The 169,136-nt window shown below is 59.9% G+C and carries 154 protein-coding genes and 5 pseudogenes (1 of these 159 running past the window's edge); 92 read left to right on the plus strand and 67 right to left on the minus strand.

Translation table 11 applies throughout. The annotated features are described in order from the left end of the window. The 10 genes from DFR37_RS05775 to DFR37_RS05820 form a co-directional block, all read left to right on the plus strand. Nucleotides 1-571, plus strand: the 3' portion of a protein-coding gene (locus tag DFR37_RS05775; protein WP_113932264.1) for a branched-chain amino acid ABC transporter permease. 416 nt of this gene lie to the left of the window's left edge; 571 of the gene's 987 nt are visible here — the last part of the coding sequence; the start codon falls outside the window, past its left edge; its stop codon occupies nt 569-571. Then, nucleotides 568-1,320 carry an ABC transporter ATP-binding protein gene (locus DFR37_RS05780; RefSeq protein ID WP_113932265.1) on the plus strand — a complete coding sequence of 251 codons (753 nt, stop codon included), beginning with the start codon at nt 568-570 and terminating at the stop codon, nt 1,318-1,320. Before DFR37_RS05775 ends, DFR37_RS05780 begins: the two co-directional genes overlap by 4 nt. Next, entirely contained in the window at nt 1,313-2,023 is a 711-nt protein-coding gene (locus DFR37_RS05785) for an ABC transporter ATP-binding protein (protein ID WP_113932266.1), read from the plus strand. Before DFR37_RS05780 ends, DFR37_RS05785 begins: the two co-directional genes overlap by 8 nt. 125 nt (nt 2,024-2,148) lie before the next feature. Beyond that, nucleotides 2,149-2,895 (plus strand): PIG-L deacetylase family protein, encoded by a 747-nt coding sequence (locus DFR37_RS05790; RefSeq protein WP_113932267.1) that lies wholly within the window; start codon nt 2,149-2,151, stop codon nt 2,893-2,895. Then, nucleotides 2,892-3,587, plus strand: a complete 696-nt coding sequence (locus DFR37_RS05795; RefSeq protein ID WP_180148031.1) for a 4-carboxy-4-hydroxy-2-oxoadipate aldolase/oxaloacetate decarboxylase — start codon at nt 2,892-2,894, stop codon at nt 3,585-3,587. The genes DFR37_RS05790 and DFR37_RS05795 overlap by 4 nt, the downstream gene beginning before the upstream one ends. 10 nt (nt 3,588-3,597) lie before the next feature. Further along, complete coding sequence (locus DFR37_RS05800) at nt 3,598-4,698, plus strand: 4-oxalomesaconate tautomerase (RefSeq protein WP_113932268.1); 1,101 nt, start codon at nt 3,598-3,600, stop codon at nt 4,696-4,698. Then, nucleotides 4,698-5,417: an alpha/beta fold hydrolase gene (locus DFR37_RS05805; RefSeq protein WP_113932269.1), complete on the plus strand. Its 720-nt coding sequence runs from the start codon at nt 4,698-4,700 to the stop codon at nt 5,415-5,417. The genes DFR37_RS05800 and DFR37_RS05805 overlap by 1 nt, the downstream gene beginning before the upstream one ends. 22 nt (nt 5,418-5,439) lie before the next feature. Beyond that, nucleotides 5,440-5,880: a nuclear transport factor 2 family protein gene (locus DFR37_RS05810; protein WP_113932270.1), complete on the plus strand. Its 441-nt coding sequence runs from the start codon at nt 5,440-5,442 to the stop codon at nt 5,878-5,880. A gap of 4 nt (nt 5,881-5,884) precedes the next feature. Next, entirely contained in the window at nt 5,885-6,802 is a 918-nt protein-coding gene (locus tag DFR37_RS05815) for an NAD(P)-dependent oxidoreductase (RefSeq protein WP_113932271.1), read from the plus strand. Further along, the gene (locus tag DFR37_RS05820; RefSeq protein WP_113932272.1) at nt 6,799-7,755 is read left to right on the plus strand and encodes a Gfo/Idh/MocA family oxidoreductase; all 957 of its coding nucleotides are present in this window, start codon (nt 6,799-6,801) and stop codon (nt 7,753-7,755) included. The genes DFR37_RS05815 and DFR37_RS05820 overlap by 4 nt, the downstream gene beginning before the upstream one ends. A gap of 112 nt (nt 7,756-7,867) precedes the next feature. Here DFR37_RS05820 and fdhA read toward each other — a convergent pair whose 3' ends face one another. The 7 genes from fdhA to DFR37_RS05855 all read right to left on the minus strand — a co-directional run bounded on the left by fdhA (nt 7,868) and on the right by DFR37_RS05855 (nt 14,748). Next, nucleotides 7,868-9,079 carry a formaldehyde dehydrogenase, glutathione-independent gene (gene fdhA, locus DFR37_RS05825; RefSeq protein WP_113932273.1) on the minus strand — a complete coding sequence of 404 codons (1,212 nt, stop codon included), beginning with the start codon at nt 9,077-9,079 and terminating at the stop codon, nt 7,868-7,870. A 150-nt stretch (nt 9,080-9,229) separates the two neighbouring features. Next, nucleotides 9,230-10,228, minus strand: coding sequence for a PDR/VanB family oxidoreductase (locus DFR37_RS05830; RefSeq protein WP_113932274.1), 999 nt, complete (start codon nt 10,226-10,228; stop codon nt 9,230-9,232). Continuing rightward, nucleotides 10,225-11,313: an aromatic ring-hydroxylating dioxygenase subunit alpha gene (locus DFR37_RS05835; protein ID WP_113932275.1), complete on the minus strand. Its 1,089-nt coding sequence runs from the start codon at nt 11,311-11,313 to the stop codon at nt 10,225-10,227. The genes DFR37_RS05830 and DFR37_RS05835 overlap by 4 nt, the downstream gene beginning before the upstream one ends. Nucleotides 11,314-11,373: 60 nt before the next feature. Then, entirely contained in the window at nt 11,374-11,733 is a 360-nt protein-coding gene (locus DFR37_RS05840) for a protocatechuate 3,4-dioxygenase (RefSeq protein WP_113932276.1), read from the minus strand. A 10-nt stretch (nt 11,734-11,743) separates the two neighbouring features. Continuing rightward, the gene (locus tag DFR37_RS05845; protein ID WP_113932277.1) at nt 11,744-12,631 is read right to left on the minus strand and encodes a gallate dioxygenase; all 888 of its coding nucleotides are present in this window, start codon (nt 12,629-12,631) and stop codon (nt 11,744-11,746) included. A 26-nt stretch (nt 12,632-12,657) separates the two neighbouring features. Then, nucleotides 12,658-13,743, minus strand: a complete 1,086-nt coding sequence (locus DFR37_RS05850) for an aromatic ring-hydroxylating oxygenase subunit alpha (RefSeq protein WP_113932278.1) — start codon at nt 13,741-13,743, stop codon at nt 12,658-12,660. A 21-nt stretch (nt 13,744-13,764) separates the two neighbouring features. Beyond that, nucleotides 13,765-14,748, minus strand: a complete 984-nt coding sequence (locus DFR37_RS05855; RefSeq protein ID WP_113932279.1) for a PDR/VanB family oxidoreductase — start codon at nt 14,746-14,748, stop codon at nt 13,765-13,767. Nucleotides 14,749-15,086: 338 nt separating this feature from the next. On the opposite strand from DFR37_RS05855, the gene DFR37_RS05860 reads away from it, so the two are divergent. From DFR37_RS05860 to DFR37_RS05880, 5 genes are all read left to right on the plus strand, one after another. After that, a complete protein-coding gene (locus DFR37_RS05860) occupies nt 15,087-15,791 on the plus strand; it encodes a GntR family transcriptional regulator (RefSeq protein ID WP_113932436.1) in 705 nt (234 codons plus the stop codon). A 451-nt stretch (nt 15,792-16,242) separates the two neighbouring features. Further along, a complete protein-coding gene (locus DFR37_RS05865) occupies nt 16,243-17,331 on the plus strand; it encodes an aromatic ring-hydroxylating oxygenase subunit alpha (protein WP_113932280.1) in 1,089 nt (362 codons plus the stop codon). Nucleotides 17,332-17,415: 84 nt separating this feature from the next. Beyond that, the gene (locus tag DFR37_RS05870; RefSeq protein WP_244960341.1) at nt 17,416-18,420 is read left to right on the plus strand and encodes a PDR/VanB family oxidoreductase; all 1,005 of its coding nucleotides are present in this window, start codon (nt 17,416-17,418) and stop codon (nt 18,418-18,420) included. Nucleotides 18,421-18,516: 96 nt separating this feature from the next. Continuing rightward, nucleotides 18,517-19,626 (plus strand): ABC transporter substrate-binding protein, encoded by a 1,110-nt coding sequence (locus DFR37_RS05875; protein WP_113932438.1) that lies wholly within the window; start codon nt 18,517-18,519, stop codon nt 19,624-19,626. Nucleotides 19,627-19,846: 220 nt separating this feature from the next. Then, nucleotides 19,847-20,800, plus strand: coding sequence for an AraC-like ligand-binding domain-containing protein (locus DFR37_RS05880; protein WP_113932281.1), 954 nt, complete (start codon nt 19,847-19,849; stop codon nt 20,798-20,800). Here DFR37_RS05880 and gfa read toward each other — a convergent pair. Beyond that, on the minus strand, nt 20,797-21,369 hold the full coding sequence (gene gfa, locus DFR37_RS05885; RefSeq protein ID WP_113932282.1) for an S-(hydroxymethyl)glutathione synthase: 573 nt from the start codon (nt 21,367-21,369) through the stop codon (nt 20,797-20,799). The two genes, DFR37_RS05880 and gfa, sit on opposite strands and share 4 nt — an antisense overlap. 223 nt (nt 21,370-21,592) lie before the next feature. Between gfa and DFR37_RS05890 the strand changes: the two genes are divergently transcribed. The 7 genes from DFR37_RS05890 to DFR37_RS05920 all read left to right on the plus strand — a co-directional run bounded on the left by DFR37_RS05890 (nt 21,593) and on the right by DFR37_RS05920 (nt 29,353). Next, a complete protein-coding gene (locus DFR37_RS05890; RefSeq protein ID WP_113932283.1) occupies nt 21,593-23,650 on the plus strand; it encodes a TonB-dependent receptor domain-containing protein in 2,058 nt (685 codons plus the stop codon). A 79-nt stretch (nt 23,651-23,729) separates the two neighbouring features. Next, entirely contained in the window at nt 23,730-24,899 is a 1,170-nt protein-coding gene (gene dinB, locus DFR37_RS05895) for a DNA polymerase IV (protein ID WP_113932284.1), read from the plus strand. A gap of 117 nt (nt 24,900-25,016) precedes the next feature. Beyond that, complete coding sequence (locus tag DFR37_RS05900) at nt 25,017-25,580, plus strand: MarR family winged helix-turn-helix transcriptional regulator (RefSeq protein ID WP_244960340.1); 564 nt, start codon at nt 25,017-25,019, stop codon at nt 25,578-25,580. A gap of 263 nt (nt 25,581-25,843) precedes the next feature. Further along, the gene (locus tag DFR37_RS05905) at nt 25,844-26,806 is read left to right on the plus strand and encodes an amidohydrolase family protein (protein WP_113932285.1); all 963 of its coding nucleotides are present in this window, start codon (nt 25,844-25,846) and stop codon (nt 26,804-26,806) included. Nucleotides 26,807-26,820: 14 nt separating this feature from the next. Next, nucleotides 26,821-27,642 carry an alpha/beta fold hydrolase gene (locus tag DFR37_RS05910; RefSeq protein WP_113932286.1) on the plus strand — a complete coding sequence of 274 codons (822 nt, stop codon included), beginning with the start codon at nt 26,821-26,823 and terminating at the stop codon, nt 27,640-27,642. Between the two features lie 41 nt (nt 27,643-27,683). After that, the gene (locus DFR37_RS05915) at nt 27,684-28,727 is read left to right on the plus strand and encodes a 2,5-dihydroxypyridine 5,6-dioxygenase NicX family protein (RefSeq protein WP_113932287.1); all 1,044 of its coding nucleotides are present in this window, start codon (nt 27,684-27,686) and stop codon (nt 28,725-28,727) included. Continuing rightward, nucleotides 28,724-29,353 (plus strand): N-carbamoylsarcosine amidohydrolase, encoded by a 630-nt coding sequence (locus DFR37_RS05920; protein WP_113932288.1) that lies wholly within the window; start codon nt 28,724-28,726, stop codon nt 29,351-29,353. Before DFR37_RS05915 ends, DFR37_RS05920 begins: the two co-directional genes overlap by 4 nt. Before the next feature lie 139 nt (nt 29,354-29,492). Here the strand turns inward: DFR37_RS05920 and DFR37_RS05925 are convergent, their stop codons facing one another. From DFR37_RS05925 to DFR37_RS05940, 4 genes are read right to left on the minus strand one after another with little or no spacing between them, the layout of a single operon-like run. Next, nucleotides 29,493-30,008, minus strand: a complete 516-nt coding sequence (locus DFR37_RS05925; RefSeq protein WP_113932440.1) for an aromatic-ring-hydroxylating dioxygenase subunit beta — start codon at nt 30,006-30,008, stop codon at nt 29,493-29,495. A 19-nt stretch (nt 30,009-30,027) separates the two neighbouring features. After that, on the minus strand, nt 30,028-31,317 hold the full coding sequence (locus tag DFR37_RS05930; protein ID WP_113932289.1) for an aromatic ring-hydroxylating dioxygenase subunit alpha: 1,290 nt from the start codon (nt 31,315-31,317) through the stop codon (nt 30,028-30,030). Between the two features lie 33 nt (nt 31,318-31,350). Beyond that, a complete protein-coding gene (locus DFR37_RS05935) occupies nt 31,351-32,637 on the minus strand; it encodes an NAD(P)/FAD-dependent oxidoreductase (RefSeq protein ID WP_113932290.1) in 1,287 nt (428 codons plus the stop codon). A 24-nt stretch (nt 32,638-32,661) separates the two neighbouring features. Beyond that, nucleotides 32,662-32,967, minus strand: coding sequence for a non-heme iron oxygenase ferredoxin subunit (locus tag DFR37_RS05940; protein ID WP_113932291.1), 306 nt, complete (start codon nt 32,965-32,967; stop codon nt 32,662-32,664). Between the two features lie 448 nt (nt 32,968-33,415). Between DFR37_RS05940 and DFR37_RS05945 the strand changes: the two genes are divergently transcribed. From DFR37_RS05945 to DFR37_RS06005, 13 genes and pseudogenes are all read left to right on the plus strand, one after another. Beyond that, a complete protein-coding gene (locus DFR37_RS05945) occupies nt 33,416-34,510 on the plus strand; it encodes a TRAP transporter substrate-binding protein (RefSeq protein WP_113932292.1) in 1,095 nt (364 codons plus the stop codon). 46 nt (nt 34,511-34,556) lie between these two features. Then, nucleotides 34,557-36,956 carry a xanthine dehydrogenase family protein molybdopterin-binding subunit gene (locus tag DFR37_RS05950; protein WP_113932293.1) on the plus strand — a complete coding sequence of 800 codons (2,400 nt, stop codon included), beginning with the start codon at nt 34,557-34,559 and terminating at the stop codon, nt 36,954-36,956. After that, complete coding sequence (locus tag DFR37_RS05955) at nt 36,953-37,783, plus strand: FAD binding domain-containing protein (protein ID WP_113932294.1); 831 nt, start codon at nt 36,953-36,955, stop codon at nt 37,781-37,783. Before DFR37_RS05950 ends, DFR37_RS05955 begins: the two co-directional genes overlap by 4 nt. Before the next feature lie 4 nt (nt 37,784-37,787). Continuing rightward, nucleotides 37,788-38,990 (plus strand): xanthine dehydrogenase family Fe-S subunit, encoded by a 1,203-nt coding sequence (locus DFR37_RS05960; RefSeq protein WP_113932295.1) that lies wholly within the window; start codon nt 37,788-37,790, stop codon nt 38,988-38,990. 58 nt (nt 38,991-39,048) lie between these two features. Further along, on the plus strand, nt 39,049-40,086 hold the full coding sequence (locus DFR37_RS05965; RefSeq protein WP_379881451.1) for an ABC transporter substrate-binding protein: 1,038 nt from the start codon (nt 39,049-39,051) through the stop codon (nt 40,084-40,086). After that, nucleotides 40,083-40,871 (plus strand): ABC transporter ATP-binding protein, encoded by a 789-nt coding sequence (locus DFR37_RS05970; protein ID WP_113932297.1) that lies wholly within the window; start codon nt 40,083-40,085, stop codon nt 40,869-40,871. The genes DFR37_RS05965 and DFR37_RS05970 overlap by 4 nt, the downstream gene beginning before the upstream one ends. Continuing rightward, nucleotides 40,868-41,638, plus strand: coding sequence for an ABC transporter permease (locus DFR37_RS05975; RefSeq protein ID WP_113932298.1), 771 nt, complete (start codon nt 40,868-40,870; stop codon nt 41,636-41,638). The genes DFR37_RS05970 and DFR37_RS05975 overlap by 4 nt, the downstream gene beginning before the upstream one ends. A gap of 85 nt (nt 41,639-41,723) precedes the next feature. Next, nucleotides 41,724-42,341, plus strand: a complete 618-nt coding sequence (locus DFR37_RS05980; RefSeq protein WP_113932299.1) for a TRAP transporter small permease subunit — start codon at nt 41,724-41,726, stop codon at nt 42,339-42,341. A gap of 2 nt (nt 42,342-42,343) precedes the next feature. Beyond that, on the plus strand, nt 42,344-44,008 hold the full coding sequence (locus DFR37_RS05985) for a TRAP transporter large permease (protein WP_113932300.1): 1,665 nt from the start codon (nt 42,344-42,346) through the stop codon (nt 44,006-44,008). Between the two features lie 97 nt (nt 44,009-44,105). Continuing rightward, nucleotides 44,106-44,987 carry an EamA family transporter gene (locus DFR37_RS05990; RefSeq protein ID WP_113932301.1) on the plus strand — a complete coding sequence of 294 codons (882 nt, stop codon included), beginning with the start codon at nt 44,106-44,108 and terminating at the stop codon, nt 44,985-44,987. A gap of 55 nt (nt 44,988-45,042) precedes the next feature. Then, nucleotides 45,043-46,233, plus strand: coding sequence for an acetylornithine transaminase (locus DFR37_RS05995; protein WP_113932302.1), 1,191 nt, complete (start codon nt 45,043-45,045; stop codon nt 46,231-46,233). A gap of 224 nt (nt 46,234-46,457) precedes the next feature. Further along, on the plus strand, nt 46,458-46,679 hold the full coding sequence (locus tag DFR37_RS06000; RefSeq protein WP_113932303.1) for a hypothetical protein: 222 nt from the start codon (nt 46,458-46,460) through the stop codon (nt 46,677-46,679). A gap of 422 nt (nt 46,680-47,101) precedes the next feature. Further along, nucleotides 47,102-47,389: pseudogene (locus tag DFR37_RS06005) on the plus strand (diguanylate cyclase domain-containing protein); the annotation flags it as partial. A gap of 165 nt (nt 47,390-47,554) precedes the next feature. On the opposite strand, the gene DFR37_RS06010 reads toward DFR37_RS06005, so the two are convergent. The 3 genes and pseudogenes from DFR37_RS06010 to DFR37_RS06020 all read right to left on the minus strand — a co-directional run bounded on the left by DFR37_RS06010 (nt 47,555) and on the right by DFR37_RS06020 (nt 48,994). Continuing rightward, the gene (locus tag DFR37_RS06010) at nt 47,555-48,130 is read right to left on the minus strand and encodes a hypothetical protein (RefSeq protein WP_147251588.1); all 576 of its coding nucleotides are present in this window, start codon (nt 48,128-48,130) and stop codon (nt 47,555-47,557) included. Between the two features lie 280 nt (nt 48,131-48,410). Beyond that, nucleotides 48,411-48,608 (minus strand): annotated as a pseudogene (locus DFR37_RS23270) (hypothetical protein); the annotation flags it as partial. A gap of 35 nt (nt 48,609-48,643) precedes the next feature. Then, entirely contained in the window at nt 48,644-48,994 is a 351-nt protein-coding gene (locus tag DFR37_RS06020) for a VOC family protein (RefSeq protein ID WP_113932306.1), read from the minus strand. A gap of 343 nt (nt 48,995-49,337) precedes the next feature. Here DFR37_RS06020 and DFR37_RS06025 point away from each other — a divergent pair, with 343 nt between their 5' ends. Then, nucleotides 49,338-49,589, plus strand: a complete 252-nt coding sequence (locus DFR37_RS06025; protein WP_113932307.1) for a hypothetical protein — start codon at nt 49,338-49,340, stop codon at nt 49,587-49,589. A 61-nt stretch (nt 49,590-49,650) separates the two neighbouring features. Here DFR37_RS06025 and DFR37_RS06030 read toward each other — a convergent pair whose 3' ends face one another. Next, nucleotides 49,651-49,950, minus strand: a complete 300-nt coding sequence (locus DFR37_RS06030; RefSeq protein WP_113932308.1) for an addiction module antidote protein — start codon at nt 49,948-49,950, stop codon at nt 49,651-49,653. Then, the gene (locus tag DFR37_RS06035; RefSeq protein ID WP_113932309.1) at nt 49,922-50,242 is read right to left on the minus strand and encodes a type II toxin-antitoxin system RelE/ParE family toxin; all 321 of its coding nucleotides are present in this window, start codon (nt 50,240-50,242) and stop codon (nt 49,922-49,924) included. The genes DFR37_RS06030 and DFR37_RS06035 overlap by 29 nt, the downstream gene beginning before the upstream one ends. A gap of 306 nt (nt 50,243-50,548) precedes the next feature. Here DFR37_RS06035 and DFR37_RS06040 point away from each other — a divergent pair, with 306 nt between their 5' ends. After that, nucleotides 50,549-51,202 (plus strand): hypothetical protein, encoded by a 654-nt coding sequence (locus DFR37_RS06040; RefSeq protein ID WP_113932310.1) that lies wholly within the window; start codon nt 50,549-50,551, stop codon nt 51,200-51,202. A 139-nt stretch (nt 51,203-51,341) separates the two neighbouring features. Here DFR37_RS06040 and DFR37_RS06045 read toward each other — a convergent pair whose 3' ends face one another. The 3 genes from DFR37_RS06045 to DFR37_RS06060 form a co-directional block, all read right to left on the minus strand. Then, nucleotides 51,342-52,448: a hypothetical protein gene (locus DFR37_RS06045; protein ID WP_113932311.1), complete on the minus strand. Its 1,107-nt coding sequence runs from the start codon at nt 52,446-52,448 to the stop codon at nt 51,342-51,344. Nucleotides 52,449-53,226: 778 nt separating this feature from the next. After that, nucleotides 53,227-55,386: a GNAT family N-acetyltransferase gene (locus DFR37_RS06055; RefSeq protein WP_113932313.1), complete on the minus strand. Its 2,160-nt coding sequence runs from the start codon at nt 55,384-55,386 to the stop codon at nt 53,227-53,229. Nucleotides 55,387-55,815: 429 nt separating this feature from the next. Continuing rightward, nucleotides 55,816-57,822: a hypothetical protein gene (locus DFR37_RS06060; RefSeq protein ID WP_113932314.1), complete on the minus strand. Its 2,007-nt coding sequence runs from the start codon at nt 57,820-57,822 to the stop codon at nt 55,816-55,818. A 16-nt stretch (nt 57,823-57,838) separates the two neighbouring features. Here DFR37_RS06060 and DFR37_RS06065 point away from each other — a divergent pair. The 5 genes and pseudogenes from DFR37_RS06065 to DFR37_RS06085 all read left to right on the plus strand — a co-directional run. Next, nucleotides 57,839-57,973, plus strand: a pseudogene (locus tag DFR37_RS06065) (transposase); the annotation flags it as partial. A gap of 85 nt (nt 57,974-58,058) precedes the next feature. Beyond that, nucleotides 58,059-58,451, plus strand: coding sequence for an IS66-like element accessory protein TnpA (gene tnpA, locus DFR37_RS06070; protein WP_242341716.1), 393 nt, complete (start codon nt 58,059-58,061; stop codon nt 58,449-58,451). After that, the gene (gene tnpB / locus DFR37_RS06075; protein ID WP_211317217.1) at nt 58,427-58,780 is read left to right on the plus strand and encodes an IS66 family insertion sequence element accessory protein TnpB; all 354 of its coding nucleotides are present in this window, start codon (nt 58,427-58,429) and stop codon (nt 58,778-58,780) included. Before tnpA ends, tnpB begins: the two co-directional genes overlap by 25 nt. Nucleotides 58,781-59,018: 238 nt before the next feature. Next, complete coding sequence (tnpC, locus tag DFR37_RS06080) at nt 59,019-60,479, plus strand: IS66 family transposase (protein WP_242341736.1); 1,461 nt, start codon at nt 59,019-59,021, stop codon at nt 60,477-60,479. Between the two features lie 56 nt (nt 60,480-60,535). Beyond that, nucleotides 60,536-61,521 (plus strand): annotated as a pseudogene (locus tag DFR37_RS06085) (IS3 family transposase); the annotation flags it as partial. A gap of 11 nt (nt 61,522-61,532) precedes the next feature. Here the strand turns inward: DFR37_RS06085 and DFR37_RS22775 are convergent. Together DFR37_RS22775 and DFR37_RS06090 are read right to left on the minus strand one after the other, a co-directional pair. Next, nucleotides 61,533-61,829, minus strand: a complete 297-nt coding sequence (locus DFR37_RS22775; RefSeq protein WP_147251590.1) for a hypothetical protein — start codon at nt 61,827-61,829, stop codon at nt 61,533-61,535. Between the two features lie 328 nt (nt 61,830-62,157). Then, nucleotides 62,158-64,320 (minus strand): malate synthase G, encoded by a 2,163-nt coding sequence (locus DFR37_RS06090; protein WP_113932316.1) that lies wholly within the window; start codon nt 64,318-64,320, stop codon nt 62,158-62,160. Nucleotides 64,321-64,604: 284 nt separating this feature from the next. On the opposite strand from DFR37_RS06090, the gene DFR37_RS06095 reads away from it, so the two are divergent. From DFR37_RS06095 to DFR37_RS06120, 7 genes are all read left to right on the plus strand, one after another. Next, nucleotides 64,605-64,892 carry a 4a-hydroxytetrahydrobiopterin dehydratase gene (locus tag DFR37_RS06095; RefSeq protein ID WP_113932317.1) on the plus strand — a complete coding sequence of 96 codons (288 nt, stop codon included), beginning with the start codon at nt 64,605-64,607 and terminating at the stop codon, nt 64,890-64,892. Between the two features lie 104 nt (nt 64,893-64,996). Continuing rightward, the gene (locus DFR37_RS06100) at nt 64,997-66,496 is read left to right on the plus strand and encodes an AMP nucleosidase (RefSeq protein ID WP_113932318.1); all 1,500 of its coding nucleotides are present in this window, start codon (nt 64,997-64,999) and stop codon (nt 66,494-66,496) included. Nucleotides 66,497-66,629: 133 nt separating this feature from the next. Continuing rightward, nucleotides 66,630-67,787, plus strand: coding sequence for an ABC transporter substrate-binding protein (locus tag DFR37_RS06105; RefSeq protein ID WP_113932319.1), 1,158 nt, complete (start codon nt 66,630-66,632; stop codon nt 67,785-67,787). A 26-nt stretch (nt 67,788-67,813) separates the two neighbouring features. Continuing rightward, nucleotides 67,814-69,529 carry an FAD-dependent monooxygenase gene (locus tag DFR37_RS06110; RefSeq protein WP_218951382.1) on the plus strand — a complete coding sequence of 572 codons (1,716 nt, stop codon included), beginning with the start codon at nt 67,814-67,816 and terminating at the stop codon, nt 69,527-69,529. Continuing rightward, a complete protein-coding gene (locus tag DFR37_RS22960) occupies nt 69,526-69,699 on the plus strand; it encodes a hypothetical protein (protein WP_170139838.1) in 174 nt (57 codons plus the stop codon). The genes DFR37_RS06110 and DFR37_RS22960 overlap by 4 nt, the downstream gene beginning before the upstream one ends. A 114-nt stretch (nt 69,700-69,813) precedes the next feature. Beyond that, complete coding sequence (locus DFR37_RS06115) at nt 69,814-70,914, plus strand: aromatic ring-hydroxylating dioxygenase subunit alpha (RefSeq protein ID WP_113932321.1); 1,101 nt, start codon at nt 69,814-69,816, stop codon at nt 70,912-70,914. Between the two features lie 85 nt (nt 70,915-70,999). Continuing rightward, nucleotides 71,000-72,082 carry a flavodoxin family protein gene (locus tag DFR37_RS06120; RefSeq protein WP_113932322.1) on the plus strand — a complete coding sequence of 361 codons (1,083 nt, stop codon included), beginning with the start codon at nt 71,000-71,002 and terminating at the stop codon, nt 72,080-72,082. A gap of 250 nt (nt 72,083-72,332) precedes the next feature. Here DFR37_RS06120 and DFR37_RS06125 read toward each other — a convergent pair. The 4 genes and pseudogenes from DFR37_RS06125 to DFR37_RS06140 all read right to left on the minus strand — a co-directional run. Further along, nucleotides 72,333-72,800 (minus strand): annotated as a pseudogene (locus DFR37_RS06125) (SET domain-containing protein); the annotation flags it as partial. A 15-nt stretch (nt 72,801-72,815) separates the two neighbouring features. Then, nucleotides 72,816-75,545, minus strand: a complete 2,730-nt coding sequence (locus DFR37_RS06130) for a DNA topoisomerase III (RefSeq protein WP_113932324.1) — start codon at nt 75,543-75,545, stop codon at nt 72,816-72,818. 211 nt (nt 75,546-75,756) lie between these two features. Continuing rightward, entirely contained in the window at nt 75,757-76,641 is an 885-nt protein-coding gene (gene gluQRS / locus DFR37_RS06135) for a tRNA glutamyl-Q(34) synthetase GluQRS (RefSeq protein WP_242341737.1), read from the minus strand. Next, on the minus strand, nt 76,641-77,102 hold the full coding sequence (locus DFR37_RS06140; protein WP_113932326.1) for a Smg family protein: 462 nt from the start codon (nt 77,100-77,102) through the stop codon (nt 76,641-76,643). Before DFR37_RS06140 ends, gluQRS begins: the two co-directional genes overlap by 1 nt. 275 nt (nt 77,103-77,377) lie before the next feature. On the opposite strand from DFR37_RS06140, the gene DFR37_RS06145 reads away from it, so the two are divergent. Next, a complete protein-coding gene (locus DFR37_RS06145; RefSeq protein ID WP_113932327.1) occupies nt 77,378-77,770 on the plus strand; it encodes a DUF2946 family protein in 393 nt (130 codons plus the stop codon). 145 nt (nt 77,771-77,915) lie between these two features. Then, nucleotides 77,916-80,030, plus strand: coding sequence for a TonB-dependent receptor family protein (locus DFR37_RS06150; protein ID WP_211317218.1), 2,115 nt, complete (start codon nt 77,916-77,918; stop codon nt 80,028-80,030). A gap of 2 nt (nt 80,031-80,032) precedes the next feature. Here DFR37_RS06150 and DFR37_RS06155 read toward each other — a convergent pair whose 3' ends face one another. The 4 genes from DFR37_RS06155 to DFR37_RS06170 all read right to left on the minus strand — a co-directional run bounded on the left by DFR37_RS06155 (nt 80,033) and on the right by DFR37_RS06170 (nt 85,993). Continuing rightward, entirely contained in the window at nt 80,033-81,634 is a 1,602-nt protein-coding gene (locus tag DFR37_RS06155) for a carboxyl transferase domain-containing protein (RefSeq protein WP_113932328.1), read from the minus strand. A 51-nt stretch (nt 81,635-81,685) separates the two neighbouring features. Continuing rightward, a complete protein-coding gene (locus DFR37_RS06160; protein WP_113932329.1) occupies nt 81,686-82,867 on the minus strand; it encodes an acetyl-CoA C-acyltransferase in 1,182 nt (393 codons plus the stop codon). A 21-nt stretch (nt 82,868-82,888) separates the two neighbouring features. Further along, complete coding sequence (gene aceK / locus DFR37_RS06165) at nt 82,889-84,739, minus strand: bifunctional isocitrate dehydrogenase kinase/phosphatase (RefSeq protein WP_113932330.1); 1,851 nt, start codon at nt 84,737-84,739, stop codon at nt 82,889-82,891. A gap of 72 nt (nt 84,740-84,811) precedes the next feature. Continuing rightward, the gene (locus DFR37_RS06170) at nt 84,812-85,993 is read right to left on the minus strand and encodes an isovaleryl-CoA dehydrogenase (protein WP_113932331.1); all 1,182 of its coding nucleotides are present in this window, start codon (nt 85,991-85,993) and stop codon (nt 84,812-84,814) included. A 220-nt stretch (nt 85,994-86,213) separates the two neighbouring features. Here DFR37_RS06170 and DFR37_RS06175 point away from each other — a divergent pair, with 220 nt between their 5' ends. After that, the gene (locus DFR37_RS06175) at nt 86,214-87,287 is read left to right on the plus strand and encodes an MBL fold metallo-hydrolase (RefSeq protein ID WP_113932332.1); all 1,074 of its coding nucleotides are present in this window, start codon (nt 86,214-86,216) and stop codon (nt 87,285-87,287) included. An 81-nt stretch (nt 87,288-87,368) separates the two neighbouring features. On the opposite strand, the gene DFR37_RS06180 is transcribed toward DFR37_RS06175, so the two are convergent. Continuing rightward, nucleotides 87,369-87,995 carry a LysE family translocator gene (locus tag DFR37_RS06180; RefSeq protein ID WP_113932333.1) on the minus strand — a complete coding sequence of 209 codons (627 nt, stop codon included), beginning with the start codon at nt 87,993-87,995 and terminating at the stop codon, nt 87,369-87,371. 146 nt (nt 87,996-88,141) lie between these two features. On the opposite strand from DFR37_RS06180, the gene DFR37_RS06185 reads away from it, so the two are divergent. Next, the gene (locus DFR37_RS06185; RefSeq protein WP_113932334.1) at nt 88,142-89,338 is read left to right on the plus strand and encodes a trans-sulfuration enzyme family protein; all 1,197 of its coding nucleotides are present in this window, start codon (nt 88,142-88,144) and stop codon (nt 89,336-89,338) included. A gap of 45 nt (nt 89,339-89,383) precedes the next feature. On the opposite strand, the gene DFR37_RS06190 is transcribed toward DFR37_RS06185, so the two are convergent. From DFR37_RS06190 to DFR37_RS06205, 4 genes are all read right to left on the minus strand, one after another. Further along, nucleotides 89,384-90,019 (minus strand): thiol:disulfide interchange protein DsbA/DsbL, encoded by a 636-nt coding sequence (locus DFR37_RS06190; protein WP_113932335.1) that lies wholly within the window; start codon nt 90,017-90,019, stop codon nt 89,384-89,386. A gap of 117 nt (nt 90,020-90,136) precedes the next feature. Beyond that, nucleotides 90,137-90,853: an SPOR domain-containing protein gene (locus DFR37_RS06195; protein WP_113932336.1), complete on the minus strand. Its 717-nt coding sequence runs from the start codon at nt 90,851-90,853 to the stop codon at nt 90,137-90,139. Between the two features lie 9 nt (nt 90,854-90,862). Further along, a complete protein-coding gene (argS, locus tag DFR37_RS06200; protein WP_113932337.1) occupies nt 90,863-92,548 on the minus strand; it encodes an arginine--tRNA ligase in 1,686 nt (561 codons plus the stop codon). Between the two features lie 171 nt (nt 92,549-92,719). After that, on the minus strand, nt 92,720-96,502 hold the full coding sequence (locus tag DFR37_RS06205; RefSeq protein ID WP_113932338.1) for a phospholipase effector Tle1 domain-containing protein: 3,783 nt from the start codon (nt 96,500-96,502) through the stop codon (nt 92,720-92,722). Between the two features lie 96 nt (nt 96,503-96,598). Here DFR37_RS06205 and DFR37_RS06210 point away from each other — a divergent pair, with 96 nt between their 5' ends. Beyond that, the gene (locus DFR37_RS06210; protein WP_113932443.1) at nt 96,599-96,946 is read left to right on the plus strand and encodes a DUF1840 domain-containing protein; all 348 of its coding nucleotides are present in this window, start codon (nt 96,599-96,601) and stop codon (nt 96,944-96,946) included. 169 nt (nt 96,947-97,115) lie between these two features. Here DFR37_RS06210 and DFR37_RS06215 read toward each other — a convergent pair whose 3' ends face one another. The 3 genes from DFR37_RS06215 to DFR37_RS06225 form a co-directional block, all read right to left on the minus strand. Next, nucleotides 97,116-98,699 carry a serine hydrolase gene (locus DFR37_RS06215; protein WP_113932339.1) on the minus strand — a complete coding sequence of 528 codons (1,584 nt, stop codon included), beginning with the start codon at nt 98,697-98,699 and terminating at the stop codon, nt 97,116-97,118. 156 nt (nt 98,700-98,855) lie between these two features. Continuing rightward, the gene (gene leuA / locus DFR37_RS06220) at nt 98,856-100,547 is read right to left on the minus strand and encodes a 2-isopropylmalate synthase (RefSeq protein WP_113932340.1); all 1,692 of its coding nucleotides are present in this window, start codon (nt 100,545-100,547) and stop codon (nt 98,856-98,858) included. A gap of 334 nt (nt 100,548-100,881) precedes the next feature. Then, the gene (locus DFR37_RS06225) at nt 100,882-101,418 is read right to left on the minus strand and encodes a hypothetical protein (protein WP_113932341.1); all 537 of its coding nucleotides are present in this window, start codon (nt 101,416-101,418) and stop codon (nt 100,882-100,884) included. A 16-nt stretch (nt 101,419-101,434) separates the two neighbouring features. Here DFR37_RS06225 and rpoN point away from each other — a divergent pair, with 16 nt between their 5' ends. The 3 genes from rpoN to bfr all read left to right on the plus strand — a co-directional run bounded on the left by rpoN (nt 101,435) and on the right by bfr (nt 104,245). After that, a complete protein-coding gene (rpoN, locus tag DFR37_RS06230) occupies nt 101,435-102,955 on the plus strand; it encodes an RNA polymerase factor sigma-54 (RefSeq protein ID WP_446682121.1) in 1,521 nt (506 codons plus the stop codon). 208 nt (nt 102,956-103,163) lie between these two features. Next, entirely contained in the window at nt 103,164-103,430 is a 267-nt protein-coding gene (locus DFR37_RS06235) for a (2Fe-2S)-binding protein (protein WP_113932444.1), read from the plus strand. 344 nt (nt 103,431-103,774) lie between these two features. Next, complete coding sequence (gene bfr, locus DFR37_RS06240; protein WP_113932343.1) at nt 103,775-104,245, plus strand: bacterioferritin; 471 nt, start codon at nt 103,775-103,777, stop codon at nt 104,243-104,245. Between the two features lie 118 nt (nt 104,246-104,363). On the opposite strand, the gene DFR37_RS06245 is transcribed toward bfr, so the two are convergent. From DFR37_RS06245 to DFR37_RS06255, 3 genes are all read right to left on the minus strand, one after another. Continuing rightward, nucleotides 104,364-105,014, minus strand: a complete 651-nt coding sequence (locus DFR37_RS06245) for a hypothetical protein (RefSeq protein WP_113932344.1) — start codon at nt 105,012-105,014, stop codon at nt 104,364-104,366. A 316-nt stretch (nt 105,015-105,330) separates the two neighbouring features. After that, a complete protein-coding gene (locus DFR37_RS06250) occupies nt 105,331-106,938 on the minus strand; it encodes a peptide chain release factor 3 (RefSeq protein ID WP_113932345.1) in 1,608 nt (535 codons plus the stop codon). Nucleotides 106,939-106,978: 40 nt separating this feature from the next. Further along, nucleotides 106,979-108,382 carry a DEAD/DEAH box helicase gene (locus tag DFR37_RS06255; protein ID WP_113932346.1) on the minus strand — a complete coding sequence of 468 codons (1,404 nt, stop codon included), beginning with the start codon at nt 108,380-108,382 and terminating at the stop codon, nt 106,979-106,981. 332 nt (nt 108,383-108,714) lie between these two features. Here DFR37_RS06255 and DFR37_RS06260 point away from each other — a divergent pair, with 332 nt between their 5' ends. The 3 genes from DFR37_RS06260 (at nt 108,715) to DFR37_RS06270 (ending at nt 110,957) form a co-directional block, all read left to right on the plus strand. Then, nucleotides 108,715-109,326 (plus strand): LemA family protein, encoded by a 612-nt coding sequence (locus DFR37_RS06260; protein WP_211317219.1) that lies wholly within the window; start codon nt 108,715-108,717, stop codon nt 109,324-109,326. 71 nt (nt 109,327-109,397) lie between these two features. Further along, nucleotides 109,398-110,315 (plus strand): TPM domain-containing protein, encoded by a 918-nt coding sequence (locus tag DFR37_RS06265; RefSeq protein WP_242341717.1) that lies wholly within the window; start codon nt 109,398-109,400, stop codon nt 110,313-110,315. Between the two features lie 135 nt (nt 110,316-110,450). After that, nucleotides 110,451-110,957 (plus strand): TPM domain-containing protein, encoded by a 507-nt coding sequence (locus DFR37_RS06270; protein WP_113932348.1) that lies wholly within the window; start codon nt 110,451-110,453, stop codon nt 110,955-110,957. A 30-nt stretch (nt 110,958-110,987) separates the two neighbouring features. Here the strand turns inward: DFR37_RS06270 and DFR37_RS06275 are convergent, their stop codons facing one another. Together DFR37_RS06275 and fdxA are read right to left on the minus strand one after the other, a co-directional pair. Further along, nucleotides 110,988-112,418, minus strand: coding sequence for an aldehyde dehydrogenase family protein (locus tag DFR37_RS06275; RefSeq protein WP_113932349.1), 1,431 nt, complete (start codon nt 112,416-112,418; stop codon nt 110,988-110,990). Between the two features lie 68 nt (nt 112,419-112,486). After that, nucleotides 112,487-112,810: a ferredoxin FdxA gene (fdxA, locus tag DFR37_RS06280; protein WP_113932350.1), complete on the minus strand. Its 324-nt coding sequence runs from the start codon at nt 112,808-112,810 to the stop codon at nt 112,487-112,489. Nucleotides 112,811-112,966: 156 nt separating this feature from the next. On the opposite strand from fdxA, the gene DFR37_RS06285 reads away from it, so the two are divergent. The 14 genes from DFR37_RS06285 (at nt 112,967) to DFR37_RS06350 (ending at nt 126,546) form a co-directional block, all read left to right on the plus strand. Beyond that, nucleotides 112,967-113,713: a TetR/AcrR family transcriptional regulator gene (locus DFR37_RS06285; RefSeq protein ID WP_242341718.1), complete on the plus strand. Its 747-nt coding sequence runs from the start codon at nt 112,967-112,969 to the stop codon at nt 113,711-113,713. A 211-nt stretch (nt 113,714-113,924) separates the two neighbouring features. Next, nucleotides 113,925-114,566, plus strand: a complete 642-nt coding sequence (locus DFR37_RS06290; protein WP_113932351.1) for a cysteine hydrolase family protein — start codon at nt 113,925-113,927, stop codon at nt 114,564-114,566. 339 nt (nt 114,567-114,905) lie between these two features. Further along, a complete protein-coding gene (locus DFR37_RS06295) occupies nt 114,906-115,910 on the plus strand; it encodes a substrate-binding protein (RefSeq protein ID WP_170139839.1) in 1,005 nt (334 codons plus the stop codon). Continuing rightward, nucleotides 115,907-116,665 carry an ABC transporter ATP-binding protein gene (locus tag DFR37_RS06300; RefSeq protein WP_242341719.1) on the plus strand — a complete coding sequence of 253 codons (759 nt, stop codon included), beginning with the start codon at nt 115,907-115,909 and terminating at the stop codon, nt 116,663-116,665. The genes DFR37_RS06295 and DFR37_RS06300 overlap by 4 nt, the downstream gene beginning before the upstream one ends. Continuing rightward, on the plus strand, nt 116,659-117,366 hold the full coding sequence (locus DFR37_RS06305) for an ABC transporter ATP-binding protein (protein WP_113932354.1): 708 nt from the start codon (nt 116,659-116,661) through the stop codon (nt 117,364-117,366). Before DFR37_RS06300 ends, DFR37_RS06305 begins: the two co-directional genes overlap by 7 nt. A gap of 23 nt (nt 117,367-117,389) precedes the next feature. Next, on the plus strand, nt 117,390-118,244 hold the full coding sequence (locus tag DFR37_RS06310) for a branched-chain amino acid ABC transporter permease (protein ID WP_113932355.1): 855 nt from the start codon (nt 117,390-117,392) through the stop codon (nt 118,242-118,244). Nucleotide 118,245: 1 nt separating this feature from the next. Continuing rightward, complete coding sequence (locus DFR37_RS06315) at nt 118,246-119,250, plus strand: branched-chain amino acid ABC transporter permease (protein ID WP_113932356.1); 1,005 nt, start codon at nt 118,246-118,248, stop codon at nt 119,248-119,250. Continuing rightward, a complete protein-coding gene (locus DFR37_RS06320; RefSeq protein WP_113932357.1) occupies nt 119,243-119,941 on the plus strand; it encodes a cysteine hydrolase family protein in 699 nt (232 codons plus the stop codon). The genes DFR37_RS06315 and DFR37_RS06320 overlap by 8 nt, the downstream gene beginning before the upstream one ends. 271 nt (nt 119,942-120,212) lie before the next feature. After that, nucleotides 120,213-121,790, plus strand: a complete 1,578-nt coding sequence (locus DFR37_RS06325) for a 6-hydroxynicotinate reductase (protein ID WP_113932447.1) — start codon at nt 120,213-120,215, stop codon at nt 121,788-121,790. A 6-nt stretch (nt 121,791-121,796) separates the two neighbouring features. Then, entirely contained in the window at nt 121,797-122,717 is a 921-nt protein-coding gene (locus DFR37_RS06330) for a UPF0280 family protein (RefSeq protein WP_242341720.1), read from the plus strand. A gap of 51 nt (nt 122,718-122,768) precedes the next feature. Beyond that, complete coding sequence (locus DFR37_RS06335) at nt 122,769-123,413, plus strand: amino acid synthesis family protein (RefSeq protein WP_113932449.1); 645 nt, start codon at nt 122,769-122,771, stop codon at nt 123,411-123,413. A gap of 99 nt (nt 123,414-123,512) precedes the next feature. Continuing rightward, on the plus strand, nt 123,513-124,097 hold the full coding sequence (locus DFR37_RS06340; protein ID WP_113932358.1) for an amino acid synthesis family protein: 585 nt from the start codon (nt 123,513-123,515) through the stop codon (nt 124,095-124,097). Nucleotides 124,098-124,120: 23 nt separating this feature from the next. Further along, on the plus strand, nt 124,121-125,311 hold the full coding sequence (locus DFR37_RS06345; RefSeq protein WP_113932359.1) for an amidohydrolase family protein: 1,191 nt from the start codon (nt 124,121-124,123) through the stop codon (nt 125,309-125,311). A 17-nt stretch (nt 125,312-125,328) separates the two neighbouring features. Next, nucleotides 125,329-126,546, plus strand: coding sequence for a CaiB/BaiF CoA transferase family protein (locus DFR37_RS06350; protein WP_113932360.1), 1,218 nt, complete (start codon nt 125,329-125,331; stop codon nt 126,544-126,546). 42 nt (nt 126,547-126,588) lie between these two features. On the opposite strand, the gene DFR37_RS06355 is transcribed toward DFR37_RS06350, so the two are convergent. Beyond that, the gene (locus DFR37_RS06355) at nt 126,589-127,308 is read right to left on the minus strand and encodes a TetR/AcrR family transcriptional regulator (protein WP_113932361.1); all 720 of its coding nucleotides are present in this window, start codon (nt 127,306-127,308) and stop codon (nt 126,589-126,591) included. A gap of 302 nt (nt 127,309-127,610) precedes the next feature. On the opposite strand from DFR37_RS06355, the gene DFR37_RS06360 reads away from it, so the two are divergent. The 4 genes from DFR37_RS06360 to DFR37_RS06375 all read left to right on the plus strand — a co-directional run bounded on the left by DFR37_RS06360 (nt 127,611) and on the right by DFR37_RS06375 (nt 131,155). Then, nucleotides 127,611-128,642: an NAD(P)/FAD-dependent oxidoreductase gene (locus tag DFR37_RS06360; RefSeq protein WP_113932362.1), complete on the plus strand. Its 1,032-nt coding sequence runs from the start codon at nt 127,611-127,613 to the stop codon at nt 128,640-128,642. After that, on the plus strand, nt 128,639-128,953 hold the full coding sequence (locus tag DFR37_RS06365) for a 2Fe-2S iron-sulfur cluster-binding protein (protein WP_180148029.1): 315 nt from the start codon (nt 128,639-128,641) through the stop codon (nt 128,951-128,953). Before DFR37_RS06360 ends, DFR37_RS06365 begins: the two co-directional genes overlap by 4 nt. Before the next feature lie 21 nt (nt 128,954-128,974). Continuing rightward, the gene (locus tag DFR37_RS06370; protein ID WP_113932363.1) at nt 128,975-130,021 is read left to right on the plus strand and encodes an aromatic ring-hydroxylating dioxygenase subunit alpha; all 1,047 of its coding nucleotides are present in this window, start codon (nt 128,975-128,977) and stop codon (nt 130,019-130,021) included. A gap of 105 nt (nt 130,022-130,126) precedes the next feature. Further along, the gene (locus DFR37_RS06375; protein ID WP_113932451.1) at nt 130,127-131,155 is read left to right on the plus strand and encodes a xylose isomerase; all 1,029 of its coding nucleotides are present in this window, start codon (nt 130,127-130,129) and stop codon (nt 131,153-131,155) included. An 84-nt stretch (nt 131,156-131,239) separates the two neighbouring features. On the opposite strand, the gene DFR37_RS06380 is transcribed toward DFR37_RS06375, so the two are convergent. The 4 genes from DFR37_RS06380 to DFR37_RS06395 form a co-directional block, all read right to left on the minus strand. Then, nucleotides 131,240-132,697, minus strand: coding sequence for a GTPase/DUF3482 domain-containing protein (locus DFR37_RS06380; protein WP_113932364.1), 1,458 nt, complete (start codon nt 132,695-132,697; stop codon nt 131,240-131,242). Beyond that, nucleotides 132,690-134,159 (minus strand): DUF2868 domain-containing protein, encoded by a 1,470-nt coding sequence (locus DFR37_RS06385; protein WP_242341721.1) that lies wholly within the window; start codon nt 134,157-134,159, stop codon nt 132,690-132,692. The genes DFR37_RS06380 and DFR37_RS06385 overlap by 8 nt, the downstream gene beginning before the upstream one ends. Then, complete coding sequence (locus tag DFR37_RS06390; RefSeq protein WP_113932365.1) at nt 134,159-134,536, minus strand: YkvA family protein; 378 nt, start codon at nt 134,534-134,536, stop codon at nt 134,159-134,161. Before DFR37_RS06390 ends, DFR37_RS06385 begins: the two co-directional genes overlap by 1 nt. Before the next feature lie 182 nt (nt 134,537-134,718). Continuing rightward, nucleotides 134,719-134,967, minus strand: a complete 249-nt coding sequence (locus tag DFR37_RS06395) for a GlsB/YeaQ/YmgE family stress response membrane protein (protein WP_113932366.1) — start codon at nt 134,965-134,967, stop codon at nt 134,719-134,721. A 269-nt stretch (nt 134,968-135,236) separates the two neighbouring features. Between DFR37_RS06395 and DFR37_RS06400 the strand changes: the two genes are divergently transcribed. The 9 genes from DFR37_RS06400 (at nt 135,237) to DFR37_RS06440 (ending at nt 143,485) form a co-directional block, all read left to right on the plus strand. After that, nucleotides 135,237-136,400, plus strand: coding sequence for an ABC transporter substrate-binding protein (locus DFR37_RS06400; RefSeq protein ID WP_113932367.1), 1,164 nt, complete (start codon nt 135,237-135,239; stop codon nt 136,398-136,400). A gap of 216 nt (nt 136,401-136,616) precedes the next feature. Continuing rightward, entirely contained in the window at nt 136,617-137,477 is an 861-nt protein-coding gene (locus DFR37_RS06405; RefSeq protein WP_113932453.1) for a branched-chain amino acid ABC transporter permease, read from the plus strand. Beyond that, nucleotides 137,477-138,472, plus strand: a complete 996-nt coding sequence (locus tag DFR37_RS06410; RefSeq protein ID WP_242341722.1) for a branched-chain amino acid ABC transporter permease — start codon at nt 137,477-137,479, stop codon at nt 138,470-138,472. The genes DFR37_RS06405 and DFR37_RS06410 overlap by 1 nt, the downstream gene beginning before the upstream one ends. Continuing rightward, complete coding sequence (locus DFR37_RS06415) at nt 138,469-139,218, plus strand: ABC transporter ATP-binding protein (protein ID WP_113932369.1); 750 nt, start codon at nt 138,469-138,471, stop codon at nt 139,216-139,218. Before DFR37_RS06410 ends, DFR37_RS06415 begins: the two co-directional genes overlap by 4 nt. Then, a complete protein-coding gene (locus DFR37_RS06420) occupies nt 139,215-139,943 on the plus strand; it encodes an ABC transporter ATP-binding protein (RefSeq protein WP_113932370.1) in 729 nt (242 codons plus the stop codon). The genes DFR37_RS06415 and DFR37_RS06420 overlap by 4 nt, the downstream gene beginning before the upstream one ends. Nucleotides 139,944-139,965: 22 nt before the next feature. After that, complete coding sequence (locus tag DFR37_RS06425; protein WP_113932454.1) at nt 139,966-141,183, plus strand: cytochrome P450; 1,218 nt, start codon at nt 139,966-139,968, stop codon at nt 141,181-141,183. A 110-nt stretch (nt 141,184-141,293) separates the two neighbouring features. Next, nucleotides 141,294-141,617: a 2Fe-2S iron-sulfur cluster-binding protein gene (locus DFR37_RS06430; protein WP_245953996.1), complete on the plus strand. Its 324-nt coding sequence runs from the start codon at nt 141,294-141,296 to the stop codon at nt 141,615-141,617. A gap of 31 nt (nt 141,618-141,648) precedes the next feature. Continuing rightward, complete coding sequence (locus DFR37_RS06435; protein WP_170139840.1) at nt 141,649-142,245, plus strand: MarR family winged helix-turn-helix transcriptional regulator; 597 nt, start codon at nt 141,649-141,651, stop codon at nt 142,243-142,245. A 16-nt stretch (nt 142,246-142,261) separates the two neighbouring features. Next, nucleotides 142,262-143,485 carry an NAD(P)/FAD-dependent oxidoreductase gene (locus DFR37_RS06440; protein ID WP_242341723.1) on the plus strand — a complete coding sequence of 408 codons (1,224 nt, stop codon included), beginning with the start codon at nt 142,262-142,264 and terminating at the stop codon, nt 143,483-143,485. Nucleotides 143,486-143,501: 16 nt separating this feature from the next. Here the strand turns inward: DFR37_RS06440 and DFR37_RS06445 are convergent, their stop codons facing one another. Next, a complete protein-coding gene (locus tag DFR37_RS06445; protein ID WP_113932374.1) occupies nt 143,502-144,737 on the minus strand; it encodes a CynX/NimT family MFS transporter in 1,236 nt (411 codons plus the stop codon). Nucleotides 144,738-144,904: 167 nt separating this feature from the next. Here DFR37_RS06445 and DFR37_RS06450 point away from each other — a divergent pair, with 167 nt between their 5' ends. Continuing rightward, nucleotides 144,905-146,119 carry an MFS transporter gene (locus DFR37_RS06450; protein ID WP_113932375.1) on the plus strand — a complete coding sequence of 405 codons (1,215 nt, stop codon included), beginning with the start codon at nt 144,905-144,907 and terminating at the stop codon, nt 146,117-146,119. 182 nt (nt 146,120-146,301) lie between these two features. Here the strand turns inward: DFR37_RS06450 and DFR37_RS06460 are convergent, their stop codons facing one another. The 17 genes from DFR37_RS06460 to DFR37_RS06540 all read right to left on the minus strand — a co-directional run bounded on the left by DFR37_RS06460 (nt 146,302) and on the right by DFR37_RS06540 (nt 166,015). Continuing rightward, on the minus strand, nt 146,302-147,426 hold the full coding sequence (locus tag DFR37_RS06460; RefSeq protein WP_113932376.1) for an ABC transporter permease: 1,125 nt from the start codon (nt 147,424-147,426) through the stop codon (nt 146,302-146,304). Next, entirely contained in the window at nt 147,423-148,562 is a 1,140-nt protein-coding gene (locus tag DFR37_RS06465; RefSeq protein ID WP_113932377.1) for an ABC transporter permease, read from the minus strand. The genes DFR37_RS06460 and DFR37_RS06465 overlap by 4 nt, the downstream gene beginning before the upstream one ends. Beyond that, complete coding sequence (locus DFR37_RS06470; protein ID WP_113932378.1) at nt 148,559-150,385, minus strand: ATP-binding cassette domain-containing protein; 1,827 nt, start codon at nt 150,383-150,385, stop codon at nt 148,559-148,561. Before DFR37_RS06470 ends, DFR37_RS06465 begins: the two co-directional genes overlap by 4 nt. Further along, the gene (locus tag DFR37_RS06475; RefSeq protein ID WP_113932379.1) at nt 150,382-151,437 is read right to left on the minus strand and encodes an HlyD family secretion protein; all 1,056 of its coding nucleotides are present in this window, start codon (nt 151,435-151,437) and stop codon (nt 150,382-150,384) included. Before DFR37_RS06475 ends, DFR37_RS06470 begins: the two co-directional genes overlap by 4 nt. Nucleotides 151,438-151,571: 134 nt before the next feature. Beyond that, nucleotides 151,572-152,165 carry a TetR/AcrR family transcriptional regulator gene (locus tag DFR37_RS06480; protein WP_113932380.1) on the minus strand — a complete coding sequence of 198 codons (594 nt, stop codon included), beginning with the start codon at nt 152,163-152,165 and terminating at the stop codon, nt 151,572-151,574. Nucleotides 152,166-152,169: 4 nt separating this feature from the next. Next, the gene (locus tag DFR37_RS06485) at nt 152,170-152,853 is read right to left on the minus strand and encodes a glutathione S-transferase family protein (RefSeq protein WP_113932381.1); all 684 of its coding nucleotides are present in this window, start codon (nt 152,851-152,853) and stop codon (nt 152,170-152,172) included. Between the two features lie 64 nt (nt 152,854-152,917). Beyond that, nucleotides 152,918-154,819: an AMP-binding protein gene (locus DFR37_RS06490; RefSeq protein ID WP_113932382.1), complete on the minus strand. Its 1,902-nt coding sequence runs from the start codon at nt 154,817-154,819 to the stop codon at nt 152,918-152,920. 34 nt (nt 154,820-154,853) lie between these two features. Then, a complete protein-coding gene (locus DFR37_RS06495; RefSeq protein ID WP_113932383.1) occupies nt 154,854-155,864 on the minus strand; it encodes an NADPH:quinone oxidoreductase family protein in 1,011 nt (336 codons plus the stop codon). Nucleotides 155,865-155,963: 99 nt separating this feature from the next. After that, complete coding sequence (locus DFR37_RS06500; protein WP_113932384.1) at nt 155,964-157,109, minus strand: ABC transporter substrate-binding protein; 1,146 nt, start codon at nt 157,107-157,109, stop codon at nt 155,964-155,966. A gap of 58 nt (nt 157,110-157,167) precedes the next feature. Next, complete coding sequence (locus tag DFR37_RS06505; RefSeq protein WP_113932385.1) at nt 157,168-157,710, minus strand: flavin reductase family protein; 543 nt, start codon at nt 157,708-157,710, stop codon at nt 157,168-157,170. 84 nt (nt 157,711-157,794) lie between these two features. Further along, complete coding sequence (locus DFR37_RS06510) at nt 157,795-159,054, minus strand: acyl-CoA dehydrogenase family protein (RefSeq protein ID WP_113932386.1); 1,260 nt, start codon at nt 159,052-159,054, stop codon at nt 157,795-157,797. An 18-nt stretch (nt 159,055-159,072) separates the two neighbouring features. Further along, nucleotides 159,073-159,864 carry an alpha/beta fold hydrolase gene (locus DFR37_RS06515; RefSeq protein ID WP_113932387.1) on the minus strand — a complete coding sequence of 264 codons (792 nt, stop codon included), beginning with the start codon at nt 159,862-159,864 and terminating at the stop codon, nt 159,073-159,075. Beyond that, a complete protein-coding gene (locus DFR37_RS06520) occupies nt 159,861-160,898 on the minus strand; it encodes a 2,5-dihydroxypyridine 5,6-dioxygenase NicX family protein (protein ID WP_113932388.1) in 1,038 nt (345 codons plus the stop codon). The genes DFR37_RS06515 and DFR37_RS06520 overlap by 4 nt, the downstream gene beginning before the upstream one ends. 433 nt (nt 160,899-161,331) lie before the next feature. Continuing rightward, the gene (locus DFR37_RS06525) at nt 161,332-162,108 is read right to left on the minus strand and encodes an alpha/beta fold hydrolase (RefSeq protein WP_113932389.1); all 777 of its coding nucleotides are present in this window, start codon (nt 162,106-162,108) and stop codon (nt 161,332-161,334) included. After that, nucleotides 162,105-163,514 (minus strand): purine-cytosine permease family protein, encoded by a 1,410-nt coding sequence (locus tag DFR37_RS06530; protein WP_113932390.1) that lies wholly within the window; start codon nt 163,512-163,514, stop codon nt 162,105-162,107. The genes DFR37_RS06525 and DFR37_RS06530 overlap by 4 nt, the downstream gene beginning before the upstream one ends. A gap of 283 nt (nt 163,515-163,797) precedes the next feature. Then, complete coding sequence (locus DFR37_RS06535) at nt 163,798-164,868, minus strand: aromatic ring-hydroxylating dioxygenase subunit alpha (RefSeq protein WP_113932391.1); 1,071 nt, start codon at nt 164,866-164,868, stop codon at nt 163,798-163,800. 211 nt (nt 164,869-165,079) lie between these two features. Next, on the minus strand, nt 165,080-166,015 hold the full coding sequence (locus DFR37_RS06540; RefSeq protein WP_113932392.1) for a LysR family transcriptional regulator: 936 nt from the start codon (nt 166,013-166,015) through the stop codon (nt 165,080-165,082). Nucleotides 166,016-166,110: 95 nt separating this feature from the next. Between DFR37_RS06540 and DFR37_RS06545 the strand changes: the two genes are divergently transcribed. The 4 genes from DFR37_RS06545 to DFR37_RS06560 all read left to right on the plus strand — a co-directional run bounded on the left by DFR37_RS06545 (nt 166,111) and on the right by DFR37_RS06560 (nt 168,766). Further along, nucleotides 166,111-167,265 carry an ABC transporter substrate-binding protein gene (locus tag DFR37_RS06545; RefSeq protein WP_113932393.1) on the plus strand — a complete coding sequence of 385 codons (1,155 nt, stop codon included), beginning with the start codon at nt 166,111-166,113 and terminating at the stop codon, nt 167,263-167,265. A 219-nt stretch (nt 167,266-167,484) separates the two neighbouring features. Beyond that, entirely contained in the window at nt 167,485-167,961 is a 477-nt protein-coding gene (locus tag DFR37_RS06550; protein WP_242341724.1) for a cupin domain-containing protein, read from the plus strand. A 105-nt stretch (nt 167,962-168,066) separates the two neighbouring features. Further along, complete coding sequence (locus DFR37_RS06555; RefSeq protein ID WP_113932394.1) at nt 168,067-168,330, plus strand: AbrB/MazE/SpoVT family DNA-binding domain-containing protein; 264 nt, start codon at nt 168,067-168,069, stop codon at nt 168,328-168,330. Next, the gene (locus tag DFR37_RS06560; RefSeq protein ID WP_113932395.1) at nt 168,323-168,766 is read left to right on the plus strand and encodes a type II toxin-antitoxin system VapC family toxin; all 444 of its coding nucleotides are present in this window, start codon (nt 168,323-168,325) and stop codon (nt 168,764-168,766) included. Before DFR37_RS06555 ends, DFR37_RS06560 begins: the two co-directional genes overlap by 8 nt. Nucleotides 168,767-168,837: 71 nt before the next feature. On the opposite strand, the gene DFR37_RS22965 is transcribed toward DFR37_RS06560, so the two are convergent. After that, nucleotides 168,838-169,026: a hypothetical protein gene (locus DFR37_RS22965; RefSeq protein ID WP_113932396.1), complete on the minus strand. Its 189-nt coding sequence runs from the start codon at nt 169,024-169,026 to the stop codon at nt 168,838-168,840. Nucleotides 169,027-169,136 lie beyond the last annotated feature (110 nt).

The following is a 169,136-nucleotide window of genomic DNA, read 5'->3' on the forward strand; positions in this document are numbered from 1 at the left end:
CGTTGCCAAGTCGCTGACCAATGGCGACGACGGCCTGGCAGGCTATGACATTTCGCCGGTATTCGGCTTGTTTGATTTCGACATTTATGGACATACGGCCTTTGTATACGTCTGTGTCGTCCTGGCGCTTGTCTATGCGTTGCTTAAAAAACTGGTCAATTCGTCCATAGGCCTTACCGCGCAGGGCATACGCGAAAACCCCGTGCGCATGCGCATGCTGGGCGTGCCGGTTGAAAGGCGCTTGTGGGTGCTTTATACGATTTCCGCGGCGATTGCGGGCGTGGCCGGCGGCCTGTCGGCCCAGATCAATCGCATCGTGGGGTTGGATGCCTTGTCTTTCACCTTGTCGGCCAATGTGGTGGTCATGTTGGCCCTGGGCGGCACGGGACGCCTGTATGGCGCATTTTTCGGAGCCATTATTTTTGTCGTGCTGTCGGACCGGGCGGCTGCCATCGATCCGACCAATTGGCTGGCCGTACTTGGGGTGGTGCTGATTCTGATTGTTCGCTTCGCACCCGACGGCGTGGCCGGATGGCTGGCCAAGTTCAGTGAAAAAAGAGGTGCCAAATGAGTGTAGCGCTTGAACTGCGCGGCCTGAGCAAGCAATTTGGCGAGCTGAAGGTAACGCGCGATGTAAACCTTGTGCTCGAGCCGGGCGCCCGGCACGCACTGATAGGTCCTAACGGCGCGGGCAAAAGCACGCTGGTCCACCTGATTACCGGCCTGCTGAAACCATCCAAAGGCCAAGTCGTGCTGGCTGGCCAGGACGTTACGGGCTTTACTTCAGAACGCCGCGTCAAGCTGGGCCTGGCCCGCACCTTCCAGATCAACTCGCTGTTCAACCGCCTGACGGTCGGCGAGAACATCGGCCTGGCATTGTCGGCGCGGCAAGGCATGGACAGCCGCCTGTTCAGCGGGGTGACGCAGTCGCCGGAACTGATGGACGAGGCCGCCGAACTGCTGCATTCGCTGGGCTTGCTGGATCTGGCTACGCGCAGTGTTATCTCCCTGGCTTACGGGCAACGCCGCTTGATTGAAATTGCTTTGGCGCTGGCGCTCAAGCCCCGTGTCCTGCTGTTGGACGAGCCTGTAGCCGGCGTGCCGTCCACCGAAGGGCATCGTCTGTTCGATTTGCTGGAACGCCTGCCCGAAGATGTCGCCACCCTGGTGATCGAGCACGATATGGACCTGGTGTTCCGTTTTGCGCGCCGCATTACCGTGCTGGTCGAAGGCGCCGTCCTGGTCGAGGGCAATGTTAACGATGTGCGCAGCGACCCAAGGGTGCGCGCCGTCTATCTTGGAGAGCGCGCTCATGCCTGATTTGCTTGAACTGGAAAATGTGGGGGCCGGCTACGGCGAGACCGTGGTGCTGGAGAGCCTGTCGATGAAGCTGGCCGCGGGCCAGGCCTTGAGCATTCTGGGCCGCAACGGCGTTGGCAAGACCACGCTGCTGAACACCATACTGGGCCTGACGACGCAGCACTCCGGCGTTATCCGCTACAAGGGCCGCGACCTGGGCCGCACGCCCAGCCACGAGCGGGCTCGTGCCGGCCTGGGCCTGGTTACGCAAGAGCGCGACATCTTTCCTTCGTTGACGGTCGACGAGAACCTGCGGGTGGCATTGCGTGCCGGTGAATGGGACGCGGCGGGCGTTTACGCCCTGTTTCCGCGCCTGGCCGAACGCAAGAAGAACATGGGCAACCAGTTGTCCGGCGGCGAGCAGCAGATGCTGGCCATAGGGCGCGCGCTTATTGGCAACCCGGACGTTTTGCTGCTGGACGAACCGTTCGAAGGCCTGGCACCGGTCATTGTGGACGGGCTGGTCGACGCATTCCGCAAGCTGCATCAGACTGGCCGCATGGGCATAGTCCTGGTCGAACAACATGCAGAGCTGGCGCTGGAACTTACCGAAAGGGCCATTGTGCTGGACCGGGGGCAGATCAGCTGGCAGGGGCCAAGCCGCGAGTTGCTGGGCGACCCAGAGCAATTGGCGCGGCTGATCGGGCTGGACATGGCCGCCTGACAGGCTTCTGACCGGCGCCACTATAAGCGAATCGCACGACAAGGCAGATTAAGTCACTGGCCGTGCCGAGACCACAACGTCATACTGAATTCAGTCGTTTATTGTTTAACTTATACGGATATGTCATGACTGCAAACACAGAAACACCTCCTCGCGCCGGGCTGGTTGTCAGCGCTCATTCGGCCGACTTCGTCTGGCGTTCGGGCGGGGCAATTGCAACGCATGTGCGCCAGGGTTATCGCATGAAAGTAGTCTGCCTTTCGTTCGGCGAGCGCGGCGAGTCCGCCAAGCTTTGGCGCAAGGGTGAAATGACTGAAGAGAAAGTCAAGGCGGCACGCCGCGAAGAGGCGCAAAAGGCGGCGGACATCCTGGGTGCGGAAATCGAGTTCTTCGACCTGGGCGACTACCCGATGCGCGTCAGCGACGAGGCCCTGTTCCGCCTGGTCGATGTGTATCGCGATGTGCAGCCGGCGTTCGTGCTGAGCCACTCCGTTAAAGATCCCTATAACTTCGACCATCCGCTGGCCATGCATGTTGCGCAAGAAGCGCGCGTCATTGCTCAGGCCGAAGGCCACAACCCCGGCCAAAAGGTCGTGGGCGCCCCGCCTGTTTATGCATTCGAGCCGCACCAGACCGAGCAGTGCGAATGGATACCGAATACTTTCCTGGACATTACCGATGTCTGGGACCTTAAGCGCCAGGCTATTGAATGCATGGCCGGGCAAGAGCACTTGTGGGCGTACTACACCCGGGTTGCGCAGCAGCGCGGTGTGCAGGCCAAGCGCAATATCGGTATTACTGCCGCACGCAACATCGAATACGCCGAAGGCTATATGCGGCTTACGCCGTCCGTCGTAGGAGACCTGTCATGATACGCGGAGTCGTCGTACGCAATGTGCCGCGCGCCAGTGCGGCCGACATCGAAATTTTGCAGAAGGCCGGGTCGGCCACTGTGCACGAGGCGCAAAGCCGCCTTGGCTTGCTGGCCCCGTATATGCGCCCCATCTGGCCGGGCGCGATGATTGCAGGCTCGGCCATTACCGTGCTGACGGCGCCATCCGACAACTGGATGCTGCACGTGGCGGTCGAGCAATGCCGCGAAGGCGACGTGTTGGTGGTTGCGCCCACATCCGAATGTCTTGACGGCTATTTCGGCGAGCTGCTGGCCACTTCGCTGGCGGCGCGCGGCGTGCGCGGCCTGATCATCGATGCCGGCTGCCGCGATATCAAGGCGCTGCACGAAATGGGTTTCCCGGTCTGGTCCAAGGCCGTATCGGCCCAGGGTACGGTCAAGGAAACGCTGGGATCGGTCAATGTGCCGGTGGTGTGCGCGAACCAGATCGTCCATGCGGGCGACGTCATGGTGGCGGACGATGACGGCGTGGTGGTCGTTCCCTTGGCCACGGTGCCCAAGGTGGCGGCGGCGTCGCAAGCCCGGCTCGATAAAGAAGCCGTTACCCGCAAGGTGCTGGCCGGCGGCACGCTGGGGCTCGATTACTACAAGATGCGCGAGAAGCTCGAGTCCAAAGGCTTGCGTTACGTGGACTCCCTCGAAGACATCTAGGACTTTTATCATGCAAACCCGTATCCCTTGTGTTCAGATGCGTGGAGGCACCTCCAAGGGTGCATATTTCAACGCAGGCGATCTTCCGGCCGACCAGGCCGTGCGCGATCAGGTGCTGCTGGCGGTCATGGGTTCGCCCGACATTCGGCAGATCGACGGCATCGGCGGAGCCGACCCGCTGACCAGCAAGGTGGCCATCGTTTCCGCCGCCACCCGGCCCGACGCCGATGTCGACTACTTGTTTGCCCAGGTGGTGGTCAACGAAGCTCGTGTCGACTACGGCCAGAACTGCGGCAACATGTTGGCAGGCGTAGGCCCCTACGCTATTGAAACCGGCATGGTCCCGGTCGCCGGCGAGGTAACGCGCGTTGCCATACATATGGTCAATACGGGCCAGATTGCAGTGGCGACAGTTGCCACCCCCGGCGGCCATGTCGAATACGACGGCCAGCAAGGCATCGACGGCGTGCCCGGCACGGCGGCCGCTATTCCGCTGGAATTTCGCGATACGGCTGGTTCCAGTTGCGGCGCCTTGCTGCCCACGGGCAACGCGCAAGATATCGTCGACGGCGTTGCGGTAACCTGCATCGACAACGGCATGCCGCTGGTGCTTATGCGGGCCCAGGACCTGGGCCGCAGCGGCTACGAGACGCGTGAGCAGCTTGATGCCGACACAGAGCTCAAGCAACGGGTAGAAGCCATTCGGCTCAAGGTCGGCCCAATGATGAACCTGGGCGACGTAACGGCGCGCACGGTTCCAAAAATGTGCCTGGTTTCACCGCCCAAGAACGGAGGAGCCATCAACACCCGCAGTTTTATTCCGCATCGATGCCATGCCTCCATTGGGGTATTGGGCGCTGTCAGCGTGGCCACCGCGGTGGCGATACCCGGCACGGTATGCGAAGGCGTCGCGACGCTGCCCCAGGGCGACAGCCTGACGCTGGGCATCGAACACCCCACGGGCGAACTCAGCGTTCAAATCAATCTTGATCGCAGCGGGGAAACGGTACAGGTAGGCAGTGCGGCACTGATCCGCACGGCACGATGGCTGTTCGATGGCCATGTCCATGTGCCGAATCGCATCTGGGCTGGCGGCAAGCAAGGTAAATAATGGCAATTGAGCAACTCGTTTTACTTCCCGGGCTATTGTGCGATGACGCTGTCTGGACGGAGCAGCGCGCCGCGCTTGCCCCGCAAGCCGAATCATTCGTCGCTGACTTCAACGACCTGGATTCCATCAAGGGCATGGCCGAGAAAGTATTGGATACCGCGCCGTACAAGGTGTTTTCCTTGGCAGGGCATTCCATGGGCGGGCGCGTGGCAATGGAAGTCGTGCGTCTGGCCCCCCAGCGCGTGCGGCGCCTGGCCTTGCTTGATACAGGCTTCGAACCCAGGGTTGCGGGGCAAGCCGCGCAGGCCGAGCGCGATAAGCGCATGGCTTTGCTGGCAGTGGCACAAAAGCAGGGCATGCGCGCCATGGGCAAATTATGGGCTCCTGGCATGGTGCATCCCGACCACCTTGCAACGCCCTTGTTCGACGTCATTCTGGATATGATCGAACGCCGCACCCCCAAGCAATTCGAAGCCCAGATCACGGCCTTGCTGGCGCGTCCCGACGCGACGCCGGTATTGCAGTCCCTGGCTTGCCCAACCGTGTTCATTTGTGGGCGGCAAGACCTGTGGAGCCCTTTGTCGCGCCACGAAGCCATGCTGAAGCTGGCACCGCCGCAGGTCGGCGAATTGCACGCCATAGAAGATTGCGGCCATATGTCCACTATGGAAAAGCCGCAAGCTGTCTCGGGTATCCTGGCGAAGTGGCTGGCCACTTAGATTAATGAATGAGGTGAAATCCATGGGCAGTATTGAATCGGAACAGCTTGCCGCTCAGGCGCTTTGCAGGGATCTTGTGGCGCGTGCGGCATATTTTACCGACCAGCAAAACCACGATGCCTTTGCCGGGCTGTTCACTGAGGACGCGCAGTTGGCACGGCCTGGCGGTGCATGGCTGAATGGGCGCGCTGAAATCCTGGCCTCGTACCGCGCCAAGCCGGCCGACCGGATAACCCGGCACGTGGTCAGCAACACCGTTTTTTCGGATACGCAAGCCGGATCGGCGCAGGCGGTCAGCTATGTGCTGCTGTGGAGCACCACTGCCGAGGCGGCGCCCGAGGCCTTTGGGCGCAAGGCCAATGCACGCCAGGTGCTTGGCGAGTTTCACGACAGCTTCGTCAAGACGGAGCAAGGGTGGCGCATCGCCAGGCGCGAGGCGGTATTCATTATGTACAGGGATTGAAATCATGGGCGAAAAAACATTGCAACTGAATTCGATTGCCTTGATCGGCTTCGGTGAAGCCGGAGCCTTGCTGGCCCAGGGCTGCGTGCAGGCCGGCGGCAAGGTTGGGACATACGACATCAAGGTCCACGACGCTGCTTTGCGCCCCGCACTGGCCGAGCGTGCCAATGCGTTGGGCGTTGCATTGCACGACAGTCTTGAAAGCGCCTTGGGCGGGGCCGACCTTGTCATCTCCGCGGTTACCGCCAGTTCGGCCCGCATGGCGGCTGAAGCGGCCGCCGAATTCCTGCGGCCGGGCCAGTACTTTATGGATATCAACTCCGTTTCGCCCGCCACCAAAGAACTGGATCGCGACGCGGTGGAACGCTCGGGGGCCTTCTATGTAGAGTCCGCAGTGATGGCGCCGGTGCCGCCCTATGGCCTTAAAGTGCCGATGCTGCTGGGCGGGCAGCAAGCCGCTGCCTTGTCCGAACGCTTGAATGCATTGGGCTTTCAGACTCGCGCGGTGGCGACCCGGGTGGGTGTGGCTTCCGCCATAAAAATGTGCCGCAGCGTGATGATCAAAGGGCTTGAAGCGCTGACAGTCGAATGCATGTCCGCGGCGCGGCGCTACGGCGCCGAGCAAGAAGTGCTGGCCTCGCTGGCTGAAACCTTTCCCAGCATGGGCTGGACGGAAAACCTGCCGAACTACCTGATCAGCCGCGTGGCTGAACACGGGCGGCGCCGGGCCGCTGAAATGCGCGAAGTGGTCGAGACCTTGCAAGACGCAAGCGTCGACCCCTTGATGGCCAGCGCCACCGCGCAGTTGCAGGACGCCTTCGTCGATCGCATGCAAGAGTTGGGAATATCGTATCCCGTCGGCGAAAAATTCGTCTGGCCGGGCTTTGTCGACGCGCTGCAAGAACAGAAAGCGGCCGAATGAGCCGGCCCCTGAAACTGGCGCTGGCCGGCGTCGGCGCATTCGGTACCAAGCATCTGGACGGACTGCGGGCGATCGACGGCGTCGAGGTGGTGTCGCTGGTGGGCCATGACTTGGGCAAGACGAAGTCGGCGGCGTACAAGTACGGCATTGCCCACGCGACGACGCAGTTGTCGGACAGCCTGGCCTTGCCGCAGGTGGATGCGGTTATCTTGTGTACGCCAACCCCCTTGCATGCCGGGCAGGCCATGCAGTGCCTGAAGGCCGGCAAGCATGTGCAAGTAGAGATTCCATTGGCCGACAGCCTGGCCGATGCCAAGGCAGTGGCCGCGCTTGCGGCGCAAAGCGGCCTGGTTGCCATGTGCGGCCACACCCGCCGCTTTAATCCTAGCCATCAGTATGTGCATCAAGAGACGCTTGCGGGCCGGTTCAGCCTTCAGCATATGGATGTGCAAACGTACTTTTTTCGCCGCAGCAATATGAACGCGCTGGGCCAGCCGCGCAGCTGGACCGACCATTTGCTGTGGCACCATGCCGCCCATACGGTAGATCTGTTTGCCTATCAAACTGGCGGCGAAGTGGTGCAGGCCAATGCTGTGCAAGGCCCGGTTCATCCCGAGCTGGGCATTGCCATGGACATGTCGATCCAGCTCAAAAGCAGCACCGGCGCCATCTGCACGCTGGCCTTGAGCTTCAATAACGACGGGCCGCTGGGCAGTTTCTTTCGCTATATCGGCGACACCGCCACGTATATCGCCCGCTACGATGACCTGTACAACGGCAAAGAAGAGAAAATCGACGTCAGCAACGTAGACGTTTCCATGAACGGCATCGAGCTGCAAGACCGCGAGTTCATCGCCGCCATCCGCGAAGGGCGCGAACCGAATGCAAGCGTTGCCAAGGTGTTGCCTTGCTACCGGGTGTTGCACCAGCTGGAGCAGCAGCTTCTGGCGTGAGGCCGCAGGCGGGATGCGTGTGCGTTGCCGTTTCTACGAGGCTCGCCGGTAATATGCAAATGGCCCGATCGCGGACGATCGGGCCATTTTCTTTAGGCTGCGAAGTATCTGCTTAAGCCGCCTTGCGTTGGGCTCCCAGCTGCCCGTGCGGGTCGATGACGAATTTCTTGGGGGCGCCAAGATCGAACTCGTGGTAGCCGCGAGGTGCGTCGTCCAGGGTGATGACTTGCACGCCTACGACTTCGGCGATGTTGATGCGGTCCCATAGAATGGCTTGCATGAGGGCACGGTTGTACTTCATGACCGGGGTCTGGCCGGTGAAGAAGCTGTGCGACTTGGCCCAGCCCAGGCCGAAGCGCACGCTGAGCGAGCCGGTTTGCGCGGCTTTGTCGTGGGCGCCTGGGTCTTCGGTGACATACAGCCCCGGGATGCCGATTTTACCGGCGGGACGGGTGATGTTCATGAGCGAGTTCAGGACGGTGGCGGGGGCTTCGACTTGCGAGCCGCTGTGGCCGTGGCCGCGCGCTTCGAAACCGACGGCGTCGATGGCGCAGTCGACTTCGGGCGTGCCCAGGATGGCGGCGATCTGGTCGCCCAGCGGGGTGTCGAGCGAGACGTCGACGACTTCGAAGCCCACCTTCTTGGCATGGGCCAGGCGGTCGGCGTTAAGGTCGCCGACGATGACGACGGCGGCGCCCAGCAGGCGCGCAGAAGCGGCTGCAGCCAGGCCGACGGGGCCCGCGCCCGCAACGTAAACGGTGCTGCCCGGGCCGACGCCCGCGGTGACCGCGCCGTGGAAGCCGGTAGGCAGGATGTCTGACAGGCAGGTCAGGTCGCGGATTTTTTCGATGGCCTGATCGCGGTCGGGAAATTTAAGCAGGTTGAAGTCGGCGTAGGGCACCATGACGTATTCGGCCTGGCCGCCGATCCAGCCGCCCATATCGACGTAGCCATAGGCGCCGCCCGCGCGCGAGGGGTTGACGGTAAGGCAGACTCCGGTGTCTTGCTCTTTGCAGGTGCGGCAGCGGCCGCAGGCGACGTTGAAAGGCACGGAGACGAGATCGCCTTTTTTCATGTTCTCGACATCGCGGCCGACTTCGAGCACTTCGCCGGTGATTTCATGGCCCAGGATCAGGCCGGTGGGTGCTGTTGTGCGGCCGCGCACCATGTGCTGGTCGGAGCCGCAGATATTGGTGGACAGGACTTTAAGGATTACGCCGTGGCCGGCGGTCTTGCCGGCGGGAGTGACCAGTTCCGGAAAGGGAATGGACTGGATTTCGACCTTGCCGGGTTCGACGTAGGCTACGCCTCGGTTTGACGCCATTTGCTTGCTCCTTTGGATTGATAATGGGTACTGCGTTACTGCTGTGCTTTGTTTACGTACAGTCCACTGAATGTTACCGGCTGGCTGGGAAAAATCAATAGGAATTACGATTAGCAACGGCGCCCTTGGTGCAAGGGAGCCGGTTCAAGGTTAGAGGACCGTAGTATGCGAAAGGTCGGGGTCGCCGCGCCAGGGAGGCTCGATAGTGATACTAGTGCCTGCCACGCGTGATACGCAAGTGCAGATTCGATTGCCGCCGGCGTGCTCGCGGCTGCTGAAGAATACGTCGCGATGATCGAGGACGCCATCAGTTTCCAGGACGTCGACGGCGCAAAGGCCGCACTCGCCGCGGCGGCAATTGGACACCATGGCGATGCCGGCCTCGGATAAGGCATCCAGCATGGACTGCCCTGCGTCAACCAGAATTTCGCGGCCCAGGCGGGGAACGCGTACGGTGAAGTCCTGGGGAAGGTAGCGGCCGCTGGAGCCGAAGGTTTCATAGCGCAATTGCGCGGCGTGGCGCCCCGCGGCCTGCCAATGCTCGCGCGCCGCATCCAGCAGCTTTATGGGGCCGCACAGATAAAGCTGGGCCGACTCGGCCAGTGCATTGATTTCGGCGGCGACGTCCAGGCGTTCGTTGCGGTCGGCGGAAAATACACGCAGGCGCTCGCCAAGCAGGTCTTGCAGATCTGGCAGGTAAGCCTGTTCGTCCTTGCTGCGCACGGCGTAGAGCATTTGTAGGCTGGCACCTTGCGCTACCAGGGCGCGCGCCACGCTTAGCATGGGGGTTACGCCTATGCCCGCCGCCAGCAGAAGATAATGATGGGGGCCGTATACGGGTTCGAAGTTGGAAACCGGTGCGCTGGCTTTTAGAGTGGAACCCAGCGTCAACGACGCCATATAGCGCGACCCGCCGCGGCTGCCTTGCACTTGCTTTACCGCAATGACGATCTGCCCGTTGGCATCGGACCGGACGACGGAGTACGAGCGCATTGCAGTTTGGCCGTCGATGGCGACCTGCACGTCGATATGTGCGCCCGGCGCAAGCCGCAAGGCCAGCGGGTATTGCAGGCGGAACTCTTTTACCGTGGGTGTAAGGTTGCGTATGCCGATGACCGTGGCGTCGAACCAAGTGTCTGGGGTGCTCATGCGCGTAGGGCCTTTGCTGCGGGAATAATGGGGATGCTGTGCACAGCGGGCTTTTCGGCCAACTCCTTGTCTATCAATTCGTCGATAAGGCGTCGGGCCCATAGCGAACCGGCATCGATGTTCAGGTTGTAGAAGTCGCGCCCCGGATTGCGGTCCATGGCGCGCTGCTGCGCCTCGATTATGGTTTCGTCTTCGAGAAGAATGCCGCGTGCCGCTTGCAGGACTTCGCGCGTAAGGCGTTGTTCGCGCACGCGATAGTTGCGCAGGTGGCACCAGAAGTAATAACAGGTCTTGTCGGTCGCCGGCGTGGGTATGTGGATGACCCACATGCTGATGCCCTGGCTGCGATCGCCTTGGGGGGCGCCGCTGCCGGCGGGGGCTACGCCCACGTCCAGCAAAATGGTGGCGGGCGCCTTGAAGTGAATGATTTGCCAGCGATCGACCGGGCCGGGCTTGCCAAGCTGGGCGCCCCAGAACGCAGGCGCCTCTTCGTTCAGGACCCAGCGGCGCACGCTGGCGGTGGTTTCGCCATGCATGGCTTCGAATGGCGCTTCGGCCAGGGCTTCGTTGCCTATGCTGGAGCTGTGCACAAAGGTTTCGTGCGTGAGGTCCATAAGGTTGTCCAGCACCAGGCGGTAGTCGGCCTTGACTTCGACCATGCTGCCGTCGCCCGCCCAGTCGGCGTCGTCCATCCAGTGCAGGTCGGGTACCGTGGCAGGGTCCGCCAGCGCGGGATCGCCGGGCCATACCCACACGAAGCGGTGGCGCTCCACCACAGGAAACGACTTTACGCAGGCGGAGGGATTGATGGTTTCCTGGCTGGGCATATGCGTGCAGCGACCGTCGGCATTGAAGCGCATGCCGTGATAGCCGCAACGCACGTCATCGCCGACCAGGGTGCCCAAAGACAAAGGGACCAGCCGGTGCCAGCAGGCATCGGCCAGAGCGACGGCGCGGCCGTCCTGCTTGCGGTAAAGCACCATTTGTTCGTTGCAGATGCTGCGTGAAAGCAGACTGCGGCCGACTTCGGCATCCCACGCGGCAACATACCAGGCGTTCAGGGGAAAGGTTGGGCGCGGCGTCATGTGTGTCTCCGGCTGGGGTCTTTTATTCAGGGCAACCGGGCGCCGCCCGGCCGCCGCGGTTTAGCGCGATTCGGGAACGCGGCGGGTTTGCATGAATTCTTCGAAGCTTTCGCCGCGCATGATGGCGTAGACCTCGAGGTTGGTCTTGCGCGCCACGCGCGCGAACTTTTCCAGCACGAAAAAGTTGGCGCCGTATTGCACCAGGCCCAGCCAGTCCTGCTTGCGCAGCAGGTCTTTTTCGGTGTCGTTCAGTTCGGCTTCCTGCATGATCGCTTCAGGGTCGGCCAGATAGCGTTCGCGCCATTCCTTGCCTATCATTTTCCAGAGAAAGCGGTTGAGCTTGAGCGTGCGATTGCTGGTGCGGATGTCGAAGGCGTAGGTGCCGCCCAGCTCTTCCATACCTTTTAGTTGCGGGTTCATGAGCGTTTCCTTATGCCGGGGCGTGGGCCGCTTGTTGGCTGGCGGCCGCTTGCGGCGTTTCTTCGCCTTCTTCGTACAGGGCGACAGTCATGGCGGTGGTGGTGGCCAGGTAATAGTTTTGATGCAGCTTGCGGATTTTTTCCGGCATGGCGCCGCGCATGGCCAGCCACATGATTTGCTCAACGCTTTCGGCGCCGCCCAGCCGGACGAAGTCGGCGTGGGTCAATTTAGTGAGCTTTTCGGGTTCGAACTGCAATTGGCGCAAGAATTCCAGGTCCCATTCTTCGTTGTTGAACCCGGTGCGTTCGCCGTGGATCTGGTGCGACAGGCCGCCGGTGCCAACGATGACGACCTTGAGATCTTCGGGGTAGGACTCGACTGCGCGGCGCACGGCCTGGCCCAGCTTGTAGCAGCGCAATGCGGTGGGCAGCGGGTACTGCAGCACATTGATGGCAATGGGCACGATGGCGCCGGGCCAATCCGGCTCGTGCGGCCACAACAGCGGCAGGGGCGAGGCGCAGCCGTGGTCGATGGGCTTTTCCTGGAAGATGGCCAGGTCGAACTCGTCGTTGACCAGCGATTCGGCAATATGGCATTGCAGGTCGACATTGCCCTTGATGGCCGGAAGATTGCGCAGCCCCGCGCCTTCGTCGGCCACAGGGAAGCGTTCGCCCACGCCCAGCGCGAAGGTTGGGTACATGTCGAAAAAGAAGGTGGTGGCGTGGTCGTTATAGAAAAAGATGAGGGCGTCCGGCTTTTTCTCGGCCAGCCATTCGGCCACCGGCTTGTAGCCCTCGAAAAGAGGAGCCCAGGCGGGGTCGTTCTGGCGGCCTTTATCGTAAGCGACGCCAATGGTCGGGACATGCGAGGTTCCGATGCAGCCGATGATTTTTGCCATGATATATCCAGTAAATAAAGTTGCCGTCAGGCAAATTGGTAGCCGGCCTCCGCGGCGGCGCGCTGATGCAGTACCTTGCGCATCATCAGGCCGGGCTTGTCGGGGGCGAAGTTAAGGTCGAACTGGGGTTCGACGTCGGTCTGGACCGCGTTGAGTATGGCCTCGAGCGCGTCGACATCTTCAAGATAAGCCTTGGTGGAGGCTTCGTAAAGGAAGTCGTCGGTTTTGCTGTTGTCCAGGTCGAAATTGCGGGTGTTGAACCACCAGTAATGTATGCGCCCGTTGGACTCGGGGGTGACAAGGTGGGTGATATTGAAACGATAGACCGACGGCCTGCCTTCGGCAGGTTCGTGGTCGATGATCTGGGCAAACGCAACGTGCATGGCCGGCGACGCAAAGCGGGCTTCGGAAAGGCGGTCGACGTTCTTGTGCATGAGGTTGGTGGGAATGCCGTAGATGCCCGGGGGCGGCGAGTTCTTGAGCGAGCGGTCGATGATGACGGTTTCGCCTTCCTGGCGTACTTTAAGCTTGGAGCGGGCGTATTCCAGCGTGCCCACGGTGCCCGGATGCAGGAAAGGGAAATGGGTTTGATCCAGCAGGTTTTCGTGCATGGAAACGTAGTCGGAATTCAACGGGAAGGTGCCGCGCACGCTTTTCCAGGCCGGATCGGCCAGCCATTCGGTATTCGGGATGAGGCTCTCGTCGGCCAGGTCCGGGTTGCCCATCCAGATCCAGACGATCGGGCCGCGTTCGGCAACGGGAAAGGTGCGCACGTTGGCGTTGGCCGGCACGATGGGCATGGACGGCATGTTGACGCAGCGCCCCGAAGGGTCGAACTGCATGCCGTGGTAGCCGCAAACCAGCACGTCGCCGTCAAGGCGGCCCTTGGCCAAGGGAAACGAGCGGTGGGGGCAGCGGTTGCGCACGGCAACGGGCTCGCCCGCCAGGGTCCGGTACAGCGCTACGTCAACGCCCAGAAAGCGGCGGCTGATGATGTCGCGCGAAATTTCAGAAGCAAAGCCGGCTACGTACCAGCAGTTGCGGATGAGCGGTGTGGCATTGTCTGCGTAGCCGCCGGGTTCGAATGTGAATTCAACTTCGGTATAGCTCATGTGTGTCTCCTGGTATGTGTGTCAGGCGTCCAGAACCAGCCGCGACCCGGTGGTTCGTGAAACGCAGATGCAAAGCGTCTGGCCGGATGCGCGTTCTTCTTCGTCCAGATAGCGGTCGCGGTGGACAAGCTGGCCGTCGTTGTCCAGGACGTCGAGAGGGCAAAGGCCGCATTCGCCGCGCCGGCAGTCCGACAGCACGTGCACGCCGGCCGCGGTAAGCGCGTCCAGTATGCTGGTGTCGCGGCCGACATGAACCAGGCGCCCCGACGACTTGAGTTCGACATCGAAGGCGACATCGTCGGCGCCCGGCCCGGATGAAAACAGTTCGTTGCGTATGCGGGATGGGTCCCAGCCCAGCTCGTGCGCGGCCTGTTCGACGGCCTTGATCATGGGCGCCGGGCCGCAGGCGTAAACGTTGGTGCCGCCAGGCTGTCCGGCCAGCAGGCCGCGCAAGTCCAGCAGGTTGTTGCTGTCGGCGCCGCTTACATGAATGCGCGCCTTGCCGGCGCCAAGGCGCAGGACGTCGTGGCGGTAGGCCATGTCGTCGGCGGCGCGGCCCGAATAGACCATTTCGAAATTGCGTCCGCGCCGCACCAGGCTGCGCAGCATGGAAAGAATGGGGGTAATGCCGATGCCGCCGGCGATGAGCAGGCTTTTTGCGTCGCGGCGGTCCAGCGGGAAATGGTTCTTGGGATGGGAAACCTGCAACGCCGTGCCAATGGCAAAGGTATCGTGGATATGTGCCGAACCGCGCTGGCGGTCTTCGCGCTGGACGGCAATGCGATAGATGTCGGGGGTGTCGTCCCAATTGCCGGCGCCGCCGATCAACGAGTAATGGCGAACGATAGGGCCGCTGGCGGGCGACTGGGTGTGCAATTCGACGTGGGCGCCGGGCTCGAAAGGCGGCAGGGCATTGCCGTCTTCAGAGCGCAGCAGGTATTCGCGGATTCGAGGGGTAAGTTGCCGGATGCCGGCGACCACGACGCGCAGATTGTTCTTGGCCAAGATAAGAGCTCCGGTAATGCGGGGTGGGCCGTTGTTCAGTTCTTTTTAGTTTAACCTGAATTTCAGTTTTGGGATCCCAAATTAGGGTATTTTCTGAATTATTAGGCAGAATATACAATATTCGGATCCATTTTGGGATTCTTTTTTTGTTATGATGGCGAAATGCAAGCGCCGTACGGCGGCGTGGCGCCAAGCAGGAATAGCTGCCGATTTCGCGCCGGCGGCTTCGATAATGGCGCAGAACTTCGGCCTACGGGCGGCGGCCCTGCCGCTCAGAAAGGGCGGCCAAGGTGGCCGGGATTTTCGGCGGCAGCACTGAAGTCTTTTTGGATATTTTTATGACACAGCCTTCATCCGTCATTGTTCGTCTTCGCGAAATGATTTTGCGGGGCGAACTCGTGCCCGGCGAACGCATGCCCGAGGCCGAGCTGGCAACGCGGCTTGGAGTGTCGCGCACGCCGGTGCGCCAGGCTTTGCCGGCCCTGGCGCAAGAAGGCTTGCTGGTGCCGGCTGGCAAGCGCGGTTATTCGGTGCGGGCTTTTACCGCCCAGCACAGCCTGGATGCTTTGCGCATTCGCTCCGTGCTGGAAGGGTTTGCAGCGCGCATCGTGGCCGAACGCGGCGCTTCGGCCGCGCTGCTGGCGGCCTTGAAAGCCTGCCTGTATGAAGGCGACGCCATATTCGCCAATCGCGTGTTGGCGGACGACGACGAACTGCGCTATGCCGAAATGAACGCGCGCTTTCATCAGCTTATTATGGAAGCTTCGCAAGTACCCCTGCTGGAAAGCCTGACCGAGCGCTGTAATCTTGTGCCCTTTACGGCGCCTAAAAGCATCGCTTTTTCCAGTTCCAGCAAAGAAAAAATGTTCGATTTTCTGTTTTATGCCCACGGCCAGCATCACAATATTGTCGAGGCCATCGAAGCGGGGCAGGGCGACCGGGCCGAGTTCCTGTTTCGAGAGCATGCGTACACCCAGGAAAAAAGCCAAACCCTGGACCCGGCCATGGGGCCTTTAATGGCACTGAGGGCGGACGCGGCGTAGCAGATGGCCCTTGCAGGCAGAATGCTGGCAAGGTTTTTGATGCGAAAGCATACGGCTGCATGCAGCAGGCCCGCCGCGGCTTTTAAATTTGTTGTCCGGGGCGGAACAAAAGCTTGACCGCCAGTGCTCGAATTGGCAACCGATCAATCCAGACAAGCTTGATTTAAAATATAAAATAAAATCGCAAGCCATTGAAATATAAATAAATTATAAAAATTCTTGCTGGTTTCCGGGCCCGTTTTTTGTGGGGGAAAACCCACTTTCCAACCGCAGCGAGCCCCATCGGGATTGCGTTTTTTGCGTCCTTTCAATCCTATACTTAATCCATATTCAGGTAGCCCTGGCGCAGCCGCGCCCGCGCTCCAATGAGCAATCGGAATCGATCCCGGGATTCCAGGCGGCAGCGGTATTGCACTGGGCCGGGGACGATTTTCTTACAGGAGATGGAGACATGTTTTTAAAGAACTGCTGGTATATGGCGGGGTGGGATTACGAGCTTATCGACAGCAAGATGCTGGCACGCAAGCTGTTGAACGAGCCGGTCTTGTTTTATCGCGGCGAAAGCGGCAAAGTTGTTGCTCTGGCGGACCGCTGCTGTCATCGCGGTGCGGCGCTGTCCATGGGGCGCCGCGAGGGCGACGACGTGCGCTGCATGTATCACGGGCTGAAGTTCAATGCCGCCGGCAAATGCATTGAAATCCCCGGCCAGGAAATGATTCCGCCCAAGCTGGGCGTTCACAGCTACCCCGTCGTCGAGCGCGACCACCTGATCTGGATCTGGATGGGCGATCCGGCCCTGGCCGACGAGTCGCAAATTATCGACTTCCCGTATTTAAGCGATCCCGCCTGGCGCGGCATGCCGGACTATATTCATTACGAATCCAACTACCTGCTTATCGTCGACAACCTAAGCGACTTTGCCCATCTGGCATGGGTGCATACCCATACGCTGGGCGGCTCGGAAGAGTATGCCTACAAGACCAAGCCCGCTTCGGTCGAGCGCCTGGAACGCGGTTTTCGCGTAACGCGCTGGCACATGAACAGCGCGCCGCCTCCGTTCCATCGCAAGGTTATCGACAATAACAACAATGTCGACCGCTGGAACGTGGGCCATATGCAAGTGCCGGGAATCTTCTTCCTGGAAAGCGGGTTTGCTCCGGCGGGCGCGGGCGCTGAGAAAGGCAACAAAGAAGGGGCAAAGGAATATCGCAATTGCCAGTTCATTACGCCCGAGACCGAAAGCACGACGCACTTTTTCTTCAGCTATCTGCATAACTTCGAGGTCGACAATTACAACGTGACCTTGTCCCTGCACGACAGCCTGATAGAAGGCTTCATGGAGGACAAGCACATCATCGAGCGCCAGCAGCGCATTCTGGACGAAGACCCTGACTTCAAGTTGCTGGCCATTGCCGCCGACGGGCCGCTATCCCATTTCCGGTGGACCATGGACAAGTTGATAGCCGCAGAACGCCAGCAGCAGGCGGTTCCGCAAGCCCAAGAGGTTCAGCGCAATAAATCCCCGGCCGTGGCGGCGTAAGAATGAACCGCGTCATGCATGGGTAGTGCTTGCGTTAATACGGGAGCGGAATTGCATGGCGTTGCCTGGAGAGGATTTATGAACATGGCAGCAGCAGAGAAGCCGGCGATGGCGATGGCCGGCGACAGGGCGCAAGCCCAAAAACTGGAAGTAATCATCGCCCGCTATATGGCGGAAGCCAAGGACGTCATGTTGCTGGAGCTGCGGGATGCGCGGGGCCGCGCATTGCCTGCGTTCGAGCCCGGTGCCCACGTGGAAGTGAGTCTTCCCAATGGTTTGACGCGCCAATATTCCTTGCTGAACGACTGCAGGGAAACCGACCGTTATGTGCTGGCCGTGGGCAAGGCGGCCGACAGCCGGGGCGGATCGGCCTGTGTGCACGAAAGCCTGACGCAAGGCGCGCCGTTGCAAATCAGCGCGCCGCGCAATAATTTTCCGCTTGATGCCGCCGCGCAGTCGTATCTGTTCATTGCCGGCGGCATAGGCATTACCCCAATTATGTCGATGATCCGGTGGTGCGCGGCCAACCAGCGTCCATGGCGCCTGGTCTATGCCGCCCGCAACCGGCAGCGGGCCGCGCTTTACGAAGAAATCCAATCGCTGGGCGGCGAGCGCGTACAGTGGCATTTCGACGACGAGCAAGGTGGTTATTTGCAGGTGGCCGATCTTGTGCAAAACTTGGCTGAAGGAGAGCAAATTTACTGTTGCGGACCCCAGGCCTTGATGGAGGCAGTGCAGGACGCCGCCGCCACCCATCCGCCCGGAGTGGCGCATTTCGAATGGTTTTCGGCGCCCAAGACTGACGCTCCGCCAGCCGCCGCCGGAACCTTCGAGATCCGCCTGGAGCGCAGTGGGTTGTCGTTTTCGGTGCCGCCCGACAAAAGTATTCTGGAAGTACTGGAAGAAAATGGTTTCAGCCTGCCGTTTTCTTGCCGTGAGGGTACATGCCGTACCTGCGAAACAGGAGTCTGCGCGGGCAGCCCCGAACATTTCGACTACGTGCTGTCCTCGGAGGAGAGGGCGGCCGGCAAGTCGATGATGATTTGTGTGTCCCGGTCCGTCGATCCAGTTTTGTGCCTGGACTTGTAATGCCGTATCAACGTTGTAGTAAAGATATTTTTATAAATCAAGGAGACTGCTTTGCGTAATTTCATAAAGGTAGGCGCTGTCTGTGCCGGGTTGTTCATGTCGACGGCGCTGTATGCGCAGGTCAAGATAGGCTTGACGTTGTCCACGACCGGGCCGGCGGCGTCGCTGGGTATTCCGGAACAGAACACTGCAGCCTTGCTGCCCAAGGAGATCGGCGGCCAGAAGGTGCAATACATAATCCTGAACGACGCTTCCGACACCAGCGTGGCCGTAAAGAATACGCACAAGCTGATCAGCGAAGACAACGTCGACGCGATCATCGGATCGACCATCACCACCAATTCGCTGGCTATGGTCAATATTGTCGGCCAGGCCGGCACGCCCATGATCAGCGTGGCGGCGTCCAAGCACATTGTTTCGCCCATGGATGCCAACCGCCATTGGGTCTATAAGACGGTTCAGAACGACTCATTGCTGACTTCGACGGCCTTGAAGCACATGGCCGACAATGGCGTGAAAACGGTCGGCTATATCGGCTTTGCCGACGGCTATGGCGACAGCTGGTTGGAGGAATTGAACAAAAACGCGCCGACCTACGGGATCAAGATCGTGGCCAACGAACGCTATGGCCGCAACGATTCGTCGGTTACCGGCAACGTACTCAAGGCCATGACGGCCAAGCCGGACGCCATTTTCATCGGTGCATCGGGGACGCCGGCGGCTTTACCGCAAAAGACCCTGATCGAACGCGGCTACAAGGGTAAGATCTATCAAACCCAGGGCGCAGCCAATCAGGACTTCCTGCGGGTTTGCGGCAAGGATTGCGAAGGCACGTTTATTGCAGTGGGTCCGGTGCTCGTGGCCAGCCAGTTGCCTGACACCCATCCAGCCAAGAAGGTTGCCCTGGACTACATCAAGCACTACGAAGACAAGTACGGCAAGGGCAGCGTTTCGCCATTCGGCGCCCATGTCTGGGACGCCGGCCGCTTGCTGGAACGGGCCATTCCCATTGCGGTGAAAAAGGCCAAGCCGGGCACGAAAGAGTTTCGCGCAGCCCTGCGCGATGCGCTTGAAAGCACGAAAGACCTGGACGTGGCCAATGGCGTGATGAACATGACGCCTGAAGATCATGCCGGCTTCGATGCCCGGGCCGTGGCCATGATTCGTATCGAGAACGGCAAGTGGATACTTGCCGCAACAAAATAAGGCCAGTTGGAAGTTCATAGTGTAAAAGTGGCGGTTGTGTCCTGTCTTTGCCATCGGGGCCAGACAGGACACGACCGCCGCCTGCCGATTACCCCAGTTTCATGCATAGCCCATCCGTGGTATACCTGAACCAAGGAAGCTGAAGCGTCTTTGCCGGCTTCCCACCAGGTTTGCCCGCTGTCGCCGCACTGGCGGCAGCGAGGCTTTGCACGGGGACGAAATGTCATCGCTTTACTCCACTGCGCGCGTGCGTAACAAAGACCTGTCTTCCTATTGGCAAGACACGATCTCGCGCACCTTTGTGCCCTGCGTCACGACTTTGCCGCGGGATTTTCGCGGCGCCGTTTCTGTCAGCGAAATCGGCTCTATTTCCTGCCATCGGGTCCAGGCAACCAAGCACCATGCCTGCCGCTCGGCCGCCGATATTTCAACCCATCATAAAGACGTTGTTTTACTTAACCTGATCACATCGGGCATGGCGCGGGTGGTGCAGGACGGCCGCGAGGCGGTACTGCGCAAGGGCGACTTTGCCATCCATGACGCTACCCGCCCTTATTCATTGTTTTTCGATACGGCTTTTTCGCAGCTTATATGCCAGATTCCGCGCAGCCTGCTCAAGCAGCGCCTGGGCTCGTTCGAGCGCTATACGGCCGTCAGGCTTTCTTCCGACGAACAAGTGGGGCACCTGACATCCAATTTTTTGCTGAATCTTTCGCGTTTCGACAACAGTGTGGATCCCATCATGGGCGAGCGCTTTACCGCGCAAACGGCCGATCTGGTCGCCATGACACTGGGCACCCAGCTGGGGTCGGCCAATGTCAGCCGCTCGACCCATCGTTCGGCGCTGCTTTACCGGGCCAAGTCTTTTATTGAAACCCGCCTGCGGGCGGTTACCACCGCCGAAGTCGCCGAGGCGCTGGGCTGTTCAACACGCTATGTGAACGATTTGTTCGCCGATGAAGGAACGTCGGTAGGCAATTATGTGCTGTCCCGCAGGCTGGAGCGCTGCCGCGAAGACTTGATCGACCCCATAAATTTGCGGCGGGTCAGCGAAGTAGCCTATGCCTGGGGCTTTAACAGCATTGCCCACTTCAGCCGCGTCTTTCGGGCGCGCTACGGCATGAGCCCGACCGACTATCGCGAGCTGCATGCCGCAAACGGCGGCGCTTCTTAGTGCAAAACCCCCGACGCCTTGGCAACGTGGGTGGCAATGGCGTCCATCAAGGCCGGCGAAAGGCAGTCGTAGGGTTCCAGGTTTTTGGCCTTAAGGGCTTGCCGGATTGAGTCCATGCTGGCTGGATCGGTGCCGGTTTCGATAATGGAAGAGACAAAAGCCGCGAACTGAGGGGCGGCCCAGCCTGTTTGAGGCGAGAGTTCGGTATGGACGAAGTCCAGGCCGTAGAACGGGTGGTTTTCGTTGTCGATGCGGCCGTACATGTGCACGCCGCAATCTTTGCACGCAAAGCGCTTGATGACCGCGGTGGGATCGACCGCGGCGAGTTTTTCGGCGTTGGCCGTTACCTTGACGTGTTCGCGCCCCACCACCGCCACTTGCGAAAACAATGCCCCTTCGGGCTTCCAGCACTTCGAGCAGCCGCACAAATGATTGTGCGCGGTTTGCGATGAGATTTCGACGGTTACCGGATTGCTGCTGCATTTACATTGAAGCGTGCCGCCGGCGAACGAGGCGCTGGCTGGCTGGATGCCGTTATCGACGGCGGGGTGCAAAGAGGGTTGGCTCATTTGACTGCTCCTGGGTTTTGGCAAGGCATGGGGAATGATCTGAGCATCGAAAGCGTCGAGCGGCCAAGCGCCGCCGCCGGGTTTCTATAGTATGTGCGAAGAAGAGGGTTTCGCAAGAGGAGTTTTGCGTAGCCGAGAAAATTTTTGAGCGGGCCGCATCGGGTCTCATTGTTGTTATGTTATAACATAACATTTTTGAGAATAAGAACTGAAAGGAGTTCCGATGTTGTTGAGATCGCGCATGCCCGCAATATGGCTGGCCTTGATTTATAGCGCTGCCGCGCCCGCGCAAACGCCTGGGGCATCCGGCGCGCGGCAGCCGGCACAAGAATTGGAAAGCATCACTATTTCGGCCAGCCCGCTGGGCTTGGATAAAGACGCCATGGCGGCGCCGGCCGATGTACTGGATGGGTCGGCCCTGGTGTTGGGGCGTGAGGGGACATTGGGCAGTACCTTGAGCGCTTTGCCGGGGGTGAATGCGGACACGTTCGGCGCCGGTGCGAGCCGGCCGGTGATTCGGGGGCAGGCTGCGCCGCGCGTGCAGGTCCTTTCAGATGGGTCTTCCCTGATGGACGCCTCGGGGGTATCGCCGGACCACGCGATCACAAGCGAACCCATGCTGGCCGAGCGCATTGAAGTTCTGCGCGGCCCGGCCACTTTGCTTTACGGCGGCGGGGCCATAGGCGGCGTCGTCAATGTGCTTGACAACAAAATCCCCACCGCGGTGCCAAAGCACGGCCCGGAAGGTTTTGCCGAAGTAAAGGGGACGACCGGTTCGAGCGAGCGCGCGGCGGCGTTTGGCTTGACGGCGGGCAGCGGCAATATCGCCGTGCACGTGGAAGGCTTGAAGCGCCGCTCCGACGAGTACCGCGTGCCGAACTGGTCCAGCAGCACACTCAAGGGATCGCAGTCGGAAAGCGCCACGGGTAGCGTAGGCATTTCATGGATAGGCGACCGCGGCTATATTGGCGTGGCCTACACCGGGACGCAAAGCGAATACGGCCTGGTCGGCCATAATCACGAATATGAAAGCTGCCATCCCCATGGCAGCCGTCTGCATTGCGGCGGCCATGGCGAAGACGAAGAGCACGGCCACGATCACGAAGAGCATGGCGCCGATGAAGCGGCGCCCTATGTCAAGCTGAAGAACAAGCGCGTGGATCTGCGTGGCGAATACCGGCAGCCGTTTGCGGGCATTAAAAAGATAAGCATGCGCGCCGGCCTGACGGATTACCGGCACGAAGAGATAGAGCAAGGCGTTGTCGCGACTACGTTCAAGAACCGCGGCTACGATGCCCGGCTGGAAGCCGAACACGAACCGATAGCCGGCTGGCGCGGCGTTCTTGGCGTTCAGACGGCGCGCAGCAATTTCAGCGCCCTGGGCGAAGAAAGCTTCATGCCGGAAACCGTGACACAAAGCGAGGGCGTGTTCCTGTTGGAGGAATACAAGCTTGACGATTGGCGGTTCGAGCTGGGTGCGCGCCAGGACTGGCAGTCGATACGGCCCGACAACGCCCAGCCGCGCTTCAGCATGAGCGCAACGTCGGTGTCGGGAGCCGCCGTCTGGGACTTTACGCCAGGCTACGCGCTGGCCTTGTCGTTGGCGCGTTCGCAGCGCTTGCCCAACGCCCAGGAGCTCTACGCTGACGGCATTCATCTGGCCACCAATACCTACGAGCAAGGCAGTGTGGATCTGGGCAAGGAGACTTCGCGCAATATAGATCTAAGCTTGCGCAAAACCGCGGGCGATGCGCGCTTCAGCCTGAGCGTCTTCCACAACCGGGTCAAGGACTACATTTATGCCCAGACCTTGGACCAGTTCGAGGACTTTCGCCTTATCCGCTATGCACAGCACGATGCCGAGTTTACCGGCGGCGAGGCGCAGGCCAGCTATCGTTTGAACCGCCACTTTACCGTGGGCGTGTTTGGCGACCTGGTGTATGGCCGGCTTACCGGCGGCCAGGGCGACTTGCCGCGTATTCCCGCCGCGCGCGCCGGTGTGCGCGGCAAATGGCTATGGCAGAACTGGGCGGCGGACGTCGAAGTCTACCGCGCCTTCCGCCAGAGCCAGATCGCCGACTACGAGACGTCTACGCCGGGCTACAACATGGTCAATGCCGGAATTTCCTACGACGGCCGCTGGGGGGCGTCCAACTACACGGTATATGCGCGCGTCAGCAACCTGTTCGATCAACTGGCGCTCAATCATGCTTCATTTGTGGCCAACGCCGCGCCATTGCCCGGGCGGCGCGTGACCGTGGGCGTGCGCATGGAATACTGAGCAGGCATACAGTAAATGCCGCGGCCTTCCTTTATACTAATGGCTGTAAGCGTTGTTAGGCGCCCTTTATTGTCAGGCCATGGCTTTATCCGATACTCCCTCAGCACCGCGGCGGATCGCGCACCTGGACATGGATGCTTTCTTTGCATCCGTCGAGCTGCTGCGCTACCCCGACTTGCGCGGCCGCCCCGTTGTTGTGGGCGGTCGTGCCGTGTCCCAGCCGGCAACAGACAAGAACGGCAACCGCAACTATGCCCGCCTGCGCGACTACGTAGGACGGGGCGTAATAACCACCTCCACCTACGAAGCGCGCGCTCTGGGCGTGTTTTCCGCCATGGGCATGATGAAGGCGGCGCAACTGGCGCCCGATGCCATTCTGTTGCCCGCCGATTTTGCCGCTTACCGGCGCTATTCCAACTTGTTCAAAGCGGCGGTGGCGCAGGTCGCGCCCAGCATCGAAGACCGCGGCATCGACGAGATCTATATCGACCTGACCGAGCATGCCGAACCCAGCCTCGAGATCGCGCAACGCATCAAAGCGGCCGTAAAAGACGCGACCGGCCTGGTGTGTTCCATTGCGATATCGCCGAACAAGCTGCTTTCAAAAATCGGCTCCGACCTGGACAAGCCGGACGGCCTTACCCTGCTTAGCATGGACGACTTGCCCACGCGCATCTGGCCGCTGCCGGTGCGCAAGATCAATGGCATAGGCCCCAAGGCCGGCGTCAAGCTTGAGGGCTTGGGCATATCCACCATTGCCCAGTTGGCCCAGGCCCGGCCCGACCTTCTGCAAGAGCACTTCGGCCTGACCTATGCGCGCTGGCTGCTGCGAGTGGCCCACGGACTGGACGAACGTCCGGTGGTATTGCATTCAACGCCCAAGTCCATAAGCCGCGAGACCACTTTCGAGCGCGACCTGCATGTGCTGCACGATAAGGCGGCTTTGTCCGAAGCCTTTTTGCGCTTGTGCACGCAAGTGGCCGGCGACCTCGAACGCAAGGGCTATGTGGGACGAACCATAGGCATCAAGCTGCGCTTCGATGACTTTCGCACCGTGACGCGCGACTTTACCTTGCCGGTGGAAACCGCCGACGCCCACACTATTCATCGCGCCGCCGGGCAGTGTTTGAAGCGTATTGTTATGGATCATAAAATTCGCCTGCTGGGCGTGCGGATAGGGGCGCTGTCCCAGCCCGGCGCGCAACCCGGGGGCGGGCAAACAACGCAGGGTGAATTGTTCTCGGACTAAGGTATTATCATGAAGAGGCTTTTTATGATCTAGCTCAACACATCTATATTAAATAAGAATAAAATGCTCTGTATACTGAGCATTCGAGACATTCGTTACGACAAGGTTCGCGGCAAAATGACAAAGGTACACAAGCAGTCGATGCAAGAAGCACAAGCTGACGATCATGCCTTCAGCCCTCTTGAAGAGCACGGCCTGTTTGATAACGATACGGTGGCCGAGCCGTTCAGCCAAGGCTTGTGGTCGCGCCCTGGTTTCCTGGTGCGCCGTCTGAACCAGATTCACTACGCCATGTTCTTTGAAGAATGCAAAGAAGAAAATGTAACCCCGGTTCAGTATGGAATTTTGACTGTTTTGGCGGCCAATCCCTGGCTGGATCAGACGGCCATAGGCTACGAGGTGGGGCTGGACCGTACGACTTCGGCCGACGTCATCAAGCGCCTTGAAGAAAAAGGCTTGCTAGAGCGCCGGATCAATCCCATGGACCGCCGTTCGCGCCAGGCCGCCGTTACTCCCGAAGGCTTGCGAGTCATGGCCTTGCTGAAGCAGGGCATGGCCCGGGCACAGCAGCGCCTGCTCGATCCTTTATCGCTGCGCGACCGCAAAATCTTCATGTCGCTGCTGGTCGAACTGGTCGACGCCAACAACCAATACGGCAGGGCCGTCCTCAAGTCGGTTTAGGGTTTGCCCCAGTGGGCCAACCCATAGAAATTCTTATAAATAGTCAGTATACTGACTTAATCGGCTTCCATAACGGTGGATGGCGCGGGTCAGGCCGCCCCGATACAAAAGGCCTGCCCCATGCGCATCGCGACGGGCTGGGCGCCGCTTTCTTCCCGCGCAATATTGGACGACAGCGGCACTCATCCTCAGCACACTGATAAAAATCGCCATGCCGCTGAACCGGGCGGGGGCACGGCCATCTGTCAAACGAGGAGAGTTGAGTGAGTCGGATACGCAAGATTGCTTTTGAAGAACATTTTTCGGCGGTGGGCTTCGGCGATTATTCCCAAGCCTTTGTCAGTCAGATAGCGCCGCAGGTGGCCGCCGAGCTGAATGCGCGTTTAAGCGACTTCGGCGCCATGCGCCTGCAGGAAATGGACAAGGCCGGCATCGATTACGTCATCCTGTCGCAGACGGGCCCCGGGGTGCAAGTAGAACTGGACACGGCGGTCGCCATCGCCCGTGCGCGGGAAAACAATGATTTTCTGGCGGCCCAGGTGGCACGCAACCCCGAGCGTTTCGGCGGTTTTGCCACGCTGCCCATGCAGGATCCGCAGGCCGCCGCCGACGAGCTCGAGCGCGCCGTCAAGGTACTGGGCTTCAAGGGGGCGCTGGTAAACGGCCATACCAATGGGGTGTACTACGACGGCCCCGCGTACGATATATTTTGGGAACGCATGCAGGCGCTGGATGTGCCTTTGTATTTGCATCCGTTCGACGCTTACGGCCCAACCCATTCTTATAACGGCCATCCCGAAATAGCGGGTGCCACCTGGGGCTGGGGAGTGGAAACGGCCACCCATGCGCTGCGGCTGCTGTTCGGCGGCGTGTTCGACCGTTTTCCAGGGCTGAAGGTAATCCTGGGACATATGGGCGAAGGCCTGCCGTTCCAGCGCTGGCGTTTCGACAGCCGCTTTGCCGTTTATCCCTGCGGAGTAAAGCTCAAGCGCCAGCCATCGCAATATATTGGTACTAATATTGTCATTACCACGTCGGGCGTATGCTCTGCGGGCGCCTTGATGGGCGCGATCGCCGAGATGGGGCCCCAGGCCGTCATGTTCTCGGTGGACTACCCATACGAGTCCAGTTCCATCGCCGCCGACTTCATCGAGCAAGCCCCGATGGACGATGCAACGCGGGCCCTGGTATACTACGGCAACGCAGAGCGGCTGTTCAAGCTATAACGAAAGGGAGACCCATGAGCACTTATCTTTATGGCGCCAATGTCCACGCCAACGGCATCCGCCAGCACTATCTGCGCTATGGCGGAACAGACGGCGCCCGCGCCGGGCGCGACGCGGTGGTTCTGGTGCCGGGCATAACCAGCCCCGCCATTACCTGGGGTTTTGTGGGCGAGCGTCTGGGCAGCCAATTCGATACCTATGTTCTTGATGTGCGGGGGCGCGGCCTGTCCGAGGCGTCGGATACGCTGGACTACAGCCTGGATGCGCAAGCGACGGACGTGATCGAGTTTGCCAAGGCCCTGGGACTGAATAAATACAGCATAGTGGGGCATTCCATGGGCGCGCGCATTGCCATTCGTGCGGCTCGTTCGAACCCCGCGGGGCTGACCCGGCTGGTTCTGGTGGATCCGCCGGTATCGGGTCCTGGGCGCCGGGCTTATCCGTCCAAGCTGCCTTGGTATGTCGACTCCATGGCGCTGGCGCGCAAGGGCTGCAGCGCCGAAGACATGCGCAGCTTCTGCCCGACATGGACGGACGAACAATTGAAGCTGCGGGCCGAGTGGCTGCATACCTGCGACGAGCGCGCCATTCTGGCCAGCTTCGACGGATTTCACGATGACGACATCCATGCCGACCTGCCTCATATCAAGGTGCCGGCCTTGTTGATGGCGGCCGAGCGCGGCGACGTAATCCTGGAAGAAGACGTGGCCGAGATCCGCGGCTTGCTGCCCGGGGTCGAAACCACGCGGGTGCCCGGCGCCGGCCATATGATTCCCTGGGACAACGAAGAGGGCTTCTATCGTGCCTTCGGCGGCTTTCTGGGCGCCGAGCTTTGATACCAAAGGCTTGAACCAATCCGTTCAATTAGGAGAACACCATGCCTGTCAGCGACTATCAACTTATCGAGGCCTGGAAGCAGGTCTTGACGCTCTCGAACCTGGAGCGCGGCCAAAGCGTTACCATCTTGACCAGTTCCGCCACGCATCCGCAAACCTTGGCGGCTGCGACGATAGCAACCCAAGCCATGGGAGCGGTCGTCAACCGCCTTGATCTGCCGCCCGTCAATGCCGAAAAGGCGCTAAGCCGCGACCCGCTGGCCTACTTGGGTACGACCCCGCTTACTGGCAATCGTCCCGCCATCGCCGCCTTGAAAGAAAGCGACCTCGTGCTGGACCTGATGACGTTATTGTTTTCACCCGAACAGCACGAAATTCTTGCGTCCGGCACCAAGATCCTGCTGGCGGTCGAGCCGCCCGAAATCCTGGTGCGCACGGTGCCGACCGAGGGCGACCGGGCGCGGGTGAAGGCGGCTTCGGCGCGCATCGCCAAAGCCAAGGAGATGACGGTCGTTTCTGCGGCGGGAACCGATCTGCGTTGCCCGCTGGGACAGTTCCCGGTAATCAGCGAGTATGGCTTTGTCGACCAGCCGGGGCGGTGGGACCACTGGCCCAGCGGCTTTGCGCTGACCTTTCCCGACGAGGGCGGGGCCAACGGACGCATTGTCATCGACGTGGGCGACATCCTGCTGCCGCAAAAATCCTATACCACCAGCCGCATCGAGCTGACCGTTGAAAACGGCTACGCCACCAAGATCGAAGGCGGTATCGACGCTGAATTGCTGCGCGACTATATGGCCTCGTTCAACGACCCCGAAGGCTATGCGATTTCGCATATAGGCTGGGGCCTGCAGCCGCGTTGCCACTGGTCCACGCTTTCGCTGTACGACAAGGAACAGACCATAGGCATGGACGCGCGCGCCTTTGAAGGCAATTTCCTGTTTTCCCTGGGGCCCAACAACGAAGCCGGCGGCAGCCGGACCACGGCCTGCCATATCGATATCCCGCTGCGCCATTGCACGGTGCGGCTTGATGGCGAAGACATGGTCCGCGACGGCAAGGTGCTGGACGGGGGCGTGAAATGAGCCAGGGCAACGACGTGCAAACTTATGCGCGCCAGGGATTTGGCGCACGGCTTGAACTGAAAAAGCCGGTGGGCCTGTTGATCATCGACTTCGTCAATGGCTTTGCCGATCCGAAGGTGTTTGGCGGCGGCAATATTGCGCAGGCCATTGCCAATACGGTGCCGCTGCTGGCGCATGCGCGCGAGTGCGGCTGGGCGGTGGCGCATAGCCGTATTGTCTTTGCCGACGACGCCGCGGACAACAATATTTTCAGCTTGAAAGTGCCCGGCATGCTTACGCTTAAAGAACACGAGCACAATAGCGCCATCGTGCCGGAACTGACGCCGGCCCAGGGCGAGCTGGTGGTGCGCAAGACCGTACCGTCGGCCTTCTTTGGCACGACGCTGGCGGCATGGCTGGCTCAGCGCGGCGTGCAGACTTTGGTAGTGGCGGGTGCGGTTACCAGCGGCTGCGTGCGCGCCAGCGTGGTCGATGCCATGCAGTATGGTTTTCGGCCGTTGGTGCTGGCCGACTGCGTGGGCGACCGCGCCCTGGATCCGCACGATGCCAATTTGTTCGATATGGAGCAAAAATACGCCACGGTGCTGAACCGCGATGAAGCGCTGAAGGCGCTGGCTGCTATCTAAGCAAGCCTTTGCTCAAGCAAGAATCCCCCAAGAGCTTCGTTCCTGGGGGATTTTTTTGGACTGGACCCAAGCGCTGCCTTTGTGGCGGGGCGGCTGTGCAGGCCGGCCGCGCCAAGGCGCAGCAGCCCAATGCGCAAGCTTAAACGGGATAGACCAGGTCGTTGGCCAGGATGGCCGTGTCATAGATTACCTGGCGCTCCTTGAGCAGGAGTTTGTCGCCGCCGGCCTGGACAAAGCGGTCGTAGTAACGGCCGGCCAAGTGGACGGTGGAAGGGCCTTCGACCAGGGTTTGAATCAGCAGGAAGTTGGCTTCGGCCTCGACCTCGCCATCGGCGGTTTCGTCGATGATGCGAATATTGGTCACCAGGTGCAGGTTATGGCGCGGCGCAAACATCTGCGTGCGGCCGATCGCCACGGCGCGGTCATGCATCATGTCGCGCCCTTCGGCATATACCAGCCCGACAGGCAGCTTCAGGTCGGCGTTCTGGCGCGAGGTAATGCGGTACAGCGCGTCTTCGGTAAAGAACTCGGGCCATAGCTCAACGTCGCCGGTGTCCAGCACGGCACAATATTCTGCATGAAAGTCGTTGATCTGCGCCCGCAGCAGTCGCGACCGCGCCGGATCGATGCGCGCAGGCGTATAGGTGTAGTCCATTTTCATAGTGTTGAGCATGTCAGAAATCCATTACGCCGCGGTAGTATTGATACATGGCCCGGATGGCCGCTTCCGAGATCAGCGATTCGGACGTGCCGATCTTGCCGGAGTCCAGCTTGATGACATTGACGTTGCTGCTGGAGCGGCGCACGCCTTCCTGCACGAACTTCATGGCTTCGTTGTCTTCCAGGCCGAGAAAGCCCGAGGGGCCCATCAGGTTGCCCTGGCGCAGGCGGTGGCGCGTCATTTCCTCGGTGTCGTCGGCATAGCCGAACATGGTCCATTCCATGATCATACTGTTGGGGCCGTTGGGAATGATCTGGCGCACGCCCATGGTGTTCATTTCGCGCTGTACGACGAGATTGGGCCAGACGGTTTGCATGGTGACCGACCAGGGCGAGTCGAATTCCTTGATGAATTCCAGGAAGCGTTCATCGCGCAAGCGCATGCCGTCGTTGAACGAGCGCATTTCTTTCTTGGTTTCTTCGCTGACGGCGGCGTAGAGATCGTCGGTTTTGGCGGAGCCCATGATGCCGTGGCGGCCGTGCTTGGAGTCGGCCAGCATCATGGATTTGTTGCCGGCCACCAGCAGGCCGAAGACGACCAGGAAGGAGTGCAGCAGGGTGGCGTGGTAGGGATCCTTCAGGTTCTCGTGGTACATCTTCCAGTTGCATGGCACTTCGTTGCGGTAGTAGCCCAGTATCTTCAGGGGCTTGCCGGGGAAGGCCACATTGAAGTCTTCCAGGATCTCCGGGGTCAGGTATTGCTCGATGGGTTCGACCTTGTCGGAGTACGAGGCGAACACCACGCCGTGGTGGGTGGTGACGTTCAGCTTGCGCAGGCCATGGTCTTCGTTGCGAAAATCGCGCGGCATGCCGCCCGCCTTGTTGACGCCGCGCTTGAATGGCACGCCCTGCAGATTGCCTTTCAGGTCGTACGACCACTGGTGATAAGGGCAAACGAACTCGTTGGCGTTGCCGTGGCTGTGGCGGCAGAACTCGGCGCCGCGATGGGCGCAGCGGTTTTCAAAAACATGCAAAGAACCGTCTTGCGCGCGCGAGACGACAACCGGTGTGGCGCCCACGAACGAGCGCTTGTAGTCGCCCGGATTGGGGATTTCGGTCTCCAGGGCCACGTAGTTCCAGGTGTCGCCGTGGAAAATGCGTTCCATTTCGCGGTCGTAGACTTCCTGGCTGGTGTAGACCCAGTCGGGAATGGCGTCCAGGCCTTCGGCGGGCCAGGCGCAATCGGCCAGCGCTGCATCTTTGGAGCCGACAGTTTGTCCGATGACGGATTGTGATTGATACATGGAAGGTCTCCTGAGGTATTCGGTAAGTGCCGGTCAGCCGGGCGTTGCCGCCAGGGCCTGGGCCGCTTTGGCAAACGCCCGTACGGTCATGCTTTCGTCGCAGAACTGTGCGGCTTCGACAGGCAAGGCGCGCTCGAGCAGGGGGCGCAGCGCGCGCAGGTCGCCGCCGGCATTGACCGCCAGGGCCTGATAAGGCTTGCCGCCGTGCAATCCCAGCATGATGAAGCGTGGCGAGTCGGACGCGGAATCCAGGCTGCCCCGCACGATGTAGTCCAGGTCGGGGCGGGGCAGGCCCAGCATCTGGATATTGCAGTCGAACTGGTCGGTCCAGAACCATGGGTACGCGGCGGGCTCGGCGTCTTGCCCAAGCATGGAGCAGGCGGCGATTCGGGCCTGTTCATTGGCGTTTTGCCAGGACTCCAGGCGCAACGGCAAGGCGGTGTCGGCGCGGGTCTGGCTGGTGCAGTCGCCCGCCGCATATATGTAAGGGTCGCTGCTGCGGCAGTGCGCGTCGACTGCGATGCCGCCGTTGGACATATCGACCCGCAAGCCGGCGCTGCCGGCCAGTAGGGTGCTGGGCGCCAGGCCGATGGCGACGGCGACTGCGGCGGCCTGGATGCGGGTACCGTCGGCAAGGCCCAGAATGGCCGGCTGGCCGGCGTCGTCGGGCAATTGAACGTCGGCGATGGCTTGGCCGGTATAGAGTTTGGCGCCGTATTGCGCAATGCGTTCCTGCATCCAGGCAGAAAAAATCGGCGGGACGACGCGCGCAAGAACGCGCGGCGCGGTTTCGACGATGGATACGTCAACGCCCAGGCCAAGTGCCGTCGAGGCGATTTCCAGCCCCAGGAACCCGCCGCCGACCACGGCAATATGCTGGCCTGGGCGCAATCGTGCGCGCAGCGCGCGTGCGTCGTCCAGCGTGCGCAGGTAATGCACCGCCGGCGATGACGCCGGGAAAGCGGGCAGGGTGCGGGCCGTGCCGCCGGTGGCCAGCAGGCAGCGGTCGTAGCCTAGACGGGTGCCGTCGGACAGCACGGCCTGGCGGGCGCTGGGGTCCAGAGCGCAGACTTCGACGCCCAGGCGCAAGTCGACCTGCTGGCTGTGGAAGAAGTCGGGCGCCTTGACGGCGATGGCCGGTTCGGGGGTGTCGACGGCGGCCAGGACCGACTTGGACAGCGGCGGCCTTTCGTATGGAGCATGGGCTTCATTGCCGACCACCGTAATGCGGCCGGAGTAGCCATGGTCGCGCAGGGCGGAGGCGGCAACCGCCGCCGCCTGGCCCGCGCCGACTATAAGAATGGAAGAGATGGACGTCATGCTGGTTCTCGATGCGCCGGTCGGCTATAAGGCGACGAAGATATCCTGGCCTTCGGTTTTGACGGGATAGGTCTGGACGCCGACTGTGGCCGGCGCGCACATGGCCTGGCCGGTGCGCAGGTCGAACTTGGCCTGATGCAGCGGGCATTCGATGCAGCCATCTTCAAGGAATCCGTCGGACAGCAACGCATATTGATGGGTACAGACGTTGTCGGTAATGAACAGTTCGTCGTCGCATTGATGTAGCGCCAATTGTTTGCCCTGGACTTCGATTGCCAACGACTCGTCGGCTGCTATTTGGTCCACGCTTGCGATTTTTATCCAGTTCATAAAGCCATGTATCTTTGAGTTTTACGATTAATATAGTCAGTATGCTGTATATCTATTGGTCCAAATATTGGGGTTTCCACTAGTTTTTGGCCGCATCAGGGCGGCATCCCGCCGGTTTTGCGGCGGCGCTCGCCCGGACTTGAGAAAAGCGGCGGCCATACAGGAGAATTGCGGCGTTGGCCGAGGTATTTCAATTGCCTCATTTCGAAGGGCCTATGCATTAAATCTCCGTATTTACCCTCGTTGACACTGAATTTATTGATCAGCATACTAACAAATCACTCAGCGTGCTGACGGATTTTTTGCCGGATGCTCCGTGCAAACTTTCTGCAACGGCGCTGGGCGCTAAGGAGACAAGCTGGCGGCCATGGTCAATAAACATGCTCCCGCTATGCAATTGCCGCATCGACAAGCCAAACCAATATCCAATTCATAAAAGGAGCTGTACATGCAACGACGCCGCTTTCTTACACAGGTCGCCGCCGCTACCGGGGCAGGACTGGCAACCGTGGGCTTGCCCGCCATTGCCGCACAAACGCCTACCGTGCGCTGGCGCATGTCCACAGGCTGGCCTAAAAGCCTGGACGCCATTTACGGCTCCGCCGCCGAACTCTGCAAACGCGTTGGCGAGCTTACCGAAGGCAAGTTCGAAATACGCGCCTTCCCGGGCGGCGAAATCGTGCCTTATGCCCAAAACATGGAAGCCGTCGGCAATGGCACGGTTGAATGCAACCATGTGCTGGCAACCGCCCACATCGGCACCAATACGGCGGTGGCATTCGACACCGGCCTGTCGTTCGGCATGAATGCGCGCCAGCACAACTCCTGGATCCAATATGGCGGCGGCATGGAAATGCTGCGCGCCATGTACAAGCAGTACAACATCGTCAACTTCGTGTCGGGCAACGTGGGCGTGCAAATGGGCGGCTGGTTCCGCAAGGAAATCAAATCGCTGGCCGACCTGAAGGGCCTGAAAATGCGCATCGGCGGCATTGGCGGCATGGTGCTGTCCAAGCTGGGCGCGATACCGCAGCAGATTCCTCCCGGCGACATCTATCCGTCGCTGGAAAAAGGCACGATCGACGCGGCCGAATGGATAGGACCTTACGATGACGAAAAACTCGGCCTGAACAAGGTTGCGCCCTACTACTATTCGCCGGGCTGGTTCGAAGGCAGTGCCTCGATCACCACCATGGTCAACGAGAAAGCATGGAATGCCTTGCCTCCCGTTTTCAAGGCGGCATTCGAGTGCGCTTGTAATGAACAGGCGCTGCGCATGCTGGCCAACTACGACGCGCATAATCCCGCGGCACTGCGCAAGCTGGTTGCCGGCGGCGCCAAGCTGGGCTACTTTCCCAAGGACGTCATGCAGGCCGCATACAAGGGCTCGCAAGAATTGTGGACCGAGCTTTCGGCCAAGAATCCCGACTTTGCAAAAATCTATCCCAGCTGGAAAAAATACCAGGAAGACGAGGCAAGCTGGTTCCGTGTAGCGGAAAACGCACTCGATAACTTTACCTTCAACGCTTTGGCGCAGCGCTAGTTGTAAAAGCGCGGGCATTGTAGGTCATTAACAGGCAGGTCAAGTAATGAAACTCTCCGATCACCCCACGAAGGCGGCCAAGGAACAGGGCGTGGGGGCACGTCTGCTGCGCAAGGAGGACGCCCGGCATCTGCAAGGCAAGGGCAACTTCATCGGCAACATGAGCATGCCCAATATAAGCGAGGTCGCGTTCTTGCGCAGCCCGCTAGCCCATGCCCGGATTGCCGCCACGCGCGTTGCCCAAGAAGCGGAAAACGTATTCCTGCGCGATTCGCTGACTGGGGTGCTGGACATCGTGGCGGATTCCACCTTGCCTTCGTACCAGGTGTCGGCCATGCCGCCCCTGGCGCATGGCAAGGTGCGCTACGTCGGAGAACCGGTGGCCATGGCTTTTGCGCCCACGCGCGCACAGGCCGAAGACCTGACCGAGCTGATCGAGGTCGATTACGACGACCTGCCTGTTTATGTGGATGTGGCAAGCGCCGCGGCGGCCACGTCCGACCTGATCCACGACGAGTGGAAAGACAACGTTTTCGTCAGCCTCAGCGCCGACAAGGACTTCGACAAGCTTGCGGCCCAGGCCGACGTGGTCGTTACCCGCAAAATGAATTTGTCGCGCCAGTGCATGCTGCCTATGGAAGGCATGGCCGTGCTGGCGTACTGGGACCACCAGGCCGACCAGCTGGTGGTGTATGCCTCGACCCAGGTTCCACATTTAATCCGCACCGGCATCGCTCAGTTCCTGCAAATGGACCAGGAGCAGGTGCGGGTCATTTCGCCCGATGTCGGCGGGGGCTTCGGCTATAAGTGCGTATTGCAGCGCGAAGAGCTTTGCGTTGCCTGGCTGGCCAAGACGTACAAACGGCCCTTCCGTTACCTGGAGGACCGGCGCGAGCACTTGATTGCCGGCGCAAATACCCGCGAACACCATTATGAAATGACGGCCTACGCCGATCGCAAGGGCCGCTTGCTGGCGCTGGACGCCAAAATAACCATCAACGGCGGCGCGTATTCTGTATGGCCGTTTACCACCGGGCTGGAAACAGGACAGGCATTGGGCAACCTGCCCGGGCCGTATGCATTCCAGGGCTATCGCTGCACCACGCGCTGCGTCGCCACCAACAAGCCGGCATTCCTGCCGTATCGCGGCGTGGCCCGCACGGGCGTTTGCTTTGCCATGGAACTGACCATGGACGCGCTGGCCCGCGAAGTGGGCCGCGAACCCTGGGAAGTGCGCCTGGAAAATCTGGTCCAGCCCGAGCAAATGCCGTATGTCAACGTCACCAACAAGCACTTCGACAGCGGCGACTATCCCGCCAGCCTGCGCCGCGCCCTTGAAATGATCGATGCGCAAGGCGTGCGCGAACGCCAGCAGCACGCAGAACCCGACGGCCGCCTTATCGGCCTGGGCGTGGCTACTTATACCGAGCAGTCGGCGCATGGCACATCGGTATTCGCCGCCTGGGGCACGCCCGTCATCCCGGGCTTCGACCAGGCCGCGGTGCGCATGACGCCCGACGGCGGCCTTGAAATCAAAGTGGGCGTGCATTCGCACGGGCAGGGCATGGAGACCACGTTCGCCCAGATCGCCAACGAAATACTCGGCGTCGATGTGGCGCGCATACGCCTGGTGCACGGCGACACCGGGCGCACACCGTATTCCACGGGCACCTACGCATCGCGCTCGCTGGTCATGTCGGGCGGCGCAGTGTCCCGTGCATGCAAGCAGCTTTTGCCGAACCTGCAAAAAATAGCCGGCCATTTGATGGGTGCCGATTCCTGGCTGGTTCAGTTCGAGAACGGCATGGCGATAGCCGGCGATAAAAGCATCCCTTTGGCGCAGGTCGCCAATGCCTGGTATTTGAATCCGCAGTTGCTGCCCGCGGACGTCGACCCTGCGGGCCTGGAGGTCAGCGTGGGCTACAAGCCCAAGGTGGACACCGGCAGTTTTTCATACTGCAGCCAGGCGGCCATCGTGGCCGTGGACCCCGGCACGGGATCGGTCGAAATCCTGGACTACGTGGTGGTGGAAGATTGCGGCACCATGATCAACCCCATGGTGGTCGAAGGCCAGGCCATAGGCGGAATTGCGCAGGGCATAGGCACGGCGCTGTATGAAGAAACGCCTTACGACGAGTACGGCCAACCGCTGGCATCGACGCTGGCCGACTACGTAATGCCCGGGGCGACGGAAGTGCCCAATATCCGCTTCGACCATTTTGAAACGCCTTCGCCTCATACCGAATTCGGCGCCAAGGGCGTCGGCGAGGGCGGTGCAATCGCGCCGCCGGCCGTTATCTTCGGCGCGGTCAACGACGCCTTGCGCGGACTGGGCGTTGAAGTATCGCAAACACCCCTGACGCCGCATCGTCTTCTGGAGGCGCTGGCGCAGGGACGCGAGGCGGGCCTTGCGGCCGCCAGCGGCAAGCAGGGAGCAGGACAATGAAGGCGGCAAAATTCGAACACACACATGCAAGCACCGTCGCCGACGCGTTAAGCGCGCTGGCGGGCCTTGACGGCGCCTGCAAGGTCATGGCGGGCAGCCAGTCGCTGGGACCCATGTTGAACCTGCGCCTCGCGCGTCCGGCCGCCGTGGTGGATATTTCGAGCGTGCAAGAGTTGCGCACCGTTACCGAAGTCGGCGATACCGTGCGCGTCGGTGCGGCCGTTACCCATGCACAAATCGAAGACGGCGTGTTCGAGCCATTGCGCGGGCATATGCTGCAAGAAGTGGCAGGGCGCATTGCATACCGTGCTGTGCGCAACCGCGGCACCCTGGGCGGAAGCCTGGCGCACGCCGACCCCGCGGCCGACTGGGTATTGGCGGCCACGGCGCTGGCGGCCGAAATTGAAATCGTTTCAGCGAAAGGTACGCGGCGTGTCGCCATGCCGGCGTTCATGCATGGCGCATACACGACCGAGGTCGGCCCCGATGAAATGATTGCCGCGATCTACATACCCAAGAAAAACGCCGGCGCGCGGTGGGGCTATTACAAGTTTTGCCGCAAGACCGGCGAATTCGCCGAAGCCAGTTGCTCGGCTTATTTCGACCCGGCCGCAAAAGTGGCGCGTATTGCCGTGGGTGCGCTGGACGGCGCCCCGCGCTACCTGAACGAGCTGGCGGGCCGTGTCGCGCAAGAAGGATTGAAGGCCGCGGATGCGGATTCGATCGCCGCGGCGATCGAGACCATTACGCCGGACAAGAGTGCGGTCGACCGACGTTTGTATGCCACGGTGGTTGAACGTTGTTTGCGCCAGGCGCTGGGCCAGTAGAGGAATGCAAATGTCTGAAGTATCAATGGAAATCAATGGCCGCATGGTGGCCCGCGACGTCGCACCGCGTACCCATCTGGGCGACTTCCTGCGCGAAGAAGTGCGCCTGACCGGCACCAACCTAAGTTGTGAACACGGCGTTTGCGGGGCATGCACGGTGCTGCTCGACGGCCAACCGGTGCGCTCCTGCATTACGTTTGCCGTTGCTTGCGACGGCCGCCAGGTCACGACCATCGAGGGCTACGACGACGACCCCATCATGAGCCGTGTGCGTGCCGCATTTCATCAACACCACGCTTTGCAGTGCGGCTTTTGCACGCCAGGCATGGTGGCCACGGCGCGCGATATTGTGTTGCGGCTGCCCGAGGCCGACGAGGCCCGGGTGCGCATCGAATTGTCCGGAAACATTTGCCGTTGCACGGGATATCAGGGGATTACGGCTGCGGTCATGTCGGTGCTTTCAGACCTGCGCGCGCAGCCCGATGCCCAGGTTGACGCTTTGCGCAGCTTGATGGCGGAAGGCAAAACGGCCTTGCTGCCGGCGGCGCAAGCAAGCGCTGCGGCGTTTACCGGCTTCAAGGCCGAGCAGCCCGCGGCGGCGCCAGTCCAGCCGCAGCCGGCGGCTACGGCAGCTGCGCCAGCGGGCGCGGCGGGCAAGGGCTCCAGCATCCAGGGCGGCTTCGACGTGCCTTTCCCCGCAGCGCAGGTATGGGCCTTCATGGCCGACCTGCCGGCGGTCGCCAGTTGCCTGCCGGGCGCGGTGATCGAAGAGCAGGACGGCGACAGCGTCAAGGGCAAGATTGCCATCAAGTTCGGCCCGATGGCGGCGGCTTTCAACGGCACGGCGCAACTGGAACGCAACGAGCAGCAAATGTCGGCGATGTTGCGCGGCTCGGGCCAGGACTCGCTAAGCCAGTCGCGAGCCAAGGGCGATATCGGCTACCGGGTGCTGGCGGTTTCCGAGCAGGCAAGCCGGGTCGAAGTCGACCTGCTGTACGCCTTGCAAGGCCCGCTGGCGCAATTTTCGCGGTCGGGGCTGGTGCAGGACTTCGTGCGCCGCATGATTGCCGATTTCGGGCGCAACGTGACCTTGCGCCTGCAGAACCCGGCGGGGGCAGGCCAAGCCTTGCCGCAGGCCGAACTGAAGCCATTCAGGATGTTCATGGGTGTGCTGTGGGAAAGAATCAAGCGTCTTTTCGGCGCATAGCGCTCGAGCCAGGTGCCGATACAGAGTAGGAAATCCACTTTTTTCATATTAGGCGAGGTTGATGATGAAAAAGATAATGTCTGCTGCGTGGCTGCGTATTGCGATGAGCGCGACGGGGTGTCTGATGGCTGCTGCGGCGGCGACCGCCCAAAGCCTTGAGCCCCTGGCTGTGCGCCTGGACTGGACGCCCTGGGGCGTTCATGCTGCCTTTCATCTGGCGCAGCAAAATGGCTGGTATAAGCAGGCCGGCCTGGATGTGCGTTTCGAGGACGGCAATGGTTCTGTGACGACGGTGCAGATCGTGGGCTCGGGCGACAGCTTCGACGTGGGCCACGCGGCCCTGGCGTCGATGATGATTGCGCGCGACAAAGGCTTGCCGGTCAAGGCTGTGGCGGTTTTTGCACGGCGCAGCGACATAGGCCTGCTGGTACCGGACGATTCGAATATCAAGGGGCCGGCCGACCTGAAAGGCAAGAAAGTGGTCTACACCGCGGGTTCCCTGGAAGCGCCTTTCATCGATTCCTTCCTGGCGGCCGGCGGCATCAAGCGCAGCGATGTCGAGCTGCTTAATGTGGATGCCGCCAGCAAGGCAACTACCTATGCGGTAGGCCGTGCGGATGCGGGCGTTTCGACGATTCCCTTCTTTTTGCCTGTGGTTTCGCAGTCGCGTCCTTCGCATGCCATCAGCTTTGCCGACTACGGCCTGAACATGCCCAGCTTCGGCATTTTCGCCAATGAAGACAAGCTGAAGACGCGCGGTGAAGCCATTTCCAAGTTTGCCAGCGTAACCGCCCGCGCCTGGCAGTACATATACGACGGCCATCAGGACGAGGCCGTCAATGCCATCATCGCGCAGCGTCCGCAGGCGCGCCTGGATCGCAAGGTGTTGCGCGGCCAGATCGATGCGCTGAAGCCTTTCTTCGGTACGCCGCCGGCTGGCACGCCGATGGGCGCACCCGTGCCGGCCAATTGGGAACAGGCCGTCAAGACCTTGTCCTCCGTGGGCCTGATCGGCACCAAGGCTCCGGCAACCGATTACTACGTCAGCGGCCTGGTTCATCCCGAAAAATACGACGCGATGGTGTCCAAGAAATGAGCGTATCGGCCGTACATGCCCATAATTTGTCCAAGCAGTATCCGGGCTCTCGCGGCGTTCAGGCGCTGGCGGGCGTCAGCGCCGATATCGGGCTGGAGCGTTTCGTCAGCATCCTTGGGCCCAGCGGCTGCGGCAAGAGTACGTTCTTGCGGTGCGTGGCCGGGCTCGAGGACGTAACCGGGGGCGAGCTAAGCGTCAATGGCAAGCCGGTGCAGGGGCCGCCCGACGATATCGGCATGGTGTTTCAGCGCGATGCCCTGCTTGAATGGCGCAGCATCCGCAAGAACATTCTGCTGCCTGTCGAGTTCGCCAAGAAGCAATCGTCGGCATATCAGGAAAAAGTGGACTATCTGCTTAACCTGACGGGCCTGAGCGATTTCGGCTCGAGCTACCCGCGCGAATTGTCGGGCGGGATGCGGCAGCGCGCGGCAATCTGCCGGGCGCTGGTCGACGATCCGAAACTGTTGCTGATGGACGAGCCTTTCGGTGCGCTGGATGCGTTTACGCGCGACCAGATGAATGTCGAACTGCAGCGCATCTGGATGCAGACGCGCAACACCGTGCTGTTCGTGACCCACGGTATTTCCGAAGCTGTTTTCCTGGGCGATGTCGTCATGGTGTTTTCGCCCAGGCCGGGGCGCCTGGTGGAAACCATCGAGATCGACTTGCCTCGCCCACGCCATTTGTCGGTGCGCGAAACGCCCGAATTCGGCCGCTATGTTGCTCATATCCGCGGCATCTTCGAGGAAATGGGGCTGATCAACGAAAAAGGGGCTGCCGTATGAAGGCTCATCTTAACCAGCTGGGCACGGGCGCCGCCGGGCTGTTTTCGCTGATAGTCGTGTTCGTCATCTGGGAAATCGCGTGCCGGGTGCTGCATGTGCGCGCCATTATGCTGCCGCTGCCTTCGCAGATTCTTGCCGAACTGGCCGCCGAGTTTCCCTGGTACATGCAGCACAGCCTGTACACCTTGATGACGACGCTTGGCGGATTTGCCTTGTCGGTCGTTGGCGGCGTGCTGATTGCTGTTGCGCTGGTCGGGTCGCGCATGTTCGAGCGCTTTCTGTATCCCTTGATCATCGGTTTCAACAGCGTGCCCAAAGTAGCGCTGGCCCCTTTGTTCGTGGTGTGGCTGGGTACAGGCGCTGAGCCCAAGATCGCCATCGCCTTCTTGATTGCCGTGTTCGCGATCATCGTGGATACAGTGCATGGCTTGCGCTCGGTGCCCCAGGATGTGACCGATCTGGGCAAGGTCCTGAAGGGCTCGGCCTGGGATTTCTTTTTCAAGGTAAAGCTGCCCTGCGCACTGCCTTCTATTGTTGCCGGCATGAAGGTCGCCATGTCGCTGGCCCTGGTCGGCGCGATTGTGGGCGAGTTCGTTTCGTCGCAGCGTGGCCTGGGCTATGTGATCATGAGCGCGCAAGGAACCTTCGATACGGTGCGTGTATTTGCCGCGCTGTTCTTGCTTGCCGTGATGGGGCTGGTGTTGTATGGGGCGCTGGCCTGGATAGAGCGTCGCGCTACGCCGTGGCGGCAAATACATAACGAATAGAAGATCGTTTTAATTTCGATTGCCGTAGATGCATGGCTGCCGGAATCGGCTGCCGTAGGATTAGTGCGCTATTAAAGGGGAACCCATGCGCGGCTTGCTTGTTTTATCTCGCTTCATCGACAGTATCAATAACTGGGTCGGCCGCGCCGTGGCCTGGGTCATATTGATCGTCGTGATCGTCAGCTCCACGAACGCGGTCTTTCGCAAGGCGTTCGATCTTAGCTCGAACGCGTGGCTGGAGTTGCAGTGGTACCTGTTCGGCGCCATTTTCTTGCTGGCCGCCGGTTTTACCCTGCTCAACAACGAACATGTGCGAGTCGACATCCTGTCGTCGCGACTGCCCGAAAAAGGCCAGGTTGCCGTGGAAATCTTCGGCGTGCTGGTGTTGATGCTGCCGGTGTGCATGCTGGTGCTGTGGTTGTCTTTTCCCATGCTGATGGACTCTTATACGACCCACGAAATGTCGTCCAACGCCGGCGGGCTGGTGCGCTGGCCGGTCAAGCTGCTTATTCCCGTCGGCTTCATCCTTCTGGTTTTGGCGGGCATCTCTCATTTGATCAAGTGCATAGGCTTTCTTGCCGGCGCCTGCCCCAATCCGACGCGCCGCAATGAGGCCAAGTCGGCCGAGGAACTGCTGGCCGAAGACATCCTTGGCGTGGCCGACGCCGAATACCCACAACAAGAACAAGAGAAGGGACGTTGATCATGGATTTTCTTATGTTGAATATGGCGCCGGTGATGTTCGCCACGCTGGTTTTGTTCTTGTTGCTGGGCTTTCCGGTGGCGTTTACGCTGGCGGCGCACGGTTTGTTGTTCGGCCTGCTGGGAATAGAGCTGGGGTTTTTCACGCCGGTGCTGTTCCAGGCCCTGCCGCAGCGTATTTTCGGCATCATCGCCAACGACACCCTGCTGGCGATACCGTTCTTTACTTTCATGGGGCTGATACTTGAACGCTCGGGCATGGCCGAAGACCTGCTGGAAACCATCGGGCAGTTGTTCGGCCCGCTGCGCGGCGGCCTGGCCATTGCGGTGGTCGTGGTTGGTGCCATGCTGGGCGCGACGACCGGCGTGGTGTCTGCGTCGGTGATCTCCATGGGGCTGATCTCGCTACCCATTATGTTGCGCTATGGCTATGACCGGCGCCTGGCAAGCGGGGTGATTGCGGCTTCGGGAACGCTGTCGCAGATTATTCCGCCTTCGCTGGTGCTGATCGTGCTGGCCGACCAACTGGGCAGGTCGATTGGCGATATGTACCGCGGCGCCATCATTCCGGGCGGAATCATGGTCGGGATGTACATTCTGTATGTGCTGGTCGTGTCGCTGTTGCGCCCCAATGCGGCGCCGGCCATTCCTGAAAGCGCGCGCACCTTCATCGAACCCAGTGGCAGCCATGGCGTCAAGTCGCTGCTGGTGCTGATGGCCATAGCCATTGCCGTGGCGGTAGGCGTGGGCGATGTGCTGCTTGTCGACGGCTCGCCCGTCGACGAGCTGATTGTGATCAGTGTCTTGATCTGGGGGTTGACGGCATTCGTCCTGGCGGTGCTGAACAAGGTGTTGCGCCTGAAGCTGCTGTCGCGGATCGCCGAGCGCGTAACTTTCGTGATGATTCCGCCTTTGTTCCTGATCTTCCTGGTGCTGGGAACCATCTTCCTGGGAATCGCCACGCCGACCGAAGGCGGGGCCATGGGCGCCGTGGGCGCCATCATCATGGCCGTACTGCGGGGGCGCCTGCCCATGGCGCTGCTGCGCCAGGCCATGATCACGACCACCAAACTTACGTCCTTCGTGGTCTTTATTCTGGTGGGCTCGACGATATTCACGCTGACCTTCCGCGGTGTAAACGGCGACTTGTGGGTGGAGCACCTGCTGATTGGCCTGCCGGGCGGGCAGATAGGCTTTTTGCTGATCGTCAGCCTGTTTACCTTCGTCCTGGCCTTCTTCCTGGACTTCTTCGAACTGGCCTTCATTATCGTGCCCCTGCTGGGGCCGGTGGCAGACAAGATGGGCATCGACCTGATCTGGTTCGGGGTGCTGCTGGCGGTGAACATGCAAACCTCGTTCATGCATCCGCCCTTTGGCTTTGCGCTGTTCTACTTGCGTTCTGTTGCGCCCAAGGAAGACTATAAAGACAAGGTAACCGGCCAGCTCATCAAAAAGGTCACGACCGGGCAAATCTACTGGGGTTCGGTGCCTTTCATCTGCATCCAGTTGCTGGTGGTGCTGATTGTGCTGATGTTTCCCACTACGGTCACGCATTACAAAAGCGGGGCTTCCACGGTGGACCCCAGTACCGTGAAGATAGACATGCACAGCGATTACGGTACCGGCGGCATGTACGGCGGCGGGGGCGGTGCGCCTGTGTTCAAGTAGCCGGTTGGCGAATAGGGGGGCATTGCCGGATAATCGATACCTTGTTGTACATTCGCATGCACGTTGTTGTGCAGGCGAATAGTTTGAAAGGATCGCAATGCCCTTGAAGGATTGTCTTGCCGCACTGATAGTTATCGTGGCCTGGGGCGTCAATTTTGTCGTCATCAAGGTCGGCCTGCAAGAAATACCGCCTTTTTTATTGGGTTGCCTGCGTTTTGCGCTGGTGGCCCTGGCGGCGTTTTTCGTGCCGCGCCCGGCGGTATCCTGGCGGCTGCTTATTCTGTTCGGGATGACGCTAAGCGTCGGGCAGTTCGCTTTCCTGTTCACGGCCATGACGGTGGGCATGTCGGCCGGGCTGGCTTCGCTGGTGCTGCAGTCGCAGGCGTTTTTCACGGTGCTGATAGCCGCGCTGCTGCTGGGCGAGCGGATGCGGCCCCATCATATTGCGGGCATGGTTGTCGCGGCAGCCGGCCTGGGGTTGATTCAGTATGGCGCCCATGCGGGCAACGTTACGGCGCTGGGCTTTGTGTTGACTTTGGCCGCGGCCTTTTGCTGGGCCTGCGGCAATATTGTGGTCAAGTACACGCACAAGGTCGATGTGCTTGGCCTGGTGGTCTGGGGCGCCGTGGTGCCGCCCATTCCTTTTCTGCTGCTGTCCTGGGCGTTTGAAGGCAAAGCCGCCATCTATAACAGCCTTGCCAATCTAAGCCCGGTCGGATTCGGCGCGCTGATTTATCTGGCGCTTATTGCAACCACACTGGGTTATGTGCTGTGGGCCAAGCTGCTGACCCGCCATCCGGTCGGCAAGATAGCGCCGCTGAGCTTGCTGGTACCCATCGTGGGGCTGATTTCCGCCATGCTGCTGCTGGGCGAAAGCCTTAGCCCGGCGCAGTGGCTGGGCGGGGCGATTGCCGTATTGGGGCTGGCCATCAATGTGTTCGGCTCGCGGTTTGCGCGCCGGCGTGCCGCGTTGCGTTAAAATCCCGCAATGGCCCGATGGGCGGCCGCTCTTTCTTTTATTACAGGAAGCGAAAATGGAATTTGATCAGTCGGGCGTCAATGCATTAATGGAAATCACCACACGTCCGAAACTGGTGTTTGTGCGCGGCCAGGGTTCCTGGCTGGAAGACCACAATGGCAAGCGCTACCTGGACTTCATACAGGGCTGGGCGGTCAATAGCCTGGGCCATTGCCCGCCCGAACTTGTCGGTGCCATGGGCAAGCAGGCTGCGCAACTGATCAATCCTTCCCCGGCGTTCTACAACCAGCCGTCCATGGACCTGGCCAAGCGGCTTACCGGCGCATCGTGCTTCGACCGGGTATTTTTTGCCAACAGCGGCGCCGAGGCCAATGAAGGCGCGATCAAGCTGGCGCGCAAATGGGGCCGGCTGAACCGCAACGGCGCCTACAAGATCATTACGTTCGATCATAGTTTCCATGGGCGTACTTTGGCCACCATGTCGGCTTCGGGCAAGCCGGGCTGGGACACTATCTACGCGCCGCAAGTCGACGGCTTTCCAAAAGCCAACCTGAACGACCTGGATTCCGTCCGCGCGCTGATCGACGACAAAACCGTGGCCGTCATGCTCGAGCCCGTGCAGGGCGAAGCCGGCGTCATTCCGGCCAGCCCAGAGTTCATGCAGGCCTTGCGCAAGCTGACCAACGAGCTTGGCCTTTTGTTGATCCTGGACGAGGTGCAGACAGGGATGGGCCGCACGGGCAAGCTGTTTGCCTACGAGCATTCCGACATCGTGCCCGACATCATGACGCTGGCCAAAGGCATAGGCGGCGGGGTGCCGTTGGCCGCCTTGTGCGCGCGCGAAGAAATCACCTGCTTCGAGCCCGGCGACCAGGGCGGTACGTATAACGGCAACCCGTTGATGACGGCAGCCGGCATTGCCGTGTTCGACGCGATTACAGGCCGCGGCTTCCTGGACGCCGTGAATGCCCGCGCGGCGCAGTTGTCGGCCGGTTTGCTGGCGTTGTCGGCAAAATGGGGCATGAAGGGCGAACGCGGCGTCGGTTTGCTGCGCGCCCTTAAGCTGGACCGCGCCGATGGAACGCAAATCGTCGATACGGCGCGCGACTGGAGTCCCGAGGGCATGTTGTTGAATTCGCCGCGTCCGGACCTGCTGCGCTTCATGCCGGCGCTTAACGTCACCGAAGAAGAAATCGACTTGATGCTGGCGCGCCTGGATGAAGTGATTACCAAAGTGCGGGGCTGATGCATCGGCGCCTGTGGACTAGTTCCTGAACAATGCGGCCCGCGGGCCGCATTTTTACTTGCAATGCTTTTGTTTGCCCAGATGGCGGAGCCGTTGCCGCGAGGGGCTTTCCATGGCGCGGGCTTTGTGCGCGTATCGATGATAAACTCGGGCGGTCCTGTATGGACGACTTTCCAGGCGCCGTTCGCGGCGCCAACGACTCCAATGAATAAAAGGGGGCATCCATGCACTATATCTATCAGCTTCTCGCCGTGATACTTATCGGCACCGCAATCGGCGCAGCATTTAGCGGGCGCAACAATGTTCTTCTCTTTGGTTCTCTGGCGGCAATAGCGCTGGGGATAGTTACGGTCGCGGTTCCTTCGTGGATGCCTTTGGCTGTCGGCACCGTGATCTTTCTTGTGGTGCAGTTGATGCAGCGCGACCCGGTTTCTTCGCGGGGCTGATCGTGCGTAGGCCTTAGCGGCCAGGTCGTTATGGCTTAACGCTGGTATGGAAAAGGCAGTCTCTCTTTTGAGGCTGCTTTTTCTTGGTTGTGTTTTGGGTTCTTGAGCGGCCGGTCCGTTCCGCTGATTTTGCTCAGGTCGCTGCGGCCCCGGCGTTGCCGGGGCTACCCATTTCGACGCTTGTTTTCAGGCGCTCGCGAACTCACGCGAACGGACGGCCACTGGCCGTCCGTAAACGCTGCGCTCGAACACGCGCTCGCTTGCCTCCTGAAAACAAGCGTCGAAATGGCTTGCTCCAACTTCGCAAAATCAGCGGAACGGACCGGCCTGGCGGTCTGGAGTTTTCCGCCATTTATGACCATTTGCAGGGCGATGACTGTTTGAAGTTAATAGCGTAGACGCTAGACAAGACAGCGACTCGGGGGCGGGATTTCGTGGCGCGTTTCGGCGGCGAGGAGTTCATACTGGTGCTGCCGGAAGCGGATGCAAAGGGCGCGGCGCTGGTGGCCGAACGCTGCCGCAAGGCCATCAAACAGCTCGCAATCCCGCATTTTCATTCGTCGATCAGCGACCGGCTGACCGTTAGCCTGGGTGTATGCACGTTGGTGCCGACCGCTGGCGACGGTATCCAGCGCTTCATCAATCGGGAGGAGGGGCTGCTCTACATCGCCAAGAAAACCGGCCGCAACCCTTCTGCTTTTGAGAAATGAGGTAGGCCTGGTCTGGCTGACGTTGCCTGGCCTGTTAGGCAGAAGTCGACCCGGAGCGGTCTTAGGAGTCGCGAGAATCAGCGCCTGGTAGCAGTCGTTCAACGTTGAAATTAAACGGCGGACGGAGGCTTACCGAGGGTTATCCGCTCAAACGAGCACTTAGATTCACTGCGACAACCGAGCCGCCGCATCTTGATACTTTTTCCAGGAAACACCGGTAGCCTTGCCAACTAACATCGCATAAGCCTGCCCTGCTGGTGCACCTGAGAGCAATTCAGGTAGCGTATCCGCATCTACTTCTAAGGTTCGATTTGCCCACGCTGTCATTGCCTCAGGATACCTCGTTCCATACATAGCGCTTTCGTGGAGTACTTCCCGGGCGACACGCTGCAACTCGGCGAATGCCCGCCTTGCGCCAACAAGACTCTCCTTCTGCTTCGGCTGTATGACACGCTCCCAATCGAATCGCTCAGCAACTTCCGGCGGCATTTTTTGGACGGCCTGTTGATAGCCTTTTTGATTCTTCAGTACCGTCGCGTAAGGCAGCAATTCAAGTACGTACTTCTCGAGGATTGCCGTGGAATGACCTGCAGCTGCAGCCGCTGCTTCAGCATCGAGCCGAGCTATCTGGGCCTTTTTGGAAGAACTTGTCGAATCCATTGCAGCCCAGAACGCAAGAACTACAAGTACCGCCTGACCGACAATGATGCAGGCGAATTGCATGAATGGAGGATGAGTCATCCGGCGAAGTTTTCCGTTCTTTGTACAGTGAGAGCACAACTACGAGAATTGAAGCAGCAGCGACGATGTATGGAAGCATTCGATGAAATTTGACGTGTTATAAGGAGACACCCATGTGCTCAAGGAGGGTGATGGGGGCGTGCGTAGTCCTATGGATTCGCTGGCTGCGCGATCAATCATTTGACCAGACTGACATGCCGCAAAGCAGTCAATCGTTTACGACCGCCGATGGCCGGACAGAAACCAAGCGAATGGCGTCCTATTTAATTGTAAGTAAACATCATGCTTTTGTCTGTTCTGCTATTTCCAGCGCATGATTGACCTTAATACCAAGATATCGCACTGTGCTTTCGAGCTTGGGGCGACCAAGTAGTAATTGACCTGCTCTTACGTTTTTCGTACGCCGGTAAATTAATGAGGCTTTTGTTCTTCGCATGGTGTGCGTTTCGTATGGGGTGGGGTCTAGACCCCTTGCGGCTGGTCAGGCGGCAGCGACGCGGATATGGTGGTGGTTCAAATGTGTTGAAGAATATTCACGAGGGCACCCGTGGGATCCTGAACATAGAAGCGACGTACTCCCCACGGCTCGTCAACAGGGCCGTAGACAATAGGGATGTTTCTGCCCTTCAAGCGCTTGAGAACTTCTTCAAGATTATCGACCTCAATGGATAGAGCGGGCACGTCAGTTCCTGAGCCGCCTTCGCTTGCAACGCTGACCTGAACCTCCATGCTGGCGTCTGAGCCATACGTATGAATCCATCCGTGATCCATAAGCAAGTCAAGGCCAAGAATATCTTGATAAAAAGATCGAGCAAGAGCTGCATCATTTGACTTCAGATTTGCAACGATTCGGTTTACTTTCAAAGCATACTCCTATCAAAGCATCGGTCAATTGTTCCTCTGTTGTGCAGACACTATCGTGACAAAGTGCGCCAGAACACGGTGGATCAGACTGATAAATTGGTCGTCGCCCGTTTCGGGTCGATTGACATTCTACGCTGCGGCCGAATGCGACCCATTGCAGTCTTTCTAAGAAGCCTTGCCGAGGACCGCTCAGCAGCGGTAGCGGTCGGGCCCGTTGGTTGTGGATACTGGCATCGAAGGGCGTGAGAAGCTGACGGAGGCCTCGTATTGGGAGTAAGGTACGGAGTAGAGGCCTTGATTGCGCGGCACTTCGGCCTGTGCCGCCAGCAGAAACCAGAACCTTATGAAGACCCTACACTTAGCACTACGGCCAGTCCTTGCCGCGGTCGCATGCGCGTCGATTACCGCCTGCGCGGACAATCCGCCCCCGCAAACCGGCCTGGACTATCGCAGCCACCCATCTTCCACGACACAAGGCGCGAACAGCACCTCCGGTTCTTCGGGTCAGCTTTTGACCATACAGTCCGGCGAGGGGGAAAGGTTGAATCTTCCCTGGTTCATCCGGGATACACAAGATTGGATCAACAGCAGCTGATCCCGACAGGATTCACTAGCCGTAAGCGACCGCACCTGGCCGCCTCCCGACACGCGAGGATTCAACCATGCGTGCTCAGAGGCTCTACCGTTAGCTTAAAGCCCATGGCATGGATCACTTTGAACAGCGTATCGGAGCTAGGCGCACGCTCTCCCGAAAGACTCTTGTAAAGGCTTTCCCGAGAAAGTCCGGTGTCGCGAGCCAATTGAGTCATGCCTCGGGCTCTGGCGATGTCGCCCAACGCTGCCGCCAATAGTGCTGGATCGCCATCTTCCATTGCAACCTGGAGGTAGGCAGCGATATCTGCCTCATCGTTGAGATAGTTCGATGCATCAAACGGACGGGTCTTGATCTTGCTCATTTCGTAACTCCTGAGCCAAAGCCTTGGCTCGTTCAATATCTTTCCTTTGGCTGGACTTATGGCCTCCGCCAAGCATCATGATGACTGTTCTTCCGTGCAAAATGTAATACAGTCGCCAGCCTGGACCGAAGGCCTCACGCATTTCCCACACGTTGTCACCGATAGGTTTGTGGTCTCCAAGATTGCCAAGCGACGCCTTTCTTAGACGAAGCTGTAGCCGCGCACGAGTCGTACGATCTTTTAGGCCGTCGAGCCACTGTACAAATTGCTCAGTTTCAAGGATGCTGTACATACGCCTATTGTAGCCTTGCGGCTACGATTCGCAAGCCTTAATCTTGCATGTTGCAGGGTTATGGGTAATGAGGTGAACTGACGCAGTGATTAAGCAGTAATTGAATTGCTCTTCAAATACTTGGTGCGTTGATAAATAAGCGATGTTCTTGGTGCTTTTTAGCCCACGAGAGCTTCGGGGCGGATGATAAGTTTCGTCATGTAGGTCAGTATAGATGGCAGCGAGCGCTTTTGGCCGACGAAGCGGACTGTTCGGGCCATAATAAGACTTTCAAGCGCTACTAAGTTTACCTTCTGAGCCTAAAATATGACGCATATATCGCTGATCGGAACTGTCCACGCTGAAAGTGGATGCGCCAACTTGGCTGAATTGCAGACGATCCTTGAACGCCTTCAACCTGACGTCATTTTTGCTGAAATTCCCACTGCCAATCTTACTGACTATCTCGGCGGCTCTCACGGCAATCTCGAGCCTGCTGCCGTTGCGCTCTATCGCAAGCGCCGTCCAGTCGACGTCGTGCCCGTGGACTTGAACCAACCAAGCGACGAGTTCTTCAGAAAATCGAAGGAGATGTTCAAAATGGTCGAAAGGACGAGCCCTAAATATCGCCGCCTGATGGACCAGAATAGCCTCGACACGCATGATCACGGCTTTCCATACCTTAACAGCGATCGCTGCGCCCAAGCATGGGTGGCCATCTACGACGAGGTTCGTGCAACCGTCGAGTGGATCGGCGACGACAGATTGCGACAGATCTACGCTCTATGGAGCGAGATAAATGATCGTCGCGAGACGGGAATGCTAGAGAACATCAATGGCTATTGCATCCGCTGCGCACTCTCTCATGGAGTGTTCCTCATCGGCGCTGGACACAGGAAGGCCATGGTGGAGAAGGTGCAAGAGCAACGAGGCGCCGGTACACCAGGAGTCTCATGGAACCTTGAACGTTCTCTGTATTAGGCAGTGTGAGGAAATGTCGGCCTCTGGCCGATTGTAGCCAAAGCCTAATGGTTGAATCCGCAGCCCAAAGCGGTCGTTCCGGATATTCAGGCAAGAGACGCCGAGATTCCAGATCGTCCAGGATGGAGAGCGGAGCGGATCAGATGATGTGAACTTCATCAACGACGGGCAGCCAAGCTTTGAACTCGGCCCCGGTGGAAACCTTTCTAAATCCAAGGGGGGTGACCATAAGCAGTGTGTGGTTGGCGCTTTCTGCGATGGGTGCAGCGTCCCACAGCCCGTGTTCTGTCACCTCGGCAATAAGGGCGGCAAACTCCGTTTCATTTTCGAAGCCGATTATCAAAACTTCAAAGCCCATCGTGGAAATTTCTGGCAAGAGAGCAGGTGGAAGATCTATTCCGGGGCTGATATAAGCGGCCACCATCTGTCCACCCAGACGGTCATTAATCCGTCTCTGCCGCTCGTAGGCGGCATCGACTTGTAGGCCGGGCGCGTCGGTTGAAAGAGAGAGACTCCCATCGTCTTTCAGTTCCAGTTTGTAAGGCATAGGTGGGTTCGCGCTGAATCGGCCTACGATAATCCGGGCAGGGCGGAAGGACTCTGCGGTTGCCTGGCGAAAAGCATGGAGGAGTTCGAAGAAGAATAGTGAAACTTGTACAGCATTCACCATTTCGGCGTTAGACACGAGCGTCGATTGACCGCCGTTTCTTCGCCGCAACCGCAGTCCTTCGGGGACTAGTATGTAGTCGGCATGTGCTATGGCGTTTCGGATGTCATCCCGGAAAGCGATCTCCAGCAGTCTTGCTAGGCCGGTCATTCCGATTGCGAACGCGACTTCCGCTAGGCGCCGGAACATCGCGTTGGCATTAGGACCAACTACGGCTCGGGGGCTTTGGCGAACTCGGACGAGATCTTGAAATGGCCATAGGTTGTAGGGTTTCAATTGGGCAACCTGCATGGTATTTAACAGCCCTTCGTAGACGCCACCGGCTTCTGCGAGCTGAGCGTAAAGGCAGAGCATCTGACGAACTTCGGTCCGGGTCAGTGGTGAGCTCTTTGATCCTAGCGCCTTCAGTTCGCTGAAAACCTCAGACGCTGTGGCGACAGTGTTCCAACCGGCATCTTGCGCACCACGGGACTCAAGAAATAATGCTGCGAACGTGTCGACTTCATTGATCTTGCACGCAAAGGCGAACAAGTAGGTGAGATGGGTATTTAGCGCGCGAATGTAGGTTTCAGGTTCCATTCTCCTAGTGTCCATTAACTGATTTTCGGAAAAGTAGATAAGTTAAGCGTTGTATCGGAGTGATTGCACGCAACCCTTTTAGATGGAGCCTCGACGACTGCCTGCGCGAAAATCGACGCTGACATCGCCAAATAGCTGCTTCTCTTCACTGCATTTTCTGCAACATTATTCATGTGCCTATCCCTGTGGTTGAGAAAGCATCTAACTTGTTAGTAGATGGACCCGCAGATCCGTCTACGCTTAATCGTGCGGATACGGCAGGTCGGCCGGAACTCCTGTGGCAGGAACGGGTCGTATCGCGGCATTCTAATCATTTAAGATCTTTGATCGAATGCCTCCGCATGTTATTGCTCCATTGAAAGATGCAGCTTGATAAATAAGTCCGTTTTAAGTCGACAATAAAACTGCGGTGGATGGAAACCAGGCATTGCCGCCCGGAGGGCATCAAGCGTGACGGGTTTCTTCAATTTCTTTGGGCAAGATAGAGCCATAGCCGACGCTACACCTGCCCCGTCAAAGTAGCTCATGAAGTCGGACTTACTGAGGCCTGAGACAGACCCGTACTTTCGCCACATGGTACTCGGCGCGCCCGAGTATGTCGTCCCCACTGTCGCAAAGCCAATCACTGCTCCAATAGGTTTTTTTACATAGAACCAAATGATAGACCCAGGCTCAACATGCATGGTTCTGCGTCTGAGCTCTACTAGCTTAGTACCTGCGAGGATATTGGCTGCATGGCGCTCGTCAAGTGAAATGAGCACATGCTGAGTTAGTTGCATCAAAGACCTTTGTCTAAAATTGCCTGAACCTGCTCGGAAGACAGTCGTTGGCTGGTAATAAGTTGATGAGCTTCGCCGCATCCTATGCTTCTAAGTTCATGAAGCGGAACAGGTCTTGGCAAGCGCAGTATATTGTCAAAAACAGTGATGGTCTTTGTTTTCGAAACCCCAATGCTTGAAAGTTGGCTGCGGTCCAGCACTGAAGGAGCTAAGTCGCCAGCCTGCATGGCAGACTCATCACGAAGGTAGGCTCGCAGTACGCGCCCAACCGCAATAACAGCACCTGCACCTTTGTTCTTCCCTGACTCATAGAAGAACAACAGATCACCCCGAGCGAAGTTCTTCATTGTTTTCTTGTCACTTAAGTAATGGCGTAAAGGAGCTAGTTGGGCCTTTCCCCGAGGGAGAAAGGTGTCTTGAGGTGAGTCCGCCAAGAGGTGCTCTTCAAAGTGCTTGCGAATTGGAACCATGACGCCCTCTCTCCCTGGCAGACATAAGAGCATTGGGGCCAGCAGGGACTCCAACTTGAAAATGGAGACTAAGACCTTTTGGCTATCCGGTCGGATAACTGAAACTTGCTGATCGATATGTCGGAACGCGGGAGGGGTGTCGGGTAAGCCGAGTTTACCGACAGCCGCCAGTGAGTCGCGGGTAGCCGCCCAATTTCGTTCAGTAAAACGACCCTTGGCGACGATCTTCTGTAGGTCGTTTGACATTGATGTCGATGCCACATAGCCAAACGTGGCAGCGACTTCCCGGAGAGATGCTTGGCGCGGTGGGCAACTCAATCGGATACGGCCGACCTCGCCGGGCCCTACGACGCTCAGGACGTGCAGAAGCAAGGACTGCGCGATTTCATGAACACTTTCCTGCAGCTCGTCGACGGCCACATGGGCGCGAATTTCGTTGCCTCGGATTTTTGCAGGCAATACAATATAGCCAGCAACCACGCCGTTAAGGAGCGCCACATGCCGCACGCAAGCCGAGCTACCTGAATCAGTTGCAGCCCACTGATGGACTTGGGTTGCGTTGTCGATGCATAGGGTGGTTAGCAACCTCCGAATTTCTGCAGTATGAGTACTTGATGCTACTTGTACTTCAATGATATCGGTACTATGCATTTCGTGAACTACTGGGTCCACTGTGTGAGCTGGCTCTGCTTGAAATAACTCTGGCGATATGGCGTCCACACTAAATTGCTGTCTGAGCTCAGGTGCACGATCCAGAATTCGTATGTCGCTGGTGATCAGACCTGAAAGACCGTGATAAATTGCGGTTGCAAGATGCATCAGATCAGACCTGTCGTTATCTGATAGTGAACCCGAAGCGTAGCGCTCGGAGAACACTAATGTGGCAAGCATTGGCATTAGTCGCGCCCACTCTTCTGCTGGCGGCCGAGAAAATTTTGCAAGAGTTCCCACGAAAGAGAGCATTGGGTCAGTCTTACCGTCATGGGCTGTGCGGTTCAGCTCCGTCTCTATCTCGCTGCTGACGGCCAATGAGCAGGCCTGCATTCTCTCAGCTCTAAAGACGCTCATGGCCAGTTCGTGTCGGGGTCGACGAGGCCCCAGGTCAAAGAACACGTTCAAATCCAACAGGTAGAGTGGTTTACCCCCTCCCTCCACGGCATCCAATCCGAGTGGATCAGCGGCGCTGATCCCGCTGGAAGCAAAGAGCTGGGGAGTGTCAAGTTCATGAGCACGAACAACGATTATACGATTGCGACTGCCCCCTCCAACTTCGACCCGCTGGGCATAAAACCCCTGTGCCTCCCAGAACTTGTTGGCATCTCTCAGGTCTTCAGCGACACGTGCATGAATTGAAATAAACTGACCATCAGTCAGCATGCTCTTTAGTGCGGTCAGCAGCTTCTGTCCAATTTTTCGCCCTCGATGCGTCTTGGGCACATAAATTTGTCGCACATGCGCCTTGGGAAACCGAAGGTCGAACAACAAGTGACCTGCATAGACCCCGCCATCGCTGCCTGATTCCCGTGCTACAAACAATTGCCCCTTGCGGCAGAAGTCTCCATAAACGCTGCGAGGAAAGAAACCAAGGGCATCTCGGTCGCTGTCTGCAGCCTGCGCCACCGCGCCTAAGAATTCCGAGACGGTACTTGGCTCTGTGAGTGCCTTAATCATGCCCGCGTTTATTGCCATGACTCTGCCTGGTAGTTTTTCATAAATGTTACACCAGCAGGGTCAAAGTTACTGCTAGGTCACGACTCGTGACAGTAATCGATAACTGCTTTGGTACATTCGTTGGTAGTGACCAGCCTAAAGCCGTCAGCCATACCGCTGCTTTGAAAGTCTGCTCTTGGCCGAGGCTGTGTGAAAACGCGGCTATACCTTATTTCCAAGGGTGCTCTGACCATTCCTGAGAGCGAGAAAACTCAATGCCGAGTGTTCTGGTGCGTCAATTTTTACAAGCACGATTTATTTCTGCGTTTTCACACAGGCTCGGCCGGATACTGTCATAGATAACGAGCAGCTTACGAGCACGCCCGTTGCCAAGAAAAGCCTCATCCCAGTCCAGACATGCGAAGTTGGTGAACCCAAGTCTATTTTTCTGGAGCGACTTACGACTTACTAGTTTGTACCAAAGCACTGTTCAATCTGCTGGTTGAGATCAACGTCATCAACACTAGCCTTGTTGCGCCAACTGTCTATGTAATCAGGAATCGACTTGGGCAGTGGGATTCTCTCGTGAGGGAGCCGATCAATGGCCGCTTGGCAAGCATTGCTTAATTGCCCGTAGCCAACTGTGTCGGCAAAGTGCTTGACGCTATTGAGCATCGCTTCGTGCTTAATTCTGACAAGGTAATGCTTGTGCTTCTGTCGCATGAGCTCGAAGTGCGCCCGCGTCCCAGCCTGTGAGAAGTCCGGCTCTGTGGCATACGCAGCCGGATCCTCAAGCACGATCCGCTGTCTCAACATAATCATCATTCGCCCGTGATCGCGGGTGATCGTGAGCAAGTCGTCTTCGTTTGGTAGTGTTCGCATTGTCAGTTGCGACAAATTCAGCTTATCTGGCATGAAGAAGTCGAAGTCACTGCCAGCAAACTGCGACATCACGTCCTCAGCCAACCTATGCAGATTTGGTGCATTGATGATCCCCCGCGCCATAGCAAGTCGCTGTGCCTTGCTAAAGTAAGTTAAGTAGTTCTCGCCAAAATTGAAGGCAATGAATTCCAATAGGTGTTCTGTCGTCAGGTCTATCTCGATAGCCGGGCGGCCGATGATCATCAACCCTTCCGTATCGTTCGTCTTCACGAAGGGATTGAGATCAAACTCCGTGTACAGTGCGGCGCGGGACGGAGATGTAGCAAGGGCCGCGAGAACATCCTTCAACGCTGAGGCGTCATGATGAGATAGAGCTATGGAAACCATCTTGCCTAGCAAGCGTTTGAACATGAGGGTGTTAAGGCCGCCGGCATGCACGATTGCCATCCTTAAAAAGCGCACTATGGCGACAACAGCTCTCCTTGTCTTGAACCTGTTGTCGCAGAAAGCAAGCACCCATAGACACTCCGCAACGTTTTCCATGACCTGTGCGGAATTGAAAGCGGCTAAAGATTTGTCGATAAATGCTAGGTAGTGCTCGTAGATGCCTCGCTGGACACCAAACGGATCCTTCGCGCACGTATAGTTAGCAAGATACACATCAATCTTGTCCAAATCTAAGGGGGACGCCTTCCCTGCATACTTGCGAAGAACTTTCAGTCGAGCGGCCCGGGCGGAGCTTCCGCGCTGACCCCGGCTCTTGAGCTGGCGACTCTTGATGAACTCGGGAGTCTGTTCTAAGAGCACAGGAAATTTGAAAGAATTATTCGGAAATACAGGTCCATAGGCCGAAAAAAACTTGTCGTAGTCAAGCGTTGACTCGGCCATTTGAAACCCTATTGATTGCGCGTGTGAATACGGCTTACCGTTGTTGCCGGAGGACGGCTGCTCCCAAGCAGGAAAGGCGGACAGTATCTGGTTGCCGCGGACCTGGATGCGAATTTTGATTGCGGTTATGGGGTCATCAACTGCTGCGTAGCCGTAAAAGACACCGGCCGGCTGTTCATCCGTCGGAGGACGTGAGTCTTCCCGATCAATGTTCGACAGGGCCTCTTGGATGATCCTGAGAATTTCAGTTTCCTTGTAGATCGTCGGGAAAAGTGTTTTCCAGAGATAACCAGACTTGTAGTAGTTGTCGGGCTGCCGTGTGATGCTCGCAGCATTCCCAGTGAAGAGTCGTCTCGGGATCTTTAGCGTTATGACCCCATTCTGCAATTCCCGAGCGAAGTACCAAGCGTCGTGAACGCCGGCCTGGAACTGCAACAGGTGTACGACATTATGATGAAGAGCTACAAATTTTTTCCAACCTTCATAAGTGTGCAATCCACCAGAAAGGACGGTCTCTTGGATACGTCCTCCTAGTGTACTGACCGGGCGGATTACTGTATCACCCCACAGAATATGTTGGAAGGCTGCTTCGCTTAGCTCATACTGCTCTGTATCACCAAACTTTAAAGGGAAATTGTTATCCATCGTTGTCATCACTGGGTAATCCCCCCTCAAATCCGCGGTGATCGAAGGTAGAATTTCCATAACAAGGAAATTCGCAATGAAGCAATCCCGATTCACCGACAGCCAGATCATGGCCATTCTCAAGCAAGCTGAAGCCGGCACGCCGGTGCCGGAGCTATGCCGCGAACACGGCATGAGCAGCGCCTCGTTCTACAAGTGGCGCGCCAAGTACGTAAGCGTCCGGCCAACACATCTTGAGCCCGAGTCTTGTTCGTAAGAGCATACGTGTCCATTAACGAGGTGGACACATGTACGCTATGAAGCAGATCGAACACGCTGGGCGCCGACGTCGGCGCATGCACAGCCCCGAATTTAAAGCCGAATTAGTTCTAAGTTGCCAGCAGACGGGTGTGTCGGTGGCGGCGATTGCCATGGAACATGGCATCAATCCGAATTTGCTACGCCGCTGGATCACCGAGCATGAACGGCTCGGGCATCATGAGACAGCGATCGGCCATGCGCCGCGACGGGATGTGGCGGCACAGTTCATACCGCTGCAGCTCGCACGATCTGAAGCGGCACAGATCAAGCCCATACCCCGTGAAGACATCGCGATTGAGTTCGAGCACAACGGCTTGAAGGCCACAGTACACTGGCCCATGGCACAATCCGAACAGTGTGCAACGTGGCTACGCGCCGTGATGCGATGATTCGCATCGATCAAATATGGCTAGCGGTTGAACCGATGGACATGCGCGCCGGCACCGAGACGGCCCTGGCGCGAGTGGTCAAGGGCTTCGGTGCGGCGCAGCCGCACCATGCTTATCTCTTCGCGAACCGTCGGACCAACCGCATAAAGGTGCTGGTGCACGACGGCATCGGTATATGGCTGGCGGCCCGGCGGCTTAACAAGGGCGGCTTTACCTGGCCACGGCTCGGTACGCCTGACGTCCCACTGACCGATGAACAACTGCAGGCGCTGGTCATTGGCCTGCCATGGCAGCGCATCGGCCCGGGCGGGATCATCGACGTCTTGTAATGCAATCGGGGCATCCGCCAATAGCGTACGCCTGGCAGGTCATGGCACACTGGTGGCTATGATTGCTTCTGCCCAAAACCTCGACGATCTGGACGCGCACGCCTTGCGCGAGAAGGTCCGTGGCCTGATGGCTGAGCTGGGCGAGAAGGAGCAGACGCTGGCTAAAACGGCAGAGCAGTTGTTGCACCACGAACAGGAGTTGGAACAAACACGCCAGATCCTGGTGCGCCGGGAACAGATGCTCGCTACCCACCGCGACGACATCCGCTTCAAAGACGCCAAGATCGCGCAGCTTACTCACGAGATTGCCAATCTGCGCCGCTACCAGTTCGGTAAAAAGGGTGAGCAGCTCTCGGGTGTTCAAGGCAGCCTGTTGGAGGACACGGTCTGCGCAGATATCGCAGCCATTGAAGCCGAACTTGATCTTCTACGCGGCAAACCGGCCGCCCGACCAGTGCAGCAGCCCAAGCGCGCCGCACTGCCCGAGCACCTGCCGCGTGTTGAACATCGTCACGAACCCGACAGTACAACGTGCCAATGTGGTTGTCAGCTGCAGCGCATCGGCGAAGACGTCTCTGAAAAGCTCGACTACTCGCCGGGCTTGTTCACGGTGGAGCGCCATATCCGTGGCAAATGGGCCTGCAAGAAGTGTCAGACGCTGATCCAGGCGCCGGTCCCCGCCCACGTCATTGATAAGGGCATGGCTTCAACCGGTCTGCTCGCGCAAGTGCTGGTGGCCAAATACGCGGATCATCTGCCGCTCTACCGTCAGGAGAAAATCTTCGAGCGCGCCGGCATGAAGCTTGCGCGCTCCACGATGGCCGAATGGGTGGGCGTGTGCGGCGTGCAGTTGCAGCCGCTGGCCGATGCGCTTCGCCAAGCGATCCTCGCGCACCGCGTCGTGCATGCCGATGAAACGCCCGTGCAGATGCTCAAGCCCGGAACGAAGAAAACTCATCGGGCGTACCTGTGGGCCTATGCGCCAGGGGCCTTCGAAGACCTGCGCGCAGTGGTCTACGACTTTACCGAAGGCCGGGCGGGTGAACATGCCCGCAACTTCCTGGGCGATTGGCAAGGCAGTCTGCTGTGCGATGACTACGTGGGCTACAAAGCGTGCTTTACGCAAGGCATTACTGAGATTGGTTGCATGGCGCACGCCCGGCGCAAGTTCTTCGACTTGCACGTAGCGGCCAAGAGCCAGCTTGCTGAACAAGCCCTCCAATATATCGGCCAGCTCTATGAAATCGAACGTCAGCTGAAAGACCTGACCACCGAAGAGCGAAAGCGAAGACGACGCGAGCAGGCCAAGCCTGTGGCCGATGCCTTACATGCCTGGATGCTGGCTCAGCGAGAACGCGTGCCGGATGGTTCGGCGACGGCCAAAGCCTTGGACTACAGCCTGAAACGCTGGGTGGCGCTAACACGTTACCTGGATGATGGGCAGTTGCCGATCGACAATAACTGGATCGAGAACCAGATCCGGCCCATTGCCATTGGTCGAAATAATTGGTTGTTCGCCGGTTCGCTGCGCGCTGGAAAGCGGGCCGCCGCCGTCATGACCTTGATCCAGTCGGCCAAGCTTAACGGCCATGATCCGTACCTCTACTTTAAAGACGTACTTACGCGACTGCCCACGCAGCCGGCTAGCCATATCGACGAACTCCTGCCGCATAAATGGCAGCCGACGACTGCACACTAAACAACAACGCCCGCTTTATGCGGGCGTGTCAATATGGGATGGCCGGACGCTTACCCAAGTACGGCGGCATGGACACCTCAATGATGGCACGCCTGAAGGAGCTGGAAGCGGAGAATACCCGCTTGAAGAAGATGTACGCCGAAGAGCGCCTGAAGGCGGAAATGGTGCAAGAAGCGCTACGAAAAAAGTGGTAGCGCCATCTCGACGCAAAGAGATGGCGCGGTGTGCCATTGAGCACTTTAAGTCCAGCATCCGCCTGGCTTGCCAAGCGTTTGGTATCAGTCAAAGCGCTTACCATTATCAGGCGAAACACGCCAAGGAAGATGACGTGATTGCTGACTGGTTAATCCGCTTAACTGCGGCCCAACGCAACTGGGGATTTGGCTTATGCTTCCTGTATTTGCGCAACATCAAGGGCTTTACGTGGAACCATAAAAAAGTATATCGGATCTATCGCGAACTGGAGCTGAACCTGCGTATCAAGCCCAAGAAACGTCTTGTGCGCGAGCGGCCAGACCCGTTGGGCACCGCCACCGATATCAATCAAATCTGGTCCATGGACTTTATGCATGATCAGTTGGCTGATGGCCGCAGCATTCGGTTATTCAATGTCGTTGATGATTTTAACCGCGAGGGGTTAGGGATCGAGGTGGACTTCTCGCTGCCGGCGGAACGCGTGACGCGGGCCTTAGACCAGATCATTGAGTGGCGTGGTAAGCCCCACTGCCTACGCTGCGACAATGGCCCCGAATACATCGGCAAAACGATGCTCGAATGGGCCGCCAAGCGACGCATTACGCTTATACATACCCAGCCCGGCAATCCGCAGCAAAACGCCTACGTCGAACGCTATAACCGCACCGTGCGTTATGATTGGCTCGCCCAAAACCTGTTCGCCAGTCTAGACGAAGTTCAGCGCGGCGCCACCGCCTGGCTCTGGACCTACAACAACGAGCGGCCGAACATGGCTCTGGGCGGCATCACCCCGAAACAAAAACTAGCCAGTAAATATTTAACCGATTCTACCGCCGCTTACTGCTAAAAAAGGGGGGATTACCGTACATAACCTAGTTCGAAATGGCTTTTCAACCGATTTCCAAGATTTTCCGTATACCAGCGATGTGCTTTGGCCATCAAGATATCGCCTTGGTAACCTGATAGATCCGCCAATTCGTCAGGTGGGGTCATGCGGCCTTCCCAGCCAAAAGCTTCCCAAAATAGTCGTCCGGTGTGAAGAGGCCTTTGAAAAGGCTTTAGGCCTTCTGCTGCTAACGCTTTGTCAGCAGCAGCCATTAGCTGCTCGAAGTCGGTCTCTGAAGACGGATATGCTGGCCATGAAAAATTTTTCATTGAGCGATTTTTTTGTGGAAGAGTAGTGTGCAAGGAGCATAGCATCTGCTATCCGTCCGCAATATTTATTCAACATTGAAAAATGTTTACTCTGACGCAGATGTGGGCACTAACGCTCGGGATCACTTCTCATGCAGCACCGGTTGGTCATTGGTTTATGTCCGCTCCTGGCCGAAAGCGGCGATCACAAGCTGCACTCTAACGCATCCAGCAACACATGTCGTGATCCGCTCCGTTTATCGAGCGCAAGCAAAAGAGCAGCCTTTGCAGGGATGCTCTTTTACATCGCTTGTTCCGGCTTGGAACTATTTTGCTATCAACGCGCAGCCTAGCCCCGAGCCTTAGCCACCTGACGCCAGTGATGCAGTAGCGGCTCCGTGTAGCCATTGGGCTGTTCCAGGCCCTTGAAAACCAGGTCGCAGGCAGCTTTGAAGGCTACGGAATCGTCGAAGTTGGGGGCCATGGGGCGGTAGAGGGGGTCGCCCTTGTTTTGGCCGTCGACGACGGCGGCCATGCGCTTCATGGTTTCAAGGATTTGTTCCTTGGTGGTGATGCCGTGGTGCAGCCAGTTGGCCATGTGCTGGCTGGAGATGCGCAGGGTGGCGCGGTCTTCCATTAGGCCGACGTCGTGGATGTCGGGGACTTTGGAGCAGCCTATGCCTTGGTCGATCCAGCGTACGACGTAGCCCAGGATGCCTTGGGAGTTGTTGTCGAGTTCTTGCTGGATTTCTTCGGCCGACCAGTCGGTGGTGGGCGAGACGGGGATGGTGAGGATTTTTTCGAGCAGGGGCTCGGATTTGCCTTCCATGCCGTGCTGGATTTCCTGGACGTCGACCTGGTGGTAATGCAGGGCGTGCAGGGTGGCGGCTGTGGGGGACGGCACCCAGGCGGTGTTGCCGCCGGCCTTGAGGTGGCCGATTTTTTGGACGAGCATGTCGGCCATGAGGTCGGGCATGGCCCACATGCCTTTGCCGATCTGGGCGCGCCCGCGCAGGCCGCATTCGAGGCCGACTTGGACGTTGTTGCGTTCGTAGGCGTCGATCCAGACGCTGCGCTTCATATCGCCTTTGCGCACCATGGGGCCCGCTTCCATGGAAGTGTGCATTTCGTCGCCGGTGCGGTCCAGGAAGCCGGTGTTGATGAAGGCGACGCGAGCGGTGGCTTGGGCGATGCAGGCCTTGAGGTTGACGCTGGTGCGGCGCTCTTCGTCCATGATGCCCATTTTGATGGTGTTGGGCTCTATGCCCAGCAGGTTTTCGACGCGGCCGAAGAGTTCGCCGGCGAAGGCGACTTCGGCGGGGCCGTGCATTTTGGGTTTGACGATGTAGATGGAGCCGGCGCGCGAGTTGCCGCGCAGTTTAAGGTCGTTCATGGCGATCAGCGAGGTGACGACGGCGTCCATGATGCCTTCGGGCACTTCGTTGCCGTCCTGGTCCAGGATGGCCGGGTTGGTCATGAGGTGGCCGACGTTGCGGATCAGCATGAGCGAGCGCGCGGCCAGGGTTTGGGTTTTGCCTTGCAGGTCGGTGTAGCTGCGGTCGGGGTTGAGCTTGCGCGTAAAGGTCTTGCCGCCCTTGGACATTTCTTCGGTGAGGGTGCCGTTCATCAAGCCCAGCCAGTTGCGGTAGGCCAGCACTTTGTCTTCGGCGTCGACGGCGGCAATGGAGTCTTCGCAGTCCATGATGGTGGTCAGGGCTGCTTCCATGAGGACGTCTTTGATGCCGGCGCCGTCTTGCTGGCCGATAGGGCTGTTTTTGTCGATCTGGACTTCGAAGTGCAGGCCGTTATGCTTGAACACCAGGGCTTCAGGTGCCGAGGCGTCGCCGCGGTAGCCCAGGAAAAGGGCGGGTTGCGCCAGGGCGGCATGCGAGCCGTCTTGCATTTCGACATTGAGCTTGCCGTCGGCGACGGTGTAGCGTGCTGCGTGGGCATGCGAACCGTTGGACAGGGGGGCGCTTTGGTCGAGGAAGCGGCGGGCGAATTCGATGACTTTGCCGCCGCGCACGGGGTTGTAGCCGCCGGCGCGGGTGGCGCCGCCTTCTTCGGAGATGGCATCGGTGCCGTACAGGGCGTCGTACAGGCTGCCCCAGCGCGCATTGGCGGCGTTCAGGGCATAGCGTGCGTTGGTAATGGGCACAACCAGCTGCGGGCCGGCCTGGCTGGTGAATTCTTCGTCGATATTTTGTGTATTGATGGTGGCGCTGGCGGGGGCTTCTTGCAGATAGCCGATTTTTTTCAGGAATTCCTGATAGGCCGGCAGATCTTTGAACTTGCCTGGATTCTGTTTGTGCCAGGCGTCGATTTCAGCCTGCAGACGGTCGCGCTCGGCCAGCAAGGCGCGGTTTTTTGGAGCAAGGTCATGGATGATTTTGGCAAAACCAGCCCAGAATTTATCGGCGGCGACCCCGGTATCGGGCAAGGCTTCGTTCTGGATGAAGTCGTGCAGGACGGTGGCGATTTGCAGCCCATGTTGCTGGGTTCGTTGTGACATAGTGGATCCTTGCGTAAAAATAACTGAATCTGCGCCGACAGGTACCGGCGAAACAAGTAAAAGAGGGTAAGCGAGCTGAACGGCGAATGGGTAATAATATGGCAATAGTCGCCATTTACTATTAGTATGGACTGTAGCGCCGAAGTACTCAATGTCTTCAAAGTTCAAGGACTTGCTACTAAAAGTTCATTATCTGCGGTATGCCAACATCTGGTGCGACCAGGTATTCGCCACCGGCTGCACTGTGTTTCCATCGTTCACGTTGCAACAAAGGAGCAGGCATCATGAAAGCTCAGCTTAAACTTATTGGTGCGCCATCGGCGCTGCTGCTTCTGGAGGGCTGGTCGGCGGTAGAGTCCCGCGACGCCATCCACAAGACCTATATTTTCAAGAATTTCAGCGAGGCGTTCGGTTTCATGATGCGCGTGGCCATGCAGGCCGAAAAGCTGGACCATCACCCGGAATGGACCAATGTGTATAACCGCGTAAGCGTTACGCTGACCACCCACGATGCCAAAGGCGTGACCGAGCGCGACATTGCCCTGGCGTCCTTCATGGACCTGCTGGCCTAGCGGCGCAACGCGCAAAGCCCGCCGCCTCGCTGCCGCTCCGCGTCGTTCCGCGGTCACACTGGGTCTATATACTATGGGTATCTTGTTATGCAGCGGAGTTTTTCATGCATGAATCCTCGGGTTATGCCGGCCCAACGGACCTGCCCCAATTCATACCCTTTACGGGGTATCGCGATGCCCAGGCGGCCGTTGACCGCCTGATAGAGATCTATGCACGCAACACAGCGTTCATTCGCGCCGCGTTCGCCGAGTACGCCGCGGGCAGGTTCTTGCCTGGCCAGCGGGCGCGCGCCTACTATCCGGCAATACGCATCAAGGTAAACACCTACCAGGAAGTGGACAGCCGCCTGTCGTACGGCCATGTGGTCGAACCGGGCACGTACATGACGACCGTGACGCAGCCTACGCTGTATTCCGATTACCTGCGCGAACAGATCAGCCTGCTGATCAAGAACCACGGCGTGGCGGTGGAGATCGGCGAATCGGACCTGCCCATTCCTTTGCACTTTTCGTTCACCGAAGGCGAATATGTTGAAGGACAGTATTCCGACGCGCTGGGCGATGCGCTGCGCGATCATTTCGACGTGCCCGATCTGGCGGTCACCGACGATGCCATTGTGAATGGCACCTGGCGCGGACGCTCGGGCGAACCGCAGCCGCTGGCGCCTTTTACCGCGCCCCGGGTCGACTATTCGCTGCATCGCCTGCAACATTACACGGCTACCGCGCCCCGGCATTTCCAGAACTTCGTGCTGTTCACCAACTACCAGTTCTATATCGACGAGTTCTGCCAATGGGCGCGCGATACGCTGGCCAAGGGCGAAGGCGGCTATACCGCTCTGATCGAGCCGGGCAATATCGTGACCGAGCGCGGCGCGGTAAGCCAGCCCAGCGCGCCGGCGCCGACCCGCCAGCCGCAGATGCCGTCCTATCACCTGGTGCGCGAGAATCATAGCGGCATTACCCTGATCAATATCGGCATTGGGCCTTCCAACGCCAAGACCATTACGGACCATGTGGCCGTGCTGCGCCCGAATGCATGGCTGATGCTGGGCCATTGCGCAGGGTTGCGCACCACCCAGCGCCTGGGCGACTACGTCCTGGCGCATGGCTATGTGCGCCAGGACCATGTGCTGGACGATGACCTGCCCCTGTGGGTGCCGGTGCCGCCGCTGGCGGAAATCCAGGTGGCGTTGGAAGAGGCCGTGGCCGAGGTCGCCGGCCTTTCAGGCTGGGAACTCAAGCGCATTATGCGTACCGGTACGGTGGCAACCATCGACAACCGCAACTGGGAACTGCGCGATCATCACGAGCCGGTGCAGCGCTTGTCGCAGTCGCGCGCCATTGCCCTGGATATGGAATCCGCCACCATCGCCGCCAACGGTTTCCGCTTTCGCGTCCCCTACGGTACTTTGCTGTGCGTGTCCGACAAGCCCCTGCATGGCGAACTGAAGCTGCCCGGCATGGCCAGCGACTTCTATCGCAAGCAAGTTGGCCAGCACCTGCATATCGGCATCAGGGCGCTGGAGCGCCTGCGCGACATGCCGCCCGAACGCCTGCATTCGCGTAAATTGCGCAGCTTCATCGAGACGGCGTTTCAGTGATTCAGCACCGCGCCTGACGCCGAAGCCCTTAAAAATAAATGCATTGACAGGCTCATCCGCGAAAACTAGACTTTTCGAGACCAATTGTTAAAACTTCAACAAGTTGGCTTTTAATAAAACAAGGAGACAGTCGATGCGGAATCTTAAGAAGCTGGTCGTAGGCTTTGCCGTGTGCGCGGCATTCGGGGCGGGGTCGGCACAGGCCGACATCAAGGTAGGCGTGATTGTCTCTTTGACGGGGCAGGCTGCATCGCTGGGTATTCCCGCCAACCAGACCATAGCGCTATGGCCCAAGGAAATCGCCGGGCAAAAGCTGGAGCTCACCACCCTGGACGACGCTTCGGACCCCACGAAGGCCACATTGGCGGCACGCAAGCTTACCAGCGAACACAACGTGGATATCCTGGTTGGCCCATCGGTAACGCCTACCGCGCTGGCGGCCATGCAGGTGGCGGGCGAAACCAAGACGCCCATGATCTCCATGTCGGGCGGCGGCGCCATCGTGCTGCCGCAGGAAGGCGTGCGTACCTGGGTGTTCAAAATGCCGCCCTCGGAAGAAATTCAGTTGAATCAAATCTTCAACAGCATGAAGAAAAAGGGCGAGAAAACGCTGTCTATCGTTGGTATGAACAATGCATACGGCCAAGTGTTTATCGATGAGGCCGCGAAATATGCGCCGAAGGCCGGCATAAAGATCGTCAGCGTCGAACGTTTTGGAGGCACCGATACGTCGTTTGTGTCTCAGGCCTTGAAGATTATTGCCGCCAAGCCCGACGCGGTTTTCATTGCCGCCGCCGGTACGCCTGCGGCCATGCCTCAGATCGAACTTAGCAGCCGTGGTTACAAAGGCACTCAGTATCAGACCCAGGCGGTCGCGAACAACGACTATCTGCGTATAGGCGGCAAGGCCATCGAAGGCACGCTGATGACGGTATCGCCTTTGCTGGTGGCCGAACAACTGCCCGACAGCAATATCATCAAGCCGGTCGCGATGAAGTATGTCAAGGCTGTCGAAGCCAAGTATGGCCCTGGCTCGCGCACTTTGTTCGGCGGCCAGGCATGGGATGTAAGCCTGATGCTTGAAAAGGCCATACCTGTCGCCTTGAAGAAAGCCAAGCCGGGTACCGCCGAATTCCGGGTGGCCTTGCGCGATGCGCTTGAAAACATCAAGGACCTGGTGTTGACGGAAGGGGTGTACAGCATGTCCGTCAAGGACCACAACGGCGCGGACGCCCGCAGCCAAGTGTTGGTCGAAGTGAAAGACGGCAAGTGGAAATACATTCCTAATTGATATTTAGTTTGTAGAGGCAGGGCATTATGTCGGCAGACCTCAAGCCGTATCCGTTCGACTTCGTCAAGCGGCAAAACAGGCCGCGAGGCGATGCGGATTCCGGCCACCATCCCGTCGTGATCATCGGCGGCGGGGTGGCGGGTCTTACGGCAGCCCTGGCCCTGGCTGTTCAGGGTATACGTTCGGTTGTGCTTGAAGCCGACGAAACAGTCTGCTTCGGCAGCCGCGCCATTTGTATTTCACGGCGCAGCCTTGAAATTTTCGAACGCCTGGGTGTGGTCGGCGACATCCTGGAAAAGGGCCTGCCCTGGACGGGCGGGCGATCTTATTTTCGCAATCAAGAAGTGCTGCGGTTTTCCATGCCGCACGATGCCAACCAGCATCTGCCGCCCATGGTCAATATCCAGCAGTACTACGTCGAAGAATATCTGGTGCGGGCTCTTGAACTGCGCCCGGAAATGGTCGAAATACGCTGGGCCAGCCGTGTGAATAAAATCTCGGCCGGCGAGGATTCGGTATTGCTTGACGTCGAACATGGCAAAGAGCGTTACCAGTTGCGGGCCGACTGGCTTGTTGCCTGCGACGGCGGCCGCAGCACGGTGCGCGAGGCGCTGGGCTTGCATCTTCAAGGAACGGCCTACGAAGGCGTTTATATCATTGCCGACATCGAACTGGAATCCAGCCTGCCTACCGAGAGGCTGGCCTGGTTCGACCCGCCTTCGAACCCCGGCTCTACCTTGCTGATGCACAAGCAGCCGGACAACATCTGGCGCATCGACTACCAGATCCGCGACGACGAGGTTCCATCCGAGGCCGTCAAGCCGGAAAACGTATTGCCGCGCGTGCAGGCCCATCTGGAAATGATAGGCCAGACGGGTGCGTGGACGCCGCTGTGGATTACGCTATACAAGGCCAACGCCCTGACGCTGGAAAGCTATCGCCACGGCCGAATTTTCTTTGCCGGCGATGCTGCGCACCTGGTGCCCATCTTCGGCGTGCGGGGGGCCAATTCGGCTATCGACGATGTGGACAACTTGGCCTGGAAATTGGCCGCTGTCATCAAGGGCGGGGCGCGGCAGCCGCTGCTTGATTCGTATTCCGACGAGCGCGTGTTCGCCGCTCATGAGAACCTGCAAAAGGGTATGAAAAGTACTGAATTCATGGCGCCGCCCACCTTCGCGTTCCAGATGATGCGCGAGGCGGTCCTAAGCCTGGCGGACGATACACCGGGGGTTCGGTCCTTGATCAATCCGCGCCAGACCAGCGCCATTGCATATACGGATTCGCGGGCGGTGGCCATGCGGGACGACGACCGGTCGTTTACCAGCGGGCCCCGGCGCGGTTCGGTGCTGCAAAGCGCCGCGCTGCGCCGTATCGACGCGCAAGGCCGCCAGTCTTGCGTGCATATTACGCAATTGGTGCTGGCCGGCCAGTATCTGTTGCTGCAGTTTGGCGCAAAGGCGGCCATTGGCGCCGACCTTGCGCAGGCTCTTGCGAACCTGCGCAATGAAGGCATTGAAATTCGCGCGCTGGCGGTATGCCCCGGAATCGATCCCGAGGCGGGCGGAGAGTATCTGATTGATGCCGACGGCGCGGCGGCGGCCTTGTACGGCGCGCAGGATGGGGGCGTGTATGTAGCGCGGCCCGACGGCCATGTGCTGGGACGCTGGCGCTCGCTTTCGGGGCCGGCGCTTGTGCAGGCCATGCACGAGGTATCGGGCATGACGGGAGAGCAGGCATGAACGAGCAGGAACTGGACGCGGTATATACCGAGCTATGCCATGCGCTGGGCGCGGCCGGGGAAGAGGGCGCGACAAAGCTGCTTAGCCGCTTTGCCTTGTTGGCCATGCTTGAAATAGACGATGCGGAACGGCTCAAGGCAATGGTGAAGCGGGCCGCGCAAGAAGCCTGATTCGCTTTCCCCCGTCGAACGTCTATTTCGTCGGCGTAGCTGTCGCACGTTGCGCTATGCGCGCATATTTCTGCGGATGACTTGAAAACGGACTGTGGGCTGCAGGGGAAAATTATGTTCATGAAGAATTGCTGGTACGTTGCGGGATGGTCGCACGAGGTCGAGGCCGATGCACTGTTTGCCAGGACTATTTGCAACAAGCGCATTGTGTTCTGGCGGGACGAGGCCGGCAGGCTGCACGCGCTGGATGACCGCTGCTGCCATCGGGGCGCGCCCTTGTCGATCGGGCGCAAAGAAGGCAACGCCGTGCGCTGCATGTATCACGGGTTTTTATTCGATACCTCGGGCACCTGCATTGAAATTCCCGGCTATGCCCAGATTCCGCCCAAGGCCCGGGTGCGCAGCTATGCGGTGGTCGAGCGCTCGCGCTGGATCTGGCTATGGATGGGCGACCCGGCCCAGGCCGATGAATCGCTGATCCCGGATACGCATTGGCTGGACGATCCGGATTGGGCCTGCACCCAGCCCGGCCGCCTGCACTACGATGTCAATTATCAATTAGTCAACGACAATCTGTTGGATTTTTCGCACTTGTCTTATGTGCATCCCAAGACGCTGGGGGGCTCTGAAGAGTACGCGCAATTGCGCTCGAAAATAGAACGCCTGCCGCGCGGGCTGCGCATCACGCGCTGGTTCCTGGACAAACCCCCGGCGCCTTTTGTGGCGAAGCTGCTGCAGGCCAAGGGCATGACGGGCAATGTCGACCGCTGGAACAATTACGATTTCCTGCTGCCCGGTGTGCTTATCATGGACTCTGGCTTTGCGCCGGCAGGCAGCGGCGCACAGGAAGGCAACCGCAAGGACGGCATCGAGTTTCGCCACTGCCAGGTGGTGACGCCTGAAACAGAAAACACCTGCCACTATTTCTTTGCCCAACCGCGCAACTTCGACAAGGACAGCCTGGATGTCAGTCAGGCCTTGTATACCAGCATACTTGCCGCTTTCGAAGAAGACCGGGGCATTATCACGGCCCAGGCCGAAAACATTGCCGCCGAGCCCTCGTTCGAGCCAGTTGCTTGCGGCCTGGATGCCGCCCTGGGCCAGTTTAGGGCGATGATTGCGCGTCAGATCGCATTGGAAAGCGAGGAAGAGGCTGCTGGCGCGATGGACGGGTCTGGCAATGTGGGCCGACGCAATGAGGCCCAGACAGCCTGAACTGAACTAGCTGCGGCTTGCGGCGATTGCCGCTACAGGCACGGGACTTGCGGGCCGCTTCTGTCTTACTTGCCGGGAGACTTGTATGACCGAACCCAAGCTTGAAGTCCGTACCGGACAATATACCGGGACGCTTACGCGCGATGCGTTCCGCAAGCGTTTCATGCACCGCTTCTACGACCCTGCTTTTCGGGGCGAGCAGGAAGCGCTGGAGCGGCTTGAAGCCATCGCGTGGGATGCGTATCAAAGCGGCCGCAAGTCGCCCGTCACGGTGAAGGCGGGCCCGGGCTATGCCGATCCTGATTACGATATGTCGGTGGAATGGAAAGAGACGCACGACCGTCTGGCGCGCGCCGCCGAGATTCAGCGCGATCCGCACACACGCCTGCGCGTACTGGTGATTATCGGCGCCTCGCGCAACGATGGCACCTGTCCGGGCGAAGTCTCCAAAAGCTGGCGGCTTGCGCAGATAGTCCGCCATGAGGTGGAAGCCGGCGGCCTGCAGGCCGACATGCTGGACTTGAGCCGGCTGGTGTCGGAATACCAGTATCAGATCCACCCTTGCAAAGGCTGCGTGTCCACGGCGATGCCGCTGTGCCACTGGCCATGCAGCTGCTATCCCAATCACTCGCTGGGCCAGCACAACGACGCGATGAACGAAATATATGAACAGTGGGTGGCGGCGCACGGCGTGATACTGGTCGCTCCGACCTACTGGTATCAGTCGCCCAGTCCCCTGAAGCTGATGATCGACCGGATGGTATGCGCCGATGGCGGCAACCCCGACCCGACGTCGACTGCCGGCAAGAACGTTATGAAAGCCAAGAAAATCGAAATGGACGGTTGGCCCTATCCTAAACACCTGGCGGGCCGGACCTACGGGTTGGCAGTGCACGGCGACGTGGCCGGCATTGAGGGCCAGCGGCGCGCCTTGAGCGATTGGCTTGACTGGATGGGGCTGGTCGACGCGGGTTCGTGGTCGGTGCTGGATCGCTATATCGGCTACTACAAGCCTTATGCCACCAGCCATTCAGAACTGGACGCAGATCAGGCGGTGCAGGAAGAGGTACGCAATGTTGCGCGGGCGGTGATCCGCTCTTTGCGGCTGCGCAGGGCGGGAGAGCTGCCGCAGCCCGACGATGGCCTGCATGATCCCCGGCCCAAGTAATTGTGTGGCTGCAACGGCATGCCGTTGCGCAGCCAGCAAGATTTGAACCGGTGCCGGTCCCTGTCCTTTAAGGCTGGGCCTTGGCCTTGTTTTCTGCCTTGACCTTGTCCTTGGCTTTCTCTTTGGCCTTGGTTTTGGCTTTAACCTTGGCTTTAACCTTGGCCTTGTCCTTGTCCTGTTTCTTAGGCTTCTTGCTGCTTGAGGCCTTGTCCGATTTTTCGTTTTCAGCTTTGTTGTTCGTGCCTTTGGTTTTCTTCTTGGGCAACGCAAGCATGGTGCCGCGGCATTCGGCGTTGCCGCAAAGGCATTGATACTGCTTTTGCAGCTTTTTGGTGATCTTGCCGTCCATGATCAGGCTGTAATCGTAGAACAGTTCCTCACCGGCCTTGATATCGCGCAGCGCCATAATGTGCACCCTGGTGCCGGCGGTGTTTTCCTGTGTTTCGCAATTGGGCGCGCACGAGTGATTGATCCAGCGCGCATCCGTACCGCGGTTGCCGCCGTCGATGATCTTGCCGCTGCTGAGCGAAAAGAAAAACGTATGGAAGGGATCGTCCGGGTTTACCGGATGCATGGCATCGGCCTGTTCGGACGTGATGCGCCTGCCGCCGTAATCGATAATGCGCGTGCCAGCGGGGATGTCGCGCGCCGCGAAAACGCCGTTGCCATGCAAAGTCGATTTGCGCACGCTGTGCCAGGGCTGGGAGATATTGCTCATAAGAAAGTGGGCGCTTTAAAACGGAGGGTCGATGTCGTCATGCTCGGCCGTGTCGGCTACGGCTTTTGCCGCGGTCTTTTTCGGCGCGGCTTTCTTGGCTGCTGTTTTGGCAGCAGCCTTTTTTACGGCGGTTTTCTTGGCGGCGGTCTTTGCAGCAGTTTTAGTGGCAGTCTTGCCGGCGGATTTCGCTGCCGTTTTAGCTGCTTTTTTAGCCGCGGTTTTCGTGGCGGTTGCCGGTTCCGCCGCTGTCTTGGCTGCCTTCTTGGCCGCCGTTTTCTTGGCGCCGGGCTTTTCGGGCCGAGCTTCGAATTCGAAGCCGATCTTCCCGGTAGGCTGCTTCACCAGATAAGCCTTGAACTTGCGGTTGGTGCGGCTGGAGACGAAGCCGTCGAGCAAGTCGGTCTTGCCTTCCGAGAGCAATTTGACGATTTGCGCGGGGGTGATTTCTTGCTGCAAGATCATTTTGCCCGAGCGGAAGTCGCAGCTTTTTTCCGGCCCGACCGATTTTTCGCAGACGTAGTTCATGCCGTGTTCGTAGACATTGCTGCCGCATTTCGGGCATGGACCCAAGGACGTTTGCCCCGAAAAATCCACGGGTTCGGAGTTTTCGGCATCGTTCTGGCCGAAGTCGAATTCAAGCTTGAACTCGTCGGTAATGCGTAGCAGGGCGGCAAACGGACGGCCCATTTTGCTGATGAATCCGGGCAGCGGCCCCAGCGTGCGCTTGCTGAGCAGCTCTTCGACCTCGGCGATTTCAAAAGTACGTCCGCCGGGGTGCTTGCCGATGGAAAAATCGCACTGGGTGCAGGCATAGCGCCGGTAGTTCTCTTTGACGACGCCGCCGCATTTGGGGCAGGGCGTTGCCAGCGTGGCGTAATCGCCCGGCACCGTGTCGCGCTCGTACTCTTTGGCGCGCTTGACGATGACCTGGGTCATTTGCGCGATCTCGCGCATGAACTCGTCGCGATCCAGCTGGCGCTGTTCGATTTGCTTAAGGCGGTGTTCCCATTCGCCCGTCAGTTCGGGTGATGTCAGTTCGTTGACGCCCAGGCCCGACAACAGGGTCATGAGCTGGCGAGTTTTGGCGCTGGGCACGAGTTCGCGCCCTTCGCGGCGCAGATAGCCTTCGTTGAGCAGGCCTTCGATAATGGACGCGCGGGTGGCCGGCGTGCCCAGGCCGCGCTCGGACATGGCTTCGCGCAGGGCTTCGTCGTCGACCAGCTTGCCTGCGCCTTCCATGGCCGAGAGCAGCGTGGCTTCGGTGTAGCGTGCAGGAGGCTTGGTGACCAGGCCTTTGGCTTCGATTTCGTCGGTCTTGACGGTCTCGTTCTGGGCCACGGCAACCAGATTGGTGTCGTCGCCCTGGGCTTCGCGACCGTATATGGCCAGCCAGCCCGGTGCCACCAATACCTTGCCTTCGGTCTTGAAATGATGGCCCGAGACTTCGGTGATGCGGGTCGTTACGCGGAATTCGGCAGGCGGGAAGAACACCGCCAGAAAGCGCCTGGAGATGAGTTCGTAGATTTTGCCTTCAGCTTCGCTAAGATCGCGCGGGATCTGCAAGGTGGGGATGATGGCAAAGTGGTCGGAAACTTTTTTGTCGTCGAATATGCGCTTGTTGGGCTTGATCCAGCTTTCTTTGCTGAGTTGCCTGGCAAACGGCTGCACGCTGGCGGCGGCCGAAGAGCCGCCCTCGGCCAGGGCTTGCACGGTTTGCTTGACGGTTTGCAGATAGTCTTCGGGCAGGTAGCGCGAATCGGTACGTGGATAGGTCAGCGCCTTGTGGCGTTCGTACAGGGTTTGCGCCAGCGCCAGGGTAGTCTTGGCCGAGAAGCCGAAGCGTGAGTTGGCCTCGCGCTGCAGCGAGGTCAGGTCGAACAGGGCCGGCGACATCTGGGTCGTGGGCTTGGATTCTTCTGTGACCTTGCCAGGCTGGTTGCGGCAGGCCGCGACTATAGTTTGCGCGGCATTGTGCGACCACAGGCGCGAGTCGCGCTGTTCGGGGTCCAGTTCGTTCTTGGCGAATTTCGGGTCGAACCAGCGGCCTGTATAAAAGCCGGCGGCGGCAACGAAGGTGCCGTGCACTTCCCAGTAGTCGCGCGAAACAAAGCGGCGTATGCGTTCTTCGCGCTCGGCCACAATGGCCAGCGTGGGGGTCTGCACGCGCCCGACCGGCGTCTTGAAAAAGCCGCCGTCCTTGCTGTTGAAGGCCGTCATGGCGCGGGTGCCGTTAATGCCCACCAGCCAGTCGGCTTCGGCGCGCGAACGCGCGGCCGCTTCCAGCGGCTTCATGGTTTCGTCGTCGCGCAGGTTGTCGAAGGCTTCGCGGATGGCGGCCTGGGTCATGGAACGCAGCCACAACCGCTGGACTGGCTTTTTGACGCCGGCGTATTGCACAATGTAACGGAAAATCAGTTCGCCCTCGCGGCCCGCGTCGCAGGCGTTGATGACGGCGGTGACGTCTTTGCGTTTCAGCAGCTTGACCAGCAGCTTCAGGCGGTCTGCCGAGCGCTTGTCGGCGGGCCCGAGTTCGAACTGGGGCGGGATGACAGGCAGGTGCGCAAAGCTCCATTTGCCGCGTACGGGGTCGTTCGGTGCCACCAGTGTAAGCAGATGGCCGACGCTGGACGAGAGCACGAACCGGTCGTTCTCGAAATAGTCGCCCTCGCGTGTGAACCCGCCCAGAGCCCGGGAAATGTCTAAAGCGACCGAGGGTTTCTCGGCGATAATCAGCGTTTTGTCCATGTATGTCCAGTGGCTGCATTTACAGCAGCGATAGCGCGGATCATACGGGGGGATAAACATAGAAAGCAAGTCGCGATAGCGCCAAGCTCTGTCCAAGGACCGAAATCATGGCGATTTCGGCCTGGCAGCGCCCAGGGCCATGACGGCGTGGATCTGTGCATTTCCGCGATGACCGGTTGGCCGCAAGCCGACGATCCGCTAATTTAATATATCAAATGTTGAAGCGGGCGGCCCATTTGGGCAGCGCGGCGCTCCAGAAGGCTTCGACGCTGGCGGCATGCGCCAGGGGCTCGAAACCCAGCCGCCGCCAAGCGCGGGCCAGGGCCTGCACCGGGTCGCCGCGTTCCAGGGCCGGCGCGTGGTTTTGCTTGGACAATTTATGTCCATGCTGGTCCAGCACCAGGGGGACATGCATGACCTCGGGGCAGGGGGCGCCCAGGCGGCGGGCCAGCACTTGCTGCCGCGCGGTGGAGCCCAGCAGATCGGCGCCGCGCACGATGCTTGTTACGTTTTGCAGCCAATCGTCGACGACGACCACAAATTGGTAAGCCCATAGGCCGTCTGCCCGCTTGACGATGAAGTCGCCCACTTCTTTTGCCACGTTTTGCTGTTGCGGGCCGAGCCAGCGGTCGTTGAAGTGGACGATGCCGTCGGGGACCCGAAAGCGCCAGGCGCGGATCTGCCGGCCGTTTTGTACGCCGTTGCGGCAGGTGCCTGGGTAGGCACGCTTGCCGGCCTCCTGTCGGGTGCAGGCGCAGCCGTACAACTGGCCCTGCGACTTCAGGGTATCGAATATGCGCTGGTATTCGGCTTGCCGCTGCGACTGCCACACAGGCGCGCCGTCCCAGTGCATGCCCAAAGCGCGCAATTGCTCCATGATGATGTGGTCCGCCCCGGCAACGACGCGCGGGGTGTCGATGTCTTCGATGCGCAACAACCATTGCCCCCGATGTGCACGTGCGTCCAGGAAACTGGCCATGGCGGCGACCAAAGAGCCGTCATGCAGCGGACCACTGGGGCTGGGGGCGAAACGCCCTGTATAGCCCCTGCAGGCCTGTGGCGGGGCAGGCGCGGACTGCACGGTAGCGGCGGGGATTAATGCGACGGCCGGGAGTGGTCGTCGGTAAGCAGTTCTTCGAGCACGAGATGGTCGATTTCGGCCTCTTGGCTCCATAGCACCATCAGGGCGATGATCTTGATTTTTTCGAGCGAGACGGGGGATTCGTGCGTGGCTTGCGCGCGTTCGATCAGGATTTCACGCAGGGCTACGGGCAGCGCGCCCGAAGTTTCGAGGAAGCTGATGAAACCGATGGCTTCGGTGCCCAGGGTTTGGTATTCCTGGTCGGTGAAGACGCGCCGGCTATTGCTTTGAGGCGTTTGGGCAAGGGGAATGCATTGCTCGGTGGTTTGGGCCAGGCCGTACAGCCATCCGAGCGCTTCGTCGATGTCTTCGTGCTCGAACCCCACGGCAGCCAGCTTGTGAGCCAATACGTCGGCGTCGGGGCAGGCCTGGGGCGTGTAGTAGTTTTCGAAGAGATAAACAAGTATGTCGAACATAGTCGATTCAGGTTGCTAGTGCCTTGCCTGGTCAATACGCTTGAGCATGGCTCGAGCATAGGACCATACAGGACACGGTTGGTGTCTACACACGGTAAACCGCTAGACCAGTAAAGTTGATTCGGCTTTCGTTTATTTGACTGTACGCCGAATTGCCATCCTCGGCAATTCGAAGTTACGCCATTCGCCCCAGTATAGACGGTTGGAGCAGCCGTTGTTTTGCTTGTAATACAATACGCGCCATGTTCGCTCCACGGAAATCACCGCGACGCTCCATGACGGTCTGGCAAATTCTTTTTTGCCTGGCTTTCGTGTCGTTTCTGTGCCGGTCGATCGTTCCCGTGGGCTATATGCCCGACCTATCGGGTGCGCGCGACGGCAAGTTCGCGCTGACCTTTTGTACCGTAGGCGGCGGCACAGGCATCCAGAAATTCGACTTGCTGGATCAGGCCGGCAAATCAAGTCCTGACGACGGCCTGAGCAGCCAGGGCTGCCCTTTCGGAATCGTGGCGTCGCAAGCCTTGATTCCCGCACAAGAAGCGCCCGTATTGGCTGGGGCGGTCTTTCACCGCCCGGTACTGCTGGCGCACGCCAGCAAGTCGCTGCCGCCATTGCCCGCCCTGGGGCCGCCGCTTGGGCCGCGAGCTCCGCCAACAAACCTCGGTTGATTTGATTTTTTTTATGGCGCCCGCTGTCATGGCGGCCGCCCTATGACGATTAACAATCCCGAGGTATGCCCGCATTCTGCGTCCCAGCATCTGTGCTGCGTCGACGCCCGGCATATCGAGCGGGCCGAGAAAAAGGCAAAATACAGTGAACAAAATCCTGCAACCAGAAATGGTATTTGTGTGGGCGCTGCAACCGCGCCCCGTCGCGCTTGCCGCGGCGTTGATAATGGCGTTTGGCGTATTGGGCGCGGTACCCCGCGCCAGTGCGCAGTCTCAAACCCTGGCGCCGATTGTGGTCAAGGCACAAGAGGGAACCAGCCTGACGGCGCCGACCCGGCAAGAAGCAAAAACGCAAATCCAGCAGACCCCTGGCGCCGTGGAACTGGTGCCTGATACTGTCTGGCGCGACACGCAAGCGGCAACAATCAAGGACATTCTGGACTACACGCCTGGCGTTTTTGTCCAACCCAAGTGGGGCGAGGATTCGCGCCTGTCGATACGCGGCTCGGGCTTGTCGCGTTATTACCATATGCGCGGAATAGCCTTGTACCAGGACGGCGCACCTCTTAATAATGCCGACGGCAGCACCGATTTTCAATGGATCGATCCAACGGCGTACCGCTACACCGAGGTGTTCAAAGGCGCCAACGCGCTGCGCTACGGCGCGGGCACGCTGGGCGGTGCCATCAATTTCGTTACGCCCACAGGCCATGACGCCAGCCCCTTCCAGGGGCGCGTCGACCTGGGCAGCTTCGGCTGGCGGCGCACGCAGCTAAGCAGCGGCTTTGCCGGCGAAACCGTCGACGGTTTCATTACGGGTTCTTGGCAGCGCCAGGATGGCTTTCGCGACCACAGCGGCGGCAATTCATTGCGAGTAAGCGGGAACATTGGCTGGCGGCTTTCCGACAAGCTGGAAACCCGTTTTTATGTAACCGGCGTGCGGATCCGGCAGGAACTGCCAGGTTCGGTTACGCGCGAGCAAGCGCTGAACGACCCACGCCAGGCAGCCGCCATTAACGAGAAGAACGACTGGCAGCGCAATATCGACGGCGGGCGGATCGCCAACCGCACGGTACTGGTGGCCGGCGATACCACGTACGAGTTTGGCGGCTGGCTGGCCCAAAGCCATTTGCGTCACCCTATATACCAGTACATTGACAACGACTACACCGATTACGGCTTGTACAGCCGATTGGTGAACACAACTCCGCTGGCCGGCCATGATAATAGGCTGACATTGGGTCTGACCTGGTCGGCCGGCAAGGTCAATGCAGGCAATTACGAGAATGTCGGCGGAAACCGGGGGACGAAACTGTCGAAAACCGATGACCGGTCGAACAACATCACGCTATATGGCGAGAATGCATTCGACATCGTGCCCGGCGTATCCTTGATTGCGGGCGCGCAATACCTGCACGCCGAGCGCAAGCGCAGCGATTTGTTTAACGGAACCAAGCCGGCTACTCGTTCCGGCGAAAAAAGCTACGACTTCTTCAATCCCAAGCTGGGCGTGCTTTGGCAGGTATCGCCCAAGTGGCAGGTCTATGGCAATGTATCGCGCAGCGCCGAGCCACCCACCTTTGGCGACATGAGCTTTGCAACGTCCAACGACCTGGATCGCCTGAAGCCGCAGCGCGCCACGACCTTCGAAATTGGAACGCGGGGCGAGGCGGGCGACTTTGGCTGGGATGCGTCGCTGTACCACGCAAGAATCAAGGACGAATATCAGTGCTTGAGTTCAATGTTCAGTATTTGCGACAAGACGACCAACCTGGACCGCACGATACATCAGGGCCTGGAACTGGGCATGAGCTGGACCGCCACGCGCGGCTTGTTTGCGCAAGGCCCGCAAACCGACAGCCTTCAATTGAAGGGCACCTATACCTTCAGCGACTTCCGGTTCGACGGCGACAAAGACTGGGGCAATAACCAGATTCCGGGCGTGCCCAGGCATTACCTGCGCGCTGAAATCGTCTACAAGCATCCGGCCGGATTCCATTTGGGACCCAATGTTGAATGGGTGCCCCAAGCGTATTACGTTGATAACGTAAACAGCGTCAAGACGGCTTCTTATGTTTTACTGGGATTTCGTGCCGGGTGGGAAAAAGGCCCTTACTCGTTTTACATCGACGGACGCAATCTGACGAACCGCAAGTACATTGCCAGCGCCAGCATCACTGACCGCGCAAACGCCAGCTCTGCTTTATTCGAGCCAGGTATGGGCCGCGCTGTTTTTGCGGGCGTACAGGTTCGCTATTAGGCTTAAATCCTGAAGATGCCGAAGCGCGTGTCCTCGATGGGCGCGTTTTGCGCGGCGCGCAGGCCAGCGGCCAGCACCCTGCGGGTGTCGGCCGGTTCGATGATGCCGTCGTCCCATAGGCGGGCGGTGGAATACAGCGGCCTGCCTTCGTGCTCGTATTGTTCGCGTATGGGCCGCTTGAAGGCGTCTTCGTCTTCGGCGCTCCAGGCTTGGCCTTTGGCCTGAAGGTTGTCGCGCCGCAGGGTCGCCAGCACGCTGGCGGCCAGTTCGCCGCCCATGACCGAGATGCGGGCGTTGGGCCACATGAACAGCAGGCGCGGGTTGAAGGCGCGCCCGCACATGCCGTAGTTGCCGGCGCCGAAGGATCCGCCCACAATGACGGTGAACTTGGGTACGGCTGCGGTGGCCACGGCGGTGACCATTTTTGCGCCGTGGCGGGCTATGCCTTCGTTTTCGAAGCGGCGCCCGACCATGAAGCCGGTGATGTTCTGCAGGAATACCAAGGGTATCTTGCGCTGGCAGCACAGCTCGATAAAATGCGTACCCTTTTGGGCCGCCTCGGAAAACAGGATGCCGTTATTGCCCACTATTCCGACAGGCATGCCTTCGATGCGGGCAAAGCCGGTAACCAGGGTTGTGCCGAACCTGGCCTTGAATTCATCGAAATCCGAACCGTCGACGATGCGCGCAATGATTTCGCGCACGTCGTATTGGCGGCGCATGTCAGTCGGCACAATGCCATTGAGCTGTTCCGGGTCGTATAGGGGTTCAGGCGCGGCTATACGGGCTGGGGGCTGTGGCAGGTTCAAGCGGGCGACGATGTCGCGCGCCATGCGCAGCGCGTGCGCGTCGTCGTCGGCCAGATGGTCGGCCACGCCCGACAGCCGCGTGTGGACGTCGCCGCCGCCCAGGTCTTCGGCCGAGACGATTTCTCCGGTGGCCGCCTTGACGAGTGGCGGGCCGGCCAAAAAAATCGTGCCCTGGTCGCGCACGATAATGGATTCGTCGCACATGGCTGGTACATAGGCGCCGCCGGCCGTGCACGAGCCCATGACCACCGCAATCTGGGCTATGCCCATCGACGACATGACGGCCTGGTTGTAGAAGATGCGGCCGAAATGGTCGCGGGCGGGAAAAACCTGGTCCTGGTGCGGCAGATGGGCGCCGCCCGAATCCACCAGGTAAATGCAGGGCAGCCGGTTCTGCTGCGCGATTTCCTGCGCGCGCAAATGCTTTTTGACGGTTATGGGGTAGTAGGTTCCGCCCTTGACCGTGGCGTCGTTGCACACAATCATGCAGTCGTGGCCGTGGATGCGGCCGATGCCGGTTATCAGTCCCGCGGCGGGGATGTCTTCATTGTAGAGTTCGTGGCCGGCCAGCGGCGAGAGTTCAAGAAAGCGGCCGCCGGGGTCCAGCAGGCGCACGACCCGGTCGCGCGGCAGCATCTTGCCCCGCGCCGTGTGTTTTTGCCGCGCCTGTTCGCTGCCGCCCTGGCTGGCCTGCGCCAGGTGCCGGCGCAAGTCGCCGAGCAATTGCTGCAAGGCCAGGGCATTGTCGCGAAAGGCTTGCGACTGGGGATGGATCCGGGACTCGATGATGGACATGGAGGCTCCAGGACAGAGGACGGGGGCGCAGGCCGCGCCCCCGTTCGCGGCTTACAGCATTTCTATGGCAATGGCTACGGCTTCGCCGCCGCCGATGCACAGCGTGGCAATGCCGCGCTTGCCTTTGGTTTGACGCAAGCCGCCCACCAGGGTGGCGATAAGGCGGGCGCCCGATGCGCCGATGGGGTGGCCCAGCGAGGTAGCGCCGCCGTGGATATTGACCTTGGCATGGTCCAGGTTCAGTTCTTTCATGGCGGCCATGGTGACGACGGCGAAGGCTTCGTTGATCTCGTAGAGGTCGACATCGTTGGCATTCCAGCCGGTTTTCGCGAACAGCTTCTTGACTGCGCCTACCGGTGCCGTGGTGAACCATTCGGGTTCTTGCGAATACTGGCTGTGGCCGACGATGCGGGCCAGCGGCTGGGCGCCAAGCTTCTTGGCTGTGGATTCGCGCATCAGCACCATGGCGGCGGCGCCGTCGGAAATCGACGACGAGTTGGCGGCGGTAACGGTGCCGTCTTTTTTGAACGCCGGCTTGAGCGTGGGAATTTTTTCAGGCATGGCCTTGGTGGGGCCTTCGTCGGTGTCGACGATGGTGTCGCCTTTGCGGCCGGCGATGGCAACCGGGGCGATCTCCCATTTGAAGCTGCCGTCTTCAGTGGCGGCGCGGGAGCGGCGCAGCGATTCCAGCGAGAACGCGTCTTGCTGTTCGCGCGTGAAGGTGTATTTGTCGGCGCAGCTTTCGGCGAATACACCCATGGCCGTGCCGCGCTGGTAGGCGTCTTCCAGGCCGTCCAGCGCCATGTGGTCGTATACGGTGGAATGGCCGTAGCGGTAGCCCTGGCGCCCGCGCAGCAGCAGGTAGGGGGCGTTGCTCATGCTTTCCATGCCACCGGCAACCACGACGTCGGCACTGCCGGCAACCAGCAGGTCATGGCCAAGCATGGCCGCTTTCATGCCCGAGCCGCAGACCTTGTGCACAGTGGTGCAGGCGACGCTTTTGGGCAGGCCGGCGCCCAGTGCGGCCTGGCGGGCCGGAGCCTGGCCCTGGCCGGCTTGCAGTACGTTGCCCATGATGACTTCGTCGACGGCATCGGCCGGGATGCCGGCGCGTTCGACGGCGGCCTTGATGGCGATGGCGCCAAGCTGGTTTGCAGCCAGGCTGGAGATGCTGCCCATCATGCTACCCATGGGGGTGCGGGCAACAGAAACTAGGACAATGGGATCGGACATGGTTTGCTCCTTGCTGACTTGCTATAGGGTAAATGTTGTGTTTTGTACTGTGGCGTTGTGTAGCCTTCGACTACTATCATAAGGGAAAATGTCTTCGATGCGCCCTTGCGCCGCCTGGCTGCGACAGCTTTGCCACCATTCGGCATCCAGCAGTTCGGCGTGGTATTTATTGAAAGCGCGGGCTATGCGGGCGTTGCCCAGCAGGAAATGGCCGAATTCCTCGGGAAATACATCGTTGGGCCCCACCGGATACCAGGGTTCGGAAGCTAGTTCGGCTTCTTCGTAGGGCGCGGGCGGAATGCGCCGGAAATTCATTTCGGTCATGCGCTGGATTTCGTCGTAGTCGTAGAACACCACGCGTCCCAGCCGGGTTACGCCGAAGTTCTTGAACAGCATGTCGCCCGGAAAAATATTGGCGGCGGCCAATTCCCGGATGGCGTCGCCGTATTGCCGCACGGCGGCTTCGGCGGCCATGTCCGAAGCGCGCGCCAGGTACAGGTTCAGCGGCGTCATGCGACGTTCAATGTACACGTGGCGCAGAATAATGGACTCACCGGTTTCTTCGATCAGGCTGGGGACCTCGCTGCGCAGTTCGGCCAGCAGGGTGTCGGAAAAACGCGCGCGCGGCAAGGCCACTTGCGAGTATTCCCAGGTGTCGGCCATGCGCCCGACCCGGTCGTGTTTCTTGACCATCTGGTATTTGCGCCGCACCGTTGCGTGATCCATGCCAGGCTTGGCAATGCGGTCGCGTATCAGCTTGAAAACATAAGGGTAGGAAGGCAGCGAGAACACGGTCATGACCATGCCCTTGATACCTGGCGAGACGTCGAAGGCATCGCGCGAATGCGACAGATGCTGCAGGAAGTCGCGGTAGAACAGGGTCTTGCCTTGTTTTTGCAGGCCGATGGTCGAGTAGATTTCGGCCTTGGGCTTGCGCGGCAGCAAGGTATTCAAAAAATGCACATAGGCCGAAGGCGCTTCCATGTCGACCAAAAAATAAGCCCGGGTGAAGCTGAACAGCGTGCTGAGGTCGTCGGTGGTATGCAGCAGCGCATCGATGACCGTATGGCCGGCCGGTGTGCGCAGCAGGGCCAGGGCAAACGGAAACACCGCGCCCTGGTTGATCAGGCGTCCTACTACATAAGCGCCCTTGTTCCTGAAGAACAAGGAATTCAATACGTGGACCTGGCAGTCGGGCGCCAGGCGCTGCCCGGTGTCGCGCGGAATGCGCTGGCGCAGTTGACGCACCGCCATACGCGCCACGCGGCGGGCGTCGGCAGGCAAGTCCGCGAAAGGGGCGGCCAGCCCGAAATCGGCCACCATATTGATCAGCGATTTTTCCAGGCCTTCGGTCGTGGGGTAATACACGCGGTACGAAGGCGGCTTGCTTTCGATGTATTCGGTGGCCAGGGCGGGGCGCACGAACAGGAAGTCGTTATGAAAATAGTCGCGATGCAGAATGCGGCACGAAACCGAATTGAAGAAGGTCTCGGCGCATTCGGGCTGCTTGTGCGACCCCAGCAAGCCGATGTATTCGGTTTTGACTTCCTGCCAAAAGTCCAATTGTTCGGCAGTCAGGGCCCTGTCGGCGGAAGCGTCCCCGGGCTTGGCCAGGCTGCCCTTGAGCGCGGCGTTCAGGGTCGTGGTGCATTCGTGTACGCGCGTGTCGTAATATTCGATGCGTTCGCGCGAAAGCTGCTGAATGTCGCGCCAGGCGCCCGATTCAAACAGCGACTTGGCACGCTGCGCGCCGTAGCGGAACAGCGCATAGTGGCGATCGAAGCCATTAAGGATGATTTTCGCGACGGCCGGTGGGGACAAGGTGTTGCGCGATACGGGTTCAATGCGTTGATGGTCGCCGGAATACTTCATGGCTTGCCTGTTGTGGCGCGGTTGGATGAATGCATAGGCTTACGGCATGGTCAAAGGGTTGGATGCTGCGCTTCATGCTGTCTGCTCGAACAGTTCGCGCCCTATCAGCATACGGCGAATTTCGCTGGTGCCGGCGCCGATTTCGTACAGCTTAGCATCGCGCCACAGGCGTCCGGCCGGGTAGTCGTTAATATAGCCGTTGCCGCCCAGTATCTGGATGCCTTCGCCGGCCATGCGGGTGGCATTTTCAGCGCAATACAGGATCAGCGCCGCGCAATCCTTGCGCAGCGCCCGCATCTGCTCGGGCCCGGCGGCTTCATCCAGAGCTTTGCCCACCGCATGGCAAAAGGCGCGGCTGGCTTGCAAGGTGGTGTACAGGTCGGCCACCTTGCCCTGTATAAGCTGGAACTGGCCGATGGCCTGGCCGAACTGCCGGCGTTCGTGGATATAGGGCAGGACAAGGTCCATGACGGCGGCCATGATGCCCAGCGGGCCCGCCGCCAGTACTGCGCGTTCTGAATCCAGGCCGCTCATGAGCACGCCTATGCCTTGATCGAGCCGGCCCAGGATGTTTTCTTCAGGCACTTCGCAGTCCTGGAAGACCAGTTCGCCGGTGTGGCTGCCGCGCATGCCAAGTTTGTCCAGTTTTTGCGCCACGGAAAAGCCCTTGAAGCTTTTTTCAACGATGAAGGCCGTGATGCCGTGCTGGTGCTTTTGCGGGTCGGTCTTGGCGTAGACCACCATGGTGTCGGCGTCGGGGCCGTTGGTGATCCACATTTTTGTGCCGTTAAGCAGATAGCGGCCGCCCTGCTTGCGGGCGCCCAGGGCCATGCTGGCGACATCGGAACCGGCATTGGGCTCGCTCATGGCCAGGGCGCCGATATGTTCGCCGCGGATCAGCTTAGGCAGATAGGCGCGCTTTTGTTCGGGCGTGCCGTGCCGCGCGATCTGGTTGACGCACAGGTTGGAGTGGGCGCCATAGGAAAGCGCGACGGCCGCACTGGCGCGCGAGATTTCTTCCATGGCGATCATGTGGGCCAGGTAGCCCAGGCCCAGGCCGCCGTATTCGGCGGGAGCGGTAATGCCCAGCAGGCCCAATTGGCCGAGCTTGGGCCATAAGTCCATGGGAAAGCTGTCGCTTTTATCGGCTTGCGCGGCGCGCGGCGCAATTTCGGCCTGCGCGAACCGATGTACCGCGTCGCGCAGCATGTCGAGATCCTGGTTCAGCTTGATATGCAAACCCGGAGTATTCATGGTGTTCTCCCGACCGTGGATCAAGACGCCGCCCCGGGCCTGGCGGACCAGGCCTGGCAAAGCAGGCCGCTCACATTCGCGGTGTGCCGTTGCCAGCCGCGGCACGGGCTCGACGCCGCGTATAAGGCATTATATAAAGTGCCGGCGGCCGCCCGGTGCATGTCGGCGCCGGGGTTAACGTAAACTACAGAATACAGAAGAACAAGTGCGGAGATTTTTGATGAATCCTAATGAACAGAAACTTGCCTACCCTTGGGGAGAAACCATTCCCGAACCAGGGCACGCCATTACCGTGGGCGACGGCGTGCGCTGGATACGCCTGCCGTTGCCGTTTGCGCTGGACCACATCAACGTCTGGCTGTTGCGCGACGAAATTGAAGGCAGGCAAGGCTGGACGGTGGTGGACACCGGCGTTTCGCGCGACAACGTAAAGGCCTTGTGGGAGCAAGTGTTTGAAACGGCGCTTGAGGGCCTGCCGGTATTGCGTGTGCTGGCTACACATATGCATCCCGACCATGTTGGCCTGGCAAAGTGGATTTGCGACCGGTGGAATGCGCCCCTGTGGATCACGATGACCGAGTTCATGACGGCCCGCCTGTGGTCGCGTCCGCCGGTGGCCGATACGGCCGAAGGCGGCGCCGGCGGCGAGATGGCTTTGCAGCACTTCGTGCGCCATGGCCTGGTGGATCCCGAGGCGCAAGAACAGATCGGCAAGCGCGGCTCATACTATCCCAGTCTGGTGCCCGATGCGCCCGCCAGCTTCCGGCGCATCATGGACGGCGACCAAATCAATATCGGCGGGCGTTCTTGGCGGGTTATCGTGGGCTACGGCCATTCGCCCGAGCATGCCTCGCTGTATTGCGACACGCTGCAAATGCTGATTTCAGGCGATATGGTCCTGCCGCGCATTTCAACCAATATCAGCGTGTTCAGCTTCGAGCCCGAGGCCAACCCATTGCCCTTGTATCTGAAGTCGCTCAAGCGTTTCGACGGCCTGCCCGAAGACACGCTGGTGCTTCCTTCGCACGGCCGCCCGTTCAAAGGCTTGCATGAACGCATTGCGCAACAGCACACGCATCATGCCGAGCGCCTGGAAGAAGTCGTGACGGCCTGTCGTGTGCCCAGTAGCGCCAACGACATAGTGCCCATGATGTTCAAGCGCAAGCTGGACGCGCACCAGACCACCTTCGCCATCGGCGAGGCGCTGGCGCATTTGCATATGCTGTATTACGAAGGCAAGCTCAAGCGTGAAATCGGCGCCGACGGCGTCATACGTTTCAGTGTGGCGGCCTAGTCCCGCCTGAACGGTTGCCCGCCCTGATGGGCGGCGCGGCCCGCTGCGTGCCGGGCCATCGTTTTGCCGGCGCCGGACCCTTTAACGGTTGGACAGGGCCAGCTTGACGGCCAGGCCTAGAAACACGGTGCCTGCGAATCGATTAAGCAGGCGCTGCGCCTTGCCCGAGCGCTGGATTCGTTCGCCGAAGGCGCCCGAAAAAAAGGCGATGCCTCCGAAAACCAGCAGCGTTGCCGCAATGAACAACATGCCCAGGCTAAGGGTTTGCAGCGCCACCGGGCCGCGTGCCGGCGCAGTGAACTGCGGCAGGAAGGCCAGGAAAAACAGCGACACCTTGGGGTTGGTCAGGTTCATGACAATGCCGCGCCGGTAAAGCGTTGCATTGCTTTGGCGCGGCGGCCTTGCGGATTCGGCGGTATTGGCCTTGGCGCGAAAAGCCCCCCAGGCCAGATAGACGAGGTAGGCGGCCCCCGCCAGCTTCAGGACGGTGAAGGCGGTTTCCGAGGCGGCGAACAAGGCCGCCAGGCCCACGGCAACGGCTACTGTGTGGCCGACAAGGCCGGTGCACAGGCCCAGCACCACCAGCATGCCGGGTTTGCGTCCCCACATGGCCGATTGCATCAGGACAAAGACGTTGTCGGGGCCGGGGGCCAGGGCCAGCAGGACGGCAATGCCGAAGAAGGACAGGGCGACGTCGAAAGTAAGCATGATGGGTCCTGGTCTTTGCCTTGATCGAACGCGGTGCGCGCGATGGGGCCGCTTTGGCGCGTCGGCCGATAGGAATATGTGGTAGTTTTAGAAGGTGGTAAATCCCGCGCTTTTCCTGGCGTTCAATTCAAACAACTTCAGAAGTCATGACTGATACTGCTACTTCGCGTCTTGAAACACAACTGATGCATTCGGGCCTGGCCGAGTTTAATCCCAAAACTTTGTCGGCGCCGGTGGCCATGCCGTCCATGCGCACCAGCACGGTCCGTTTTGCCAGCCTCGAGGCGCTGGACGAGGCGTTGACCGAGAAATCCGGCGGCGAACGCATTGCCACCTACGGCCGTTCGGGCATGGACACGCACGCGGCGCTGGAAGAGGTGTTCTGCACCCTGGAAGGGGCGCAGCGGGCTTTTTTGGCGCCCTCGGGCCTGTCGGCCGTGACGCTGGCGTTCATGGCCCTGCTCAATGCCGGCGACCACGTCCTGGTTGCCGACTGCGCGTATGGCCCCGTGCGTTATCTGGACAAAATCGTGCTGCAGCGCATGGGCATCGAAGTGACATACTGCCGCGCGCACCCCGAGGCGCTGGCGGCGCAGCTGCGCCCCAATACGCGCATGCTGTATATCGAGTCGCCCGGCTCGCTGCTGTTTGAAATGCTGGATATTCCGGCATTGGCGCAGTTTGCACGGCAGCACAAGCTGGTATTGGCCACCGACAACACCTGGGGCGCGGGCTATGCCTACAGGCCGCTGGACCTGGGGGCGGATGTCTCGGTGGTGGCGGCCACCAAGTATATCGGAGGCCACTCTGACCTGATGCAGGGCGCTGTCATGGCCAACGATCCCGAACTGGTGCGCCGCCTGAACGAAACTCATTATGCAATGGGATATTCGGTCAGCGCCGACGACGCCTGGCTGGCTTTGCGGGGGGTGCGCACACTGCCTTTGCGTATGCGCCAGCACGGCCAGAATGCTTTGGACGTTTGCGAATTTCTGGCATCGCGCCCTGAAACAGTACGCATCTACCATCCGGCGTGGCCGCAAGACCCGGGCTATGCCTTGTGGCAGCGCGATTGCATGGGTTCGAACGGCATGCTGTCGGTCGAGCTGGCCTTGAACCACAGCCAGGCGCGGCGCTTCGTCAACAGCCTGAAGCTATACGGTATTGGCTATTCGTGGGGCGGCTTTGAAAGCCTGGTGCAGTTGATCGACAACAGCGTCCTGGCCGGACACGGCTATTGGCCCGGGGGCGACAACGCGACCGTGCGTCTGCATGTGGGGCTGGAAGCGGTTGAAGACCTGGTCGCGGACTTGGCCCAGGCCCTGGACGGCGTCCGCGGCTAGGCGGGCGCTCCGGGCTGGGCCTTCGCGCTTACGCTTGAAGCGAAGTTATTTTTTAAGCAGCGTATTCAGGCGCTCTTGGGCCACGTCGATGGTGCCCTGGTAGCTGCCCGTCATGGATGGCGAAACCACGTATTGCCCGCCCACGGCGATGCTGGGCGTGCCTTCGATATTGTAGGTCTTGGTCAGTTCGTTGGCGCGCTGGGTCTTGGAGGTGATGCCGAACGAATTGAAGACCGCGGTGAACTTGGCGCGGTCCACGCCTTTGCTAACGACCCAGTCGGTAATGGCCTTGGCTTCGAATATACGCTGGTGGTCGGAATGGATGGCCTTGAATACGGCGTCGTTCAGATCCAGGCGGTCGAGCGCTTCCAGCGAGTAGTACAGTTTTTGCAGGTCGGCCATGCTGGCATTGAAGGCAACAGGAACCTGGCGCAGAACGACATTGGCGGGCAAGGTCTTGGCCCATTTTTCAACCAAGGGCTGCATGGCGGCGCAGTGCGGACAGCTGTAGGCGAAGAATTCAAGAACTTCTATTTTGTCGGGCGTGTCGGACGGCTGGGCCGGATTGAGCGTGGCATATTGCTGGCCGGCGCTTTGGGCTTGCGAGACCGGCGCGAATAAAGCGGCTGCGCCCATGGCGGCGATAGCGAAAGTGCGAAATAAAAAATGTTTGAGCGTCATGGTTTTTTTCCTGGACAAGGCTGATCGGTTAAGACCGGGTTGCAATCGGCAAGTTCAATTTGCCTCGTGAGAATGCCCGCCGCGGCTGGGCGGCCGCAAGCGAGCATCCCGATGAAATTATGGGCGCACCACAGAGGACTCGATTTTAGCCGTGGCCAGGCGCGCGCGGGAGCGGTTCATTTCATCGATGCCTTTGAAGGGGCCGACCCGGACACGATTGATGGTCGAACCGTTGATTTGTGCTTTTTGAACCTGCGCAGGCAGGCCCAGGAGCAAGATTTGAGCCTTGACGGCCTCGGCGTCGCTGTTGGAGCGGAACGCGCCTGCCTGCAGATAGTAGGTGGTTTGCGTTGATGCCGGCTTGGCTTCGGTTGGCTTGGGCGCGCTGGCGGGCTTTTTGCCGCTGTCGGCGGCGGGCGCGGCGGGCGTTGTGCTGGGCTTGGCGGGCGCGGGCGCAGAGCCTTTGGCGGATGGTTCAGGGGCGCCCAGGGTGACCAGCAATGCGCCGATTTCGTCGTTTAGCGACGCAGGCGGTTCGCCCGGTGCGCCGCCGGGCTGGATGGGGCGCGGCGCGCCTGCCAGGGGGCCGTCGGGTACCGGAGTTACGCCAGGGTCGTCCTTGCCGTTCAGGGCCAGATTCGGGTCGACATTGGCAGGCGGCAGGGTCGAGGATTTCTCGCGCGATGCTTTGTCCACGAAAGGCATGGGAGCCTGGGTAACGTAATAGGCCACGCCCGCTGCGGCGGCCAAACCGATGATGAGTCCGGCCAGCAGACCGAACATGGTGCTGCCGCCCGATTTCGACCGCGAGGAATTACGATTGTTTCGTGCCATATAAGTGGTTTACATCCGTTCGGGAGCCGAAACCCCCATAAGCGCCAGCCCATTGGCCAGAACTTGGCGGGTTGCGTGGGCCAGGCGCAGTCGCGCCAGTTTCAAGGGTGCATCGTCGACCAGGACGCGTTCGGCGTTGTACCAGGCGTGGAAATCGGCCGCGCAGTCGCGCAGCCAGAAGGCGACGTGATGCGGTGCCAGTTCTTGGGCGGCCAATGTCACCATCCCGGGATATTCGGCCAGGCGCTGCATCAGGGCAAACTCAGTCGGCGCGGCCAGCAAGCTGATGTCCGCGGCATTGACCTGGCCGGCCAGGTCGGAGGATTGGTTCAGCATGGAGCAAATGCGGGCGTGTGCATACTGAATGTAGTAGACGGGGTTTTCTTCGCTTTTGGACAGGGCCAGGTCGATGTCAAAGACGAATTCGGAGTCGGCCCGGCGCTGGATAAGGAAGAAGCGCACGGCGTCCTGGCCTACCCAGTCGATAAGGTCGCGCATGGTGACATAGCTGCCGGCGCGCTTGGAAATCTTGACTTCGGCGCCGTTGCGTACGACCTTCACCATTTTATGCAGGATATAGGCCGGAAAGTCTTTGGGTATGCCGATTCCCAGGCCTTGCAGGCCGGCGCGCACGCGGGCAATGGTGCCGTGGTGGTCGCTGCCCTGGATATTGATGGCGCGATGAAAGCCGCGCTCCCATTTGGCCACATGATAGGCCACGTCGGGCACGAAGTAGGTGTAGCCGCCTTCGGATTTGCGCATGACGCGGTCTTTGTCGTCGCCGGTGCCAAGCTCGGTGGTGCGCAGCCACAGGGCGCCTTCGTTTTCATAAGTGTGGCCCGAAGCAATCAGGGCCTGCACGGTCTTTTCGACGCGACCGCTGGTATATAGAGAGCTTTCCAGGTAGAAGCTGTCGAATTTCAGGCCGAACGCCTGTAAATCCAGATCTTGTTCGCGGCGCAGATAGGCTACGGCGAATACGCGGATGTCGTCCAGGCTGTCGATGTCTTTGCTGGCGGTAACCGAGTTGCCGTCGACAGCCTGTACGGTTTTACCGGCCGCGAAGTCGTTGGCGATATCCAGGATGTAGTCGCCCTTGTAGCCGTCGGCGGGAAATTCAGGGGCGTCGGGTGCCATGCCCCTGGCGCGCGCCTGTACGCTGATGGCCAGGTTGTCGATTTGATTGCCGGCGTCGTTGTAGTAGAACTCGCGCGTGACGTCGTAGCCTTGTGCGGTGAACAGGCGGCATAAAGAGTCGCCCAGCGCGGCCTGGCGCGAATGGCCGACGTGCAGCGGGCCCGTGGGGTTTGCCGAGACGAACTCGACCAGCACTTTTTCGTTATTGGGCGGCAGTATGCCGAACTGTCCGCCTTCGTCCTGAATGGCGTGCAATACCGCCTGGCGCGCGGCATTGGCCAGGCGAAAGTTGATAAATCCCGGGCCGGCGATTTCCGCGCTGGCTATGAGCTCGGCCGCCGCGGGCTGAGCCATGAGGGCGTCGACGATTTGCTGGGCCAGTTCGCGCGGGTTGCGTTTGGCCGGCTTGGCAAGCTGCATGGCAACGTTGGTGGCGATGTCGCCGTGCGCGGCCACCTTGGGGCGCTCGAGCAGGATATTGGGCGACGCATCGGGAACGACTTGCGTTACGGCGGCGCGGATGATCGAGATAAGTAGTTGTTGTTGCCCAGAAAGCATAAGACAGTCGAATAAAGGTAAATGGCGCTACGGGTTGCCGGCGCAAAAGGCCAGGCCACGCCCGGGCCACCCGGCCAGGATAGCCGTGAAGATGTAAATGATAGCGTGATTTCTTGCGCGGCGTGTTGCGCAGTACTATGCGGTGCCCACCGGAGCAATGCGCCGGGGCGTTCAAGCGGGCAGGCTGGTCCAGCCCAGCTCGGTCTGCAGCCATAAGGCATAGCCCGCCATATCGACGATGCCGACTTCATTGGTGCTGCCCAATTGCCAGCTTTCGTGGCGATCGATGAGCTGTTCTGTGGCTTGGCGCTGGGCCGAGCCCAGGCGGGGATGCTCGTTTTGGTGGCGGTGCAGCCGATTGCCGTCGGCGGCATCGACCGGGCGGTCGCTGCCCTGGACGCGTATAACCGGCGGACGCTGATCGTGCACGATGGGGTCGGTGATTTCGCTCTGGCTTGGGTCGCCTTCGCCGAAATGCAAGGCGACGGAGCGGGCCTGCCAGAGCATCCAGTTCAAGGCCACGTCGGAAAGGTCGCCGCCGGCGGGTTCGGTTCCGGCGGGCGCCGCGTGGCCCACACCGCCTCCTATGTCGGCGTGGGCGCCGATGAACGGCGCTTCTATGGTGTTGTTGCCAGCGTTCTGTACCGAACTTAACGGAAAATACCAACGATGCTCTTGCAGCGCAACAGCATGCGCTACCCAACCCCAGGCGGGCGCGATGCTTAGATCGTAATCGGCGTTGCGCAGGCCGCCCAGGCCGAATTGGGCCACGGTGTCGAACAGGCCCATGAAGCGCAGGTCGACGCAAGCCGTGACAAGGCCGCGTAGTTCGTCCTGGTATGAAAACAGACCCTGGTCGACATGATTGTTGATCAGGTTGCCGAAATGGCGCGCCAGGCTTGCCCCGCGTGAAAAGCCGATGATGTCTATCGGTATGGTTTCGTTGGGCGCTGCGGGAGGACGGCCAAGGGCATTGAGCAAATGCGCCCATTGCGTATCGAGTATGCGCGCCGCGCTGTAGGCGGTTACGCTGTCCCAGTCGGTGTAGTGGGCATTGCCCGGCCCGGAATGATAGAACACCGGGCCGTCCAGATAGCGCTGGCTCATTTTCCAGACATTGGTTTGAGTCTGGGGATTGTTGCGTGTGCCGTCGAAGGCGAATAGCAGCAAGCCGGTGGGGTCGATGTATTTGCGGGGCTGCTGGGCGGCATAACCGCGCATTTGGCTGCCCGGCGTCGGCCCCAGGGGATCGGGTTCGGAGTAGTGACCCCAGGCGGGCAAATATGTGCGCAGCAGGTTGTCGTGCCAGCCAGTCTCGGCATCGTGGATTTGGCCTGGCAGGCGGATATCCAAAGCCATGTCGCCCGCCAGTTGTTCGGCTTGGCCGGTGGGGCTGTAGCGGGCGAACCAGCGTACGGCCTGATGTTCGTCGGTCAGCAAGCGCGGCGCGCCCAGCAGGTCGGCGTGCACGGCATACAAACGGCCGTGCCCGTTGTGGCCGCTATAGTCCACCAGCCCCACCAGCACATCGTGGGCATACACATAGCGGCGTGTAATGCGGGGCGCTTGCGTTGCGTGCGCATTGTGCCGTGCTTCGGCCGTCAGTTTGTTGCCGGTATAAAAATAGTCGGTGGCGCCCGCCGCCGTGCGTTTACGCACGCGATGACCAAAGACGTTGTGCTTATAGGCGGCAAGCTGCATGTCGTTTCTTTCTATGGCGCTTAGCCGACGTTGCGGGTTGTAGCGCGGCGTTATGACGCCTACGCGTGTGGGCAGCCCGCTTGGGTCATATTCCATGCGCGGTTTCTCGGTGGCGCCGCCGGTGAGCAAGGCGGCCAGCGAGCCATCTTGGTTCCAGGCATACCAGTGCATGGCCGCCTGCACCCCAAGGCCATTATTGCTCATCGGCTGCGAGGGCGCAGCGCTGCCGGGCGCGCGGGAGGGCGCTTGCGCCGTAGCATCCTGCCGCTCGGCACCGATAAGGCGCGAGGCACGGTCATAGGCATAGCGCCAGGTTTCGGTGTGTCCCGCAACAGGCGTATGGTGGGTTTCGTGGTGGACGCGGCCCTGCTTGTCGTAGTCTTGCCTTTGCAGCCATAAAAGCCGCCCATGCTGGTCGCGCAGGGCCAGTTGCCGTGCCTGCCCATGTTGCAAGGTGGTGTGCAGGCGCAGCTCATTGCCATATTCATAGCCCGGTTGCGAAGGCAGGCTTTGGATGACGGTATGGGACTTGCCCTGGACGTCATGCCAGACTATGCCAAGCAAGCGTTGCTGCGCGCCCCAGCGATAAACCAGTTTGCCGCCTTCGGGCAGGTGTTGGACCGTAAGGCGATTATGCCCGTCGTAGCCATAACGTTCGGTATACAAGGCGGGGATGCCGGCTGCATTGCGTTGCACGGTGCGTGCGGCAAGGCGGTTATCCTGATCGTATTGGCGCGTGTCGGTTTCGTTGGGATGCTCGATGCGCAGCAGGTTTTGTCCATGCCAGGACAGCCTGGCTTCGGGCTGTGCGTTACCTGCCGCGACCGCGACAAGGCGTCCCGCCGCGTCGTGGCGGTAGTCCCAGCGGTCGTCGTTGGCGAACACGCGGCGCAGCAGCTGGCCGCGCGCGCCGTAAATTGCACGTTCGGTGCCGGTAGCCGCCGAACGCCATGAAGTGCGCAAGCCGCTTTCGCTGTAGTCCAGCACCAGGCCGGGCCAACCCGCCGCGGCTGGAACCAGCTGCCGTATCCCTCCTTGCGGATGGCGGCGTATCAGCATGCCATTGACCTGTATAAGCCGGCCCCGGACGTCGTAGGAGGCCTGGGTGCCTGGCGCCGCGCATCCCGGACATGGCGCGCCTTCCACCCCAAGCAGGACATGGCGTCCGCCTTGCTGCGCCACGCGAAACCGTGTGGTACGCCCCTGTTCGCCGTGCACGATAGTCAGGCCGCTTTGCCGCACGCTGGCTGTGCGCACATATTCGATACGCAGTTTGTTTTTGTCCGAAGCGGGGCCGCCTTCAATGGACAATACGGCACGCCCTTGCGCATCGTAGGCCCAGGTGTTGATGCGCTGCGTTTCTTTTCGGTCGACCGATACGATTTCTATTCCGGTCAGATGGAACGCATTGCCGGCCTGGTGCTCGGGCTCGTAAAGATAGCGGCGCTGCATGCCGTCGGGGCGGGTTACCGACTGCAGCCGCAGCATGCCTGGCGTTGCCGGCGCGGTGCCGGGTTCGGCTGATTCCTGCTGGGCTGGCTTTTGTTCGGCCGGTTCGTACTGATAATGAAAACGGCCGGCCGGGGTGTCGATGCTGCGCAGGTAGGCGCGCTGCTGGTGTACTGAATAAGTAAAGACCAGGGCGCGGCCGTTGTTGTCGGTAATTTGCTTGATGCTGCCCGACATAGGCCCCGCCTGGTCATGGCGTTCTATGTTCAGGCTGGGGCCGGAGGATGATGTTCGTGCCACGCGCACCAGCAGTCCGTGGCTGTTGAACTGTAGCTGGCGCCCGTCGGGCCACGTCCATAGCCACTGGCTTTCTTGACGCTGCAAGCGTCCATGCGCGTTGGTCCGGACGTCTTCTTGCTGGCCGGAAAAGATGATGCGGCTGCCGTCGGCTTGTACGATCTGCCAACGATTGGCAACGAGGTGCACGCGCGTGTCGTAGGCAAGCGCCCATCCTTGGCCCAACGGCGATGGGCGCCGGTCGAGAGCGTTGTAGTGGCGTGCGACTTCCAGCAAAGGCGCGCGCGGTTGCGGGGGCAAGTCGTGTTCAAGCTGGTACTTGTTGCCGGTGGCCAGATGCACCGGGTTGCCTGCCCCCAGGTTCAGGCCGGGCTCGGGCGCGGCTTGAGTGGCGATGCCGCCCACGCCGCACGGAGAGCCGAGGGTAGAGGGTTGGCAGACCAAGTCTGCAACGCTTGTACAGCTAAATGTCAGGGCCGCGACCAGCCCCAAAAAGATGCGTGTCATGACGGCCCGCGCAAGAATGAGATGCCGTCATATTGCCGCTTGGCAGTGGTGAAAAGTTAGGGTAGTGTATGAATGTGTCCATTGTGGGAAACCAATATGCTTATTCTTTTTCATACCAAACCCGCAGCCGAAGTGCTCATGTTTTCACAACATGCGCTTCCATTGCTTCGCGCCGCGGGCAAGTCGTTTACCGACAATGTGCTACCGGAACGCGGCGTTATCACCCGCGAGAATCTTAGCGCGGCAATTGCCGGTATCGAACGGGCGATTGCTGTCGACCAGACCCCCGAATTTACCGAGCACGACGATGAAAATGAAACCCGCGAACATCCTATATTGCAGCCAGTAAGCTTCCGCCAGCGCGCATTCCCGTTATTGGCCATGCTCAAGGCCGCGCGCGAACACGACGCCGACGTCACCTGGGAGCCCGCCCCTATCTGGTAGTTGTTTTTACCGCCGGGCCGTCCCAAGGTAAAAACGCCCCCTTGGGGGCAGCAAGCCGCGCAAGCGGCGCAGCGTGGGGGCATATTTTTACCGCCGGGCCGCCCCAAGGCAAAAAGCGCCCCCTTGGGGGGCAGCAAGCCGCGTAAGTGGCGCAGCGTGGGGGCTTACACTACCGCCGCACGAACCGACCCATGCCGCTGGTGTCCAGGAACTCCACCTGCATGCCTTGGACCAGCCCGGCATCATCGACACTGAAGTCGACGGTCGAGCGCGAGCCTTCGGGCGCGTTCGGCGGGCCGATTGCAAAGACATAGCGGTTGCCGTCCCAATGGATCAGCGTAAAGCTGGTCTTGGCTGGCCCTATGGTCAGGACAAGCTTGCCGTCGCGGACGGCGGCATGAACCGAACCGTAGTATTCATTGAAGTACGTGCCCGCATAGGCTTCAGGCTTGAGCGGCGGCTGGGAATAGGTGGGCGCTTTTTGTCCTGCCAGGGTTCCAAAAGGGGCCATGATGCCGGCCATGGCTTGCGCATATAGGCTGCGCCAGTCGCGTGTAATGCGGCCGTATTGCGCCAAGTCCGCGAACTCCATGCTTAGCGCTTCCACCGCCCCGACGGGTATGGCGTTGCTAAGGACGATAATGCCCAGGTCCAAAGAGGGAATCATCAGCAAGCTGGTGGCGGCGCCGGCTTCGAAGGCGCCCGAGTGGGACAACACAATGCGGCCCGAGGCTTGGGTGTCAACGATGAAACCATAGCCGTAGAAGCTGGTGCGGGCGGAAACGGAACCCGGCATGCCCATGGGTATTTGCGGCACAAGAGCCGGCAGCAAAGCCTTGGCGGAAATGATTTGCTTGCCGCCGTAGCGGCCGTTATGCAGCACCATGTTCATCCACTTGGCCATATCGTTGGCCGAAGAACTGGCTCCGCCCGCCGGCGTCTGGGGGTCGGGCTGGCGCGAATATAAGGGCTTGAAGCCGTCGGCTGTCTTGACATGGCCGCTGGCATGATTGGTGTGTTGAATGAAGTCGGCGAAGCGCGAGCTGGTCGAAGCCATGCCCAGGGGTTCATATACCGATTCTTGCGAGAGCGTTTCCCAGTCCTTGCCTGCGGCCGCGGCCGCGGCGATGGCGCCCGCGGTGAGGCCGAAGTTGGTGTAGGCGTAGCCGGCGCGAAACGGGCGCAGCGGCACCAGCCGCAAGCGCTCAAGAACCTGGCGCCGGCTATAGCCCAAGGCCTCGAGGTCGTCGCCGGCGTGGTCGGGCAGGCCCGAGCGGTGGGCGTACATGTCGCCGATGGTTACGTGGTCGCCGACCCAAGGGTCGGACAGCGTGAACCAGGGAAGTTGCTTGACGATCGGTGTGTCCCAGGCGATGACGCCTTTGCCCACTTGCGCCGCAATGACGGTGGCGCCCAGGGGCTTGGACAAAGAAGCCAGCTGGAATACGGTGTCGGCGTCGACAGATGCGGGCTCGCCCGCCTTGCGTACGCCGAAGCCTTTGGCGTAGGCGGTGGCGCCACCTTTGACGACGGCGATAGCCATGCCCGGAATGCCGGTGTCCTGCATGGTTTTCTTGGCCAGTTCGTCCAGCCTGGCAATGGCCGCGTCGACCTGCCCCGCCGGGACGTCCACGCCGAAGGTCTGGGCCGGCGGTGCAGCGGCATCGGCGGCGCCCGCCGGCGGCATGGCCGCGCACGCAAGCGCAAGTGCCGCTGCACCGCGGCTAAGAATATGGCGTAGGTAGCATGGCATGGCCGAAAGCCCTCTTGTTGGCGAATAAGGTAATGGGACGCAGCGCAAACCACTGGCCAGTGGTTTTGATTGTGCACAGATTAATAGGCGGCATCAAGCAAAACGGGCTGGCGCAAGGCCAGCCCGTTTGACGGAGGTATATACCCAGCGCAGCGCTTATGCGGCGATGGATTCCGCCGCGTGAGTTGCTTCGTGGCGGTTGACCGCGCACAAGATGGCCAGGAACGAAGCGGTGACGATGTCCGCATGTATGCCTACGCCAAAGCCTGTGCCCGACTCGCCCACCCGCAGTTCAACATAGCAGGCCGCGCGCGTGTCGGTGCCGGTGCCGATGGCGTGTTCGTGGTAGTCCATAATGCGAATATCCGAGTCCAGCGCATCGACAAACGCGGCAATGGCGCCGTCGCCCTGGCCGGTAAGATTGCGAACCTTGCCGTTGTGCTCGAGTTCGACTTCGATGGCGAACTGCTGCCCGGTTTTGGCCTTGGGGTTGCCGGTAATGCGGTGGCGTACGAGCTTCCAGGGTTTGTCGACGCTGAGATACTCTTTGTCGAACAGGCTGTAGACCGCGTCGGCGGTGACTTCGCTGCCGGTTTCGTCGGTAACCCGCTGGATGGCGCGGCTGAACTCGATTTGCAGGCGGCGCGGCAAGACCAGTCCGTGTTCTTGTTCGAGCAGGTAGGAAACCCCGCCCTTGCCCGACTGGCTGTTGACGCGAATGACCGCGTCGTAGCTTCGGCCCAGGTCGGCCGGGTCGATGGGCAGGTAGGGAACTTCCCACAAGGCGTCGGGCTGTTGCAGGGCAAAGCCTTTTTTGATGGCGTCCTGGTGCGAGCCCGAAAATGCCGTAAAGACCAGGTCGCCGGCATACGGATGGCGCGGATGCACGGGCAACTGATTGCAGTATTCGACGCAGCGGCGTACTTCGTCGATGTCCGAGAAGTCCAGGCCGGGGTGGATGCCCTGGGTATACAAATTAAGCGCCAAGGTAACGAGGTCGACGTTGCCGGTGCGTTCGCCGTTGCCGAACAGGCAGCCTTCAACGCGGTCGGCGCCCGCCATGACGGCCAGCTCGGCGGCCGCGACGGCGGTGCCGCGGTCGTTATGCGGATGTACGCTAAGCACGATGCAGTCGCGGTGTTGCAGGTTGTTGTGCATCCATTCGATCTGGTCCGCATACATGTTCGGGGTGGTGGCCTCGATGGTGGCGGGCAGATTGAAGATGATCTTGGAGTCGGGGGTAGGCTGCCATGCTTGCGTTACGGCATTGCACACTTCCAGGGCCAGCTCGGGTTCGGTCGTGCTGAAGACTTCGGGCGAGTATTCGTAGCGCCAGTTTGTTTCAGGATGCTGGCCGGTGTATTTTTTGATCAGCCGGGTACCGGTTACGGCCAATTCCTTGACCTCGTCTTTGCTCATGTTGAAGACGATCTTGCGAAAGGCCGGTGCGCACGCGTTGTACATGTGGATGATGGCGTTGCGGGCCCCTGCTGCGGCTTCGACCGTGCGCTGGATGAGGTCTTCGCGCGACTGGGTCAGGGCAATGATGGTGACGTCGTCGGGGATGAGCTTGTCGTCGACAAGTTTACGCACGAAGTCGAAGTCGGTTTGCGAGGCCGAAGGAAAGCCTACCTCGATTTCTTTAAAGCCGATCTTCAGCAATTGTTCGAAAAAACGCAGTTTGCGTTCGACGCTCATGGGTTCGATAAGAGACTGGTTGCCGTCGCGCAGATCTGTGCTCATCCAGATGGGCGGATGGGTAATCCGCTTGCTGGGCCAGGTGCGTTCGGCGAAGTCGCGCGCGAACGGCACAAATGGGCGATATTTATCGGATGGGTTAGCGAGCATGTGGTGCACCTATTTAGCAGTATCTTAGGTTATTTTATTACCGGCACAGGCGTAAGGGAAACCCGGATCGCGGGTCATGAGCCTTGGGTAATATTAAGAGGGGACTCGAGGTGGCTTGCGCAGGCTGCCGAACTGCCACGGAACGCTAGGTTCGGCAACCGGTCGGTAGTAGCAGCGACAGCGAGCGCGCCAGCGAAGGGCGCACAAGAAGGGTACCCGCAGCAAAACCGGCCGCAGGGCGGCTGGTGGTATTTGCAAAGGAAAAATGCGCGGGATTCATGCTATATAGTCAAACATATTTTGCTGCGTTTGACAAGCGCTGCCAATATTCTTTTTAGGGGGCTTTTTGCTCGAGAAGCTCGGCGTGCTTGAGCGAGAGTTCGATTTTGCCGAATCGCCCGCTACGCAATTCTTGATGAGCGCGTTGCAAATCACCAACGGTCATGGGGTTGCGCCGGTCTTGCCAGGCCCAGGCCAGCACCTGGCGCGCGGGCTCGGACAATTGCGCCACTACATCGGCCAGAGTGTCGGCGCCAAGCAGCCGGCGCTGTACGCGCCGATGCGTGCTTTGTATGAAACCATATAAAAAATAAGCAATAATCAGGGTGCAGAGCGCTACGACTCCCCACCAGAAAAACGGGTTGTACTGTTTCAGGAATTCGACGATCTGTGCGCCCAGCGCATGCAGGCCGGCATAGTCGATGCCGCGTCCGAAGGCCACAAGCCGATTCAGAAGGTCATACCAGACCAGGGCGACAATGGCGACTACAACGACGCAGGTAATTTTTTGCACCGCTGTAAGTTTTAATAGCGCGTTGCGCAATACGGTGTCGTCGTGGCGAGTGGGCTGGTGTAGTGTGTTTGGTTTCATGCAGGCTATTTTACCTATGCTATCGCGTCAATCTTTAGAGCTTCGCCAAAGCCAGCATCTGGCGCTGACCCCGCAACTGCAGCAATCGATTCGATTTCTGCAGCTTTCGGCGCTGGACCTGGAGGCCGAGGTGGCGCAGGCACTGGAAGAGAATCCATTGCTGGAGCGTGACGAAGAGTATGCCACCGAAGCGGCGCAAGCGGAATCGGAAACGCGCGCGATCGAGCGCGAGGGGTGGTCAATGTTGTCGGCATCCAACCGTGCGCATGGTGCCGACGAAGAGTACGCCCCGCCCGAGGCCAGCGAGCCCGACAGCTTGCTGCGGCATTTGCTGGGTCAGTTGCAAACCACCCATGTCGTGGACAGGGACCGCGTGCTGCTGGAGCTCCTTATCGGCGAGCTGGACGAGAACGGCTATCTGGCAACGTCGCTGGACGAGATCGGCGCCTATTTGCCCGACCATCTGCAGGTCGATCCGGACGAATTGCGCATTGCTTTGCGCCTGTTGCAATCGTTCGACCCCAGGGGGGTGGGCGCGCGCTCTTTAAGCGAATGCCTGATGCTGCAGCTGGAGGCCTTGAAGGACAAGGCCGACCCCCAGGTTTTTGCCTGTGCCTGTGAACTGGCCCGGCACCATTTGCCGCTGCTTGCCAGCGGCAACTTAAAGCAGTTGTGCGTCGTCATGTCTTGTACGCGAGAGCAATTGCGCGCGGCTCATGGCTTGTTGCTGGAACTTGACCCCAAGCCTGGCCGCGCCTGGGCGGGCTCGCAGGCTGCCTATGTGACGCCCGAGATAATCGTAAGCAAGGCGGGACGCCGTTGGCAGGCGCGTTTGAATGCCGCTGTCGTGCCTCGCCTGCGGGTCAATGCTTTATACGAACGCTTGCTGCGCGAGGGCCGGGCGGCAAGCGCGGAACCGGCGGGCAGGAATGCCGGTTTGCCGGGCCAGGCCGGAAAGGACGCCGCGCCTGGGGCGGCCGACCCGGTTCCCAAGGGCGGCGATTTGTCCGGCCAGATACAAAGCGCTCATGGGCTGGTGAAAAGTGTCGCGCAACGATTCGAAACCATATTGCGTGTGGGACAGGCTATCGTCGAGCGGCAACAAGAATTCTTCGAACAAGGCCCCGGCGCAATGCGCCCTTTGGTGCTGCGCGATATTGCGCAAGAACTGAGCATGCACGAGTCCACTATATCCCGGGCTACCCGCCAAAAGTACATGCAGACCCCCTGGGGGGTATTCGAGCTGAAGCATTTCTTTGGAGTGGCGCTGGCGACCGAGGACGGCGACTCTACCTCGGCCAAGGCGGTGCAAAACATGATTCAGAAAATGGTGGCGCAGGAGCGGGCCGAAAAACCTATGTCCGACAGCCAATTGATGGCTGGGCTGGCCGGCCAGGGCGTCGTGATCGCCCGCCGTACGGTTGCCAAATACCGCGAAGCGGCCGGCATTGAAACGGCAGCGCTACGCAAGTCCCGCGCATTTCTGACCTACGGCAAGAGGGGCGGACTTCCAGGATCCGAAAGCCCGCCCGAGTAAAGGGAAGGCTGGGGACTGCGGCCAGGCGCCAGGCCGGGATACCCGCGAGGAAGGCGAGGAAGGCGAGAAAAGCCGGGGACCGCCACCGCGTTCCTTGGAGGCTCATTTAGGTATCCGGATTTTTTGATACAAATAAATGTGGGTAAAAAACAAATCGGGGCTATCGAAACGGTTGATTTTTTATCCTTTCGAGATGATAATTATTCTCATGTTCATTTGTATCTGCAATGCAATCACCGAGCGCCAAGTTCAGTCCGCTGTAGCGGACGGTGCGCTCACGATGTCCGACCTACAGGGACAGCTTGGGGTCGCGACCTGCTGCGGGCGCTGCGCTGAAACCGCGGCCGAATACCTGCCTGGCGGACGCTATGCCGGCCACGTACCAGCCCCTGAAGTGGCGGCTTTGGTGGTTGCAGCCGCCAACGACGAATCCGCTACCGTCACCATGGTAGAAATCATTGCGCGGCGTGCTTAAATAGAAACTCCCGCAGAAACCGGCGGTTTGTCGTAATTTATTACAATAATTTCAAGCACGAAGCCCATCAATAAAATGCTCTCTGCGTGCTTTCGCATGTGCAGTAAATCAATAAGAATTCCGTAGTTTTTCTCCCCAGCGTGTCGGCCCGGCCGCGGTTTCACGGCGTTGCGCCTGTAGCCGTTTCAAGACGCAGTTTCATTCCTATTTGTGCTTTCCGCTGCATCGCGCAGCGGCCAAGCCGTAGCTTGCGTCCGCACCCTGATGTAAATGCCATGCCTGCGTGTTAGCCTATTGTCCAGAGGCAAGCATGCCAGCCATAACATCGACTTGGGAGCAAAGCCATGAAAGGCGATAAAAAAGTTATTCAATTTTTAAATCAGCAGTTGAAGAACGAGCTGACCGCCATCAATCAATACTTCTTGCATGCGCGCATGTTGAACCACTGGGGGTTCAACAAACTGGGCAAGCACGAATACGATGAATCGATTGGCGAGATGAAGCACGCCGACCGCTTGATAGAGCGTATTTTCATGCTGGACGGGCTCCCGAATCTGCAGGACTTGCATAAGCTCCTGATCGGAGAATCGGTGCCAGAAATTCTGTCGTGCGACCACAAGCTCGAAAGCGCGGCACAGGCGACGGTCAAGGAAGCCATGGCTTACTGCGAGTCGGTACGGGATTTTGTTTCGCGCGATCTGTTCCAGGACATTCTGGACGACACCGAAGAGCACATCGATTGGCTGGAAACGCAAATCGAGCTGGTCGACAAAGTGGGCCTGCAGAACTATCTGCAAACCCAGATGGGCGAATAATAAAAGCCTGCGCTACAGGCTTCAAGGCCAGGAAGGTCTTGAAGCCGTCATCCGTTGACTGGCCGCCCCACATGGGCCACCAAAGCCGACGACACCTTCGCGGGTTTCTTTTGCCGGTTTAGAAGCTCTTGGCCGGGCAGTCAGGCGTGGAGCCCCATGCGCTATTGGGCGTGCAGTATTTATTGCGTGCCGCCCAGGCGCAACTGGGCCGGTCAAAAAAGCTTTCCGCACTGCATGCCTGCAGATCCTGGCGCAAATTTGCCTGCCAGGCCTGCGCATTGCCGCGTGGGCCGGCAGGTGCGGTGTTGGGCGGAGGCGGCGGGGCAGGGACGTCGACGGGTTGCAGGGGCGGCTTTGCACTGCCGCCCATCAGGTTGCCCACGTCGGCGATACCGACCAAATTACGGCTGCCGCCGCTGTTGGCCGCCGCAATTTGCTGGGCTTCGACCATGGTGATCGGCGTAGTGGCTACGGCAACCACTTGATTCGACTTGGTTTGGTCCAAGGATTCGGCCGGAATTTCCCAGGCGACTTCGGTGGGCTTGGGTGGAACGCCCAGGCGCCCGTCGATCAGGGGCTGCGGCGGTTGCGAGGTCAGGGGTTTGCCGTCGGCGTCCAGAACCGGAACCGTCGGGGTTTCAAGCCGTTCTTGCATGTTGCCGGCAAGAGCGGGGCCATGCGCTACCAGCCAGTTGCCCAGGCGCAAGCCGCCCCAGGCAGAGGCAACGACGGCCAGAATAAGTAATGCAAAGATTGAACGCCAGGACATTCGGATCCTCAGTCTATGGAGCTGGGTCAGTGCCCGAGTAAGTTATGCGCCGCTACAAGCAGCCTGTGCGGCCTTGAACCGGCATTGTAGGGCAGGTACAGGGCGGATGTGCAGGACACCAGCCCTATTGGATCAGATATTGCCAGTATAAATCTTGCCTCAGGCGCAATACGTGTAAGCATTTGTTAAGACGTGGGCAGGCAAAACAATACCGCCGCAGCCCGAACAGCCGTGGGCGGTTCGGCGGTACCGGCCATGATGCCAAGGGCGGTTTCCATCGGCGGGCGGGCCGCCCCCAGGGGACGGTTTGCGCCTCCTAGGCCTTTGCGCCAAAGACCTTGCCCGCATGCTCGCGCATGGCATGGAATTCGATGGCGGGATAAAGCTCTTGCGCCACTCTCAGCTGAGCCTGCGAGCTGACCAGGAAGGCGGCGGCATCGACCACATCGTAAGCAATGTGGGCGGCGTTGGCGTCCATGAACTTGCGCAAGGCCTTGGGGTCTTCCGAGGTGATCCAGCGCGCCATGTTGTAGCGCGATGGCATCATGCGCGCTTCGACGCCGTATTCGGTCTTGAGCCTGTGCGCCACGACTTCGAACTGCAACTGGCCGATAGCGCCCAGCAACAGGGCGCCGCCGGCGGCTTCGGGGCGGAACACCTGGATGGCGCCTTCTTCGCCAAGCTGGGTCAGGCCGATGCGCAACTGCTTGATGCGCAAGGGATCCTTGACCTCAACCGCTTGAAACAGCTCGGGCGCAAAAAAGGGCAATCCCGTAAATTGCAGGTTTTCGCCTTCGGTCAGCACGTCGCCCAAATGCAATACGCCATGGTTGGGAATGCCGATGACGTCGCCGGCATAGGCCTCTTCGACCAGCTCGCGCCGCTGCGACAGGAACGAGACGACGTTGTTGGGGCGAATTTCTTTGCCTGTACGGGCCACCTTTAGCTTCATGCCGCGCTCGAAGCGCCCCGAACTGACTCGAACGAACGCTACGCGGTCGCGGTGGGCGGGGTCCATATTGGCCTGCACTTTGAAGACTACGCCGCTGAACTTGGGCTCTTGCGGCTGTACCGTGCGTTGCAGTGCTTCGCGCGGGCCGGGCTTGGGCGCCAGCTCGACAAGGACGTCCAGCACTTCCTGTACGCCGAAATTATTGATGGCGGAGCCGAAAAACACCGGCGTCTGCTGGCCCGCCAGGAATGCTTCATGGTCGAACTCGGGGGCGGCGGCCTGGATGAGTTCGATTTCTTCGTTGGCCTTGGCAAAGGCTTCGCCGAAGCGGCTGGCAATTGCCGGGTTGTCCAGGCCTTCGATGATCTCATCCTGGTCGTTGCGGCGCTCTTCTCCGGCCTTGAACACGCGCATGTGGTTATGGCGAATGTCGAACACGCCGCCGAACGAGCGGCCCATGCCCACCGGCCAGGAAAACGGCACGGCGTCCATGCCCAGGTGGGCTTCGATTTCCGACAACAGTTCCAGCGGTTCGCGGACTTCGCGGTCTAGCTTGTTGATGAAAGTGATGATGGGCGTGTTGCGTGCCCGGCATACTTGCAGCAAGCGTATGGTTTGCGGTTCGACGCCGTTGCCGGCATCGATCACCATCAGGGCGGCATCGACCGCGGTCAGCACGCGATAGGTGTCTTCCGAAAAGTCCTGGTGGCCCGGTGTGTCGAGCAAATTGATGACGCAGTCGCGATACTCCATCTGCATGACCGACGATGCGACCGAAATGCCGCGCTGCTTTTCAATTTCCATCCAGTCGGACGAGGCATGGCGGCTGGCCTTGCGGGCCTTTACGCTGCCGGCTATCTGAATGGCTCCTGCGAACAGCAGGAGTTTTTCAGTCAGCGTGGTCTTGCCCGCGTCGGGATGGGAAATAATTGCAAAAGTGCGTCGACGGTCGACTTCGTTGGCAATGCTCATGGCGAATTTCTGGCAAGTAGCAAGTATTGCGAATAGCGGTTTAAGAGCGGGGGGCTCCGGAACGGGGCGAAGAACTGCGCGCGGCACCGGAGCGATTGCCGCTCGAGCCTTCGCGCCGTCCATTGGCCTGGGCCGGGCGGCCGCCGCGGTTGCCGCCTGTGCCGGCGCCGGCACCAGCACCGGGACGTCCGCCGCGCCGTGCGTCGGGCCGGCCCGAGGGGCCTGGCCGTCCGCCGCCATTGCGTTGGGGCCGGTCTTCACGGTCTGTGTTGCCCGAGTCGGGTTGAACCATGGCGGGCGTCCAGCCTTCGACTGTAGTGCGGTCGATGGGCTTTTTGATGAGCTTTTCAATGGCGCTCAGGAACTTCATTTCGCTGCGGTCGACCAGCGAAAGCGCCGATCCCTGGCTGCCTGCCCGGCCGGTGCGGCCGATACGGTGCACATAGTCTTCGGGGATATTGGGCAATTCAAAGTTGATGACATTGGGCAGGTGGTCGATATCGATGCCCCGCGCCGCGATGTCGGTGGCGACCAGAACGGCAACCTGGCCGGTCTTGAAGCCGTCCAGGGCGCGCGTGCGGGCTGCCTGGCTTTTATTGCCATGGATGGCGGCTGCGGCAAGGCCGTCCTTGACCAGTTTTTCGGCCAGGCGGTTGGCGCCGTGCTTGGTGCGTGTGAACACCAGCACTTGGTGCCAGCCGCTTTCACGGATGATGTAGCTGATGAGGTCGCGCTTGTGGGCTTGCTCGGTCAGCACGATGCTTTGCTGTACCAGCTCGGAGGCCGTGTTGCGGCGGGCGACGGAGATTTCGGCGGCATTGGTCAACACGCCCTTGGCCAGCTCGCGAATTTCGTCGGAGAAAGTGGCCGAGAACAGCAGGTTCTGGCGCTGCTTGGGCAGCAAGGCCAAAATGCGGCGGATGTCGCGGATAAAGCCCATGTCCAGCATGCGGTCGGCTTCGTCCAGCACCAGGATTTCAACGCCCGACAGATCGACCGTTTTTTGCTGCGCATGGTCGAGCAGGCGTCCGGGCGTGGCCACCAGTATGTCCAGCGGCTTGCGCAAGGCATTGATTTGCGGGTTGATGTTGACCCCGCCGAACATGACCATGGAGCGTAAGCTGGTGTGCTTGCCATAGGTGCGTACGGACTCTTCAACCTGGGCGGCCAGTTCGCGCGTGGGCGTGAGGATCAGGCAGCGCGGGCGGCCAGGCTTGCGCGTTTGGGCCGGGGGGCTTGCCAGCAGGCGGTGCAATATAGGCAGTGTAAAGCCGGCGGTCTTGCCTGTGCCGGTTTGGGCGGCTGCCAGCAAGTCGCCGCCCAGCAATACCTGCGGAATGGCCTGTGCCTGGATGGGGGTGGGTATGGTGTAGCCGGTTTCGGAAACGGCACGCAAAAGGGGTTCGGCCAGCTCAAGAGAGGCAAAAGTAATTTGGGTATTCAAGAATAACTCCAGCGACAGCCTATCGCTCGAGTCGAGAGACACCAATCTAGGCGGACGAAGTAAAAAGGTAAGAAACTTTGGCGGCCCCGCTTTTTAGCAAAAGGGGCAAGCTTGCAGTTATGACCTGCGGCGCGCAAGGGTTGCAACGCCTGCATGCTTATGCGCTGATTGGCTCATCGCATAACCTACCATTGTAGCGCATTATGGGGTTTTCCCGCGACTTTTATTTTGACTATGCCGGTATTCCCCGCAAGGCGCTTGCCCAGATATAGTTTGTGCTGTTGTAATCGAACTCCAGACATTTTCAATTTTGCCTAAAAATGACCGCATCCATGAAACGTTTATTGCTATTGTTGCTCGTGCCCATGTTGGCCGCGCTTTCCGGCTGCGGCTACAACGAAATCCAGAAGCTAGACGAACAGGTCAATGCCGCCTGGTCTCAAACCTTGAACCAGTACGAGCGCCGCGCCGAACTTGTTCCTAAACTGGTGAATTCGGTCAACGCCTACATGGTCAACGAGCGCACGGTGCTGACCCAGGTTACCGAGGCGCGCTCCAAAGTGGGCAGCATCCAGATCAGCGCCAAAGACCTGGACAACCCGGAAGTGATGGCCAAGTTCGACCAGGCCCAAAGCCAATTGTCGTCGGCCTTGTCGCGCTTGATTGCGGTGTCGGAAAACTATCCCCAGCTTAAAAGCGACGGGCTGTTTCGCGACTTGATGACCCAGCTTGAAGGCACCGAAAACCGTATCGCCGCCGAGCGCGGCCGCTATGTGCAGGCGGTGCAGGCATATAACCTGCATGTGCGCCAGTTTCCCACCCTGATCACGGCAAAGATATTCGGCTATAAGGTCAAGCCCAATTACGGCGTCGACAAACAGGATGTGATTACGAAAGATCCCGAAGTGAAGTTCGACAACCCCGCTCCGGCCGGGGCGCGCTAAGGCGTATGGCAAAGCGTTTCCGGGCGGGGACGGTTCTGCCCACCGCCCGGCAGTGGCAAAGAGGAAAGTGGATGAACGCAGCTAGAGGTTTTCTTATGACTGCCATGCGCTGCGCAGCCATGGCACTGGTTCTCTTTTTGGGGATGCTTGCGTTGCCGGCTCAGGCGGCCTTGGCACCGGTGCCGGCATTAAGCGCCCGGGTTACCGATACAACGCAAACCCTGGACGAGGCTACCCGCAGCCAGCTTACGCAGCAGCTGGCGGACCTGGAGCAGCGCAAGGGGGCGCAGATCGCGGTGCTGATGGTGCCGACTACCGGCGACGAGTCGATAGAACAGTACGCGCTGCGGGCCTTCGAGCAATGGAAGCTGGGTCGCAAGAACGTCGACGATGGGATTTTGTTTGTGGTTGCAAAGAATGACCGCAAGCTGCGCATTGAAGTGGGCTACGGTTTGGGCGGCGCGGTAACCGACCTTTCGGCGGGACGGATTATCCGCGAGCAGGTAGCGCCCCGCTTCAAGCAGGGCGATTTTGCCGGCGGAGTTGCCGCGGGAGTGGACAGCCTGGTCAAGCTGGTCGACGGCGAGGATTTACCGCCCGTACAGCAGCCGACGGAGCAGGACTCCGACAACGAGTCGGCCTTTATGCTGGTGCCGCTGGCTGTCATGGCATTTCTTATGCCGCCGTTCTTCGCCTTGTTTGCGGTAGGCTTTTTCGTCGGCATCATGTTTGGGAGCCCGGTGATTGGCATATTGGCGGGCATGGCGGCATTGTTGATCAGCTTATTCGGCCGGAATTTGGGCGCGGGCGGCAAGGGCGGCCTGGCACGCGCCTCCCGGCGCGGAGGCGTGGCTGGCGGGCTCGGCGGTCTGGGCGGCGGCTTTGGTGGCGGCGGCTTCGGAGGGGGCGGTTTCGGTGGCGGCGGAGGCGGCGGTTTTGGAGGTGGCGGCGGCGGTAGCGGCGGAGGCGGCGCTTCCGGCGGCTGGTAGGCTCCCCGTGAAGACTTCCCGCGCATCGACGCTACACATCATTACGCTGGCCCGAGAAGCTTTTGCCTTGGGGCGGCCCTGCGGCGGAAGGTTCAGCCGTGCTTTATCGCTATGCGTTTCACCAGGAGGATTTTGATGCGGCAAGATGGCGGTAAATGGAAGGAGATCATCGGGTGGGCGTTTATCGAGGGGCATTGGTTGCGCCGCAAGTATTTCACGCCGCGGGCTTTATCGACCATTGCCGAGCGCATTCGCCAAAGCGAAATCGGGCATAGCGGCGAACTGATGGTGGCTATCGAGGCGGCTTCGCCTTCGCACGAGCGGAAAACCCATTTGCGCGCATTGGAAGTGTTCGGGCGCTTGCGCACCTGGGACACGCCGCACAATACAGGCGTGCTGTTGTATTTGGCGCTGGACAGGCATGGCATCGAAATCATTGCCGATCGCGGCGTGGCCGCGCCGCAGGCGGTCTGGGAAACCATTTGCAGCCAGCTGCAAAGCCGCTTCCAGCATGGAGACTACACGGCCGGCGTGCTTGATGCCGTGGCGGCTATCGAGCGCGCGCTGGCCAGTCATTGCCCGCCCATGCAAGATGGGCAGGAAAACCTCAATGATTTACCCAACGAGCCTGTGCTGCTTTAGGCGGCCTGGATCGTCAGGGCTTGCGGGAATCTAAGCCAGCGTGTAGGCTGTTTTTACGACCGTGAAGAACTCTTGCGCATACCTGCCTTGCTCGCGCGGGCCGTGGCTTGAGCCTTTGCGCCCGCCGAAGGGTACGTGGTAGTCCACGCCCGCCGTGGCCACGTTGACCATGACCATGCCGGCCTGGCTGGCGCGCTTGAAGTGCGTAGCGTGCTTTAGCGATTGGGTGCAGATGCCGGAGCTGAGGCCGAACTCGGTATCGTTGGCCAAGGCCACGGCGTGTTCGTAGTCGTCGGCGGGGATCACGCTGGCAACGGGGCCGAAGATTTCTTCGCGCGAAATCCGCATATCGTTGGTGGCGTCGGCGAAAACCGCTGGGCTGAAGTAATAGCCGTTGGCCGGGTGTTGCAGGCGTTCGCCGCCGCACAGCAGGCGCGCGCCTTCGGCTTTGCCGATGCCGACGTACTCCAGGTTTTGCTGCAACTGGGATTCGTCCGAGACGGGCCCTATTTGAGTTTCGGCCGCCAGGGCATGGCCGACGCGCAAGGCTTTGGTGCGCTCGGCCAGGGCCTGGGTGAACTGGCCGTAGATGCCGCGCTCGACAATAATGCGGCTGCTGGCCGTGCAGCGCTGGCCGGTAGAGTAGAACGCGCCTTGTATGGTGCAGTTCAGGGCGGTTTCCATGTCGGCATCGTTCAGGATGACCAGCGGGTTCTTGCCGCCCAGTTCCAACTGCGCCTTTTTCTGCAAGGCGGCGGTTTGCTGCAGGATTTGCCGGCCCGTGTCGACTGAACCGGTAAAGGTAATGGCGGTGACGCGCGGATCGGCAATAAGGGCAGCGCCGACGACCGAGCCGCGCCCCATGGCCAGGTTGAACACGCCGGGGGGCAGGCCGCCGCGGCTTATGATTTCGGCCAAAGCCCAGGCCGAGCCGGGGACCAGGTCGGCCGGCTTGAACACGACGCAATTACCATAGGCCAGTGCCGGCGCAATTTTCCAGGCCGGAATGGCGATGGGGAAATTCCAGGGGGTAATGATGCCGACCACGCCCATGGGTTCGCGGGTGACTTCGACCTGGATGCCGGGCCGCACCGAGGCCTGGATGTCGCCCGTCATGCGCAGGGTTTCGCCGGCAAAGAACTTGAAGATCTGCCCGGCGCGCGCGACTTCGCCGATGGCTTCGGGCAATGTCTTGCCTTCTTCGCGCGCCAGCAGCTCGCCAAGTTCGGCCTTGCGGGCCAGGATTTCAGCGCCGATTTGATCCAGCGCATCGAACCGCTGCTGCGGCGTGCTTAGCGACCAGGCGGGCCAGGCGGCATGCGCCGCGCCTATGGCCTGCTCGACATCGGCTTGCGACGCCCTGACATATTCGCCCACAACATCGTCCAGATCCGACGGATTGAGATTTTTTTGAACGTTCGAAGAGCCGATCCATTCGCCGGCAATCCAGTTGTTGTGCATGGTGTCTGTCCTAGTCGTGAGCCGTGCGCGGCATACCCCCCGCAAGCGTATATTCGATGCAGCCGGTATTATCGTTCAAGCAGCGCCAGCTTGCCGGTTTTTTCTTTCCATTCGTCGGCGTCGGGCAGTGCGCCCTCGTTGCTTGAAATGACTTCCCATTGCTGCGAGAGCTCGGCATTCAACTGAATGAAGAGTTCCTGGCCCTCGGGCAGATCTTCTTCGGCGTAGATGGCACCGGCGGGGCATTCGGCCACACAGACGGCGCAATCGATGCATTCTTCCGGGTCGATCACAAGAAAGTTGGGGCCCGCATGAAAACAGTCCACCGGGCATACATCGACGCAGTCGGTGTAACGGCATTTGATACAGGCTTCGGTTACTACGTGGGTCATCTGGGTACCTTGCTGATATGGGTTTCGACCTTGGGCGGCGAGTGGCCCAGCGGCGGATTCATGAATGGTAGTCGAATAATTTAATGTAGTAAACACCAAATAATTTAGTATTGACTACATTTTTTATTGGTGTAAGAATCGGGGCCACTCTACTAAATGGCTTTCACCATGGTCAGCAGCGCGCAAAAAGTTGTAATAGAGCCGGATCGCCAGGCGGCGCCGGCCAAAAAAAAGGCGGCGTCGGCCCGCCCGGCGCGCAAGACGCCCGCGCAAAAAGCCACGCGCGGAGCGCAGGTGCGTGCGCATAAAACGCGTGACGCCATCTTGCGCGCGGCGACCCGGGTGTTTGCGCGCAATGGGTTTACCGAAGGCAAGATCGAAAGCATCTCCAAGCTGTCGGGTACGCACGACCGTATGATTTATTACTACTTCGGCAGCAAGGCGCAATTGTTCGTCGAAGTGCTGGAGGCCACCTATCAGAAGATGAACGAGGCCGAAGCCGCCATCCACATCGACCTGGAAGCGCCGGTCGAGGCGCTGACGACAGTGGTCAATTTTGTATGGCGCTATTATCTCGACCACCCCGAATTCATCACCCTGCTCAATAGCGAAAACCTGCTCAAGGGCAAGCACATCAAGAAATCCGTGCGCGCCAGCCAGCTGTCCTCGCCGGCGGTCGCCATCCTGGAACAAGTCCTGCTTTCGGGGGTGGAAAAAAAGCTGTTTCGCGAAGATATGCGGGCACGCGACCTGTATATCGAAATCGCCGCCCTGGGCTACTTCTACCTGTCCAATCACTTCACGTTAAGCGCCTTCCTGAACAGCAATCTAAGGGCCGAAGGCGAGCTCGAGCATTGGCGCCTGTTCATGATCGACACGACCTTGCGCTCGGTCCGCCGCTAGGTGTTTTCCCTTGTCAGTGTTTTCCCCCGCCGTATGTAAAAATTGTAGTGAGTGCTAAACAAATTAAGTGGGCCGTGCTAATCTTGGCGGAACTGATGGAACAGACTGGCAACGTGCGGCCGGCAAAAGAAGCAAACCGCTATTCTTTGGACCGATGCACGTAGCGCGCCACGATCCGCAACCCGGACCATGGCAGACAACAGGAGACAAAATGGACGCGCTATTCGCTGAACACAAGAGGCCGGATGAGCCGTTGTTTCTAGAGCCTGGCCGTACGGCAGTGCTGGTGGTCGACATGCTTAACGACTTCTGTACGCCGGGTGGCGCCATGGTGTTGGCGGGTGCCGAAAAACTGTACGGCCCGCAAAATGCCGTCATGCGCGCCGCGCGTGCCGCAGGTTCGCCGGTCGTGCACATTGTGGACATGCATCGCCCCAACTTGCCATGCGACCGGGAGTTCCTGAAGCGCACGCCCCATTGCATGGAAGGGCAATGGGGTTCGGAAATCGTGGCAGAGCTGGAGCGCGAGCCGAGCGACTTTACCGTGATAAAGCGCCGCTACTCCGGGTTCTTCAATACGGACCTGGACCTTACGCTGAAAGACTTGCAGGTGGACACTCTGATCGTCATGGGGGTGGTGACCAATATTTGCGTGCGCTCCACCGTGCATGATGCTTTCTTTCTGGGCTACCGCGTCATCGTTCCGCAAGATTGTGTGGCGGCAACCGGTCCGCGCGAACAAGAGTCCACCTTGTACGACATTGCCACGCATTTCGGCACCGTCACGACGGCGGCGTCTATCGGCGCAGCGCTTGAAGCAGGAGCGCCGGTCGATGTGGTTCAGTGCGAATGACATATTGCCGCAAGGCCCCATAGGCCGTGCACCACGGACAAGCCCCAAGATTGTTTATCCAAAACCCGGCGCTGGCCGGGACGATAGCGTAGTGCTTGAGTATTGCTCCATTCAAAAAAAACAGGACCAGGAGACTTAAATGGGAAACGAAAAATCACTTGATCAGTTTGGGCGCCGCCGCTCTTTGCTTATCGCATCGGCGGGACTGGCGGTGGCCGGCATGACCGGGCTGCCCCGCCTGGCCAGGGCCGCAGAGACAATCAAGGTTGGTATTTTGCAGCCGTTTTCGGGCGGGCCGAGGCCCTGGGCGAGCAGGGCGGCCAAGCGGCGCGTCTGGCGTTGGATGAAGCCAACGACGCCGGCGGCGTGCTGGGTGGGCGCATGTTCGAGATTATTCGCGCCGACACCAAGACGGATCCCAAAACCGCGGTCGAGCGCACCAACGAGCTGATCCGCCGCTACAAAGTCAATGCCATTATCGGGCCGGTGACCAGCGCCGAGCGCGATGCCATTCGCCCACTGGTCGAGCGCTACAAGACGCCTTTGCTGTATGCCACCGACTACGAAGGCGGAACCTGCAGCCGCTACCTGACCATGTACAGTTCGGTTCCGGCGCAGTGGGTCAACACCTTCATTCCGTACGTGGCGCAGAACGGCGCAAAGAATCTGTATCTTATCGGCAGCGACTATGTATGGCCGCGCAAGATCAACGAAGCCATCAGGGCCGTTGCCGCTCAAAGCGGCGCAACGGTGACGGCGGAAGAATACGCACCCTGGGGCGTCAAGGACTATACCGGCACGTTGCGCAAGATTGCGTCGTCGGGCGCCGACATGGTGGTCATCTCTATCGTGGGCGCCGACGCCATTACGTTCGTCAAGCAATTTGTCGCCGCGGGCCTGAAGGACAAGATCAAGATTGCGTTCTTCGGCTTCAGCGAAAACTATATTGCGGGCCTGACCAACGCCGAGTCCGACGGCATTTTGACGGCCTGCAACTTTACCGCGGGGCTGGACAAGCCCGAGGCCAAGGAACTGGTCAAGAAGATGCGCGCCAAGTTCGGCCCTGACGCTATCGTCAGCAATACGGTCGATGCGCACTACACGTTGACGCGTTTTTATATCGAAGGCATAAAGCGCGCCAACAGCGACAACAAAGAAGCGATTACCGATGCCATGGTCGGCCACAGCATGCTTTCGGGCAACGGCGAAGTGACTCTGCGCGCCAGCGATCGCCATGCCGACCTGAATATCCTGATCGCGCAGGCAAAGGACGGGCGCATGGTCATCAAGAAAGACATTGGCCGCGTCGTGGCGCCACAGCAATGCGCTAAGCCTTTAGCATGAGCACAGGGGGGGCCATGCTGGAAATCAAGTCCATAGTAAAGCGCTTTGGCGGCATTACGGTGCTTAGCGACTTGTCGCTGTCGCTGGAGCCGGGTAGCGTCAATTGCATTATTGGCCCCAATGGCTGCGGCAAGACGACGCTGTTCAATTTGATTACCGGACGGCTGCGGCCGGATGACGGCCAGATCATACTGAAGGGACAGGACATTACCGGGAGGCCGGCCTGGCGCATTGCCAACCTGGGCATATCGCGCAAGTTTCAGATTCCCGGCGTCTATCCTGAACTGTCCGTGGCAGAGAACCTGATCGTGCCTTTGGCTGCGGCGCAGCGGCGGTCGGGTTCGATGGCCACCATGTTTTCCAGCCGGGCCGACAGGCTTGCCGCTTTGCTGGACTTGTGCGGGCTGAGCCACAAGGCTGTCGACCGCGTTGAAACGCTGGCGCACGGCGAAAAACAGTGGCTGGAAATCGCCATGCTGCTGGCTTTCGATACCGACCTTATCCTGCTGGACGAGCCCACGGCCGGCATGTCGGTACCTGAAACCGAAAAAACCGCGGGCCTGGTCAAGCGCCTGCAGTCCGAGTTCGGGAAAACCGTGCTGGTCATCGAGCACGACATGAGTTTTGTGCGGGCGCTGGATTGCCGCTTGATCGTCATGCTGCGGGGCAAGGTAGTGCGTGAAGGGCGCCTTGAGGAAATCCAGAAGGACCCGGAAGTGATCGCTGCCTATCTTGGAGGAACCGCGGCATGTTGAACGTCAATAACGTGGTTGCGGGCTATCTGGCGGGCAGCCGGGTGCTGGACGGCTTCTCGCTGCAAATCGCGGCGGGCGAGGTCGTGGCGCTGCTGGGCCGCAACGGCATGGGCAAGACGACATTCCTGAAGGCCTTGATGGGCCACGTAGGCGTGACGGAAGGCTCGGTCAATTTTGCGGGCGAGGAAGTCGCCGGGCGCAAGCCCTACGAGATGGCCCGGCGCGGCGTGGCCTATGTGCCGCAGGGGCGAGAGATTTTTTCCGACTTTACGGTTGAAGAAAACCTGCTCATGGGCGTCCTGGGCCGCCCCGACCTGCCCCAGAAAGTGCCCGACTGGGCATACGAGATCTTTCCCATACTGCAAGAGCGGCGCAAGCAGCGCGGCGGCAGCATGTCGGGCGGCCAACAGCAGCAGTTGGCCATCGTGCGTGCTTTGGTCAGCCAGCCCAAGCTGCTGCTGCTTGATGAACCTTCGGAAGGCATACAGCCCAATATTGTGCAGGACATCGGCCGGGTGCTTGGGCAGATTGCCAAAGAGCAGGGGCTGACCATCTTGCTGGTCGAGCAGAACATGGAGCTGGTGCTGGGTATGGCGCAGCGCTGCCTGTTCATGGAAAACGGCGCCATCGCTTACGAGACGGATCAGGTCCAGCAACTGCGGACCGATCCGGCGCCCATTCACCGCTATCTGTCCGTATAGCGCATAACGAAATTGGAATCAGCATGAATTTCGCAATAGAACTCGGACTGGACACGCTAAGCTATTCGCTGAGCCTGCTGCTGGTCTGCCTGGGCCTGGTGATTATTTTCGGCCTCATGAACGTCATCAATATGGCGCATGGTGAATTTTTCCTGCTTGGCGCCTATGCTGTCGTGGCCGTGCAGCAAATGCAGCTGCCCTACTGGATGGCGCTGATACTGGCGCCGGTGATGCTGGCCATCATCGGCATGGCCCTGGAAGAACTGGTGATCCGGCATGTCTATCACCGCTTCATCGACACTATCCTGGCAACCTGGGGCATCTCCATAGTCCTGAAGCAGCTCATCGTGATCATGTTCGGGCCGACTTCGCAAAGCATCGTCAATCCTTTGCCCGAACCCGTGCATATCCTGGGCGTGGTCTATCCTTCGTTCCGCCTGTTCATCATGGGCGTGGCACTGGTCATCAGTTTTGCAACCTTCTGGGTCTTCTACCGCAGCAATATCGGGCTGGCGATACGCGGCGTCATTGCCAACCGTCCCATGGCGGCATCGCTGGGCTTGAACACGCGCCGGATGGACCGCTGGACCTTTGCATTCGGCGCGGCCCTGGCCGGATTCGCCGGAGCCGTCATGGCGCCCATCATGAGCGTCGATCCGCAAATGGGCAGCGGTTTCCTTATTCCAGCCTTCCTGTCCATTATGGTGGGCGGCATCGGCCATCTTCTGGGCGTAGTGCTGGGCGCGGGAATCATCGGCACCACCAGTACGGTCATTTCCTCGATCGACACTCAGGTTGCTTCCCAGGTGGCCGTATTCCTGCTGGCCATTATCGTTATTCGCTTGTGGCCGGAAGGTCTGATCGGAAGGAAGCGCTAGGATGAACAAGAAAGTATCTTTAGGACTAGGCCGCCAGCTCACGGTCGCTGTGTGGGTGGTGCTGTTTTTGGTGCCGCTGTTTGCCGACGACTGGGGCGTCAGCCAATTGGGGCAGTACCTGACCTTCGGCATCCTGGCCATGAGCCTGTCCTTCATTTGGGGGCAGGTAGGCATATTGTGTTTTGGCCAAGCCATTTTCTTTGGCATGGGGGCCTATTTGATGGGCCTGACCACGCTTGAAAAATTCACCTGGTTCGGCGGCTCGCAAACCGTGGGTATGCTGTTGGCGACCCTGGGGCCTGCGCTGGCCGCTTACATCCTGGGCAAGCTGCTGTTCGTCGGGCGGGGCCTTTCAGGCGCGTTTTTTGCCATTGTGACCTTGTGCGCGGCGGTGGTCGTCGAGATCGTGGCCCAGCATACCGACTTTATCGGCGGATTCGACGGCTTGCTGAACATTCCTCCGCTTATGGCCAACTGGCGCGTGGGCGACGAGTTTCTTTCCACCAACGAAACGTTCTATGTCGTGTTGGGGTCGGCGCTGGTCATTTACCTGGTGGCCTTGTTCATTCAACGCTCGCCGCTGGGCGTGGTGCTGGCCGCGATTCGCAACAACGAAGACCGCACCGCCTCCTTCGGCTATCGGACCATGAACTACAAGGTGCTGGCCTTTACCATTTCGGGCGCCATGGCCGGCTATGCCGGCGCCTTGTTCGCCGCGCAGTTCGGTTTCGTTTCGCCGGCCGTTACAGGCATGGCGCTGTCGACCGAGGTTCTTATCTGGGTGGCCGTGGGCGGGCGCGGTGTGCTGTTGGCCGCCTTCCTGGGCGTGGTGCTGGTCCGTTCGGTTGAAAGCTTTTTGTCTTCTTCTTTGGGGCCGTACTGGCTGTTGACCCTGGGCGCATTCTTTATTCTGACGGTCGTGGCCATGCCCGAAGGCATATTCGGCCGCCTGCTCAAATTGCCGTTGCCCAAGGCTTGGCGCAATCCTGGAGACAAACATGCATAACATCAAACTTTCACCCGAAATCATCGAGCGCAGCCGCCAGCACCGCGGGCGCGAGCATTTGTTCCAGGGCCTCGATCCGGCTAAAACCGCCCATTTGATCGTTGATATGCAGGTTGGCTTCCTGGCGCCTGGCGCCGCCGTCGAGATACCGATGGCGCGCGAGATCGTCGGCAACGTCAACAAGACATCGGCGCTGGTGCGCGATGCGGGCGGGCTGAACGTGTATCTGCGCTATACCTACGACGAGAATGAACCGGTGAACTGGTCGTTCTGGTATGACGTGATCTCCAGCCCCGAGGCCAAAGAGCGGTCGCGCGGGGCGTTTACCCGGGGCGCCGATGGCTTCGAAATATGGCCCGGCATGGATGTGCAGCCTCAGGATGAAATTCTGGACAAGACGCGCTTTAGCGGCTTTGTGCCCGGCACCTGCGACCTGGATTCCTTGCTTGAGAAGCGCGGCATTGAAACCGTGATTGTCTCGGGCACGATGACCAATTGCTGCTCGGAATCGACCGCGCGCGACGCGGCGCAGCGCAATTACAAGGTTATCTTCATGGCCGACGGCAATGCCACCCTGACCGACGACGAACACAACGCCACGCTGAACAATATGCAAGCCTTGTTCGCCGAAGTCATGACGGTCGATCAATTGGCGGCGCTTTTGGCGGGCAGCACGGAACGCTGCGCCTAGTTCTGCAAACGCAATGCGCCGCGGCCATGGCGAATGCCATAGCCGCGGGCGGTGCCGTGCGAGATTTCAATGCGCGGGGCCATTGCCGGCCAGGGCTGTATTGGCCGCGGCGGAAAAATCTTGCTGACCCCCTATTTTTAAGCTATTATCAAGCAATAAATGTAGTGCGCGCTACAATTTTTAGTAAACACTAAATTAAATCACTAGAAATCCCCAGGCAGGGGCGGCCCCCACGAGGGGGCAATACGATACCCAAGGAGTAGTCGGCATGATGACGGAGCATACGAAAGTGGATCACAGCATGGAGAACCTCGATTCCGTGGAGCCGACTACGGCCGGCCCCACTGTGCTCGAAAAATCCAAGCCGCGCAGCGCCAACATGGCGGGCAACAAGGTCGAATGCAATGCCTGTCCCGTCTTGTGCCAGATTACCGAAGGCCGCACCGGCGCATGCGACCGCTGGGGCAATGTCGACGGCGTGCTGACGCGCGTCGACCCCGTGGTGCTGATGCGCCGCCTGGCCGATAAAAACGGCTCCGGCCCCGCTGTTATTCCCAACGGCGCGGACGCCGGGGAAAGCGGCGCCGATACCGGGACCGACACCGACTTGTTCGTCAGCGGCGTGGCTTCCGGTACAACCTATCCCGACTACAAGCCGGCGCCTTTTATCGTGGCCTCCAAGGCCCGGGGCGTCGATATGGTCACGGTGGTTACCGAAGGCATATTCAGCTACTGCAGCTTCAAGGTCAAAATCGATACCGACCGCTATCTTGGACCAGAGCAATCCAATATCCGCCACAAGGGCGAGATCGTAGGGCATGTCACGACGGCCGAATACGGATCGCAAATGCTGTCGCTGGGCGGGGTGCACCACCTTACCGGCGGAAGCAAGAAAGAAGGGCGCATCACTTGCGACGTCATGATGGCCTTGGGCAACAAGCAGGCTGTCGAGCTGACCATCGACGGCGGCGCCCAGCTTGTCGTGCAAGCGGGCAAGGCACCGATAGTCGACGGCCAGGAAGAGCGCCGCATGCGCGTGGGCTGCGGCTCGGCCACGATCGGCATCTTTGCCAAGCAGTGGTTTGGCCATGTCGACGAAGTAATCGTGGTGGACGACCATATCACCGGCGTGCTGTCCGAGCACCAGGCCGGCAAGTGCCTTGATATTCCGCCTTCCGGCATCAAAATGAAGGGCCGCAAATCCACCCCGGGCCGCTATTTTCAGGTGGCCAACCCAGGCAACGGCTGGGGCGGCACCGACATTGCCGATCCGCTGTCCATTATTGAAAGCTTCGATCCCAAGGTGGCGCATGCCGGCATGCGCGTGCTGATCACCTCGACCACCGGCGAACACGCCGAATACTACGAGCTTGACGATGCATTGCAGATGCAGCGCAAAGACATGCCCGAAGTCCTGCACAAGGTCGTCGAGCGCATCGGCGAGAACTGCGAACCTTCGCTGTGCAGCGTCATGTTCCTGGGCGGCGCGGGCGGTTCCTTGCGTGCCGGGGTTACCGAAAACCCCATCTGGCTGACCAACTCCATCAAGCAGTCGCTCACCAACGTAACCTGCGGCGGCGCGCCGGCCTATATCTGGGCTGGCGGCGGCATCACGGTCATGGTCGATGTCATGCGCATGCCCGACAATTCTTTCGGCTATGTGCCCACGCCGGCCATTGTTGCGCCTATTGAATTCACCATGTCCGCCGCGGACTACGAAAAGCTTGGCGGGCACATGGACATGGTGCGCAGCATCGACGACATCGTCAAGACCGAACGCCACCACATTATCGACTGGTACGACCCGGCCAGCCCCTGGCCTTTGTCCACCAAGCCCATGCTGGCTTAAGCGGGCATGGCAACGGCGGGTACGGTATCCGGGGCGGCGCCCATGGCGCACGCTTCGGGCGCATCGCGATCCAGGCTGGATGACGGCCGCTGGCATTTCCAGCATGGGCCGATTGACCTGGTCATCGATGCCTCGGGCCCGGCCGATGCGGTAGGCCGGGCGCTTGAAAACGCCTGGCTGCGTTTTGGCGAAATCCTGCCGGAACTTGTAGCGGAGCTGAAGTACTTGCGCCAGCCGGTGCGTGCCGCACATACTTTGCATGGACCCGTGGCGCGCCGCATGCATGATGCTTGCTGGCCCCATAGGAATCAATACATTACGCCGATGGCCGCGGTTGCAGGGTCGGTCGCCGACGAGCTGATAGGATTTTTTCGCAATGAGGCCGGCGTCGAGCGCGCCTACATCAACAACGGCGGCGACATTGCGCTGCATCTGGCCGCCGGCAAAACATACCGGGTGGGCCTGTTTGCCGACATCGCCCGGTTCGATGGCTCGTCCTTGCCGCTGGACGGCGATTTCGCCATCGACGCGCGGTTTCCGGTGCGCGGCATTGCCACCAGCGGCTGGCGCGGACGCAGCTTCAGCCTGGGCATAGCCGATAGCGTTACGGTGCTTGCCATCAATGCGGCCATGGCCGACGCGGCGGCTACCGTTATTGCCAATGCGGTAAGCAGCGACCACCGCGCCGTGCGCCGCGCGCCGGCCTCCAGCCTTAAAGACGACACTGACCTGGGCGACATGCTGGTGACGGTCGACGTGCAAGAGCTGCCGCAGGCTGAAATTGCCGCCGCGTTGGGCAAAGGTATGGCGCGGGCCAACGATCTGGTCCAGAAGGGCATCATCAGCGGGGCTGTATTGGCCCTGCGCGGGAAGATAGAAGTGGTGGGTTTGAACGAATTGAACAGCCGGTTTTTGCCGGGCGCATGAAGCGCCGCCAGGAACCGAAAAATCAGAACCGGAAAGGAAGCTATGTCAGACTTGATTGAAGTGCGCAATGTGTTGACCCAGGTGGAGACGATTTATCACGAGTTCGGTCCGCAAGGCCCCAGGCCGCTTATTCGCGGCGCTGTTGCTGCGGTGCTCAAGAACCCCTACGCTGGCCGCTATGAGCCCGATATCCTGCCCATGATGGAGCACCTTAACGAGGTTGGCCTGGAAATGGCGCACAAGCTGCTGGCCGCCATGCAAGTGCAGGCCGACGATATCGAAAGCTACGGCAAGGGTTCCATCGTGGGCGGCGCGGGCGAGCTCGAGCACGGCGCCTTGTGGCATGTTCCGGGCGGCTACGCCATGCGTGAATTGCTGGGCTGGAAGGGCGACCGCAATAGCTACAAGCAGGGCCAGGGCAGCGCCCAGAAAGGACTGGAAATGGGCCGCGCCTTGTCCATCGTGCCCTCGACCAAGAAAGTCGGCGCGCCGGGCACCAAGCTGGACGTACCCCTGACCCACGTAACGGCAAGCTACGTCCGCGGCCACTTCGACGCCATCGAAGTGTATGTGCCGGGCGCCCCTGCGGCCGACGAGCTGGTGTTTATCCTGGCCATGACCACAGGCGCGCGCATCCACGAGCGCGTCGGCGGCCTAAAGCCCGAACAAATCAGCAAGTTCGACGGCCTGCGTTAAGCCGGGCCGGTGTGCCGTTCGGGCGATCCATGCATCCGCATCCGCCCGCCCAACAGCGCACTAAACTGCAGCATAAACTTGAATAAATTGGAGAGCATCATGAAAGCAAAAATTCGCAAGCTGGTTGTAGTGGTAGACGAGACCCGCATTGAAATGCAGAAGGACGTGACCCCGGCCACGCGCCGGGCCGTGGCCATGGCCGTTATCGAGAATCCGTTTGCAGGCAAGTATGTCGAAGACCTGGCCGAGCTGTCGGCCATCGGCGAAGAACTGGGCGGCCTGCTGGGCGAGAAGTGCGTACAGGCTTTGGGCATCGAGCCCGGCCAGGCGCAAAGCTACGGCAAGGGCGCTATAGTGGGCGAGGCCGGCGAACTGGAACACGCTGCCGCCGTGCTGCATCCCAAGCTTGGCGCACCCTTGCGCAAGGCTGTGGAAAAGGGCGCGGCCCTGGTGCCTTCGGCCAAGAAGATGGGCGGTATCGGCGCAGCACTTGATGTGCCGCTGGGCCACAAGGATGCCGCCTTCGTGCGCAGCCACTTCGATGCCATCGAGGCACGCGTTTCCGATGCGCCGCGCGCCAACGAAATTGTCGTGGCCGTGGCGGTGACGGATTCCGGCCGGCCCCTGCCGCGCATCGGCGGGCTCAAGCTTAGCGAAATCAAGGGCGAAGACGGCTTGCGTTAAGCCGGCTTGAAAAGGAGATAGCCATGTCAGTATCTGTAGCAGAAGGCAAGTCGGGCAAGGTCGTTATCAAGAATGTCGGGCTGATGCTGTCCGGCGATCTGGACGCCCCCATACTCGATGCCGACACCATAGTCGTGAACGATGGCCGCATTGCCGCCATCGGCCGCTATAAGGATTGCGACACCGAAGGCGCGAACAGCGTCATCGATTGCCGCGGCACCACGGTAACGCCGGGCCTGATCGACTCGCACGTCCATCCGGTTGCAGGCGACTGGACGCCGCGCCAGAACCAGCTAAGCTGGATCGAGTCTTCGCTTAACGGCGGAGTGACCACCATGATTTCCGCGGGCGAGGTGCACTACCCCGGCCGCCCCAAGGACATCCTTGGCCTGAAGGCGCTGGCCATTACTTCGCAACGGGCGTTCGACAACTTCCGCCCGGGCGGCGTCAAGGTCCACGCCGGCGCGCCCGTCATTGAAAAAGGCATGGTCGAGTCCGACTTCAAGGAGCTGGCCGAATCCGGCGTCAAGCTGCTGGGCGAAATCGGGTTGGGCAGCGTCAAGGCGGGTGACGAAGCCCGGCAGATGGTGGCCTGGGCGCGCAAATACGGCATCCAAAGCACGATTCACACGGGCGGCCCGTCGATCCCGGGCTCCGGCCTGATCGACAAAGACGTCGTCCTGGAGGCCGACGCCGACATCATCGGCCACATCAACGGCGGCCACACTTCGCTGCCGTACAAGCAGGTGTGCGAACTATGCGAACGCTCCACGCGCGGCATTGAAATCGTGCACAACGGCAACCAACGCATTGCAATCCTGACGGCACGGCATGCGCACGAACTCAAGTGCCTGCATCGAGTCATTCTGGGCACCGACGGCCCGGCTGGTTCGGGCGTGCAGCCGCTGGGCATTTTGCGCATGGTGGCGCAGCTTTCAAGCCTGGCCGACATTCCCGCTGAAATCGCCTTCTGTTTTGCCACCGGCAATACCGCGCGCATGCGCGACCTGGACTGCGGCTTGATCGAAGTAGGACGTTCGGCCGACTTTGTCTTCATGGATCGCGCCCAGCATACCGCGGGATCGAACCTGCTTGAAAGCGTGCAACTGGGCGACTTGCCCGGCGTGGGCATGGTCATGATCGACGGTATTGTGCGCTGCCAACGCAGCCGCAACACGCCGCCCGCCACCCAAGTTCCGGTCATCGAACATTAAGCCTGGAGGCACAAGGCATGGCAGCAGCATTGCAAGGCGTGACAGTATTGGACCTGTCGCGTATTTTGGCCGGACCCTGGTCAACCCAGAACCTGGCCGACCTGGGCGCCGACGTCATCAAGGTTGAACGCCCGGGACAAGGCGACGATACGCGCAGTTGGGGCCCTCCCTTCGTGCAGGGCACGGATCCATCCACCAAGGATGCGGCGTATTTCTTCTGCTGCAACCGGGGCAAACGTTCGGTTACGCTGGATTTCACGATAGAGCAAGGCCGTGAAGTGCTGATTGAACTGGTTCGCAAGGCCGATGTGCTGGTCGAGAACTACAAGGTGGGCGGGCTGAAGAAATACGGGCTGGACTACGACACTTTGTCGAAGATCAACCCCAAGCTCATCTATTGTTCGATTACCGGCTTTGGCCAGACGGGGCCGTATGCCGCGCGGCCCGGCTACGATGCTTTGGTCCAGGCCATGGGCGGCCTGATGAGCATAACCGGAGAGTCCGACAGCACGCCGGGCGGCGGCCCCCAGAAGGTAGGCGTGGCCGTGGTGGATGTGCTGACGGGGCTGTATGCGACATCCGCCATCCTGGCTGCGCTTTATCATCGCACGCAATCGGGCCAGGGGCAGTATATCGACATCGCCCTGCTGGACGTACAAGTGGCTGCGCTGGCCAACCAGGCCAGCAACTATGTGTTGGGCGGCCAAGTGCCCCAGCGTATCGGCAGCGCGCATCCGTCCATCGTGCCGTATCAGCCCTTTGCCTGTGCCGACGGCCACGTCATGCTTGCCATCGGCAACGATACGCAATTCGCGGCATTCTGCCGCGCGGCGGACTGCGAAGGCCTGGCGCAGGACGAACGCTTCCGCAACAACGCGCTAAGGGTGCAGCACCGCGAGGCGCTGGTCGACATACTGCATGAAAGAATGGGCTTGAAGACCGTGGACCAGTGGTGCCAGTTGGCCACCGACAACGGCTTTCCCTGCGGGCCCATCAACACCATCGACCGCGTGTTCGCCGACCCCCAGGTCCAGGCGCGCGAGCTGCGCGTCAGCGTCCCTTCCGAAGGCTACGGCACGGTCGACCTGGTCGCCAGCCCCATGCGTTTTTCCGGTACGCCCATCAGCTACGACATGGCTCCGCCATTGTTGGGCGAGCATACAGAAGCTGTGCTGGCCGAGTTGGGGCTGGACGAGAAGGCCGTTGCGAATTTACGCAGCGCGAAGGCGATTTGAACGCATCGGCTTTGCAAGCGCCTTGTTCCGCAGCCTTTTGGCCTACTTCAGAACCGACTTGAGCAGCAGGTCGCTGATGTAGGCGGCCCAGGTGTCGATGTTTTTCTGGTCCATGAGGTCGGTGTTCAGGAAGGCCGAGAACGTATAGCGGTTGGACACGTAAAAGTAGCCTAGCGAGGTCATGGCCATGTACAGATTCTCGCAGTCGACGTCGTCGCGAAACACGCCTGCTTCGGCGCCGCGTTGAATGACCTCTTTAAGTATTCCGATGGCCGGCCGGGCGTACTGGTCGGCCGTTTTCGACTTGGAAATGTGCTTGCCCTTTTGCAGGTTTTCGTTGCCCAGCAGAACGATGATTTCAGGGTTTGCGAGGTAGTAGCGAAAGGGGAATTCAATAATCTTTTTCAGCGAGCCGATCGGGTCGTCCATGTCCAGCTGGAGTTTTTTCTCGGCTTCGAAGATGTCGCGATACGAAGCTTCCAGCACTTCCACAAAAAGCTTTTCCTTGCTGCCGAAGTAATAATAAATAAGGCTGTCGTACGATTTGGCCGCTTTCGAGATTTTGTCGACGCGGGCGCCTTCGTATCCGTCTTTGGAAAAAATTTTCTTGGCCGCCCGCAGGATATTGCTGCGGGTGGTCTTGGCTGAGCGCGGGCGCGACTTTTTAGCGGCGGCTGGTGCGTCGACGCCGGTATCTGCGGTGTCGTCGGTGGTTTCAGCCAGATCGGGGGAAGCCAGGGTATCGTCGTGTTGGATAGTCATAGTTCGCTGGTTTTCTCGTAATAAACAAAAACAACATTCGGTTGAAAGCGCCGCCGGCGTGCTGTTTGGCTGCTTTGCACGGTGTTGCTGCTATTGGAGATTGGGGTTTTCCCTTGGGTTGGAAGGGAATCGCCACAAGTCGGCCAAAGGCTTGCAAACACAGCGAAAAATAAATTTGCTTCTTGGTTCCGGTTCAGTATACTATACCTATTAATGTAGTGAGTACTACATAAAATTAATAGTTCGGATTTACGGCGTTTGCAAAATTTGCGACGTGTGGCTTAAAGGAGCGGGTGGCTAATATGGAAACAATCAAGACGGATGTCGTCATCATCGGGGCGGGCCCCTGCGGTTTGTTTGCGGTATTCGAACTGGGCCTGCTCGACCTTAAATGCCATGTGGTCGACGTGCTGGACAAGCCGGGCGGCCAGTGTGCCGAGTTCTATCCCGAAAAGCCCATTTACGATATTCCCGGCACGCCTTCGTGTACGGGCCAGGAACTGACCGACCGCCTGTTGCAGCAGATCCGCCCGTTCGACCCGGTATTCCATTTCGGTGAAATGGTGGCCTCGGTAGAAAAGCTTGAAAACGGCAATTGGCGCTTGCGCACGGACCAGGACAAAGAATTCGAGGCGCCGGTCATCGTTATCGCGGCCGGCGGCGGCAGCTTCATGCCCAAGAAGGTCACGGTTCCAAACGCGGCGGAATTCGAAGGCAAGTCGCTTTTCTATGCCGTGCGCAAAATGGAGAACTTTCGCGACAAGAAACTGCTGATCGTGGGCGGCGGCGATTCGGCCCTGGACTGGACGCTGAACTTGCATCCATTGGCCAAGTCGACAACCCTGGTGCATCGGCGCCAGGATTTTCGCGCTGCGCCCGATTCGGTCAACAAGGCCCTGAGCCTGGTCGAACAAGGCGACATGTCGTTCGTGGCCGGCAATCTAAGCCAGTTGCATGGCGAGAACGGCCAGTTGGAAGCGGTCACCATCAAGCACACGGAAGGCGGCGCTGAAACCGTACACGAATGCGACAACCTGCTGGTGTTCTACGGCCTGACCATGAAGCTGGGGCCGATTGCCGACTTTGGCTTGAACCTGCACGAGAACCGGATTGTCGTCGATACCGAAAAGTTCGAGACCAGCGTACCGGGCATTTTTGCGATCGGCGACATCAATTGGTACCCCGGCAAGCTCAAGCTTATTTTGTCGGGCTTTCACGAGTCGGCGCTGATGGCGCAACAAGCCAAGCGCATTGCACATCCTGGCCAGAAAATATTGTTCCAGTACACCACGACTTCGTCGGCCCTGGTCAGCAAATTAGGAGCTGCAGCATGAAGATCAACGTAATCGATCGCGACGGCACGTTGCACGAATTGGATGCTACGCCGGGCTGGAAAGTCATGGAAGTCATCCGCGAGGCCGGCCTGGATATCAAGGCCGAATGCGGCGGCTGTTGTGTGTGTTCGACCTGTCATGTGTATGTCGACGATGCATGGGTCGACCGCCTGCCGGGCCGCCAGGACGAAGAAGATGAAGTGCTGGACGACGCATGCGAATTGAAAGAAACGTCGCGCTTGTCGTGCCAGCTGTTGATGGCCGAAGAACTGGACGGCCTGACCGTCACGTTAGCCCCCGAGTGGGCTTGAACCAAGAATCGGAGAGTGGAAATGTCGAATTACGTACTCAATACATGGTACCCATTGGCGTGGTCGCGCGATATCAACAACAGCTTGCACAAGCGCCGTATTGTCGGGAAAGATCTGGTGCTGTACCGCAATAGTGCAGGCAATGTCGTGGCGCATGTGGACATGTGCCCGCACCGCATGCTGCCGCTTTCGCAGGGCAAGCTCAAGGGCGACGTGCTGGAGTGCGGCTACCATGGCATGCAGTTCGACTGCTCGGGCAAATGCGTGCGCGTACCGGGACAGGACATTATTCCTTCCAATGCCGTGGTCGCCACATATCCCACGCACGAAAACATGGGGCTGGTATGGATATGGATGGGCGATCCCGCGCTTGCGGATACGTCCAAGGTATACGACTTGCCGCAGTACCATGACGCCAACTGGAGCTCGGTGGAAGGCGACGCCTTGGAAATCGGTTGCCATTATCTGAACCTGGCCGATAACCTGTGCGATCCCGCCCATGTGAACTTCGTGCACCTGACGACGCTGGGTTCTTCGGCCGGCGAAGATGTGCCTGTGCATCATGAAAAGCAGGAAGGCAAGCTCATTACCTGGCGCTGGATCAACGATGCGCCGGCCATTCCTCTGTTCCAGAAGTTCGGCAACTTCAAGGGCAATGTCGACCGCTGGCACTATTACCATTACCATGCGCCCAGCATTGCGGTCATTGACTTCGGCAGTGCCTTGACCGGCACGGGCGCTCCGGAAGGCAATCGTGACGACTGCATTCAAATCTACGCCTGTCACTTCATGACGCCGGTCGACGAGGACACCACTATCGACCATTGGTTGCATGTGAAGAATTTCAAGGCATCCGAAGAGACCAACAAGGCGCTCTCGGCAGAGTTCCGCTCTGCCTTCCAGGAAGACAAGGTCATACTTGAAGCCATTCATCAGAACGAGCGCAAGTACCCAGAACATCGACCCATCAAGCTGGCCATCGACGCTTCGCCCACGCGCATGCGCAAGATGGTGCAAGGCATGATCGAGGCCGAGAAGGCGCCGGCCAAGGAAGCAGTCGCGGCCTAAGGCTGTGCCGGATCAAGGACTCCAGCCGAAGGGCTGGAGTTTTTTCATCAGCATCCAGGAAAGCCCTTGGCGTGCTGTCGAGTTATTGAAGCAATGGAAGCAAGCATGAACGATGATTTTCCCTTTTTGCTGGGGTGCAATGGGCGCGGAGCGCAACTGTCTTCGCCCGGCAAGCCGGTGTCGCTGGAAGAGGCCTCCATCGACGAGCAGTTTCGCATGGTCAAGGAGTCGGGCGTATTCGATTATTTCGACCGGATCCCGTTGCGCGAGAATTTCGCCGAGTACGAGCGCGCCATGCAAAAGTACGACCTGCCCGTGCATACCGCAAGCTGGTTTTATATGCTTGGCCGCGACGAAGCCTTGATGTACGACAATCTTGAAATTTGCCGTGATGTCGGGGCCAAGTGCCACAACATCATGACCTTTACGCATCATGCCGACGGCCACGTGTTGACCGACGATGAAATCGTGGCGCATTACCTGGATGTATACGAACACGGCATGAAGCTGGGCGTTGAGCCTTCGTTCGAGCTGCATGTGAATATGTGGACCGAGAACATGGCGCGCGTCACGCCCATTGCGCAGCGTATTGCGGGGCAAGGCGTGCCGTTCAACTACACCATGGACTACAGCCATGTGAACTTCAAGATCGGCAATCCCGAGGAGCAGAATCTTTCCGAGTGCCGCCAGGCCGTCGAGTCGGGCGCTATGGTGCTTGATCCGTTCGAAGAGGGCTCGTTGTGCGACGAGTGGCTGAATCTTGGCATAGTCAAATGGATACAGTTGCGCACTGTAGGTCCGAACCAGCCCAAGAATCTTTGGGTCAAGAATGACGACGGCTCTTATGCGCGCGGCATTCAGTACCCCATCGTGCGGCCCAAGCCCGGCGAGTGGCATTCCGATTGGCACGCCTACATGCTTGAGCCGTCCAAAGAGGCCATACGCAAATCCTTGCGCTATCATGCAACGCACAAAGACAGCCCGTTGCGCTACATCACCACCGAAATGATCAATCTGCCCGATTACGGCCTGGGCGCCAAATACAATTTGTTCGAGCAGAACGTCGAGGCGGCCAAATTCATTCGCAAGGCCTGGAAAGAAACCAAGGCCTTGCACGCCGCTGGCTTGCTGTAGTAGAAGCCGAGATCCTCAGCGTGCCGGCCGGGTAGCCGGCTGGTGCGCAATGGTTGCTTGAGGCGGCCTATATGGGCCGCTTTCTCATTCTTCGCGCAGCAGTTCGCCCAGTTCGCGCACCGCTTGTTCGCGGCGCGGGCTGGCTTGGAACTGGGTCGATAGGGTGGACCACTCGGGTTGGCTACGGGCTTCGATCAAGGGTTCAGGCAGCCGGCCTTTGCGCAGGCGCGCTTGCGTGGCGGCAAGGGGAGTTTGTGGGGCGGACTCCGGCGTGGGGTCTTGGCCGGGACGGTCCGTGCCTGGTTCCAGGACGGCAGGCTCGAGGCTTATAGGGCTTTGCGCGGCATGGCCGCGCCTTTCGAGTGCGCGCGCCAGGTCTATTTGGCGCAAGGCCAGCAGGCACAGCACGGCGTCGTCGACGCTGATTTCCTGGTAGCCCTTGAGCAGCCCCACGACACGCTTGCCGTAGCGGTCGGCGCCCTGCCACAGGCCTCCGGCCGCCGCGCCTATCAGGGCTGCCGCACCCAGGCTCAGGCCCGCGGTAAACAAGTCGACGGTAGCGCCGGCCATGGCTCCGGCGGCCATGCCTTTGCCCAGGTGCAGGCCGGCGTCCTTCAAGGCTTGTGGATGAAACAAGTCCATGCCCCAGCGCTCGCCCTCAAGGGGCAGGGTGTGGCGCGGGAAATCCTGGGCATTGAATTTATAGCGTTTCAGCAAGGCCCGTACGCAGGCATTTTCGCGTTCGCTGATTTTGGCGCGCAAGGCTTGCGTGGCCTGGACCAAGGACGTCTCGTCGGGGGCACTGCTAAGGCGCAGGGCGGCGGCGTCGACCAGCAGCTCGGCAATCAGCCGGGCGGCATCGGCGCGGCGTATGGCGCGTTGCCGTGCGACATCTTCTTTCAGATTTTGCAGGACGGGTGCGCGCGCATCCAGAAGCAGCGCCAGCTTGTCATAGAGCTGGGCTTCGCCGTCCAGGGCCGGTGCAACGGTATCGAACTCGACCATGGCGTGCAGGTTCAGGCGCGCCAGGGCTTCGCGCCATGAGTCGGTGCGCTGCTGGGGGCTGTGCGTGAAGTTGAGCACAGGCAGCAGCGGCCGCCCGCAACTGGCCAGGATTGCCAATTCGTCCTTGTGCTTGCCAAGAATCGGGTCGCGTACATCGACGACATACAGGCCGGCATCGCATTCGAGCAGCTTGGCCAGGACCCTGGCCTCTTGTTCGAAGCGGTGCGCGCTTTCTGGCGTGCCCAAGAAACGGCGGATGCGCTCGGGACCGTCCAGGCGCTCGGCGCGTTGCGCCAGCTGATCCAGATAATCCATCAGCCCGATGCCGTCTTCCATGCCGGGGGTGTCGAACAGTTCTACGGCGGTATGGCCGTCGCTAAGCAGGCGGGCGCCTTCCACATGGCGCGTGGTTCCGGGGCTGTCCATGACCTGGCCAAAACTGCGGTCGCGTGTCAGTGTGCGCAGCAAAGAGGTTTTGCCGGTGTTGGTATGGCCGACGACTGCCAGCCGCAGAGGAGGGGCGCTTGCGTCAATCATGGGTGCCGTCCATGGTCAGCCACGCTATGGCTGTTGTTGGGTCGGTATGGATGTCCGAGGCGGCAATGCCGGCCGTTACAAGGCGCTGCACCCAGGCGGCGCTGCGCGGATCGGTGTGCTCGCCGCCCGGGGGCAGCAACAGGATGCGGGTGCCCGCGCTATGGCCGGCGGCTTCGGCGATGAAGCCAATGGCGCCGCGGTCGGGCGTTTGGCGCCGGTCGCACGCTATCAGCAGTTTGCGGGGAGGATGCGTGAACAAGAGGTCAAGCAAGCTCTTGCGCTGCGCGCCGGTGTCGATAAGGCCCAGGTCGTGCGCAGGCGGCAACAGCGGCCGCGGCGGCCAGGGCAGGTCGGCGGGCAGTTCCAGGCCCGCGGCCAGGCATTGCCCGGTTTGACCGTCCTTGAGCCCTGGCGCGCCGTGCTTGCGGATGCTGGCCTGGTAATCGTCTCCGGCGGGCGCGTCGACGCCCATTTTTTCGCTTGAAGGTTGCAGGCGTTCGCGCAGGTCGGCGTAGCCGGGCAGGCTTGTATCGAGCGTGGTGGCGGCAATTTTGCGGCGTGCAATGACAAAGCAAAGCGCAAAGCAGGCCAGCCGGGGGATCAGTCCATAGACGACTACGCAGCCCAGCAGCCAGCTGGACCACAGCGTCTGGGCGGATTCGGGCAGGACATGCAAGCCGTTGCTGAGCCGCACGATGGTTTCGTCGGGCATGGTAAATCCCAGCAGGCCCGGCAGCCAGCCCAGGGCTTGCGTCATGGAGACGAAGGTGTCGGCCGACAATAAAGTGGTTTCCCAATTGAAGCCGTAGCGTCGGGCCGACAAGAGAGCCACCAGGCCCGTTATGGCGCTGAGCAGCGCAACGGTCCACAGCCCATGGCTGGTTGCGGCCAGGACCCAGCGCAGGCTGCCATTGCGGTCCAGCAGTCCCGAGAGCGCGCGCGGAGCCAGGGCGCTGTCGGGGCCGCGCGCCAGTTTTTTCGTCAGCCAAAGCCAGGCCTGTCCAAGCCAGGTGCCTGCGTGCCGGCCTTGAAGGGCAAAGCTGAACAGCCAAAGCACAAAAGTAATGGCGTGCAGCCCCAGCAAGGCGGCCAGGGCCAGCAGCAGGTTGACCGGCCGGCTGCCATCGCCCAGAGCGCCCTGCGAAGCCGCCGCCCCCGCCAACAGAGTGACGAGCAGCATGGCCACCAGTGTCAGCCGGGCAATGCGGCGCCAATGGCCCAGGGTGTCTTCTATGCCTTCACGCTTTGCAAGCAGGGCGGCGCGCAGCAGGACTTTTTGCGTGAATCCCGTGCCTTGGGTGCGCGCCTGGCGCACTTCGCGGCTGTCTTCCAGCGGACCCCAATGGGCTTCGCGCAGGCGCACGAACTCTGCCGTCCAGTAACTATTGAATGACGAGCCGTTGCTTATGCTGGGGGTATGCGCTCGGCGGGCCGATGAAATCAAGTTGGCAGGACCGGACACTAGGACTGGCTGGATTCAACGGGACTGTGCACGGCCTTGGGCTTGAACCATTGGTCCAGCTTGTCGTGGGCTTGCGCCTTGACCTCGGGTGTAATGTAGATGGCGACGGTTGCAAGCGCGGCCGCCAGGACGCCAAGGTCGTCGGTGTAGCCGATCAGCGGCGCCAGGTCGGGAATGGCGTCCAGCGGGAAAATGAAATAGCCCAGCGCGCCGTAGATGACGCGTTTGGCCCAGGCCGGCGTGCTGCTGCTTTGGGCCGCATAGTACAGGCATAGGGCTTTTTCAAGGAGCTCGCGGCCGAACGAACGGACTCGCGGCTCTAGCTTGCCCCAGAAGCGCGCCGGGCTGTACATGCTGCGGTATTTAGTATTGATCATGCTGTGATGGAACCTCGTTGCGATCCAGGATCTTATTGTAGTGAAGAACTCCATCTATGACGGCATGGGAAAGAACCGCCGCGCTTGCCGCCATGATGCAGGGCGCAGCGTGGCGGCGGGTTGTTTGCCGCGGCCGGCCTTGGCGGGCCAGCGCGCTTTGTTCAGGACCGGCTGGCGCCAGTTCAGGTTTTTTTGGCAATCAATCCGTAAATGAACAAAACAATAATGGCCCCGACTATGGAGCCTATCCAGCCGGCGCCTTGCCCCGGAGCATACAAGCCGACAGCGGCGCCGAGGTAGCCCGCGACCACTGAACCGATAATGCCGAGGATGACGGTGAGGATAATACCGAGCTTTTGGTCTCCCGGCATGATGGCGCGAGCGATCAAGCCAACAATGAATCCAACGACGATCATGCTGATAATACCCATGCGATTTGCTCCTGGTTGGTAAAACGGATGCGCCTGGTAACGCTGCTTATCGGCTACTGCCATGTTCCGATACTGCCAATAATAGGGAGGTCGGACAGGGGCGTCCAGCTTGTGCGGCCAAAATTGGTATCTGAATATTTCACGTCTGTTGGTGTTTCAACTAGTTGACTTACCAACCTTCTGGTCGTAGACTTTTTGGCAAGCAAGCTTATCGCGGCTGTACTGTCCCGCGGCAAGTTTGTACAACAAGTCCAAAATCAGGAGACAAAATGAAAGCACTGCGCTTGGGCGTTGCCGCCCTCATGGCCGCGTCGATTTCCGGCTACGCCATCGCCGACCCAGTTAAAGTGGGCATAATCGCGCCATTTTCCGGGCCATTTGCCCATTACGGAAAACTCTTCAAAGACGGCGCCGAATCGTATCTTGCCACGCAGAACGGCAAATTCGGCGGCCACGATATCCAGATCGTCTACCGCGACAGCGGCGGACCGAATCCCGGCGCGGTGAAAACCGCGGCGCAAGAGCTGATAGTCAACGACAAGGTCGACTACCTGGGCGGCCTGGTGTTCACGCCCAATGCCATGGCCGTGGCCCCGCTGATACAGCAGTCCAAGACTCCTACCGTCATTTTCAATGCGGCCACTTCTGTCATTACGACCAAGTCCGACTACTTCGTGCGCACGTCATATACCTTATGGCAAGACACCGTGCCGCTGGCCAATTGGGCGCATAAAAAAGGCCTGACCAAGGTGGTTACCGCCGTGACCGACTACGCGCCGGGCGTGGACGCCGAAAAAGCCTTTACCGCGGCTTTCACCAAGGCGGGCGGTACAGTGGTTGAAAGCATACGCATGCCGCTAAGCACCAATGACTTCAGCCCATACGCGCAACGCATCAAGAATAGCGGTGCACAGGCCGTCTATGTGTTCCTGCCGGGCGGTCCTCCCAACCTGGGCTTCGTCAATGCCTACAACCAGAACGGCCTGCGCGCAGCCGGCGTCGAGTTCCTGGGTACGGCTGAAACCGACGAATTCGATCTGCAGAAGTTCGGCGATGCGGCGGTTGGGTTGATGACATCCTTCCATTATTCGGCGGCCCACGATTCCGACGCCAACCGTGCGTTCGAAGCGGCCATGAAGAAGCAGGCCCCTGATGCGCTGCGCAACTACGCTTCCATTGGCGCTTTCGACGGCATGCGGGTCATCCAGAAGATGGTCGAGGCCACCGACGGCAAGAAGGACGGCGCCAAAGCCATGGCCGCCATCAAGGGATTCGCCTGGGAAAGCCCGCGCGGCCCGGTCTCGATCGACCCCAAGACGCGCCATATTACGCAAAACGTCTACCTGCGCAAGGTTGAAAAAGGCAGCGACGGCGTGCTGATCAACAAGGAAATCGAGAACTTCGGCCCCCAAGGCGACCACGGACTGGAGTAAATATGAGTTCAAGGCAAAAGGCATCCCCTTGCGGGGCAGCGTGGGGGCAACTTTTGCCGCCGGGCCGCCCCCAGGCAAAAGCGCCCCCCTGGGGGGCAGCAAGCCGCATAGCGGGGCAGCGTGGGGGCAACTTTTGCCGCCGGGCCGCCCCAAGGCAAAAGGCGCCCCCTCGGGGGGCAGCAAGCCGCGCAGCGGCGCAGCGTGGGGGCATTTTTCATGTTGCAACTGAGTAATATTTTGATAGACGGAATCGTCTACGGGATGGTGTTGTTCGTCATCTCCGTAGGCCTTTCCGTCACCATGGGCCTGATGCGCTTCATCAACCTGGCCCATGGCGCTTTCGCGATGGCGGGCGGCTATATTGCCGCCTGGCTTATCCGGGAAGCGGATGTGCCGTTTTTCGGCGGCGTCGTGGTGGCGATTGCCGCCACCATGCTGCTGGCGGCGCTGCTTGAAGTCTTTGTATTCCGCTTCCTGTATGCCAAAACAGAATTGCAGCAGGTTCTATTCACAATCGGCTTCACCTTCGCTTCCATTGCCTTGGCCAATTTTCTGGCCGGCGCCTATATCCAGCAAATTCCCTTGCCTGGCTGGCTGCATGGTTCTATTACCTTGGGTGGGCGCACCTTGCCTACACAAAGAGTGATGGTCGTGGTCATGGGGCTGGCGGTAGTGTTGCTGCTTTGGGTGATCATCGCCAAGACGCGGTTCGGCATATGGCTGCGCGCTTCGGTCGACAACGCTTCCATGTCGTCGTCGCTGGGCATCAATATCCGTGTTGTGCAATGCGCGACCTTTGCTTTCGGCGCCGGGCTGGCCGCGCTGGGCGGTGTGCTGGGCGCGGAGCTTATGCCGCTTGAACCTTATTATCCCCTGAAGTATTTGGTGTTGATGCTGGTTGTCGTGTCGGTGGGCGGGCTGGGCAGTGTCTCGGGCACATTGTGCGCCGCCTTGCTGCTTGGCATTGTCGATACCGCCGGCAAATACCTGGCTTCCGGATTCGGCAGCTTCTTCTTTTATGTGGCAATGATTGCATTGCTGGCGTTACGCCCTCACGGCATTTTGCGGAGACGATGATGCAATTGTCCCAAGCTTCTTTGCGCGCTGGGCGCCGCACCTATATTCCATGGCAAGGCTATCTGGCCGCGCTGGTCCTGATATTCGCACTGTATTGGTTGTTTCCGGGCAATCTGCTGATGCTGACCCGGATCGCAACAATCGCCATCTTGGTGATGTCGCTGGACCTTGTAACCGGCTACGCCGGATTGCCTACGCTGGGGCACGCGGCCATGTACGGCATGGGCGCTTATGCGGCGGCGCTGTGCGCCAAGTTCCTTACCGGCGATCCGCTGGCCGGCCTGGTGGTCGCGGCGGGCGCGGGCGCTTTGCTGGCGTTGGTGGCAGGCTCGTTCCTGGTGCGATACCAGGGGCTGGCCTTCTTAATGCTGACGATTGCCGTGGTGCAGATCATGCAAAGCATCGCCAGCAAGCTGCAATTCATTACCGGCGGCGACGATGGCCTGTCGGGGTTCGAGATCTCGCCGGTGTTCGGCCGATTCGAATTCGACATGTTCGGGGTGACAGGCTACTGGTACAGCATGATTCTGCTGCTGCTTTCCTTTGTGGTGTTGCGGCGCATTATGCATTCGCCCTTCGGCCTGTGCTGCATGGGCATACGCGAAAACCGCGACCGGATGAGCGCCAACGGCACCCGCATCTATCCGCATCTGCTTAAACTGTATGTGCTGGCCGGCACATTTGCGGGCCTGGCGGGCGGCATCTCGGCCCAGGTCAATCAAATCGTCGGCCTGGACAGCCTGGGGTTCGACTTGTCGGCCGAAGCCCTGGTCATGCTGGTGCTGGGCGGTTCGGGCAACCTCGTGGGGGCTATTGTGGGTACGGCGCTGTTTTCCAGCATTCATCATTTTGCGGCTATGGCCAATCCATTTCACTGGCTGTTCGTCATTGGCGGCTTGTTGATGGCCGTGGTGTTCCTGCCCAAGGGATTCATTGTCCTGCTGGCCCGGCGCTTGGGCGCGAATGCCCTGGCCATCTTCGGGAGACGCGCATGAGCGTTCTGCGTGTAGAGCATTTAAGCAAATCGTATGGCGGCCTTAAGGTCACGGACGATGTGTCCTTCGAGCTGCACCCGGGCGAACGCCTGGCCATTATCGGTCCCAACGGAGCTGGCAAGACCACGCTGGTCAGCCAGGTAGCCGGCGCCTTGCAGTCCGATCGAGGGCAAATCTTCCTTGGCCAGGACAACGTCACCGCATGGCCCGGCTACCGCCGTGTAGGCCGCGGCCTGGTGCGCACCTTCCAGATTTCCAAGCTGGCGCCCGAGATTTCGGTCATCGACCAGTTGGCCCTGGCCATCCACCAGCGCGATGGCAGCATAGGAAACATGTGGCGCCACAAGGATTCGTATCGCGATGTGCGCGATGAGGCCATGCAAATCCTGGAAGGCTTGCAACTGTCGCGTGCACAAGACCGCAAGCCTTCGGAAATGGCCTATGGCGATCAACGCTTGGTCGAAGTGGCGCTGGCGCTTGCCCTGAAGCCCAGGGTGCTGTTGCTGGACGAGCCCATGGCGGGCGTGCCCAAGTCCGAGGCGCAGCTTATCCTGGACGCGCTTGCGCGGCTGCCCGCCGACCTGGCCGTGGTTATTATCGAGCACGACATGGACCTGGTCTTTCGTTTTGCCCAGCGCATTCTTGTGCTGGCCAACGGCGCGGTATTGGCCGACGGCACGCCGGCGCAGATCCGCGGCAACGACGTCGTGCGCGCGGTTTATCTTGGCAAGGGAGGGCAGGCATGAGCGCGCTATTTGAACTATCGTCCGTCCAGGCCGGCTACGGCCCACTGACAGTGCTGCATGGCGTGTCGCTGCATATCGAGGCGGGTGAACGAGTCTGCCTTATCGGCCGCAACGGCGTGGGTAAGTCGACGACGCTCAAGACGATTATGGGCCTGACCGACCGGCGCGCCGGCAGCCTGTTTTGGAACGGCCGCGACATCAGCCGCAGCAGCACCGTTGCGCGTTCGCGCATGGGCATAGGCTATGTGCCGCAAACCCGCGATATTTTTCCTTCGCTTACGGTCGAAGAAAACTTGATTGCCGGCTTGCGCAATGGGCCTGCCAGCGCGATTGCGCGCGCCTACGAGCTTTTTCCCAGGCTGCAAGAGCGCCGCAACAACGGCGGGGCCGAGCTTTCCGGCGGCGAACAGCAAATGCTTTCGGTGGCACGCACACTGCTTGGCAAGCCGCAACTGCTGTTGCTGGACGAGCCGCTGGAGGGCTTGGCTCCCATCATTTGCGAAGAGCTGATGTCGGCTTTCGAGACTTTGAGCCGCGACGAGGGAGTGGCGGTTTTGCTGGTAGAACAGAAAGTGCAGGAAGCGCTTCATTTTGCCCAAAGGGCGGTGGTGCTGGATCACGGCGCAGTAGTGCACGAGGGGACGACCTCTGAACTGCTGGCCGATCCGGGCATCGTGGATCGTCATATAGCGGTGGCGCAGGCGCCGGCGCACAGTGACGCCTGAATTTTTTGCGGGAGACATAGCCATGAGCGACACACAAACTTTAACCCGGGACGGAATCGACGCGCCGCGTCTTGATATCGACCCGTTTTCCGATGACTTTTTGAACATGCCTTATCCGTACCACGAGCGGATGCGCGAGGCGGGTCCGGTGGTCTGGCTGGAGCCCTACCAACTGTGGGGCGTGGCGCGCCACGAGGAGGTGCGGGCCGGGCTTAATGACTGGGAAAACTTCATTTCGTCGGCGGGCGTAGGCCTGGCCAATTTCCGCACGGAAAAGCCGTTTCGTCCTCCCAGCCTGATCCTGGAGGCCGACCCGCCGCAGCACACGCGTTCGCGCACAGTCCTGGCCCGCGTGCTGTCGCCGAAAATGATGCAGAAAGTCCGCGCCGATTTCGAAAAACAAGCCAACGAGCTTATCGATCGCCTGGTCGAGCAGGGCGAGTTCGACGCCATCAAGGACCTGGCCAAGGCTTATCCGCTGAAGGTGTTTCCGGATGCGGTGGGGCTGGCCGCAGAGGGCCGCGACAACCTGTTGCTGTACGGCGATATGGTGTTCAATGCATTCGGCCCGCGCAACCATGTGTTCCTTGATGCCGTGGGGCGCTACGAACCGGTGCGCGAGTGGATCATGAATCAATGCCAGCGCTCCGAATTGAGCCCCGACGGGTTCGGCGACCTGATTTACCAGGCCGCCGATGCGGGCGAGATCAAGCACGAAGAAGCCACCTTGCTGGTGCGCTCTTTATTGTCCGCGGGCGTGGACACCACCGTCAACGGCATCGGCAATGCCATGTATTGCCTGGCCCAGTTCCCCGAGCAGTACGACAAGCTGGTTGCAAACCCCACGCTGGCGCGCCAAACCTTTGAAGAGGCGCTGCGTTTTGAGTCGCCGGTGCAGACGTTTTTCCGGACAGTGAACCGGCCTATAGAGTTTGCCGGCACGCCGATGCTGGCCAATGACAAGGTCATTTTCTTCCTGGCCGCGGCCAATCGCGATGGACGCCAATGGAAGAATCCCGACGTGTTCGACATTGAACGCAAGCCGGTGGGGCATATGGCTTTTGGTTCGGGCATCCATGGCTGCGTGGGGCAGGCCGTGGCGCGGATGGAAGGCGAACTGATCTTCACCGCCATGACCAAGCGCGTCAAGCGCATTGAAATGCTGGGCGAGCCCACGCGGCGGTTGAACAATACGCTAAGGGCGCTGGAGTCCTTGCCAGTTCGTTTTGTTCCGCATTAAAGCGCATGCATGCCGGTGCGTCCAATTGGCGACGCGCCCGCATGCACGCATGGCGCCTTCGCTGAAGTCGGCGCTAACACATGATTGGCAAAGGCCAGAAGGATAGTGAAGTGGTTACCGTAAAGTATGTGGATCATCAAGGCACCGTTACAGAGCTGGAAGTCGCTGAAGGGACCAGCGTCATGCAGGCCGCGGTAAATAATGGCCTGGCGGGCATTGTGGGCGAATGCGGCGGCGCGGCCATGTGCGCAACCTGCCATGTGTATGTCGATGAAGCCGATATGGACAAATTCCCCGCCATCAGTGCGCCCGAGCAGGAAATGCTGGACTGCACCAGCAGTCCGCTGCGTCCGTCCAGCCGCCTGGGTTGCCAGCTGAAGCTGAAGGACGAGCATGGCGCCGTCACCGTCTACCTGCCGGAAACTCAGCAATAATGGCGGTTTTGCCCCACGAGATTTGTCGTTCATGAAGAATACCGCCCCTTCGGTTGCTGCGCGCGCCGCGAAAAAGCCTGGCAAGCCGAAAGCACCGCGCACGGCGGGCCCGGATTCGGGCTTCGTGCCCTCCGGCCTGGACCTGGAAAATTATGTGCCCGCTTATCTCACGTTTGTGACGACCAAGCTGGCCTCGGGGGCGGCTTCGACCTATCGCAAGCACTTCGACGTGGGCATAGAGATCTGGCGCGTGCTGGTCATGCTGGCGCTGGAAGAAAAAGTATCGGTCAATATGGTGTGCAAGCTCATCGGCATGGACAAGGGCTCGGTAAGCCGCTGCTTTAAAAGCATGTACGAAAAAGGCTTGGTGACCTTTTCCAGCGACCCCAGGGATGGCCGGGTGCGCTACGCCACGCTGACACCGGCCGGACGCGAAAAGCATGATCAGATCCAGGGCGTGGCGCTGGAGCGCCAGCGGGCGCTGCTGTCGTGCATCACGCCGGGCGAGGCCGAAATTTTGATTAAACTGCTGCATCGCCTGCACGGCAACCTGCCCGAGGTCGAGAAAGCGACGCGCGCATACGTGCACAAGCATGTCGAAGACACAGGCGCGCAGCAGGTCAAATAAAGAACTAAGGAATATTGTGGCAAAGAAGATTGTAGTAGTGGGCAGCGGCCATGCGGGAGCGCAGTTTTGCGCCAGCGTCATCGAATCCAAGGAAGATGTGCAGTTGGTGCTGGTCGGAGACGAAGCGCATTTGCCCTACCAGCGCCCGCCCTTGTCCAAGACCTACCTGAAAGACCCCCAGCCCGAAGCCGCGCTATTGCGGGCGGCCAGTTTCTATTCCGACAACAACACCGCACTGCAACTGGCCAGCAAGGCGGTCGACATCGACCGTCAGGGCAAGACCATCGGCCTGGCATCTGGCGAACGCCTTGCATACGACTGCCTGGTCCTGGCCATGGGCACCCGGGCTCGCACCTTGCCGCTGTTCGAAGGCGGCTACGACAATGTATTTACCTTGCGCACGCTGGATGACGCGCAGCGCCTGCGCGGCCGGCTGCAGGCCGCGCAAAATGTCCTGGTGATCGGCGGCGGCTTCATTGGGCTGGAAATTGCCGCCACCTCGGCGCAACTGGGCAAGGCAGTGACCCTGCTCGAAGCCGCGCCGCGGCTGCTGGGGCGCTCGTCGTCGCCTGAAATCTCGTCCTATCTGCTGGAAAAGCACCGCGCGACTGGCGTCGATATCCGGCTTCAAACCGCTGCGGACCGCATCGACGTGGCGGACAACAGCGTCCAGGGCGTCTGGGTTGGAGAAGATTACCTGCCCGCGGACATGGTCATCGTCGGCATCGGCGCTGTGCCCAACGACGAACTGGCGCGCCAGGCAGGCCTGGAGTGCGACAACGGCGTGGTGGTCGATGCTTACATGCGTACCAGCGACCCGGACATCCTGGCCATCGGCGATTGCACTGCCTTTCCCTCAGCGGCACTGGGCCGGCGCATCCGGCTTGAGTCCGTACAGAATGCCAACGACCAGGCGCGTTGCGCGGCGCTTACCGTTGCCGGCAAGCCCCAGGCCTATGCCGCCTTGCCGTGGTTTTGGTCCGACCAGGGCGCGGTGCGTATCCAGATTGCCGGTGTGCCCGAGCAGGACCATAAGCGTGTGGTTCGCGGCGACCCCGCCCAGGATAAATTCTCTGTGCTGTATTTCAAGGGCGATATCCTGACGTCGGCCGAAAGCATCAATTCAGCGGCCGACCATATCGCCGCCCGCAAGCTGATCACCTTGGGCACGGCCATTACACCCGCCCAGGCAGCCGATGCCGGCGTGCCGTTAAAAGACTTGATGAACAAGCCGGCATAAGCGGGGCGGGCGCCTGTCAGCTTTTTGCGTCCGCCTTGATGTAGCCTGCGCGCCCGGCCCCCATGCCGAAGATGCCGCCGCCAATAATAAAGGCGGCAAACAACAGGGCAACGCCGTTCCAGTCGCCTGTAAGCTCGTGCAGCAGCCCCAGCGCAAACGGGCCCACGGCGGCAATGGCGTAGCCCACGCCCTGGGCCATGCCCGACAATGCGGCCGCCACTTGCGGATTGGGCGAGCGCAGCACCAGCAGCGCCAGCGCAATGCTGAATACGCCGCCCAGGCCCAGGCCAAGCACAATGGACCAAACCCATACTTGCGCAAGCGGCGCGTAAATGAGGCCCATCATGCCGCTTAGCGACATGGTCAGCATCAGGACGATGGTGCTGCGCTGATCACGTCCCCGGGTTGCCATCCATGGGGCCAGCATCGAGCTGATAAGCTGGATTCCAAGAGAAATTGACAGTACCAGGCCGGCGGTGACCTGATTCAGGCCGCGATCGATAAGAATAAAGGGCAGCCACCCGAATACGCAGTACGCCACGGCCGATTGCAGGCCCATGAACAGCGTGACCTGCCAGGCCAGCAGGCTGGAACGCAGGCGGGGAGTCCGGCTGTACCGGCGCTCTTGCTGCGGCTGCCGGGGCGGAATATGCGGGCGCCAGACAAGGGCGGAAAGCAGGGCGGGTACCAGCCAGAAAGCCATAGCCCAGCGCCAGCTGCTGCCCGGAATGTTCTGCAAAGGCACTGTCGCGCCCGCTGCAATGGCCGCGCCCAGGCATAAAGCGGTGGAGTACAGGCTCATCATTACGCCGGCCTTGGACGGAAAATGATCTTTGATGATGCTGGGCAATAAAACCATAATGACGCTGATGCTGGCGCCTGAAATAAATGTGCCGGCAAAGAGCCCGGTAATGCCGAACAGGCTGCGCACGGCAATGCCCGCAGCCAGAACGAGCAGGGCCCACAGGATCAGGCGTTCGGCCGGCCAGTAGCGCAGCAGCCGGGGCACAAACGGGGCAAAGCCTGCGAAGCACAGGATGGGCAAGGTAATCAGCAGACCGCTGCCTGAACCCGAGAGGTCCAGGCTGGCCTGGACCGAATCCAGTACCGGCCCCAGGCTGATCAGAACGGGCCGCAGGTTGGCCGCCACGAAAAAGAGCGCCAAAATAAGCATAAGCTTGGGGCGCAAGGACCGGGACGCAGCGGCAGAAGCCGGCGGACGGGCGGCATTTTTTTGCTGATTACTTTGCATGATAATTGTTAGTGTACTTAGATTGCTGGCATTACGTTACAGTGTGCCACAAGATAATCGCCGCTGGCGTGCCTGCGCCGCCGCTTTGCGGCGTCGGGGTGCCGGGCCAGACAAGCGTTGCGGCTCTCATGATCTAATCCTTCAATTGCATCAGACAGTGAATACCGATGAACAGCATTACTTCAGCCGCCAGATCCACCAGCACCCACGGCAATCGCGTCGCCTACCTTGTGGTGGCGGCGGGCATGAGCGCGGCCCTGCATATCTGGAAGCTGCCCCCCGCTTTGCCCGAACTGCAAAAAGAAATGGGCCTGTCCCTGGTCGAATCGGGCTTCCTGCTGTCTTTGGTGCAGTTGGCCGGCATGACGCTGGGCTTGCTGATGGGTCTGTTCGCCGAAAAAATCGGTTTGCGCCGCTGTGTTGTCGTCGGGCTTGCGTTATTGGGCGCGGCATCGGCATTGGGTACCGTTGTTCATGACAAGAATGCGCTGTTGCTGTTTCGCGCGCTGGAAGGTTGCGGCTTTCTTATGGTTACGTTGCCAGGGCCCGCCCTTATTCGGCGCCTTGTCGAATCTTCGCACCTGAGCCGCATAATGGGCCTTTGGGGCACTTATATGCCCATAGGCACGGTCATTATTCTGTTGGCCGGCTCCTGGATATTAAGCGTGAGCAATTGGCGCATGTTATGGCTGCTGCTTGCCGGCGTCTCGTTCTTGATGCTGGCGGCGGTGGTTCGCTGGATCCCTTCCGATCCGCCCCGTGCCGCTGTTCAACCGGCCGATAAACAGAAGAACTCGGCGATGGCCATTATCAAGACCACACTGGCGTCCGGCAATGTCTGGCTGGTGGCGCTTAGCTTTGGCGCATATTCGGGCCAGTGGACTGCTGTAATCGGCTTTTTGCCTTCCATCTATGTAGCGGCCGGCATTTCGGGCACGACCGCCGGTGCGCTGACCGCCATCGTGGCCGGCGCCAACGCCGTCGGCAATGTGGCCGCCGGCCGCCTGCTGCATCGCGGGGTTCGGCCCAAGGTTCTGTTGTGTACCGGCTTCGCGGTCATGGCCCTGGGCGCGCTCTATGCTTTTGGCCTGAATCCATCCGCTACCGGCAAGTTCATCGCGGTGCTGCTCTTTTCGGGCGTGGGCGGCCTGGTGCCCACCACCTTGTTTCTATTGGCGATCAAGCTTGCGCCTTCAGTGCGCACCACATCCACTTCCATAGGATGGCTGCAGCAGTGTTCGGCCCTTGGCCAATTTTCCGGCCCGCCGGCCGTGGCCTGGGTGGTTACCGTGGCGGGCGGCTGGCAGTGGACCTGGGTCGCGACGGGCGCATGCGCCTTGGCCGGTATTGGCATGGCGCTGCTTCTGGGCCGAAAAACATAAGCCCAGCCGTTTCGCCTGGACGCAGCCGCGTTATAAGCCAGGGGCGCCAAGGTTGTATTCCAGAAGATCAAGGACCCGGTCGTCGCCGCCGGCGGCGTCATGGACGACGTGGTCAAGATGACCATATTCCTGACCCGAATCGGCAAAACGCGTCGTCAAGCCTAAGCGCGGAGGGTACGCAGCTATGCCAACCTATGCCGAAACAGCCACGCCGCCAGGGGCAGGGTGACGGCGGCGATGGCGATCAGTGGAAGAATGTCGCCGGCCAGGCTGCCCAGGCTTGCGCCTTCCAGATAAATGCGGTGCACCAGGTCGATGCCGTAGCGCAGCGGATTGATCGAGGTCAGCCATTGCATGGCTCGCGGCATGTTCTGGACCGGAGTTGCCAGGCCCGAAAGCAGCATGAGCGGCATGATCAGTACAAAGGTATACAGCATGGCCTGCTGCATGGTGGACGACAGCGCAGAAATGGAAAGGCCGATACCCACGACGGCAATGGTGAACAGCAACAAGCCCGCATACAGCGAAAGCAGCGATCCGGCCATGGGAATACGAAACCAGAACATGGAAATCAGCAGGATGAACGTGGATTGAATCAGTCCGACCAGGATGGGCGGCACAGCCTTGCCGACCATGATTTGCGTGGGCGTATAAGGGGCGACCAGGAGCTGGTCGAACGTGCCTTGTTCGCGTTCGCGCGCAACCGACAAGGCGGACAGCATCAGCGTCTGGATCATGCTGAGCGCGGCGATGAGCGCAGGCAGCATGAACCAGCGCGTGTCCAGATTGGGGTTGTACCAGGCGCGCGTTTCAATGGCCAATGCGGGGCCGTGCGCTTCATGCATACGGCGCCATTGCGTATTGAATTGATCGATGATGCCTGCCAGGTAGGCCCGGGCGCTATTGGCGGTGGCCGAGTTGCGGGCATCAATAATGACTTGCACCGGGGCCGGCTGCCCGGCGTGCAGCAGTTGTTCGAAGCGGGGGCCGATATGAATGACGGCCAGGACCCTTTGCGTGTCGATCACGTCGGCGATATCGGCTTCATTGCGTAGTGTGGCGCGGCGCTCGAATACGCCCGAGGCGTCCAGGCGCGCAACCAGCTGGGTTGACGCCGCGCTGTGGCTTTGGTCCAGCAAGGCATAGGACGCATGTTTGAGGTCGTAGGTGGCGGCGTAGCCGAAGATCAGCGACTCCACGATGACCGGCACCAGCAGCAGGGCGCGATTGGCCGGGTCCTTCAGGATGATCAGCAGTTCCTTGCGAAAAATATTCAACATGCGGGCGGCGAGGGCGGCGATGTTCATTCAAGACTCTTGCGGGTTTTGGCGCGAGCCAGGGCCATGAGGACGGCCGCATACAGCAGCAGTATGGCGCAGTTGCGAAGAATCAACGGCCAGATGTCGCCGGCCAGGAACAGGCTTTTCAACAGTTCCAGGTAATAGGTGGCGGGCAAGGCATGGCCCAGTGCGCGCACAACCGCGGGCATATTGCGCAGGTCGAACAGAAAGCCCGACAGCATAAGGGCGGGCAGGAAACTGATGATCAGGGCAAGCTGGCTGGCCATGAACTGGTTTTTGGTAACGGAAGAAATAAGCAGGCCAAGGCCAAGCGCAACCAGCAGATAAAGCACCGAGCTGGCAAAAAGAATGGCAAGAGAGCCGTAGATGGGTAAATGGAACAGGAATTTGGCCGCCAGCACGCACAGGAAAAGGCCGATCATGCCGACGCAGAAATAGGGAATGATTTTGGCAAGCAGAATTTCCATGGGGCGCACAGGGGTGACGAACAGCGACTCCAGCGTGCCGCGTTCCCACTCGCGCGCCATGACCAGTGCGGTCAGGAAGGCGCCTACCAGCGTGGCAATCAGTACGATCAGGCCGGGCACCAGGAACCAGGTGCTGGTGTTGGCGGCGTTGAACCACAGGCGCGCTTCCATGGTGGCAATGCCCGCCGGTGAAGATGCGCCGCCCTGGCGATCATCCAGGCGCGCTTGTTCAAGCGCCAGCGCGCCTTCGATATAGCCTTGTATCGTGCGGGCCCGGTTGGCATCGCTGCCGTGCACGATAAGCTGGATACGCCCCTGGCCCAATGCCAGCTGCCGCGAAAAATCCGCGGGCAGGTGGACGATGGCGTCGACCTGACGCTGTTCCATCAGCTTTTCCGCTTCCTGCATATTCTTGGTTATAAGCGGTGCGATATAGGGCGACAGCAGCAAGCCCGATACGGCATCGCGGGCCGTGGGCGAGTCGTCTTGCATAACGACGGCGACCGGTGCATTTTTTACATCGAAGCTCAGGCCATAGCCGAAAATAAGTATCAGCACGATCGGCAGGCCCAGCCCTATCAACAGATTGCTGCGGTCGCGCAGCAGCTGGCGTGTTTCTTTCAGCGTCAACGCCTGCAGCCGCCGCCAAAAGCCATTGCGCTTGGCAGCTGTCATGATGCGCCTTCTTCCGCTGCCGCGGTGGACGGGTGGGCTGTACCGGAAGCGTCTTCATCGGCGTCCTGCCTGCGTGCGCGTTCGACGATATCTATGAAGGCCTGCTCCATCGTGATCTGAGCACCCTGGGCGTTGCCGGCCTGCCGGCGGATTTCCAGCGGCGTGCCCATGGCAAGAATACGGCCGGCGTCCTGAATGACGACGCGGTCGCAGTATTCCGCTTCTTCCATGAAGTGCGTGGTGATGACAACGGTCGTGCCCTGTTCGGCCAGGGCGGTAATGCGCCGCCAGAATTCGCGGCGTGCCAGCGGGTCGGCGCCGCTGGTTGGCTCGTCGAGAAACAGGATGTCGGGCTCATGCAATAAACCCGCAGCCATGGCCAGGCGCTGCTTGAAGCCTCCCGGCAATTGGCCAGCGGCGGCGCGGCTGTGCTCGCGCAGCTGGAATTGATCCATGGCCGCTTCAATGCGCTCGCGCAGGCGTTTGCCATACAGGCCGTATGCGCCGCCGAAGAACACCAGGTTTTCCTGGACCGACAGGTTGCCGTACAGGGCAAACCGCTGTGCGACATAGCCGATTTTTAGGCGGGCCTGGGCGCCAGCCGTGCGCAGGTTGTTGCCGGCCACTTTGAGCTCGCCGCTGGTGGCGGGAAGCAACCCGCAAAGCATGCGGAAAGTGGTGGTCTTGCCCGCGCCGTTAGGGCCGAGCAGGCCGAAGATTTCACCGCGCCGCACGTTGAACGTGGTGTTGTCCACGGCAACGAAGTCGCCGAACTTGCGCACCAGATTCTTGACTTCAATGACGGTGTCGCCAGCGGCGTGCTCCGCTGGCGCACGTTCGGACGCCGGGGCAGGGGCGTGAGGCCGTGCATCTGGCTGGCCTTGTGTGCGCAGCATCACCATAAAGCCATCTTCGAGTGTCGGCGGGGTGCTCGTATGGCTGGCATGATCGAGTACGGCGGCAAGCGCGGGGTCGCCCTGTTGCACGGCGCGGGCAGAGCGGATGAAATGAACCTGACCTGCGCGCGGGACGGCATCCAGCGTTTCTGGCGCGTCCAGTAGCCGGACTTGCAGGCTGCGGGCCGGCTGGTTCGGCGCGGGCGTGGCCAGGAAGCACAGACCGCCGGCTTTTTGGCTGATGGTTTGCGGCGCGCCCTGGGCCAGGAGCTGACCCTGATGCAGCACCACGACATGGGAACAGCGCGCGGCTTCGTCCAGATACGACGTGCTGATCAGCACGGCCAGGCCTTCCTTCTGCACCAGGTGCTCCAGGATTTCCCACAGATCTCGCCGCGACAAGGGGTCGACCCCGGCGGTCGGCTCATCAAGCAAAAGCAGCTCGGGCGAACGCACCAGCGTGCACGCCAGGCCGAGCTTTTGTTTCATGCCGCCCGAAAGCTTCCCCGCCAGGCGTCCGGTGAAACGGCCCAGATCGGTCATTTCCATCAGGCGCGCATAGCGCGGCCCTCGTTCGTTGCGCGGCACGCCGTGCAGGTCGGCGTAGAGATCGAGGTTCTCTTGCACGCTCAGGTCGTCGTACAGGCCAAAGCGCTGGGGCATATAGCTGATGCGGTCTTGTACGGACTGGGGGTGGGCGGCCACATCAAGCCCAAATACGCTCAATTCGCCATGGCTGGCGTGCATGAGGCCGGCCGCCAGGCGCAACATGGTGGTTTTGCCGGCGGCGTCGGGACCCACCAGCGCACTCAGGGCGCTCGCTTGCGCCTCGAACGAGACATCGTCCAACGCGGTTTGTCGCAAGCCCTTGGCCAGAAAATGCTTGCTCAGGCCGCGCGCCGAAAGGGCCGGGGCTGGCGAGTTCATGGCCGCTGCGATCCGGGCGTTGAGGGCGCGGCCGCGCCATCCGCGTCCTTGCCGGTCATGGACAGGCTTACGGTTACGGGCATGCCGAGCCGCAGGCGATTATCCGGATCATCGACATTGATGCGGATTTCGTAGACCAGGCTGGTGCGCAGGTCTTCGGTCTGGACCGTTTTGGGGGTGAACTCGGCAACCGAAGAGATATAGCCCACCCGCCCCGGCAAGGCCTGTTCGGGATGGCTGTCGGTTAGCACCTGGGCCGCCTGCCCCGGTTGTACGTTGCCAAGCTCGGTTTCGGGAATATAGGCGCGTACCCATTTCGGGCTGGTCAATGCCAGGGTATAGGCGGGGCGTTGCGGCGAAGCCATGTCGCCCGGCTCGAGCAGGCGGCTGCGTACTGTTGCATCGGCCGGCGCCTTGAGCTTGGCGTCGGCCAGTTGCTGGCGGACCAGGGCCAGGTCGGCCTGCGCGGCGGCCAATTGAGCCCGGGCCTGGCCGATAGCCTCTTGGCGAGGGCCGGCGATGGCCAGTTCCAGGGCCTTGTTGGCTCGGTTTAACTGGGCCAGTGCGACGGCTTGGTCGGCGCGGGCGGCGTCCAGTTGTTCGCGGCTGACGGCCTGGCCTTTTGTGCGTGCCGTGGCATCGCGCAAACGTTGGTATTGCTGCCTGGCTTGATCCGCACGGGCCTGGGCGGCGGCGGTTTCGGCTCGCGCCTGGGCAATTTCTTCGGGCCGGCTGCCGGCCTCCAGGCTTTGCAACGCTTGTTGCTGGACGTTGGCCTGCGCTTGGGCCCGCGCCAGCCGCAGCGTGAGTACGGTCGTGTCCAGCGCGGCCAGCACCTGGTTGGCCTTGATCTGGTCGCCTTCGGCAGCCAGCATCTGCTCTACCCGTTCGCTGGAATTGAAAGCCAGCGAGATCTGCCGCAGGTCGACGTTGCCGTACAAGATAAGGCTATTAGGATTGGGCTTGACAGCAAGCAGCCACCAGGCCAGTGCGGCGGCGATGGCAAGAGCGGCGATAACGGCAAGGGCTACGACGGGCTTGGCTTTGTTCATGTGTACGCGCCTTTATGGATCGTTTCACATAGCTGGAAGGGCTTGTAAAGTGTAGCCCCTAATTGCAGCAATCGTGTGAGGCAATCGCGGCGCAAACACCGAGCGTTTGCGGTTGGAACTTGCGGGAATCTTTGCTACAAGCCGTTAAGGCCGTTCAGGAACATGCTTGCTATCAGCGCTGCGAGCTCATCCGGCTTTATCGACCCCGACGGTTTATACCAGACGTGAATCCAGTTCGTCATGCCGAAGTACAGCATGGCGATGGCGCTGACATTCTTGGGCGTGATCTGGATGTCGGGCCGCAAATCCCGGATCAATGCCAGCATGTGGTTGATGATGCGGTGCTGGATGGCGGAGACCGAGCGCATGGCGGTTTTGTTAAGGTGTCGCGTCTGGTTCAGCAAGACCGCAATTTCATCGGGCGTGCTGATGTATTCGTTGACCAGGGTGGCGGTCATGGCGTGGAATTTTTCTTGGGGCGTGCCCGCGGCTTTGGTGGCGGCCTCGACCTTGACGGCCAGGTCCTCGATCCTCCATTCAATCAGCCCCTGCAGGATGGCATGCTTGGAGCGGTGGTAATGGTAGAGCGACGATTTCTTGATGCCGCATTGTTCGGCGATGTCTTCCAGCAGGGTCTCGCTATAGCCCTGCCGGGCAAAGAGCGCGGCCGCGGCATGCAGAATGTCTTTCTTGCGGTCTTCGTAGTCGGCGGCTTGGGGGCGGGCCATACTGTTAGTTGCCTTGCGACGCAGACTGCTGTTTTTTCAGGGCGCGGCCGGCTTCGTGGCGGTCGGCTTCGACACGCCGCGTACTCGGGCGTTCGGCCAGGCGCTCCAGGTAGCCTGGCAGCGCAGGCAGGTGCCGGCCCAGGAATTCTTCTTGGCCCAGGATCTTCAGCATGCGGCGTATGGTGCTTAGATGCACCCAGGCGGCGGCGTCGGCGTGCGTATAGCGCTCGCCGCAAAGCCATTGCTGCAGATTCGCACGCCGCTCAAGCGTGCGCAGGCCTTTTTCCAGGTTTTTCAGGGCTTCCTCCAGCTCATCCTGGTTCAGCGTCTTGCCCCAGAACGCGGCCGGATAGACCGGGCGCACGGCGGCGTCCAGGTAAAGCTCGATGTACTGGATCAGCTCGCGGCAATGGGCGCGTTCGATAGGGTTTGCAGGAAATAGCGAGGCGCTGGTTTGCGGACGGATGTCCTCGAGGTATTCGACGATGGCCTGCGATTCGTAGATGTTGCCGTCGGCAGTGTGAAGAAACGGGATTTTTCCGCTGGGGCTGCCCGACTCGGGCCAATTGCCGGCGCCAGGCATAAAGGGAACTTCTTCAAAAGGCAGATCCAGCTCGATCAGGGCGATCTTGATTTTGTTGTAGTAGCTGCTGAAGGGCGAACCGAAAATGCAAAGCCTGGAAGACATGGTGGGATCTCGAGTTAAAAAACAGGGCCGCCGGAGCGGCAAAACCGCCCGCCTTGATGCCGTATTATCGGGTTGCACCGAAAAGCAGGCAATCGCCTTCGCTGCCGTTGGCGCGATACATGCGGTCCACCGCAGCGGCGCGTACCTTCAGAACACCGCGCTGGTTGATATGCCCTTTGTCGGTGATTTCGCTTTCATCCAGGCTTGGCGGTCTATCGAGTATCAAGGCACGGGCAATATAGGTGCTGCTTGCCGGGAAAATCGCATTGTAGTGCTGTATGCGCTTGTTGATTGCCGCCAGCACATCGGGATGCTGCGCGATTTGCGCCTGCGCTGCCTCGGCAAGCCCGGGAAAGGTCTTGCGTACCTGTGCAAGGTTAAGGAACAGCAGCGCGCCAAGTTCGTGCAGGTTCGGCGCGGCCAGCACTACATCGCTGACCAAAGGATGCAGCTCTTCCAGAAGGCGTTCGCGCACGTTGGCCACCGAGACCCATGTGCCGGTGGAAAGCTTGAAGTTCTCCGATAGGCGGCCGGCATACAGCAAGCCGTGCTCGGGTTGTTTATCGTCGATGAAGACGACAGCGTCGCCCGTTATCAAAAAGCCTTCTTCGTCGAACGAGGCTTGATTGGCCTCGGGGTCGCGGAAATAGCCTGGTGTGATGTTGTCGCCGCGAAAGCGGATTTCGTAGCGATCTTCGTCGGGAATGAGCTTGGCTTCGACCCCTGGGCCGGGCAGCCCCAAGGTGCCCAACGACTGCGAAGGCCACCACCCCAGTGTGGCGGGCATGGTGGTCTCGGTCGAGCCCAGCGAAGACGTAACGGGAATCCGCTGCCCGGTTGCCTGGACGCTTAGCTGTTCCAGTTTGAGCAAGGTGGTGGGAAGCAGCGCGGCGCCGCCGTAGATGATGACTTGCAGATTGGGGAAGATCTCGGCGGCAATGGAAGGATCTTCTTCCATGCAGGCCACCAGCATGTCCAGCCCGCGGGGCACATTGACCATGACGTTGGGGCGGATCTCGCGCAGATGGCGGACGCTGCGGCCGATGAGCTGCGGCACGGGCTTGCCATCGTCGATATACAGAGTGCCGCCGTGGCGCAGCACCATGCTGAAGCTGCCGTGGGTGCCCGCGGTGTGGTTCCAGGGCAGCCAGTCGAGCATGGTCAGCGGCTCGTCGGCCAGGAAGGGCCATACCTGGTCCCACAATACCCCTGATGCCAGGATGTTGCGCTGTGTCATGACGACGGCCTTGGGGACGCCGGTGGAGCCGGAAGTCAGCAATAGCCTGGCCGTGGCGTCAGGCGTTACGCGGGCATAGGCCTGTTCGACGTCGGCGCTTGGGGGCGTGCCCAGCGCTTCGTCGAAACAGGCGTCGACCAAAGCATGGGTGGCGGCATCGCTAAGGATAATGGCGTTGCATAGCGGCTTGGCCACCGACAGCGCCTTGCCGAAGCGCTGGGCATCGGCGGCATAGATGACGGCGGGTTCGAACCGCTGGGTAAGATCGCGGATCTTGGCGCAGGTTTCCGACATCAGGCTGTAGGCGGCCGAAAGCGGCATGACGGGAATGCCGATTTGCATGGCGGCCAATTGCAGCAGTGCATGATTGATGCCGTTTTCGCTGAGTACGAAGATGGGGCGGTCGTCGGGTACGTTCCGGTCGATCAGCCACTGGGACAATGCGTCGACGCTGGCCCGCGCCTGGGCGTAGCTGATGCGTTTCCAGCCGTCGCCTTCGGGCTCGGCCAGGAAAGTCTGCAGCGGGCGTTCCTGCGCGTGTTTGCGCAGGTAGTCGCACAGTTGCTGTACGGGCAGGGGCTGCAGCGGCTGTTTGTTGGTCAGCAGAATAGCCCCGTCGTCCCGGGTCTCCAGCGCTATTTCAACCGGAGCGAAGCGCACGGGCCGGAATGGCGCGTTGGGTCGCTGCGCATTGATGTCGGCGGCGAGATCGTGATGGCTGATTGTCATGGGTGTCTCAAGTTTCTTTAATGCGCAGGCTGAATCAGGAAAGGCTCAGCACAACTTTTGTGCCGCGCGGCGCCGTCGAATAGCGGTCCCAGACTTGCGTGAAATTGTCGGCCGGAACGATTTCGCAGGGCAGGGGGTTTAACGCGCCCAGGCTCATGATGTCGAACATGTCGGCCAGTTGCCGGGCAAAGGCGGCGGTTTCGTGGATCAGCAGCCCGCCGCAATAGACGCCGATGACGGCCGCGCCCTTGAGCAGCAAGAGATTGGTCGGGATACGCGGTATGTCGCCGGCGGCAAAGCCGATGACCAAGAGGCGGCCGCGCCAGGCCAGATTGCGTACCGCCGCTTCGGTATGGTGGTCGCCCACAGGGTCGACGACGATGTCGGCGCCCTGCTTTCCCAGCAAGATGCGCAGCCCGTCTTTCAGATTTTCACGGCCTACGTTGTGGCAGGTATTGCTGGCGGCGTGGGCGAGGTTGAAGGTGCCGTCCTTTTGGCGCTCGACCGTGTAGACATCGGCCTGGTAGTGGCTTGCGATTTGCACGCAGGCCTGGCCTACGGCACCGTTGGCGCCCAGTACCAGCACGCGTTCGCCGCGTTGCAGATGGGCGCGGTCCACCAGTCCGTGATAGGCCGTCAGGTGCGAATTGATGGATGCCACGGCACCGGCAAGATCGACATTGGCCGGTACGGCCACCAGCCTGTCGGCCGGTGCGAGCAGTTGCGTGGCCCAGGCGCCTACGACGCCGCTCGAGACGATCTTGTCGCCGGGACGAAAAGCGGTGACTCCGGGCCCTACGCTGCGTATGATGCCGGCGGCGTCCAGGCCGGGAACGAAGGGCAGCGCGGGTTTTTCCTGGTAACGGCCTTGCACCAGCAAGTGGTCGGTGAAATTGAAGGCGGCGTACTGGATATCGATAAGGACTTCGCCTGTGCCGGGCTCGCCGGCGGCGTGGCATGCCTCGCAAACAATGGAAGGCGGGTTGCCAAAGCCATGGCAGGCCAGCGCGTAATGGGGCTTGCCGGAAGTGGTGTCGAGTTTCATGTGCTTCTTGTACGGGATACGTCCTTTGCAGGCTGTGGGTGCGCTTCCTTGCGAAGGCGCGCCCACAGCCCGGAATCGGACTCTATGGAGACGGAAAGCTTACTTGGCCAGGGCCCAGGCGCCGTTCTTGACGGTAATCAGTTCTACGCCGCGCTCGTCAAAACCGCTATGGTCTTCGGGAGTCATGTTGTAGATGCCTTGCGTGCCGGCCAGGTCTTTGACTTTTTCCAGTTCGTCGCGCAGCGCAACGCGGAACTCCACCGTGCCGGGCTTGGCGGTTTTAAGCGCCGCAGGCACGGCCCGTTGCAGCAAGAGGCCGGCATCGTACATATTGCCGCCGAAAGTGGCTGGTTCGCTGCCGTTCAGTTTCTTGTAGGCGTTGATATATTCCAGGGCGACTTTCTTGGCCGGGTTGCTGTCGGGGATGTCGTTGGGAACCAGCATCACGCTACCGCCCAGGATAGTGCCTTCGACTTTCTTGCCGCCCAGCTTGATGAACTCGTTGAGCGCGGCCCCGTGGGTCTGGTAGATCGTACCCTTGTAGTTCATGTCGACCAGGGTGACTTCGGGCAGGACGGCGGGGCCGCCGGGGGCGGCGATCAGGACGGCGTCGGGCTTGGCGCTGAGCACACGCAGCGCCTGGCCGGTTACCGAGGTGTCGGGACGCTTGAAGCGTTCGTTGGCAACGATCTTGATGCCTGTGTCAGCCAGCATCTCTGTCATTACCTTGTGCCAGGTTTCGCCGAAGGTATCGCCTGTGCCGATGAAGCCCAGCGTTTTGACGTTGTTCTTGACCATATGCTTGATCAGGGCGCTGGCGACCAGGCCGTCGTTTTGCGTGGTCTTGAAAACCCAGCGGCGCTTGTCGTCCATGGGCAGCACGATGGCGATGGTGCCTACCGGCGCCAGCATCGGCATTTTGGCCTGGGCGATGAAGTCCAGCGAGGCCATGGCATTGGGCGAGCTTGATGGTCCAATGATGGCGTCGACCTTGTCTTCGGTGATGAGCTTCTTCAGCACTGTGACGGTGGCCGAGGGGTCGCTGCCGTCGTCATAGGCGACATATTCGACTTTTTGGTCGCCGATCTTGGTCGGCAGCAGCGGTATTGTGTTCTTTTGCGGAATGCCGATCAGTGCGACGGGGCCAGTGTTGGAAGAAATGACGCCGATCTTGATTTGCGCCTGCGCCGTCGCGGCCAAGGCAAAGCCGGCCAAGGCAATGGAAATGAGGTGTCGGTATTTCATTGATGTCTCCGATTATTATGGTGAGGTACTGCAATGGGGTTGCGGTAAAAATTCTATTTCAGCCCTGCGTATCATACTGGGCCGCCGTTGCGTAAGCTCCTTGCCAATAGACCAGGGGCCGGCCTTCGCGGTGTTCGAAATGGTCGATGATGCCAAGCACGATATCGTGGTCGCCGGCGGTTACCATGGAATGCACATTGCACTCGAATGCGGCCAGCGTGCCGTCAATGACCGGCAGGCCCCATTCCGATGGGCGGTATTGAACATCGGTGAAGCGCTCGGCCACGGGACCCGTCATTTTTTGCGCCAGGCTGCGCTGGTCTTTTGCCAGGACGTTGATGACGAAGCGGCGCGCCTGGCTGACGGTGGAATGGGCCAGCGAGCCGCGCACTACATTCCAGCTGATCATCGGCGGGGCCATGGAAACACTTACGAATGAATTGATGGTTGCGCCATAAGGCATGCCTTCGCCGTCCAGCATGGTGACGACGGCGATGCCCGTGGGAAAGCGGCCGAAGGCGTGGCGCAGATCGGGCTTGGGTGGCATAGTGGCGGCGGCAGTCGAGGCTGCGGCTGGGTTACGCGGACTTGCGTGAATCATAAGGCACCATTCAAAAGAGGTGAAGGCAACGGTTGCACTGTTCAAGTCCGGCTGTGTCGCTCGCCGGACCGGACAGCGTAAGGATCAATCGTCGCGTTCGTTTTCGTTGTAGAGCAGGCCGTATCCAAGACGGTCGACGCAGATTTCCGAGGTCCAGGGCAGCATCAGTGCACCGCAGCGGCTGTCGCGGTACATGCGCTCGAGCGGGAAGGTCTTGAGCATGGCCTGGCCGCCGCAGACGCGCACTGCCGCAGCGCAGATTTCGGCGCAGTACTCCATGATGGTGTACTGGCAGGCATAGGCGCGCATGCGTTCGGCCCGTGAGGGATTGCGCTTGAACTCGGACGTTACGCGATGGAACAGGGCCCAGGCTTGCTGCAGCTTGATGTACATCTCGGCGATGCCGAACTGCTTGGTGGGGTACATGCGGCGCTTCACATTGACGCCGGCGACTTCGCCGCGCAGGTAGGCCACGGAAAAATCGTAGGCGGCCTGGGCCACACCCATATAGCAGGGGGTAAGCGTCATGAACATGTGCGGATACTGTGAAGCCGCCTTGATGTACATGCCGCGCGGCATGAGCTGAGCCGTGTCGGGTACGAATACGTCCTTGAAGATCAGTGTGCGCGAAACCGTGCCGCGCATGCCCAGCGGATCCCAATCGCCCACGACCGATACGCCCGGGGCGTCGGCCGGCACGGCGATGAACATGGTGTCGGCCAGGCTGGCGTTGGGTACGTCTTCAGTGCAAAGTACGCCGTAGTAGTCGGCCGAACCGGACAGCGAGGCGAAGATTTTCTTGCCATTGATGATCCAGCCGTCGCCTTTGCGGGTGGTGATGGTGCCGAAGGGATGCTTGCCGGCGGCGGCGCCGCTGCCTTCCGAAAAAGGCTGCGAATAGATTTTGCCGGCCAGCATGTTGGCGTAGTGAATAGAGCGGTTGTTCTCGTGCGAGGCGCGCTGCTCGTCGGTCAGCTCCATGTCGTCGACCATGCCGGCGGTCCACAGGGAGTTGGCGTTGTGCATATTGAAGGTGTTGGCCGTGGAGCCGCAGTAGTAGGCGATGCGCGTAGCCACCAGCGTGTAGGTGCGGTAGTCGGCGCCGATGCCGCCCAGGCGCTTGGGCACGCACAGTCCCAGAAAGCCCATTTCCTTCAGGTCGTTGTAGTTCTCGGTCGGAAAGCTGGCTTCACGGTCGTACTTGAAAGCCCGCTCGGCCCACTTGATGCCGTATTCATCGACCTTGGCGAGCAGGGACTTTTGCAAGTCGGTCAGGGTGGCGCCGTCGAACATGGTGTTGGCGTCGGCCGACTGCGAATGTTGTTTAAGGTAGCTGCTGTCCATGTTTGTTCCTGGTGGTAATTATGCGTGTGCCGGCTGGGACTGTGCCGACAGGAAGTTTTCGATGATCTGATTGAAGGCGTGCGGAGCCTCTAGATTGGCCATATGCCGCACTGCCGGGATTTCCTGGAACTGCGCATTGGGAATTTGCTCGGCCATGCGCTTCATGCCTTTGGGCGGCGCCTGCGTGTCCAGTTCGCCGGCCAGCAGCAAGGTCGGCACGGCAATGGCGCCCAGCTCGGCCTTGCGGTTGAATGTAACCAGCAGGCGCATGGCGTCGAGGTAGCGTTCGGTGCTTATTTCGCGCGCGGCGGTGCTGGCCATTTCGCGCAGGGCGGGCGTGCACTCGGGGCTCATGAAGCCGCTGAGCAATGTAGGCGCGGCCTGGGCAAAGCTGCTGTATTGCGCCATGGCGTCGGTACGCTGGCGGATGAATTCTTGTTTCCACTGCGGGTCCGAGCTGCCGAATGCGGCGCTTGTAGCCGACAGAACCAGGCTGGCGACGCGTTGCGGGTGGCGATGATAGAACTCTTGCGCGACCATGCCGCCGATCGAGTGTCCCAAAATGTGCGCTTTGCCGATGTCCAGCGCTTGCAGCAGGGACTCCAGCGAGTCGGCCAATGAGTCCCATCCTAGTGTTTCCAGCGCCGGAGAAGGCCCGAATCCGGGCTGCGTCCAGGCCAGGGCCAGGCGCGAGCGGCCGAAATGGTTAAGCTGGGGCAGCCAGATTTCGGCGGTCGAGCCCATGCCGTGCAGCATGACAAGGGGAACGCCGCCGCTGCCGCTGGCAAGCGAGGAGGGCAGGGCGCTCACCCGAAAACCTCGCACAGTTGGCCGTTGTCGACAACGGCTTGCCCGTCCAGTTGTATGGTGCAGTTGCGCATGGGCAGGTCGAAGTGCCCCAGAGTGTGCCGTCCCGCCATGTCGTTGGCGCCGGTCGAGTACAGGAAGTTGCCCGCAAAGGCCCGGATTTCCGTGCCATTGGTCTCGGTCTTGTCGAACATCTGCAGGGCATCCCAGCGCGCTTGCGGATTCATGCCCCAGCCGACATGGCTGACCGCGTATGCGTTGCGGTCTTCCCAGGCCTGCATATAGCTGCGCATCAGTTCCGCGTCCAGGCTCTTGCCTTCGATGCGCGTGATGTAGTCATTTTCAATGTGCAGGACAATCTGGCTTTCCAAGTAGCGCTTGAAGGTCAGGTTGACGTCGCCGATATCCAGCACCAGGGTGCCGTTGACCGCATCGGCTTTCGGGAAAGCCAGGCACAGGCCGCCCGGCCAGTGCTGCACCAGGCCTGGCCGGTCGGCCCCGCCCCAGACTCCGCCGACGCGTGCGCCGGACAGCGTAATGTCCAGGTGCGTGCCGGCGGCGGAGGTGACGGTCATGGTTTGCGCCTTGGCCAGCATCCGCACGCCGTTTTTTACTTTCGAGGTCAGGTCCAGGTCGGTAGTCAGGCGGTCGAGGATCTCCGGGTGCTCGTTGCTGACCATGATGACGCGCGCGCCCGATTCAAGAATCCGGGGCAGCTCGGGCGCGTGCAACAGGCCTTCGACGGTAAGGTCAACGACCAGGCCGGGGCCCGAAAGCGCTTGCAGCACAGGCGGCATGTTTTGCACAACGTGCGATGCGCCGGTCGAGCGCACGGGGACGGGCGTGTTGGAGGGCAAGGACGGCACGACGATTTTTACGGGAATGGCGCCCATGCGTGCCAGGGCCAGTTCCGCCAGTTCGATGTTGATGGCGCGGCTTTCCGTCTCGGCAAGTATGCGGACGATCTCGCCCGGTTCTACTTTGCACTTGCGGAAGGTTTGTTCAAACGCCCGCAGCCATTTTTCCTGCACTTTCATTTTGCTCTCCGTTGCCGGTGTCTCGTACGCCTGGCTTGTTTGCCTGGCCGGACAAGGTTCCAGCCTTGTCGTTTTATGCGTTGGCGGCTGAATATTTAATTAATAGACTCATGAGTCGAATAATAGTGAGATTAATTTTAAGCGTCAAGCAATCGAAGTTGTTTTTTGCTATCCCAAGGGTAATTGCTGATCCCGGCCCGGATGCGGCAGGGGCAAGGAAAACGCCTAATGCCGCTGCTGGTTGCAGAGCGGCATTAGGCGTTATTTGGATCGTGCTGAAGGGCTTTTCGAGGACGATGGCGCTATGGCCGCGCCATCAGTTTCGCGTTGTGCGGCCAGGTGTTGCCTGGGCAACATTTGCGCCCGTGGCAACCGGCCTTCAGAAAAGGCCGGTGCCCTGTTCGGCTGGTTCGATTTAGCTTAACTTAGAAGACTAAGTTTGATTTCTCAGGAAATCGTCGACGATCTCATTGAAGGCGGCGGGCGCTTCCAGGTTGGACATATGTTGTACACCCATGATTTCGGAAAACCGCGAATTGGGTATTTGTTCTGCCATGCGCTTTATCCCCTTGACCGGAGACTGCAAGTCCAGTTCGCCCCCGACCAACAGCGTAGGAACAGCAATGGAGCCCAGGTCGGCCTTGCGATTGAAGGTGACAAGAAGCTGCAGGGTTTCCAGGTAGCTTTCTTTGGTGATGTCACGTGCCGACGTGATGGCCAGTTCGCGCAAGACGGGTGTGATTCTGGGCCCGGCCAATTCGTCGAACAGGGTCGGGGCCGCCTGAATGAAATCGCTGAACGGTTCCAGGGCCTGTTCGCGCTGGCGCACAAATTCTTGCTTCCATTGCGGGTCGGAGCTGCCGAACGCGCCGCTGCTGGAATACAGAATCAAGCTGGCCACGCGTTTCGGGTAGCGGTGATAAAACTCTTGCGCAACCATCCCGCCCATTGAATGGCCCAGCAGGTGGGCTTTATCGATGTTCAGAGTGTTCAGCATGGAGTCCAGCGAGTCGGCCAGCGCCTCCCAGCTTAATGCTTGGGGCGCGGGCGAAGGGGCTATTCCCGGCTGGGTCCAGGCTATCGACAGGCGCGAGCGGCCGCAATGATTGAGCTGCGGCAGCCAGATCTCCGCGTTCATGCCCAGGCCGTGCAGCATGACAAGAGGAGTGCCGCCGTGGCCGCTGGCCAGCCAAAAGGGGGATGTATTCATTTGCCTGCCGTTGCCAGCCTTAGTATGGGATAGAGGATGATGCTGATGGGCAGCGATGTGAAGAACTCGATATGAATATATTGGTTCAGCACATAGTGCGCCAGCACAAAAGCCACGACCAGGGTCACGATGCCCGACCAGTTGATGTCCGGTACCGGCGGGTTATGCTGGCCGCGCGAGCGCTGGATGGGCTTGACGATGAAGTAGTCGGAAATCATGATGCCCGCAAAGCAGGTGGTCAGTATGCCCAGGACCGTAAGGAAGGAATTGAACCAGTCAAGAATGGATCCCACCAGCATGATGCAGGCAATGAGGTTGGCCACAATGACGAACACGATACGGCCTGGGCGCCAGTTGAACAGCGCGTCGCACAAAGCGGTCAGCGAAAGCGAGGAGCTGTAGGTATTGAGTACCTGGGCCTTGGACTGCGCCAGGATCATCAGGATGGTGCCGATGATGCCGCCGAAAATAATGAAGGCTGCTGCGATGCTGTCGGGGCTTTGCAGCGCCATAGCCTGGGCCGCTTGTTGCGTAAGCCCGCCCACGGTGACGTGATATTCGACGATCTGGCCCATGCCGGCGTACATGACAACGCCGCCCACGATCAGCATGACCAGGTCCATGGCGATATTGCCGAACAGCGCCGCCAGCCCGATATCGCGCGAAGTGCGTGCGTAGCGGCCCAGGTCGGCGTCGACCAGGGCCAATGCGCCCGCGGAACCGATAAGCACGTTGACGGCGAATGCGAACTTGCCGGCGTCGGTGTCGGCCCCCATGGCTTTAAGCGCTTCGGGCGGCATTTGCGCGCCGAATTGGAAGACGCTGGACCATGACTGCCCGGATGTGGCAATGACGTCGATGACCATGTAAAGCAGCACAAGCAGGAAGCCGACGAGCGCAATGGAGGACACCTTGGTGACCATCTTGAACCCGAAGGCGGTCAGCAGGATCCAGGCTATGGTCAGGATGCCGTAGATGACGAAGCGCGCGCCGATGGTGTCCGGCAGGCCGAAGTAAAAAAGAAAGCCTTTATAAAGCAAGGCGTTTTCAACGGCCAGAAAGCCGATGATCATGAAGCCGTACACCAGGGCCAGAACGGCGGAGCCGCGCGTGCCGAAACCATGGGCGCGGGACATCACGCTGCTGGACAGGCCGGTGCGAAAGGCGATGTGGCCGGCCCCCCAGCCGATGAGGGCGCCGCAGATAGTGACCAGTATGCCGGCCAGTATGCCGATTTTTATACCTGCGACAAAGGTAACCAGAGCCCCGATGAAAAGCTGGATCAGGGTGGTGACGATGCCCGCAGTGCTCCAGGTGATTTTCAGCCAGTTTTGACGTTGGTCGTCGGGGACCGCCTCAAGCGCATGGTCGTCCATGCGGTTGCCGATATTGCTTGCTTCAGCCATTGTTTTTCTCCAGGTGTTGAATTGAAGTCATTCAATTCCGTTTTCGGCTTCTTGATGCTTTGAATCGCGGGAAGCTGAAATCCATCGCACTTTGCCTGTATAAGCGTGCTACTGGGAGAGCGCCGCATTACGCGGCGGCTGCAAGCAATACCAAAATCAGGCGGTGCTTTTACTTGAAGTGTAAAACAATCTTTCACAAATAGAAATAGATATGAAAGAGTGAGTGTCGGCAGTGCAATATGGGACGCGGCCGGACAGACAGCCGCCGCGGCCATGCCGCCTTCTAAAGGGCTTCCGTCATCGCGATGTTCTTTCTGGGCGCGGCGGATATCGCGACTGTTTCGCCGTCCACCGTCTTTTTCACTAGCGAACGAAAGAGTCCCAATGCCCGGTCTGCCCGAATGGGAATCATGTTGAAGTCGGGCCTCAGGTCCAGGCTGCGCGATTGCGCCGTGATCATCCTGCGGTCTTCTTCGAAGGCGACGACCACGCTTTGGTGTATCGATGCGGTCACCTCAGGCTGGTCGATGGCAAAGTTGTGCGGGTGGCAGAAAAAGTAATGAGTCGAATTTTCGGTTTCGGGCGTCAGTGCCTGGCAGCCGCGGAACTCCGCAGCATTGTCGCGTTTGCCTTCGGCCGCCCCGGTTCCGGTGGGTGCCATGCCCGAGTCCATCAGGAACACGCCGGGCAGGACAAAGTCGTACTTGTTCCAGCGGTCTACTTTGCCGTCGTAGTGTTTGACCTTCTGGACGAAGGGCGGCGCATCGATATTCATGGCCCAGCGCGTGACGCGTACGCCGTTGTCCAGTGCCTCGATTTGGGCGGGCGACTCGGCGTAAGCCGCGGGGCCACCCAGAGTATTGGGGTGGACATAAGGCAGATGGGCCAAGTCCAGCAAGTTGTCGGCGATCAGCAAATAGTTGGTGTCGTAATGCGTATAGCCCTCCAGGTGCCGCCAGTCGGGCGAGCTTAGCCAGGGAGTGTCGGGAATCAATGCCGGGTCGGCCTTGTCGGCTTCGCCCATCCAGATCCACAGCCATTTGTGGCGCTCCACGATGGGAAAAGTATTGACCCGAACCGAGTCCGGGATGCGGTCTTGCGCGGGAATTTCCACACAGGCGCCGTCGCGGTCGAACTTCAGGCCGTGATACATGCAGCGCAGGAAGTCGCCTTCACGGCGTCCCATGGACAGCGGCGCGCCTCGGTGGCAGCAGCGGTCTTCGAACGCAACAGGCCGCCCGCCGCTGTCGCGCCACATGACGACGGGTACGCCTATAAAAGTGCGCGCGATGAAGTCGTCGGCACCTACTTCACTGGCCCATCCGGCCACATACCAGCAATTCTTGATGAACATTTTCGTCTCCTGATCCAGGCCGCGTTCTATTGCGCCTTCGGATCAAGATAGACCTGGCTTGTTCATGCGTCAATGCCATACCTTGCATCAATATTATGAGCAGTGAACATGATATATAAGAGGGTGCAAATGGCCGGTCGCGTGTTTCGAAGCCTGTGATGGCGTTTTGGCTGTCAAGCCCAGGCACCGGCATGCACTCGGCAACAGCACACTAGCGCATGCCTTCCGGCAGCTCGGAAAAGGTTTCCTTGACCAGGCCGCGGAGCCAGACAATGGCGCGGTCCTGGTGAAAACGCGGATGCCAATACTGGCGTAGCGAGAATTTGGGCAGCGCCACGGGCGGCTCAAACACCTTGACCAGGTTATGGCGCGCAAATACGGTGCCCAACGACTGCGGCACGGTAGCCAGGAACTCCGGGTGCTGGTCCAGCAGCAAAGGCACAAAAAGAAAATGCGGCGTCGTGAAGGCGATATGCCGCTTGATGCCGGCGTCTTCGATGACCGAGTCATAGGCGCGCAAGCTGCGGCCCGCCAGCATTACAGCCACGTGCGGCATGCTGCAGAACTGCTCAAGCGAAAGCGTGTCGCCGATTTCTTTATTCTTGACGCTGGCTATGGTCACGAACGGGTGCATGAAAAGCTCTTGCTGGTACAGGCCTTCGGGGGCGTTCATCACAGAACCCAGCACCAGGTCGGCCTCGCCCGAAGCCAGCGTGGCTTCCATATTATGCGGCGGGACTTGCAGCGTGTGGATCGAACAATGCGGGGCCACTTCCTTAAGCCGGCTTAGCAAGGGCGGGATGAACACAAGTTCACCCATGTCGGTGACACACAGGCTGAATGTGCGTTTCGCCTGGCTGGCGTCGAATTGCGCCTGCGACAGCACACGGTTGCGTATCGAGTCGATGATCGCCAGGATGTCCGGCGCCAGTGCTTCGGCCTTGGCTGTGGGCGTGACGCCGCGATAACTCTTGATGAACAGCGCGTCGTCGAAAAAAACGCGCAGCCGCGCCAAAGAGTGGCTCATGGCGCTTTGCGTTATGCCCAGGGTCTGGCCGGCTCGCGTTACGCTGCGTTCGCGCAGCAAAGCGTCGAATACAACAAGCAGGTTCAGGTCCAGGCGGCTTATATCATGAGCATCGTTCATGAAATACATTCCTGACATGGTATTGCGTGATAGTAGCGGCTCTCATAAGCTTCCTGCAAGCCAACCCGTTCATGAGGGGGCGCAAGGAGACAAATATGAAAATCAAAGCTTTTATCGCGACATCCGTCGTCTGTGCCGCCGTTGGCTTGTCCGTTCCCAGCTACGCGGACGTTGTCGTGGGCGTCACCATATCGTTGACCGGGCCGGGTGCTTCGCTGGCCATTCCGACCAAGAACGCCATCGATATTTTCCCGCGCGAGATCGACGGCCAGGCAATCAAATACGTCGTGCTGGACGATGCCTCGGATCCGGCCGGAGCGGTACGCAATTTCAAAAAGCTGGTCGACGAATACAAGGCCGATGTCATTCTGGGGTCTTCGATCAGCCCTGCAACCATGCCCTTGGTCAACCTGGCGGCCGAAACGCATGTGCCGCTGCTTAGCCTGGCGGCTTCTTCCAGGATTGTCGAGCCCCAGGACGAAGTGCGCCGCTGGACCTTCAAAGCGCTGCAGAACCAGCAAATGATGATGGGCGTGACCATAGACCATATGGTCGCCAGCAATATCAAGAGCGTGGGCTATATCGGCTTTTCGGACGCCTACGGCGAGTCGTGGCGGCAAGAGCTGACAACGCAACTGGAGCCGCGCGGCATCGCCTTGAAAGCGGTTGAGCACTACGGCAGCAAAGACACTTCGGTGACCGCGCAGATCCTGAAGATCATGCAGGCCAAGCCCGACGCAGTTTTCATTGCCGCGGCCGGCACCCCTGGCGCCTTGCCGCAACGAACCTTGATCGAGCGCGGCTACAAAGGCGCTGTGTACCAGACCTACGGCATAGCCAACGAAAAATTCCTGCAGTTGGCGGGCAAAGATGCCGACGGAGCGTTGTTTTCAGTGGGACCGATGCTGGTTGCCGAACAATTGCCGGCGTCCAATCCCATCCGCGCCGTTGCGCTGGACTTGACGCACAAGTACGAAGCCAAATACGGCAAAGGCTCGGCTTCGGTCTTCGTGGCCAATGCCTGGGATACCTATCTTTTGCTCAGCTCGGCGCTGAAGGCTACTTTGCCAAAACAGAAGCCTGGAACCGAAGCCTTCCGCAGCGCCCTGCGCGACTCGCTGGAGCAAACCACGGACTTGGTCACCTCTCAAGGCGTCATGACCATGTCGCCCAAGGACCACGTCGGCTACGACAAGCGGGCCGCTGTCATGGTGCAGGTTAAGGATGGGGGGTGGAAGTATGTGGAATAAGGCATAAAGGCCAAGGCAGCCATGAGGATGATGCAATTCCCACTATATGTCCGCTACAAATGCGCATAGACTGTGCGCAGCTCAAACTACTAAATTCGGCGCCAGCGAACCAACACATAGGCTCTGCGTAGCGCAGTACATCCATGGATTTGGGCAAGGCCCGGGCAAGCCGAACGGTTTGGCGGAGGCGACATAAAACACAATAAAGAGGAAGTCATCATGAATCGTTCCAAGCTGGTAAGCTTTTTGCCGTGGCGCCGGTGCATGCGGCCACAGAAGGGAGGCCGGCTGGCGCTGGCGCTGGCCTGTCTGTTGATCACAGGCACAGTCAACGCGCGCGAGCCGCAGCCCGCTGCCGTCCAGGCCGAAACGCTCTTGCGTACCGGCTCATCATGGGACGGCGTAGCCTATAAGTCCTACCCCTCCGGCCAGCCCGAGCTGACCGTCCTGAAAATCACCATCGCGCCGCATACGTCCTTGCCCTGGCATACCCACCCCATGCCCAATGCCGCATACGTGCTGTCAGGTGAAATCACGGTCGAGAAAAAAGACAGCGGCCAGAAGAAAGTATTGTCGGCGGGCCAGGTCTTGCCCGAGATGGTGAACGAACTGCATCGCGGCACCACCGGCGACCAACCCGTCGAACTCATCGTTTTTTATGCGGGCACCAAAGACATGCCTTTGTCGGAGCATTGAAGCCTGCTGCCGCGGCCTGAGCCTGAACTGCTCTTAGTATTGCATCGGTCCAGGAGCAGAGGGTAGAATTCCAACTATGAATTCCTACTTACTCGGAGGCCTGCTATGCAAATAACTGAAAAAGGGCAAGTCACCATTCCCAAGCGCCTGCGTGATGCTGCCGGTATTCTGCCGGGAAGCTATGTGTCTTTTGCGCTGGAGGGAGGAAAGATAATTATTCGCAAGGCTGGCACAGGGACAGGCGATAGGCGTAAATTATTGCGTGCCGCTGCAGCCAGGGTGCGCAAGAGCCTGGATGAACCGTTCAGGCAAATGGACAGCGAAGATATCATGGCCTTCCTGCGTCCTGACGACGACGGCCATGCTTGATCTATCCAAATATGACGGTTCAGCCGGCTTTCTGGTTGACACCAATATCTGGATCGATTGTATGGACGCCGACAGCCCGTGGCATGAATGGGCTGTGGATCAGCTTCAGAACTGCAGCGAGCAAGCGCCCCTGCACATTAATCTGATGATTTACACTGAATTGCTGATTCCCGGCCCGGATGTCGACGCGCTGAACGCGATGCTTGATGTCTATGACACACTGCGCAGCCCGCTGCCATGGGCGTGTGCAGCGCTTGCTGCGCAAGCTTACCTTGGCTACCGACGCGGTGGTGGAACGCGCCTTGTGCCGCTGCCCGATTTCTACATCGGCGCTCATGCCGCCGTTTCCAACCTTTGCGTACTTAGCCGCGATGTGAAACCGTATCGCAACTATTTCCCGCGGTTGCTCTGTATCGGCCCTAACGAGAACATTTAAAACCTTATGACAGAGGTAAGGCGACGAGCCTGCGGAACTCATGATTTTTATGCTGGCACAAAGGAGTTGCGTTAGGGCGGGTGTTGTCCGTTATCGAACTTCCCCAAAATTGTTCTGGCCGAGAAGGTTAGGGGATGCTTAAGCCAGATCTTGATGCGTGCATTCAGGCTTACCTTACTTTTTAAAGCCTGGGCCTCCTTTTCTTGATAACGTTCGAGTGCCTCTTGCAACGTGGTGCGCTCAAGCTCGGAGCGATCCATAAAGATTCCTCGCCGCAGCTTGATGCGTCGGCACAGGTGGAACCTGACCGATGATCAATACAGCAACCTGATGCAGTACCTGGAGATGTTTCCGGTGCTTAAAGCCCTCT

Origin of the sequence: Eoetvoesiella caeni, assembly GCF_003315175.1 — a bacterium.
GTDB classification, from domain to species: domain Bacteria; phylum Pseudomonadota; class Gammaproteobacteria; order Burkholderiales; family Burkholderiaceae_B; genus Eoetvoesia; species Eoetvoesia caeni.

What these genes read in the sequence shown, in the direction of transcription:
- DFR37_RS05780 (WP_113932265.1), top strand. Translation starts at nt 568, where the DNA reads ATGAGTGTAGCGCTTGAACTGCGCGGCCTGAGCAAGCAATTTGGCGAG.
- DFR37_RS05785 (WP_113932266.1), top strand. Translation starts at nt 1,313, where the DNA reads ATGCCTGATTTGCTTGAACTGGAAAATGTGGGGGCCGGCTACGGCGAG.
- DFR37_RS05790 (WP_113932267.1), top strand. Translation starts at nt 2,149, where the DNA reads ATGACTGCAAACACAGAAACACCTCCTCGCGCCGGGCTGGTTGTCAGC.
- DFR37_RS05795 (WP_180148031.1), top strand. Translation starts at nt 2,892, where the DNA reads ATGATACGCGGAGTCGTCGTACGCAATGTGCCGCGCGCCAGTGCGGCC.
- DFR37_RS05800 (WP_113932268.1), top strand. Translation starts at nt 3,598, where the DNA reads ATGCAAACCCGTATCCCTTGTGTTCAGATGCGTGGAGGCACCTCCAAG.
- DFR37_RS05805 (WP_113932269.1), top strand. Translation starts at nt 4,698, where the DNA reads ATGGCAATTGAGCAACTCGTTTTACTTCCCGGGCTATTGTGCGATGAC.
- DFR37_RS05810 (WP_113932270.1), top strand. Translation starts at nt 5,440, where the DNA reads ATGGGCAGTATTGAATCGGAACAGCTTGCCGCTCAGGCGCTTTGCAGG.
- DFR37_RS05815 (WP_113932271.1), top strand. Translation starts at nt 5,885, where the DNA reads ATGGGCGAAAAAACATTGCAACTGAATTCGATTGCCTTGATCGGCTTC.
- DFR37_RS05820 (WP_113932272.1), top strand. Translation starts at nt 6,799, where the DNA reads ATGAGCCGGCCCCTGAAACTGGCGCTGGCCGGCGTCGGCGCATTCGGT.
- fdhA (WP_113932273.1), bottom strand. Translation starts at nt 9,079, where the DNA reads ATGGCGTCAAACCGAGGCGTAGCCTACGTCGAACCCGGCAAGGTCGAA.
- DFR37_RS05830 (WP_113932274.1), bottom strand. Translation starts at nt 10,228, where the DNA reads ATGAGCACCCCAGACACTTGGTTCGACGCCACGGTCATCGGCATACGC.
- DFR37_RS05835 (WP_113932275.1), bottom strand. Translation starts at nt 11,313, where the DNA reads ATGACGCCGCGCCCAACCTTTCCCCTGAACGCCTGGTATGTTGCCGCG.
- DFR37_RS05840 (WP_113932276.1), bottom strand. Translation starts at nt 11,733, where the DNA reads ATGAACCCGCAACTAAAAGGTATGGAAGAGCTGGGCGGCACCTACGCC.
- DFR37_RS05845 (WP_113932277.1), bottom strand. Translation starts at nt 12,631, where the DNA reads ATGGCAAAAATCATCGGCTGCATCGGAACCTCGCATGTCCCGACCATT.
- DFR37_RS05850 (WP_113932278.1), bottom strand. Translation starts at nt 13,743, where the DNA reads ATGAGCTATACCGAAGTTGAATTCACATTCGAACCCGGCGGCTACGCA.
- DFR37_RS05860 (WP_113932436.1), top strand. Translation starts at nt 15,087, where the DNA reads ATGACACAGCCTTCATCCGTCATTGTTCGTCTTCGCGAAATGATTTTG.
- DFR37_RS05865 (WP_113932280.1), top strand. Translation starts at nt 16,243, where the DNA reads ATGTTTTTAAAGAACTGCTGGTATATGGCGGGGTGGGATTACGAGCTT.
- DFR37_RS05870 (WP_244960341.1), top strand. Translation starts at nt 17,416, where the DNA reads ATGGCAGCAGCAGAGAAGCCGGCGATGGCGATGGCCGGCGACAGGGCG.
- DFR37_RS05875 (WP_113932438.1), top strand. Translation starts at nt 18,517, where the DNA reads ATGTCGACGGCGCTGTATGCGCAGGTCAAGATAGGCTTGACGTTGTCC.
- DFR37_RS05880 (WP_113932281.1), top strand. Translation starts at nt 19,847, where the DNA reads ATGTCATCGCTTTACTCCACTGCGCGCGTGCGTAACAAAGACCTGTCT.
- gfa (WP_113932282.1), bottom strand. Translation starts at nt 21,369, where the DNA reads ATGAGCCAACCCTCTTTGCACCCCGCCGTCGATAACGGCATCCAGCCA.
- DFR37_RS05890 (WP_113932283.1), top strand. Translation starts at nt 21,593, where the DNA reads ATGTTGTTGAGATCGCGCATGCCCGCAATATGGCTGGCCTTGATTTAT.
- dinB (WP_113932284.1), top strand. Translation starts at nt 23,730, where the DNA reads ATGGCTTTATCCGATACTCCCTCAGCACCGCGGCGGATCGCGCACCTG.
- DFR37_RS05900 (WP_244960340.1), top strand. Translation starts at nt 25,017, where the DNA reads ATGACAAAGGTACACAAGCAGTCGATGCAAGAAGCACAAGCTGACGAT.
- DFR37_RS05910 (WP_113932286.1), top strand. Translation starts at nt 26,821, where the DNA reads ATGAGCACTTATCTTTATGGCGCCAATGTCCACGCCAACGGCATCCGC.
- DFR37_RS05915 (WP_113932287.1), top strand. Translation starts at nt 27,684, where the DNA reads ATGCCTGTCAGCGACTATCAACTTATCGAGGCCTGGAAGCAGGTCTTG.
- DFR37_RS05920 (WP_113932288.1), top strand. Translation starts at nt 28,724, where the DNA reads ATGAGCCAGGGCAACGACGTGCAAACTTATGCGCGCCAGGGATTTGGC.
- DFR37_RS05925 (WP_113932440.1), bottom strand. Translation starts at nt 30,008, where the DNA reads ATGGACTACACCTATACGCCTGCGCGCATCGATCCGGCGCGGTCGCGA.
- DFR37_RS05930 (WP_113932289.1), bottom strand. Translation starts at nt 31,317, where the DNA reads ATGTATCAATCACAATCCGTCATCGGACAAACTGTCGGCTCCAAAGAT.
- DFR37_RS05935 (WP_113932290.1), bottom strand. Translation starts at nt 32,637, where the DNA reads ATGACGTCCATCTCTTCCATTCTTATAGTCGGCGCGGGCCAGGCGGCG.
- DFR37_RS05940 (WP_113932291.1), bottom strand. Translation starts at nt 32,967, where the DNA reads ATGAACTGGATAAAAATCGCAAGCGTGGACCAAATAGCAGCCGACGAG.
- DFR37_RS05945 (WP_113932292.1), top strand. Translation starts at nt 33,416, where the DNA reads ATGCAACGACGCCGCTTTCTTACACAGGTCGCCGCCGCTACCGGGGCA.
- DFR37_RS05950 (WP_113932293.1), top strand. Translation starts at nt 34,557, where the DNA reads ATGAAACTCTCCGATCACCCCACGAAGGCGGCCAAGGAACAGGGCGTG.
- DFR37_RS05955 (WP_113932294.1), top strand. Translation starts at nt 36,953, where the DNA reads ATGAAGGCGGCAAAATTCGAACACACACATGCAAGCACCGTCGCCGAC.
- DFR37_RS05960 (WP_113932295.1), top strand. Translation starts at nt 37,788, where the DNA reads ATGCAAATGTCTGAAGTATCAATGGAAATCAATGGCCGCATGGTGGCC.
- DFR37_RS05970 (WP_113932297.1), top strand. Translation starts at nt 40,083, where the DNA reads ATGAGCGTATCGGCCGTACATGCCCATAATTTGTCCAAGCAGTATCCG.
- DFR37_RS05975 (WP_113932298.1), top strand. Translation starts at nt 40,868, where the DNA reads ATGAAGGCTCATCTTAACCAGCTGGGCACGGGCGCCGCCGGGCTGTTT.
- DFR37_RS05980 (WP_113932299.1), top strand. Translation starts at nt 41,724, where the DNA reads ATGCGCGGCTTGCTTGTTTTATCTCGCTTCATCGACAGTATCAATAAC.
- DFR37_RS05985 (WP_113932300.1), top strand. Translation starts at nt 42,344, where the DNA reads ATGGATTTTCTTATGTTGAATATGGCGCCGGTGATGTTCGCCACGCTG.
- DFR37_RS05990 (WP_113932301.1), top strand. Translation starts at nt 44,106, where the DNA reads ATGCCCTTGAAGGATTGTCTTGCCGCACTGATAGTTATCGTGGCCTGG.
- DFR37_RS05995 (WP_113932302.1), top strand. Translation starts at nt 45,043, where the DNA reads ATGGAATTTGATCAGTCGGGCGTCAATGCATTAATGGAAATCACCACA.
- DFR37_RS06000 (WP_113932303.1), top strand. Translation starts at nt 46,458, where the DNA reads ATGCACTATATCTATCAGCTTCTCGCCGTGATACTTATCGGCACCGCA.
- DFR37_RS06010 (WP_147251588.1), bottom strand. Translation starts at nt 48,130, where the DNA reads ATGACTCATCCTCCATTCATGCAATTCGCCTGCATCATTGTCGGTCAG.
- DFR37_RS06025 (WP_113932307.1), top strand. Translation starts at nt 49,338, where the DNA reads ATGAAGACCCTACACTTAGCACTACGGCCAGTCCTTGCCGCGGTCGCA.
- DFR37_RS06030 (WP_113932308.1), bottom strand. Translation starts at nt 49,950, where the DNA reads ATGAGCAAGATCAAGACCCGTCCGTTTGATGCATCGAACTATCTCAAC.
- DFR37_RS06035 (WP_113932309.1), bottom strand. Translation starts at nt 50,242, where the DNA reads ATGTACAGCATCCTTGAAACTGAGCAATTTGTACAGTGGCTCGACGGC.
- DFR37_RS06040 (WP_113932310.1), top strand. Translation starts at nt 50,549, where the DNA reads ATGACGCATATATCGCTGATCGGAACTGTCCACGCTGAAAGTGGATGC.
- DFR37_RS06045 (WP_113932311.1), bottom strand. Translation starts at nt 52,448, where the DNA reads ATGGAACCTGAAACCTACATTCGCGCGCTAAATACCCATCTCACCTAC.
- DFR37_RS06055 (WP_113932313.1), bottom strand. Translation starts at nt 55,386, where the DNA reads ATGGCAATAAACGCGGGCATGATTAAGGCACTCACAGAGCCAAGTACC.
- DFR37_RS06060 (WP_113932314.1), bottom strand. Translation starts at nt 57,822, where the DNA reads ATGGAAATTCTACCTTCGATCACCGCGGATTTGAGGGGGGATTACCCA.
- tnpA (WP_242341716.1), top strand. Translation starts at nt 58,059, where the DNA reads ATGAAGCAGATCGAACACGCTGGGCGCCGACGTCGGCGCATGCACAGC.
- tnpC (WP_242341736.1), top strand. Translation starts at nt 59,019, where the DNA reads ATGCTCGCTACCCACCGCGACGACATCCGCTTCAAAGACGCCAAGATC.
- DFR37_RS22775 (WP_147251590.1), bottom strand. Translation starts at nt 61,829, where the DNA reads ATGAAAAATTTTTCATGGCCAGCATATCCGTCTTCAGAGACCGACTTC.
- DFR37_RS06090 (WP_113932316.1), bottom strand. Translation starts at nt 64,320, where the DNA reads ATGTCACAACGAACCCAGCAACATGGGCTGCAAATCGCCACCGTCCTG.
- DFR37_RS06095 (WP_113932317.1), top strand. Translation starts at nt 64,605, where the DNA reads ATGAAAGCTCAGCTTAAACTTATTGGTGCGCCATCGGCGCTGCTGCTT.
- DFR37_RS06100 (WP_113932318.1), top strand. Translation starts at nt 64,997, where the DNA reads ATGCATGAATCCTCGGGTTATGCCGGCCCAACGGACCTGCCCCAATTC.
- DFR37_RS06105 (WP_113932319.1), top strand. Translation starts at nt 66,630, where the DNA reads ATGCGGAATCTTAAGAAGCTGGTCGTAGGCTTTGCCGTGTGCGCGGCA.
- DFR37_RS06110 (WP_218951382.1), top strand. Translation starts at nt 67,814, where the DNA reads ATGTCGGCAGACCTCAAGCCGTATCCGTTCGACTTCGTCAAGCGGCAA.
- DFR37_RS22960 (WP_170139838.1), top strand. Translation starts at nt 69,526, where the DNA reads ATGAACGAGCAGGAACTGGACGCGGTATATACCGAGCTATGCCATGCG.
- DFR37_RS06115 (WP_113932321.1), top strand. Translation starts at nt 69,814, where the DNA reads ATGTTCATGAAGAATTGCTGGTACGTTGCGGGATGGTCGCACGAGGTC.
- DFR37_RS06120 (WP_113932322.1), top strand. Translation starts at nt 71,000, where the DNA reads ATGACCGAACCCAAGCTTGAAGTCCGTACCGGACAATATACCGGGACG.
- DFR37_RS06130 (WP_113932324.1), bottom strand. Translation starts at nt 75,545, where the DNA reads ATGGACAAAACGCTGATTATCGCCGAGAAACCCTCGGTCGCTTTAGAC.
- DFR37_RS06140 (WP_113932326.1), bottom strand. Translation starts at nt 77,102, where the DNA reads ATGTTCGACATACTTGTTTATCTCTTCGAAAACTACTACACGCCCCAG.
- DFR37_RS06145 (WP_113932327.1), top strand. Translation starts at nt 77,378, where the DNA reads ATGACGGTCTGGCAAATTCTTTTTTGCCTGGCTTTCGTGTCGTTTCTG.
- DFR37_RS06155 (WP_113932328.1), bottom strand. Translation starts at nt 81,634, where the DNA reads ATGTCCATCATCGAGTCCCGGATCCATCCCCAGTCGCAAGCCTTTCGC.
- DFR37_RS06160 (WP_113932329.1), bottom strand. Translation starts at nt 82,867, where the DNA reads ATGTCCGATCCCATTGTCCTAGTTTCTGTTGCCCGCACCCCCATGGGT.
- aceK (WP_113932330.1), bottom strand. Translation starts at nt 84,739, where the DNA reads ATGAAGTATTCCGGCGACCATCAACGCATTGAACCCGTATCGCGCAAC.
- DFR37_RS06170 (WP_113932331.1), bottom strand. Translation starts at nt 85,993, where the DNA reads ATGAATACTCCGGGTTTGCATATCAAGCTGAACCAGGATCTCGACATG.
- DFR37_RS06175 (WP_113932332.1), top strand. Translation starts at nt 86,214, where the DNA reads ATGAATCCTAATGAACAGAAACTTGCCTACCCTTGGGGAGAAACCATT.
- DFR37_RS06180 (WP_113932333.1), bottom strand. Translation starts at nt 87,995, where the DNA reads ATGCTTACTTTCGACGTCGCCCTGTCCTTCTTCGGCATTGCCGTCCTG.
- DFR37_RS06185 (WP_113932334.1), top strand. Translation starts at nt 88,142, where the DNA reads ATGACTGATACTGCTACTTCGCGTCTTGAAACACAACTGATGCATTCG.
- DFR37_RS06190 (WP_113932335.1), bottom strand. Translation starts at nt 90,019, where the DNA reads ATGACGCTCAAACATTTTTTATTTCGCACTTTCGCTATCGCCGCCATG.
- DFR37_RS06195 (WP_113932336.1), bottom strand. Translation starts at nt 90,853, where the DNA reads ATGGCACGAAACAATCGTAATTCCTCGCGGTCGAAATCGGGCGGCAGC.
- argS (WP_113932337.1), bottom strand. Translation starts at nt 92,548, where the DNA reads ATGCTTTCTGGGCAACAACAACTACTTATCTCGATCATCCGCGCCGCC.
- DFR37_RS06205 (WP_113932338.1), bottom strand. Translation starts at nt 96,502, where the DNA reads ATGACACGCATCTTTTTGGGGCTGGTCGCGGCCCTGACATTTAGCTGT.
- DFR37_RS06210 (WP_113932443.1), top strand. Translation starts at nt 96,599, where the DNA reads ATGCTTATTCTTTTTCATACCAAACCCGCAGCCGAAGTGCTCATGTTT.
- DFR37_RS06215 (WP_113932339.1), bottom strand. Translation starts at nt 98,699, where the DNA reads ATGCCATGCTACCTACGCCATATTCTTAGCCGCGGTGCAGCGGCACTT.
- leuA (WP_113932340.1), bottom strand. Translation starts at nt 100,547, where the DNA reads ATGCTCGCTAACCCATCCGATAAATATCGCCCATTTGTGCCGTTCGCG.
- DFR37_RS06225 (WP_113932341.1), bottom strand. Translation starts at nt 101,418, where the DNA reads ATGAAACCAAACACACTACACCAGCCCACTCGCCACGACGACACCGTA.
- rpoN (WP_446682121.1), top strand. Translation starts at nt 101,435, where the DNA reads ATGCTATCGCGTCAATCTTTAGAGCTTCGCCAAAGCCAGCATCTGGCG.
- DFR37_RS06235 (WP_113932444.1), top strand. Translation starts at nt 103,164, where the DNA reads ATGTTCATTTGTATCTGCAATGCAATCACCGAGCGCCAAGTTCAGTCC.
- bfr (WP_113932343.1), top strand. Translation starts at nt 103,775, where the DNA reads ATGAAAGGCGATAAAAAAGTTATTCAATTTTTAAATCAGCAGTTGAAG.
- DFR37_RS06245 (WP_113932344.1), bottom strand. Translation starts at nt 105,014, where the DNA reads ATGTCCTGGCGTTCAATCTTTGCATTACTTATTCTGGCCGTCGTTGCC.
- DFR37_RS06250 (WP_113932345.1), bottom strand. Translation starts at nt 106,938, where the DNA reads ATGAGCATTGCCAACGAAGTCGACCGTCGACGCACTTTTGCAATTATT.
- DFR37_RS06260 (WP_211317219.1), top strand. Translation starts at nt 108,715, where the DNA reads ATGAAACGTTTATTGCTATTGTTGCTCGTGCCCATGTTGGCCGCGCTT.
- DFR37_RS06265 (WP_242341717.1), top strand. Translation starts at nt 109,398, where the DNA reads ATGAACGCAGCTAGAGGTTTTCTTATGACTGCCATGCGCTGCGCAGCC.
- DFR37_RS06270 (WP_113932348.1), top strand. Translation starts at nt 110,451, where the DNA reads ATGCGGCAAGATGGCGGTAAATGGAAGGAGATCATCGGGTGGGCGTTT.
- DFR37_RS06275 (WP_113932349.1), bottom strand. Translation starts at nt 112,418, where the DNA reads ATGCACAACAACTGGATTGCCGGCGAATGGATCGGCTCTTCGAACGTT.
- fdxA (WP_113932350.1), bottom strand. Translation starts at nt 112,810, where the DNA reads ATGACCCACGTAGTAACCGAAGCCTGTATCAAATGCCGTTACACCGAC.
- DFR37_RS06285 (WP_242341718.1), top strand. Translation starts at nt 112,967, where the DNA reads ATGGCTTTCACCATGGTCAGCAGCGCGCAAAAAGTTGTAATAGAGCCG.
- DFR37_RS06290 (WP_113932351.1), top strand. Translation starts at nt 113,925, where the DNA reads ATGGACGCGCTATTCGCTGAACACAAGAGGCCGGATGAGCCGTTGTTT.
- DFR37_RS06300 (WP_242341719.1), top strand. Translation starts at nt 115,907, where the DNA reads ATGAGCACAGGGGGGGCCATGCTGGAAATCAAGTCCATAGTAAAGCGC.
- DFR37_RS06305 (WP_113932354.1), top strand. Translation starts at nt 116,659, where the DNA reads ATGTTGAACGTCAATAACGTGGTTGCGGGCTATCTGGCGGGCAGCCGG.
- DFR37_RS06310 (WP_113932355.1), top strand. Translation starts at nt 117,390, where the DNA reads ATGAATTTCGCAATAGAACTCGGACTGGACACGCTAAGCTATTCGCTG.
- DFR37_RS06315 (WP_113932356.1), top strand. Translation starts at nt 118,246, where the DNA reads ATGAACAAGAAAGTATCTTTAGGACTAGGCCGCCAGCTCACGGTCGCT.
- DFR37_RS06320 (WP_113932357.1), top strand. Translation starts at nt 119,243, where the DNA reads ATGCATAACATCAAACTTTCACCCGAAATCATCGAGCGCAGCCGCCAG.
- DFR37_RS06325 (WP_113932447.1), top strand. Translation starts at nt 120,213, where the DNA reads ATGACGGAGCATACGAAAGTGGATCACAGCATGGAGAACCTCGATTCC.
- DFR37_RS06330 (WP_242341720.1), top strand. Translation starts at nt 121,797, where the DNA reads ATGGCAACGGCGGGTACGGTATCCGGGGCGGCGCCCATGGCGCACGCT.
- DFR37_RS06340 (WP_113932358.1), top strand. Translation starts at nt 123,513, where the DNA reads ATGAAAGCAAAAATTCGCAAGCTGGTTGTAGTGGTAGACGAGACCCGC.
- DFR37_RS06345 (WP_113932359.1), top strand. Translation starts at nt 124,121, where the DNA reads ATGTCAGTATCTGTAGCAGAAGGCAAGTCGGGCAAGGTCGTTATCAAG.
- DFR37_RS06350 (WP_113932360.1), top strand. Translation starts at nt 125,329, where the DNA reads ATGGCAGCAGCATTGCAAGGCGTGACAGTATTGGACCTGTCGCGTATT.
- DFR37_RS06355 (WP_113932361.1), bottom strand. Translation starts at nt 127,308, where the DNA reads ATGACTATCCAACACGACGATACCCTGGCTTCCCCCGATCTGGCTGAA.
- DFR37_RS06360 (WP_113932362.1), top strand. Translation starts at nt 127,611, where the DNA reads ATGGAAACAATCAAGACGGATGTCGTCATCATCGGGGCGGGCCCCTGC.
- DFR37_RS06365 (WP_180148029.1), top strand. Translation starts at nt 128,639, where the DNA reads ATGAAGATCAACGTAATCGATCGCGACGGCACGTTGCACGAATTGGAT.
- DFR37_RS06370 (WP_113932363.1), top strand. Translation starts at nt 128,975, where the DNA reads ATGTCGAATTACGTACTCAATACATGGTACCCATTGGCGTGGTCGCGC.
- DFR37_RS06375 (WP_113932451.1), top strand. Translation starts at nt 130,127, where the DNA reads ATGAACGATGATTTTCCCTTTTTGCTGGGGTGCAATGGGCGCGGAGCG.
- DFR37_RS06380 (WP_113932364.1), bottom strand. Translation starts at nt 132,697, where the DNA reads ATGATTGACGCAAGCGCCCCTCCTCTGCGGCTGGCAGTCGTCGGCCAT.
- DFR37_RS06390 (WP_113932365.1), bottom strand. Translation starts at nt 134,536, where the DNA reads ATGATCAATACTAAATACCGCAGCATGTACAGCCCGGCGCGCTTCTGG.
- DFR37_RS06395 (WP_113932366.1), bottom strand. Translation starts at nt 134,967, where the DNA reads ATGGGTATTATCAGCATGATCGTCGTTGGATTCATTGTTGGCTTGATC.
- DFR37_RS06400 (WP_113932367.1), top strand. Translation starts at nt 135,237, where the DNA reads ATGAAAGCACTGCGCTTGGGCGTTGCCGCCCTCATGGCCGCGTCGATT.
- DFR37_RS06405 (WP_113932453.1), top strand. Translation starts at nt 136,617, where the DNA reads ATGTTGCAACTGAGTAATATTTTGATAGACGGAATCGTCTACGGGATG.
- DFR37_RS06410 (WP_242341722.1), top strand. Translation starts at nt 137,477, where the DNA reads ATGCAATTGTCCCAAGCTTCTTTGCGCGCTGGGCGCCGCACCTATATT.
- DFR37_RS06415 (WP_113932369.1), top strand. Translation starts at nt 138,469, where the DNA reads ATGAGCGTTCTGCGTGTAGAGCATTTAAGCAAATCGTATGGCGGCCTT.
- DFR37_RS06420 (WP_113932370.1), top strand. Translation starts at nt 139,215, where the DNA reads ATGAGCGCGCTATTTGAACTATCGTCCGTCCAGGCCGGCTACGGCCCA.
- DFR37_RS06425 (WP_113932454.1), top strand. Translation starts at nt 139,966, where the DNA reads ATGAGCGACACACAAACTTTAACCCGGGACGGAATCGACGCGCCGCGT.
- DFR37_RS06435 (WP_170139840.1), top strand. Translation starts at nt 141,649, where the DNA reads ATGAAGAATACCGCCCCTTCGGTTGCTGCGCGCGCCGCGAAAAAGCCT.
- DFR37_RS06445 (WP_113932374.1), bottom strand. Translation starts at nt 144,737, where the DNA reads ATGCAAAGTAATCAGCAAAAAAATGCCGCCCGTCCGCCGGCTTCTGCC.
- DFR37_RS06450 (WP_113932375.1), top strand. Translation starts at nt 144,905, where the DNA reads ATGAACAGCATTACTTCAGCCGCCAGATCCACCAGCACCCACGGCAAT.
- DFR37_RS06460 (WP_113932376.1), bottom strand. Translation starts at nt 147,426, where the DNA reads ATGAACATCGCCGCCCTCGCCGCCCGCATGTTGAATATTTTTCGCAAG.
- DFR37_RS06465 (WP_113932377.1), bottom strand. Translation starts at nt 148,562, where the DNA reads ATGACAGCTGCCAAGCGCAATGGCTTTTGGCGGCGGCTGCAGGCGTTG.
- DFR37_RS06470 (WP_113932378.1), bottom strand. Translation starts at nt 150,385, where the DNA reads ATGAACTCGCCAGCCCCGGCCCTTTCGGCGCGCGGCCTGAGCAAGCAT.
- DFR37_RS06475 (WP_113932379.1), bottom strand. Translation starts at nt 151,437, where the DNA reads ATGAACAAAGCCAAGCCCGTCGTAGCCCTTGCCGTTATCGCCGCTCTT.
- DFR37_RS06480 (WP_113932380.1), bottom strand. Translation starts at nt 152,165, where the DNA reads ATGGCCCGCCCCCAAGCCGCCGACTACGAAGACCGCAAGAAAGACATT.
- DFR37_RS06485 (WP_113932381.1), bottom strand. Translation starts at nt 152,853, where the DNA reads ATGTCTTCCAGGCTTTGCATTTTCGGTTCGCCCTTCAGCAGCTACTAC.
- DFR37_RS06490 (WP_113932382.1), bottom strand. Translation starts at nt 154,819, where the DNA reads ATGACAATCAGCCATCACGATCTCGCCGCCGACATCAATGCGCAGCGA.
- DFR37_RS06495 (WP_113932383.1), bottom strand. Translation starts at nt 155,864, where the DNA reads ATGAAACTCGACACCACTTCCGGCAAGCCCCATTACGCGCTGGCCTGC.
- DFR37_RS06500 (WP_113932384.1), bottom strand. Translation starts at nt 157,109, where the DNA reads ATGAAATACCGACACCTCATTTCCATTGCCTTGGCCGGCTTTGCCTTG.
- DFR37_RS06505 (WP_113932385.1), bottom strand. Translation starts at nt 157,710, where the DNA reads ATGATTCACGCAAGTCCGCGTAACCCAGCCGCAGCCTCGACTGCCGCC.
- DFR37_RS06510 (WP_113932386.1), bottom strand. Translation starts at nt 159,054, where the DNA reads ATGGACAGCAGCTACCTTAAACAACATTCGCAGTCGGCCGACGCCAAC.
- DFR37_RS06520 (WP_113932388.1), bottom strand. Translation starts at nt 160,898, where the DNA reads ATGAAAGTGCAGGAAAAATGGCTGCGGGCGTTTGAACAAACCTTCCGC.
- DFR37_RS06525 (WP_113932389.1), bottom strand. Translation starts at nt 162,108, where the DNA reads ATGAATACATCCCCCTTTTGGCTGGCCAGCGGCCACGGCGGCACTCCT.
- DFR37_RS06530 (WP_113932390.1), bottom strand. Translation starts at nt 163,514, where the DNA reads ATGGCTGAAGCAAGCAATATCGGCAACCGCATGGACGACCATGCGCTT.
- DFR37_RS06535 (WP_113932391.1), bottom strand. Translation starts at nt 164,868, where the DNA reads ATGTTCATCAAGAATTGCTGGTATGTGGCCGGATGGGCCAGTGAAGTA.
- DFR37_RS06540 (WP_113932392.1), bottom strand. Translation starts at nt 166,015, where the DNA reads ATGAACGATGCTCATGATATAAGCCGCCTGGACCTGAACCTGCTTGTT.
- DFR37_RS06545 (WP_113932393.1), top strand. Translation starts at nt 166,111, where the DNA reads ATGAAAATCAAAGCTTTTATCGCGACATCCGTCGTCTGTGCCGCCGTT.
- DFR37_RS06550 (WP_242341724.1), top strand. Translation starts at nt 167,485, where the DNA reads ATGAATCGTTCCAAGCTGGTAAGCTTTTTGCCGTGGCGCCGGTGCATG.
- DFR37_RS06555 (WP_113932394.1), top strand. Translation starts at nt 168,067, where the DNA reads ATGCAAATAACTGAAAAAGGGCAAGTCACCATTCCCAAGCGCCTGCGT.
- DFR37_RS06560 (WP_113932395.1), top strand. Translation starts at nt 168,323, where the DNA reads ATGCTTGATCTATCCAAATATGACGGTTCAGCCGGCTTTCTGGTTGAC.
- DFR37_RS22965 (WP_113932396.1), bottom strand. Translation starts at nt 169,026, where the DNA reads ATGGATCGCTCCGAGCTTGAGCGCACCACGTTGCAAGAGGCACTCGAA.